General features: G+C 66.2%; 229 protein-coding genes and 1 riboswitch (2 of these 230 only partly in view). Of the genes, 119 read left to right on the forward strand and 110 right to left on the reverse strand.

The window, feature by feature from the left end:
- Together malQ and lysA are read right to left on the reverse strand one after the other, a co-directional pair.
- A protein-coding gene (malQ, locus tag GGC64_RS11280; protein ID WP_192722610.1) for a 4-alpha-glucanotransferase crosses the window boundary here: on the reverse strand, positions 1 to 1407 show its 5' portion. It extends 741 nt beyond the left edge of the window; only the first 1407 of its 2148 coding nucleotides appear in the window; it begins with the start codon at positions 1405 to 1407; its stop codon lies beyond the left edge, outside the window.
- A gap of 16 nt (positions 1408 to 1423) precedes the next feature.
- Positions 1424 to 2716: a diaminopimelate decarboxylase gene (gene lysA, locus GGC64_RS11285; RefSeq protein WP_192722611.1), complete on the reverse strand. Its 1293-nt coding sequence runs from the start codon at positions 2714 to 2716 to the stop codon at positions 1424 to 1426.
- A gap of 72 nt (positions 2717 to 2788) precedes the next feature.
- On the opposite strand from lysA, the gene GGC64_RS11290 reads away from it, so the two are divergent.
- From GGC64_RS11290 to GGC64_RS11300, 3 genes are read left to right on the forward strand one after another with little or no spacing between them, the layout of a single operon-like run.
- A complete protein-coding gene (locus GGC64_RS11290) occupies positions 2789 to 3406 on the forward strand; it encodes a TetR/AcrR family transcriptional regulator (protein ID WP_192722612.1) in 618 nt (205 codons plus the stop codon).
- A complete protein-coding gene (locus GGC64_RS11295; protein ID WP_192722613.1) occupies positions 3403 to 4311 on the forward strand; it encodes an SDR family NAD(P)-dependent oxidoreductase in 909 nt (302 codons plus the stop codon). The genes GGC64_RS11290 and GGC64_RS11295 overlap by 4 nt, the downstream gene beginning before the upstream one ends.
- A 28-nt stretch (positions 4312 to 4339) precedes the next feature.
- Positions 4340 to 5512, forward strand: coding sequence for an MFS transporter (locus tag GGC64_RS11300; protein ID WP_192722614.1), 1173 nt, complete (start codon positions 4340 to 4342; stop codon positions 5510 to 5512).
- Here the strand turns inward: GGC64_RS11300 and GGC64_RS11305 are convergent.
- Together GGC64_RS11305 and GGC64_RS11310 are read right to left on the reverse strand one after the other, a co-directional pair.
- The gene (locus GGC64_RS11305) at positions 5481 to 5804 is read right to left on the reverse strand and encodes a multidrug efflux SMR transporter (RefSeq protein WP_192722615.1); all 324 of its coding nucleotides are present in this window, start codon (positions 5802 to 5804) and stop codon (positions 5481 to 5483) included. The genes GGC64_RS11300 and GGC64_RS11305 overlap by 32 nt on opposite strands.
- Positions 5804 to 6139 carry an SMR family transporter gene (locus tag GGC64_RS11310; protein ID WP_192722616.1) on the reverse strand — a complete coding sequence of 112 codons (336 nt, stop codon included), beginning with the start codon at positions 6137 to 6139 and terminating at the stop codon, positions 5804 to 5806. The genes GGC64_RS11305 and GGC64_RS11310 overlap by 1 nt, the downstream gene beginning before the upstream one ends.
- 87 nt (positions 6140 to 6226) lie before the next feature.
- On the opposite strand from GGC64_RS11310, the gene GGC64_RS11315 reads away from it, so the two are divergent.
- The 4 genes from GGC64_RS11315 (at position 6227) to GGC64_RS11330 (ending at position 10986) form a co-directional block, all read left to right on the forward strand.
- The gene (locus tag GGC64_RS11315) at positions 6227 to 7765 is read left to right on the forward strand and encodes a carboxylesterase/lipase family protein (RefSeq protein ID WP_192722617.1); all 1539 of its coding nucleotides are present in this window, start codon (positions 6227 to 6229) and stop codon (positions 7763 to 7765) included.
- A 36-nt stretch (positions 7766 to 7801) separates the two neighbouring features.
- The gene (locus tag GGC64_RS11320) at positions 7802 to 8725 is read left to right on the forward strand and encodes a sterol desaturase family protein (RefSeq protein ID WP_192722618.1); all 924 of its coding nucleotides are present in this window, start codon (positions 7802 to 7804) and stop codon (positions 8723 to 8725) included.
- A gap of 15 nt (positions 8726 to 8740) precedes the next feature.
- Entirely contained in the window at positions 8741 to 10144 is a 1404-nt protein-coding gene (locus GGC64_RS11325; protein WP_192722619.1) for an FAD-dependent oxidoreductase, read from the forward strand.
- 146 nt (positions 10145 to 10290) lie between these two features.
- Entirely contained in the window at positions 10291 to 10986 is a 696-nt protein-coding gene (locus tag GGC64_RS11330) for a hypothetical protein (protein WP_192722620.1), read from the forward strand.
- Here the strand turns inward: GGC64_RS11330 and GGC64_RS11335 are convergent.
- Positions 10983 to 11423 (reverse strand): nitroreductase/quinone reductase family protein, encoded by a 441-nt coding sequence (locus GGC64_RS11335; protein WP_192722621.1) that lies wholly within the window; start codon positions 11421 to 11423, stop codon positions 10983 to 10985. The two genes, GGC64_RS11330 and GGC64_RS11335, sit on opposite strands and share 4 nt — an antisense overlap.
- 104 nt (positions 11424 to 11527) lie before the next feature.
- Between GGC64_RS11335 and GGC64_RS11340 the strand changes: the two genes are divergently transcribed.
- Genes GGC64_RS11340 through GGC64_RS11370 form a run of 7 tightly spaced genes read left to right on the forward strand, consistent with a single transcriptional unit; the run spans position 11528 to position 16591 of the window.
- A complete protein-coding gene (locus tag GGC64_RS11340) occupies positions 11528 to 12214 on the forward strand; it encodes a TetR/AcrR family transcriptional regulator (protein ID WP_192722622.1) in 687 nt (228 codons plus the stop codon).
- A gap of 12 nt (positions 12215 to 12226) precedes the next feature.
- On the forward strand, positions 12227 to 12526 hold the full coding sequence (locus GGC64_RS11345; protein WP_192722623.1) for a hypothetical protein: 300 nt from the start codon (positions 12227 to 12229) through the stop codon (positions 12524 to 12526).
- Between the two features lie 8 nt (positions 12527 to 12534).
- On the forward strand, positions 12535 to 13596 hold the full coding sequence (locus GGC64_RS11350; RefSeq protein WP_192722624.1) for a hypothetical protein: 1062 nt from the start codon (positions 12535 to 12537) through the stop codon (positions 13594 to 13596).
- Between the two features lie 41 nt (positions 13597 to 13637).
- A complete protein-coding gene (locus GGC64_RS11355) occupies positions 13638 to 13976 on the forward strand; it encodes a metalloregulator ArsR/SmtB family transcription factor (RefSeq protein ID WP_192722625.1) in 339 nt (112 codons plus the stop codon).
- Complete coding sequence (locus GGC64_RS11360) at positions 13973 to 14620, forward strand: SRPBCC family protein (protein ID WP_192722626.1); 648 nt, start codon at positions 13973 to 13975, stop codon at positions 14618 to 14620. The genes GGC64_RS11355 and GGC64_RS11360 overlap by 4 nt, the downstream gene beginning before the upstream one ends.
- Positions 14621 to 14666: 46 nt before the next feature.
- Positions 14667 to 15146 carry a VOC family protein gene (locus tag GGC64_RS11365; protein WP_192722627.1) on the forward strand — a complete coding sequence of 160 codons (480 nt, stop codon included), beginning with the start codon at positions 14667 to 14669 and terminating at the stop codon, positions 15144 to 15146.
- On the forward strand, positions 15143 to 16591 hold the full coding sequence (locus tag GGC64_RS11370; protein ID WP_192722628.1) for an FAD-binding protein: 1449 nt from the start codon (positions 15143 to 15145) through the stop codon (positions 16589 to 16591). Before GGC64_RS11365 ends, GGC64_RS11370 begins: the two co-directional genes overlap by 4 nt.
- Here GGC64_RS11370 and GGC64_RS11375 read toward each other — a convergent pair.
- From GGC64_RS11375 to GGC64_RS11385, 3 genes are read right to left on the reverse strand one after another with little or no spacing between them, the layout of a single operon-like run.
- A complete protein-coding gene (locus tag GGC64_RS11375) occupies positions 16588 to 18462 on the reverse strand; it encodes an ABC transporter ATP-binding protein/permease (RefSeq protein WP_192722629.1) in 1875 nt (624 codons plus the stop codon). The genes GGC64_RS11370 and GGC64_RS11375 overlap by 4 nt on opposite strands.
- Before the next feature lie 24 nt (positions 18463 to 18486).
- The gene (locus GGC64_RS11380) at positions 18487 to 20415 is read right to left on the reverse strand and encodes an ABC transporter ATP-binding protein/permease (RefSeq protein ID WP_192722630.1); all 1929 of its coding nucleotides are present in this window, start codon (positions 20413 to 20415) and stop codon (positions 18487 to 18489) included.
- A 45-nt stretch (positions 20416 to 20460) separates the two neighbouring features.
- Positions 20461 to 22350, reverse strand: coding sequence for an ABC transporter ATP-binding protein/permease (locus tag GGC64_RS11385; RefSeq protein ID WP_192722631.1), 1890 nt, complete (start codon positions 22348 to 22350; stop codon positions 20461 to 20463).
- A 21-nt stretch (positions 22351 to 22371) separates the two neighbouring features.
- Here GGC64_RS11385 and GGC64_RS11390 point away from each other — a divergent pair, with 21 nt between their 5' ends.
- The 14 genes from GGC64_RS11390 (at position 22372) to GGC64_RS11455 (ending at position 37358) form a co-directional block, all read left to right on the forward strand.
- Positions 22372 to 24009, forward strand: a complete 1638-nt coding sequence (locus GGC64_RS11390; protein ID WP_192722632.1) for an acetolactate synthase — start codon at positions 22372 to 22374, stop codon at positions 24007 to 24009.
- Positions 24010 to 24129: 120 nt separating this feature from the next.
- Positions 24130 to 24969 carry a GNAT family N-acetyltransferase gene (locus GGC64_RS11395; protein WP_192722633.1) on the forward strand — a complete coding sequence of 280 codons (840 nt, stop codon included), beginning with the start codon at positions 24130 to 24132 and terminating at the stop codon, positions 24967 to 24969.
- A 113-nt stretch (positions 24970 to 25082) separates the two neighbouring features.
- Positions 25083 to 27416 carry an accessory Sec system translocase SecA2 gene (gene secA2, locus GGC64_RS11400; RefSeq protein WP_192722634.1) on the forward strand — a complete coding sequence of 778 codons (2334 nt, stop codon included), beginning with the start codon at positions 25083 to 25085 and terminating at the stop codon, positions 27414 to 27416.
- A gap of 9 nt (positions 27417 to 27425) precedes the next feature.
- The gene (locus tag GGC64_RS11405; RefSeq protein ID WP_192722635.1) at positions 27426 to 28022 is read left to right on the forward strand and encodes a CDP-alcohol phosphatidyltransferase family protein; all 597 of its coding nucleotides are present in this window, start codon (positions 27426 to 27428) and stop codon (positions 28020 to 28022) included.
- A gap of 28 nt (positions 28023 to 28050) precedes the next feature.
- A complete protein-coding gene (locus GGC64_RS11410; RefSeq protein ID WP_192722636.1) occupies positions 28051 to 28950 on the forward strand; it encodes a DUF881 domain-containing protein in 900 nt (299 codons plus the stop codon).
- 13 nt (positions 28951 to 28963) lie between these two features.
- On the forward strand, positions 28964 to 29296 hold the full coding sequence (locus tag GGC64_RS11415; protein ID WP_067800834.1) for a small basic family protein: 333 nt from the start codon (positions 28964 to 28966) through the stop codon (positions 29294 to 29296).
- 4 nt (positions 29297 to 29300) lie between these two features.
- Positions 29301 to 30122 carry a DUF881 domain-containing protein gene (locus GGC64_RS11420; RefSeq protein WP_192722637.1) on the forward strand — a complete coding sequence of 274 codons (822 nt, stop codon included), beginning with the start codon at positions 29301 to 29303 and terminating at the stop codon, positions 30120 to 30122.
- Between the two features lie 34 nt (positions 30123 to 30156).
- The gene (gene gcvH / locus GGC64_RS11425) at positions 30157 to 30552 is read left to right on the forward strand and encodes a glycine cleavage system protein GcvH (protein ID WP_192722638.1); all 396 of its coding nucleotides are present in this window, start codon (positions 30157 to 30159) and stop codon (positions 30550 to 30552) included.
- Positions 30553 to 30710: 158 nt separating this feature from the next.
- Positions 30711 to 31187 (forward strand): glycogen accumulation regulator GarA, encoded by a 477-nt coding sequence (garA, locus tag GGC64_RS11430; protein ID WP_192722639.1) that lies wholly within the window; start codon positions 30711 to 30713, stop codon positions 31185 to 31187.
- Positions 31188 to 31189: 2 nt separating this feature from the next.
- A complete protein-coding gene (locus GGC64_RS11435; protein WP_192722640.1) occupies positions 31190 to 31921 on the forward strand; it encodes a MerR family transcriptional regulator in 732 nt (243 codons plus the stop codon).
- Between the two features lie 60 nt (positions 31922 to 31981).
- Positions 31982 to 32476: a bifunctional nuclease family protein gene (locus GGC64_RS11440; protein ID WP_015307149.1), complete on the forward strand. Its 495-nt coding sequence runs from the start codon at positions 31982 to 31984 to the stop codon at positions 32474 to 32476.
- A gap of 228 nt (positions 32477 to 32704) precedes the next feature.
- Positions 32705 to 33325: a MerR family transcriptional regulator gene (locus GGC64_RS11445; RefSeq protein ID WP_192722641.1), complete on the forward strand. Its 621-nt coding sequence runs from the start codon at positions 32705 to 32707 to the stop codon at positions 33323 to 33325.
- A gap of 66 nt (positions 33326 to 33391) precedes the next feature.
- Positions 33392 to 33490, forward strand: a riboswitch (glycine riboswitch).
- Positions 33491 to 33563: 73 nt separating this feature from the next.
- Complete coding sequence (gene gcvP, locus GGC64_RS11450; protein ID WP_192722642.1) at positions 33564 to 36395, forward strand: aminomethyl-transferring glycine dehydrogenase; 2832 nt, start codon at positions 33564 to 33566, stop codon at positions 36393 to 36395.
- 87 nt (positions 36396 to 36482) lie between these two features.
- Positions 36483 to 37358 carry an alpha/beta fold hydrolase gene (locus GGC64_RS11455; protein ID WP_192722643.1) on the forward strand — a complete coding sequence of 292 codons (876 nt, stop codon included), beginning with the start codon at positions 36483 to 36485 and terminating at the stop codon, positions 37356 to 37358.
- Here GGC64_RS11455 and GGC64_RS11460 read toward each other — a convergent pair.
- The 9 genes from GGC64_RS11460 to GGC64_RS11500 all read right to left on the reverse strand — a co-directional run bounded on the left by GGC64_RS11460 (position 37355) and on the right by GGC64_RS11500 (position 49676).
- Complete coding sequence (locus tag GGC64_RS11460; RefSeq protein WP_192722644.1) at positions 37355 to 39487, reverse strand: hypothetical protein; 2133 nt, start codon at positions 39485 to 39487, stop codon at positions 37355 to 37357. The two genes, GGC64_RS11455 and GGC64_RS11460, sit on opposite strands and share 4 nt — an antisense overlap.
- A 14-nt stretch (positions 39488 to 39501) precedes the next feature.
- Positions 39502 to 41688 (reverse strand): malate synthase G, encoded by a 2187-nt coding sequence (locus GGC64_RS11465; RefSeq protein ID WP_192722645.1) that lies wholly within the window; start codon positions 41686 to 41688, stop codon positions 39502 to 39504.
- A 48-nt stretch (positions 41689 to 41736) separates the two neighbouring features.
- A complete protein-coding gene (locus GGC64_RS11470; RefSeq protein WP_370582072.1) occupies positions 41737 to 42636 on the reverse strand; it encodes a 3-methyladenine DNA glycosylase in 900 nt (299 codons plus the stop codon).
- The gene (locus tag GGC64_RS11475; RefSeq protein ID WP_192722646.1) at positions 42629 to 43681 is read right to left on the reverse strand and encodes a hemolysin family protein; all 1053 of its coding nucleotides are present in this window, start codon (positions 43679 to 43681) and stop codon (positions 42629 to 42631) included. The genes GGC64_RS11470 and GGC64_RS11475 overlap by 8 nt, the downstream gene beginning before the upstream one ends.
- Positions 43674 to 45041 carry a hemolysin family protein gene (locus GGC64_RS11480; RefSeq protein ID WP_192722647.1) on the reverse strand — a complete coding sequence of 456 codons (1368 nt, stop codon included), beginning with the start codon at positions 45039 to 45041 and terminating at the stop codon, positions 43674 to 43676. The genes GGC64_RS11475 and GGC64_RS11480 overlap by 8 nt, the downstream gene beginning before the upstream one ends.
- A gap of 204 nt (positions 45042 to 45245) precedes the next feature.
- Entirely contained in the window at positions 45246 to 46682 is a 1437-nt protein-coding gene (locus GGC64_RS11485) for a GuaB1 family IMP dehydrogenase-related protein (protein WP_192722648.1), read from the reverse strand.
- Positions 46683 to 46781: 99 nt separating this feature from the next.
- On the reverse strand, positions 46782 to 48245 hold the full coding sequence (gene gndA / locus GGC64_RS11490; RefSeq protein WP_192722649.1) for an NADP-dependent phosphogluconate dehydrogenase: 1464 nt from the start codon (positions 48243 to 48245) through the stop codon (positions 46782 to 46784).
- A 49-nt stretch (positions 48246 to 48294) separates the two neighbouring features.
- Positions 48295 to 49245: a M56 family metallopeptidase gene (locus GGC64_RS11495; protein ID WP_192722650.1), complete on the reverse strand. Its 951-nt coding sequence runs from the start codon at positions 49243 to 49245 to the stop codon at positions 48295 to 48297.
- 14 nt (positions 49246 to 49259) lie between these two features.
- The gene (locus tag GGC64_RS11500; protein ID WP_192722651.1) at positions 49260 to 49676 is read right to left on the reverse strand and encodes a BlaI/MecI/CopY family transcriptional regulator; all 417 of its coding nucleotides are present in this window, start codon (positions 49674 to 49676) and stop codon (positions 49260 to 49262) included.
- Positions 49677 to 49895: 219 nt separating this feature from the next.
- Between GGC64_RS11500 and GGC64_RS11505 the strand changes: the two genes are divergently transcribed.
- The gene (locus GGC64_RS11505) at positions 49896 to 50642 is read left to right on the forward strand and encodes an iron reductase (protein ID WP_192722652.1); all 747 of its coding nucleotides are present in this window, start codon (positions 49896 to 49898) and stop codon (positions 50640 to 50642) included.
- 145 nt (positions 50643 to 50787) lie between these two features.
- Here GGC64_RS11505 and GGC64_RS11510 read toward each other — a convergent pair whose 3' ends face one another.
- On the reverse strand, positions 50788 to 51165 hold the full coding sequence (locus GGC64_RS11510; protein ID WP_192722653.1) for a rhodanese-like domain-containing protein: 378 nt from the start codon (positions 51163 to 51165) through the stop codon (positions 50788 to 50790).
- A gap of 61 nt (positions 51166 to 51226) precedes the next feature.
- On the opposite strand from GGC64_RS11510, the gene GGC64_RS11515 reads away from it, so the two are divergent.
- Genes GGC64_RS11515 through GGC64_RS11545 form a run of 7 tightly spaced genes read left to right on the forward strand, consistent with a single transcriptional unit; the run spans position 51227 to position 55968 of the window.
- Positions 51227 to 51631: a PaaI family thioesterase gene (locus GGC64_RS11515; protein ID WP_192722654.1), complete on the forward strand. Its 405-nt coding sequence runs from the start codon at positions 51227 to 51229 to the stop codon at positions 51629 to 51631.
- 53 nt (positions 51632 to 51684) lie between these two features.
- The gene (locus GGC64_RS11520) at positions 51685 to 51987 is read left to right on the forward strand and encodes an urease subunit gamma (protein WP_192722655.1); all 303 of its coding nucleotides are present in this window, start codon (positions 51685 to 51687) and stop codon (positions 51985 to 51987) included.
- Entirely contained in the window at positions 51984 to 52298 is a 315-nt protein-coding gene (locus GGC64_RS11525; protein WP_192722656.1) for an urease subunit beta, read from the forward strand. Before GGC64_RS11520 ends, GGC64_RS11525 begins: the two co-directional genes overlap by 4 nt.
- Positions 52295 to 54028 (forward strand): urease subunit alpha, encoded by a 1734-nt coding sequence (locus tag GGC64_RS11530; protein WP_192722657.1) that lies wholly within the window; start codon positions 52295 to 52297, stop codon positions 54026 to 54028. Before GGC64_RS11525 ends, GGC64_RS11530 begins: the two co-directional genes overlap by 4 nt.
- A complete protein-coding gene (locus tag GGC64_RS11535) occupies positions 54028 to 54663 on the forward strand; it encodes an urease accessory protein UreF (RefSeq protein WP_192722658.1) in 636 nt (211 codons plus the stop codon). The genes GGC64_RS11530 and GGC64_RS11535 overlap by 1 nt, the downstream gene beginning before the upstream one ends.
- 19 nt (positions 54664 to 54682) lie before the next feature.
- A complete protein-coding gene (gene ureG / locus GGC64_RS11540; RefSeq protein WP_192722659.1) occupies positions 54683 to 55360 on the forward strand; it encodes an urease accessory protein UreG in 678 nt (225 codons plus the stop codon).
- The gene (locus GGC64_RS11545; RefSeq protein WP_192722660.1) at positions 55342 to 55968 is read left to right on the forward strand and encodes an urease accessory protein UreD; all 627 of its coding nucleotides are present in this window, start codon (positions 55342 to 55344) and stop codon (positions 55966 to 55968) included. Before ureG ends, GGC64_RS11545 begins: the two co-directional genes overlap by 19 nt.
- On the opposite strand, the gene GGC64_RS11550 is transcribed toward GGC64_RS11545, so the two are convergent.
- From GGC64_RS11550 to GGC64_RS11560, 3 genes are all read right to left on the reverse strand, one after another.
- Complete coding sequence (locus GGC64_RS11550) at positions 55965 to 57335, reverse strand: NAD(P)/FAD-dependent oxidoreductase (RefSeq protein ID WP_192722661.1); 1371 nt, start codon at positions 57333 to 57335, stop codon at positions 55965 to 55967. The genes GGC64_RS11545 and GGC64_RS11550 overlap by 4 nt on opposite strands.
- Before the next feature lie 98 nt (positions 57336 to 57433).
- Positions 57434 to 58360, reverse strand: coding sequence for an LLM class F420-dependent oxidoreductase (locus GGC64_RS11555; RefSeq protein ID WP_192722662.1), 927 nt, complete (start codon positions 58358 to 58360; stop codon positions 57434 to 57436).
- A gap of 66 nt (positions 58361 to 58426) precedes the next feature.
- On the reverse strand, positions 58427 to 59098 hold the full coding sequence (locus tag GGC64_RS11560; protein WP_192723841.1) for an SDR family oxidoreductase: 672 nt from the start codon (positions 59096 to 59098) through the stop codon (positions 58427 to 58429).
- Between the two features lie 161 nt (positions 59099 to 59259).
- On the opposite strand from GGC64_RS11560, the gene GGC64_RS11565 reads away from it, so the two are divergent.
- From GGC64_RS11565 to GGC64_RS11575, 3 genes are all read left to right on the forward strand, one after another.
- Positions 59260 to 60006 (forward strand): ABC transporter permease, encoded by a 747-nt coding sequence (locus tag GGC64_RS11565; RefSeq protein ID WP_192723842.1) that lies wholly within the window; start codon positions 59260 to 59262, stop codon positions 60004 to 60006.
- Between the two features lie 6 nt (positions 60007 to 60012).
- Positions 60013 to 61071, forward strand: a complete 1059-nt coding sequence (locus tag GGC64_RS11570; protein WP_192722663.1) for a sulfate/molybdate ABC transporter ATP-binding protein — start codon at positions 60013 to 60015, stop codon at positions 61069 to 61071.
- A gap of 223 nt (positions 61072 to 61294) precedes the next feature.
- Positions 61295 to 62275 (forward strand): alanine and proline-rich secreted protein Apa, encoded by a 981-nt coding sequence (locus GGC64_RS11575; RefSeq protein ID WP_192722664.1) that lies wholly within the window; start codon positions 61295 to 61297, stop codon positions 62273 to 62275.
- A gap of 20 nt (positions 62276 to 62295) precedes the next feature.
- On the opposite strand, the gene GGC64_RS11580 is transcribed toward GGC64_RS11575, so the two are convergent.
- Positions 62296 to 62550 carry a hypothetical protein gene (locus GGC64_RS11580; protein WP_192722665.1) on the reverse strand — a complete coding sequence of 85 codons (255 nt, stop codon included), beginning with the start codon at positions 62548 to 62550 and terminating at the stop codon, positions 62296 to 62298.
- A 181-nt stretch (positions 62551 to 62731) separates the two neighbouring features.
- Here GGC64_RS11580 and GGC64_RS11585 point away from each other — a divergent pair, with 181 nt between their 5' ends.
- Positions 62732 to 63010 carry a GlsB/YeaQ/YmgE family stress response membrane protein gene (locus GGC64_RS11585; RefSeq protein ID WP_192722666.1) on the forward strand — a complete coding sequence of 93 codons (279 nt, stop codon included), beginning with the start codon at positions 62732 to 62734 and terminating at the stop codon, positions 63008 to 63010.
- A gap of 32 nt (positions 63011 to 63042) precedes the next feature.
- Positions 63043 to 64059: a zinc-binding alcohol dehydrogenase family protein gene (locus GGC64_RS11590; protein WP_192722667.1), complete on the forward strand. Its 1017-nt coding sequence runs from the start codon at positions 63043 to 63045 to the stop codon at positions 64057 to 64059.
- Here the strand turns inward: GGC64_RS11590 and GGC64_RS11595 are convergent.
- The gene (locus tag GGC64_RS11595) at positions 64056 to 64535 is read right to left on the reverse strand and encodes a hypothetical protein (protein ID WP_192722668.1); all 480 of its coding nucleotides are present in this window, start codon (positions 64533 to 64535) and stop codon (positions 64056 to 64058) included. The genes GGC64_RS11590 and GGC64_RS11595 overlap by 4 nt on opposite strands.
- 118 nt (positions 64536 to 64653) lie before the next feature.
- Between GGC64_RS11595 and GGC64_RS11600 the strand changes: the two genes are divergently transcribed.
- Positions 64654 to 65238: a CGNR zinc finger domain-containing protein gene (locus GGC64_RS11600; RefSeq protein ID WP_192722669.1), complete on the forward strand. Its 585-nt coding sequence runs from the start codon at positions 64654 to 64656 to the stop codon at positions 65236 to 65238.
- Here the strand turns inward: GGC64_RS11600 and GGC64_RS11605 are convergent, their stop codons facing one another.
- Together GGC64_RS11605 and GGC64_RS11610 are read right to left on the reverse strand one after the other, a co-directional pair.
- Positions 65239 to 65988 (reverse strand): CPBP family intramembrane glutamic endopeptidase, encoded by a 750-nt coding sequence (locus tag GGC64_RS11605; RefSeq protein WP_192722670.1) that lies wholly within the window; start codon positions 65986 to 65988, stop codon positions 65239 to 65241. It lies immediately after the preceding gene.
- A 27-nt stretch (positions 65989 to 66015) separates the two neighbouring features.
- Positions 66016 to 68403, reverse strand: coding sequence for a phosphoketolase (locus GGC64_RS11610; protein WP_192722671.1), 2388 nt, complete (start codon positions 68401 to 68403; stop codon positions 66016 to 66018).
- 75 nt (positions 68404 to 68478) lie between these two features.
- Between GGC64_RS11610 and GGC64_RS11615 the strand changes: the two genes are divergently transcribed.
- Genes GGC64_RS11615 through GGC64_RS11625 form a run of 3 tightly spaced genes read left to right on the forward strand, consistent with a single transcriptional unit; the run spans position 68479 to position 73131 of the window.
- The gene (locus tag GGC64_RS11615; RefSeq protein ID WP_192722672.1) at positions 68479 to 69363 is read left to right on the forward strand and encodes a TIGR03619 family F420-dependent LLM class oxidoreductase; all 885 of its coding nucleotides are present in this window, start codon (positions 68479 to 68481) and stop codon (positions 69361 to 69363) included.
- On the forward strand, positions 69360 to 71651 hold the full coding sequence (locus GGC64_RS11620; RefSeq protein ID WP_192722673.1) for a CoA transferase: 2292 nt from the start codon (positions 69360 to 69362) through the stop codon (positions 71649 to 71651). The genes GGC64_RS11615 and GGC64_RS11620 overlap by 4 nt, the downstream gene beginning before the upstream one ends.
- Positions 71652 to 71655: 4 nt before the next feature.
- Positions 71656 to 73131 carry an acetyl-CoA acetyltransferase gene (locus GGC64_RS11625; RefSeq protein ID WP_192722674.1) on the forward strand — a complete coding sequence of 492 codons (1476 nt, stop codon included), beginning with the start codon at positions 71656 to 71658 and terminating at the stop codon, positions 73129 to 73131.
- Here GGC64_RS11625 and GGC64_RS11630 read toward each other — a convergent pair.
- From GGC64_RS11630 to GGC64_RS11665, 8 genes are read right to left on the reverse strand one after another with little or no spacing between them, the layout of a single operon-like run.
- Positions 73128 to 73922, reverse strand: coding sequence for an SDR family NAD(P)-dependent oxidoreductase (locus tag GGC64_RS11630; protein ID WP_192722675.1), 795 nt, complete (start codon positions 73920 to 73922; stop codon positions 73128 to 73130). The two genes, GGC64_RS11625 and GGC64_RS11630, sit on opposite strands and share 4 nt — an antisense overlap.
- Positions 73919 to 74467: a hypothetical protein gene (locus GGC64_RS11635; RefSeq protein WP_192722676.1), complete on the reverse strand. Its 549-nt coding sequence runs from the start codon at positions 74465 to 74467 to the stop codon at positions 73919 to 73921. The genes GGC64_RS11630 and GGC64_RS11635 overlap by 4 nt, the downstream gene beginning before the upstream one ends.
- Positions 74468 to 74478: 11 nt before the next feature.
- On the reverse strand, positions 74479 to 75669 hold the full coding sequence (locus GGC64_RS11640) for an NAD(P)/FAD-dependent oxidoreductase (protein WP_192722677.1): 1191 nt from the start codon (positions 75667 to 75669) through the stop codon (positions 74479 to 74481).
- A 27-nt stretch (positions 75670 to 75696) separates the two neighbouring features.
- The gene (locus tag GGC64_RS11645; protein WP_192722678.1) at positions 75697 to 76467 is read right to left on the reverse strand and encodes a DUF72 domain-containing protein; all 771 of its coding nucleotides are present in this window, start codon (positions 76465 to 76467) and stop codon (positions 75697 to 75699) included.
- A complete protein-coding gene (locus tag GGC64_RS11650; RefSeq protein ID WP_192722679.1) occupies positions 76433 to 76765 on the reverse strand; it encodes a TfoX/Sxy family protein in 333 nt (110 codons plus the stop codon). Before GGC64_RS11650 ends, GGC64_RS11645 begins: the two co-directional genes overlap by 35 nt.
- Positions 76766 to 76774: 9 nt before the next feature.
- Positions 76775 to 77800 carry an LLM class flavin-dependent oxidoreductase gene (locus GGC64_RS11655; protein ID WP_192722680.1) on the reverse strand — a complete coding sequence of 342 codons (1026 nt, stop codon included), beginning with the start codon at positions 77798 to 77800 and terminating at the stop codon, positions 76775 to 76777.
- Positions 77800 to 80139 (reverse strand): endopeptidase La, encoded by a 2340-nt coding sequence (gene lon, locus GGC64_RS11660; protein ID WP_192722681.1) that lies wholly within the window; start codon positions 80137 to 80139, stop codon positions 77800 to 77802. The genes GGC64_RS11655 and lon overlap by 1 nt, the downstream gene beginning before the upstream one ends.
- Before the next feature lie 28 nt (positions 80140 to 80167).
- A complete protein-coding gene (locus GGC64_RS11665) occupies positions 80168 to 80794 on the reverse strand; it encodes a VC0807 family protein (protein WP_225951705.1) in 627 nt (208 codons plus the stop codon).
- A 56-nt stretch (positions 80795 to 80850) separates the two neighbouring features.
- Here GGC64_RS11665 and GGC64_RS11670 point away from each other — a divergent pair, with 56 nt between their 5' ends.
- Positions 80851 to 81582, forward strand: coding sequence for an SDR family oxidoreductase (locus GGC64_RS11670; protein ID WP_192722682.1), 732 nt, complete (start codon positions 80851 to 80853; stop codon positions 81580 to 81582).
- A gap of 71 nt (positions 81583 to 81653) precedes the next feature.
- Here the strand turns inward: GGC64_RS11670 and GGC64_RS11675 are convergent, their stop codons facing one another.
- The 4 genes from GGC64_RS11675 to GGC64_RS11690 form a co-directional block, all read right to left on the reverse strand.
- A complete protein-coding gene (locus GGC64_RS11675; protein WP_192722683.1) occupies positions 81654 to 82649 on the reverse strand; it encodes an esterase family protein in 996 nt (331 codons plus the stop codon).
- A 190-nt stretch (positions 82650 to 82839) separates the two neighbouring features.
- Positions 82840 to 84096, reverse strand: a complete 1257-nt coding sequence (locus tag GGC64_RS11680; RefSeq protein ID WP_192722684.1) for an alpha-hydroxy acid oxidase — start codon at positions 84094 to 84096, stop codon at positions 82840 to 82842.
- Between the two features lie 10 nt (positions 84097 to 84106).
- Positions 84107 to 85501 (reverse strand): mechanosensitive ion channel family protein, encoded by a 1395-nt coding sequence (locus GGC64_RS11685; protein WP_192722685.1) that lies wholly within the window; start codon positions 85499 to 85501, stop codon positions 84107 to 84109.
- The gene (locus GGC64_RS11690) at positions 85498 to 87684 is read right to left on the reverse strand and encodes an adenylate/guanylate cyclase domain-containing protein (protein ID WP_192722686.1); all 2187 of its coding nucleotides are present in this window, start codon (positions 87682 to 87684) and stop codon (positions 85498 to 85500) included. Before GGC64_RS11690 ends, GGC64_RS11685 begins: the two co-directional genes overlap by 4 nt.
- 38 nt (positions 87685 to 87722) lie before the next feature.
- Here GGC64_RS11690 and GGC64_RS11695 point away from each other — a divergent pair, with 38 nt between their 5' ends.
- Positions 87723 to 88193 (forward strand): DUF1810 domain-containing protein, encoded by a 471-nt coding sequence (locus tag GGC64_RS11695; protein ID WP_370582073.1) that lies wholly within the window; start codon positions 87723 to 87725, stop codon positions 88191 to 88193.
- Here the strand turns inward: GGC64_RS11695 and GGC64_RS11700 are convergent.
- The 6 genes from GGC64_RS11700 to GGC64_RS11725 form a co-directional block, all read right to left on the reverse strand.
- Positions 88177 to 89454 (reverse strand): alpha-amylase family glycosyl hydrolase, encoded by a 1278-nt coding sequence (locus GGC64_RS11700; protein WP_192722687.1) that lies wholly within the window; start codon positions 89452 to 89454, stop codon positions 88177 to 88179. The two genes, GGC64_RS11695 and GGC64_RS11700, sit on opposite strands and share 17 nt — an antisense overlap.
- Complete coding sequence (locus GGC64_RS11705; protein WP_192722688.1) at positions 89451 to 89930, reverse strand: nucleoside deaminase; 480 nt, start codon at positions 89928 to 89930, stop codon at positions 89451 to 89453. Before GGC64_RS11705 ends, GGC64_RS11700 begins: the two co-directional genes overlap by 4 nt.
- A gap of 18 nt (positions 89931 to 89948) precedes the next feature.
- Positions 89949 to 91622, reverse strand: a complete 1674-nt coding sequence (locus tag GGC64_RS11710; RefSeq protein WP_192722689.1) for a tetratricopeptide repeat protein — start codon at positions 91620 to 91622, stop codon at positions 89949 to 89951.
- Complete coding sequence (locus tag GGC64_RS11715) at positions 91558 to 92619, reverse strand: hypothetical protein (RefSeq protein ID WP_192722690.1); 1062 nt, start codon at positions 92617 to 92619, stop codon at positions 91558 to 91560. The genes GGC64_RS11710 and GGC64_RS11715 overlap by 65 nt, the downstream gene beginning before the upstream one ends.
- Entirely contained in the window at positions 92612 to 93202 is a 591-nt protein-coding gene (locus GGC64_RS11720) for a TetR/AcrR family transcriptional regulator (protein WP_192722691.1), read from the reverse strand. Before GGC64_RS11720 ends, GGC64_RS11715 begins: the two co-directional genes overlap by 8 nt.
- Before the next feature lie 90 nt (positions 93203 to 93292).
- Positions 93293 to 93640 (reverse strand): DoxX family protein, encoded by a 348-nt coding sequence (locus tag GGC64_RS11725; protein ID WP_192722692.1) that lies wholly within the window; start codon positions 93638 to 93640, stop codon positions 93293 to 93295.
- 33 nt (positions 93641 to 93673) lie between these two features.
- On the opposite strand from GGC64_RS11725, the gene GGC64_RS11730 reads away from it, so the two are divergent.
- Positions 93674 to 94294 carry a TRIC cation channel family protein gene (locus GGC64_RS11730; protein WP_192722693.1) on the forward strand — a complete coding sequence of 207 codons (621 nt, stop codon included), beginning with the start codon at positions 93674 to 93676 and terminating at the stop codon, positions 94292 to 94294.
- On the opposite strand, the gene GGC64_RS11735 is transcribed toward GGC64_RS11730, so the two are convergent.
- Genes GGC64_RS11735 through GGC64_RS11745 form a run of 3 tightly spaced genes read right to left on the reverse strand, consistent with a single transcriptional unit; the run spans position 94295 to position 97982 of the window.
- Positions 94295 to 95890 carry a regulator gene (locus tag GGC64_RS11735; protein WP_192722694.1) on the reverse strand — a complete coding sequence of 532 codons (1596 nt, stop codon included), beginning with the start codon at positions 95888 to 95890 and terminating at the stop codon, positions 94295 to 94297.
- Positions 95891 to 95901: 11 nt separating this feature from the next.
- Positions 95902 to 96591 (reverse strand): cysteine hydrolase family protein, encoded by a 690-nt coding sequence (locus GGC64_RS11740; RefSeq protein WP_192722695.1) that lies wholly within the window; start codon positions 96589 to 96591, stop codon positions 95902 to 95904.
- The gene (locus tag GGC64_RS11745; protein ID WP_192722696.1) at positions 96588 to 97982 is read right to left on the reverse strand and encodes an allophanate hydrolase; all 1395 of its coding nucleotides are present in this window, start codon (positions 97980 to 97982) and stop codon (positions 96588 to 96590) included. Before GGC64_RS11745 ends, GGC64_RS11740 begins: the two co-directional genes overlap by 4 nt.
- 108 nt (positions 97983 to 98090) lie before the next feature.
- Between GGC64_RS11745 and GGC64_RS11750 the strand changes: the two genes are divergently transcribed.
- Complete coding sequence (locus GGC64_RS11750) at positions 98091 to 98615, forward strand: DUF5701 family protein (protein ID WP_370582074.1); 525 nt, start codon at positions 98091 to 98093, stop codon at positions 98613 to 98615.
- Here GGC64_RS11750 and GGC64_RS11755 read toward each other — a convergent pair.
- The gene (locus GGC64_RS11755) at positions 98602 to 99402 is read right to left on the reverse strand and encodes an alpha/beta fold hydrolase (RefSeq protein WP_192722697.1); all 801 of its coding nucleotides are present in this window, start codon (positions 99400 to 99402) and stop codon (positions 98602 to 98604) included. The two genes, GGC64_RS11750 and GGC64_RS11755, sit on opposite strands and share 14 nt — an antisense overlap.
- Before the next feature lie 48 nt (positions 99403 to 99450).
- Here GGC64_RS11755 and GGC64_RS11760 point away from each other — a divergent pair, with 48 nt between their 5' ends.
- Positions 99451 to 100005 (forward strand): TetR/AcrR family transcriptional regulator, encoded by a 555-nt coding sequence (locus GGC64_RS11760; RefSeq protein WP_192722698.1) that lies wholly within the window; start codon positions 99451 to 99453, stop codon positions 100003 to 100005.
- A 51-nt stretch (positions 100006 to 100056) separates the two neighbouring features.
- Entirely contained in the window at positions 100057 to 100680 is a 624-nt protein-coding gene (locus tag GGC64_RS11765) for a PaaI family thioesterase (protein WP_192722699.1), read from the forward strand.
- Between the two features lie 24 nt (positions 100681 to 100704).
- Here GGC64_RS11765 and GGC64_RS11770 read toward each other — a convergent pair whose 3' ends face one another.
- Positions 100705 to 102087 carry an HNH endonuclease signature motif containing protein gene (locus tag GGC64_RS11770; RefSeq protein WP_192722700.1) on the reverse strand — a complete coding sequence of 461 codons (1383 nt, stop codon included), beginning with the start codon at positions 102085 to 102087 and terminating at the stop codon, positions 100705 to 100707.
- Positions 102088 to 102202: 115 nt separating this feature from the next.
- Positions 102203 to 104194 (reverse strand): FUSC family protein, encoded by a 1992-nt coding sequence (locus GGC64_RS11775; protein WP_192722701.1) that lies wholly within the window; start codon positions 104192 to 104194, stop codon positions 102203 to 102205.
- Positions 104195 to 104504: 310 nt separating this feature from the next.
- On the opposite strand from GGC64_RS11775, the gene GGC64_RS11780 reads away from it, so the two are divergent.
- From GGC64_RS11780 to GGC64_RS11810, 7 genes are read left to right on the forward strand one after another with little or no spacing between them, the layout of a single operon-like run.
- Positions 104505 to 105341, forward strand: a complete 837-nt coding sequence (locus GGC64_RS11780) for an SH3-like domain-containing protein (RefSeq protein WP_192722702.1) — start codon at positions 104505 to 104507, stop codon at positions 105339 to 105341.
- 21 nt (positions 105342 to 105362) lie between these two features.
- Entirely contained in the window at positions 105363 to 106082 is a 720-nt protein-coding gene (scnC, locus tag GGC64_RS11785; RefSeq protein WP_192722703.1) for a thiocyanate hydrolase subunit gamma, read from the forward strand.
- On the forward strand, positions 106079 to 106420 hold the full coding sequence (locus tag GGC64_RS11790) for a thiocyanate hydrolase (protein ID WP_192722704.1): 342 nt from the start codon (positions 106079 to 106081) through the stop codon (positions 106418 to 106420). Before scnC ends, GGC64_RS11790 begins: the two co-directional genes overlap by 4 nt.
- 9 nt (positions 106421 to 106429) lie before the next feature.
- Positions 106430 to 107143 carry an EthD domain-containing protein gene (locus GGC64_RS11795; RefSeq protein ID WP_192722705.1) on the forward strand — a complete coding sequence of 238 codons (714 nt, stop codon included), beginning with the start codon at positions 106430 to 106432 and terminating at the stop codon, positions 107141 to 107143.
- Positions 107140 to 107583 carry a PPOX class F420-dependent oxidoreductase gene (locus GGC64_RS11800; RefSeq protein WP_192722706.1) on the forward strand — a complete coding sequence of 148 codons (444 nt, stop codon included), beginning with the start codon at positions 107140 to 107142 and terminating at the stop codon, positions 107581 to 107583. The genes GGC64_RS11795 and GGC64_RS11800 overlap by 4 nt, the downstream gene beginning before the upstream one ends.
- A 16-nt stretch (positions 107584 to 107599) precedes the next feature.
- On the forward strand, positions 107600 to 108358 hold the full coding sequence (locus tag GGC64_RS11805) for an enoyl-CoA hydratase-related protein (RefSeq protein ID WP_192722707.1): 759 nt from the start codon (positions 107600 to 107602) through the stop codon (positions 108356 to 108358).
- Between the two features lies 1 nt (position 108359).
- Positions 108360 to 109409 (forward strand): phosphotransferase family protein, encoded by a 1050-nt coding sequence (locus GGC64_RS11810; protein ID WP_192722708.1) that lies wholly within the window; start codon positions 108360 to 108362, stop codon positions 109407 to 109409.
- Here GGC64_RS11810 and GGC64_RS11815 read toward each other — a convergent pair.
- Positions 109406 to 109597, reverse strand: a complete 192-nt coding sequence (locus GGC64_RS11815; RefSeq protein WP_192722709.1) for a bacterioferritin-associated ferredoxin — start codon at positions 109595 to 109597, stop codon at positions 109406 to 109408. The two genes, GGC64_RS11810 and GGC64_RS11815, sit on opposite strands and share 4 nt — an antisense overlap.
- On the reverse strand, positions 109597 to 110229 hold the full coding sequence (locus tag GGC64_RS11820) for a fatty-acid--CoA ligase (RefSeq protein WP_192722710.1): 633 nt from the start codon (positions 110227 to 110229) through the stop codon (positions 109597 to 109599). The genes GGC64_RS11815 and GGC64_RS11820 overlap by 1 nt, the downstream gene beginning before the upstream one ends.
- A gap of 196 nt (positions 110230 to 110425) precedes the next feature.
- Here GGC64_RS11820 and bfr point away from each other — a divergent pair, with 196 nt between their 5' ends.
- From bfr to GGC64_RS11845, 5 genes are all read left to right on the forward strand, one after another.
- On the forward strand, positions 110426 to 110911 hold the full coding sequence (gene bfr, locus GGC64_RS11825; RefSeq protein ID WP_192722711.1) for a bacterioferritin: 486 nt from the start codon (positions 110426 to 110428) through the stop codon (positions 110909 to 110911).
- A 116-nt stretch (positions 110912 to 111027) separates the two neighbouring features.
- Positions 111028 to 113082, forward strand: a complete 2055-nt coding sequence (locus GGC64_RS11830; RefSeq protein ID WP_192722712.1) for an MDR family MFS transporter — start codon at positions 111028 to 111030, stop codon at positions 113080 to 113082.
- A 66-nt stretch (positions 113083 to 113148) separates the two neighbouring features.
- Positions 113149 to 113631 carry a carboxymuconolactone decarboxylase family protein gene (locus tag GGC64_RS11835; protein WP_192722713.1) on the forward strand — a complete coding sequence of 161 codons (483 nt, stop codon included), beginning with the start codon at positions 113149 to 113151 and terminating at the stop codon, positions 113629 to 113631.
- Positions 113632 to 113660: 29 nt separating this feature from the next.
- Complete coding sequence (locus GGC64_RS11840; RefSeq protein ID WP_192722714.1) at positions 113661 to 115022, forward strand: glutamine synthetase family protein; 1362 nt, start codon at positions 113661 to 113663, stop codon at positions 115020 to 115022.
- Positions 115019 to 116131, forward strand: coding sequence for an amidohydrolase family protein (locus tag GGC64_RS11845; protein ID WP_192722715.1), 1113 nt, complete (start codon positions 115019 to 115021; stop codon positions 116129 to 116131). The genes GGC64_RS11840 and GGC64_RS11845 overlap by 4 nt, the downstream gene beginning before the upstream one ends.
- Here the strand turns inward: GGC64_RS11845 and GGC64_RS11850 are convergent, their stop codons facing one another.
- From GGC64_RS11850 to GGC64_RS11865, 4 genes are all read right to left on the reverse strand, one after another.
- Positions 116132 to 117895 (reverse strand): amidohydrolase family protein, encoded by a 1764-nt coding sequence (locus GGC64_RS11850; protein ID WP_192722716.1) that lies wholly within the window; start codon positions 117893 to 117895, stop codon positions 116132 to 116134.
- Positions 117896 to 117904: 9 nt separating this feature from the next.
- Positions 117905 to 118348, reverse strand: a complete 444-nt coding sequence (locus GGC64_RS11855) for a nuclear transport factor 2 family protein (protein ID WP_369435120.1) — start codon at positions 118346 to 118348, stop codon at positions 117905 to 117907.
- On the reverse strand, positions 118338 to 120122 hold the full coding sequence (locus GGC64_RS11860) for an amidohydrolase family protein (protein ID WP_192722717.1): 1785 nt from the start codon (positions 120120 to 120122) through the stop codon (positions 118338 to 118340). Before GGC64_RS11860 ends, GGC64_RS11855 begins: the two co-directional genes overlap by 11 nt.
- A gap of 88 nt (positions 120123 to 120210) precedes the next feature.
- Positions 120211 to 121134 carry an SDR family oxidoreductase gene (locus GGC64_RS11865; protein ID WP_192722718.1) on the reverse strand — a complete coding sequence of 308 codons (924 nt, stop codon included), beginning with the start codon at positions 121132 to 121134 and terminating at the stop codon, positions 120211 to 120213.
- 18 nt (positions 121135 to 121152) lie between these two features.
- On the opposite strand from GGC64_RS11865, the gene GGC64_RS11870 reads away from it, so the two are divergent.
- The 4 genes from GGC64_RS11870 (at position 121153) to GGC64_RS11885 (ending at position 124424) form a co-directional block, all read left to right on the forward strand.
- Complete coding sequence (locus GGC64_RS11870; protein ID WP_192722719.1) at positions 121153 to 122064, forward strand: dienelactone hydrolase family protein; 912 nt, start codon at positions 121153 to 121155, stop codon at positions 122062 to 122064.
- A 153-nt stretch (positions 122065 to 122217) separates the two neighbouring features.
- Positions 122218 to 123324: a glycosyltransferase gene (locus GGC64_RS11875; protein ID WP_192722720.1), complete on the forward strand. Its 1107-nt coding sequence runs from the start codon at positions 122218 to 122220 to the stop codon at positions 123322 to 123324.
- 15 nt (positions 123325 to 123339) lie between these two features.
- Complete coding sequence (locus GGC64_RS11880) at positions 123340 to 124011, forward strand: YoaK family protein (protein ID WP_192722721.1); 672 nt, start codon at positions 123340 to 123342, stop codon at positions 124009 to 124011.
- A gap of 14 nt (positions 124012 to 124025) precedes the next feature.
- On the forward strand, positions 124026 to 124424 hold the full coding sequence (locus GGC64_RS11885; protein ID WP_192722722.1) for a hypothetical protein: 399 nt from the start codon (positions 124026 to 124028) through the stop codon (positions 124422 to 124424).
- Positions 124425 to 124428: 4 nt separating this feature from the next.
- Here the strand turns inward: GGC64_RS11885 and GGC64_RS11890 are convergent, their stop codons facing one another.
- A complete protein-coding gene (locus GGC64_RS11890; protein WP_369435119.1) occupies positions 124429 to 124956 on the reverse strand; it encodes a winged helix-turn-helix domain-containing protein in 528 nt (175 codons plus the stop codon).
- 60 nt (positions 124957 to 125016) lie between these two features.
- Complete coding sequence (locus tag GGC64_RS11895; protein ID WP_369435118.1) at positions 125017 to 125769, reverse strand: MetQ/NlpA family ABC transporter substrate-binding protein; 753 nt, start codon at positions 125767 to 125769, stop codon at positions 125017 to 125019.
- Between the two features lie 151 nt (positions 125770 to 125920).
- Here GGC64_RS11895 and GGC64_RS11900 point away from each other — a divergent pair, with 151 nt between their 5' ends.
- From GGC64_RS11900 to GGC64_RS11920, 5 genes are all read left to right on the forward strand, one after another.
- Positions 125921 to 127351, forward strand: a complete 1431-nt coding sequence (locus GGC64_RS11900) for an APC family permease (RefSeq protein ID WP_192722723.1) — start codon at positions 125921 to 125923, stop codon at positions 127349 to 127351.
- On the forward strand, positions 127348 to 128655 hold the full coding sequence (locus GGC64_RS11905) for a glutamine synthetase family protein (RefSeq protein ID WP_192722724.1): 1308 nt from the start codon (positions 127348 to 127350) through the stop codon (positions 128653 to 128655). The genes GGC64_RS11900 and GGC64_RS11905 overlap by 4 nt, the downstream gene beginning before the upstream one ends.
- A complete protein-coding gene (locus tag GGC64_RS11910; protein ID WP_192722725.1) occupies positions 128652 to 129668 on the forward strand; it encodes an LLM class flavin-dependent oxidoreductase in 1017 nt (338 codons plus the stop codon). The genes GGC64_RS11905 and GGC64_RS11910 overlap by 4 nt, the downstream gene beginning before the upstream one ends.
- Before the next feature lie 11 nt (positions 129669 to 129679).
- A complete protein-coding gene (locus tag GGC64_RS11915) occupies positions 129680 to 130909 on the forward strand; it encodes an acyl-CoA dehydrogenase family protein (protein WP_192722726.1) in 1230 nt (409 codons plus the stop codon).
- Positions 130910 to 130991: 82 nt separating this feature from the next.
- Positions 130992 to 131405 carry a cupredoxin domain-containing protein gene (locus tag GGC64_RS11920; protein ID WP_192722727.1) on the forward strand — a complete coding sequence of 138 codons (414 nt, stop codon included), beginning with the start codon at positions 130992 to 130994 and terminating at the stop codon, positions 131403 to 131405.
- On the opposite strand, the gene GGC64_RS35145 is transcribed toward GGC64_RS11920, so the two are convergent.
- Positions 131398 to 131760 (reverse strand): ClpX C4-type zinc finger protein, encoded by a 363-nt coding sequence (locus tag GGC64_RS35145; RefSeq protein ID WP_192722728.1) that lies wholly within the window; start codon positions 131758 to 131760, stop codon positions 131398 to 131400. The genes GGC64_RS11920 and GGC64_RS35145 overlap by 8 nt on opposite strands.
- A gap of 128 nt (positions 131761 to 131888) precedes the next feature.
- On the opposite strand from GGC64_RS35145, the gene GGC64_RS11930 reads away from it, so the two are divergent.
- Together GGC64_RS11930 and GGC64_RS11935 are read left to right on the forward strand one after the other, a co-directional pair.
- Positions 131889 to 132338 carry a hypothetical protein gene (locus tag GGC64_RS11930; RefSeq protein ID WP_192722729.1) on the forward strand — a complete coding sequence of 150 codons (450 nt, stop codon included), beginning with the start codon at positions 131889 to 131891 and terminating at the stop codon, positions 132336 to 132338.
- Positions 132335 to 133015 carry an HAD family hydrolase gene (locus GGC64_RS11935; protein ID WP_370582075.1) on the forward strand — a complete coding sequence of 227 codons (681 nt, stop codon included), beginning with the start codon at positions 132335 to 132337 and terminating at the stop codon, positions 133013 to 133015. Before GGC64_RS11930 ends, GGC64_RS11935 begins: the two co-directional genes overlap by 4 nt.
- 26 nt (positions 133016 to 133041) lie before the next feature.
- On the opposite strand, the gene GGC64_RS11940 is transcribed toward GGC64_RS11935, so the two are convergent.
- On the reverse strand, positions 133042 to 133686 hold the full coding sequence (locus GGC64_RS11940; RefSeq protein ID WP_192722730.1) for a TetR/AcrR family transcriptional regulator: 645 nt from the start codon (positions 133684 to 133686) through the stop codon (positions 133042 to 133044).
- A gap of 57 nt (positions 133687 to 133743) precedes the next feature.
- On the opposite strand from GGC64_RS11940, the gene GGC64_RS11945 reads away from it, so the two are divergent.
- Positions 133744 to 135069 carry an FAD-dependent oxidoreductase gene (locus tag GGC64_RS11945; RefSeq protein WP_192722731.1) on the forward strand — a complete coding sequence of 442 codons (1326 nt, stop codon included), beginning with the start codon at positions 133744 to 133746 and terminating at the stop codon, positions 135067 to 135069.
- Here GGC64_RS11945 and GGC64_RS11950 read toward each other — a convergent pair.
- On the reverse strand, positions 135032 to 136315 hold the full coding sequence (locus GGC64_RS11950; RefSeq protein WP_192722732.1) for a cytochrome P450: 1284 nt from the start codon (positions 136313 to 136315) through the stop codon (positions 135032 to 135034). The two genes, GGC64_RS11945 and GGC64_RS11950, sit on opposite strands and share 38 nt — an antisense overlap.
- Before the next feature lie 86 nt (positions 136316 to 136401).
- Between GGC64_RS11950 and GGC64_RS11955 the strand changes: the two genes are divergently transcribed.
- Both GGC64_RS11955 and GGC64_RS11960 read left to right on the forward strand, forming a co-directional pair.
- Complete coding sequence (locus GGC64_RS11955; protein ID WP_192722733.1) at positions 136402 to 138315, forward strand: NAD(P)/FAD-dependent oxidoreductase; 1914 nt, start codon at positions 136402 to 136404, stop codon at positions 138313 to 138315.
- Between the two features lie 55 nt (positions 138316 to 138370).
- Positions 138371 to 139435 carry a hypothetical protein gene (locus tag GGC64_RS11960; RefSeq protein ID WP_192722734.1) on the forward strand — a complete coding sequence of 355 codons (1065 nt, stop codon included), beginning with the start codon at positions 138371 to 138373 and terminating at the stop codon, positions 139433 to 139435.
- Positions 139436 to 139439: 4 nt separating this feature from the next.
- Here the strand turns inward: GGC64_RS11960 and GGC64_RS11965 are convergent, their stop codons facing one another.
- On the reverse strand, positions 139440 to 139943 hold the full coding sequence (locus GGC64_RS11965) for a nuclear transport factor 2 family protein (protein ID WP_192722735.1): 504 nt from the start codon (positions 139941 to 139943) through the stop codon (positions 139440 to 139442).
- 72 nt (positions 139944 to 140015) lie between these two features.
- A complete protein-coding gene (locus GGC64_RS11970; protein WP_370582076.1) occupies positions 140016 to 141473 on the reverse strand; it encodes an ArnT family glycosyltransferase in 1458 nt (485 codons plus the stop codon).
- A gap of 25 nt (positions 141474 to 141498) precedes the next feature.
- Between GGC64_RS11970 and GGC64_RS11975 the strand changes: the two genes are divergently transcribed.
- Positions 141499 to 142458, forward strand: coding sequence for an alpha/beta hydrolase (locus GGC64_RS11975; RefSeq protein ID WP_192722737.1), 960 nt, complete (start codon positions 141499 to 141501; stop codon positions 142456 to 142458).
- 168 nt (positions 142459 to 142626) lie between these two features.
- Positions 142627 to 143109, forward strand: a complete 483-nt coding sequence (locus tag GGC64_RS11980) for a hypothetical protein (RefSeq protein ID WP_192722738.1) — start codon at positions 142627 to 142629, stop codon at positions 143107 to 143109.
- 7 nt (positions 143110 to 143116) lie between these two features.
- Here the strand turns inward: GGC64_RS11980 and GGC64_RS11985 are convergent, their stop codons facing one another.
- From GGC64_RS11985 to GGC64_RS11995, 3 genes are read right to left on the reverse strand one after another with little or no spacing between them, the layout of a single operon-like run.
- Complete coding sequence (locus GGC64_RS11985; protein WP_192722739.1) at positions 143117 to 143581, reverse strand: SRPBCC family protein; 465 nt, start codon at positions 143579 to 143581, stop codon at positions 143117 to 143119.
- Between the two features lie 13 nt (positions 143582 to 143594).
- Positions 143595 to 144788 (reverse strand): serine hydrolase, encoded by a 1194-nt coding sequence (locus GGC64_RS11990; RefSeq protein WP_225951709.1) that lies wholly within the window; start codon positions 144786 to 144788, stop codon positions 143595 to 143597.
- Between the two features lie 26 nt (positions 144789 to 144814).
- A complete protein-coding gene (locus tag GGC64_RS11995; RefSeq protein WP_192722740.1) occupies positions 144815 to 145228 on the reverse strand; it encodes a DUF6188 family protein in 414 nt (137 codons plus the stop codon).
- A gap of 68 nt (positions 145229 to 145296) precedes the next feature.
- Between GGC64_RS11995 and GGC64_RS12000 the strand changes: the two genes are divergently transcribed.
- From GGC64_RS12000 to GGC64_RS12010, 3 genes are all read left to right on the forward strand, one after another.
- A complete protein-coding gene (locus GGC64_RS12000; protein ID WP_192722741.1) occupies positions 145297 to 146178 on the forward strand; it encodes a TIGR03854 family LLM class F420-dependent oxidoreductase in 882 nt (293 codons plus the stop codon).
- 61 nt (positions 146179 to 146239) lie between these two features.
- Positions 146240 to 146743: a protein disulfide oxidoreductase gene (locus tag GGC64_RS12005; RefSeq protein ID WP_192722742.1), complete on the forward strand. Its 504-nt coding sequence runs from the start codon at positions 146240 to 146242 to the stop codon at positions 146741 to 146743.
- A 13-nt stretch (positions 146744 to 146756) separates the two neighbouring features.
- A complete protein-coding gene (locus GGC64_RS12010; RefSeq protein WP_192722743.1) occupies positions 146757 to 147641 on the forward strand; it encodes a cytochrome c biogenesis CcdA family protein in 885 nt (294 codons plus the stop codon).
- Here GGC64_RS12010 and GGC64_RS12015 read toward each other — a convergent pair.
- Positions 147583 to 147903, reverse strand: coding sequence for a hypothetical protein (locus GGC64_RS12015; RefSeq protein ID WP_192722744.1), 321 nt, complete (start codon positions 147901 to 147903; stop codon positions 147583 to 147585). The genes GGC64_RS12010 and GGC64_RS12015 overlap by 59 nt on opposite strands.
- 88 nt (positions 147904 to 147991) lie before the next feature.
- Here GGC64_RS12015 and GGC64_RS12020 point away from each other — a divergent pair, with 88 nt between their 5' ends.
- Positions 147992 to 148279 (forward strand): antibiotic biosynthesis monooxygenase, encoded by a 288-nt coding sequence (locus GGC64_RS12020; protein WP_192722745.1) that lies wholly within the window; start codon positions 147992 to 147994, stop codon positions 148277 to 148279.
- 14 nt (positions 148280 to 148293) lie between these two features.
- Here GGC64_RS12020 and GGC64_RS12025 read toward each other — a convergent pair whose 3' ends face one another.
- On the reverse strand, positions 148294 to 148875 hold the full coding sequence (locus GGC64_RS12025; protein WP_192722746.1) for a chorismate mutase: 582 nt from the start codon (positions 148873 to 148875) through the stop codon (positions 148294 to 148296).
- Positions 148876 to 148955: 80 nt separating this feature from the next.
- Here GGC64_RS12025 and GGC64_RS12030 point away from each other — a divergent pair, with 80 nt between their 5' ends.
- A complete protein-coding gene (locus tag GGC64_RS12030) occupies positions 148956 to 149153 on the forward strand; it encodes a hypothetical protein (protein WP_192722747.1) in 198 nt (65 codons plus the stop codon).
- Between the two features lie 18 nt (positions 149154 to 149171).
- Here the strand turns inward: GGC64_RS12030 and GGC64_RS12035 are convergent, their stop codons facing one another.
- A complete protein-coding gene (locus GGC64_RS12035; RefSeq protein WP_192722748.1) occupies positions 149172 to 149396 on the reverse strand; it encodes a DUF1918 domain-containing protein in 225 nt (74 codons plus the stop codon).
- 122 nt (positions 149397 to 149518) lie between these two features.
- Between GGC64_RS12035 and GGC64_RS12040 the strand changes: the two genes are divergently transcribed.
- Positions 149519 to 150493, forward strand: a complete 975-nt coding sequence (locus GGC64_RS12040; RefSeq protein ID WP_192722749.1) for an esterase family protein — start codon at positions 149519 to 149521, stop codon at positions 150491 to 150493.
- On the opposite strand, the gene GGC64_RS12045 is transcribed toward GGC64_RS12040, so the two are convergent.
- Positions 150490 to 151413, reverse strand: coding sequence for a helix-turn-helix domain-containing GNAT family N-acetyltransferase (locus GGC64_RS12045; protein ID WP_192722750.1), 924 nt, complete (start codon positions 151411 to 151413; stop codon positions 150490 to 150492). The two genes, GGC64_RS12040 and GGC64_RS12045, sit on opposite strands and share 4 nt — an antisense overlap.
- Positions 151414 to 151576: 163 nt before the next feature.
- Here GGC64_RS12045 and GGC64_RS12050 point away from each other — a divergent pair, with 163 nt between their 5' ends.
- The gene (locus GGC64_RS12050; protein ID WP_192722751.1) at positions 151577 to 152461 is read left to right on the forward strand and encodes a cyclopropane mycolic acid synthase family methyltransferase; all 885 of its coding nucleotides are present in this window, start codon (positions 151577 to 151579) and stop codon (positions 152459 to 152461) included.
- On the opposite strand, the gene GGC64_RS12055 is transcribed toward GGC64_RS12050, so the two are convergent.
- On the reverse strand, positions 152458 to 153297 hold the full coding sequence (locus GGC64_RS12055) for an alpha/beta fold hydrolase (protein ID WP_192722752.1): 840 nt from the start codon (positions 153295 to 153297) through the stop codon (positions 152458 to 152460). The genes GGC64_RS12050 and GGC64_RS12055 overlap by 4 nt on opposite strands.
- A gap of 60 nt (positions 153298 to 153357) precedes the next feature.
- Here GGC64_RS12055 and GGC64_RS12060 point away from each other — a divergent pair, with 60 nt between their 5' ends.
- Positions 153358 to 153990, forward strand: a complete 633-nt coding sequence (locus GGC64_RS12060; protein WP_192722753.1) for a TetR/AcrR family transcriptional regulator — start codon at positions 153358 to 153360, stop codon at positions 153988 to 153990.
- Here GGC64_RS12060 and GGC64_RS12065 read toward each other — a convergent pair.
- Positions 153968 to 155020: an S-adenosylmethionine:tRNA ribosyltransferase-isomerase gene (locus tag GGC64_RS12065; RefSeq protein WP_225951710.1), complete on the reverse strand. Its 1053-nt coding sequence runs from the start codon at positions 155018 to 155020 to the stop codon at positions 153968 to 153970. The genes GGC64_RS12060 and GGC64_RS12065 overlap by 23 nt on opposite strands.
- A gap of 8 nt (positions 155021 to 155028) precedes the next feature.
- Entirely contained in the window at positions 155029 to 155748 is a 720-nt protein-coding gene (locus tag GGC64_RS12070) for an SDR family oxidoreductase (RefSeq protein WP_192722755.1), read from the reverse strand.
- A 54-nt stretch (positions 155749 to 155802) separates the two neighbouring features.
- Between GGC64_RS12070 and soxR the strand changes: the two genes are divergently transcribed.
- On the forward strand, positions 155803 to 156261 hold the full coding sequence (gene soxR, locus GGC64_RS12075; RefSeq protein ID WP_192722756.1) for a redox-sensitive transcriptional activator SoxR: 459 nt from the start codon (positions 155803 to 155805) through the stop codon (positions 156259 to 156261).
- A gap of 18 nt (positions 156262 to 156279) precedes the next feature.
- Entirely contained in the window at positions 156280 to 156825 is a 546-nt protein-coding gene (locus tag GGC64_RS12080; protein ID WP_192722757.1) for a hypothetical protein, read from the forward strand.
- Between the two features lie 6 nt (positions 156826 to 156831).
- Here the strand turns inward: GGC64_RS12080 and GGC64_RS12085 are convergent, their stop codons facing one another.
- The 6 genes from GGC64_RS12085 to GGC64_RS12110 form a co-directional block, all read right to left on the reverse strand.
- Positions 156832 to 157341 carry a GNAT family N-acetyltransferase gene (locus GGC64_RS12085; protein WP_192722758.1) on the reverse strand — a complete coding sequence of 170 codons (510 nt, stop codon included), beginning with the start codon at positions 157339 to 157341 and terminating at the stop codon, positions 156832 to 156834.
- Positions 157342 to 157357: 16 nt separating this feature from the next.
- On the reverse strand, positions 157358 to 157735 hold the full coding sequence (locus GGC64_RS12090; protein ID WP_192722759.1) for a thiol-disulfide oxidoreductase DCC family protein: 378 nt from the start codon (positions 157733 to 157735) through the stop codon (positions 157358 to 157360).
- Between the two features lie 11 nt (positions 157736 to 157746).
- Positions 157747 to 158730, reverse strand: coding sequence for a nitronate monooxygenase (locus tag GGC64_RS12095; RefSeq protein WP_192722760.1), 984 nt, complete (start codon positions 158728 to 158730; stop codon positions 157747 to 157749).
- A 30-nt stretch (positions 158731 to 158760) separates the two neighbouring features.
- Positions 158761 to 159033: a DUF3303 domain-containing protein gene (locus GGC64_RS12100; RefSeq protein WP_192722761.1), complete on the reverse strand. Its 273-nt coding sequence runs from the start codon at positions 159031 to 159033 to the stop codon at positions 158761 to 158763.
- 189 nt (positions 159034 to 159222) lie between these two features.
- Positions 159223 to 160254 carry an agmatinase gene (speB, locus tag GGC64_RS12105; protein WP_192722762.1) on the reverse strand — a complete coding sequence of 344 codons (1032 nt, stop codon included), beginning with the start codon at positions 160252 to 160254 and terminating at the stop codon, positions 159223 to 159225.
- Positions 160255 to 160441: 187 nt separating this feature from the next.
- Positions 160442 to 160858, reverse strand: a complete 417-nt coding sequence (locus GGC64_RS12110) for a thioesterase family protein (protein ID WP_192722763.1) — start codon at positions 160856 to 160858, stop codon at positions 160442 to 160444.
- 65 nt (positions 160859 to 160923) lie between these two features.
- Between GGC64_RS12110 and GGC64_RS12115 the strand changes: the two genes are divergently transcribed.
- A complete protein-coding gene (locus GGC64_RS12115) occupies positions 160924 to 161799 on the forward strand; it encodes a hypothetical protein (protein WP_192722764.1) in 876 nt (291 codons plus the stop codon).
- A gap of 28 nt (positions 161800 to 161827) precedes the next feature.
- On the forward strand, positions 161828 to 162775 hold the full coding sequence (locus tag GGC64_RS12120; RefSeq protein WP_192722765.1) for a threonine/serine dehydratase: 948 nt from the start codon (positions 161828 to 161830) through the stop codon (positions 162773 to 162775).
- Position 162776: 1 nt separating this feature from the next.
- Here the strand turns inward: GGC64_RS12120 and GGC64_RS12125 are convergent, their stop codons facing one another.
- Together GGC64_RS12125 and GGC64_RS12130 are read right to left on the reverse strand one after the other, a co-directional pair.
- Positions 162777 to 163019: a hypothetical protein gene (locus GGC64_RS12125; protein WP_192722766.1), complete on the reverse strand. Its 243-nt coding sequence runs from the start codon at positions 163017 to 163019 to the stop codon at positions 162777 to 162779.
- Positions 163020 to 163148: 129 nt separating this feature from the next.
- A complete protein-coding gene (locus GGC64_RS12130; protein WP_192722767.1) occupies positions 163149 to 164615 on the reverse strand; it encodes a peptide MFS transporter in 1467 nt (488 codons plus the stop codon).
- A 211-nt stretch (positions 164616 to 164826) separates the two neighbouring features.
- Between GGC64_RS12130 and GGC64_RS12135 the strand changes: the two genes are divergently transcribed.
- The gene (locus GGC64_RS12135) at positions 164827 to 166143 is read left to right on the forward strand and encodes a hypothetical protein (protein ID WP_192722768.1); all 1317 of its coding nucleotides are present in this window, start codon (positions 164827 to 164829) and stop codon (positions 166141 to 166143) included.
- Positions 166144 to 166274: 131 nt separating this feature from the next.
- Entirely contained in the window at positions 166275 to 167030 is a 756-nt protein-coding gene (locus GGC64_RS12140) for a L,D-transpeptidase (protein WP_304611091.1), read from the forward strand.
- Here GGC64_RS12140 and GGC64_RS12145 read toward each other — a convergent pair.
- From GGC64_RS12145 to GGC64_RS12155, 3 genes are read right to left on the reverse strand one after another with little or no spacing between them, the layout of a single operon-like run.
- A complete protein-coding gene (locus GGC64_RS12145) occupies positions 167014 to 167688 on the reverse strand; it encodes a sterol desaturase family protein (RefSeq protein WP_192722770.1) in 675 nt (224 codons plus the stop codon). The two genes, GGC64_RS12140 and GGC64_RS12145, sit on opposite strands and share 17 nt — an antisense overlap.
- On the reverse strand, positions 167685 to 168407 hold the full coding sequence (locus tag GGC64_RS12150) for a FadR/GntR family transcriptional regulator (protein WP_192722771.1): 723 nt from the start codon (positions 168405 to 168407) through the stop codon (positions 167685 to 167687). The genes GGC64_RS12145 and GGC64_RS12150 overlap by 4 nt, the downstream gene beginning before the upstream one ends.
- A gap of 54 nt (positions 168408 to 168461) precedes the next feature.
- Entirely contained in the window at positions 168462 to 168836 is a 375-nt protein-coding gene (locus tag GGC64_RS12155) for a nuclear transport factor 2 family protein (protein WP_192722772.1), read from the reverse strand.
- A 71-nt stretch (positions 168837 to 168907) separates the two neighbouring features.
- Here GGC64_RS12155 and GGC64_RS12160 point away from each other — a divergent pair, with 71 nt between their 5' ends.
- Positions 168908 to 169477: a PadR family transcriptional regulator gene (locus GGC64_RS12160; protein ID WP_192722773.1), complete on the forward strand. Its 570-nt coding sequence runs from the start codon at positions 168908 to 168910 to the stop codon at positions 169475 to 169477.
- Here GGC64_RS12160 and GGC64_RS12165 read toward each other — a convergent pair.
- From GGC64_RS12165 to GGC64_RS12175, 3 genes are all read right to left on the reverse strand, one after another.
- Positions 169443 to 169859 (reverse strand): lipoprotein LpqH, encoded by a 417-nt coding sequence (locus GGC64_RS12165; protein ID WP_192722774.1) that lies wholly within the window; start codon positions 169857 to 169859, stop codon positions 169443 to 169445. The two genes, GGC64_RS12160 and GGC64_RS12165, sit on opposite strands and share 35 nt — an antisense overlap.
- A 14-nt stretch (positions 169860 to 169873) precedes the next feature.
- Positions 169874 to 170611, reverse strand: a complete 738-nt coding sequence (locus GGC64_RS12170) for a helix-turn-helix domain-containing protein (RefSeq protein ID WP_192723850.1) — start codon at positions 170609 to 170611, stop codon at positions 169874 to 169876.
- Between the two features lie 110 nt (positions 170612 to 170721).
- The gene (locus GGC64_RS12175; RefSeq protein WP_192722775.1) at positions 170722 to 171117 is read right to left on the reverse strand and encodes a DUF732 domain-containing protein; all 396 of its coding nucleotides are present in this window, start codon (positions 171115 to 171117) and stop codon (positions 170722 to 170724) included.
- A gap of 103 nt (positions 171118 to 171220) precedes the next feature.
- Here GGC64_RS12175 and GGC64_RS12180 point away from each other — a divergent pair, with 103 nt between their 5' ends.
- The gene (locus GGC64_RS12180) at positions 171221 to 171547 is read left to right on the forward strand and encodes a hypothetical protein (protein WP_192722776.1); all 327 of its coding nucleotides are present in this window, start codon (positions 171221 to 171223) and stop codon (positions 171545 to 171547) included.
- On the opposite strand, the gene GGC64_RS12185 is transcribed toward GGC64_RS12180, so the two are convergent.
- On the reverse strand, positions 171498 to 172748 hold the full coding sequence (locus tag GGC64_RS12185; protein WP_192722777.1) for a cytochrome P450: 1251 nt from the start codon (positions 172746 to 172748) through the stop codon (positions 171498 to 171500). The genes GGC64_RS12180 and GGC64_RS12185 overlap by 50 nt on opposite strands.
- Before the next feature lie 217 nt (positions 172749 to 172965).
- On the opposite strand from GGC64_RS12185, the gene GGC64_RS12190 reads away from it, so the two are divergent.
- Complete coding sequence (locus GGC64_RS12190) at positions 172966 to 173526, forward strand: hypothetical protein (protein ID WP_192722778.1); 561 nt, start codon at positions 172966 to 172968, stop codon at positions 173524 to 173526.
- Here GGC64_RS12190 and GGC64_RS12195 read toward each other — a convergent pair.
- Both GGC64_RS12195 and GGC64_RS12200 read right to left on the reverse strand, forming a co-directional pair.
- Positions 173516 to 173986: a hypothetical protein gene (locus GGC64_RS12195; RefSeq protein ID WP_192722779.1), complete on the reverse strand. Its 471-nt coding sequence runs from the start codon at positions 173984 to 173986 to the stop codon at positions 173516 to 173518. The two genes, GGC64_RS12190 and GGC64_RS12195, sit on opposite strands and share 11 nt — an antisense overlap.
- Entirely contained in the window at positions 173983 to 174573 is a 591-nt protein-coding gene (locus GGC64_RS12200; protein ID WP_192722780.1) for a DUF2867 domain-containing protein, read from the reverse strand. The genes GGC64_RS12195 and GGC64_RS12200 overlap by 4 nt, the downstream gene beginning before the upstream one ends.
- A gap of 60 nt (positions 174574 to 174633) precedes the next feature.
- On the opposite strand from GGC64_RS12200, the gene GGC64_RS12205 reads away from it, so the two are divergent.
- Together GGC64_RS12205 and GGC64_RS12210 are read left to right on the forward strand one after the other, a co-directional pair.
- Positions 174634 to 175182, forward strand: a complete 549-nt coding sequence (locus GGC64_RS12205; RefSeq protein WP_192722781.1) for a TetR/AcrR family transcriptional regulator — start codon at positions 174634 to 174636, stop codon at positions 175180 to 175182.
- Positions 175183 to 175249: 67 nt separating this feature from the next.
- Positions 175250 to 175651: a VOC family protein gene (locus GGC64_RS12210; RefSeq protein WP_192722782.1), complete on the forward strand. Its 402-nt coding sequence runs from the start codon at positions 175250 to 175252 to the stop codon at positions 175649 to 175651.
- Here GGC64_RS12210 and GGC64_RS12215 read toward each other — a convergent pair whose 3' ends face one another.
- The 6 genes from GGC64_RS12215 to GGC64_RS12240 form a co-directional block, all read right to left on the reverse strand.
- Positions 175652 to 177898, reverse strand: a complete 2247-nt coding sequence (locus tag GGC64_RS12215; protein ID WP_192722783.1) for a molybdopterin-dependent oxidoreductase — start codon at positions 177896 to 177898, stop codon at positions 175652 to 175654.
- The gene (locus GGC64_RS12220) at positions 177888 to 178484 is read right to left on the reverse strand and encodes a TetR/AcrR family transcriptional regulator (protein WP_192722784.1); all 597 of its coding nucleotides are present in this window, start codon (positions 178482 to 178484) and stop codon (positions 177888 to 177890) included. Before GGC64_RS12220 ends, GGC64_RS12215 begins: the two co-directional genes overlap by 11 nt.
- A 100-nt stretch (positions 178485 to 178584) precedes the next feature.
- Positions 178585 to 178986 (reverse strand): hypothetical protein, encoded by a 402-nt coding sequence (locus GGC64_RS12225; RefSeq protein ID WP_192722785.1) that lies wholly within the window; start codon positions 178984 to 178986, stop codon positions 178585 to 178587.
- A 41-nt stretch (positions 178987 to 179027) separates the two neighbouring features.
- Positions 179028 to 180161 (reverse strand): nitronate monooxygenase, encoded by a 1134-nt coding sequence (locus GGC64_RS12230; RefSeq protein WP_192722786.1) that lies wholly within the window; start codon positions 180159 to 180161, stop codon positions 179028 to 179030.
- A 184-nt stretch (positions 180162 to 180345) separates the two neighbouring features.
- Entirely contained in the window at positions 180346 to 181107 is a 762-nt protein-coding gene (locus GGC64_RS12235; protein ID WP_192722787.1) for an HAD family phosphatase, read from the reverse strand.
- A 14-nt stretch (positions 181108 to 181121) separates the two neighbouring features.
- A complete protein-coding gene (locus GGC64_RS12240) occupies positions 181122 to 182195 on the reverse strand; it encodes a diacylglycerol kinase (protein ID WP_192722788.1) in 1074 nt (357 codons plus the stop codon).
- 70 nt (positions 182196 to 182265) lie between these two features.
- Here GGC64_RS12240 and GGC64_RS12245 point away from each other — a divergent pair, with 70 nt between their 5' ends.
- The 3 genes from GGC64_RS12245 to GGC64_RS12255 all read left to right on the forward strand — a co-directional run bounded on the left by GGC64_RS12245 (position 182266) and on the right by GGC64_RS12255 (position 187232).
- A complete protein-coding gene (locus tag GGC64_RS12245) occupies positions 182266 to 183012 on the forward strand; it encodes a glucose 1-dehydrogenase (RefSeq protein ID WP_192722789.1) in 747 nt (248 codons plus the stop codon).
- Positions 183013 to 183036: 24 nt separating this feature from the next.
- Positions 183037 to 184380 carry a pyridoxal-dependent decarboxylase gene (locus tag GGC64_RS12250; RefSeq protein ID WP_192722790.1) on the forward strand — a complete coding sequence of 448 codons (1344 nt, stop codon included), beginning with the start codon at positions 183037 to 183039 and terminating at the stop codon, positions 184378 to 184380.
- Positions 184381 to 184508: 128 nt separating this feature from the next.
- Positions 184509 to 187232 carry a sugar-binding domain-containing protein gene (locus GGC64_RS12255; RefSeq protein WP_192723851.1) on the forward strand — a complete coding sequence of 908 codons (2724 nt, stop codon included), beginning with the start codon at positions 184509 to 184511 and terminating at the stop codon, positions 187230 to 187232.
- A gap of 5 nt (positions 187233 to 187237) precedes the next feature.
- Here GGC64_RS12255 and GGC64_RS12260 read toward each other — a convergent pair whose 3' ends face one another.
- Positions 187238 to 187624, reverse strand: coding sequence for a PaaI family thioesterase (locus tag GGC64_RS12260; protein WP_192722791.1), 387 nt, complete (start codon positions 187622 to 187624; stop codon positions 187238 to 187240).
- Positions 187625 to 187663: 39 nt separating this feature from the next.
- On the opposite strand from GGC64_RS12260, the gene GGC64_RS12265 reads away from it, so the two are divergent.
- Positions 187664 to 188938 carry a competence/damage-inducible protein A gene (locus GGC64_RS12265; RefSeq protein WP_192722792.1) on the forward strand — a complete coding sequence of 425 codons (1275 nt, stop codon included), beginning with the start codon at positions 187664 to 187666 and terminating at the stop codon, positions 188936 to 188938.
- Here the strand turns inward: GGC64_RS12265 and GGC64_RS12270 are convergent.
- Positions 188916 to 189284, reverse strand: a complete 369-nt coding sequence (locus tag GGC64_RS12270) for a hypothetical protein (RefSeq protein ID WP_192722793.1) — start codon at positions 189282 to 189284, stop codon at positions 188916 to 188918. The two genes, GGC64_RS12265 and GGC64_RS12270, sit on opposite strands and share 23 nt — an antisense overlap.
- A gap of 106 nt (positions 189285 to 189390) precedes the next feature.
- Here GGC64_RS12270 and GGC64_RS12275 point away from each other — a divergent pair, with 106 nt between their 5' ends.
- Positions 189391 to 190101: a 2OG-Fe dioxygenase family protein gene (locus tag GGC64_RS12275; RefSeq protein WP_192722794.1), complete on the forward strand. Its 711-nt coding sequence runs from the start codon at positions 189391 to 189393 to the stop codon at positions 190099 to 190101.
- Here the strand turns inward: GGC64_RS12275 and GGC64_RS12280 are convergent.
- The gene (locus tag GGC64_RS12280; RefSeq protein ID WP_192722795.1) at positions 190079 to 191179 is read right to left on the reverse strand and encodes a glutamate--cysteine ligase; all 1101 of its coding nucleotides are present in this window, start codon (positions 191177 to 191179) and stop codon (positions 190079 to 190081) included. The genes GGC64_RS12275 and GGC64_RS12280 overlap by 23 nt on opposite strands.
- Positions 191176 to 191670, reverse strand: coding sequence for a macro domain-containing protein (locus tag GGC64_RS12285; protein WP_192722796.1), 495 nt, complete (start codon positions 191668 to 191670; stop codon positions 191176 to 191178). Before GGC64_RS12285 ends, GGC64_RS12280 begins: the two co-directional genes overlap by 4 nt.
- Before the next feature lie 18 nt (positions 191671 to 191688).
- Between GGC64_RS12285 and GGC64_RS12290 the strand changes: the two genes are divergently transcribed.
- Positions 191689 to 191913, forward strand: coding sequence for a hypothetical protein (locus tag GGC64_RS12290; RefSeq protein WP_192722797.1), 225 nt, complete (start codon positions 191689 to 191691; stop codon positions 191911 to 191913).
- Here GGC64_RS12290 and GGC64_RS12295 read toward each other — a convergent pair whose 3' ends face one another.
- Positions 191914 to 192288: an ACT domain-containing protein gene (locus tag GGC64_RS12295; RefSeq protein ID WP_192722798.1), complete on the reverse strand. Its 375-nt coding sequence runs from the start codon at positions 192286 to 192288 to the stop codon at positions 191914 to 191916. It abuts the gene before it with no gap.
- A gap of 91 nt (positions 192289 to 192379) precedes the next feature.
- Between GGC64_RS12295 and GGC64_RS12300 the strand changes: the two genes are divergently transcribed.
- From GGC64_RS12300 to GGC64_RS12335, 8 genes are all read left to right on the forward strand, one after another.
- The gene (locus tag GGC64_RS12300) at positions 192380 to 193591 is read left to right on the forward strand and encodes an enhanced intracellular survival protein Eis (RefSeq protein WP_370582077.1); all 1212 of its coding nucleotides are present in this window, start codon (positions 192380 to 192382) and stop codon (positions 193589 to 193591) included.
- An 85-nt stretch (positions 193592 to 193676) separates the two neighbouring features.
- Entirely contained in the window at positions 193677 to 194456 is a 780-nt protein-coding gene (locus GGC64_RS12305; RefSeq protein ID WP_192722800.1) for an alpha/beta fold hydrolase, read from the forward strand.
- A complete protein-coding gene (gene mdcA, locus GGC64_RS12310; RefSeq protein WP_192722801.1) occupies positions 194453 to 196096 on the forward strand; it encodes a malonate decarboxylase subunit alpha in 1644 nt (547 codons plus the stop codon). Before GGC64_RS12305 ends, mdcA begins: the two co-directional genes overlap by 4 nt.
- Positions 196097 to 196101: 5 nt before the next feature.
- The gene (gene mdcB / locus GGC64_RS12315; RefSeq protein ID WP_192722802.1) at positions 196102 to 196944 is read left to right on the forward strand and encodes a triphosphoribosyl-dephospho-CoA synthase MdcB; all 843 of its coding nucleotides are present in this window, start codon (positions 196102 to 196104) and stop codon (positions 196942 to 196944) included.
- The gene (mdcC, locus tag GGC64_RS12320) at positions 196932 to 197225 is read left to right on the forward strand and encodes a malonate decarboxylase acyl carrier protein (RefSeq protein ID WP_192722803.1); all 294 of its coding nucleotides are present in this window, start codon (positions 196932 to 196934) and stop codon (positions 197223 to 197225) included. Before mdcB ends, mdcC begins: the two co-directional genes overlap by 13 nt.
- A complete protein-coding gene (gene mdcD / locus GGC64_RS12325; RefSeq protein WP_192722804.1) occupies positions 197222 to 198931 on the forward strand; it encodes a biotin-independent malonate decarboxylase subunit beta in 1710 nt (569 codons plus the stop codon). The genes mdcC and mdcD overlap by 4 nt, the downstream gene beginning before the upstream one ends.
- A complete protein-coding gene (locus GGC64_RS12330) occupies positions 198928 to 199536 on the forward strand; it encodes a malonate decarboxylase holo-ACP synthase (RefSeq protein WP_192722805.1) in 609 nt (202 codons plus the stop codon). The genes mdcD and GGC64_RS12330 overlap by 4 nt, the downstream gene beginning before the upstream one ends.
- Positions 199533 to 200504 (forward strand): acyltransferase domain-containing protein, encoded by a 972-nt coding sequence (locus GGC64_RS12335; protein WP_192722806.1) that lies wholly within the window; start codon positions 199533 to 199535, stop codon positions 200502 to 200504. The genes GGC64_RS12330 and GGC64_RS12335 overlap by 4 nt, the downstream gene beginning before the upstream one ends.
- Here GGC64_RS12335 and GGC64_RS12340 read toward each other — a convergent pair.
- From GGC64_RS12340 to GGC64_RS12360, 5 genes are all read right to left on the reverse strand, one after another.
- Positions 200439 to 201353, reverse strand: a complete 915-nt coding sequence (locus GGC64_RS12340) for an alpha/beta fold hydrolase (protein ID WP_192722807.1) — start codon at positions 201351 to 201353, stop codon at positions 200439 to 200441. The genes GGC64_RS12335 and GGC64_RS12340 overlap by 66 nt on opposite strands.
- Before the next feature lie 15 nt (positions 201354 to 201368).
- The gene (locus GGC64_RS12345; RefSeq protein ID WP_192722808.1) at positions 201369 to 202220 is read right to left on the reverse strand and encodes a hypothetical protein; all 852 of its coding nucleotides are present in this window, start codon (positions 202218 to 202220) and stop codon (positions 201369 to 201371) included.
- 9 nt (positions 202221 to 202229) lie between these two features.
- Positions 202230 to 203657, reverse strand: coding sequence for an amidase (locus tag GGC64_RS12350; RefSeq protein ID WP_192722809.1), 1428 nt, complete (start codon positions 203655 to 203657; stop codon positions 202230 to 202232).
- A gap of 149 nt (positions 203658 to 203806) precedes the next feature.
- The gene (locus GGC64_RS12355; RefSeq protein WP_192722810.1) at positions 203807 to 204049 is read right to left on the reverse strand and encodes a hypothetical protein; all 243 of its coding nucleotides are present in this window, start codon (positions 204047 to 204049) and stop codon (positions 203807 to 203809) included.
- A gap of 56 nt (positions 204050 to 204105) precedes the next feature.
- The gene (locus GGC64_RS12360; RefSeq protein WP_192722811.1) at positions 204106 to 204471 is read right to left on the reverse strand and encodes a hypothetical protein; all 366 of its coding nucleotides are present in this window, start codon (positions 204469 to 204471) and stop codon (positions 204106 to 204108) included.
- Between the two features lie 88 nt (positions 204472 to 204559).
- On the opposite strand from GGC64_RS12360, the gene GGC64_RS12365 reads away from it, so the two are divergent.
- Positions 204560 to 206191, forward strand: coding sequence for a fatty acid--CoA ligase (locus GGC64_RS12365; protein ID WP_192722812.1), 1632 nt, complete (start codon positions 204560 to 204562; stop codon positions 206189 to 206191).
- On the opposite strand, the gene GGC64_RS12370 is transcribed toward GGC64_RS12365, so the two are convergent.
- On the reverse strand, positions 206182 to 207057 hold the full coding sequence (locus GGC64_RS12370) for an oxygenase MpaB family protein (protein WP_192722813.1): 876 nt from the start codon (positions 207055 to 207057) through the stop codon (positions 206182 to 206184). The genes GGC64_RS12365 and GGC64_RS12370 overlap by 10 nt on opposite strands.
- A gap of 147 nt (positions 207058 to 207204) precedes the next feature.
- Here GGC64_RS12370 and GGC64_RS12375 point away from each other — a divergent pair, with 147 nt between their 5' ends.
- Entirely contained in the window at positions 207205 to 207678 is a 474-nt protein-coding gene (locus tag GGC64_RS12375) for a hypothetical protein (RefSeq protein WP_225951713.1), read from the forward strand.
- Here the strand turns inward: GGC64_RS12375 and GGC64_RS12380 are convergent.
- On the reverse strand, positions 207675 to 208295 hold the full coding sequence (locus GGC64_RS12380; protein WP_192722814.1) for a hypothetical protein: 621 nt from the start codon (positions 208293 to 208295) through the stop codon (positions 207675 to 207677). The genes GGC64_RS12375 and GGC64_RS12380 overlap by 4 nt on opposite strands.
- A gap of 158 nt (positions 208296 to 208453) precedes the next feature.
- On the opposite strand from GGC64_RS12380, the gene GGC64_RS12385 reads away from it, so the two are divergent.
- Entirely contained in the window at positions 208454 to 208747 is a 294-nt protein-coding gene (locus GGC64_RS12385) for a DUF1330 domain-containing protein (protein WP_192722815.1), read from the forward strand.
- Here the strand turns inward: GGC64_RS12385 and yaaA are convergent.
- From yaaA to GGC64_RS12400, 3 genes are all read right to left on the reverse strand, one after another.
- Positions 208734 to 209480 (reverse strand): peroxide stress protein YaaA, encoded by a 747-nt coding sequence (yaaA, locus tag GGC64_RS12390; protein WP_192722816.1) that lies wholly within the window; start codon positions 209478 to 209480, stop codon positions 208734 to 208736. The genes GGC64_RS12385 and yaaA overlap by 14 nt on opposite strands.
- Positions 209481 to 209531: 51 nt before the next feature.
- A complete protein-coding gene (locus GGC64_RS12395) occupies positions 209532 to 210131 on the reverse strand; it encodes a C40 family peptidase (RefSeq protein WP_192722817.1) in 600 nt (199 codons plus the stop codon).
- Between the two features lie 522 nt (positions 210132 to 210653).
- A complete protein-coding gene (locus GGC64_RS12400; protein ID WP_192723853.1) occupies positions 210654 to 211796 on the reverse strand; it encodes a nucleotide pyrophosphatase/phosphodiesterase family protein in 1143 nt (380 codons plus the stop codon).
- Positions 211797 to 211975: 179 nt separating this feature from the next.
- On the opposite strand from GGC64_RS12400, the gene GGC64_RS12405 reads away from it, so the two are divergent.
- The 4 genes from GGC64_RS12405 to GGC64_RS12420 form a co-directional block, all read left to right on the forward strand.
- The gene (locus tag GGC64_RS12405; RefSeq protein WP_192723854.1) at positions 211976 to 223528 is read left to right on the forward strand and encodes a BTAD domain-containing putative transcriptional regulator; all 11553 of its coding nucleotides are present in this window, start codon (positions 211976 to 211978) and stop codon (positions 223526 to 223528) included.
- Positions 223529 to 223603: 75 nt separating this feature from the next.
- Positions 223604 to 224380, forward strand: a complete 777-nt coding sequence (locus GGC64_RS12410) for a metalloregulator ArsR/SmtB family transcription factor (RefSeq protein ID WP_192722818.1) — start codon at positions 223604 to 223606, stop codon at positions 224378 to 224380.
- On the forward strand, positions 224377 to 225096 hold the full coding sequence (locus GGC64_RS12415) for a DUF899 family protein (protein ID WP_192722819.1): 720 nt from the start codon (positions 224377 to 224379) through the stop codon (positions 225094 to 225096). Before GGC64_RS12410 ends, GGC64_RS12415 begins: the two co-directional genes overlap by 4 nt.
- A gap of 22 nt (positions 225097 to 225118) precedes the next feature.
- Positions 225119 to 225427: the start of a DUF899 domain-containing protein gene (locus GGC64_RS12420; RefSeq protein ID WP_192722820.1), read on the forward strand. Its footprint extends 435 nt past the window's final position; the window shows 309 of its 744 coding nt (coding positions 1-309); it begins with the start codon at positions 225119 to 225121; its stop codon lies off the right edge, out of view.

The following is a 225427-nucleotide window of genomic DNA, read 5'->3' on the forward strand; positions in this document are numbered from 1 at the left end:
GATGCGAACGCCGCCCGCATGCCGCAGCACGGCGTTGACGAGCGCGCGGAACGGCCCGTACGCGTGGTTCACCAATTGGTCGGGACGCCATGGCGGCTGCGACCAGTCCTGGCCGAGCTGATTGAACTCATCGGGCGGCGCACCAGCCGTTACGCCGAGCGCGAGCACATCCTGAAGCGCCCATGCGTCGGCGCCATTGGGGTCCACGCCGACCGCGAGGTCGTGCATGATGCCGAGTTCCATCCCGGTCTGGACGGCGGTGGCCTGCGCGGCGGTCAGCTGGTCGTCGAGCTGCCACTGCAGCCAGCGGTGGAAGTCGACGCTCGTGGCGTACTTGGCGGCGAACTCGGCGACCGAGGGGCTCGAAGGATGCTGTAGCTCCTCTGGCCATTGGTGCCAGTCGTTGCCGTAGTGCTCTGCGAGCGCACACCAGGTGGCGAAGTCGTCGAGGCTGCGGCCCTCGCGCGTGCGATAGGCGGCGTACGCGAGTTCGCGCCCGGCCGAGCGTTCGACCTTGTACACGGTTTGCAGCGCCGCGCGTTTGGCCTTCCATGCGGCGTCGCGATCGATCAGCTTGGCCTTCTTGGCCAGCGACTGCACCTCGATGCGGGCCTTGCGGATGCTGCCGCGCTGCCGGACATAGGCGAACTCGTCGATGGCCTCGACACGCAGATACAGCGGGTTGATGAACCGGCGCGACGTCGGTAGGTACGGCGAGGGCTCCATCGGCGGGGTAGGAGCAGCCGCGTGCAGCGGATTGACGAGAACAAAGCCCGCGCCGTGCTGCGACGCCGACCACACGGCAAGGTCGGTTAGATCGGTCAAATCGCCTATGCCCCAAGATCTTTGCGAGCGCACGCTGTAGAGCTGAGTGGCCAGTCCCCACGCGCGGCTCTGGCCGAGCTTTGCGGGCAGTTCCAGCGTCGCGGGGGAGACGATGACCAGGGTGCTGATATCGGCCCCACCGACCTGCAAGTGCAGCTGGTGATAGCCGAGCGGCAGATCGGCAGGCAGTTCGAAGGTGGCCTCGCCGACCATTCGGTCGCCGAGATCGTAAGGCGCCCTGTTGTTTTCGAGCTGTCGAAGACCGGTCCGCACACTGCCGTCCTCGAGTCGCAGCCACAGGCCGACGGAGTCGCCGTGCGTGACGTGCACCCAGAACGACGACGCCGTCCCCGAGCGGGCGATGATGGTCGGCGGCAGCGCGCGCTGCCAGTATTCGCGGTCGTGGGCAGCCAGTGCGGCGGTGCGCTCGTCCTCGGTGGCCGCGGGCACGCCGAGGGCGTCGAGCACCGCGATCAGCGTGGAATCGGCGACCACCGTGTGCCTGCCGGTCCAGTTCTCGTATTCGGTCGCCACGCCGTAGCGGCGCGCCAATTCGACGAGCGAGGCAGGCAGCTCAGTCATGCCGCCATCCTGCCCGCTACTCATCGACATCGCGCATCAACAGGTCGTCCCACGTGTCACGTCGCACCACGAGCCGGGCATACCCATTGCGGGCGAAGACAACCGGGACCCGGCGCGCGCCGTTGTACTGATTGGACATCGTGTAGCAGTAGGCACCCGTGACAGGCACCGCCAGCAGGTCGCCGATCGCGGGCCGCTGCAGCGGGACGCCGTCGACGAGCTGATCGCCGGATTCGCAGTGCCTGCCGACCACGCTGACCATCTCGCCACCGCCGACCCGGTTCACGATCGCGGCCTCGAATCGCTGCCCCGTAAGCGACACTTCCAGGTTGTCGCCCATACCCCCGTCCACCGCCACATGGGTCACCACACCGCGCTTGATCGTGGTGATCCGGTAGACCGTGCATGCGCTGTTGGCGACCATGCTGCGGCCCGGCTCGACGATGATGCGTGCGCCCGCCGGTAGCAGCGCCTTGGCCTGCGTCACCATCGCGTCGGCGTAGTCGTCGAGGCCGGGCGGATGTTCGTCGTAGGTGTAGCGCACCCCGAGGCCGCCGCCGAGGTCGTAAACGTCGAACGTGCCGAGCTTCGCGATCGGTTCGACCGCCTGCGCAAGCTGTTCGACGTTGAGCAGTTGCGATCCGACGTGGGTGTGCACGCCGTCCAGTCGCAGCTTGGCGCTGCGCTCGATGCGGCCGATCGCGTCGCGGGCGTCGTCGGGCAGCAGGCCGAACTTCGAGCCGGCGTGCCCGGTCGCCTGCGAAGCGTGGGTGGCGGCCTCGACGCCGGGAATGACACGGACGAGGCACGGCTGTTGATGCCCGGTTGGCACGATGCGCTCGAGCCTGTCGATGTCATCGAAGTTGTCGACCACAACAAGGCCCACACCGTGTTTGACTGCGAGCTCGAGTTCTTCGTCGCTCTTGGCGTTACCGTGCAGCACCAACCTGCCCGGATCGGCGCCCGCCTTGAGCGCCGTCAGTATCTCGCCTCCGCCTGCGACGTCGAGATGTAATCCCTCTTCCACCATCACCCGCTGAACAGCGGTGCACGGGAACGACTTTGACGCAAACGCCACGTCACAGCGCGGCCAACGGTCGCGGAACGCGGCCAGATAATTGCGCGCCCGCTGCCGCAGCGCATCTTCTGAGACGACGATGGCCGGCGTGCCGAACTGTTCGGCCAGCTCGTCGAGACGACATCCCCCGACCATCAGCGTGCCGTCACTGTCCAGCGCGCTGCCCGGCGGGAACAGGCCGAGCAGTTCGTCGGTGGTCGCGTCGCCATGGACGGTCGGCTTTAGAGACACAGCTCAGCGTGCCACCGCTTGGACGAGCGCGCACTGGCTTCACGCGGGACGGCCTGCTACCGTCTGTCTGTAATGATCCCTACAGATGAACGACGCACCAAAAAGCAGCAGCAGGGCGCGCAGTCCCGCGAGCTGATCCTCGATGCCACCGAACGGTTGATGGCCACCCGTGGATACGCCGCAACCTCGATCAGCGACATCCGCAAGGCGTGCGGGCTGCCGCCCAGCTCGATCTACTGGCATTTCGGGTCGAAGGAGGGCGTGCTCGCGGCGGTGATGGAACGCGGCGCCGACCGGTATTTCGCCGCGATCCCCACCGAGGCCGAAATCGAACGGCAGCTGGCCGCGGTGATAGCGCTGCAGGAGCAGCATCCCGAGTTCCTGCGACTGTTCCTTCTGTTATCCCTCGAGCGCAGCCACGAGCCGGCGGTCGCCGAGGTGCTGCGCCGCGTCCGTGATCAGGCGATCACCCGGTTCCGCGACGCCATCGCGCAGCTGCTGCCCGACGACGTGGCACCCGCGAAGCGCCGGCGCGTGCTCACAGAACTGGCCGCAATCGCAACCGCCCTCTCCGACGGCATCTTCCTGGCCGAGCATCTCGAACCCGATGTGACTGACGTCGGCCGCATGTACCTGCGCCTGCACCAAACGGTGACGGCCTTGATTCCGATTCTGTTGGAGGAAAAATGAATACCAGAACGGCCGTCATCACCGGTGCCAGCGCCGGCCTGGGCCTCGAGTGTGCCCGCGCTCTGCTCGCCGCCGACCCGTCGTGGCACATCGTGCTGGCGGTGCGTGACGTGGGGCGGGGATCCGACGCCGTGGCACAGCTCGGACTGCCGGATTGCTGCACCGTGTTGGAGGTCGATCTGGCCTCGTTGAGCTCGGTGCGCTCTTTCGTCGACACAGTGCGCACCGCCCCGCTTCCACCGCTGCAGGCCATCGTCTGCAACGCCGGTGTGCAGGTGGTTTCCGGCACCGAGAAGACGGCCGAGGGTGTGGAGATGACGTTCGGGGTGAACCACCTCGGCCACTTCGCTCTGGTGCGGGGACTTCTCGAAAGCCTGGCCCGGCCTGCCCGCGTCGTGGTCGTCAGCAGTGGCACACACGACCCGGCGAAGTTCACCGGTATGCCCTCGCCTGACTACACCAACGCCACCGATCTCGCGGATCCGGCCGACATCACCGATGCAGCCGATGGCCGCCGCCGCTACACCACCTCCAAGCTGTGCAACCTGCTGTTCACCTACGAACTGGACCGCAGACTCGGCCACGGCGCCCAGGGCGTCACCGTCACCGCGTTCGACCCCGGCTTGATGCCCGGCTCGGGCCTCGCTCGCGATTACTCCGCGGCCGGCCGCTGGGCATGGCGCTACCTGTTTCCGGCACTGCGAGTTCTTCCCGGCGTCAACAGCACGCGGACGTCTGGCCGCCACTTGGCCGCGCTTGTGCACGATGAGCGATTCGATACCGTCACAGGCGCCTACTTCGCAGGCGGCAGGCAGGTTCCGTCGTCCAAGGATTCCCACGACCGCGCCAAGGCGCTCGACCTCTGGGAGACCAGCGAACGGCTGCTGGCACTCGCAACGAAGTAGCAGAAGGCATTTCGGTAGTGTCGGCTCAGTGACGCAGGAGCGGCGGGCGCGGGTCGCAGTCGCTGCACTGTTCCTGACCAACGGGGCGCTGTTCGCCAACTTGCTGCCACGCTATCCCGAGATCAAGACCGACCTGCACCTGTCCAACGCGGTTTACGGGGCGGCGATCGCCGCGTTCTCGGGCGGCGCGTTGGTCGCAGGCCTGGCCGCTGCAACGCTGATCCGCCGGTTCCACTCGTCGCGGGTCGCGGTGGTCGGAACCGTCGGCATCGCAACGTTCGTCGTGGTCGCCGGGCTGGCCACCTCGCCGCTCGTGCTCGCCGCCGCGTTGTTCGTCGCAGGCGCCTCGGACGCGATCACCGATGTCGCCCAGAACGCGCACGGCCTTCGCGTGCAACGCATCTACGGCCGTTCGATCATCAACTCGTTTCACGCCGTGTGGGCGGTGGGCGCGATCCTCGGCGGTCTGATGGGAGCAGGCGCGATCGCGATACACCTGCCGAGGACCACGCATCTGCTGATCGCCGGTGTCGTGTTCAGCGCGGTGGTCGTGATCGCGTACCCGTATCTACTCCGCGGCGCCGACCACGACGACCATCCCGCGGCGCACACGTCCGGCGGAGATCGGGTGGGCTTCGCGGTGTATGCGACTCTCGTCGCCCTCGTGGTGATCGCGATCGCGGGAGCAACCGTCGAGGATGCCGGAAGTTCTTGGGCGACATTGTATTTGCGCGACACTTTGGGCGCGCCGGGAGCGATCGCGGTGTTCGGCTATATCGCTTTGGTCGGGCTCATGTTCGTCGGAAGGACGATCGGCGACCGATTGGTGGACCGCTTCGGTGAACGCGCGGTGGTGCGGGCAGGCGGCTTCGTTTCTGCCGCGGGGATGGGTGCCGCACTGGCGTTTCCGAGCGTGCCGGGCACGATTGCGGGCTTCGCGGCCGCAGGGCTTGGTGTCGCCACGCTGATACCGGCCGCCATGCACGGCGCAGATCAGTTGCCCGGCATGCGCCCTGGCACGGGGTTGACGGTGGTGACGTGGCTGATGCGGGTCGGCTTCTTCGGTGCGCCGTTGCTGGTCGGTGTCGTCGCCGACGCGACGAGCCTGCGCGTCGGTCTGCTCAGCGTTCCGATCGCCGGTGTCACGGTGATGGCGCTGTCCGGTGCGCTCAGCGGACGGCGCCTGCCATCTCGATCGTGAGGACCCCGGCGATGATGAACCCGATCCCGAGCAGCATCATCGGAGTCAGAGGTTCCTTGAACAGGTAGCGGGCGATGACGGCAACCAGCGCGACGCCGCATGCGGTCCATACGCCGTAGGCGATGCCGACTGGCATGCCAAGCGCGAGCGAAAGCCACAGCAGATAGAAGCAGGCGAGGTAACCCGCGATGACGGGCGCCATCCATGCCTTCTTGCGGAACCCGTCGGAGGCGCGCAGCGACAGCGTCGCGAAGACCTCGACGATGATCGCGGCGGCCAGCGCCAGCCACATCACAACTTGTCCGCGGCTCGCTGCGACCCGAGCTCGACGAGCAGCACGCCAGCGATGATCAGCCCGATGCCAAGCACGACAGGCCAGGTGAACGGATCTCCGTAGATCGCGGCGGCCAGCACCGCCGTCGCCGCCGTGCCGCAGGCCCCCCAGATCCCGTAGGCCACCCCCACTGGCATGCCGATCCGCAGCACCATCGTCAGCAGGATGAACGAACCGACATAGCCGACGGCCACGACGAGGAGCCACGCGGACTGATCTTGTGACGCTCTCAACGACAGCGTTGCTGCCACCTCGACCGCGATCGCCGCGATGAGCAGCACCCATTTCCGCACGTAACGAACGTAACCGAGGCCGGTGACTCGGCGACACGTGAGGAGAATCTCCCGGTTAACCGCAATACCCCTGGGTAGCCTCGAAAGATGAGCACTGTTGTGAAAACCGCCTACGGACCCGTCCGTGGCGTCGACGACGGTGCCGTGACGTCGTGGAAAGGGGTTCGCTATGCGGCCCCGCCGACGGGCGAACTCCGGTGGCGGGCACCGCAGCCACCCGAACCGTGGACCGACGTCGCCGACGGCAGCGCACTGGGACCGGTGTGCCCGCAGCCCGTCGATCCGCGGATTCCGATCGACCTCGGCGCTCCGCAGGGCGATGACTGCCTGACACTCAACATCTGGGCGTCGTCCGATGTCACAGACGGCGCCCGAAGGCCGGTGATGGTGTGGATTCACGGCGGTGCCTATGTGCTCGGGTCGGCCAACCAGCCGCTGTACGACGGGCGGGTGCTCGCCAAGAACGGTGACGTGATCGTGGTCACCGTGAACTACCGCCTCGGCGCGTTCGGTTTCCTGGATCTGTCGTCGTTCAGCACACCGGGCCGCCGCTTCGACAGCAATCTTGGGCTGCGCGACGTGCTGCACGCCCTGCACTGGGTGCGCGACAACATCGCCGCCTTCGGTGGCGATCCGGACCGTGTCACGGTGTTCGGCGAGTCTGCTGGGGCAGGCATCATCACCACTCTGCTGACGAGCCCGGCCGCAGAGGGGTTGTTCGCGGGCGCGATCGCCCAGAGCTCGCCTGCCACCTCGCTGTACGACGTGAGCCGCGGTCGCCGGGTAGCCAAGCAGTTCCTCGCCGCACTTGGCTTGGGGGACAACGACATTGACCGCTTGACCGAGACGCCCGACGCAGCGCTCATCGAGGCGTCACGCACGGTGTTCAACGAAGTCCCTCTGCAGACGCCCGGCACGTTGGCCTTTGCCCCGATCGTCGACGGCGATCTGGTGCCCGACCATCCGGTGAAACTGGCGCGCGAGGGGCGGTCGCACCCCGTCCCGCTGATCATCGGTACGAACAAGCATGAGGCGGCGCTGTTCCGCTGGATGAAGTCGCCGCTGATGCCGATCACCCCCGAGGCGATCAACGCGATGTTCAGTCAGATCGCCGCCGAGCAACCGCATCTGAGGTTGCCGACCGACGACCAGATCAACACCGCCTACCCGGGGCTGAAGGGTAAGGCCCGCGGGATGGGCGTGGCCCGCGACGTCGGATTCCGGATGCCGTCGGTATGGCTGGCCGAGGGGCATAGCGCCGTCGCGCCGGTGTATCTGTACCGATTCGACTGGGCGACACCGATGTTGCGTCTGCTGCGGCTGCACGGTGCGCACGCCACCGAACTTCCGTTCGTGTGGGGCAACCTGGTCGCCGGCCCCAAGGACCCCACGTTCCGGCTCGGCGGCATGAAGACCGGCAAGGTGGTTTCGGCGCGGATCCAGGAGCGCTGGCGCAATTTCGCTACGCACGGCAAGCCCCTCGGCTGTGACGGTGAGCCCGAATGGCTGCCGTATCAGGAAGCCGATCGGGCCTGCCTGGTGATCGACCGCGAAGATTCGCTGGTCAACGACGTCGACCTGCACATCCGGTCGACCTGGGGCAGTGAGGTGCTCAGCTTCCGGTAGCGAGGGGTTGGCTAGACTCGTCGCGGAGGTGTCGTCGTGGACCTGGCAAAGGCATTTTCGGATGTGCTGCCGCCGCTCATGCACGACCCCGTCATGTACGCGGTCCCGTTCTTCATCCTGTTTCTGCTCATCGAGTGGACAGCGGCGCGCAAGCTCGCACACATCGAGGCCGAGCGGCCGCCGGCGGGCGCATATCAGCGCGCCGACGCATGGGCCAGCATCTCGATGGGGCTGGTGTCGGTGGGGACCAGCGGGGTGCTGAACTTCGTCGCGCTACTGGGGTATGCGGCGCTCTATGCCTACGTCGCGCCGTGGCATCTGCCGGCGAACCAGTGGTACACGTGGGTGATCGCGATCGTCGGCGTCGACTTCCTCTATTACTGGTATCACCGGATGGCCCATCGGGTGCGCATCTTCTGGGCCACCCATCAGGCACACCACTCGAGCCAATACTTCAACCTGGCCACGGCATTGCGGCAGAAATGGAATATCAGCGGCGACGTGTTTCTGCGAGCGCTGTTGCCGCTCTTCGGCGTTCCCCCGTGGCTGGTGTTCCTGTCCTTCTCGATCAACTTGGTCTACCAGTTCTGGATTCACACCGAGCGCATCGACAAGCTTTGGCGGCCAATCGAATTCATCTTCAACACGCCGTCACACCACCGCGTCCACCATGGCATGGATCAGCAGTACCTGGACCGCAACTACGGCGGCATCTTCATTCTGTTCGACCGGGCATTCGGCTCGTTTCAGGCGGAGACCACGCGGCCGCACTACGGCCTCACCAAACAGGTGGACACGTTCAACATCTGGAAGCTCGAGACCTTCGAATACGTGGCGATCGCCCGCGACGTGCGCCACGCGAGGCGGTGGCGCGACCGGATGGGCTACATCTTCGGGCCACCGGGCTGGGAGCCCGCCGCGCGCAGGGATGCGACCGCATCGGCGGGGGTGCGCACCTAGCGTAGTGTCGCCGATGTGCAGACGGTGTTTGATGCCCACGTCGATCCCGCGCTGATCGAACGTTCCCTTGCGGCAAGCACCTTCGGTTCGATGTGGCTCGACATCCCGCGTCCCGAATACCCCAAGGCCAGCGGTTCGGTCATCTGTGATCTGCTGGTGGTCGGCGGCGGCTATACCGGCCTGTGGACCGCGTTGCACGCCGCCCAGCGAAATCCGCAGCAGCGCATCGTCCTGATCGAGGCAAACCGTATCGGCTGGGCCGCATCGGGTCGCAACGGCGGATTCGTCGACGCCAGCCTGACCCACGGTTTCGAGAACGGAAAGACGCGCTGGCCCAAAGAGATTCACGCCCTCGAGGCGATGGGTAAAGAAAACCTCGACGGGATGCAGGCCGATATCGAATCGCTCGGACTCGATGCGGAATGGCAGCGCACGGGCATGCTGACGGTGGCAACCGAACCGCATCAGGTCGACTGGCTGGCCGAGTCCGCCGCAGGAGAAGGGCAATTGCTCGGGCTGCGTGAGATCCGCGACGAGGTGCATTCGCCGACCTACCTCGCGGGCCTTTACCACCCCGACACCTGTGCGATCGTGCATCCGGCCAAGCTCGCGTTCGAACTGGCGCGTGCCTGCCAGGAGGCCGGCGTGCAGATCTACGAGCACACCAATGCGCAACACCTCGACTCCGCGGGCATCGCGCTGCACGTGCAGGCCGGCGATGCCGCCATCACCTGCCGCACCGCCGTGCTCGCGACGAACGTGTTTCCCAGCCTGCTGCGTCGCAACCGGCTCTACACCGTGCCCGTTTACGACTACGTACTGGCCACCGAACCGCTCAGCGATGCCCAGCTCGACCGAATCGGCTGGCGGCGCAGGCAGGGAATCGGGGACTGCGCCAACCAATTTCACTATTACCGGCTGACCATGGACAACCGGATCGTGTGGGGCGGCTACGACGCGGTCTACCACTTCGGCCGCAAGGTAGACCACCGCTACGAAGATCGGGCCGCCACCTACCAGCGGCTGGCCGCACACTTCTTTCTCACTTTCCCTGCGCTCGACGATGTCCGGTTCACCCACCGGTGGGCCGGCGCGATCGACACCAACACCAGGTTCTGCGCGCACTGGGGACTGGCCCGTGACGACAGGGTGGCCTACGTCAACGGGTTCACCGGCCTCGGCGTGGCGGCGACGCGGTTCGCCGCCGACGTCTGCCTCGATCTGCTCGACGGCAAGCCAACGGCGCGCACCGAATTGGAGATGGTGCGCAAGCGGCCCCTGCCGTTTCCGCCGGAGCCGCTGGCCAGCATGGGTATCCAGGCGACGCGGTGGTCGCTGGACCGGGCCGACCACGCCGCCGGAAGGCGCAACGTCCTGCTCCGCACACTTGATGCACTCGGCCTCGGCTTCGATTCTTGAGTCGTATTGCCCACGGGGACAGCCGAGATCACAGATCTCGGTTGTGTAACGTCGCAGCGCCGAAGCGCGATGACCAATTGCGTGTGCCGTTATCGCAGCTCAGCGGTACGCTTGACAGCCTTGGCACTTCAAGATCGGAGACGACAGTGCGCCGACCAGGCTTGCGAAGGCTCGCGGCGCTGGCGCCGATCTTCGCGCTCACGTTGGCCATCGCACCGGCACAGGCAACGCCAGGCGTGCTCGTCTTCCCCGGAATGGAAATTCGCCAAGGCACGAACGTGTGCACGCTGGGATACGTCGACCCGCAGATGCGGATCGCGTTCACCGCGGGGCACTGCCGGGGCGGCGGGCAGGTGACGGACAGAGACGGCAACGTGATTGGCAGTCTCTCGTTGTTCCGCGACAACACGCCCAACGGCGCCACGGTCGACACCAACCACCAGATCGCCGACTGGGAGGCGATCAGCCTCGCACCCGATGTCGCAATCAACAACATCCTGCCGGGCGGACGCGCCCTGATCGCCGATCCCGGCATTGCGCCCGTCGCCGGCCTGCCGGTGTGCCATTTCGGTGTCGTCACGGGGGAGAGCTGCGGAACCATCCAGGCCGTGAACAACGGCTGGTTCACCATGGCCAACGGCGTCGTGAGCCAGAAGGGTGACTCCGGCGGGCCGGTCTACAACCTCACCCCCGACGGCAGAGCCGCGATCGTCGGCATGTTCAACAGCACCTGGGGCCAGTACCCGGCGGCGGTGTCCTGGCAGGCCGCCAGCCAGCAGGCCCGCGAAGACGTGATCTCCGCCGCCGCCGGTAGCGTCGACGCCCCGCCGCCCGCCCCCTAACGGAGCAGCTCGAACACCGGGATAGCCGGTGCGGCGGCACGCATTTCGTCGACCGTCGACTGCGGGGTCAACCCACCCACGTGACCCTTCACCTCCCAGTACCACCGATCGAGGTAGCGCTTCAACAGCTGGGGCTTGTCGTCGTCGGCCACCTCGGCGATGCGCACGTCCCGGCTGCGCCAGCGCGGGCCCATCTCGACGACGCCGGCCGCGCGGGCATTGCGCGCCCATTGCGTGTTGCCTCGCGGCGACACGACATAGTCACGTCCATCGACGGTGAGCAGGTTGATCACCACCCCGCGGCGCTTGCCCGTCTTGCGGCCGCGCACCCGCAGTGCACGCGTCCCGGCGATGCTGAGGCCCGCCTCTGCCAGCCATCGGATCAGCTCGTTGCCTGTGCGGGCGGCGAGGTTGGGTTCGTCATAGCGGACGGTCATCGCGATTCCTTCCAACAAGTCGAGAGCGGTGCTCTCTAATCAGGGTGGCACGCGTGCGTCGGGAAATCAAGAGCACTGATCTCGCTTTGTGTCACACTGGCCGCATGGGCAAGCGGCAGGAGTCGCGGGAGAAGATCGAGGCGCAGATCATCGAGCTCGGCAGGCGGCATCTGGTCACCGAGGGGGCGGCCGGGCTGTCGCTGCGGGCGATCGCGCGCGATCTGGGCATGGTGTCGTCCGCGGTGTACCGGTATGTGGCCAGCCGTGACGACCTGCTGACTCTGCTGTTGGTCGACGCGTACTCCGAACTTGCCGACGCGGTCGATGATGCGGCGACCGCCGTCGACGGGACATGGCGCGATCGACTACTGGCGATGACGCACGCCGCCCGCGCATGGGCTGTCGATCAGCCCGCCCGCTGGGCGTTGTTGTACGGCAGCCCGGTGCCCGGTTACCACGCGCCGAGCGCACGCACTGTCGGCCCTGGCACTCGTGTCGTCGGTGCACTGTTCGGCGCGGTCGCTGAAGGCATCGCGGCCGGCGAGATTTCACCGTCGAATGTTGCTGTGGCTCAACCGTTGTCGTCGGACTTCGACAGGATTCGGGACGAGTTCGAGTTTTCCGGCGACGATTCCGCGGTCGCGAAGTGTTTTCTGCTGTGGGCCGCCCTGGTGGGCGCGATCAGCCTGGAGGTGTTCGGCCAGTACGGCGCCGACACACTGACCGAACCCGGCGCAGTGTTCGACACCCAGGCCCGGCTACTGATCGAGGCGCTGACTATCCTGAACTGACGAGGCCAGGAGATGAACCGCGAAGAGCTCTTCGCTTCGATCGTGGCCGCACGCCCCGATCGTGGGGACACCGTGTACCTGGAGCGCCGTGGCGATTCGTATACCTGGCGCGTACTTCCGCTTGACACCGCGGTGACCTCGGCGCCGTCGGACAACCCGGACGTCTGGATGTGCTTCTCTGCGCACTGGCCCGACGATCCGTCGCGGACGCGACCGTTTTTCGACGATCTGTTGACCGAACTCGAGTCGATGGCCGACCGCACCGACCGGTGTCGATGGCCGCTCGACGATCCCTGGCCGCACTCACACTGAGAGCACCCGTGGTTATCCGCATCGATCCGGGGCAGCGTGCAACCTTCAAACGCTGCCGCAGGCAATGGGATTTCGCATCGCGGCGCGGGCTCGAACCACTCGACAGCGCGAAACCCGTATTGGCCGCCGCGCTCAAGGACGCCCTTGCCGTCTATTACTACCCGGGCACCTGGGACTGGCAGCACGATCTGAAGCAGTCGCTGGTCCACAAGGCCGTCTCGCGGTCGCTCACCGAGGCGGCGGCGGATGAGCTCACCGCGTCTGCGGTGGCGGTGCTGGACTGCTATGACGCGTGGGCGCGCACAATAGACGACTTCGCCCCGGTCAAGATCGATCACGATGTCACCGGCATGATCGCCGATCCGGCAGAGCCCGCGCGAGGGTTGTTGGCGCCCAACGGATCCGGCGTGGTCTACACCTGCAGGGTGGACCTGCTCGCGGTGAATCACGCCGACGAGTACTGGGTGGTGCGACACCAGATCGTCGACGACTGGCAGGACCGGGACGCGCTGACTCGCGACGAGGAGGCGCTCGCGGCGTGCTGGGCGTGGCAGCAGGACTACGTCGGCATGTCGATCGCAGGCACCATCCACAACGAGGTGCGCATCGGCGATCCGCTCGAGTTGCCCGCACCGGCGGCCGCCCGCCGCGAGCCCGTCGCACAGCACGAGGGCAGCGGAGGCGGCCGGTCGATCCCGCAGCACCAGCGCGAGTCGACGCGGGCATCACGTGACCAGGTCACGACCCGGGTCGAACAACACACGGCAGGGCCGGTACGCCGGACCCTGATCCGCCGCAGCCAGGAGGAGATCGCGTCGGTCGGCACGCAGCTCGCCGCTGAAGCGCTGGACATGATCCGCGATCCCGCCGTCTACCCGAACCCCGGAACACATTGTGCGGTATGCGAATTCGCAGCCCCATGCGTTGCGATGTTCGAAGGCGCCGACCCCGAGCCGGTCTTGACCGCGGGGTTTCGTCGACGGTCGGCTGTTGAGCCAAGGCCGCGGCTCGGCCAAGCCACGTGGGGCTTCGGGCGGGGCGCAGCACCGCCGGGGTGGGACAAGAAGTAATAGACTTGACTTATATAAGTACATACTTCTATTTTGGAGACGTGCACGCGTTCGATGTCCTCGGCGATCCGGTGCGCCGTCGCATCCTCGAACTCCTTGCCGGCGGCGAGATGTCCGCGGGCGCAATCGGAGCGACCGTTCAGAGCGAGTTCGCGATCACTCAGCCCGCGGTTTCTCAGCATCTGAAGGTGCTGCGCGACAACGGCTTCGCCTCGGTGCGGCCCGATGGCCAGCGACGCCTGTACGCAGTGGACGGCACCGCGCTGCGCGACGTGGACGAGTGGCTCGACGGGTTCCGCCGGTTCTGGAGCCCGCATCTTGACGCATTGGCCACCGAGATCGCCAGGGGCAAACGGCAACGACGAAGGAAGGCAACATGACCGAGATCGACGTCGAGCATCAGATCAACACGGTTGCGCGCAACCTCGGCACCCGCAAGATCGACATCGGGGACGCGCACGTCGTCACCGTCAGTCAGGCCTACGACACCGACCCGGCCGACCTCTGGGATGCGGTCACCAACATGGAGCGGATTCCGCGGTGGTTCCTGCCGATCTCCGGTGAGCTGCGACTCGGCGGTTCCTATCAGCTGGAAGGCCAAGCGGGTGGGACCATCCTGACGTGCGATCCGCCCAAGAACTTCAGCGCGACGTGGGAGTTCGGTGGCAACGTCAGCTGGATCGACGTGAGCATCGAGAGCGACGGCCCCGACAGAGCGCGACTGGTGCTCGAGCACATCATGCCCGTGGCCGACGACGAGATCTGGCGGCAATTCGGCCCTGGCGCCGTGGGGATGGGCTGGGATTCCATGCTGCTGGGACTGGCTCTGCATCTGTCGACCGGCGAAGCCGTCGACCCGTCGTTCGGGCAGCAGTGGGTGGGTACCGCGGACGGTCGTCGCTTCATGACGCTTTCCGGCGAGGCGTGGCACGCGGTGAACGTCGCCTTCGGAACGGATCCGACAGCCGCGCGGACGATGACGGACCGCTGCGTGGCCGCCTACCTCGGCGAAGAACAAAACTAGAACACGTTCTAGCCACGGCCGCGACTCGGGGATATTCTCGGTGACGATGCCTGACCAGACACCTGTCCAGATTGCCTGGGTCACCCGTGACCTCGACGCCACCGAAAAGGCGCTGACCACGCTGTTGGGCGCCACAAAGTGGATCCGCATGCCCGGCGTCCACTTCGGGCCCGACGCGTGCACCTACCGCGGCGGCCCCGCGGACTTCGTCGCCGACATCTCGCTGTCCTATGCAGGCGACACCCAACTCGAACTGATCGCGCCGGTGTCCGGCGAGAGCATCTACACCGAGTTCCTGGACAGCGCAGGGCCGGGACTGCATCACGTCTGTATCGAGGCCGACGACGTCGAGCGCGCGGTGGCCGAGCGCGGCGCCGAGGTGGTGCAGCGCGGTGTGATGCCGGGCGGCATGGAGTTCGCATATGTCACGGCCCAGGACGCCGGCGTGCCCTACATCGAGATTGCGTACATCCCGTCCGAGATCCGGGCGTTCTTCGACTACATCAAGCAGGAGCAGCAGAAGTGAGCACCCAAATCCCGGAGACCGTCAACGCCGCCGACGTGTCCGCGTGGTCCGACGAGGTCGACGTGGTGGTGGTCGGCTTCGGCATCGCGGGCGGTTGCGCAGCGGTCAGTGCTGCGGCAGCGGGCGCGAGAGTGCTCGTGTTGGAACGCGCTGCGGCCGCGGGCGGTACGACGTCGATGGCCGGCGGCCATTTCTATCTCGGCGGAGGCACCGCCGTGCAGCAGGCCACCGGCCACGCCGACAGCGCCGACGAGATGTACAAGTACCTCGTCGCGGTGTCGCGCGAACCCGAACACGACAAGATCCGGGCCTACTGCGACGGCAGCGTCGAGCACTTCAACTGGTTGGAGGACTTGGGCTTTCAGTTCGAGCGCAGCTATTTTCCCGGCAAGGCCGTCATCCAGCCGAACACCGAGGGGCTGATGTTCACCGGAAACGAGAAGGTCTGGCCGTTCAAGGATCAGGCGGTGCCCGCGCCGCGCGGGCACAAGGTGCCGGTGCCCGGTGACACCGGCGGGGCCAGCATGGTGATCGACCTACTGCTGAAGCGGGCAGAGCAACTCGGTGTGCAGATCCGCTATGAAACAGGGGCGACGGCGCTCGTCCAGGATGACGGCGCGGTCGTCGGCGTCACCTGGAAGCATTTCAACGACAGCGGCGCGATCCACGCGAAGGCGGTCGTGATCGCTGCAGGCGGATTCGTGATGAATCCGGAGATGGTCGCCGAGTACACCCCGAAGCTGGCCGAAAAGCCGTTCGTGTTGGGCAACACCTACGACGACGGCCTTGGTATCCGGCTGGGTGAATCAGCGGGCGGAGCAACCAAACACATGGATCAGGCCTTCATCACCGCGCCCGCGTACCCACCGTCGATTCTGCTGACCGGAATCATCGTCAATAAGGACGGACGGCGCTTCGTCGCCGAGGACTCCTACCACTCGCGCACGTCGGGATTCGTGATGGATCAGCCCGACAGCGCGGCATTCCTGATCGTCGACGAGCAGCACCTGGAACGACCCGAGGTGCCCCTGGTGCCGTTGATCGACGGCTGGGAAACCGTCGAGGAAATGGAAGCCGCCCTCGGCATTCCGAAGGGGAACCTGGCCGCCACCCTGAATCGCTACAACGAGCATGCCGCCCGCGGTGAGGACCCCGACTTCCACAAGCAGCCGGAATTCCTTGCGCCACAAGACAAAGGGCCGTGGGGCGCATTCGACCTGTCGCTTGGCAAGGCGATGTACGCGGGCTTCACGGTCGGCGGGCTCGCGACGTCCGTCGACGGCCAGGTGTTGCGGGAGGACGGCAGCGTGATCCCCGGCCTCTATGCGGCGGGCGCGTGTGCGTCGAACATCGCCCAGGACGGCAAGGGCTATGCCAGCGGCACCCAGCTAGGTGAGGGCTCGTTCTTCGGCCGCCGCGCCGGAGCGCACGCCGCCGCGAGCTAGACCGGCGCGAGGCGCCACTGGCCGCCGCCAAGCAGTTCCAGTCGCCGGTCGTGATGCTGCTCGACAGTGCTGCGGTGGCTGACGCTGACCACGATGCAGTCGGGCAAGGCCGCGCGCAACGACCGGTACAGCGCGAATTCCTGGCCCTCGTCCAGCGCGGAGGTCGACTCGTCGAGGAACACCACTCTGGGCTTTGCGAGCAGCACCCGCGCGAACGCGATGCGTTGCTGTTCACCCGGCGACAGCACCTTGGCCCAGTCGGCTGTCTCGTCGAGGCGGCTGGCGAGATGACCGAGCGCAACCGTATCGAGCGCGGATTGGATTGCCGCGTCGTCGAATTCGCCTGCGACGGCGGGATACGAGATCGCCGATCGGAGGTCGCCGAGCGGCATGTACGGCAGCTGCGACAGGAACATGGTGCCTTCGGCGGGACACCGCACCGTGCCCGACGTGAACGGCCACAGCTGTGCGAGGCTGCGCAGCAGCGTCGTCTTGCCGGTTCCCGAGCCGCCGGTGATCACCAACGATTCCCCGGAGTCGAGCCGCACGTCGAGCGGATCGAGAAGGCGTACGCCTTGCGGGGTGCGGACTTCCACGCCGTCGAGTTCCAGCGAGCCGTCGGCAGTGGGCACAGTCGTCAAAACGGGCAGCTCCCTTGCCTGTTCGTTGGCCGTTACCAGGCCGTCGAGCCGGATGATCACGGCGCGGTAGTTGGCGAACGAGTCGTAGACAGCTCGGAAGAATGCCAATGAATCGTGCACCGAGATGAAGGCGCTCGACGACTGTGTCACGTCACCGAGCTGGATTTCGCCTGCGAACAGCCGCGGGGCCTGCACCACTGTCGGCAGCGGGCTGACGATCTGGTTCATCGACCGGTTCCAACCCAGGAACACCAGGGTTCGGCGGACGAAGGCCCGGTAGTTCGCGATGACGGCGGCGAATCTCGTTGTTAGCTGACCTCTTTCGGCGCCCTCGCCGCGGTACAAGCCGATGGCCTCTGCGGCGTCACGCAGTCGCACCAGCGCATAGCGGAACGCGGCGTTGGTGAGCTCGTTGCGGAAGGACAGCCTGATCAGCGGCCTGCCGATCCAGAATGCGACGACCGTCGTGAGGAACACGTACACCAACGCCATCCAGAACAGTGCCTTTGGCACCGTCACACCGAGGATCGTCAGCGGTCCGGCCAGGCCCCACAGGATCGGCGTGAACGAGACGACGTTGACGATGGCGAAGACCGTGCCGAACACCAGGGTTTGGGACGTGCCGACCGTCGGCGTGTTGGTTCCCTCGCCGGTGCCGGTGGTGAACGCGTCGATGTCCTGCTGGATGCGCTGGTCGGGGTTGTCGATCGGCTGCTCGACGAAACGCCCCCGGTAGTACGCGTCATCGTCGAGCCAGTCACGGGTGAGCCGATGTGTCAGCCACACGCGCCACCGGATGATGAACCGCTGCATCAGGTACACGTCGAGCAGGTTGCGGGCGATATCGGAAACGGCTAGGCCGACATAGAGCAGCATCGCCGCCCAAAAACCCTGGATTGCAATGTCTTTCGCGCTGCCTTGGTCGCTGAAGGCGGCTTGCAGCGCGGAGAATTGGTCGTTGGACTGATAACTGAACAACACCCCGAGCCGCACGTCGACCATCACCGACGCCAGCAGCACGCCGAGCAACGACCATACCGGAATGCTTTGGCGGCCCTTGAAATAATCGCCGGTGATCCGCCAGAACTGCCTGCCCCAGGTGGTGAACCGGGCAAGCAGCGCCAGCAGCAGCAGGGTGCACACCGCCGCGATCGCCCATGCCCGCGCCACCCACACCAGGGACGTGATCAGCTCGTCGCCCCAATTCAGGGACGGCGTGAACGTTTCCATGCCGGGAAGCTACCCGGCGCAGCGTTAAACCGGGACGGGCTCGTCGCCTTGCACCCGGCCGAGTCGCCATTCGCCGTCGCCGAGCAGTTCGAGCTCGTGGGTGTGGTGTTGCTCGACCGTGCTGCGGTGGCTGACGCTGACCAGGATGGTTTCGGGCAGCTCGGTGCGCACCAGGTTGTAGCAGATGAACTCAAGCCCTTCGTCCAGCGCCGAGCTCGCCTCGTCGAGGAAGACGGCCTTCGGCTTGGTCAGCAGGACGCGGGCGAACGCGATGCGCTGCTGCTCACCGGGGGAGAGCACCTTGGCCCAATCCAGCACTTCGTCGAGGCGGTCGACAAGGTGAGGAAGCGCCACTTTCTGCAGTGTGTGTTTGAGCGTGGCGTCGTCGATCGAGCCTTCTTCAGCCGGATAGCTGACCACAGCGCGCAGGTTGCCCAGCGGCACATACGGCATTTGCGAAAGGAACATCGTCTCGTTGGGGCCGCATGGCCTGGTCAGTGTGCCCGAGCAGAACGGCCACAACTCGGCGAGGCTACGCAGCAGCGTGGTCTTTCCGCTGCCGGACGGCCCGGTGACCACCAGCGTGTCACCGATCTCCAGGCGCATGTCGAGGGGCTTGATGAGCTGCTTGCCGTCGGGGGTGCGCACTTCGACGTCATCGAGGACGACTGAGCCGTCCCGGCACGGAGTGGTCGTGACTTCTGGCAGCGCCCTGCCTTCTTCGTTGGCGATGACGAGGCCGTGCAGACGAATGATCGCGGCGCGGTATCCGGCGAATGAGTCGTACGCATTACGGAAGAACGACAGCCCGTCCTGAATGCTGCCGAACGCCGACGCCGACTGCGACATGGCGCCGAGCTTGATCTCGCCGGAGAGGAATCGCGGGAACTGCAGGATGTACGGCACGACCACGATGATCTGGCTCATCGACAGGTTCCAGCCGTAGAAGCCGATCATCCGGTTGACGTAATGCTTGTAGTTGGAGACGACAGGGGCGAACAGCCGTCGCAGGCCGGTGCGCTCGGCGATCTCGCCGCGGTAGAAGGCCACCGCCTCGGAGGCGTCGCGCAGGCGCACCAGCGCGTAGCGGAACGCCGCGTTGAACTTCTCGTTGTTGAACGCCAGCCAGATGATCGGCTTGCCGATCCAGAAGGCGATGACCGTGGCAAAGATGACGTAGGTGATGAGTATCAAGAACATCGCCTTGGGCACCTGCCATCCGATGAGGGGCAGTGTGAGCGTGCCGGACAGGTTCAACAGGATCAGCGTGAAAGCTGACATCGACGTGACCGAGGAGACAGCGCCGAAGAGCAGAGTGGCCGCGGACGTGTTGTTGGGTGTGTTCGGCAGCGGTCCGACTCCGGCGGTGAAGATGTCGATGTCGGTCTGGATGCGCTGATCGGGGTTGTCAATGGTGTCGTCGATGAAGCGGGCCCGGTAGTAGGCCTTTCCGTCGAGCCAGTCGCCGGTGAGCCGGTCGGTCAGCCAGGCGCGCCACCTCAGCATGAACCGCTGCATCAGGAACAGGTCCAGCATCACGCGTGCGACGTGGATGGTGGCCAGGATGCTGAACACCAGAATGGAGAACCAGAAGCCGTCCTTGCCCGAATTCTTCACCGCTTCGTCGCCGGTGCTAAGGCCCGCCGCGACCGCCTGGAAGCTGCTCATCATGTCGTTGCCCTGGTAGGACAGCAGGACATCGATGCGGACGCCGGCAATTACTGATAGCAGCAGTCCTGCCAGCCATATCCAGACGATGACGCTGTCGCGCCCCTTGAAGTAGTCGCCTGTGATCCGCCAGTACTGCTTGCCCCACTTGGTGAACTGGACGATCAGGATCAGGATCAGCATGGTGATGACGGCGGCGATGGCCCACGCCCTGCCGACCCACACCACCGTCTTCCATAGCTCGTTGCCCCAGTCGAGCGTCGGGACGAACATGTCCGGGTTCATTCCGGCAAGGTACCTCCACAAGCTGCCGCGAGCGTTTTGGAGGGTCTAACTCCTGGTAGGAAGCGCGTCGAGGCGCCATTCGCCGTCACCGACCAACTCCAGGTGACGGGCGTGGAACTGCTCAACGGTGCCGCGATGGCTCACGCTGACCAAAACCGCGTCGGGAAGCTCGGTTCGGATCAGTTCATAGAGCATCAGCTCCAAGCCCTCGTCCATCGCCGACGTCGACTCGTCGAGGAAGATGGCGCTGGGCCTGGCGAGCAGAATGCGGGCGAACGCGATGCGCTGCTGCTCGCCGACCGAAAGCACCCTGGCCCAGTCGCGGGCTTCGTTGAGCCGAATGACCAGGTGCGACAGCGCGACCTGGGTCATGGCCTGCTGGATCTGCCGGTCACTGACCTCGCCTTCGCGGTGCGGATACGACGCCACCGCCCGTAGGTCCCCGAGCGGGATGTAGGGCAGTTGGGGGACGAACATCGCCTCGCCGCGGCTCGACGGTAGGCGGATACGGCCGGATGCGAACGGCCACAGCCCGGCGAGGCTCTGCAACAGGACCGTCTTGCCGATGCCCGACGCCCCGCTGATCAGCAGCGTCTCACCACGGCCGACGGTGAAGTCGAGTCCGCGCACCAGCGATTCGCCTTCGGGGGTGCGGACTTCGACGGCGTCGACCTCGAGGGCTCCTTCGTCGGAGACGGCCGTCGTGATGCTGGAGAACGCCCGCGCCCGCGAGTTCTCGTCGACCAGCCCGTCGAGGCGGATGATCGCCGCACGGTAGCTGGCGAACTGGTCATAGGCGTTGCGGAAGAACGACAACGAATCGTGGATCGCGCCGAACGCCGTCGAGGACTGCCAGACGCCACCGAAGGAAATTTGGTCGGCGAAAAGCCGTTGCGCCTGAACCAGCCACGGTAGGGGATTGATGGCCTGACCCACCGACAGGTTCCAGCCGGTGAACAACACGACACGGTTCAGCCAATGCCGGTAGTTGTCCATCACCGACAACAGACGGCCGGTGAGGACGCTTCGTTCGACGTTCTCACCGCGATAAAGACCGATCGCTGCGCCGGCATCCCTGACCCGAACGAGCGCATACCGGAAGCTGGCATTGCGAAGTTCGTTGACGAAGCTCAGCCGGATCAGCGGCCTGCCGATCACGAACGCGATGACGGTCACCACGAACACGTAGGCGATGACGATCCAGAACAGCGCCTTGGGAATCGTGATGCCCGCCAACGTCAACGGGCCGGAGAGCCGCCACAGAATCACACCGAACGAAAACACCGACAGCACAGACTCAATCGCACCGAACAGCAACGTGTTACCCGAGTGGTTCGCGGGGTTGTTCGGCTGTCCACCCACACCTGCGGTGAAGATGTCGATATCCTGTTGGATGCGTTGGTCGGGATTGTCGATGGGTTGACGGGAAAACTGACTGCGGAAATAGGCATGATCACCGAGCCAGTCGCCGATGAAGCGGCGGCTCAACCAGATTCGCCACCGCATCAGAAACCGCTGTGTCACGTACAGGTCGGCGAGCAGTCGCACCACATAGCAGGTGGCCAGGATCGCGAACACACCCATGGTCGACCAAAACCCTTGTATGCCAGTAGTTCTGGCCGCATCGCCTTGGAAAGCGACCTGAAGCGCGGTGAACAGGTCGTTGACCTGATAGCTCAGCAGCACGCTGATCCGAACCGAAAGGATCGCCGACACCAGCAGCACTGCCAGCAGCGCCCACACCGGAAGGCTCTGCCTACCCTTGAAGTAGTCGCCGCTGACCCGCCAGAACTGGCGTCCCCATTCGGTGAACCGCCCGACGAGGATCAGCACCACGAGCACCCCTACGGTGCTGAGGACGAACATCTCCACCACCCACACGGCGGTGTGGAAGGCCTCGTCGCTCCAATCGATCGACGGCCTGAACGTGGTCATGGCCGCGATTATGCTGCGGCCATGAGCATCGACGCTCCAGTTACGGTCAATGCCGGACATCTGATCGCGCGAAGGCTGCGCGCGAGCGGCATCGACACGATCTTCACGCTGTCCGGCGGACATCTGTTCTCGATTTACGACGGATGCCGCGCCGAGAACATCCGGCTGATCGACACCCGCCACGAGCAGACCGCGGCGTTTGCCGCAGAGGGCTGGTCGAAAGTGACCAGGGTGCCCGGTGTCGCCGCGCTGACGGCGGGGCCCGGGGTGACCAACGGGATGAGCGCGATGGCGGCCGCACAGCAGAACCAGTCGCCGCTGGTGGTGCTGGGCGGGCGGGCGCCGGCGCTGCGCTGGGGGCAAGGGTCGCTGCAGGAGATCGACCATGTGCCGTTCGTAGCGCCGCTGACCCGGTTCGCCGCGACCGCGCAGTCGGCCGACGCGGTGAGCGCGTTGATCGACGACGCGCTGCGCGCCGCGGTTGGCGCGCCGTCGGGCGTTTCGTTCATCGATTTCCCGATGGACCACGTGTTCAGCGAGGCGCACGACGCAGGCGGTACGGGTGCGCTGTCGACCCTTCCGGATGCGGCCGATGCGGACGGCAATGCGGTGGACGCGGCCGTGCGCCTGTTGGGCGACGCGCAGCGCCCGGTGATCATGGCGGGCACCAACGTGTGGTGGGGACATGCCGAGCAGGCGCTGCTGGAGTTGGCCGAGGCGCTGAGGATCCCGGTGCTGATGAACGGGATGGCGCGCGGCACAGTGCCGGCGGACCACGAGTTGGCGTTTTCCCGGGCGCGGTCAAAAGCGTTGGGGGAGGCCGATGTTGCGCTTGTCGTCGGAGTGCCGATGGATTTCCGGCTCGGCTTCGGCGGGGTGTTCGGCGCGCAGACCAAACTGATCGTCGCCGATCGCGTCGAACCCGACCGCGCGCATCCGCGCGAGGTCGCCGCGGAGCTCTATGGCGATTTGAGCAGCGCATTGAAGGCACTGGCCGCTGCGAGGACAGCCGAGCACGACGGCTGGATCGACGAACTGCGTGCCGTGGAGGACGCCGCGCGGGCCGCCGAGCAGGCGGAGTTGGACGACGACCGCACGCCGCTGCACCCGATGCGGCTGTACGCCGAACTGAAGCCGCTGCTGGACCGCGACGCGATCGTCGTCATCGACGCCGGTGATTTCGGTTCGTATGCGGGGCGGGTCATCGACAGCTACGTGCCGGGCGCGTGGTTGGACAGCGGCCCGTTCGGCTGCCTTGGCTCTGGACCCGGCTATGCGCTGGCCGCCAAGCTGGCCCGGCCGGATCGGCAAGTGGTGCTGCTGCAGGGCGACGGCGCGTTCGGATTCTCGGGCATGGAGTGGGATACGTTGGTGCGCCACGGTATTCACGTGGTTTCGGTGATCGGCAACAACGGCATCTGGGCGCTGGAAAAGCATCCGATGGAGATGTTGTACGGCTATTCGGTGGTCGCCGAACTGCGGCCGGGCACCCGCTACGACGAAGTGGTGAGCGCGCTTGGCGGGCACGGCGAATTGGTTTCGACGCCCGCGGAAATCCGGCCCGCGCTGGAACGGGCGTTCTCGTCGGGTATGCCTGCTGTGGTGAATGCGCTGACCGATCCCGCCGTCGCGTACCCCCGCCGCTCGAACCTGGCCTAGTTTTTACTACCGCGAGCGTGCGTGTTTGCACACGACACGCCGCGAAATTCTGTACAAACGTGCACGCTCGCGGGCCGTAAATCGGTGGACGCCTTAGCGATTGGTGGCCATTCTGGATGCATGGAGGTCAGGCTGCATCATTCGGTGGACGAGTTTCGCGACATCGCGGAACCGTTGTACCGACGCGACCCCGTCGTGCACACCATCGAGCTCACCCTGTTGCGGGCAGGAGCGTTTCCCGACGATTCGACGATGCTGACGCTCTGGAACAACGGTCGCGTCGTGGGCGCGGCCCTGCAGACACCTCCATATCCGTTGGCGTGCAGCGGAATTCCTACAGATACGGCGTCCGCGGTCGCATCGGCACTTGCCCGGTTGGACCCGTCGCTGCATGGCGTCCGTGGGGTCGAACACACCGCCGTCGCGTTCGCCGATGCGTGGCGTGACGTCACCGGACAGCGCGGCACGGTGACATCTGGCGACAAGCTGTATCGGTTGGGTGCCTTGCTCGTTCCACAAGGCGTTGCAGGGTCGCCGCGGGTCGCGACCGACAGCGATCGCGCCCTGCTTGTGGACTGGGTGGAGCGCTTTTTCGCGGACGCCTTCGGGGATCCGCGCGATGACGACCCCGGTGAACGGTTCGTCGACAACGCCTGCCGCGTTGGTGATCGCTTCGTGTTGTGGGACGTCGACGGCTCACCCCGCAGCATGGCGATGCTGCGGGCTCCCGCCGCGGACGTGTCGCGGATCGGACCGGTGTTCACACCGCGCGACGAGCGCAGCCACGGCTACGGCTCGGCCGTCACCGCCGCCGCCGTACAACTGGCGCACCGCAGCGGCACGGCCGACGTCGTGCTGTTCGCCGATATCGCCAACCCGACGTCGAACGCCATCTACCGACGGATTGGCTTCGAGCCGGTCAACGACTGGGTGCGGATCAGCTTCGTCGCGCCCGACTGACCCGAGCGTGCGCAGACTGCACGCATATCGCGGCGTGTCGCGGTGCAGACACGCACGTCCCCTACTCACGTGTGGGCCCACGCGGTAGTGGAAGGCGCAGGTACGGTAAACGTGTGGCGAAGACGAAAAACCGCACCTCAGGTCGTGTCAGCAACAGGTTCTGGAAACTGCTAGGCGCCAGCACTGACCGCGACGAGGTGAAGTCGATGTCGCTCGTCGACAAGTCCTCGGACTTCGGCGAGAAGGCGGCCGACCTCGACGACGAGCAGCTGCGCAAGGCCGCCCGGCTGCTCAATCTCGACGACCTGGCCGAGTCATCCGACATTCCGCAGTTCCTGGCGATCGCCCGCGAGGCGTCCAAACGGGCCACCAACCTGGAGCCGTTCGACGTCCAGCTGCAGGGCGCGCTGCGGATGCTGGCCGGCGACGTGGTCGAGATGGCCACCGGTGAAGGCAAGACGCTGTCAGGTGCGATCGCGGCCGCCGGCTACGCGCTCGGCGGACGCCACGTTCACGTCATCACCATCAACGACTACCTGGCCCGCCGCGACGCCGAATGGATGGGGCCGCTGATCGAGGCGCTCGGGTTGACGGTCGGCTGGATCACCGCCGAGTCCACTCCCGAGCAGCGCCGCGAAGCCTACAAGTGCAACATCACCTACGCGTCGGTCAACGAGGTCGGCTTCGACGTGCTGCGCGATCAGCTCGTCACCGACGTCGAAGACCTGGTCTCGCCGAACCCCGACGTCGCGCTGATCGACGAGGCCGACTCGGTCCTCGTCGACGAGGCGTTGGTGCCCCTGGTCCTCGCGGGCACCACCCACCGCGAGACGCCGAAGGTCGAGATCATCCGGCTCGTCGGCGAACTGATCGCAGGCAAGGACTACGACACCGACGCCGACAACCGCAACGTCCACCTCACCGAGTCCGGCGCGCAGAAGCTGGAAGCCAAGCTCGGCGGCATCGACCTGTATTCCGAGGAACATGTCGGCACCACCTTGACCGAGGTCAACGTCGCACTGCACGCGCACGTGCTGCTGCAGCGCGACGTGCACTACATCGTCCGCGACGACGCCGTGCACCTGATCAACTCCTCCCGCGGCCGCATCGCGCAGCTGCAGCGCTGGCCCGACGGGCTGCAGGCCGCCGTCGAGGCAAAGGAGGGCATCGAGACCACCGAGACCGGTGAGGTGCTCGACACCATCACCGTCCAGGCGTTGATCAACCGGTACCCGCGGGTGTGCGGCATGACGGGCACCGCGCTCGCGGCCGGCGAACAGCTGCGCCAGTTCTACAAGCTCGGTGTGTCGCCAATTGCGCCTAATACTCCCAACATTCGCGAAGACGAGACCGACCGCGTGTACATCACCGCGGCCGCCAAGATCGACGCGATCGTCGACCACATCAAGGAAGTGCACGAAACCCAGCAGCCCGTGCTGGTCGGCACCCACGATGTCGCCGAATCCGAGGAGCTGCATGAGCGGCTGGTCAAGGCAGGCGTGCCTGCGGTCGTGCTGAACGCCAAGAACGACGAAGAAGAGGCCCGCGTCATCGCCGAGGCGGGCACGCTTGGCAGCGTCACGGTCTCCACGCAGATGGCAGGCCGCGGCACGGACATTCGGCTGGGGGGCTCCGACGAAGCCAGCCATGATGAGGTGGCCGAACTCGGTGGGCTGCACGTCATCGGCACCGGGCGCCACCACACCGAACGGCTGGACAACCAGCTGCGCGGCCGCGCAGGCCGCCAGGGTGATCCCGGTTCATCGGTGTTCTTCGCCAGCTGGGAAGACGACGTCGTCGTCGCGCACCTCGAGCCCAACAAGCTGCCCATGGAGACCGACCCGGAGAAGGGCGACGGCCGCATCGTCAGTAACAAGGCCGCGACGCTGCTCGACCACGCGCAGCGTGTCGCCGAAGGCCGGATGCTCGACATCCACGCCAACAACTGGCGCTACAACCAGCTGATCGCCCAGCAGCGCGCGATCATCGTCGAACGCCGAGACACGTTGCTGCGCACCGCAACTGCCCGCGAGGAGCTCGCCGAGCGCGCACCCAAACGCTACGAGGAGATCGTCGAGACACTCGGTGAGGAGAAGCTGGAGAAGATCTGCCGGCTGATCATGCTGTATCACCTCGACCGCGGATGGGCCGACCACCTGGCCTACCTGGCCGACATCCGCGAGAGCATTCACCTGCGCGCACTGGGCAACCAGACCCCGATCGACGAGTTCCACCGGATGGCCGTCGACGCGTTCGCCTCACTGGCTGCCGACGCGATCGAGGCGGCGCAGCAGACGTTCGAGACTGCGCCGTCCATCGAGGACGAGCCGGGCATCGACCTGTCGAAACTCGCCCGCCCGACGTCGACGTGGACGTACATGGTGCACGACAATCCGCTGGCAGACCAGACCATGTCGGCGCTGAGCCTGCCAGGAGTCTTCCGATAGGTTTAGCCCATGGCGGGCCCTGCTGGCGACGTGCGCAACCGGGTGCTGACGGTGCCCAATGCGCTGTCGGCGCTGCGCCTGGTATTGGTGCCGGTGTTCCTGTACCTGCTGCTGGTGGCTCACGCCACCGGGTGGGCTACCGGCCTGTTGATGTTCAGCGGCTTCTCCGATTGGGCCGACGGCAAGATCGCCCGGCTCGTCGACAACCAATCGTCACGGCTGGGGGAATTGCTCGATCCGGCCGTCGACCGCATCTACATGGTGACCGTGCCTGTGGCGCTGGCGATTTACGGCGCGGTGCCGTGGTGGATCGTGCTGACGCTGCTCGGTCGTGACGTGATCCTCGCCGCGACGCTGCCGGTATTGCGCGGCCGCGGATTGACCGCGCTGCCGGTCACCTACATCGGCAAGGCCGCCACTTTCGCGCTGATGTCGGGCTTCCCGCTGATCCTGCTCGGCCAGTTCGATGCGCTCTGGAGCAGGGTCGTGCTCGCATGCGGCTGGGCCTTTCTGATCTGGGGCCTGGCCATGTACCTGTGGTCGGGGGTGCTCTATCTGATCCAGGTGTCCATGGTGGTGCGCCAACTGCCGAAGGTTGTGCGATGAGCGCCTGCGCGAAGAGCCGAGGACACGCGTGACGACATTGGGCGGCTACGACCCCCAAGCGGGCCGCAACGCTCACGAGGCCAACACGCCGACGCTGATCCCCGTGCCGTCACTGCTGAGATCGCTGCTGTCCGATCATCTCGATCCCGGCTACGCGGCAGCGGCCAAGGCGAAGGAGGCGGGAAGGCGCCGCAAGTGGTGGCAGGCGTGGGCCTGGCAGATCTGCGGTGCTTTTTTGATCGCCGTGGTGTTCGCCGCCGCCGTCGCGCAGGCACGTTCGACGGCGCCGGGCGTGCGCGAGTCGCAGCATGTGCTGGCGGGAAGCGTCAAGTCCGCTGAGGCCGCCGCCAACGACGCCAGCGCCAAGCGCAACGCGCTGGCCGCCCGGGTGGATGCCGAGCGGCGCAGCAGGCTCGCGGGCGACGAACGCGGTCAGCAGTTGCTGGGCAGTCTGGATGCGGCCAACTTCGCCGCCGCCACCACGGCGGTGATCGGGCCCGGCCTGACCATCACCGTCACGGATCCCGGGATGTCGAAAGACCTCAGCGACGTCTCAAAGGAGCGGCTGCCCGGCAGCCAGCAGGTGATCCTCGACCGCGATCTGCAGTTGGTGGTCAACTCGCTGTGGGTCAGCGGAGCCGAGGCCGTCTCGGTGGGCGGTGTGCGGATCGGCCCGAACGTGACCATCCGGCAGGCGGGCGGCGGCATCCTGGTCGACAATCAACCGATCAGCAGCCCATACGTCATTCTCGCGATCGGACCGCCGCACGCCATGGCCGACGTGTTCGACCGCAGCCCCGGCCTGCAGCGACTTCGCCTGCTGGAGACCAGCTATGGCGTCGGAGTCAATGTCAGCGCCGGCGATGGTCTCACCGTGCCCGCCGGTTCGTTTCGGGATGTCAACTTCGCCAAGCAGATTGGGCCCTAATGACGGGACACAAATGATCGGTATCGCCGCACTGGTCGTCGGGATCGTGCTGGGTCTGGTGTTTCACCCCAGCGTCCCCGAGGTCATCCAGCCCTACCTGCCGATCGCGGTGGTAGCCGCGCTCGACGCGGTGTTCGGCGGATTGCGGGCCTATCTGGAACGCATATTCGACTCGAAGGTGTTCGTGATCTCGTTCGTGTTCAACGTTCTGGTCGCCGCGTTGATCGTGTACGTCGGCGACCAACTCGGTGTCGGCACGCAGTTGTCCACCGCGATCATCGTGGTGCTCGGCATCCGGATCTTCGGCAACGCTGCCGCCTTGCGGCGCAGATTGTTCGGCGCATAAACCCATGTCCGATCAGCCCCCGCAGCATTCGGCCGAACCGGACCATCACGGCCGCCACGAGTTGCCGCCAGACGAGCCCGCGCCCGCGATCGGCGATCTGAACGCAGGCGGGGTGAAGGGCGTGGCGCGGCGGGGCCGATCGCAACTCGCCTTCGGCGCGTTGGCCGTCCTGCTGCTTGTGGTGCTCGGGATCGCGATCGTGACGCAGGCGCGACAGACCGAATCGGGCGACGCACTGGAGACAGCGCGGCCCGCCGATCTGCTGGTGCTGCTGGACTCGCTGCAGCAGCGTGAAGCCGCGCTCAATACCGAAGTGGCCGACCTACAGCGCAACTTGGCGCAATTGCAGGCCTCCGGCAGCAGCGATGCGGCCGCGATCGAAAACGCGCAGGCGCGTCTGGCCGCGCTGTCGATCCAGATCGGCACCGTCGCTGCGACGGGTCCCGGCGTGACACTGACGATCGAGGACACCACGCCAGGGGTGCCCGCTGAGACCATGCTCGACGTCATCAACGAGTTGCGGGCCGCAGGTGCCGAGGCGATGGAGATTCGGGGCGGGTCGACGTCCGTTCGGGTCGGCGTCGACACGTGGGTGGTCGGCAACCCCGGTGCGCTCGTCGTCGACAATGCGACGCTTGGCCCGCCGTATTCTGTTCTGGCCATTGGTGATCCGGCTACGCTGGCCGCCGCGATGAACATCCCAGGCGGTGCGATGGACAGTGTCGAGCGCGTCGGCGGCAAGATGGTGGTACAACAGTCCGACCGCGTCGACATAACCGCCTTGCGGCAACCGAAACCCCGCCAATACGCTCAGCCAGTCAAATGAAGCCACATGTTTGCCGCCGACAAATAGGAGCGCCGTGAGCCAAATCCCAGCCGACCTGTCCTACACCGAGGAACACGAGTGGGTGCAGCGCACCGGCGACGACACCGTCCGGGTCGGCATCACCGACTACGCCCAGTCGGCGCTCGGCGACGTGGTGTTCGTGCAGTTGCCCGACGTCGGCGCCGAGGTGACGGCGGGGGAGTCGTTCGGCGAAGTCGAATCGACGAAGTCGGTCTCCGATCTTTACGCGCCCGTCAGCGCGAAAGTCGTTGCGGTCAACGGAGATCTGGAAGCAAACCCGCAACTGGTCAACTCGGATCCCTATGGCGAAGGTTGGCTGGTCGATCTGAAGATCGAGGGCGGTTCGCTGGACGACGCGCTGTCGGGGTTGCTGGATCCGGACGGCTACCGCGCCACCGTGACCGAATGACGAGTTGTTAGGGTTTTCGCGACCAAAGTCCAACACAGGCCGATCCGGCGGTGGTGGACCCAATGATGTCTACTGCGCGGTACGGTCAACACCAGACGTGTAATGACGGCTGGGGGGCCCGGCCTGATATCGCCACAGCAGCCAGTGAGGAGCAGCGGGTGACGGAAAACCACAACTCTGGGGCTGACCAGTCCGAGGATGTCACTGTGGAGACGACATCGGTCTTTCGCGCCGACTTCCTCAATGAACTGGACGCTCCGCCCGCGGCAGGCGCCGAGGGTGCGGTCTCGGGTGTGGAGGGCCTGCCCGCCGGGTCGGCCCTGCTGGTCGTCAAGCGCGGCCCCAACGCGGGATCGCGATTCCTGCTCGACCAGCCCACCACGTCGGCGGGTCGACATCCCGACAGCGACATCTTCCTCGACGACGTCACGGTGAGCCGTCGGCACGCGGAGTTCCGGCTGGAAAGCGGCGAGTTCCAGGTGGTCGACGTCGGCAGCCTCAACGGCACCTACGTCAACCGGGAACCCGTCGATTCCGCAGTGCTGGCCAACGGCGACGAGGTCCAGATCGGCAAGTTCCGCCTGGTGTTCTTGACCGGGCCCAAAGGCGACGACGACAGCGGCCCGGGAAGCTGAGCGTGACCGCCCCCGACAGACCCGCGTTGGCCGGGATGTCGATCGGAGCGGTGCTCGATCTGCTGCGACCGGACTTCCCGGACGTAACCATCTCCAAGATTCGTTTTCTGGAGGCCGAGGGGCTCGTCACGCCTGAGCGCACCCCGTCGGGGTATCGGCGGTTCACCGCCTACGACTGTGCGCGGCTGCGGTTCATCCTGACCGCGCAACGCGATCAGTATCTGCCGTTGAAGGTCATCAAGGCCCAGTTGGACGCCCAGCCCGACGGCGAGCTGCCCAGCAGCGGATCTGCTTACGGCGTACCGCGTTTGGTTCCGGTTGATGCGAACCCGGAGGATGACGGCGTTGCGGTGGCGCAGTCGCAGGTTCGGCTGCGCCGCGAGGATCTGCTCGCGCGGTCGGGCATCGATGACGCGATGCTCAACGAGCTGGTCAAGGGCGGCATCGTCAAAACCGGCGCCGCGGGCTTCTTCGACGACCATTCGGTGGTGATCGCGCAGTGCGCCAAGGCGCTGGCCGAGTACGGCGTCGAGCCGCGGCATCTGCGGGCATTTCGCTCAGCAGCCGACCGCCAGTCCGATCTGATCGCCCAGATCGCGGGTCCGGTGGTCAAGGCGGGCAAGGCCGGGGCCCGCGACCGGGCCGACGATCTGGCCCGCGAGGTGGCTGCCCTGGCGATCACGTTGCACACGTCGCTCATCAAGTCCGCCGTACGCGACGTTCTGGATCGCTGAGGATTAGACTCGTTTTCAAGGCTTCTTAGCGGGCTTCTTTCGTGCGGAGGGCAGACACAAATGGGTGAGGTTCGTGTGGTCGGCATTCGCGTTGAGCAGCCGCAGAACCAGCCGGTGCTACTGCTGCGGGAAGCCAATGGTGACCGCTATCTACCGATCTGGATCGGACAGCCGGAGGCTGCTGCGATCGCACTCGAGCAGCAGGGACACGAGCCCGCGCGTCCGCTGACCCACGATCTGATCCGAGATCTCATTACGGCACTTGGTCATTCGCTCAAAGAGGTGCGCATCGTCGACCTCCAGGAGGGCACCTTCTACGCGGACCTGATCTTCGACCGCGACATCAAGGTGTCGGCTCGGCCGTCGGATTCGGTGGCCATCGCGCTGCGCGTCGGCGTGCCGATCTACGTCGAGGAGGCCGTGCTCGCCGAGGCCGGACTGCTGATTCCCGACGAGAACGACGAGGAGGCCGCCGGCGCGGTCCGCGAGGACGAGGTCGAGAAGTTCAAGGAGTTCCTCGACAGCGTGTCGCCCGACGATTTCAAGGCGACGTAGTTCCCGTAGGAGTACGGGCCCGGTCGCCTGGGGTTTTGTCACGGAAACGTCTCGTCGCGCTCGACACGCGGTGCGGGTTTCTTCGAAGTATGAATTGGGCAGCCATACTTGGTTGCGACGAGCAGTAATGGCTCGACGGGAAGCGTATGCTCGACACATTCGATCTTCGGCAAACGTGCGCCCATGCAGGTCACAGACGCGAGTTCGATCGGCGAGAGGATTGGCAGAGTGGGAGACACGCCACGTCAAGAGCAGCTGGATCTGTCCACCAGCGGGCCCGCCGAATCGCCGGCAACCGCCCCCAGCGAACCCGTGCAGGCCGGTCTGTTCCCCGATAACTCGGTGCCCGACGAACTCGTCGGCTACCGCGGTCCCAGCGCCTGCCAGATCGCCGGAATCACTTACCGGCAGCTGGATTACTGGGCCAGGACCTCGCTCGTGGTTCCGTCCATTCGCAGCGCGGCCGGGTCGGGTAGCCAACGCCTTTACTCGTTCAAGGACATCCTCGTCCTCAAGATCGTGAAGCGGTTGCTGGACACCGGTATCTCGCTGCACAACATCCGCGTCGCGGTCGATCACCTGCGCCAGCGCGGCGTCCGCGATCTGGCCAACATCACGCTGTTCTCCGACGGCACCACGGTTTATGAGTGCACGTCGGCCGAGGAGGTCGTCGACCTGCTGCAGGGCGGCCAGGGTGTGTTCGGCATCGCGGTGTCCGGCGCCATGCGGGAGCTGACCGGGGCCATCGCCGAATTCCCCGGCGAGCGGGCCGACGGTGGCGAGTCGATCGCAACCCCCGAGGACGAGCTGGCCTCGCGTCGTAAGCACCGCGACCGCAAAATAGGCTGACACGCCGCCCGTTCTGCCTGCCGAAATCGCCGCTGAGCGGTGGTGACGGTAAACTCGTCAGCGCATCGCCCTTGTGTGGGAGAGTTCCGTGACCGCCAGTCACGGACGCCGAAGGAGCAACACCTCTCCGTCAACCTCTCAGGCACCCAGGACCGCGCAAGGCCCCGATGCCTCTGGAGACGCCCAGCCGGGTTGACGACTGAGGGGGAGGAACGTTCCTCTCCGGGAGTGCACCTCAGTGTTCGATCACTACCAGCCCAACTTCGCCGATCGCCACATCGGACCGGACGCCGATGCCGTCACGACGATGCTCAAGACCATCGGAGTGGGATCTCTGGACGAACTGGCCGACAAGGCGCTGCCAGCGGGCATTCTCGACGCGCTGTCCGCCGACGGCGTCGCCCCAGGTCTTGACCAACTGCTGCCCGCCGCCAGCGAGCACGAAGCGCTTGCCGAACTGCGCGAGATGGCCGACTCGAACACCGTCGCCGTTTCGATGATCGGGCAGGGCTATTTCGACACACTGACGCCACCGGTGTTGCGCCGCAACATACTTGAGAACCCGGCGTGGTACACCGCCTACACCCCGTACCAGCCGGAGATCAGTCAGGGCCGGCTCGAGGCGCTGCTGAATTTCCAGACGATGGTCGCCGACCTGACCGGGCTCGAGGTCGCCAACGCCTCGATGCTCGACGAGGGCACCGCCGCCGCCGAGGCGATGACGCTGATGCACCGCGCCGTGCGGGGGCCGTCGAACCGACTCGTGATCGACGCCGATGTGTATAGCCAGACCGCCGCAATCGTGGCCACCCGCGCGGAGCCGCTGGGCATCGAGATCGTCACCGCAGACCTGCGGGCGGGCCTGCCCGACGGCGACTTCTTCGGGGTGATCGCCCAGCTTCCCGGCAGCAGCGGCGAGGTCGTCGACTGGGCCGAGTTGGTGGCCGCGGCGCACGAGCGTGGTGCGCTGGTGGCGATCGGAGCCGACCTGCTGGCGCTGACGTTGATCGTATCGCCTGGCGACATCGGCGCCGACGTCGCATTCGGCACCACCCAACGTTTCGGCGTGCCAATGGGATTCGGCGGTCCGCACGCGGGCTACCTCGCGGTGCACGCCAAGCATGCGCGCCAGCTGCCGGGCCGACTGGTCGGCGTGTCCGTCGATGCGGACGGGTCGCCCGCCTTCAGATTGGCGCTGCAGACGCGCGAACAGCACATCCGCCGCGACAAGGCCACCAGCAATATCTGTACCGCGCAGGTGCTGCTTGCGGTGATCGCTTCGATGTACGCCAGCTACCACGGCGCGGACGGCTTGACCGGCATTGCGCGCCGCGTGCACGCCCGCGCCGAGGCGATCGCAGGCGCGCTGGGTGAGGCGTTGGTGCACGGGAAGTTCTTCGACACCGTGCTCGCGAAGGTTCCCGGTCGTGCCGACGAGGTGGTCGCCGCGGCCAAGGTCAACGGCATCAACCTGTGGCGCGTCGACGCCGACCACGTGTCGGTCTCGTGCGACGAGGCGACAACCGATGAGCACGTCGCCCGGGTGATCGAGGCGTTCGGGTTGGCGCCCGCCCAGCCGCTGCGCGCCGACATCGCAACGCGCACTTCGGAGTTCCTCACCCATCCGGCGTTCACGCAGTATCGCACCGAGACTGAGATGATGCGGTACCTGCGTTCGTTGGCCGACAAGGATATTGCGTTGGACCGCAGCATGATTCCGCTCGGGTCGTGCACGATGAAGCTGAACGCCGCGGCTGAGATGGAGCCGATCACTTGGCCGGAGTTCTCCCGCCAGCACCCGTTCGCACCCGCGTCGGACACACCGGGACTGCGCAAGCTGATCTCCGATTTGGAGAGCTGGCTGACCGCGATCACCGGCTATGACGCGGTGTCGTTGCAGCCCAACGCCGGGTCGCAGGGGGAGTACGCCGGGCTGCTCGCGATCCAGGCGTATCACGCCGAGCGGGGCCAGCCCGATCGCGACGTGTGCCTGATCCCGTCGAGTGCGCACGGCACCAACGCGGCGTCGGCGGCGCTGGTCGGCATGCGGGTCGTGGTGGTGGCGTGCCGGGCCAACGGCGATGTCGACCTCGACGACCTACGTGCGAAGGTGACCGAGCACGCGGATCGGTTGTCGGCGTTGATGATCACTTACCCGTCGACGCACGGCGTGTACGAGCACGACATCGCCGAGATCTGCGCGGCCGTGCACGACGTCGGCGGCCAGGTGTACGTCGACGGCGCGAATCTCAATGCGCTCGTCGGGCTGGCCAGGCCCGGCCGGTTCGGCGGCGACGTCAGCCATCTCAATCTGCACAAGACGTTCTGCATCCCGCACGGTGGCGGCGGTCCCGGCGTCGGGCCCGTCGCGGTGCGCGAACACCTGGCCAAATACCTGCCCGGCCATCCGCTGGCCGAGGAGTTGCCCGAGAAGTACACCGTGTCATCGGCGCCGTACGGGTCGGCGTCGATCCTGCCGATCACGTGGGCGTACATCCGGATGATGGGCGCAGGAGGGCTGCGTGCGGCGTCGTTGACCGCGATCGCGTCGGCCAACTACATCGCGCGGCGCCTCGACGACTACTACCCGGTGCTGTACACCGGCGAAAACGGCATGGTCGCCCACGAGTGCATCCTCGACCTGCGGGGCATCACCAAGGACACCGGCGTCACCGTGGACGACGTGGCAAAGCGCTTGGCGGACTACGGTTTTCACGCGCCGACGATGAGCTTCCCCGTCGCGGGCACGCTGATGGTCGAGCCGACGGAGAGCGAGAGCCTCGCCGAGGTCGACGCGTTCTGTGACGCGATGATCGCGATACGCGGCGAAATCGACAAGGTTGGTGCGGGCACTTGGACAGTCGACGACAATCCGCTGCGCGGTGCGCCGCACACCGCGGAATGCCTGCTGGTGGCCGACTGGGATCATCCGTACACCCGCGAGCAGGCGGCGTACCCGCTCGGCAAGGGCTTCCGGCCGAAGGTGTGGCCACCGGTGCGCCGCATCGACGGGGCCTACGGCGATCGCAATCTGGTCTGCTCGTGCCCGCCGGTCGAGGCGTTCGCCTGACCCAGGTCCGCCGAGTGTGGGCTCAACGCACGTTCCGCGGGCCCGAAGCGTGCGGGTAACCCACGTTCGGCGGCTAGGGTCCGTGGTGTGCTACCCCCAAGCGTGGCGAAGTGGCGTGACGGCGGCAGTTGGCTGACGACGGCTGCGGGCAGGGTGTTCGTTCGCTCGGCACCCGGCGATGGTCCGACGGTGCTGCTGCTGCACGGCTACCCATCGAGTTCGTATGACTATCGCGGCGTCGTGCCGCACCTGGCAGGGCGGGCGTGGCTGACACTCGACTTCCTCGGCTTCGGCCTGTCGGACAAGCCGCGACCGCACCGCTACAGTCTGCTCGAGCAGGCCGACATCGTGGCTGACGTAGTCGCCGCAGAAGCACCGGGACCGGTGGTGCTCATCGCACACGACATGGGCACGTCGGTGACGACAGAATTATTGGCCCGAGATATCAACGGCGCCTTGCCTTTTGACCTGCAACGCGTCGTGCTCAGTAACGGCAGCGTGATCCTGAGCCGCGCCAGCCTACGACCCGTCCAGAAGCTGCTACGCGGTCCGCTCGGCCCGCTGGCCGCGCGGTTGTCCACCGGCGGCAGGTTCGTCAAGGAGTTCGGGCGTTTGTTCAGCGCGAACCATCCGCTGACCGCAGAGGAGGCCGACGCGCAGTGGGCGCTGATCGCCAACAAGGACGGGCACCGCATCGCGCACCTGCTGATCTCGTACCTCGACGAGCGCGAACGCTACGCCGACCGCTGGCACGGCGCAGTGCGGGACTGGCCCAAACCGCTCAGCTTCCTGTGGGCCCTCGACGATCCGGTGGCCACCACAAACGTGCTCGACGGCCTGCGCGAATTACGGCCTGCCGCAGACGTTGTCGAGCTTCCCGGTGTCGGGCACTACCCGCAAGTGGAGGTGCCCGAGGTATTCACCCGCGCCGCGTTGAGCCTACTGACGACGGCGTCGCACTAACCGATGAACTGCGTGATCGCGGCGGTCAGGTCGGGCGAGGCCGAGCTGCCGAGGTTCTGATAGCTGCCGCCGCTGGCCTGTGCGACGGCCTCCCATGTGGGGCGGTCGGGGTCGTTGCCGAAGTCGATCACGTTCACCGCGATCGGGCGTCCCTGATCGAAGGCCCCGCGAATGTACTGCTGCAGGCCGGGACCGTCCAGCGACTGGTCGGTATGCGGGCCCGCCGTGATGAGCAGCACCGAATTGCTCTGTCCCTGACGGTAACTCGCCTTCGCCTGGTCGTAGAGCATCCGCAGCGTGGTGAACGAAACCGCACCACCACCGGACGCGGTCTGCGCGTTGAGCGCACCGGTCAGCGCCGCCGAACGCGGCTGCCCGTTGACCTGATCCGACAGCGGACCGGTGCTCACTTCGGACCTGCCTTCGACGCCGTCGAACGTCCACAACCCGACCGCAGCGTTGCCCGGCAGTGCCTGCACCCGCGCGTTGAGCGCGGCGACCACATTGGCCAGCCGCGACTTGCCGCCCTCGTCCGTCGGCATCGACTGGTCGAGCATGATCGTGACGGCGGGGCTCTCCGCCGGCGCGGTCAACGCGTTGGCCAGCGTCGCCCGCATCGAGGCGTCACCCACCGACAGCGGCGCCGACACCGGCGCAAAGCTCGTCACGTCGCTCTTCGGCGGCGCGCCGCCCTCGGTGCGGAAACCGGCCTTGGACAGCTGCGCGAGCTGCTCGGACTTGCGCATGAACCGCGCGAATTCGCTTGCCGCGCTGACCTGTTCCTGCGACAGCCAATTGCCGCTGAGCAGCACGGTCGGATAGTCGGCCACAGCCGTCGGACCTGGCGGCAGCCACGCGGCGAGCTTGGTCTTGGCGTCCGGTATCGACGCGGCCTTCTGGAACAACTGCTGCTCGGTGGTGACGACGGAGTGCACCGGTGCGGTCGCCGGATCAGACGAATTCAGTAGTGCGTCCATCGCGGTGGCCCACTTGTTGTCGGCGAGCTTGGGCTGCGCACCGACCAGTGTGTTGACCGCTCCCGCTCCTGCGCTGGCCGGTTGGCCCGCCGGGGCCGACGCCGCCGCCACGGCCTCGGCCGCCAGATAGGAGGCGTCGCTGTCGCCGCTCAGCGGCAACGACAACCGCAACGACCCAAAGCCGGGCAGATTCAGCGCGTCCAACGCCGACTGATTGGTCTGCAGCCCCGGCAGCGTTCCCCAATTCTGCTGGGCCAACGCATCTTTGAGCTGTGGCCGGGTAGCGAGCAGAACCGGCGAGGTGACAAGGGAGCGGCTGTCGCTGACGGTCTGAGCGCCGGCCGCGGCCTCGAGCCGGGCTTCCGACACCGAGCTGGCAGGGATCCACAGCGCGGGCCGCTCACCGAGTTCGGCCGGCCATTTGCCGATGAAACCGTTGACGACCTGGTCGGAATCGGCGGGCCGGACACCGATCTTCACGCATTTGTCGGCGACGGGCGCCGCGCTCTTGTTGTAGGCATCGGCCAGCTTGTGCACCTCGTCGGCGATCGACGGGTCCGCGACGACGGAGACGGCAAGGTCGCCGTCGACACACCGCGCGGCAAGCGCGTCGCTGCGATGCGAAAGGGCGTCGCCGAAGAACCGCCACAGAATGAATGCACCGACGATCACGACGACGGCTACCAGAGCGGCGATCACCCCGACGCTGACACCGCGCCTGCCTGCTGTGATCGCGCGGTGGCTACCCGTCCACTCGCCGCCTTCCCATTCGCCGCTGTGCTTCTGTCCCGACCGAGGTGGCGGGGCGGCACCCCGTGCGGACTCCGGCCGCTCATAGTCCTCTGCGGGCTCATCGAAGTCGGCTTGGCCGTAGTCGTGCCCGTAGTCGGTCTCGTCATAGCTCGGCTCGTCATAGTGCGAGTCGTCGTAACCCGGCTCTTCGAAGTCCCCGTCGGGATACGGGGTGGACGGGTAGGCGGGCTCGTCGTAGTCGGGTCGGTCATACCCGGCGGCGCGATAGCCATAGCCCGTACCTCCGGCGAAGTCGTCGGGTTCCGGCGGCGGCTGACGACTGAAGCGCTGAGTCGGCGGCTCCTCGGGCACGCCTTCGTCGGCCGAGTCTTCGGGATCGGGAGCGCTATGCCTTCCCACTTAACCCCTTGTGCTCACTGCGCTGCGGCCTTGTACTCGCGTCGACGTCGGTGCAGGATCGGCTCGGTGTAGCCATTGGGCTGTGCGCCACCGGCCAGGATCAACTCCTGCGCGGCCTGAAACGCGATGCTGCCATCGGGATCCGGTGCCATCGGGCGGAATTCGGGATCCTTTGCGTTCTGCTCGTCGACGACCGCGGCCATCCGGCGCAGGCTGGCCTTGACGTCCTCTTCGGTGATCACGCCGTGGCGCAACCAGTTTGCCAGCAGCTGGCTCGAAATCCGCAGCGTCGCACGGTCTTCCATCAACGCCACATTGTGGATGTCAGGCACCTTCGAGCAGCCGACGCCCGCGTCGATCCAGCGCACGACATAGCCGAGGATCGACTGGCAGTTGTTGTCTACCTCTTCGCGGATCTCCTCTGGCGCCCATGCCAGCTCCTTGGCCAGGGGGACCGTCAGCAGCTGGTCGACGGTCGTGCGTCGCTTGCCTTCCAGCTCCTTGTGCACCGCGTACACGTCGACCTCGTGGTAGTGCATGGCGTGCAGGGTGGCCGCGGTCGGTGACGGCACCCACGCGGTGGTCGCACCCGCCTTCGGCTGACCGATCTTCTGCTCGACCATGTCAGCCATCAGGTCGGTCATGGCCCACATGCCCTTGCCGATCTGCGCGCGCCCGGAGAAGCCGGTGGCCAGGCCGACGTCGACGTTCTGGTCCTCGTAGGCGGCGATCCACTGGGTGCTCTTCATCGCACCCTTGCGGATCATCGGCCCCGCCTCCATCGAGGTGTGGATCTCGTCGCCGGTGCGGTCCAGGAAACCGGTGTTGATGAACACGACGCGGTCCGCGGCCGCCTTCACGCAGGCCTTGAGGTTGAGCGTGGTGCGGCGTTCCTCGTCCATGATGCCGACCTTGAGCGTGTTCTGCGGCAGGCCGAGCACGTCCTCGACGCGGCTGAACAGCTCGCAGGTGTAGGCCACCTCGTCGGGTCCGTGCATCTTGGGCTTCACGATGTAGACCGACCCGCTGCGGCTGTTCACCAGCGGCCCGTTGGCCTCTCCCTGCTTCAGCCCGTGAATCGCGATCAGGCTGGTGAACAGGGCGTCCTGAATGCCCTCGAACACCTCGTGACCCTCGGCGTCGGTGATCGCGTCGTTGGTCATCAGGTGACCGACGTTGCGCACGAACATCAGGCTGCGTCCCGGCAGCGTCAGCTCACCCTCGCCATCGGGTGTGGTGTAGGTGCGGTCCTGGTTGAGGACGCGGGTGAATGTCTTGTTGCCCTTGGCCACCTCTTCGGTGAGGTCGCCCTTGTTCAGGCCAAGCCAGTTGCGGTAGCCGAGCACCTTGTCGTCGGCGTCGACCGCGGCCACCGAGTCCTCGAAGTCCATGATCGTGGTGATCGCGGACTCCAGCACCACGTCCTTGATGCCGGCTGCGTCGGTCGAGCCGACGGGGGAGTCGGGGTCGACCAGGATCTCGACGTGCAGTCCGTGGTTGCGCAGCAGCACCGACCACTGCGGCGAGCCCAGCTCGCCGGTGTAGCCGACGAACTGCTCCGGCGACGCCAACCCGGTCGACTCGTCGCGCAACTCGATGACCAGCTGACCGTCGTCGATCTTCAGCCCGGTGGCGTCGCTCCACGCCCCGGACGAAAGCGGCACCGCGGTGTCGAGGAACTTGCGCGCATAGGCGATGACCTTGTCGCCGCGCACTTTGTTATAGCTCGTGCCTTTCTCGGCGCCGTCCTCTTCCGAGATGACATCGGTGCCGTACAGCGCGTCGTACAGCGAGCCCCAGCGGGCGTTGGCGGCGTTCAGCGCGAACCGCGCGTTGAGGATCGGCACCACCAACTGCGGACCCGCGGTCGTGGTGATCTCGTCGTCCACGCCTGCGGTGGTGATGGTGAAGTCGTCGGGCTCGGGCTGCAGATAGCCGATCTCGGTGAGGAACTGCTTGTAGCCGTCCGGGTCGAGCGGCTCGATGACGTGCTGGCGGTGATATTTGTCGATCTGCGCCTGCAGGTCGTCGCGGCGCGCCAGCAGGTCCTGGTTCTGCGGGGACAGGTCGGTGACGACCTTGTCGACTCCCGCCCAGAAGCTGTCGGGGTCGATGTCGGTGCCCGGCAGCGCCTCGTTGTTCACGAAGTCGTAGAGCACCTGGGCGACGCGCAGGTTTCCCACCGTCACGCGGTCCGTCATATTTCCTCCCTAAAGCCGTCGATCCAGCTTACCCAGCGGTAACTGGGGCTATTCGCCAGCAGCCATGGTCAGCAGCAGGTCACACCGGTCGGCCAGGGTGGCCCGCAGTGGTGTGGCCCGCTCAGCAATGCTCTGCTGGGCACGGACATACTCGGCGCGACCGGCCGGCGTTTCGACGGCGATCGGCTCGAATCCGTAGTCGCGGAGATCATAGGGGCTCGCGCGCATATCCAGCGAACGGGCATCGGCGGCGAGTCGCAGACAGTCCATCACCAGGTCCGAGCAGACCAGCGGCCCGAGCTTGAACGCCCACTTGTAGAGATCCATCGCGGCGTGCACACAGCCGGGCTGCTCACTGGCCACCTGGCTGTCGCGGGTGAGCCGTTCGGTGTTGCGGCGGGCGGCCGGCTCGGTGAAGAACCGGAACGCGTCAAAGTGGCTGCAGCGCAACGGCATTGACTCGACGACGGCATCGGTCCCTGCCGCGCCCAACCGCAGCGGCACCTGGCCGTGGCGCACCTCGGGCGCTTGGTAGACCATCGCCCACTCGTGCATGCCGAAGCAGTTCATCCGCGCCGGGCGTGCGGCCGTCGCGCGCAGCAACCTGGCGATGAACCTCACCGTGTTGGCTCGCGACGCCGCGTACGCGTCGGTCACGGTTACGCCGCAGCGCCCACGCCCGTAGCCGCTGCGCTGGAGATAACGCTCGGCCGCAGCACCGCCGAGGGCGGCGCCGAACCCGGGGTGCCAGATCCGCAACTGCCGCGGCCGCAGGCTGTAATAGGTGAACAGGAAATCCCAGACCGGGTGCGTTTGTCCGGTTCGGGCTCGCCTGCGATGAGGTTCACAAAAGTCGTCGACGCGTTCCTGGTGCAAGCGCTCGCGGGTGGTCCAGTCGGCTTCGTCGAGCACGACGACATCAGCCACCGTCGTGCAGACATCAGACACGGTGCGTCCTGTCGCGAACGGCGCCGACCACGTCCTCGACCAGGTCCTCGAGCGTGACCATCGCCGACACCCTGCCGTCGGCGGCGGTGACGACCGCCAGGTGGCTGTTGTTGCGCCGAAGCAGCGACAACGCGTCGGGCAGCGAGGTCGCGTCGGGCACCTCTGGCAGTGGTCGCACCGCCGTCGGGTCCACCACGGCATCGGGATCGCCGACGAGCGCCAGCACGTCCTTGATGTGCACGTAGCCGATGAACCTGCCTGCGGAATCGGCGACCGGGAAGCGCGAGTAACCGGTCTCGGCCAGCGCGCGCTGGATCGCCGCCACCGTGGGGCCCGACGCGTCGTCGGCCGCCCGCACCGCGTGCACCGCGCTGAGCGGTACCGCCACGTCGCGGACCACTCGGTTGCGGATCTGCAGTGCCCGCGACAGGCGGTTGTGCTCCTCGGGGTCCAGGAGGCCCTCCGACACCGACTCGGCGATCATCTCGGACAGCTCGACGGTCGACACCGTGTTCTCCAGTTCGGTTTTCGCCTCCACCCCGAACATCCGCAGGATCACGTGGGCGCACCAGTCGTACACCGCGATAACGGGCCTGGCCGCGCGCACCCACAGCAGGTACGGCGGCACCAGCAGCATGGCCGCGGACTCGGGGCCGGCGATGGCGATGTTCTTCGGCACCATCTCGCCGAGGAGGACGTGTAGCACCACGACGATCGTGATCGCGATGACGAACGACACCGTGTGCAGCACGGTGTCTGGAATGCCGAACAAGTGGAACGGCCGCTCGAGCAGATGCGCCACCGCCGGTTCGCCAACCCGGCCCAGCAGGATCGAACAGATCGTGATGCCGAGCTGCGCGCCGGCCAGCATCAGCGGCAGGTTCTCGCCTGCGCGGATCACCGCGACTGCGCTGTGCTTGCCCTGCTCGGCCAGCGTCTCGAGCCGGTCGCGACGGGCCGAGATCAACGCGAACTCCGCGCCGACGAAGAACGCGTTGGCCGCCAGCAGCACGAAAGTCAGGATGACGCCGAGGAAGTCACCCATCGGTACCCTCCGGCTCGTCTTCGCGCCTGCCCAGTTGTGTCAGCTCGAGCTGGTCGATGCGCCGCCCGTCCATCCGCACCACGGTGGCCAGCCAGCGCACCGGATCGTCCAGCGGGGCGTCGGGGTCGAACGCGGTCAGCTCGACGGACTCGCCTTCTTCCGGGATGTGGCCCAGTTCCTGAAGGACCAGACCGCCGATGGTCTCGTACTCGCCCTCAGAGGCCCGGAATCCGGTGGCCGTCGCGACTTCGTCGATGCGCAACAGACCGGACACCTGCCAGCCCTGACCGGCCTGCACGACGTCGGCCGTCGGTTCGTCGTGCTCGTCGCGGATGTCGCCGACGATCTCCTCGATGACGTCCTCGACGGTCACCATGCCCGCGGTGCCGCCGTATTCGTCGACTACCAGCGCGGTCTGCAGGCCGTTGGCCCGCAGCTGCGCCATCACGTCGTCGCCGTCCAGCGTCGACGGCACTCGGGCGACGGGCTGGGCAAGGGTGGCCAACTTGGTCGTTTTGTGCCGTTCCGGCGGGATCTCGAAGACCTGCTTGACGTGGACGATGCCGGTGGTCTCGTCGAGATCGCCGTCGACGATCGGGAACCGCGAATACCCGCTGCCGATAGCCGCTTCCACCAGATCGGCGACGGTGTCGTCGACCTCGAGGGTGACGATCTCCGTACGGGGCGTCATCAGTTCCTCGGCGGTCCGCGAGCCGAACTGCAGCGAGCGGTCGACCAGCGTCGCGGTGACGGGGTCCAACGATCCGCGCCGCGCCGAGTTGCGCACCAGCGAAACCAGCTCCTGCGGTGAGCGCGCCGAGCGCAACTCCTCCGCGGGCTCGATGCCGAGCCGACGAAGAATCCAGTTCGCGGTTCCGTTGGTCAGGTGGATCAGCGGCGTGAACAGCGCCGAGAACAGCAACTGGGGGCCCGCCACCACGCGCGCCACCGGCAGCGGCTTGGCCACCGCCAGGTACTGGGCAACCAGCTCGCCGAACACCATCGACACCGACGTCGCAATCAGCAGCGCCAACGCCAGCGCCAGGCCGCCCGACACTTCGGGCGACAACGACGTCGCCGCGAACACCGGCTCCAGCAGATGCGCGACGAGCGGCTCGGCCAGATAGCCGGTGATCAGTGTGGTGATCGAGATGCCCACCTGGGCGCCGGAGAGCTGAAACGACAACGTCCGATGGGCCCGCTGCACCAGCTGGTCGCGGCGTCCGCCGCTGCGCGCGTTCGCGTCGACCGTGCTGCGCTCCAGCGCGGTCAGCGAGAACTCGGCGGAGACGAACACCGCGGTGCCCGCGGTCAGAATCGCGAAGGCCAGCAGGGCAAGCAGGGTGTACACGACGCTCATCGCGCTCTCACCCTCGGGTCGCCGGGCCGCACGCCCGGCCGACTAGGGGACGGCTCGGCGTCGGGGGCGCCGCTCGCGGCGGAACCCTCGTCGCTCCGCTCAGCCCGGAAGCCGACGGCCTCGACGGGTGCCTGCGGCACGGGGTCCCTTTCGCTTGGCTGGCAATGAATTCCCTATGTTAGCCGTCTAGGCCGCCGCAGGGCCTCACCATCCGGTCGGCAGCGGGTGGCCTTCGGCAAACCCCGCAGCGGACTGCACCCCGAGCACGACCTTGTCGTGGAGCTCGGCGATGCTCGCCGCGCCGACGTAGGTGCACGTGCTGCGCACTCCGGAGGTGATGTGGTCGAGTAGGTCCTCGACCCCACCGCGCGACGGGTCCAGCCCCATCCGCGAGGTCGAGATGCCCTCCTCGAAAAGCGCCTTGCGCGCACGGTCGAACGAGCTGTCGGCGGCGGTGCGGGCAGCGACGGCACGCTTGGACGCCATGCCGTAGCTCTCCTTGTAGGGCTGGTTATCGCGGTCGCGCATCAGGTCGCCGGGCGACTCGTAGGTGCCCGCGAACCATGAACCGATCATCACGTTGGCTGCCCCCGCTGCCAGCGCCAGTGCCACGTCACGCGGATGCCGCACACCACCATCGGCCCACACGTGGCCACCGAGTTGCCTTGCCGCAGAGGCACATTCAACCACCGCGGAGAACTGCGGCCTGCCAACGCCGGTCATCATGCGCGTCGTGCACATCGCGCCGGGCCCGACGCCGACCTTGACGATCGACGCGCCCGCGGAGATCAGATCGCGGGTGCCCTCCGCGGAGACGACGTTGCCCGCGGCAATAGGCAGCCCCAAGTCGAGCGACGACACCGACTTGATCGCTTCGAGCATCTTGAGCTGATGACCGTGGGCGGTGTCGATCACCAGCAGGTCGACACCAGCTTCGGCGAGCGAGCGGGCCTTGGCGCCGACGTCACCGTTGATGCCGACGGCCGCCGCGATGCGCAGCCTGCCCTTTGCGTCGACCGCGGGGGTGTAGATGCCGGCGCGGACCGCCCCGGTACGGGTCAGCACACCGGCGAGCGTGCCGTCCGGTTCGGTCAGCACCGCCACGTCGACGGGCGCGTGGTCGAGCAGGTCGAACACCTTGCGCGGGTCGGTGCCCGAGGGTGCGGTGACGAGTTCGGTTATCGCGATGTCGCGCACGCGGGTGAACCGGTCGACGCCCGCGCAGTTGGCCTCGGTGATCAGACCGATGGGACGGCCCTCGAACACCACGACCGCGGCGCCGTGTGCCCGCTTGTTGATCAGCGCCATCGCGTCCGACACCGAGTCGTCGGGGGACAGCACCACCGGCGTGTCGACTACCAGGTCGCGGCTCTTGACGAAGTCGACCGTCTCCTTGACCGCCGAAATCGGCAGATCCTGCGGCAGCACGACGATGCCGCCGCGGCGGGCGATCGTCTCGGCCATCCGGCGACCCGCCACCGCGGTCATGTTGGCCACCACCACCGGGATGGTGGTGCCGGACCCGTCGTGCGTCGAAAGGTCGACGTCGAAGCGGGACTGCACGTCCGAACGTCCGGGGACGATGAAGACGTCGTTGTAGGTCAGGTCGTAGGCCGGCGGATGGCCCTCGAGAAATCTCATGTCAGGTCGAGTCTAGTGGCTCACCGTCGTCCGGCGAGCAGACGCGAAAGTGCCCGAATTCGGCCGAAAAAGGGCACTTTTGCGTCTGTTCGGCGAAACCTAGGCGGGCACCTCGCTGCGGTCGCCGCTCCACAGGGTGTGGAACCGCGCGTCGCGGTCGGCGTCGATGCGGCCGTAGGTGTGGGCTCCGAAGAAGTCGCGAAGACCCTGGGTGAGTGCCGCGGGAAGCCGTTCGGTGCGCAGCCCGTCGTAGTACGACAGCGCCGACGAGAAGCCGGGGATCGGGATGCCCAGTTCGGTGGCGGTCACCACGACGCGGCGCCAGCTGTCGATCGCGGCCTCGATCGCCTCCCGGAAGTACGGGGCGGCGATCAGCGTCGGCAGGTCCGGGTTCTCGTCGAAGGCCTCCGTGATCCTGTTGAGGAACTTCGCCCGGATGATGCAGCCGCCACGCCAGATCCTCGCCATGTCACCGGGCGCGATGTTCCAGTCGTACTCGGCGCTGCCTGCCTGAATCTGGTTGAAGCCCTGGGCATAGGCGATGATCTTGGACGCGTACAGCGCCTTACTGACATCGTCGATGAATCGTGCTGCGTCGCTGGGCTTCTCGCCGAGATCGCCCGATGCCAGACCGGTCGTGGCCTTGCGCTGGGCCACCGAGCCTGACAGCGCGCGGGCGAACACCGCCTCGGCGATGCCGGTCACCGGCACCCCGAGGTCCAGCGCCGACTTCACCGTCCAGCGGCCGGTGCCCTTCTGCTCCGCCTCGTCGAGGATGAGGTCGACGAGCGGCTTTCCTGTCTTGGCGTCGGTCTGCCGCAACACCTCAGCGGTGATCTCGATGAGGAAGCTGTCCAGATCGCCGGAGTTCCACTCCGCGAAGATGTCCGCGATCTCGGGGGCGGTCTTGCCCAGACCGTCGCGCAGCAGCTGGTAGGCCTCGCCGATCAACTGCATGTCCGAGTACTCGATCCCGTTGTGCACCATCTTCACGAAATGCCCGGCGCCGTCGGGGCCGATGTGGGTGCAGCAGGGCACGCCGTCGACGTGGGCGGAGATCTCCTCGAGCAACGGGCCCAGCGACTCGTAGGACTCGGCAGGGCCGCCGGGCATGATCGACGGCCCGTTCAGCGCGCCCTCTTCGCCGCCGGAGATGCCCGCGCCGACGAAGTGCAGGCCACGCTCGCGCATCGCCTTCTCACGGCGGATGGTGTCGGTGTAGAGCGCATTGCCGCCGTCGATGATGATGTCGCCCTCTTCCATCGCGTCGGCGAGCTCGTTGATGACGGCGTCTGTCGGGTCGCCCGCCTTGACCATGATCAGTACCCGGCGCGGCTTCTCAAGGGCGGCAAGGAATTCCGGAATCGTCTCGCTGCGAACGAACTTGCCCTCGGAGCCGTGGTCGGCGAGCAACGCATCGGTCTTGGCGACCGACCGGTTGTGCAGTGCCACGGTGTAGCCGTGCCTGGCGAAGTTGCGTGCAATGTTGGAGCCCATCACGGCAAGACCGGTTACGCCGATCTGAGCGGTTCCGGTCGTGTCAGAGTTAACAGAGTCGCTCATTCAGGCGGCCTTCCGTTCTTTTGTTGTGGTGAGTTACGGCTACTTATCACTACGCGGTGAACAGCCGGTGTAATTCCGTCAGCCAGGGCACGGCCAGCGCCAGAGTAGGTATCACCAGCACGGCGGCCGCGGCGAGGTAGGCGCTCGCGGCGAGGGCGCGACTGTTCGGCGCTCCGCCGAGTCGGCGGACCCGCAGCAGGGTCGTCGGACCGCCCGCGGCCAACGCACCCGACGGGGTGCGCCCTGCGGCGCAGGCGACCAGCGCTCGGGCGAGGGGAGTAGGTCCGGCCGCGCGCACGGCGGCGTCGTCGGCGAGCATTTCGACGAGCAGGCGCACGGCGTCCAGCGCATTGCCGCTGCGGACGAACCGCGGGAACGCGGCGTGCACCGCGGTGAACATTTCCAGAACCAGGTCGTGACGGGCCCGCAGGTGCGCGCGTTCGTGGGTGAGAATCGCGTCAATCTCGCTGTCGGACAAGGATTTCAGTGTTCCCTCGCTGACCACCACACGGCTGCGCACGCCAGGCAGGCAATAGGCCAGCGGCTGCTTGACATCGAGGATGCGAAGACCGCTGGCCTTGGTACAGACCTGAGGCGGGTTCGACTCGTGTGACATGTCGAGGAGGTCGACCATCATCCGGTGATGGGCGCGCCTGCGCCGGGTGGCGATGGCAACCTGCACGACGGCGAACGTCAGCCGGGCCCCGATGACAAGGGTCAGCGCGAAGACGGCGACGAGGGCGCCCCACAGCGGCCAGCCCAGCGCCTCGATCTCACTGGTGACGGTTGCGGTCGGGCGACCGTCGGGCCCCGGCACGAACAGCCTGCTGGCGATTGCGATTCCGGCGGAGAATGCCGACAACACCGCGGCAAGTGCGATGGACTGCCACAGCACGATCGCGGCCCGCGGAGCGCGCTGCGGCCACGACGCCCGCGCCAGCATTGCCGGGACTGGTCCCGACAGGACCAGCGCGACGATGGTGAAGGCCAGCGCGGACACGCTGTCAGTATTTCTCAGCCGGTGCCCGGATTACCAGCGGGCGGGGATTGACTGTGTTTGCTTTCCAACTCGGCCAGCGCTCTGCGCAGTGCCGCGGCCTCGTCGGCGCCGACGCGTTCGACGAAGTGCACGAGCGCGGCTTCGCGGCTGCCGGAGTCCGACACCTGGTCGAGAGCGTCGACCATCAGCCCCGCGACCAGCTCGTCGCGGCCGTGCATCGGCGCGTATCGATGGGCGCGGTCGTCGCGATGCTGGACGACGAGGTTTTTCTTCGCCAGCCGCTGCAGCACGGTCATGATCGTTGTGTAGGCCAGATCGCGTCGAGCCGACAATGCCTCGTGGACCTGGCGCACGGTTTGGGGCTCGCCGGAGGACCACAGATGGTCCATCACAGCGCGTTCCAGTTCCCCAAGACGCGTCAGTTTTGCCATGTTCCGTTCATCTCCTACGGGCAGTAGATCCAGGGTACTACGGCGTTACTACGTTGCGTCGTATCGAACGCGTCAGCACAACGGCGCGGCCTGCCCGCCTTGTTCCGCCAGTGGTCATCAGCATCGCCACCTCGTCTTGTGAGTCGAGTCACAGGCGCTGGCCTCGCATCACCGCATGACTATAGTAAGGCTAACCTAACTGAACTTTGGGAGGTTCCCATGTCGGTGCTGATCGACGACCCGCTCATCTCGAGCATGACGATCAGGCAGACGCTGCCGCTACACGAATCCAGCGGCAGACTGCGCGCGCTCTACCCCGAATGCCCGCGGGTCTACGGCGTCGCCGTGATGGGCGACCTGTCGCGACGACGATGGTGGCCGCTGGCCGAGGCGGTGACGGCAGATCGACTGCAGGCGATGTACGACATCGCCGCGGCCGAGACCGACAGCCGGGCGGCCGTGGCCCAGCAGCTGGCCGCCACGCTCGCGCATGTCGTCGTGGGACGCGTCGTGCCGCTTCTGGTGCTCGAGGGTCGCGCATGGGACACCGGCCTGGAGAACCTCTGGGTGCACGTGGATTCCGAGGGCGCCATCGATTGGGTCGGCGTGGCCGATCCGCTGCTGCGGGCGATGCCAGACGATCCGGATCTGGCCGGTCCCGGCATCGTCGCGTTGCCAAGCGAGGCGGCGCTGACAACGTGGGTCGCACACCGCTGCCACCGCGCACTCGATCCGCTGTTCGCGAGCCTGTACGAGGTGTGCGCCGGCGCCATGTCCGTCGCGTCGATGTGGCACATCGTCGGCGGCGCGGTCGTCAGCGCGGCCACCCAGGTTCCGCTGCTGGCCGGTTCGAGCGAGTTGACGAGCATGCGGCGCGCGCAGGCCGTGCTCGACGCGCTGGTCGGCTTCGGCCTGCCGGTGCGCGGCATCAGCAGATCAAGTGCGCGGAAGGCCTTGCTAAATTAGGCAAGCCTTGCCTACTCTTAGCGAGGCTGCCCACCAAAGACCGCACCACCGGACCGCGCCGGAGTCCTGAGGGCTGCAGAGACTCCCGGTCCATTCGAAGGACGGGCCCCGCGCCATCGGCGTGGGGCCCGTCCGCTTTCATCGATCACTTGTCGACGGGACCGCCTGCCTCCGCCCAGTCCTTGAACGCACCGAGGTTGTAGACCTCGCCATAGCCGAGTTCCTTGAGCGCCTTGCCGCTCAGCGCTGCACGTCCTCCGGACGCGCAGTAGACAATCACCGTCTTGTCCTTCGCGAAACTCGGGTCGTGGTAAGGCGATTCGGGATCGGCACGGAACTCCAGCATGCCGCGCGTGACGTGCACAGCGCCCGCCACCTTGCCGCTCTGCTCGACTTCCGGCGCGTCTCGAACGTCGACGACCAGGGCATTGCCCTTCGCGATCAGGTCCTGGGCCTGCTGTGGCGAGATCTTGGGGACGACTTCGTTGGCAGCTGCGACGAGGTCTTTCGCGGTTTTGGCCATGCCCGACGATAGCCCCGGCCCGCTCGCATCGAAGTCGTCTGCGCCGTGTAGACAAAACCACGTGACGACCGACGTAGCCGGCCAGCTGGGCCAGGGATTTGACAATGAGCTCGGGCTGGAATACCTCGAGCTCACGCCCGATGGGGGCCGGGCGCGACTGGAGATCAAGGACAAGCTGTTGCAGATGGCCGGAATCGTGCACGGCGGCGTGTACTGCGCCGTGATCGAGAGCGTGGCCAGCGTGTCCGGCGCCGTCTGGCTGGCCGAACACGGCGGCGGCACAGTCGTCGGCGTCAACAACAACACCGACTTCCTGCGCGCGATCTCGTCGGGGACCGTGACAGCGCAGTCGACCCCGATCCATCGGGGCCGCCGCCAGCAGCTGTGGCTGGTCACGATCAGCGACGACGATGACCGCGTCATCGCCCGCGGCCAGGTGCGGCTCCAGAACCTCCCCGCGGAGTAACCCGATCTCGCGTGCGCTGCTGACTGCCGCGCTCCGTGGCAATATCGCGCACTATGCGTTTGACCCCGCATGAGCAGGACCGGCTGCTCATCTCCTATGCCGCGGAGCTAGCCCGCCGCAGGCAGGCCCGCGGCCTGCAGCTGAACCACCCCGAGGCGGTCGCCGTGATCACCGACCACCTGCTCGAGGGCGCCCGCGACGGGCGCACCGTGGCGGAGTTGATGGTCAGCGGCCGCGAGGTGCTCTCCCGCGACCAGGTGATGGAGGGCGTGCCCGAGATGCTCTACGACGTCCAGGTGGAAGCCACGTTTCCTGACGGCACCAAGCTCGTCACCGTGCACCGGCCGATCCCGTGAAGCCGGGCGAAATCCTGCACGGCGACGGCCATATCGAGATCAACGCCGGAGCGGTGCGGTTGACCCTCGATGTGGTGAACTCCGGCGACCGCCCCGTTCAGGTCGGCAGCCACGTGCACCTGCCGCAGGCCAACGCCGCGCTGCAGTTCGACCGCGACGCTGCGTACGGTCATCGGCTTGACATCCCAGCCGGTACCGCTGTTCGATTCGAACCCGGTGTGGCGCAACAGGTTTCGACCGTTCCATTGCGCGGCTCGCGCGAGGTGTACGGGCTGACGCTGAATCCTCCCGGTCGATTGGACGCCTCATGACGGAATTGTCGCGGGCCCGCTACGCGGCGCTGTTCGGGCCGACGACCGGCGACCGGATCAGGCTAGCCGACACCGACCTGTTGATCGAGATCACCGAGGACCGCAGCGGCGGCCCCGGCCTGGCAGGCGACGAGGCGGTGTTCGGCGGCGGCAAGGTTCTTCGCGAATCGATGGGCCAAGGCCGCGTCACCCGCGCCGACGGCGCCCCCGACACCGTCATCACCGGCGCGGTGATCCTCGACTACTGGGGAATCATCAAGGCCGACATCGGCATTCGCGACGGACGCATCGTCGCGATCGGCAAGGCCGGCAATCCGGACATCATGGACGGCGTTCACCGCGATCTGGTCGTCGGGCCGTCCACCGAGATCATCGCGGGCAACGGCCGCATCGTCACCGCGGGCGCCATCGACTGCCACGTGCACCTCATCTGTCCCCAGATCATGGAGGAGGCGCTCGGCGGCGGGATCACCACGATCATCGCCGGCGGCACCGGCCCTGCCGAAGGCACCAAGGCGACCACCGTCACGCCAGGTTCCTGGCACCTGGCCCGGATGCTCGAAGCGCTCGACTCGTGGCCACTGAACATCGCGCTCCTCGGCAAGGGAAATACCGTCAGTGCGGAATCGATGTGGGAGCAATTGCGCGGCGGCGCAGCGGGATTCAAGCTGCATGAGGATTGGGGGACGACGCCTGCTGCGATCGACGCATGCCTGACGGTTTCCGAATCGGCAGGCGTGCAGGTCAACATCCACACCGATACGCTGAACGAGGCGGGCTTCGTCGAAGACACGCTGGCCGCCATCAAGGGACGCTCGATACACGCCTACCACACCGAGGGCGCCGGCGGCGGCCACGCGCCCGACATCATCACAGTGGTCTCACATCACAACGTGCTGCCGAGTTCGACGAACCCGACCCGGCCGCACACCGTCAACACGCTCGACGAACACCTCGACATGCTGATGGTGTGCCACCACCTGAACCCCAGCGTCCCCGAGGATCTCGCGTTCGCCGAGAGCCGCATCCGGCCGTCGACCATCGCCGCCGAGGACCTGCTGCACGACATCGGCGCGATCTCGATGATCGGCAGCGACGCACAGGCGATGGGCCGCATCGGCGAGGTGGTGTTGCGCACGTGGCAGACCGCTCACGTGATGAAGCGCAGACGCGGCGCGCTCGAAGGGGATGCCTCCGGCGCAAAGGGAGCCGACAACAACCGGGCCCAGCGCTACGTCGCGAAGTACACGATCTGCCCGGCCATTGCCCACGGCCTCAACGATCACATCGGCTCGGTCGAGGTCGGCAAGCTCGCCGACCTGGTGCTGTGGGAGCCGGCGTTCTTCGGCGTGCGCCCGCACGCAGTGCTCAAGGGCGGCATGATCGCGTGGGCCGCAATGGGAGACGCCAACGCCTCGATCCCGACACCGCAGCCCGTGCTGCCGCGGCCGATGTTCGGTGCCGCACCTGCAGCGGCCGCCGCCACGTCGGTGCATTTCGTCGCACCACAGGCGCTCGAGGACGGATTGGCCGACCGGCTCGCCGTCAACCGGAAGCTGGTCGCGGTCTCTGATGTCCGCAAGATCGGTAAAGCCCAGATGCCGCGCAACGACGCGCTGCCGCGCATCGAGGTCGATCCCGACACGTTCACCGTGCGCATCGACGGCGATGTCTGGCAGGAGCAGCCGGCAGCCGAATTGCCCATGGCGCAAAGATATTTCCTGTTCTGATGACCAACCTCTCGACGCTGCTGACGTTGACCGACTCGCGACTGCCGACCGGCGGGCACGTGCACTCCGGTGGTGTCGAAGAGGCGGTCAGCTCCGGGATCGTGGTCGACCTCGCGACACTGCGGGCCTACTTGAGCCGTCGCATCCGCACCGCCGGCCTGGTGACGGCGTCGCTGGCCGCCGCCGTGCATGCGGGCACCCTGACGATGTCCGATGCCGACCGCGAAACCGATGCCCGTACACCGGCTCCGGCGGCGCGGCAGGCGTCGCGCGCACAGGGCCGCGGTCTCGCACGGCTGGCGCGGCGGGTGTGGCCAGACCATGACTGGCGCCCGCTGGGGACGACGCCGCACCTCGCCGTCGCCGCAGGCACGGTCGGCCACGCGGGCGGGCTGAACCCCGACCAGACCGCGCTTTCGGTCGTCTACACCACGATGACCGGCTCAGCGACGGCCGCACAGCGACTGCTCGCACTCGATCCCGCCGACGTCGCCGCGCTGACGTTCGAGCTGTCGCCGCTGTGCGAGGCAACCGCCGCCGAGGCCTGCAAGGAGCTTGCCGACCTGTCCGACCCGCTGCTCGACGTGCTGGCCCAGCGGCACAGCCAACGCGAGCGCCCACTATTTGTTTCGTGAAAGGCACTGGATCTTCGATATGCCACCGCATTACCTCGACGGCGAACCCCACGCACACACCGCGCGTCCGCGCCGCCAGCGGCAGCCGGGCGAACCGCTGCGCATCGGCGTCGGCGGTCCCGTCGGCTCCGGCAAGACCGCGCTCGTGGCGGCGCTGTGCAGGCAGCTGCGCGACGAGCTGTCGCTCGCGGTGTTGACCAACGACATCTACACCACCGAGGACGCCGACTTCCTGCGCCGCCACGCCGTGCTGGCCGACGAGCGGATCGCCGCGGTGCAGACGGGCGGCTGCCCGCACACCGCTATCCGCGACGACATCACCGCCAACCTCGACGCGATCGACGACTTGATCGCGCGCAATGACCGCCTCGACCTGATCCTGGTGGAATCCGGCGGCGACAACCTGACGGCCACGTTCTCCTCGGGTCTGGTCGACGTGCAGATCTTCGTCATCGACGTCGCGGGCGGCGACAAGGTGCCGCGCAAGGGCGGGCCAGGGGTCACCTTCTCGGATCTGTTGGTAGTCAACAAGACCGACCTGGCGCCGCTGGTCGGCGCCGACCTCGACGTCATGCGCCGTGACGCGGCCAAGGTCCGCGGCGAGCGGCCGACGGCTTTGATCTCGTTGACGGAAGACCCCGCCGCGAGCGCGGTGCTGGCGTGGGTGCGCGAACAGCTATGCGTTCCGACGTCCTGATCGTCGCGCAGCGCGACCGCGCGCCGCGCATCGAATGCGGGGGAGGACTCGCGGCCCGCCGCACCGAACCCGATACCGTGCACCTGGTTTCGGCGGCGGCCACCCCGCTTGGCGGCGACGCGATCCACGTCCGGGTCGTGGTGGAAGAGGGCGCGCGACTGCGGGTGCGCACGGCAGCGGCGACGATCACGCTGCCGGGATCGGCGACGCCGGAGTCGCATGCGTTCTGGACCCTCGAAGTGGCGGGCGATCTCGACCTCGACCCGCAGCCGACCGTCGTCGCAGCCACGTCGCGTCATTTCACCTCGACCCGACTCGAGCTGGCCGCATCGGGCCGGATCCGCCTGCGCGAGCGCATCCAGATCGGCAGATCCGATGAGCGGCAAGGCTTTTGGTCCAGCTCGTTACACGCCGATGTGGACGGCTGTCCGTTGTTACGGCATCGCATCGAGCTTGGTCACGGCGCAGTGGCCGACGACGCACTGGGCACGCCGATGGCATGCATCAGCGAATTCCACTATCCGGACAGCGACGTGCAGACCGAAGGGGTTGCGCTGGCGCTGGCTGGCGGGGGCTGCCTGTCGACCTGGCAGGGCGAGCGGCTCTAACTGGCCGCCTTCTCCTTGTCCTGCACGGACGCCGCTATCTCCTGCAGCTCTTCGATCCTGGTGCGCGCGTAGGCCTGCTGCTCGGTGATGGTCAGGTTGCCGCGCGCCGTCGACAGGAACGTCACGGTCCACGACAGCAGCGTGGTGATCTTGGTCTTGAATCCGACGAGGTAGACCAGGTGCAGCACCAGCCACGCGAGCCACGCGATGAAACCACCGAATTCCAGCGGACCGACCTTGGCAACCGCGGAGAACCGCGACACCGTCGCCATCGAGCCCTTGTCGAAGTATTGGAACGGTTCGCGCTGCGTCCGGTCGGCGCCCTTCAGCTCGGCCTTGATGGCCTTCGCCGCGTACTTGGCGCCCTGAATCGCGCCCTGCGCCATGCCGGGCACCCCTTCGACAGCCGCCATATCACCGACGACGAAGACATTCGGGTAGCCCGGGATAGTCAAGTCCGGCAGCACCTTGACGCGCCCGGCGCGGTCCAACTCCACCTCGGACTGCTCGGCGAGGTCGCGACCGAGCGGGCTGGCAGACACACCGGCTGACCAGACCTTCGTCGAGGACTCGATGCGGCGAATGCCGTTGGCATCCTTGACCGTGATGCCGTTGCGGTCCACATCGGTGACCATCGCGCCGAGCTGAATCTCGACACCCATCTTCTCCAGCCGGGCCTTGGCCTTGTTGCCCAGCTTCTCGCCCATCGGCGGCAGCACCGCGGGTGCGGCATCGAGCAGGATCACCCGTGCCTGCGTCGAATCGATATGGCGGAAAGCCCCTTTGAGCGTGTGGTCGGCGAGTTCGGCGATCTGCCCGGCCATCTCGACACCGGTGGGACCGGCGCCGACAACGGTGAATGTCAGCAGCTTCTCGCGCCGGGCGGGATCGCTGGAACGCTCCGCCTGTTCGAACGCGCCAAGGATGCGGCCGCGCAGTTCGAGCGCATCGTCGACGGTCTTCATCCCGGGCGCCCACTCCGCGAAGTGGTCGTTACCGAAGTAGGACTGGCCCGCCCCGGCCGCGATGATCAGCGTGTCGTAGGGCGTGACGTAGTCGTGGCCGAGCAGCTCGGACTTGACCGTCTTGTTGGCCAGGTCGATGTGCGTGACGTTGCCCAGCAGCACCTGGACGTTCTTCTGCTTGCGCAGGATGATCCGGGTGGGCGGGGCGATCTCGCCCGACGAGATGATGCCGGTGGCCACCTGGTACAGCAGCGGCTGGAACAGGTGATGCGTGGTCCTGGCGATCATCTTGATGTCGACGTCGGCGCGCTTGAGTGCCTTGGCGGCGTTCAGCCCTCCGAACCCCGAACCGATGATCACGACCTTGTGTCGATCAGTTGCAGTGGCTCCGGGATGGCTCATTTTGGGCTCCTCGACGGACTACACGTGCAGTTATACAGACACTACGGTAGCCGCCCCGCATCCCCACAAAACGGTGAGATTTGCCACCCCGCCCGGGATTACCCGAGCAGCGGCTTCAACTTCTCGGCCACCGCCGTGATGCCGCCGGGCTGGTAGCCGTTCAGGCTCGTCACCGGGCTGAGGACGACCCCGTCGACACCCGCGTCGATGACCTTGGACTGAATCTGGTCGGCCACCGACTCTGCGCTGCCCACCGCTGCACGGTCCTTGAAGTCGTCCGGTACCAGATCGGGACCGACCTTCTCATCGATGACCGCCATCACCAGCATGCTGGTTTCCAGGGTCGACGGGTCGCGGCCGATCTCCTCGCAGCGCTCCTTGACCACGGCGACTTTGCGCGGCAGCTCGCTGAACCCGGCGATGATGTTCAGGTGGTCGAAGTACTTGGCCGCCAATGGAATTGTCTTCTTCTCGCCGCTGCCGCCGATCATCAGTGGGATGTGGTCACGGAACCGCGGCTCGGCCATCGCCTCCTTGGTGCGGTAGTAGCGGCCCTCGAAGGTCGGCCGCTCGCCTTTGAGCATCGGCAGGATGATCTGCAGTGCCTCATCGAGCTTGTTGAAGCGGTCGGTGAAGGTGCCGAACTCGTATCCGAGCGAGTCGTGCTCGAGTTCGAACCACCCGGTGCCGATGCCGAGAATGGCGCGGCCCTGGCTCGCCACGTCCAGCGTGGTGATCGCCTTGGCCAGCAGCGTCGGGTTGCGGTAGGTGTTGCCGGTGACGAGCGTGCCGAGTTGGACGTTCTTGGTGACGGTAGCCAGCCCGCCGAGGGTGGTGTACGCCTCGAGCATCGGCTGATCAGGCGTGCCGAGACCGGGCAGCTGATAGAAGTGGTCCATCACGAAGACGGAGTCGAAGCCGGCCGCGTCGGCTTCTTGCGCCTGGGCGATGACGGTCGGGAAGAGCTGTTCGACGCCGGTGCCGTAGGAGAAGTTGGGGATCTGAAGTCCGAGTTTGATGGTCACGCCTTCACGCAACCACAATTAAGCGGGGCGGTCACCCCGTTTAGCTTCGGGCGAACGAGGGAATATTCAGCCGAACTGTGCCAGCGCGCCGTGACTGACGTGCAGTGTCTGGCCGGTGATGTGCCGCGCAGCAGGGGTGGTCAGGAACAACGCCAGCCGGGCGATCTCCTCGGCGACCGGAGCCGGGGTGCGGGAGAGGCCGTCGTAGCCGGGCTCGGCGTTGCGTCCGGAGGCCACCGCGTTGACGGTGATCCCGCGGGTGCCGAAGTGCGTGGCCTGGCCCGCGGTCCAATCGGAAATCGCGGCCTTCACCGCGGCCTCGGCGCTGCCCTCGCGGGGCTGCTCGGGGATGACGTTGACGATCGACCCGCCGGAACGCAGGTGATCGCCGAGGATCTGCACAGTCAGCACCGCAGACAACGCGGTCGCGTCGAGGGTGTTCCGCCACGCCGCGGCCAGGTCGGCCAGCGTGTAGGTGCGCGGATCGCCTGCGTCGAAGCGCGGCGCAGGCACGTTCACGATGGTGTCGAGGTGGTGGGGGAACTGGCTGCGCGCCTCTTCGAGGCTGGCCGGGTCGGTGTTGTCGAACACGATCGCGTCGACGTCGAGCTCCTTGGCGGCGACCTCGAGATCGTCGCGGCGGGCGCCTGCAATCACGACTCGGTGGCCCGCGTCGCGGAAGCCCTCCGCGACCGTGCGCCCAAGATCGGTATCGCCGCCGGTGACGAGCACCTCCATCACAAGGACCTCCCTGCCTTCGTTCAACGCTGAACCCCAGCGATCCTGGCTCATGTTACTGGACAGTAGCTAGGGCGTGAAATTCGACACGACAACAGTTCGGTGTACGTGTCATAGGGTCGGGATTTGTGCTGCCCCGCTGGATATACGTCCCCGCGGCGATGGGCGCGCTGTTCGTGGTCGTGCCATTGATCGCGGTCGCCGCCAAGGTCGATTGGCCGCGCTTCTGGTCGCTGATCTCCAGCGAGTCGTCGACCACGGCGCTGCTGCTCAGCCTGAAGACCGCGGCGGCCAGCACGCTGCTGTGCCTGCTGCTCGGCGTGCCGATGGCGCTGGTGCTGGCGCGCAGCAATGCCCGCGTGGTTCGGATCGCCAGGCCGCTGATCCTGTTGCCGCTAGTGCTGCCGCCGGTGGTCGGGGGGATCGCGCTGCTGTATGCGTTCGGCAGGCTCGGGCTGCTCGGCGAGTATCTCGACGCCGCGGGCATTCAGATTGCGTTCACCACGACGGCGGTGGTGCTCGCGCAGACGTTTGTCTCGCTGCCGTTCCTGGTCATCGCGTTGGAAGGTGCCGCCCGCACGGCGGGAGCCGACTACGAGCTGGTCGCCGCGACGCTCGGGGCCAAGCCGACGACGGTGTGGTGGCGGGTATCGCTGCCGCTGTTGGCGCCAGGGCTCATCTCCGGTGCAGTGCTGGCGTTTGCGCGGTCGCTGGGGGAGTTCGGTGCGACGCTGACCTTCGCCGGTTCCCGTGAGGGTGTCACTCGCACACTGCCTTTGGAGATCTATCTGCAGCGCGAGAGCGACGCCGACGCCGCGGTTGCGTTGTCCCTGCTTCTGGTCGCAGTCGCCGCGGTCGTCGTCGTCGGACTGGGCAGTCGCCGCCTGCGGGGCGCCGATGCCTGGTAGCCGACGATGACCGGGGTTGCGTTGCGGGCAGTCGTCGAAAGCCGCGGTGTGGACCTCGAATTCGACGTCGCCGCCGGCGAAGTGCTGGCCGTGCTCGGGCCGAACGGGTCGGGCAAGTCGACGGCGCTGCATGTGATCGCCGGCCTGGTGCGGCCCGACCGCGGGGAAGTGCGCGTCGGCCAGCGCGTGCTGACCGACACCGCGACCGGTGTACACGTGCCGACCCACGACCGCCGCGTCGGTCTGCTGCTGCAGGACGCGTTGTTGTTTCCCCATCTGACCGTCACCGGCAACGTCGCGTTCGCCCCCCGCAGTTCCCGTGCCGCCGCGGCACATTGGCTCGCCGAGGTCGACGCGGCCGAACTCGCCGACCGGATGCCGAGGCAGTTGTCGGGCGGACAGGCTCAGCGGGTGGCATTGGCGCGGGCGCTGGCCGCAGAACCCGACGTGTTGCTGCTCGATGAACCGCTGGCGGGCCTCGACGTCGCGGCGGCCACCGCGATGCGCAAAGTGCTGCGCCGCATGCTGGCCCGTGACGGCCGATCTGCCGTTCTGATCACCCACGACCTGCTCGACGTGCTCACCCTCGCGGATCGGGTACTCGTGCTCGGGGCCGGCCGGATTGTCGAGAGTGGTTCGGCTGCAACGATTTTGGCTACCCCGCGGAGCCGGTTCGGCGCGCGCTTCGCTGGCGTCAACCTCGTCGGCGGCACCGCGAACGCCGACGGCGTACTGACGACGCAGTGGGGGACCTCCTGGCATGGCAGCCCGGGGCCGGACCTGGGGGCCGGTGAATCGGCGGTGGCGTTGTTCAACCCTGCCGCCGTCGCCGTATACCGCGACAAGCCGCATGGCAGTCCGCGCAACACCGTCGAGGTGACGGTCGCCGAACTCGACAGTCGTGGTGCGGTGATTCGCGTACGCGCCGACGAGCAACCTGACGGCGCTCCGGGCCTGGCCGCCGACATCACCGCCGAATCGGCGGCCGAGTTACGTCTGGTGCCGGGCGATCGCGTTTACTTCTCGGTGAAGGCTCAGGAGGTCACCGTGCATCCGGGCCCGTAACGGACCGGCTGGCGGGCGCGATCAAAACGTTGCGAATCGGCCACAAAACCGGGGGCATCAGTGAGAACACACGCCCCGCGCGACGCGCGGGGGCCTCGCCATGCCAGCAATCATCTGAAATAGGTTCTCTCAGTAACTATTTGATATACAGCAATCTTTCAGCTGAGCACTTTTTGAGCAACTCGCACTTGCGTCACGGCCGTAACACGGTAGTTTCTTCCACATGCTTGAGCCGGAACACCGCAAGGGCCTCTCGAAGACACTGGCGATCGCTGCGCTGACCGGTGCCTCCGTGGTGGTGCTGTCACTGCCGTCGGTGGCCAATGCCGATCCGACGACGCCGCCTCCGCCGCCACCGCCCTCGGGCAATACGTTCCTCAACGGTCCGCCTCCGGAGGCGCCTGCGCCGCCGCCGCCCGCCGATCCCAACGCACCTCCGCCACCGCCCGCTGATCCCAATGCGCCGCCGCCGGATCCGAACGCGCCGGCGCCGGCGCCCGCTCCGCCGCCGGAGCCGGGTCGGGTCAACAACTCAGCAGGCGGCTTCAGCTATGTGGTGCCTGCGGGCTGGAAGGTGGCCGACGCCACCCAGCTGTCCTACGGGCAGGCACTGTTGAACAAGATCCCGCCGCCGGAGGCAGCCCCCGGTCCGAACGGGCAGCCGGCACAACCGCCCAGCGACACCAGCGTGCTGCTCGGCCGGCTTGACCTGAAGCTGTTCGCGGGCGCGGAGACGGACAACACGAAGGCAGCCCAGCGGCTCGCATCCGACATGGGTGAGTTCTTCATGCCGTTCCCCGGCACGCGCGTCAACCAGCAGACCGTTCCGCTCAACGCGGGCGGCATGGACGGCGTTGCGTCGTACTACGAGGTGAAGTTCACCGACGCGAACAAGCCGGTCGGCCAGATCTGGGCGGGCGTCGTCGGAGCACCGACCGCGCCCGGCACACCGCGCGGACAGCGTGCCCCTGAGCGCTGGTTCGTGGTCTGGCTCGGCACCGCCAACAATCCGGTGCCGAAGGACCAGGCCGTGACGCTGGCTCAGTCGATCCGGCCCTACACCGCGCCGCCACCGCCGCCGCCGGACCCGAACGCGCCTCCGCCACCCGCGGGCGGTACCAACACGCCTGGGCAGAATCCGAACGTCGGCGTGCCGGTCCCGGTCGACCCGAACAGTGCGCCCGGGATGATGCCTGCGGGCTAAGCGCTAGCGGCGGTCGGCTGTTACGGGCCTACCCACGGCGGTTGGCCGTTCAGATTGTTGGCGTCGACGACGAAGCAGGGCATGCTCCCGCCGAAACCCAAGACGCCGACGGTCTGGCAGCGCTGGAAGGTGCCGTCGGGTGCGATGGGTCCGTCGCATATCTCCCCGCCGCCCCACGGCGTCCATCCGCTCTGGCATCCAGCGTTGGCCGGAGCGGCCAACGCGACGCCGCTCGCTACCAACCCGCTGACCGCTAGTGCGACAAGTGCTTTCATTGTTCACCCCTTATTTCGCTGTCCCCGGCCCGTTATATCCAGGTTATGCCGTCGTGACCGATTGCGAATCGGGATTTTTCCTACGGATTCCGCGGCGTTCGACGACCTGCGGAAACAATTGACGTTCTGGCCCATTTCGGGGGTCAGCAACCTTACCCGCGGCCGGTATACCGTCTACATCATGATTTGGCACGTCATCTGGATGCTCATTCTCGGATTGATTGTCGGCGCGATCGCTCGATTCATCGTGCCCGGCAAGCACGACATGGGCTTGATCCTGACAGCGCTACTCGGGATCGTGGGCGGCTATGTCGGCGGCACGTTAGGCAGCGTTGTCTTTCCGCCGCACGAATTCACGGTCACCCCACCGATCAATCATTCCTTCCTCGGCGCCCTCGTTGGGGCAGTGATCCTGTTGCTGGTCTTCGGCTTCGTGAAGGGACGAACGTCTAAGACTTAGCCCGAGTCGCGACGGGCGCGCACCATAGGTGGATGGCCGCCCCAACCATGACCGCGTGGCGGGTTCGTCGACCGGGCCCGCTCACCACTCGCCCGCTGGATCGCGTCACTGTCGGGGTGCCTCGGCCGGGGTCGGGCGAACTCCTGGTCGCCGTGCACGCCTGCGGCGTGTGCCGCACCGATCTCCACGTGACCGAAGGCGACCTGTCGGTGCACCGCGCTGGTGTGGTCCCCGGCCACGAGGTGGTCGGTGAGGTCGCCGAAGTCGGCCCCGATGCCGGCGACGAGTTCACCGTCGGCGACCGAGTCGGCATCGCGTGGCTGCGTCACACCTGCGGGCAGTGCAAGTTCTGCATCCGCGGGCAGGAGAATCTCTGCCCAGAGTCCCGCTACACGGGCTGGGACGCCGATGGTGGATACGCCGAATTCACCACTGTCCCTGCAGCTTTCGCGCATCATCTGCCCTCGGGGTATTCCAACACCGAATTGGCTCCATTGCTGTGCGCGGGCATCATCGGCTACCGCTCACTGCAGCGAGCCGAGCTGCCTGCGGGCGGCCGGCTCGGCATCTACGGGTTCGGCGGCAGCGCCCATCTCACTGCCCAGGTGGCCATCGCGCAGGGCGCAGAGGTACATGTCATGACCCGCGGCGAGCATGCCCGCGAGTTGGCGCTGTCACTGGGTGCGGCCTCGGCGCAGGGATCCACCGACCGGCCGCCGGTGCCACTGGACTCCGCGATTCTGTTCGCGCCCGTCGGCGATCTGGTGCTGCCCGCGCTCGAGGCCCTCGACCGAGGCGGCACGCTGGCGATCGCGGGCATCTATCTCAGCGACATCCCGGCGCTGAACTACGAGCGCCACCTGTTCCAAGAGCGTCAGGTGCGATCGGTGACGTCCAACACCCGCAACGACGCCCGCGAGTTCCTCGCGTTCGCCGGTCAGCACCACATCGACGTGACCAGCCCGGAATATCCGCTCGCGCAAGCGGATACGGCACTGTCGGACCTGAGCGAGGGCCGCATCGCAGGCGCAGCGGTGCTGTTGGTCTAGAGCGCTGCCAGTGCCGCGCCGAGCCGGCCACGCAGGTCACCCTCGCCGTACCAGTAGAGCGGACCGCTGCCGTCGGAAAGCACACGGCGCAGCCGCGCCATCCCGCGTGCGCACACCGGCTGAGGAGAGTGCAGCCGCAACGTGATCGTGTCGATCAGCTCTTCGGCCGCCGCAATGTTGCGGGCGTGCAACGGAATCCGCGATGAGAAGACGGCTCCGGTGTGGGAGTCATTCACGGCCGTCCGTAGCGACCGCGCAATGGCTTCGCGTTCGGCGGTCGACGTCAACCGCGCCTGATGCGCAGCGAGCGCGCTGCCTGCCGGAGCCGGAACACCGACGGCAAGCTGATGGTCGAACGTGTCGGCACGTAACCGCGCGATCAGCCGAGCGACCAGTGACGGCCGCGACGCAGCGCTCCGCCACTCGGCGTCGCTCACGACGGAAAACAGATCGGGCGAAATCCTGTTGTTCGACATCTCCACTACCTCTTGCCTAGAAAACCGCGCTCAAACCTCGTGACTATCTAACACGCTATACCGGTCATGCATGACCAGTCAAGTTGATTTAACGGTCATGCGCGTTTAGACTGGCCGCATGACGAGAGCGCCTGGGCGCTGGACTGGCGACAACGAGGAGAGACCTGCGCCGGCCCCGCTCGATCGGATCCAGTCGCTGGTGAACACCATCGACATCGAGATCGGGCAGGACCGCCTGGCGGACCCCGACGATGCCCTGCCGTGGCTTGTCGACAACAACCTGCTGGCGCCGCGGGCCAACCTGTCGCAGGAGGACCTTGACCTCGTCCGTGCTGTGCGCGAGGCGCTACGAACAATGTTGGTACACAACGCGGGCGGGCCGCCACCGAATAAAACAGCGCTGGGCGTGTTGAGGGCCGTCGCGGACACCGGCAGCGCCCGCGCGGATCTCGGCGACGACGGTGAAATCCGCTTAGCGGCGGCCGGTGATTCGTTGCGCGAGCGACTGGTCGGCCTGCTGCTGATCATTCGCGACGCTCAGCGCGACGGCAGTTGGGCGCGGTTGAAGGCCTGCGCAAACGACGAATGCCGGTGGGCGTTCTACGACCGGGCGCGCAACCACGGCGGCACCTGGTGCGACATGGCGGCGTGTGGAAACAAGTTGAAAAACCGAGCGTTTCGCGCCAGGAGCAAGGCGCGCTAGTCAGGTCGACAGGTGCCACACCAGGGCGGCGGCCAATGCGCCCAGCCCGTTGAGCGACCAGTGCAATGCAATCGGGGCGATCAGGCTGCCGCTGCGCCTGCGCAGCCAGGTGAACACGAAACCAGCGAACGCAGTCGCCGCGACCGCAAGCACCACACCCGCGACCGTGCCGAACACGCCACCGCCGAAGATCCGGGTGAAGCCGACGTTGCTGCTGGTCAGGCCCAGCGATGTGGCGATGTGCCACAGGCCGAACAGCAACGAGCCCGCCGCCGCCACGCCGCGGAAGCCCCAGGCGCGGTTGAGTGCGCCGTGCAGAACGCCGCGAAACGCGAGTTCCTCCGGGATGACGGTCTGCAGCGGGATGATCACCATCGAGGCGATCAGCGCGCCCGACACCGTCGCGTAGTTGTTGTTCATGAACATCGGCCGGGTCCAGGGCAGCAGCATGCCGACCGCGATCACGGTCAACACCACCGCTACAGCGGCAACCGCGTAACCGGCGCCTGCCTTCCAGTGTTCGCGGCTCAGGCCGAGTTCAGCCCAGCCGAGACCACGCGAACGCACCAGGATCAGCAGGCCGACCGCGGCCGCGGGCACGGTGGCGATGCCGGCCCATGGCGTCGTGAAGTGCGCGATCACATTGGTCAGCGCCAACACCACCACGACCACGCCGATGTCGACATAGGTGCGCATGTGGTGCAACGCAGCCAACTGGCCCACGACGGGGGCCACCACCTGCTCGGACATTGCACCCGAGTATACGGGTGGCCGCTGTCACCGCTCGAAGGCAGAATCCCAGGTCCAACCCGATATCTTCGGGTCGTCCTCGCCGTGCTCGCGGGTGTAGCGCCGGGCGGCCAACCGGGCATCGAGCATCCGCTGACGGAGCACTGCGGCGCGGTTGGCGAGCCCGGGCACCCGGTCGATGACGTCGAGCACCAGATGGAACCGGTCGAGGTCGTTGAGCATCACCATGTCGAAGGGTGTCGTCGTGGTGCCGCGCTCCTTGAACCCACGCACGTGCATCTGCGCGTGGTTGGCCCGGCGATACGTCAGCCGGTGAATCAGCCACGGGTAGCCGTGGTAGGCGAAGATCACCGGCGTGTCGGTGGTGAACAACGAGTTGAACTCGTGGTCCGAAAGCCCGTGCGGGTGTTCGGAATCCGGTTGCAGCCGCATGATGTCGACGACGTTGATCACACGGACCGCCAACTCGGGCAGTTCGCGCCGCAGGATGTCGGCGGCGGCCAGCGTCTCCAGCGTCGGGATGTCGCCCGCGCATGCCAGCACCACATCCGGCTCACCGGTGGCGCTGCTGGCCCACTCCCAGATCCCGAGCCCCCGCGTGCAGTGGGCGATCGCGGCGTCCATGTCCAGGTACGTCAGCGCCGGTTGCTTGCCCGCCACGATCACGTTGACGTAGTCGCGGCTGCGCAGGCAGTGATCGGCGACCGAGAGCAACGTGTTGGCGTCCGGCGGCAGGTACACCCGTACCACTTCGGCCCGTTTGTTCGCGACGTGATCGATGAACCCGGGATCCTGGTGCGAAGCCCCGTTGTGGTCCTGACGCCAAACATGGGATGTCAGAAGATAATTCAGTGACGCGATCGGCTGCCGCCATGGCAGTTCCCGGTTGCGGGTCAGCCACTTGGCGTGCTGGTTGAGCATCGAGTCGACGATGTGCACGAACGCCTCGTAGCAGTTGAACAGTCCGTGCCTGCCGGTCAGCAGGTAGCCCTCGAGCCAGCCCTGGCACAGATGCTCAGAGAGCACCTCCATGACGCGGCCTTCGGGCCCGAGGTTCTCGTCGTCGGGCCCGGTTTCCGCCAGCCACGCCTTGTCGGTCGCCTCGAAGACCGCCGCGAGCCGGTTCGACGCGGTTTCGTCGGGCCCCATCAACCGGAACCGGTCGGGGTTGCGGGCGATCACGTCACGAAGGAACGTGCCGAGCACACGGGTGGCCTCGGCGGTTGACGCCGCGGGGTTGTCCACCGCGACGGCGTAGTCGGCGAAATCGGGCAGATCGAGATCGCGCAGCAGCAGCCCGCCGTTGGCGTGTGGATTCGCACTCATTCGGCGCTGCCCCGTCGGTGCCAGCGCCCGCAGCTCGGGCCGCAGCACGCCCTGCTCGTCGAACAGTTCTTCGGGCGCATAACTGCGCAGCCACGTCTCGAGCTGCGCCATGTGCTCGGGGTTGGTGTGCGTCTCGGACAACGGCACCTGATGCGACCGCCAGGTGTCCTCGACCTTCTTGCCGTCCACCTCCTTCGGGCCCGTCCAGCCCTTGGGGGTGCGCATGATGATCATCGGCCACAGGGGCCTGCCCGCCTCACCGTCCAGCCGCGCCGCCTGCTGGATCGCGCCGATCTGATCGAACGCCTCGTCCAACGCGGTGGCCAGCTGCTGATGCACGTTTGTCGGATCGTCCCCGGCGACCGTGATCGGCCGGTAGCCGTATCCGTAGAACAGTGATTCCAACTCCTCCTGCGGGATGCGCGCCAGCACCGTCGGGTTGGCGATCTTGTAGCCGTTGAGGTGCAGGATCGGCAGCACCGCGCCGTCGGTGACGGGATTAAGGAACTTGTTCGAATGCCAGCTCGTCGCCAGGGGACCCGTCTCGGCCTCGCCGTCGCCGATCACGCACGCCACGATCAGATCCGGGTTGTCGAAGGCGGCGCCGTAGGCGTGCACCAGCGCGTAGCCGAGCTCACCGCCCTCGTGGATCGAGCCTGGCGTCTCCGCGGCGACATGGCTGGGGATGCCACCGGGAAATGAGAACTGGCGGAACAACTTTCGCAGTCCGTCGACATCTTCCTCGATGCCCGAGTACACCTCGCTGTAGGTGCCCTCCAGATATGCGTTCGCAACCAGGCCTGGACCGCCGTGGCCTGGACCGGTGACGTAGATGACGTTGAGGTCGCGGTGCCGGATGACACGGTTCAGGTGCGCGTACACCAGGTTCAGCCCTGGCGTGGTGCCCCAGTGGCCGAGCAGCCGCGGTTTGATGTGCTCGGCGACCAATGGGTCACGCAGCAGCGGGTTGTCGAGCAGATAGATCTGGCCAACCGACAGGTAATTGGCAGCGCGCCAGTAGGCGTTGATCAGTTCGAGTTCGCGATCGGACAGCGTCGGGGAAAGGGCTTGGGCGGTCACTTGGTTCATCATCGTCTCGGCGGGTGAACAGCAGTAGGGGCCTAGTACCCGAATCGCTGAACCTCAAGCATTAGCCTGACGGTCGTGCTCGGATTCGCGGTGCCGCAGTTCGGGGAGTCAGCCGCCTTGGCCGTCGGCGAGCTCGCCCGTTACGCGTCGACAGCCGAACAACTCGGCGCCGACAGCCTCTGGGTGGGGGACAGGCTGCTGGCAGCGGTCAATCCGACCGTCGGCTACGTCGGCTCAGACACCGTGCCCGAGGAGTTTCGCACCAACCTGGATCCGTTCATCGCGCTGACGGTGGCTGCTACCGCCACCACCACGGCCCGGCTGGGCAGCAGCGTGTTCGTGGCGCCGTGGTACCCGCCGGTGCAGTTGGCCCGGCAGTTGACGAGCATCGACGTGATCAGCGGCGGCCGCCTGCTGCCCGGGTTCGGCATCGGCTGGTCACCCGAGGAGTACCAGGCCGCAGGCGCACCGTTTCGTCGCCGCGGCGCACAACTCGACGAACTCCTGGACACCCTCCATGCGCTGTGGACCGCCAATCCGGTTCGACATGACGGCGACCGGTGGGCCATCCCCGAATCATGGGTGAACCTCAAGCCGATTCAGCGTCCGCACCCGCCGATCTATCTGGGCGCGTTCACGCCCGCCGGTCTGGCCCGCATCGGCAGGCGCGCCGACGGCTGGATGGCCGGGGTGAACGTGCCGGCAAACGTGAGCCTCGACATGCTGCGCTGGCAGCGGCACACGATCGACGAGGCGGCCCGCGCCGCCGGCCGTGACCCTTCGACGATCCACACCTACGTGCGGGTCAACGTCGCCGAGGGCACACCGGTCGACACGGTCGCCGATGCCGTTGCGCTGCTGGCCGACAACGGCTATCCCGACGCGTTCGTCGACCTGCAGTACGTGGCGACCGACACCGACGCCCACTTGGCCTGGGTGGAACGGCTGCTGGCCCGGTGAGAAAAGGACTTCTCGAGGGCGTTCGGGTGCTCGACAGCGGCGGCGCGGACTCCGATGCAGTCAGCCGGCTGTTCGCCGACCTCGGCGCCGACGTGCTGAAAATCGAGCCCCCGCAAGGCAGTCCGGCGCGACAGGCGCTGCCCAGCATGGGCGGCGTGAGCATTCCGTTCGCGTTACAGAACGCCAACAAGCGCGGCGCGGTACTCGATCCAGGCGATGCCACCGATCGCGAACGGCTGATCGAGCTGGCAGGCTCGGCCGACATCGTGGTGGACGACGGGACGTTGGCCGCCTATGGCACCTCGTGTGCGGCGCTGGCCGAGCAGTTCGAGCAGCTGGTGGCAGTGTCGGTCACGGATTTCGGGGCAACAGGCCCGCACGCGTCGTGGCAGGCGACCGACGCGGTGCTGTACGCCATGTCGACCGCGCTGTCGCGCAGCGGTCCGACCTCGGGCACGCCGGTGCTGCCGCCGCTCGGAATTGCGTCGGCCACCGCAGCGGTGCAGGCCGCATGGGCCGCCCTCGCCGCCTTCTATCACCGATTGCGTTGTGGCACAGGTGAATACATCGATTTCTCCCGATACGAGGCGGTGGTGCAGTCACTCGACCCGCCGTTCGGCTCGGAGGGGCAGGCGGCTGTGGGGCTGAAGAAGTCCAACGAGCTGTGGCGTGGCAGGCCGCGCAATCAGCAGCTGTACCCGATCTTTGCGTGCCGGGACGGATATGTGCGCATCTGTCTGCTGTCACCACGGCAGTGGCGGGGCATGCGGGCGTGGCTGGGTCAGCCCGAGCAGTTCGCCGACCCGAAGTTCGACACCATCGCGGCGCGATACGCGGCATCGCGCGAGTTGAACGAGGCTCTCGCGGAATTGTGCGACGGGCAGACGATGGCCGACCTGGTTACCGAGGGGCAGCGCCGCGGGGTGCCGATCGCAGCGGTGCTCACGCCGGCGCAGGCGCTGTCGTCCGAGCATTTCCAGGCCGTCGGGGCGCTGGTCGATGTCGAACCGGGCCTTTCGGTCCCGGTTGGGCCGTTCGTCGTCGACGGCGCGCACGCCGGATACACCGACCCTGCGCCGTCGCTCGGCGCCGACCAAACAGTCTGGGCGACAGAGCGTCCCGAGCGGACCGCGGCCGGTGCCACCACTCGGCCGTTCGAGGGAATGCGGATCCTCGACCTCGGTGTGATCGTGGCGGGCGGGGAGCTTGGCCGGTTGTTCGCCGACCTCGGTGCCGAGGTCATCAAGATCGAGAGCGCCGCGTATCCCGACGGCTTGCGTCAGACCCCGCCTGGCATGGTGATGAGCAGGTCGTGGGCGTTGACCCATCGCAATGAATACAGCCTCGGCCTGGATCTGCGGCATCCCTCGGGTGGCGCATTGTTCGAGAGGTTGGTCGCAGGCGCCGACGCGGTGTTCGCCAACTTCAAGCCGGGAACGCTTGCGTCGCTTGGTTTTTCCTACCAGCGGCTGCGTGAGCTCAACCCGCGCATCGTGCTAGCGGAGAGCAGCGCGTTCGGGGCCACCGGCCCGTGGAGCGAGCGGATGGGCTACGGCCCGCTTGTGCGGGCCACCACCGGCGTGACCTGGCTGTGGACCTCGAAGGACGCACCGCTCGGCAGCTTCTACGATGCGACCACGATCTTCCCCGATCACGTGTCGGCCAGGCTCACCGCGGTCGCGGCATTGGCCGCGCTGATCGGCCGCGACCACACCGGATCCGGCGCGCACGTACATATTTCACAGGCCGAGGCCGCGGTGAACCAACTGGCCACCTCCTATGTCGCCGACGAGGCCCGCGCCGCGGGCCAACCGATCGTCGACGATCCCGCGGTGCATGTGGTTTGCCCGTGCGAAGGCGACGACGAGTGGTGCGTGATCTCGCTGCGTGACGATTCCGACCGCGCAGCGCTGTCGGCGGTCACCGGCGGGCTGGAACCCGCTGACTGGACGCGGACCCGCGACAAGACGGACGTCGCGCATTCACTGCAACGCGCGGGGGTGCCGGCCGCCCCGATGTACCGGGCCGTCGATGTGCTGGCCGACCCACAGCTGACGCATCGAAACATGTTCAGCGACATGGCTCATCCGCTGTTCGACGCGCCGATGCCGACCGAGACCGGACCCGCGCCCTATATCCACATCCCACCCGCCGAACTGCGCCCCGCCCCGATGCCGGGCGAGCACACGATCGAAATCTGCCAGAAGCTGCTGTCCCTCGACGCGGACGAGACCGATCGACTGCTCGCCGACGGAGTTTTGTTCACTCACCAGGAGAGACCAAACTAGACCCATGCCCATCGACCCAAGGACGCCGGTACTCATCGGCTATGGCCAGGTCAACCAGCATGACGACCACCCAGGCGTCGAGCCCGTCGACCTGATGGTGGCGGCCGCTCGCGCCGCGGCCGACCCCCGGGTGCTCGAGGCAGTCGACTCGATCCGTGTCGTCAACGTGCTGTCCTGGCGCTACCGCGATCCTGGGCTGCTGTTGGCCCAGCGGCTGCGCGCCAAGGACGCCGCGACCCGCTACACCGGGGTCGGCGGCAACGTCCCGCAGACGCTGGTCAACCAGGCGTGCCTGGACATCCAGGCGGGCCGCGCCGATGCGGTGCTGATCGCGGGCGCCGAAACCTGGCGCACCCGAACGAGACTGCGCGCCAGCGGCGCCAAGCCGGAATGGACCAGCCAGGACGAGTCCGTTCCGATGGCCGAGCGTCTCGACGAAGACATGCAGATGGCCGGGCCCGCCGAGCTTCGGATCAAGCTGGACCGACCGGCCTACGTCTATCCGATGTTCGAGCAGGCCCTGCGGATCGCGGCGGGGGAGTCAGCCGATGAGCATCTGCGGCGCATCGGCGCGCTGTGGTCACAGTTCAGCGGGGTCGCGGCCAAGAATCCGCACGCGTGGAGCCGGGAGCCGCTGGCACCACACCAGATCTGGCAGCCAAGCCCGCGCAATCGGATGATCAGCTGGCCCTACACCAAGCTGATGAACTCCAACAACATGGTCGACCAGGGCGCGGTGCTCGTGCTCACCTCAGCCGAGAAGGCGACCTACCTGCAAATTCCTTCCGAGCGTTGGGTTTTCCCGTACGCGGGCACCGATTCGCACGACACGTATGCCATCAGCGAACGGGCCGAGTTCCACCGCTCACCCGCAATCAGGATCGCCGGGCAACGGGCCATGCAGCTGGCAGGCGTCGGCGTAGACGACCTCGACCTGATCGACGTGTACTCGTGTTTCCCCTCTGCGGTGCAGGTGGCCGCCGACGAGCTCGGGCTACCGCTCGGCGACCCCGGCAGGCCGTTGACCGTCACCGGCGGCCTGACGTTCGCGGGCGGCCCGTGGAACAACTACGTCACCCACTCGATCGCCACCATGGCCGAGCGCTTGGTCGCCAACCCCGGCCAGCGCGGACTCGTCACCGCCAACGGCGGATATCTGACCAAGCACAGCTTCGGCATATACGGCACGCAGCCGCCGCGCCACGAATTCCGTTGGGAAGACGTGCAATCCGAGGTCGACCGCGAACCGACGCGCGATGGACTGGTCGAATGGGCAGGCGTCGGCACGGTCGAGGCGTGGACCACCCCGTTCAGCCGCACCGGCACCGCAGAGAAGGCCTTCCTTGCCGTGCGCACACCCGAGGATGCCCGGGTGCTCGCGGTGATCGCAGAGCCTTCGGAGGCCGAAGCGACCATCCGCGACGACATCGCGAGTGCCAAGGTGCAGGTCAATGCCGACGGCACCGCGAGCCTGATCTAGACCAGATCGGCCAGCAAGCCTTCCACGCGCTGTTTCACCACCACGTCGGTGTGTGGGCCGACGATCGCGTGCACGCGGTCGGCCTCGACGGCCTCGATCGCGGCCTGGGCCACGATCGCGGGGCTGATCGCTCCTGCGGGCATTCCGCTGCCGTCGCCCGGTGTCGCGGCGGCGTCCGGAGGCACCAGTCGGGCCGAGTTGGCGCCCAGCGGTGTGTCGACGAGGCCGGGGCACAGCACGGTTGCGCCCAAAAGGCTTGACACCGAGCGTAGTTCGGCGTTCAGCGTCTCGGTCAGTCCGACCACCGCGTGCATGGTCGCGGCGTAAGGCGCGAGCATCGGCAGCGCCATCAACCCGCCCGCCGAGGCGGTGTTGAGGAAATGCCCTGACCCCTGTGCGATGAACAGTGGTGCGAACGTACGGATCCCGTTGACGACGCCCATCAGCTTGACGTCGACGAGCCAGCGCCACGTCCCCGGTCGCTGTTCCCATGTCGGTGCCTGTTCGCAGACCACCCCGGCGTTGTTGCAGACGAGGTCGACGCGGCCGAACCGTTCGACCGTCGCATCGGCGAGGGCGTCCAGGTCGGCGTCTACGCTGACGTCTGCCCGCACCCCGGCGGCATGACCTGGCGAACCGGCCAGCGCGTCGACCGCGACGGGAATTGCGTCCTCACGGATGTCGGCGATCATCACGTTCACACCGCGAGCCACCAGCGCTTGCGCAATCGCAAACCCGATGCCGCTGGTTCCGCCGGTCACCACCGCGGTCTGTCCCGCCTCGATTTTCACGGCGCTCCTTCTGGCACGTCGGTGTATTGCGGTGTGAATCCGTCGGCGGAGAAGGTGAATCCCTTGCCGCTCAATTCACTCAGGCAGGACACGCCGGATTCCTGCACATTGCAGCGGAATCCGGCGGCGGCAAGAATTCTGTTGAACGGCAACGCCTTTGCCGGTCCGGACTCCAACGTGAATTCCGGTTGATCCAGTGTGACGAACTGCGGTTCGCCTTGTTCGTCGACGACGATCGCGTTCGTCGAGTCCGGCTCGCCCTCGACCCCAAGGCCGGATTGCCAGCTGCTCGACGCCTGGCAACCTGCCTTGATGCGAGTCAGGATCGCGCAGCGCCACTTACCGCTTGGCGTGGTGAAGTAGTAGCCGGTGATGTCGCCTGCCTGCCCGACGTAGTCGAACGCGTTGACGAGGTGTGCGTTGCTCGGCGCCGGCGACGACGCGACGGGCGCGGCGGCAGTCGGCTCACCCGACGTCTCGGAGGTGTTGACCACGGTCGCACCGGAACAACCGGCGAGCATACCGACCGCGGACAACGCGGCCATGATGTGGCGGATCAAGCGTCTCCCAACGGTTCACGGGACCGGATCAGCGACTTGATGTCGTCAAGCCCTTCCCAGATGTTCACATTCATTCCTGCCACCACCCGGTCGTCGCCGTCGAGCCAGAACGCGGTGAACTCGCGCTTGGACAGGTCGCCACGGAAGACGACCCTTTCATAGCGCGGCGCGTGGCCGACGTACTCCATGCCGAGGTCGTACTGATCGGTGAAGAAGTAGGGGAGTTCGTCGTAGGACACCTGCTTGCCGAGCATGCCCGCGACGGCGATCGCGGGCTGCTTGAGCGCGTTGGCCCAATGCTCGGTGCGGATGCGGGTGCCGAACAGCGGATGCTCGGCGGCGGCGATGTCGCCGACCGCGAAGATGTCGGGATCGCTGGTGCGCAGCGACGGATCGACGAGTACGCCGCCGTCGGCGACGGCCAGGCCGGCTTGCTCGGCAAGCCCCGTGTTGGGCGCCGCGCCGACCGCGACCAGCACAGTGTCGGCGTCGACGGTGGAGCCGTCGCCGAGCGCGAGCCCGGTCGCCTTGCCACCGGTGGTGGTGATCTCCGAAACCGAGGCGCCGAGGCGGAGGTCGACGCCGTGTTCGCGGTGCAGGTCGGCGAAGACCTCGCCGACTTCGCGGCCGAGGGCGGCCATCAGCGGCAACTCGGCCATCTCGACGACGGTGACGTTGACGCCGCGGTCGCGGGCGCCCGCGGCGACCTCGAGGCCGATCCAGCCGCCGCCGACGACGGCAAGCGAAGAACCTTCGACCAGTGCGGAATTCAGCGCGTCGGCGTCGTCAAGCGTGCGCAGGTAGTGGACACCGTCGGCGTCGGCGCCGGGGATCGGCGGCCTGCGGGGTTGCGAACCGGTGGCGAGCAGGAGCTTGTCGTAGCGCACGGTAGCGCCGTCGGGAAGGGAGACGGTATGGCCGGCCGGGTCGATCGCGGTGACTTCGGTGCCCAGCTGCAGTTCGATGTGGTGATCGCGATACCAGGCCGAGGAAGCCGGCGTGAAGTCTGAGACTTGTTTCTTGCCTGCCAGGTATTCCTTGGACAGCGGCGGACGCTCATAGGGCAGGTGCTCTTCGGCGGCGAACAACACCACGTGACCGTCGAAGTCGTTGTCGCGCAATGCTTCTGCTGCCTTGGCGCCGGCGAGGCCACCGCCGACGATGGCGAATGTGGACGACGTTGTCATGTCATCCGACCCTACTCGCAGGCCGGTTCAGCCGACACGTGCCGCGAGCAGTTCCTTGAGGGTGCGTGAGTTGCGGATCGCGTGGCCGCCGAGGTCGTTGTTGAAGTAGACGAGCACCCGCCGACCCTCCGAATGCCATTCGGATAGCCGGTCGGCCCACTGCCGCAGCTCGTCGTCGGGGTACGAACCGGAATACATCGAATCCTGCGGCGGTCCGTGCATCCGGACGTACACCAGCGAGCTTGTCGCGCGGGGGACACACCGCAGCCCCGCGCCGCTCATCACCACATATGCGGCGTCGTGACGTTCCAGCAGCGCATAGACGGCCGGATCGTCCCAAGATGGATGCCGCAACTCCATTGCGACGGGAATCCAGTCAGGCATCGCGCTCAAGAAATGATCGAGTCGCTCGTCGTTGCGTTCCATCCCGGGATGCAGTTGAACCAGCAGCGCTTCGCGCCGATCACCGAGCGCGGTCCAGCACCGCTCGAATCGCTCGACCCACGGTTCGGGTGTGCCCAGCCGCCGGTAGTGCGTCAGCCCGCGATGGGCCTTGACCGACATCGTGAAGCCGGCGGGCAGTCGCTCCCGCCAACCGGAAAAGGTGGCGTCTTTCGGCCACCGGTAGAAGCTGGCGTTGAGTTCGACGGTGTCGTACTCCTCGACATAGCGGGCCAGCCTCTTGGCCACCGGCAGGCCTGGCCGATACAGCACATCTGCCCAGTGGTCATAGGACCAGCCGGAGGTGCCGATGCGGATCTCGTTACTTCGGCGGGAGGCTTTTCGCGTAGTCGACACCGCGGCTCACCCAGCCCGCAAGCTGGCGTTTCGTCTTGACACCGTCGATGGATACCCGAATCCAGCCCCGAGTCTCACGCCCCGCCATGATCATCGGTTCGACGTGGTCGCGGGCCACCAGCTTTTCCGTCTCGTCCGGAGGAACGCGCACCATCAGCCCGCCGCGGCCGCTGGCGGCCACCGACATGTTGCCGTTGATCAGGAACGCCAGTCCACCGAACATCCGCTTTTCCTCGACGCCGCGTTCGGCGGCGATGAGCTCACGGATCCGGTAGGCCAGGTCTTCGTCATAGGCCATGAAAGGACGTTAGCGCTCGGCCCCGACATTCGGCGTCCAGCCCAACTTCGGCCCCAGCTTCTCCGCCATATCCGTCACGATCTGGACATAGTCGTCCTCGTCGAACGTGAACGGCAGCGCGAACGCCACCTCGTTGGCACGTTGGAAGCCGGCGTGGTTGTACAGCGTCTCGGCAAGTTCGTCGGACGTGCCGACGTAATCGGGGGAGAACATCATGCCGCGCGGGCCCTGCGGTGACTTTGTGCGTTCGAAGCGGGACGCAGCGTACGCGCGGTACTTCTCGATCTGCGCCGGCGAAGCCGAGTCGGTCGGAATCACGACAAGGCCGTGTGACACGCGTCCCTCTGGATGATGCGCCAGGAACGCATCGATGTGCTCACCCTGAATGGTCGCGAAATCGCGGGACTCGGCGCCTTCGATGCTGACCACCGAACTGGTCATGTAGTTGATGCGCTGCTGGCCGGCCCAGATCGCGGACGACAGCCCGCCGCCGTACCAGACCCGCGAAGCCAGGCCGGATGAATGTGGCTGCACGTTGCGGGTGAAATCTTCGATGCCGACCTTGCCCTCGAAGTCGCTCACGGGGTCGCCGCGAAGACACGCCAGCAGCCGCAGCACCCGATCCTTCGAAAAGTTCTCCAGCGCATGGGTTTCCGGGTAGAGACTGGTCTTGTAGTGGTCGTAGAGCATGGGCGTGCCAACCGAGACGCCGGGATTGATCCGGCCACCCGACAGGACGTCGACCGTCGCGAGGTCCTCGGCCAGCCGCAGCGGATTCTCCAGACCGAGCGGGATCACCGCCGTGCCCAATTCGATCCGGCTGGTGCGTTGAGTCGCTGCCGCCATGATCGCGACCGGCGACGAGATGCCCGGTTGCAGGTGCCGACACCGCAGCCAGACGCTGTCGAAACCGAGCGCTTCAGCGCGCTCGATCATCGACAGCGTCAGCTCGTGCCCGGGTCCTGGATCGGCCGCATCGAAACGGCCGATCGTCAGGAATCCGAGCTTGCGCAACGGCTTTCCGGGTGCTGGCATCAGGCGGCCACGGTAGCCGGACTGTCCGCAGGCTCAAGCGCCTGCGCGACGATGTCGGCGACGTCGGTCATCGGCTTGACGTCCAGCGACTCGAGGACATCGGCCGGGACCCCTCCATGTTCGGGGTCGAGGTCGGCCTCGTTGCGTTGTGGGATGAAAACCGTTGACAGCCCTGCCCGTTGCGCGGCAAGCAGCTTCTGCTTCACACCACCGATCGGCAGCACGCGGCCGTTCAACGTCACCTCGCCGGTCATGCCGACATCCGAACGCACCTGACGCCCGGTGGCCATCGACACCAGCGCGGTCACCATCGTCACGCCTGCCGACGGCCCGTCCTTGGGCACCGCACCCGCAGGCACGTGCACGTGGATCCGGCGGTCCAGCGCCTTGGGGTCGACGCCCAACTGTGCGGCGTGACTGCGGACGTAGGACAGCGCGATCTGCGCCGACTCCTTCATCACGTCGCCCAGTTGACCGGTCAACTGCAGCCCCGGTTCTCCATCGGTGGCGCCGGCCTCGATGTAGAGCACATCGCCGCCGAGGCCCGTCACCGCCAGACCCGTCGCCACACCCGGCACCGCCGTGCGTTCCTCCGATTCCGGCATGAAGCGCGGACGGCCAAGGTAGCCAACGAGATCCGGCTCATCGATGACGAGGTTGGTCGATCCCTCTGATGCCAGTTTTGTGGTTGCCTTGCGCAGCGCCTTGGCCAGCAACCGCTCGAACTGTCGAACCCCTGGCTCGCGGGTGTAGTCGGCCGCGATCTTGCGCAGCGCATCCTCGGTCACGGTGACCTCGTCGTCAGTCAGCGCGGCCCGCTCCCGCTGCCGGGGCAGCAGGAAGTCGCGCGCGATCGCGACCTTGTCGTCGGCGGTGTAGCCGTCGATCTGGATCAGCTCCATCCGGTCCAGCAGGGCCGACGGGATGTTCTCGATCACGTTGGCCGTCGCGAGGAACACGACATCGGACAGGTCCAGGTCCAGCTCCAGGTAGTGGTCGCGGAACGTGTGGTTCTGCGCAGGGTCCAGCACCTCGAGCAGCGCCGCCGACGGGTCGCCCCGGTAGTCGGAGCCGACCTTGTCGATCTCGTCAAGCAGCACAACAGGATTCATCGACCCCGCCTCGCCGATCGCACGCACGATGCGACCGGGCAGCGCGCCGACGTAGGTCCGCCGGTGGCCACGGATCTCGGCCTCGTCGCGAACACCACCAAGGGCCACGCGAACGAACTTGCGGCCCAACGCTCTTGCGACGCTCTCACCAAGCGACGTCTTGCCGACGCCCGGCGGACCGGCCAGCACCATCACGGCGCCGGAGCCGCGGCCGCCGACGACCGCCATGCCGCGCTGTGCGCGACGGGCCCGCACGGCCAGGTATTCGACGATGCGATCCTTGACGTCCTCCAGCCCGTGGTGGTCGGCGTCGAGAATCTCGCGCGCCGACTTCAAGTCGGTCGAGTCCTCGGTGCGCGTGTTCCAGGGCAGGTCCAGCACGGTGTCCAGCCAGGTGCGGATCCAACCGCCCTCCGGACTCTGCTCGCTGGATCGCTCCAGCTTGCCCACCTCGCGCAGCGCGGCTTCGCGAACCTTCTCGGGCAGATCGGCTGCCTCGACGCGGCTCCGGTAGTCATCAGAAGATCCGGCCCCGTCTTCCGATTCCCCGAGTTCCTTGCGGATGGCCGCCAACTGCTGACGCAGCAGGAACTCCTTCTGCGTCTTCTCCATGCCTTCGCGGACGTCTTCGGCGATCTTGTCGTTGACCTCGACCTCGGCCAGGTGGTCGCTGTTCCACTCGATCAGCGCCCGCAACCGCTCGGCCACGTCGGGTGTCTCGAGCAGTTGGCGCTTCTGCACCTGCGTCAGGTACGACGCGTAGCCGGCCGTGTCCGCCAGCGCCGACGGGTCGGTCAGCTGGTTGACGAAGTCGACGATCTGCCACGCCTCCCGCCGCTGCAGGTAGGCCAGCAGCAGCTTCTTGTATTCGGCGGCCAGTGCACGGGTCTCGTCGGTCGCGGCGGGCTCGGTGACTTCGGTCACCTCGACCCACAGGGCAGGCCCCGGACCGTTGGCGCCAGCTCCGATCTGGGCGCGGCTGTTGCCGCGCACCACCGCTGCGATGCCCCCGGCGACCCGGCCGACCTGCACGATCGATGCCAGCACGCCATAGGACGGGTATCGGTCCTCGAGACGCGGGGCGATCAGCAGCTCGCCGGACTCGCTGGCCCGGGCGGCATCGACAGCGGCACGTGCCGCGTCATCGAGCTCGATCGGCACGACCATGCCGGGCAGCACGATCGAGTCGCTCAAGAACAAGACAGGCACGGATTTGGCTTCAGCCATAGCTCCTCCAAAGTTCAGTCAGATCGACTCAACCCTGGACGGCGCTCCTTTGTTCCCATCGCGCGTGCGCGCGGCCCCCGATCGCGAATGTGGCCGCCATCAGCACGCCGATCGTCGCCCAGGAGACGATCGAGGTCACACCGTTCGCGACGTCGACGGACACCCGGGCGATGATCACCAGCCGCGCCGCGACCTCGATGAGCAGCCCGACGCCCCACATCGCGGACAGCAGAATGTGGACGCGACGGCGATAGGCCTGCGCGCCCGGTTCGTCCGTGCCTTCGTCGTCAGCCGGCCGGAACCGTTCGGCCACCACCTGCGTCAGGGGAGTCCCGATCACGCAGCTGCCGAGAAAGATCAGCCCGCTGATCCCGTTGACCGCCGTGTTGCCAGAGAGGATGAGCTTCGGATCGGTGGTGGCCAGCGCCACGGCCAGGCTCAGCCCGAAGGTGAGCACCAGATAGCCGGCGAACGGATCCAGGCGCCGCGCCTTGACCGCGTCGTAGGTGACCTTCAGCCCGGACAGGATCGTGGCCGTCAGCAGTGCGACGTACTCGGATGCCCCTGCAGCACGCAGGCCGTAGTAGCCGATCAGCGGCGGGGCGATATCGAGCGCAATGCCGAGAAACATCGCGCGCCGCCGGGATTCAGTCATCGAGGCCACATTACTGAGATCGGAATAGCGAAGGGATGAGTGAGGTCGTAGCTCACATGACCAAGACCGTCATCGCCATCACCGGGGCCAGCAGCGGCATCGGGGAAGCCACCGCCCGCGTGCTCGCCGCTCGCGGCGCGGCCGTGGTGCTTGGCGCGCGCCGAACCGACCGGCTCGACCGCATCGCCGCCGAACTACGCGGCGGCGGCGCCGAGGTGGCGACCGCCACGATCGACGTCACCAGACCCGAGGATCTGCAGCGCCTGGTCTCGACCGCGGTGTCGGAGTTCGGCCGCCTCGACGTGTTGGTGGCCAATGCAGGCATCAGTGTCATCGGGCCGATGGCCGACGCGGACCTGGCCGGCTGGTCGTCGATGATCGATGTGAACCTGCGCGGTGTGCTGAACGGGATCGCCGCGGCCATGCCGGTGTTCGTCTCGCAGGGCCGGGGCCATTTCGTGACGATCGTGTCGACCGCGGGCCTGAAGATCACGCCCGACATGGGCGTCTATGCGGGCACCAAGAACGCCGTGCGCACGGTGATGGAGGCGCTGCGGCAGGAGTCGACCGACGGCACGATCCGGACCACGTCCATCTCACCGGGCTTCGTGCGCACCGAGTTGGACAGCTCGATCACCGACCCCGCGCTGCGGGCCCAGATACGTTCCAGCATGGACACTTTCGGGCTTGCGCCCGACGCCGTGGCCCGAGCGGTCGCGTTCGCCATCGAACAGCCCCACGACGTGGAGATCGGCGACATCACCATCCGCCCGACGGTCCAAAGCTGACGGCGACCCCCGAACGAGCAGGGAGCCTGCCGTTCGGGGGTGACGGCAGGCTCCCTGGTTGTGGGTGGTCGTTACGCGGACGCTTGCGCCCCCAGCACCCGCTGGATGTCCGGCAGCATCTGCTGCACCTGCTGGCCCCAGTAGGCCCAGGTGTGCGTGCCCTGCGACGGGAAGTTGAACACCCCGTTGCTGCCACCGGCCGCGACGTAGTTGTCCCGGAACGTCACGTTGGTCCGCAACGTGAATCCTTCCAGGAACTGCGCGGCCATCAGGTTCTCCGATGAGCTACCCGAGTCGAGATCCGACGGGGTGCCGGTGCCGCAGTAGATCCAGATCCTGGTGTTGTTGGCGACCAGCTGGGCCATGTTGACCATCGGGTCGTTGCGCTTCCACGCCGGGTCGGACGACGGACCCCACATGCTCTCGGCGTTGTAGCCACCGGCGTCGTTCATCGCCAGCCCGATCAGCATCGGCCACCACCCCTCGGAGGGGTTCAGGAAGCCCGACAGCGATGCGGCGTAGATGAACTTCTGCGGGTAGTAGATCGAGTACGTCAGCGCCGTGCTGCCAGCCATCGAGATGCCGACCACCGCGTTGCCGTTCTGCGAAACACCCTTGTTGGCCTCCAGCCACGCCGGGAGCTCCTGGGTCAGGAACGTCTCCCACTTGTAGGTGTAGTCCTGACCGTTGCCCCGCGACGGCTGATACCAGTCCGTGTAGAAGCTGGACTGGCCGCCCACCGGCATCACGAGCGACAGACCGGAACCGTTGTACCACTCGAACGCCGGGGTGTTGATGTCCCAGCCGTTGTAGTCGTCCTGGGCGCGCAGACCGTCGAGCAGATACACCGCATGCGTTCCGCCACCTTGGAATTGGACGCGGATGTTGCGGTTCATCGCAGCCGAGAACACATCCAGATATTCGACGGGCAGACCCGGTCGTGAGAACGCATTGGCAGTCGCCGAACCCCCGACGAAGCCGATCAGTCCGGGCAGGATCGCCGCCGCAACGGCACCCACCGCCAGTCGGCGCGACCACTTGGTCCGAAACCTCTCAATTAACTTCATAACGGCAACCAACCCACCTTTCATTACGTGTCACAAAAGCAATTGCCGTCGCTTTCCTGCGTAATGAAACAGGCCGAGGCCGCGTGAGTGGTGGTGCGACACCGTGTTGTGAAGTCGCGGTTGGCTAACGATTCCGACTCGGCGCGGACTCGAGAACAGCCGATTTGGTGTGTGACCTGTGAGAACAGAGTTACAGCTGTGACTCGCTGTCGACGCTTGGCGCGGCGCGCCCCATCCGGTACAGCTGTGTCACGTGGTGCGGCGTCAGCTCGTCGAGCGAGGTCACACCGAGCAGCCGCATCGTGCGGATGACCTGCGCGGAGAGGATTTCGACGGCCCGGTCGACGCCCGCCTCACCACCTGCCATCAAGCCGTACAGATAGGCCCGCCCGACGAGGGTGAACCGCGCGCCGAGCGCGATCGCCGCGACGATGTCCGCGCCCGCCATGATCCCGGTGTCCAGCAAAATCTCCGTGTCGCGTCCGAGCTCCCGGGCGACGGCAGGCAGCAGGTGGAACGGGACCGGCGCGCGGTCGAGTTGGCGACCGCCGTGATTGGACAGCAACACGCCGTCGACACCGAGGTCGACGACAGCGCGGGCGTCGGCCAGGGTCTGAATTCCCTTGACCACCAGCTTGTTCGGCCATTGCGCCTTGATCCACGCCAGATCCTCGAACGTCACCGTCGGGTCGAACATGGTGTCCAGGTACTGCGCGACGGTTCCGGGCCAGCGGTCCAGCGACGCGAACGACAGCGGTTCGGTGGTCAGCAGGTCGAACCACCAGCGTGGCCGCGGCACCGCGTCAAGGATTGTCCGCATCGTCAGAGTCGGAGGAATGGACATGCCGTTTCGGGTGTCCCGCAGCCGCGCGCCCGCTACCGGAACGTCGACCGTCACCAGCAGCGTGTCGAAGCCAGCCGCGGCCGCGCGCTCGACCAAAGCCATCGACCGATCGCGGTCCTTCCACATGTAGAGCTGAAACCAGTTGCGCCCGTGCGGGTTTGCCGCCTTGACGTCTTCGATGGAGCAGGTGCCCAGCGTCGAGAGAGAAAACGGAATCCCGGCGCGGGCCGCGGCGTGGGCGCCTGCGATCTCGCCCTCGGTCTGCATCAGCCGGGTGAAGCCCGTCGGCGCTATCCCGAACGGCAACGCGACGTGATCACCGAGCACCGTGCGGCCGGTGTCGACCTTCTCGACGTTTCGCAGAATCGACGGGTGAAACTCGATGTCGCGGAACGCCTGCCGGGCGCGCGCCAGTGACAGCTCGTCCTCGGCGGCGCCGTCGGTGTAGTCGAACGCGGCCTTCGGTGTGCGACGCTTGGCGATTCGGCGCAGGTCCTCGATGGTCAGTGCAGATTGCAGGCGGCGCTTCGTCACATCGAGCTGGGGTCGCTTGAAGCCGATCAGCGGTGCAAGCTCACCCGGTCTTGGCACGCGTCGCTTCATGACGCGCTCACTAGTCGTCCGTGGCGGCCAACGCCCGTTGGATGCTGGCACGCCGTTGTTCGATGGTGCGGCCGATGTCCTGGAGTAACAGCGGCTTTCGGCCAACCAGTTCTTCGACGTATTCGCGGTCGATCTGCAAAACGGTCACCTCGTCGAGTGCGTAGGCGGTGGTGGCGGCGGGCTCTCTGGTGAGTGTCGTGCTGCCGAGGAAGTCACCCTCTTCGAGGGTACGCACGGGTATGACGGCGCCCTCGTCATCGGTGATGGCGAGCTGGACGTGGCCGTTGACGATGAACGTCATCCGCTTTGGCACCTGACCGGCGACCTGAACGTACTCGTCCGTCGCGTACCTGGTGAGGCGGGCACGGGGGAGCAATTCCTCTTGCTCTGCCTGCGTCAGTCGCAGGGTCGGCGAGATGATTTTTATCGACGCCTCGAGCCGGTCGCGGGTTTCGAACTCATCTTCCGCCTCGTCGAGATGCAGACCTGCGCGACGCGATGCGTACCAGACCCAGCGCAGGAACGTCGCCCGCGTGACGATGTCGTCGGCCGGTGACCGCAGCGGGATCACCGTGCGGTATTCCATTCCTCCTGCCGGCCGGCTGACCGGCGTCGAGTCAGGTCGCAGCTGCGGCAACGCCGACGCCACGCGGGTCAGCATCGCGCAGATGTCGTCGGGCGCGTCGTCGAAGCCGAACTGCGTGGTGACGACCAGCGAGTGGGTGCCGGGCGGTCGGCTGAAGTTGGTGAACGATGCCGCCGCGAGTACCGAGTTCGGCATGATCAGCAGTCCGCTGCCGGTGTCGATATGCGTTGCCCGCCAGTTGACTTCGACCACCCGGCCGCGTGCAGTCGGGGTTTCGATCCAGTCGCCCAATTGAAACGGTTGCTCGAACAGCACCAGCAGACCCGAGATGATCTGCCCGACGGAGTTCTGCAACGTGAGGCCGAGCACGATCGACGACACACCGAGCGCGGTGAACAAGCCACCGATGTGGGCGCCCCAGATGTAGGCCAGCATCAGCCCGACACCGATGGCGATCAGCGCGAACCGCGCCACGTCGAGGAAGATCGACGGAATCCGCTTGCGCCACGAGCCTTCCGGTGCACCCTGAAACAGGGTCGCGTTGGTGCCCGAGAGGAGCAGCACGAGGACCACGAAGCCGAATACCGTCGCCACCACACGGACCGGCGTCGTCTCGCCGGAAATCTCCATCGCCCCGACAAGCAGGACCAGCAGCGCGCCGAGGGGGAGCAGGTAATTGCGCACCAAATGCACGGGCCGCGCGAGAAAACTGCCGCGACGTCGCAGCGCGTTCTGGAGTTCTGTGAGCAGCACCAGGCAGACGGGGAAGGCGATCGCGACGCCGATCGCCCAGTAGAACCATGGTGCCGCCAGTGTCACGGCTGACGCTCCGCCAATCGCCAGATCGGCTCCGCCTCGCCGTCGACGGTGATCTCGCCCGCCGAGGTGAACGTGCGGGTGTCGCGCATCGCGTCGTAGACCCTCGAGGTGACGTAGACGCCACCCTGCGGCGATCCGCTCTGCACCTGATACGCCAGGTTGACCGCAGACCCCCACATGTCGTACGCGAGCGTAGAGCGGCCGACGAGACCACTCGTCACGGTGCCGGTGTCGATGCCTGCCCGCAACTTCAGCTCGTTTCCGGTCTCGGCGTTGAAACGGTCGATGGTGCGGTGCATCTCGATCGCGAAGTCGACTGTGCGCCGTACATTGTCAAGGCGCGGCGTACTCAAACCGCAGCTGGCGAGGTAGCCATTGTGCAGCGTCCTGACCTGTTCGACGCCCAGATTCTCTGCCGCAGCGTCGAATTGGCGAGTCAGCCGATTCACGATCGTCAGCAGCTCTTCGGAGCTCAGCTCGGCGGCCAGCTCGTCCAAACCGACGATATCGGCGAAGATCACCGTCACGTTCTGGTGATCTTGTGCAATCGTCTCTTCGCCCTCGCGGTAGCGCTGCACAACCTGCTCGGGCATCAGCGAGCGCAACAGCCGGTCGTTCTCACGCCGCTGCTCGGCGAGCAACTCTTCCTTGATCGCCAGGTTGCGGCTCATGTCGTTGAACGCGACGGTCAGGTCGCCGAACTCGTCGCGTGATTTGACCGGCAGCGTGACGTTGTAGTCGCCTGCGCTGATCTGCTGAGCACCGGCTTCGAGCCGCCGGATCGGCCTGACGAACAGCCGCGCCAGCAACATCGCGGCCAGACAGACCACGAAAATGATTACCGCCGTTGAGATTACGAGAGTGCGGGTAAACGTGAACACCGGCTCAAAGGCCTCGGTCGAGTCGATCTTCGCGATCATCGACCAGTGCAGCCCGCGCAGGTCGACCGGCGCGTAGGCCTGCAGTGTCCGGTGCCCGAGATAGTCGTCCTCGATCAGGGTGCCGCGCTGCCCACGCTGCGCCAGCCGGGTTGCCTCGTTCTTCACCGGCTGCACGAGGGTGGTGCCATGCTGACGGATCGACTCCTGTGCCACGTCGGGCGGGGTGCCCGCGTTGATCACATCACGTTTGAACTGATCGGGGTTCTCCAGGAACAGCCGCGAGTCGGACCGCATCAGATCATCCGGTCCCACCAGGTAGGTCTCGCCGGTCTTGCCCATTCCGGCGGCTTCCCACTTACCGTTCACCGTCATCAATGCGTTGATCTTCGATATCGGGAACTGCAGCGCCAGAACGCCTTCCGCCCGGCCCGGCGGGCCGACCGGCGACACCATCCATGCGGTGGGCTCATCGGCGGGCTGGTAGTCGCCGAAATCGGTGATCCCGACGTAGTCCACGGCGTGGGAGGCCAGCGCCTTCGAGTAGGCGTCACTCAGCTCGTTCTCGCGGTACGGGCCGTTGAGGATGTTCGTGCCGAGATCGACACCCTTGTAGGCGCTGTAGACCACGTTTCCGCGGGTGTCCAGCAGCAGCGCGTCCTCGAACTCGAAGCGCAGCACGATCTCTCGGAAGAAGTCGTTGAACCGCGCATTGGCGGCCGACCACGCGCTGCCGTCGCCCGCGTCTTCGAGACGTATCGACTGGTTCCAGTCCGTGAAACGCGTCGTGTAATTGGCCTGTAGATATTTCTCCGCATTCGAGGTCGGCAACAATCCGTTGATGTCGACTTGATTACCGGTCTGCGCCTCTTCGGTCTTCGCGAATTGGTTGCGGTAGTAGTCGACGACCGATTGCCATTGGGGCGGGGTAACGGTCGCACTGTTCAATTGGTCGAAGGCCGCGGTGAACCCCTCGATGGCCTCGGTCGTCGTCGCGCCCCTGGTGTAGATGACAAGAGAGTCCTCGAGGTCGTTGAACTTGGCCTCGAGTTGGCGCGCCTGCGATTCCCTGATCTCGGTCAGCCGGTCGAACGCCGATGCCCGCAATGAGGTCCGCCCGGAGTGAAACCCGATGGCGCCGACCACGGCAGCGCACACGACACTGGTCAGCAACAGCATCACCAGCAGCTTGGACTGGATGCTGATCCGGGACAGGGCGCGGCGACGCCAGCTTCGCGGCTTGGCCGCAGGCGCGGGCTCCGGCTCCGGTTCGACCGAGGATTCCGTGTCGGTGGTAGTCGTCATTGAATCCCGAACATTAGCTTGCAAAACTTGACGATGAAGTGACTGTAGGCAAATCGTTGTCCGCGACTGGTGCAGATCCGTTCGATCTGCATCGCTTTGTCGGCGCGCAGCAGCGAATCTATGACACGGTGCTCGCCGAATTGCGCGCCGGCGCCAAGCGCAGTCATTGGATCTGGTTCGTGTTTCCGCAGCTGCGAGGCCTTGGTCGCAGCCCCACCGCGCAGCACTACGGCATTTCCACGCTCGACGAGGCGCGGGCGTATCTGGCACACCCTGTGCTGGGAGCCCGACTGCGCGAGTGCACGGAGTTGGTCGCGGCGATCGACGGCCGCTCCGTCGACGAAATATTCGGCTGGCCCGACAACCTGAAGGTGCGGTCGTCGATGACGCTGTTCGCGCGTGCATCCGACGAGCCCGAAACCGAGGCCGGTTTTCGGGCGGTGCTCGACAAGTTCTACGGCGGCGAAGAGGATCCGGCCACCGTGGAACTGCTCAACACGGCGCGATGATCAGCCAGCCGTGCGGCTCGATCACATGCTCGGTGACGACCTCCTGCGGCGGCGCGCCCGACCCCGCCACAAGCCGACCCTGCGCAAAGCCGAGCTCGCCAAGTGACACCCGCATCGGCGCGTCGTCGATGTTGAGAGCCACCACCAGCACGTCGGCGCCGTTACGGGTCGCGTAGGCGAATTGCCGATTGGTCAGCTGCAGCTTCGTCGTTCGTGCGGTGTGCAGCCACGGATGGCGGCGACGCAACCCGATCAGGTACTGGTGCAACCGATAGATGGCGTGGCCGTGTTCGTCGACACCCGCTAGGGGAGCGGTGAATTCGGGCCGCACGGCGTCGTCGCCGCCGAACCGTTCCTCCTTGACCCCGCGGTACGCAGCCTCGTCCCCGGCGTACACGCTCGGCGTACCCCCTGTCGTCAACAGGAGCACCAGCGCGTGTTCGAGGTGGCGGGTGTCGTCCAGCCGGCTGGCGATCCGGGTGACGTCGTGGTTGCCCACGAATGTCAACGGCACGAAATCGTCGAGAAACTCGTTGTGGCGCAACAGTGCCCAGTCGAGTTCGTGGAAGTTGCCGTCGTTGAGGCTGCTCCAGATCGCCTTCCACAGCTCGTATTGGGTCACGGAGTCGAAGCCGGAGTCCCGCACCCGCGCGACGTAATCCCCGTGGATGACCTCTCCGACGAACCACGCGTCGGGAAATTCCGCGCGAACCCGGGGCAGGACGGCGGCCCAGAACCGGTCAGATACCGCGTAGGCGGCATCCAGGCGCCACCCGTCGGCGCCGCGGCGCAGCCAGTGCGTCATGACGTCGACGGTGTAGTCGATGACGTCTGGGTTGTCGTGGTCGAGCGCGATCAGCTCGCCGTGGCCCTCGAAGGTGTCAAAGCTGTTGCCGCGCTTGCGAAACCACTCCGTACGCGCGAAATCTGTGGCGACGTGGTTGAACACCCCGTCGAGCAGCACCCGCAGCCCGCGGCTGCGGGCCTCGGCGATCAGGTGGTCGAAATCGGAGTCGTCGCCAAGGCGTGCGTCGATGCGGTAGTGGTCGGTGGTGTCGTAGCCGTGCGTGCGAGACGCGAAAACGGGACCGAGAGCGACGCCCGACGCGCCGAGCGCGATGGCGTGGTCGAACCAGTCGGCGATGCGGCGCATCCGGTGTTCGTCTGCGGCAGGCGGCGGATCGGCCGGATAGGCGCCGACGAAGCCCAGCGGGTAGACCTGCCACCAGATCGCGTGCTCGACCCAAGCCGGTTCTGTCATGCCCGGAACTTCGCCTCGTAGAGGGCTTTCATGGTCTCGGCGAGTTCGGGTGCGGGCCCGTCGACTGGCACCCTGGGCGCGACGGCGTTGATCGGCAGCGGCGCGACGGGCGACGGTGGTGCACCCCATTCGGTGCGCCATTGGGTCAGCTGCTCCGACGAGGTGGCGTAGACGATGCGGCCCAACCCGACCCACGCGTGGCCGGCCGCGCACATCGGACAGTGTTCACCGGAGGTGTAGACAGTGGCGACGGCGCGTTCGTCAGGCGTCAGGTTGTCGACGGCCCACTGCGCGATCGCGAATTCGGGGTGGCGGGTCTGGTCGCCGTCCTTGACGCGGTTGCGGTCCTCGAAACGAACGGCACCGTCACCGTCGACCAGGATCGAGCCGAACGGCTCGTCACCGTCGTCCAGCGCCACCTGCGCGAGTTCCACGCAGTGGCGCAGCCGTTCGAGGTCGTCGTCGCTGATCGCCACAGGCCGCAGTTTACGCAGTCAGTGACAGACCTCGAGTCGGCACGCGCATGACGCCGCGATCGGGACGTCGGCGCGCGCCTTCAGCAGGTCGAGTTGTTGACCGATGATCGCCGCCTCATCGGTACGGCCCAGCCGTTGCAGGCATTCGTGATAGCCGTGCAGGCTCCACACGTTGCCAGGGTGTTGACATGGCCGCGCCAGCGTGGGGTCGAGTCCCAGATCTGCGGCGTACACCTGTGCGGCCTGCTCGACGTGGCCCTGCTCCAGCAGCAGGGCGCCGTATGCGTGGCGCGTCGGTTGCATCCAGCCCCAAGGTTCGTCGTAAGGCAACGAATCGTCGAGTTCGATTGCCCGCCTTAGATGTTGAAATGCTTCATCAAACCGTTGCTCGCGGTAGGCGATCTCGCCGTCGAGCATCTCGGCAGCGATCGCCAGGATGTCTCGCGCGGTGTTGTTGAACAGGTAGCGGCTGTCGGGGATGCGGGTATACGCCTCTCCGAAGGCCTGTCGCTCGGCATGTGCCTGCGGCAGTTGGCCTTTGGCGGCGTGTGCGACGCCACGGCCGTAGTGGATGGTCGCGGCGGTGGTGCAGTACAACTGGACATCGTCGGGAAGAGGTTGCGCGATCAACTCGTCCCACCGACCGAAGCGCACCAGCACGTGAATCCGCAACGGCACGAACGCCTCCAGCCAGTCGGCCATCGGCGGCGACTCGATGGCCAGCAGGTCAGGCGTGAGCTGTGCTGCGAGTTCGTCGGCTGCCTCGAACGCCGCCCGCGAGTTGCCTTCGAACATCGCCGAATAGACGATGAAGTGCAGGTTGTGCGCACGGTACAGCGAGTAGAAGTTCAGCGGTCCTTCGCGCTCGACGAACTGCCGATCGGCTTGCACCGCAGACAGATTCGCCACGACCGAGTCGCGGTAATTGCCGCACAGCACGTCGATATGGCTGGGCATGTGCTCCAGGTGACCCGCGTCCGGGACCAGGCCGCGCAGCAGATCGGCCGCGGGCAGTGCCTCTTGAGGGGTGCCCGACATCTCCATCGTGTGCAGATACAGGTGCAGCACCCCGGGGTGCTCGCGGCCCGCCGCTGTTGCCAGCGCGTCATCGAGTATCCGCTTGGCCTCTGCCACCCGTGAGCCCGGTGCGGGCTCGCCGGTTCTGGTGTCCCACAACGCCCATGCGGTGATGTTGACCAGCGCGTCGGCCGTCAGCGCCTGCACGTCGATGTCGTCGGGGTAGGCCGCACCGAGCGCGACCATCGCGTCGGCGTACGCGGCGTGCCCGGCCTGTAGCGCTTCTGTGTCGTCGGGATCGTCGGTAGGAAAGCGGGCCAGCAGCGCCTCGATCAGAGCATGTTCGACGGCGGATGCGCGTCCTTTGCCGGCAAGGCCGAGTTCCATCCGCGCCCGCGCCAGCGACACGGACAGATCGACGGGATCGAACGCCTCCCACGCCTTGTTGTAATTCGGCCCGATCGAGTAGGCGATGCCCCAGCGAGCGATCGCCAGATCGGGATCGAGTTCAAGAGCGCGGTCGAAGCAGCGGATCGCCTCTTCGTGGTTGAACGCGTAGGCCCAGACCATGCCGCGGTCGAACCAGATCTGGGCCTGCGGCGAGGGCGTATCAGTCGGCCGGTGATAGGACCCCAGGTCGTAATACGGCTCGGTCGCGGACAGCGAGATGGTCATGGGTCGCACGATAATTCACCCGCGAGGCGGTCGCGGCGATAGCGAGCACGCAGCCCGCCGCACCCCAGATCGCCAGCGTCACAAGCGGCGCCTGCGCGCCGTTGCCGCCGAAGTAGGAGACGCTGCGCAGCAGCGAAACCCCGGAGCCCTGCGGCACGATCGTGGTGAACGTCGAATAGAAGCCCGACAGCAGCGGGCGGCCCACCGGACCAGCGGCCGCGGCGTTGCCGATCACGACCAGGAAGGCCGTCAGCGCCATCGACGCGACCGACCCGAACGCGGCCGCCACACCCGTGATTGCCCCGCCGACTGCCATCGCGTACAACCACAACGCACCGAACACCTGCCAGGTGTGCCCGGTCAGCGCACCAAGAATCACGTCGACGTAAACGGTCACCGCGCCCGCCAGCAGCGCCGAGAACCCGGCCAGCGTCGCGGTCCGCAGCGCCAGCGTCAGCGGTGTGCGCACGGTGCCCATCAGGCGACCCAACACCGTGGCCCCGACGGACGCGCCGATCGAGATGAAGATGATCGCGTAGAACTCGACCGTTCCGGACGGGTCACCGGCCGATGCCGGCGCGACGTCCTCAACCGACGGGTTCAGACCTGCCTTGGCGGCGATGCTCCGGCCGACGGTCTCTGCTGCGGTGGCAACGCTCTTGCCGCCGCCGCCCGCGACGTAGATCTTCAACTCACCGGGCGCGGCGACCGCGTACGCGGCGTCGGTCTTGCGCTCGTAGACCTGCTGGCGCGCGGCCGCTACGTCGCCGACTTGGGTGACCGACAGCGTGTCCTGGCCGCGGATGCCGTCCACGAGTTGCTGTGGGCCCGCGACAGCGACGGACATGTGGTGCAACGTCGGTTTGGCGAACGCGCCGGAATAGCTCGCAATCATGGCGAGCACGAAGAGCGTGAGCCCGACCATCGCGAGTGCCACGGTGCGCACAGCGGCGCGATCGCGCACCGGGTGCCGCTCGGGGGCCTGATGCTTAGCCATTCTGGGGACCTTTCGAAGAAGTGGTGAGGCCGAGTAGGGCGTTGACGGTGTCGAGCGCCGCACTGGCGCGGCCGCTCAGGTCGGTCGAGTCGGGGTCTTCCATCCACGCCCGCAGCACCTCCATGAACCCGCCGACCAGAAATCGGCTGACCGATTCCGGGGTGAGGCTGGCGATCGGTGAGACCACCGGCATGCCGTTTGTCGCGATCTGGACGCACGCGGGCTGCAGTTCGGCGCGGAACGCCGTCACCACCCGTTGCGTCACCGCGCTGGGCACGATGTTGCGGTACATGGACCGGTGCTCGGAGGCGAAGTCGAACAGCCGCAGAATGCGGGCGCGGGCGTCACCGTGAATGTCTGCGGTCGCCGCGGCGAACGCGACAGTGAATGCGGTCGAGATCGCGTCGTCGCGATCGGTGAAGTGTTGGTAGAAGACCTGCCTGCTGACCTGAGCGCGGGCGACGATGTCGCCGACGGTCAGCTCGTCGACCGGCCGCTCGTGCGCCAACGCAAACGCTGCCTCACGCAGGCGGGTGCGGACCCGTTCTGCGCGGGGATCGATGCTGTGCGCTCGTGCGGCCATACGAGCAGCGTAAGCGACTTCGTAGACAGCTGACTACGAAAGTTTAGGTAATCTAAGACACCTGTCTGATCAGGTGTGACGGCCGCTACTTCAGAGCGTGTGCAGTACGGCGGTGGCGACCGCGAGTGCGAGCCCGATCACGGCGGCCGATGTGTCCTTGGCGCCATCGGAGGCCCGCAGATGAAACGCGATGGCCCCGATCGACAACAGCGCAAGGCCGATCGCTGCGGCGATCCCGATCGGGGCCCAGAGCAGACCGACGAGCGCGCCGGCCACGCCTGCCAGTTCGCACACGCCGATCAGCCGCCATTGCAGCGGTTTGACGCCGAGGTGGTCGCGGATGGCCAGCGACTGGGGGACACCGAGCAGTTTGATGCTCGCGGCGAATGTGAAGAGCACGGCGAGCAGGATCGTCACGACAACGGTGGCGGTGTCCATCTTCGAGCAGAGTAACTGACTAGCGTTCTTCGCGTGCTCCAGATAATCCTCAACTACGTAGGCATTGCGGTGTTCGCGGCGTCAGGTGCCACTGTGGGTGTTCGTAAGGGCTTCGACCTGTTCGGCATCGCAACGCTGGGGGTGCTCACCGGCGTAGGCGGGGGCGTGCTGCGCGATCTGCTGCTCGACAGACCGCCGTATTCAATTCAGCACTGGCCCAACATCACCGTCGCACTGCTCGCCGTCGCGGTCGCAACGCCGTTCTCCCATCTCGTGTTGCGGATGAACACGGCGGTGTTGGTCCTTGATGCGATCGGGATGGGCTTCTTCGCCACCTCGGGTGCGGCCATCGCGGTCGACGCCGGCGCCAGTTGGTTCGCGGCGGCCATCATTGGCATGCTCACGGCCATCGCGGGCGGCATGCTGCGCGATGTGATCGCTCGCGAGGTTCCCTATGTCATGGGTCCTGACGATCTGTACGCGCTGCCCGCGTTGCTCGGCGCCGTAACCTACGTGACGATCGACTATTTCGGGCCGCAGTGGGTGGGTGTTGCAGTCGGCAGCGCGCTTGCGACGCTACTGCGCCTCGCTGCATTGGCGTTCCACTGGCGGCTCCCGACCGGCCCACGCGAGTTGATCATGCCGGATGCCTAGTCAGTGGCCGGCGATGACGTCCGCTTCGTCGACTACCACCGGGTCCTTGGCGCCGGGCAGGAATGAGTAAGCGACACAGACGATTCCGAAGAACACGTAGCCCAGCGCGACTTGCGGGTTGGCCGCCCACGCCACCTCGGGCGCGTGAATGAGACCGACGAACGACAACACCGCGCCGACGAACGACGCGATCGCGGCATAGACGAACTTCTTTTCCAGAATGAAGGCGACCATGGTGCCGAGGACAAGGCCGACGAGGATGGCGCCCTCTCCGAGTGTCTGCAGCCCCTCATACACGACACCGGCCTTGTTGAGCGCGTCGACGCCGACCTTGGGCGCAGAGGTGCCCGCCGCATTCAACGCGTTGTCGATGAGTCCGCTGGCCCACTGGGCGAGGTTGGGCAGCAGCGCCGCGACGACAGCCACGGCGTGCAGTCGCGGCACGGCCTGAAAGGCCTGGGCGCCGATCAACAGCCCGATGTAGAGCAGGATCGGCACGATTGCAGGCACCGGCAGCAGGCTGTCGAGCACCCCGAAAAGCCCGAGGAAACAGAGGATTCCGATCACCACGCCGCTGGCAAGTGAATAGTTGGCGCGCCCGCCTGCGTCCTTCCAGCCCGGGTGGCCGATGTAGACGGCTGGCGGAAACGGCGATCCGAACGCCGAGCCGATCACCGCGCCCGCCCCATCGGCGAGCAGCACACTGCGCAGGTTGAAGTTGTCGCCCGCGGCGGCGGCGCTCTCCACGTTGCTCATCGCCTCGGTGAAGTTATAGACGCCCAACGGAATCGCGGTGCCCAGCAGGGGCGCCAAATTCGAAAGGCCGTGGAACAGCAGATCCAGCCGCAGATCCGGAATGCCGATCGCGATGTCGGAGATCGCCTTTCCCACATCGGGTGCCGACATGTAACCGCCGATCCATCCGATCGCGGTGCCGACGAGCAGAGCGGCAAGCCCGACCGGAATGCCGAACGGCAGCTTCACATCGGTGAAGAAGCCGATCAAGATGATGGCCATCACGGGCAGGCCGATCCACGCCGCCTCCCACATCTGCGCTGCGGGACGCATCGAGATGAATGTGATCGAAATACCGGCCAGCGTCCCGAGCATCGCCGCGCGCGGGGTGATCGCTCGGATGTAGGGGCCGACGAACGCGCCGATCATCACGATCACACCGATCATGAACGCCCACGCCAGCCCGGCCGACCACGCCTGAATCGGGTCCTTCGTGTTGAGGTACACCGGCAGCATCACAACGAACACCACGATGAACATATGCGGCACGCTTGGGCCGTACGGCAGTGCGGTCACGTCGTCGCGGTTCTCCCGACGGGCCAGCCGGCGCGCCAGAAACGTGTAATACAAGTTGCCGAGGATCAACGCCACCCCGAGAGCGGGCAACACGGTGCCGAGGACGTCGCCTGCGGGCACCGACACGACGCCGATCATCAGGCCGGTCAGTGTCAGGACGTTGACCAGAATGTTGAACCCGAGCCCGAAGAACGCGTTGGTGTCGCCGCGGGTCCACGCGGGCAACGACGTTCGTGGCGGATCGACCGGCGGGTCGGCGGCTGGCTTCGTGACGTCGGTCGTCATTGAGAGTCCTTTCAGGCGGCGGCGGTGGTCAGCGCGTGCAGCGCAGGTATCACGGCGGCGGTGTCGGCGACCCATCCGAAGATGCCGCCCTGCGCCTTGATCATGTCGAGCCCGACGCGCTGGAACTCGGGGAAATACGAACCGACGCAATCGGATACGACGAGGCACTCGTAGCCTCGATCGTTGGCCTCACGGGTGGTGGTGTGCACGCACACCTCGGTGGTCACGCCGGTGACGAGCAGCTGGGTGATGCCGGCTTCGGTGAGAATGTCCTGTAGTTCGGTGGCGTAGAACGCGCCCTTGCCGGGTTTGTCGATGACGACCTCGCCGTCGATCGGCGCCAGCTCGTCGACGATGTCGTGTCCGTACTCGCCGCGGATCAGGATGCGGCCGTATCTGCCGTCGTCGCCGATGCGTTTCGACGGGGCGCCGCGATTGAGCTTGGCGGGCGGGCAGTCCGAAAGGTCGGGCTCATGGCCCTCCCGGGTGTGGATCACCATGACTCCCGCGTCACGGGCCGCGGCAATGAGGTCGGCCAGCGGAGGGACGACCTTGAGCAGCTGGGCGACGTCGTTGCCGAGGCTTTCGCCAAACCCGCCCGGCAGCAAGAAGTCTCGTTGCATGTCGATCACGATCAACGCGGTCTGGCCGGCAATCAGTCGAAACGATGAGGGTTCGGCCGGCACTTCGATGGGGCTCATACCCGCTCCTCGCTCATGGTCGTTGCGGCCGACGATGTTCGCGGCTCGTCGAGAATTTGCGCGGCGAGATGCAGAACGGTGTCGTCTGTGCCTGCCGCGCCGAGAAGCATTGCGCTGTAAGGCCGCCCATCGCTGGTGAGGCCGAGGGGCAGCACCGCCCCCAGGAGGTCGAGCAGGTTGCCGAAGTGTGTGTAGTGGCCGAGCATGGTGTTGCAGTCGATCGGCGCGGCAAGCACCTGCTCGACGGTGAATGTGGTGCCGATGGTCGGCACCACCAGAACATCCATCCGCTGCCATAGTCGCGCCGCCGCCGCCTTGAGTTCGGCCAGCCGCTGCAGCGCAGCGAACGCGTCGACCGCGGTGTACTTCAGGCCGCCTCGCAAGATCTCTCTGACTACGGGGTGTATCGAATCCGGTTGGGCGGCAAGGAAATCACCGAACTCGACGAGCCGCTCGGCCACCCACGGACCCTGGTAGAGCAGCTCACCTGCCGCCAGGAAAGGCTCCAACGAGACGTCGACGATGGTGGCGGTGCGGGCCAGGTGTTCGCGGAATCCCAGGTGGGCGCGGCGCATCGGCTCGTCGCCGAAGAACTCGAGCTCGTCTGCGGGCGGTAAGCCGACCCGGATCGGTGAGCCGCCGTAGCGCGGCCCGCGATCGCGTGACCAGGCATCGTTGTCGTCGCGGGCCGCCACCACGTCGAAGACGCGGTCGACATCGTCGATCGAGCCCGCCATCAGGCTGATGCAGTCCAACGACTTGCATGCCGGGACGAGTCCCACCGTGCTGATCACGCCGCGCGACGGTTTGAACCCGACGACGCCGTTGAGAGCGGCGGGAACCCGGCCGGAACCCGCGGTGTCGGTGGCGACGGCGAACGGCACCTGGCCGAGCGCGACCGCCAGCGCGGAGCCCGAACTCGAGCCGCCGGAGATCATCTCGCCGCCGTAAACGCTGCGCGGGATCGGATAGGGCGTGCGGGTGCCGTTGAGTCCGGTCGCGAACTGATCCAGATTCGTCTTGCCGACGTACAAGGCGCCCGCGTCGAGCAGCCGGCGCACCACCGGCGCCGTCGTCGACGCCACGTATGCGTAGTCGGGGCACGACAGGGTGGTCGGCACACCCTCGACATCGATGCTGTCCTTGACGCCGAACGGAACGCCGTAGAGCGGCAGAGTGCGTGCGCCTTCGCGCTTTTCGATCTCTTCGGCGGCGGCCAACAACTCATCCCTTGGCACCGTCGAGAGCCAGGTGCCGTCGTCACCACGGGCGGCGATCGCATCGGCCACCCGGGCCGCCGTCTTGGTGGGCGAACCGGTGCCGCCGGCATGTGATGCCAGTATCTCGGCGACGGATGGCCCGACGGACGGTCCATGCGCGTTAGCTGCCATCCGGTAAATATTCGTGAGCTTGATGGCGATCGCGGGTCGAGCGTGTGTCGTTTGTGTTAGCTGTGCTGTTCGGGAACTCTCGGAACGCGACGGGCCGTTGTGTTCACCGTGGCCACTGCGGAGTCGTTGCTTGTCGTGCATCAGGATCTTGCCACCGCGTCGGCGCTGGCACCGCTGCTCCGCCTCAACGGCAAACCGGGCTTCGTGGTGGCAGACATGACCGACGTCGACGACTTCGCACCGATCCCGTCGGTGGTGTTGCCGGATGCGCCGCGCTATCTGCTGCGCGACCTCGACCGCGGTGATGCGATGGCCAACTGGAGTCCAGAGGAGGCGCTGCGCGCCATCGAGGACGCCGGGCGGACGCCGCTCACGCTGACCGAAGGATTGCAGTGGCTGCTGCAGCAGCCCGATGTGCTCGAGCGCAACCACTGCTTCATGACCATCGGATCACGCCGTCGCAAGCCCGACGGCTCCCTTGACCCCAGGACACCCGCGGTGTGGATCAGCAACGGCACCGGGCGCGACGGGCCTGCGAACCGCAACGCGCCGAAGGTCGGCTGGTGCTGGGCGGGCAATCGGCACACTTGGCTCGGATTCGCCTCTGCCGGCGGCAGATTCAGCGTCGACTGATCAGCGCCGTGTCGACGAAGGGTGTGACCGTGTCGAGCCAAGCCTGCGGCTCCGACGAGAACACCACGTGACCCGTCGGCAGTGTCGCCAACCGGGACCCCGGGATGGCCGCCTGCACCGCCTTGCCCCATCGCAGCGGCGCGGTGATGTCCTTGGCGCCCCAGGTGATCAGCACCGGCACGCTGATCTGGGCGGCCCGCCCGCGCAGGTCGTGACCGGGGTCGGTGAAGCTTCTCCACAACGCCGCCGCGGTGCGCGCACCGCCGTCCGTCTTGGCGCGCGCGACGACGCGGTCGACGACGGCCCTGTCGGTCGGGTTCTTCGCGCGCATGTACGCGCGGACGATCAGCGGGAACACGACCTTGATCACGGCGGGGTGGCCCATCACGCCGCAGAAGAACCGGGTGAAGACGCTGTGCGGGGTGAAGCCGCCGTTGTTGATCAGCACCACACCGGCTACGCGCTCGGGCCGCTCCAGCGCCAGTCGGCATGCCGCGTAACCGCCGACCGAGTTTCCGACGAGGACAGCGTTGGTGAGGTCCAGTCGATCCGCGAATTCGATGAGCAGATCGCCGAATTCGACTGCGCGCAGCGGGGTAGCGGGCAGGGGAGACTCGCCGTGGCCGGGCCAGTCGAGCGCGATGACACGCCGGCCCTTGCCCAGGCATTCGGTCACGGGGGCGAAATCGGTGCTGTCGTGCAGCGCCGCGTGGAGCAACACGACAGGCGGGCCGGAGCCCTCATCGGTGTAGGAAACGGTGCCGAGTGCGGTGTGCATGGTTGCCATCGCCGAACCTTTCATTGACCGGTCGGTCGGTCAGTTACACTATCGCATGTGGAAGTGGCGAACAAGAGAGTTGCCGCCGCGCAGCAGACCCGCGCGAAACTGATCGAGACGGGGCTGGTGCTCGCAGAGGAGCTGGGACTGGAAGGCTTGTCGGTGAACGCCGTCGTCGCGAGTGCTGGGGTGTCGAAAGGCACGTTCTTCCATCACTTTCCGGATCGGGTGTCGTATCTGGTCGCGCTGCATCGGCGCTTTCACGATGTGCTGTTCGACGAGGTGATGTCGGCCATCGCCGAGATGGCGCCTGGCAAAGACCGGCTCACCGCGGTGGCCGCCACCTATTTGGACGCGTGTCTGCGCGACCGCGGCGTTAAAGCGCTACTGCTGGAGGCGCGAGGCCATCTGCCGATCGCCGATGAGGTCATGCGCCGCAATCGAATGAACGTCGATGTGGTGGCTGCCGACTTCGAGGCACTCGGTGCGCGCCATCCCCGGGCATCGGCGCGGTTGTGGATCGCTGCGACGGCCGAGTGCGCGTTGATGGAGCTAGAACTCGGCCGTCGCGATTCGGCGGCCCGGGCAGCGCTCGGCGCGCTGGTGCGATGAGCCGCGGTCAGCAACTCGACAAGCTGCACTAGAACGTGTTCTAGTGCAGGTGTGCTGGAGTGGACCCTGGAGAACCTCAGTGCCGATGAGGTCGCACGGATGCGCTCGATATATGAGCCGCTCACCGAGTCCGTGCGCGCGCTGATCGACGCGACCATCCGCACCGAGGTCGGCGCCGAAGCGGTTGCCGCCGCCAAGGCCGAGATCGATGCGGCCACAGCGCAGCTGCGCAGTCAGCAGGTCGACGGGTCATATGGCATCCGGTTCACCGCAGACGGCGACCAAATGCCGTGGGGCAACGTCGTGATCGGTGTGCGCAATCCCGTGGCCCCACCCTTGGAGATCCTGCACAGCGACGACGGCGGCGCGTTCACCGACTTCCATCTGGGCGCTGCCTATGAAGGGCCGCCAGGACACGTGCACGGGGGAGTCGCGGCTCTGGTGCTCGACCATGTGCTCGGCGCCGCGGCCAGCAGCCAGGAGAAGCCACGCCTCACCGGCACCATCACGTTGCGCTACCGACGACTCACCCGGCTCGGCGATCTGCACGCCGAAGCCAGGATTGCACGCACGGACGGTGTAAAGACCTATGCCGTCGGCCATCTCGCGGACGACGAGGGCATCACCGTCGAAGCCGAAGGCGTCTTCATCCGGCCACGTTGGGCTCGCGACTGACCCGAAACCTGTTGATTCCCAGCGTCATTCCTCGTAGTGGGGTGGGTCGGGGTTGCCGTGTAGGAGTTCTTCGGGGTGGTGGGCGTGGTTGATCTCGGGTGCTGTGGTGCCGTCGGTCCAGGCCAGTCGGCCGTTGTGGGTGATGCTGGTCTGGTAGTGGCCGTTTGTGATGAGTTTGTGGTCGGGTCCGCAGGCAAAGAACAGGCAATCGGCGTCGGTGCGACCCTCGGGTGTCCAGTCCGGGCAGTGGTGGACCTCGCTGTGATAGCCGGGTTGCGTGCAGCCCGGCCGGGTGCAGCCGCCGTCGCGCGCATAGCAGATGATCCGTTGATCGGCCGTGGCGATGCGAGTCTGGCGCCCCAGGTAAATGGGCCGTTCGGTGTGGTCGTCGAACACCGCCAGATAGTGGATGGAATCGGCGGCCAGCCGGATCACATCACGCATCGGCAGGACACCGTCTCCGCCGGTACGCGCCGGCGAGGGCATCGGGATATCGGGGTTGGTGACCGCGTGGGCGGCCTGGTTGAGTTCGGCCAGCGTGGTGCGCGCGATCACCGTCACCGGATGACCGCGATGGCTGCCCAGCCCACCGGCGGCGATACCGGCCTTGAGCCCGAGTTTGACCCCGTCGTGGCAGCGCTGGGGGCCACTGCGGTCATCGGGGCCTTCGGCCATGTGTCCGTCGGGTAGGTGGCGGCCGGGGCGCACCGCGGCGGTCACCGCCTCCACATAGGCGCGGGTTTCGGGGTCGATGTAGCCCGACAACCGTGACATCCCATCGCGGCCCTGCGTCCCCAGGAGCAGTCCGCGCCGCCGCTGCCGGTCGGCTTCATCGAAGTCACCGTCGGGGTTGAAGATCTCATCGATACGCCGCGCCAGGGCCCGCACGATCTCGGCGTCGTTCTTGGTGGCCTCGCGCACCAGGCTGGCCTCGACGTCCTCGCGATCTGTGCCCGACACCGCCGAGGGCAGCGTGTCGATGGCCCGCGCGATGACCCGCAGATGATCCTCACCGATCACCCCGGCGGCCAGCGCGTCGGCCACCTGGGGTAGTTCCGGTGCCAACGGCGGACCCGACAGAGAGCGCCGCGGCAACAACTGCGCCGCTGTCTTCATCCGGCGTTTGACCTCAGCCGGCGCGATCCGCAGTCGCGCGGCCAGACTGTTGACCAGTGCAGGCACCATCGCGGTCTCATCGGGCGGATCAGCGATCTCACCGAAGAACCGATACATCAACCCCCGATTGGTGCGCTCCTGGGCCTCCAACCGCTCGGCGAGGGCCACCCGAAACTCGTTGCCCACCTCAGCCGACGACAACCCACGCATCTCGGCGTAGGCGGCGTCCACCGCATCAGCCAGCGCGTCAAACCGCTCCCGCGCCGCTTGTGCAGTGACGAATTCGCCCATGGCACAACACTATCGAACACCTGTGCCAAATCCCCGGCACTCAACTGCCACCTGTGGATGAATTCGCACCTGGGGACAACCCACCACCCACAGCCAAAAATGTCAGACCCACATGCTAGGCCGTGAGCTGGCGCTGAGCCGCAATGCCCGCCAGGCTTCTGGTGATCGTCGCGACTTCAGCCACCAGCACTCGCGCACCAGCGTTGTCCGCGGCAAGCCGTGCCCCCTGCTCGCGCACCTGTTGATTCGCCGCGGTCAGCTCGTCGAGGTCAACCGTCCACGGCCTGGCCGGACTAGGCGGTGCTCCGCGCAGGGCGTCGACGTAATCATCAACGGCGGCAACGAATTCCGGTGTCAGCGCGGTCGCAGGCTCGCTGGTCAGACTGCTCTCCAGCGTCGTGCACGCGCTGGTCACTGCGTTCAACGCAGCGCGATACGACCGCAGCCAGCGCCGCAGTTCGCGGGAATCCGCCCGCGTCGCACCGGAGGCCGCCTCGAACGCCGCGCGGGCACGGAACGCTCGCTGCCAGGCCGCCGACAACGCCTCGGCGGGATGGTCCAGCTCATGCACGTATGCCTTCACAACCGCTGCGGCGTAATCGATTTCAGATTTCAGCAGTTCGCCCGCACGCTGGTGCAGCCGGATCAACGCGTGATCGGGCAGCATCACATGGGCGAGGACGGCCAGCCCGCAGCCGATCACCACCGCGAACAACGAGTCTTTCAGGTCTCCGCCTGCTGACGCGGGGTTGATGTCGAGCAAGAACACCACCACCGCCGCCACTGCGGCGCTCACCGCGAGGTATCCAAACCGGATGACCAAGTAGGCCAACGCAAGGAACACGACCGCCACCACCGCCGCAGGCGAACCCGTCGGCTGCCACACCAGAGTCACCACCGACGCGACCACTATTCCCAGCGCGATGCCGGCCGCCCTGCCGACACAGCGCGTGTAGGTGTGTGCGGTTTCGGGCCGCAGCACCATCAGCACGGTCAGTGCGATCCAGTGGCCGTGCGACACCGCACCGAAGCGATCCGCGGCCACCCCCAACGCGGCAGCCGACGACAACCGCACCGCGTGGCGCAGCACCGGTGAGGTCCACGTCAGGTGGTCGCGCGCGACGCCGACCGCGGCGAGCAGCGAGCCGACGAGGTCGGGGCGACGGAACTCGCCGAACCGGGAGGCGAAGGCCTCATGCATCTGTGGTGAAAACCGTTGCGCGGCGGCCGCATGCGGACCCGTGACGGCCGCAGCCGCAGCATCGACACGCGCCAGCGCGAATTCGGCGTCCCGTCGCGCGGTGTGGTGGTGGTTCGCGATCGCGTCCAAGAAATCGGCGGCGGGCGTCAGCAGCAACGCCACCGCCTCGTCGCCACTGCGCAGTGCGCTCAGTGTCGCGGCGATCCGCTCGGGCAGCCGGTAGCCGCCGTGGTAGGCCAGTGGGCGTCGAGTCGCATCGCTGTCGACGAACGCCTCGCGCAGCCAGGTGAGAGGGGCAGTGGTGGCCACGACGGCGTCCCGGTCGGCGGCGACACGGCGGGCATCGGCAGCGAGCCCGCGGTAGGCACGCGTCAGCGCATCGCGCTGCACCCGCCAGCGCTGCGGTGGCCACACCGCGATCAACGCCGCCTGAATGCAGCCGGCCGCCACGGTCAGCAACGTCGCAAACACGACGGCCGAAGCCGTCGGCGCCACCGGAGGCGAGATCACCAACAGCGCTGCTCCCGCGGCGGCCACCAGAGCCGGTTTGCTGCCGAGCGCCCACTGCATGCCCGCGCCGAAGCACCAGATCGCGACCGCGGCGATGAACACCGGCGCGTAAGACGCGGTCACAGCTCCGAGGAAGACGACGGCACCGAGTTCCAGCGAAACGACGATGACCAGCGAAACTCGCCCGGCGGGGCTGTCCTGCATCGCGATCGCCCCTGCGATCGCCGCGGCCCCCGAGGCCCACACGGCTGCGGCAGGCGACGCCGACGCCAGTGCGACCGCCGCTATCGCGAGGACCCCGAGCAGGCTGCGCGACACCGCGCCGATGTCCGGTGTCGTCTGTCGCAACGCACGGGTCCACGCCCCGCCCGGGCTGATCACCCCGCCGGTGGTCATCTGACCATTTTGACCCCACCAGTGTCACCAAACGGTCAGCACACGCGGCAATTTCGGAATTGAAATTTCGTCGCCGTCAAAAGCTTTGCGGCACAGCGCGTATCCGATTTGACCCCACGAAATGCGTTTGTGGCGGTACCGTCAGCTAACCGGATCAGTTCAGCGACGCTGGAGGTGCCGATGGCCGACGACGCGGTCGTCGATGACAGCGTTGCTGGTTTTTCTCGAATACTCCGGATCCCATCGAATTCGCGCCAGTGTGCGCCATCCGTGTTTTGCACAGTCAGTCCGAAAAGCGAAGGGGGCTCCCATGAGTACGGCCGCTGAGCGTGCAGCCCAACTGGAACTGGTCGCCAGGCTCAAGTCCGCCTATCCCGAGCTTCCCGATGCGCCGACGCCGGACATGTTGGACCACGACCGCATCACCGCCTACTTGAAGCCCGTCCACGACGTCGGCGGTGAACCGGACGCTCCGATGAAGTACGAGAACAAGCAGTACGAACTCTGGGAGCACATGACCTATGTGATCTGCGAGGTCCTCGGCTGGCGCGGCATCTGGCTCTCGGAGGAGCGGCGCCGAATCGGCAACGTCGACGTCGGGCGCGCTGAGTACCTGGGGCTGCCGTACTACGGCCGCTGGTTGATCGCCGTCGCCCGCGTCCTGATCGAGAAGCACCACATCGGGCTCAGCGAATTGAGCGAGCGGATGGCCGAGGTCCAGGCGCGTTACGCGGGCGGACTGGAGGGTAAGACGCTGGACGCCAAGCCGAAGTCGGAAGGCGACGGGTCGAAAGTCAAACGCAACAAGCACGCCGAAGAAGCGCAAGGCAAGGGCGATCCGCAGTGCTACGCGGGTCAGGCAGGCGAGGCGAAGTTCAAGGTCGGCGATCCGGTGGTCGTGCGCGAGCTTCCGGTGATCTTTTACACCCGCACACCGGAGTACGTGCGGGGCGCCAAGGGCGAGATCGAGGCGGTCGCGTACGAAAGCCCGGCCGCCGAGGACGAGACCTGGGACCGTCCCGTGAAACCGGAATGGTTTTACGTCGTGAAGTTCAACATGGCCGAATTGTTCTACGGCTACACCGGAACGGCTCACGACGTGATCTCGACCGAAATTCCCGAACGTTGGCTGCAATCCGCGAAATAGGCTGCGCAGAAAGGGTTTTCCATGCCTGACCACGACCACGATCACGATCACGATCACGAGCGCACCGTCGCACCGATGGTCGACGAAATCACCGACTTCGAAGTGCTGGAGATCGCGCTGCGCGAGTTGTGCATCGAGAAAGGAATCTTCACCGCGGAAGAACACCGCCTGATGACCGAGTTCGCCGAGCAGATCGGTCCGACGCCCGCCGCGCATCTGGTGGCCAAGGCGTGGCTGGATCCCGAGTTCAAGAAACTCGCCCTCGCCGAACCGATGACGGCCAGTAAGGAAGTGGGTGTCGACTGGCTGCACCCGACGGGGTGGGGGACACCAAGTGACTTCACCGCGTTCCAAATCCTCGCAGACACCCCGACAGTTCACAATGTGATCGTCTGTGCGCTGTGTTCCTGCTATCCACGCCCGATCCTCGGCAACTCGCCGGAGTGGTACCGCACGCCCAATTACCGCAGGCGCCTGGTCAGGTGGCCCCGCCAGGTCCTCGCCGAGTTCGGGTTGTATCTCCCCGACGAAATCACGGTCCACGTCCAGGATTCCAACCAGAAGCACCGATTCATGGTCATGCCTCTGCAACCCGAGGGAACCGAAGACTGGTCCGAGGAACAGCTTGTGGAGATCATCACCCGCGACTGCCTCATCGGTGTGGCGCTGCCGAAAGCGGGTGTCACCACCAACGTCATCACCGACACCCGGCCTGCGATTCATCCGGGGAATGCGGGATGACCGAGCGAATCAAGACACTCGACGAGATCGTCGAGCGCAATCAGGTCTGGCCCGTGATGGCCGCCAAGTGGGGTGTGGAAAATCCCGTGCCGCCGTGGAAAACCAGCCTCGACGGTCTCTGCGATGCGCTCGACCGCGCGGCATGTGACGAGAACGTCCCCGACTTCAAAGCACGCCGCGACGAGGAAGATGCGCTGTCGGCATCCGTTTACGCGAACCTGCCGTACCCGGAGAACCAACTCGTCGCGCTGGCGCATTCGTTGGTGGCCCGCGGCGTCATCGACGAGGCAGAACTCAAACAACGGCTCGCCGTCATCCGCGAAAGGCTCGAGGCCTAGATTCGACTCGTGGAGAAAGTCATCCTCACCCTGCGGGGCGCCGAGGCCGACGACGCGTGGTGTCGCCGACTGCGTGACGATGTCGCCGCCGAACTGCTCGACTCGGGTGTGCCCGGGCTTGCGGTCAATGTGCGCGACGGCGAGGTGCGCGACTCGCTGATGACGTTGACGACGCTACAGCCGCCGGTGGTCGGGTTCGTGACCGTATGGACGCAACAGTCGTACGGCGATCAGATGCGCTCGGCGATCACCCGGCTGGAGAAGGAGTGCGACGATGTCGCGGGCTATCTGGTGACCGAATCGGTGCCGTTGCCGCCGCCGGAGACCGCCCCCGGCGAGCGCACCCCGGGACTGGCGAACATCGCGCTGCTGCGCAGGCCGGCCGACCTCGACGTGGCCACCTGGCGACAGCGCTGGCACATCGACCACACGCCGGTGGCCATCGCGACACAGTCGACATTCGGGTACACGCAGAACACCGTGGTGCGTCCGATAACCCCCGAGGCGCCCGTCATCGACGCGATCGTCGAAGAACTGTTTCCGATCGAGGCGACGTCCGACCTGCACGCTTTCTTCGGGGCCGCCGACGACGATGAGCTGCGCGACCGGATGGAGCGCATGGTGGCCAGCACGGCAGCCTTCGGCGCGAATCGAGACGTCGACACGGTGCCGACGAGTCGGTATGTCTTCCGTACTCCGTTCGCGGGGAAGGGAATCCGATGACCACGCTGAACGACGCGGTCGCGCTGGCCTCCGACGAAAGCGGGCTCGCGGTGATCTCCACGCTGCGTGCCGACAACACCATCCAGGCCTCGCTCGTCAACGTGGGGAAGTTGCCGCATCCGGCCACCGGCGCAGACGTCCTCGGGTTCGTCACCTACGGCAAGGTGAAACTGGCGAACCTGCGGGCGCGTCCCCAGCTCGCCGTCACCTTCCGCAAGGGCTGGATGTGGGCGACGGTCGAGGGTCAGGCTGAGATTGCCGGGCCCGATGATCCGCAGCCGTGGCTTGCCGACGGCGAGCAGCTCCGGCTGCTGCTGCGCGAGGTGTTCACGGCTGCGGGCGGAACCCACGACGACTGGGATGAGTACGACCGCGTGATGGCCGAGCAGCGCCGCACCCTGGTGTTCGTCGCACCCACCCGGGTGTACAGCAACGGCTAACGCATACGCTTCTCGCGTGATCCTGCAGATCTCCGACGAGAACCGGGTGCGCACGCTCACCCTGAACCGGCCCGACGTCCTCAACGCGTTCAACGAGGAGCTGTATCACGCGACGGCGGTCGCGTTGGGTGACGCGGCGGCCGATCCCGATGTGGCGGTCGTGCTGCTGACCGGGGCGGGCCGGGCATTCTCGGCGGGCAACGACCTCAACGAGATGCAGAGGCGCATCACCGATCCGACGTTCAACAACCAGGGCAGCCACTTCTCCACGATGATCGAAGCGCTCGCCGACCTTCCCAAGCCACTCATCTGCGCCGTCAACGGTGTCGGAGTCGGTATCGGCGCAACGATTCTCGGTTACGCGGATCTGGTGTTCATGTCCTCGACGGCGCGGCTGAAGACACCGTTCACCAGTCTCGGCGTCGCGCCCGAGGCGGCGTCGTCATATCTATTGCCGCAGTTGATGGGTCGGCAAAATGCTGCCTGGCTGCTGATGTCGTCGGAGTGGGTCGATGCCGACGAGGCACAGCGCATGGGGCTGGCGTGGAAGGTGTGCGAACCCGACGATCTGCTGCCCGAAGCTCGTCGCCACGCCGAAGTCCTTGCCTCCCGGCCGATTTCGAGTCTGATAGCCGTCAAGCAGACCATCGTCGAACCAACCCGCGGGGAGATCGCGGCCGCCACCGCCAGAGAGATCGCGCACTTTGCCGAACTGCTCGGCGCGGCCGCCAACGCCGACGCGCTTGCCGAGTTCACCCAAAAGCGCACGAGCTGACATGGTCTCCCGTCCCGCAGCGGACGAGATTGCCGCGCTGCTAGAGCCGATCGCCTGCCAAAGGATCGCAGGCGCCGCGGACGCGCACATCACCAACTGGTGCGCCGCCGAGCGCGGCCTGTCCACCGAGACGTTCCTGTTCGACCTGGAGCGAGACGGCGACGAGGGCCCGACGACGGTGAAACAGTTGGTGTTTCGGCGACCGCCCGATGTCAGTATCTTTCCCGACTACGACCTGACCCGTCAGGTGATGGTGATGAACCGGCTGCGCGACACCCCGATCAGCGTGCCGGCGGTTTACTGGCTGGACCGCGAAAGCGCCGACCTCGGCACGCCGTACTACGTGATGGAGCAGTTACCGACAATCGGCACCGCGAGCGACTTCCCGTCGTATCACTCGCACGGCCTGTACTTCGAAGCCACGCCCGAACAACGATCCACCATGTGGTGGGGCTGCGTGCAGGCGATCGCCGACGTGCACGCGCTGGATTGGCGCACGCTGCGGCTGGAGAAGCTACTGATGCCGCAGCGCGGTGACCAGCCGCTCGAACAGGTCGTGGAGTACTGCGCCGAGTTGCTGAGGTGCTGGTCGGAGAGCAGACGCCAGGAACTGGTCGACGCCGTGGAGTGGTTGCGCGACAACATCTATGAGCCCGAGTACCTCGCGCTGTGCTGGGGTGACAGCCGGCTGTCCAACGTGCTCTATGGGCCGGACTACGAGGTCACCGCGGTGCTCGACTGGGAGCTCGCCTACATCGGCGATCACGAAGCCGACCTGGCGTGGCTGCTGTTCGTCGACTGGGCCTGCACGGAGTACCAGGGCATACCCCGCTTGGACGGCACCCCGTCCCGCGAGGAAACCGTCGACCGATACGAGCAGCTGTCGGGACGCGCGGTGCGCAATCTGCACTACAACGAAGTGCTCGCCGCGGTCGAGCTCGGCATCCCGGTATCCAGGCTGCAGTCCCGGCTGCGAAACCAGGGACTGCTGATCGACGACATGGATCTGGCCGGGTTCTGTGTCGAGCGAATTCGCCAGCTGCTCGACTAGCGGCCGACGGATTCCACTGCGCGCCCGGCGTAGTGGGCTTCGATCATCGCCCGCAATGTGCGCCTGCAACGCCCGCAATCGCCGCCGGCTCCACAGGCCTCGGCGATCTGCTTGGAGGTCTTCGCGCCGTTCGCAACGACCTCGTTGACCACGTGGCTGGTTGTCCCTGTGCACAGGCAGACGAACATCAGACCGCCTCGCCAATGCTCATGAGGTGTGCGAACCTGCCGACGAACTGGGTGGGGTAGGCGCCGAAGCCTGCGCCCGACATCCACTCTGCGGCCGCGTCTGGGTGGTCGATCCACTGCCTGGCGCTGACCTCGTCGGCGATCTCCTGCAGGATCAGCACCTCGCGTCCGTCATCGAGTGCCTGATAGACCCAGATCTTTCGAACACCGCCGCCTTTGAACCGCTCGAGGCCGTCGTGCACCTTGTCCATCAACGACGGCACGTCGTCAACAGACGCCATCACGCCGACCACCACCCGGCCGACGTGGCCTTCGGGCGTCGGGCCGTCGAGGTCGATCTTCTCGACGACTTCACCGCCGAATATCGGCGGAATATCGTCGGCGCCGGAGATGTCGAACAATTCGAATATCGCCGGGGAACGCAGTACTTCGCGCACGGATCCGGCCTGCCGAATGCCGATTGTCACCAATACCCGGTCAGGCTCCCAGATGGAGGTGTAGAGCACCACATGATGGGCGCCGATCGCGGCCAGCGGCTCGCGATGTTTGTTCAGCCACTTCCACATCCGGTCGACGTCGTCGACCCGGAAATCACAGGCCAGGATGAATGAGTGCAAGTCGTACTCACCCATCGGTGTCCCTGTCTGGTCGAAGCGGCTGGAAGTGTTAGCGCAGTCTAACCTTACTTAGCCCGGGCGGTCCAGGCTGCCCGAAACACGCCTCTCTCAACGGCGAAGATGCGCTCGGTCGAGCGCGAGGCACTAGATTGGTGAGGCGCTACAGACAGCCCCAGCTTGATCCAGCCCCTCACGTTGCTTAGGAGCGACCATGCAAGGCGATCCGGATGTTTTGAAGTTGCTCAACGAGCAATTGACAAGCGAACTCACGGCGATCAACCAATATTTTCTGCATTCCAAAATGCAGGCGAATTGGGGATTCACCGAGATCGCAGAACACACCCGGAAAGAATCGTTCGAGGAAATGCAGCATGCGGAGGCAATCACCGACCGCATTCTGCTGCTGGACGGCCTGCCGAATTATCAGCGGCTTTTCTCGCTGCGCGTCGGTCAGACCTTGCGTGAACAGTTCGAAGCCGACCTCGCCATCGAATACGAGGTGATGGCGCGCCTCAAGCCGGGCATCGTGATGTGCCGCGAGAAGGAAGACGCCACCACAGCGAACCTGTTCGAGAAGATCCTCGCCGACGAAGAGGAACACATCGACTACCTCGAGACCCAGCTGCAGCTGATGGACAAGCTCGGCGAGCAGCTCTACCTCGCACAGTGCGTGTCGCGGCCGCCGTCCTCGCTGTAGGCCCTGTTTCGCATCTGCCCGCGCGGTAACCCTGACTCCCGGACCGCGACTGTAACTTTCCTAGCTTAACTAACGATATGGCTGGAGAAGTTCAAGTCGTCCCAGGAGAGGCAGGTATGACAACAACGGCACCGACAGCCGCCGCCGCGGATCCCCAGTCCGGCGGCGCCCTGATCAGCCCTCAGCGCCGCAACGTGATCTTTGTTGCGGTGCTGCTCGGCATGCTGTTGGCCGCGTTGGACCAGACGATCGTCGCCACCGCGCTGCCGACGGTGGTGGCCGACCTCGGCGGCGCAGGCCACCAGTCCTGGGTGGTGACCAGCTATCTGCTGGCCTCGACGATCGTCACCGCCGTCGTCGGCAAGCTGGGCGACCTGTTCGGCCGCAAGGTCGTGTTCGCGGCGGCCATTCTCTTCTTCCTCGGCGGATCGGTGCTGTGCGGGCTGGCCGGGTCGATGACCATGCTGGTGGCGTCGCGGGCACTGCAGGGCATCGGCGGCGGCGCCATCATGGTGACCGCAACGGCGCTGATCGGTGAGGTCATCCCGCTGCGGGACCGGGGCCGGTATCAGGGTGCACTCGGAGCGGTGTTCGGCGTGACGACCGTGGTCGGCCCGCTGCTCGGCGGCTTCTTCACCGACCACCTCAGCTGGCGCTGGGCGTTCTGGATCAACGTGCCGGTGGCCGTCGTGGTGTTCTTCGTGGCGATCGCCGCGATACCTTCGCTCGGCCGGGCCGGCCGCCCGTTGATCGACTACGCCGGCATCGTGTTCGTCGGCGTCGGCGCATCGGGTCTCACGCTGGCCACCAGTTGGGGTGGCACCGAGTACGCGTGGGGTTCGCCGGTCATCATCGGACTCTTCGTCGCGTCGATTGCGGCGCTGGCGGTGTTCGTGTGGGTGGAAAGCCGTGCGGCAGAACCCATCCTGCCGATCCGGTTGTTCCGCAGCCCGGTGTTCACCGTGTGTTGCGTGCTGTCGTTCATCGTCGGGTTCGCGATGTTGGGCGCGCTCACCTTCCTGCCGACCTTCATGCAGTTCGTCGATGGGGTGTCGGCGACGACGTCGGGTCTGCGGACGCTGCCGATGGTCGCAGGCCTGTTGCTGACGTCGATGGGCAGTGGCGTGCTGGTGAGCCGCACCGGCCGCTACAAGATCTTCCCCGTCGTGGGGACCGCGGTGATGGTCCTCGGATTCCTGCTGTTGTCGCGGATGGACGCCGCCACCCCGATGGTGTTGCAGTCGCTGTATCTGTTCATCCTCGGCACCGGCATCGGAATGTGCATGCAGGTGCTCATCCTGATCGTGCAGAACACGTCGAACTTCGCCGATCTGGGGGTGGCCACCTCAGGTGTCACATTCTTCCGGACCATCGGAAGCTCTTTCGGCGCAGCCATTTTCGGATCGTTGTTCACCAACTTCCTCAACGCCCGCATCGATCCCGCGTTGGCCGCAAGCGGGGCACCACCCGCGGCGGCCCAGTCGCCGCAGGTGTTGCACAAGTTGAGCCACGACGTCGCAGCGCCGATTGTCAACGCGTACGCGGATTCTCTTGGCACGGTGTTTCTGTGCGCTGCACCGGTGGCGTTCGTCGGGTTCATCGTGGCACTGCTTCTCAAAGAGGTTCCGCTGCGCGAGATGGACGCCGTGAACGCCGTCGATCTCGGCGAGGGCTTCGGCATGCCGAGCACCGACTCGCCGGACAAGGTGCTGGAGACCGCCATCGGCCGGATGATGCGAAACTCACCGGAGATCCGGCTGCGCAGCATCTGCGAACGGCAGGGCTGCGAGCTCGATGTCGCGCGTTTGTGGGCGCTGATCACGATCTATCGGCACAACCAGGTCTTCGGCTCGGCGCGGCTGACCGAGATCGCCGACAGGTTGCGGGTGCCGTGCGAGGTGCTCGCGCCGACGTTCGATCGACTGGTCGACACCGGTTACGCGCTGCGCACAGGCGATCTGCTGTGGCTGACTCAGCCCGGCGCCAAGCAAGTCGACGCGGTGTCGTCGGCGCTGATCAACCGGATCATCGAAAAACTCGCCTCGTCGCCGACCTTCGAGGGGCGCCCGGACCGCATCCAGGTCGAGGCCGCGCTGGAACGCATCGCACACCGCGTGCTGGTGCAGCGGGACTGGGACGACGAACCCAAAGAGCTCGCCACAGCGGGCTGATCAGCGGCTTACGCGTGATTTCTAGAACGCGTTCCACTTTTGCCGCCGCCCGCGTACGATTCGGCCATGAGCCGAATTGGACCCTTCGCTGACGACGACGCGGCTGCCTGGGTGGCGAAATCCCCCGACATCGGGGTCGCCATGGCCGGCTTCACCAATGCGGTCTACCACAAGAACCGGCTGCCGATGCGGGTCCGCGAGCTGGCCCGGATGGTCATCGCCCTGGACAACGAATGCGTGGTGTGTCAGAACACGCGCGACTCCGATGGCATCGCGGCGGGCGTCGACGAGGACCTCTACGACCACGCCGCCGAATGGCGGACCTGGCCCGGCTACAGCGCGCAGGAGCGCATCGCCGCAGAGTTCGCCGAGCGCTTCGCCAGTGACCACACCGGCCTGCGCGACGACGAGGACTTCTGGGCCCGCTGTAGCGAACACTTCAGCGAAGAACTGTTGACCGACCTGGCGCTGTCCTGCGCGATGTGGTTGGGCATGGGCCGGATGCTGCGCACCCTGGACATCGGTCAAAGCTGCAAGATCACCCTGTAGTTCGCGACCGACCACTGCAGAATGGCTGGGTGAGTTCTAGGGCAGCCAAACCCCTCGCCGCTGCGGCCATCGCCCAACTGGAGGCCGACGGCGTCACCACGCTGATCGGCACCGTCGTCAACCCGGCTGGGCTGATGCACGCCAAGACCGTGCCGCTGCGCCGAATGGGGACGTTCGCCGATCCGGGCCTCGGCGCCAGCCCGGTGTGGCACGTGTTCGCCATCGACCAGGTCGGAACCGTCTTCGGTGAGAAGACCGGCGTGGTGGGGGATCAACGGGTCCGTATCGACCTGAGTGGTCTGCGCATCCTGGGCGACGGGTTTGCTTGGGCCCCAGGCGCTTTCTTCAATCAGGACGGCTCACCCGACCCGTACTGCAGCAGGGGAGCGCTGAGCCGGGTCCAGCAGCGATTGGTCGATGCGGGCATCGAAACCGTCGTGGGACATGAAATGGAGTTCGTGCTCGTCGCGCCCGACGGCAGCCGGCTGCCTGCGCACATGTGGGCGCAGTACGGGCTGGCCGGCGTGCTGGAATTCGAGGGTTTCGTGCGCGACGTGACCAACGCTGCAACAGCTTCCGGCGTCGCGATCGAGCAACTCCATCCCGAGTACGGCCGCAATCAGTTCGAGATTTCGCTGTCTCCGCTTTCCCCCGTCGCGGCCGCCGACCAACTGGTGTTGATGCGCATCATCATCGGGCGGGTGGCGCGGCGATACGGGGTGCGCGTCAGCCTTTCCCCGGCGCCTTTCGCCGGTAGCGTGGGATCGGGTGCACACCAACACTTTTCGATGAAGCGTGGCGAGGCGCCGTTGTTCTCCGACGGCGACGGCGTCGCAGGGATGACAACCGACGGCGAGGCCGCGGTGGCGGGTCTGCTCGCGGGTCTGCCTGAAGCCCAGGGCATTCTCTCCGGATCTGTGGTGTCCGGCCTGCGGATGCATCCGGGACTCTGGTCGGGTGCATACGTGTGCTGGGGCACCGAGAACCGCGAAGCCGCGGTGCGCTACCTGATCGGCGGTCCGAGCAATCCGCAAGGCGCGAACGTCGAAGTGAAGGTCATCGACCCGTCGGCCAACCCGTACTACGCCACCGCAACGATTCTCGGCCTCGCGCTCGACGGCATCGAACGCAAGCTGCCGTTGCCACCCGAGACCACCGTCGACCCCGCCAAGCTCACCGACGATCAACGCAAGCAGGCAGGCATCAAGCTGCTGGCCTCGAGCCAGGCCGAGGCGCTTGCTGCCCTCGACCAATCGGCCTTGATCCGCGGCATTCTCGGCGACGAATCCGTCGACGCGGTGCTCGCGGTGCGGCGCTATGAACAGCAGAACTACGGCCACCTCGGCCAGGACGAACTCGCCGACAAGTTCCGGCTGGCCTGGAGCGTATGAGGTTGTCCACGCTGGCCGAGCACATCGAAAACGTGCCGCTGGTGGACCATCACGTGCACGGCTGCTGGCTGGGGACCCCTGGCCGCGCCCGGTTCGAAAACGGTCTGAACGAGGCCAACACCGAGCCGCTCGCGGAATTCGATTCGGCATTCGACACCCAACTCGGGTTCGCGGTGCGGGCACACTGCGCGCCGTTGCTCGGACTACCACGCCACGCCGACGCCGACGCGTACTGGCACCGCCGCAGCCAGCACACCGAGGAGATGCTGGCGAGACTGTTTCTCTCCCATACCCGGGTATCGGACTGGCTGGTCGACACCGGATTCGCCACTGGGGTAGCAGATCTCGATACGTTCGCCGTTCTCTGCGACGGGTATGTGCATGAGATCGTCCGCCTGGAGTCGGTCGCCGAAGAGGCGATCAAGCAATCCGACGACTATGCGACGGCGTTCGCGCGCCTTCTGGATGAACGGATGAAGACGGCCATCGCCACCAAGTCGATCCTCGCGTACCGTGGCGGGTTCGACGGCGATCTGTCCGAACCGACTTCCGCGGAGGTCGCAGATGCCGCGCAGCGTTGGCGCGACAGCGGAAGCGCCCGGCTGACCGACCGCGTGCTACTGCGTTTCGGTCTGTACCAGGCACTGCGCGTAGGCAAGCCACTGCAGTTCCATGTCGGCTTCGGCGACCGGGATTGCGACCTGGCCAGAGCGAATCCGCTTCAGCTGCTTGACTTTCTGCGAATTAGCGGCGACACCCCGATCATGCTGCTGCACTGCTATCCCTACGAACGCGAGGCCGGATACCTGGCGCAGGCGTTCAACAATGTGTACCTCGACGGCGGGCTGGCCATCAACTACCTCGGCGCACGGTCAGCATCGTTCATCGGCCGACTGTTGGAGATGGCGCCGTTCCGCAAGATCCTGTACTCATCCGACGCATTCGGCCCCGCCGAACTGCACTACCTCGGCGCGCGGCTGTGGCGCGACGGAATGCGGGATGCGCTGCAACGCTTCGTCGACGCGCGAGAGTGGAGCGAGGCCGACGCGATCCGCGTCGTCAACCTGATCGCACACGGCAACGCGCACCGCGTCTACGGTCTGGTATGACTAGCGCACACCCCGGATCAGCCGCCCAGGCCGGGCGCCGGTGTCTACCCCGTGGCGGCGGGTGACCGCTCCGCTGACCACGGTGGCGTCGTAGCCCCGCGAGCCCTGGATCAGCCGACGACCACCGGCGGGCAGGTCGTAGGTCATCTTCGGCAACTCGAGGTTGAGCGCAGCCATATCGATGACGTTGATATCGGCCTTCTTGCCGACCTGGATCACGCCGCGATCGGACAATCCGAAAAGCGTTGCCGTGTCCAGGGTTTGCTTGCGCACAACGTACTCGAGCGAAAGCTTCGGACCGCGATGCCGATCGCGCGCCCAGTGGGACAGCAGGAACGTCGGATAGGACGCATCGCAGATCAGCCCGCAGTGCGCACCGCCGTCGGACAGACCCGACACCGCGGCCGGATGCGTCAACATCTCGTGGATCGCGTCGTGGTTGCCTTCGGCGTAGTTATAGAACGGCAACATCAGCATCGCACCCGCGTCGGACTCCAGCATCAGGTCGTACATGGTTGCCATCGGGTCCTGGCCGCGGCGCTCGGCAATGGCGGCGACCGTCTGGTCGGGTGTCGGTTCGTAGTCCAGCGGGAAGCCGAGCGGATAGATCTTGTCGGCACTGTGTTGGATCAAGCCGTACATGGCGTCGAACAGCACCGCCGGGTCCGGCGGCAGATCCGGCTCGGCCAGAATCGCCGCCCGGACAACGGGATCCGCCAGTCGGCGCGCCAACTCTTCGCGATCCAGTTCGGCCTTCAGCCTGCGGAAGGTGGGCCGATGCGTGAACGCGTGGTACCCCGGGAAGCCGAACAGCATCCCGAACGGCCTGGCCGCGATCTGCGCGTAGACCTCGATACCGTTCTCGACCGCCTTGCCCGCGCGATCCAGCATCTCCTTCCACAGATCCGGCGCGCCCGGCGTCTGGATCATCGCGAACGACACCGGCCGCTCGATCTCAGCAGCCAGCTTGGTCATCCATTCGAGTTCGCGAATCGACGCCTCGGCCGGACTCTCACCTGCCACGCCCTGCGGTGCGACCTCGAACACCGCACGGCCACCGGCAGCCATCGCCCGACCAAGACCGAACAGTTCCTGTTCGGCGGCGTAGGTTCCGGGCACGGCTTCGCCGTCGATGGCGCGGTGCCCCTCGGTGCGTGACGTCGAGAAGCCAAGCGCCCCGGCCTCGATGGCCTCCTGGACGATTCGGGCCATCGCCGCGATGTCGTCGTCGGTTGCCACCTCGTTGCGGGCGCCCCGGTCGCCCATCGCATAGCCGCGCACCGCGCCGTGCGCGATCTGGGTGCCGAAATCGATTGCCAGCGGCCGTTTCTCGATCGCGTCGAGGTACTCGGGGAAGCTTTCCCACTGCCAGGTGATGCCCTCGGCCAGTGCGCTGCCTGGAATGTCCTCGACGCCCTCCATCAACTCGATCAGCCACTGTTCGCGACCGGGCCGCACGGGTGCGAAGCCGACGCCGCAGTTGCCGCCGACCACCGTCGTGACGCCGTGCAGGCTCGACGGCTCCAGCAACGGGTCCCAGCTGACCTGCCCGTCGTAGTGGGTGTGGATGTCGACAAAACCTGGCGCGACGATGCGACCCGTCGCGTCGAGGGTCTCCGCGGCGTCACCCTCGAGGCCGGTGTCGTCACCGTTTCGCCGCCGCACCTCGACGATGCGCCCGTCCTTGATGCCGATATCGGCGGGGAACCGCTCGGCACCCGTTCCGTCGACGACCGTTCCGCCGGTGATCTTCAGGTCGAACATCGCTTCTCCTCAGACCAGGCCGGTCGCGTCGAACATCCACGACATGTCGGCGTTCATCAGATCCTCTTGCCACGTCGGCGGCGCGGAATTGGCCAGCGTCGCCATGTCCCAGTAGTCCTTCCACAGGGTGATCTTGCCGTTCTCGACCCGGTGCACGGTGACGAACCTGTTGATCGCGGATTCGCCTGTGGGCCAGTGCCATTCCTCATGGTGCTCGTACATGACGTCGGCCCCGTTGGTCAGCAGCAGACCGTCGAAGTTCTCGTAGTCCGACAGGTGATCGAACGCGATCCTGATGCGTTTGACAATGTCTTCGGGGCCGCGCGCGGCCGCGGCGGGCCCAACCGCTACGTCGTAATATATGCAGTCGTCGGACAGGAACGGCTTCATCCCGTTCCAGTCCCGAGCCGACAGCGCCTTCCACATTCCACGAACGGTTTCTTCAACTGACACTTGCCAACTCGCTTTCCGCAATTGCAGGGGTCTGGTGTGCGGCGCGCAGGAAGCGGCCGGTGCGCTGCTTGCCGACGATGTCGGTGGCGTTGCCGTCGAGGAACACCGCGCGACCGCCGACCAGGACCGCGGTGACGGTGTCGTCGTTGCGGTTCACCATTCGCGACAGCCCGCCGTACTGCTCGACGCTGCTCTCCGCGTAGTCGTCCAGCGCCGCGTCGAGGCGTTCGGGGTCGATCACGACGACGTCGGCGCGGTCGCCGATGCGCAGATGGCCGGCGTCGATGCGATACCAGTCGGCCAACTCGCCGGTCAGCCGGTGCACGGCCTGCTCGACGGTCATGAATGGGCTGCCTGCCTTCTGCGCGTCGTTGACATGGCGCAGCAGTCGAAGGCCCATGTTGTAGAACGCCATGTTGCGAAGGTGCGCGCCTGCGTCGGAGAAGCCCATCTGGATACCGGGCTCGCGTGCGAGTTTCTTCAGAACCTCGGGACGGTGGTTGGAAATCGTGGTGCGCCAGCGCAACGCGGTGCCGTGCTCCAGCACGAGATCGAGGAAGGCGTCGACGGGGTGCAGGCCGCCGCGGTCCTGGCCGACCTCGCCGAAGGACTTGCCGATCACCGATGCGTCTGGGCAGTCGACGATTTCGGCATCGAAGAAGTCGCGCTGCCACACCCGCACGCCGAATTTGCTCTCGTACTGCTTGCGGAATTCGCGGCGGTAGGACTCATCGCGCAGCAGTTCGTTGCGCTCCACCTCGTCGCGCAGATGCAGCGCCGCCGCGCCCGCGCCGAACTCCTCGAACACCACCAGATCGATGCCGTCGGCGTACACCTCGAACGGCACGGGCAGATGCTGCCAGCGGAAGTTGCCGCCGAGGCGGTTGATCAGCCTGGCCGCAGGCCCCATACCCCAGATGGCGTAGGGGTTCGACTTGACGTCGGCCGCCGACAGCAGGCTGGTCTTCAGAGGGTTGCGGAAGAAGCCGAGCGACTGTGCGAGTTGCGAGCCGAGGTTGACCGGGTTCGCAATATCGGGCCCCGACTGCAGGATCCGGCCTGCGCGCCGCAACAGCGACTTCAACCGGCGCAACTCGCGCGGCTTGGCATACGTCGACGGCAACGTGCGTGACCGGCAGATCTCACCGTCGAGCTTGTCGAAAAGCAGCTGTTGCGAAGACATTCCGACGAAGCCGGCCCGCAGCGCCTCTGCGAGCATCTCCTCCATCCGGGCCTGCTCGGTTCTGGTCGGTCGCACGCTCTTCTGCGTCGCCCGATCCAGGCCCATGGTGGCTGCCCGCATATCGGAGTGGCCGATGAACGCGGCCACGTTCGGGCCGAGCGGTCGCGCTTCCAGCGCCCGTATGTACTCCTCGGCGTTCGTCCACGTCTTGTGCTCGTCGACCGCGGCGATGACGTGTTCGCGCGGGATGGCCTCGACCCTGCCGAAGATGTCGCCGGCGTCCTCGCCGTCCACGTAGATCGTCGACAACGAACAGGATCCCAGCATCACGGTCGTCACACCGTGGCGGAGGGACTCCGACAGCGACGGACCGTTGAGCACCTCGACGTCGTAGTGGGTGTGGATGTCGAGCATGCCGGGCAGCACCCACTTGCCGGTCGCATCGATGACGCGTTGGCAGTCCTTGTCGTCAAGATCATCCGGTGAGATCGCCACGACGTGGCCGTCGCGGATGCCGATGCTGCGCACCGCCGAAGGGGCGCCGCTGCCGTCGAACCAGCGGCCGTTTCGGATGATCGTGTCGAAGCTCACCAAGTCATAGAACAGCCCACGTCGATGGGTGTCAACGAAATCGGTGAACAGATTTCAGAAAATGTCTACTTTGGTTGCTGAGCTGGCCTTATACCTCGGCCCACCCGTCCGGCTGCTGGCCGTCGATGTCGGTGAAGCCGTACTCGCGGGCCAGCTCCGCGGAGGTGATAGAGCACTGATTCCAGCGCGCGCGGCCCTCGTCGGCGGCCATGGCGGCCACGCCGCGTCCGACGAACCGCGGCGACTCCGAGACCGCGAATCCCGGGGGAGCGATTGGCCCGTCGGAACGGTTCGGGTCGAGTGCGGTCTGCCAGTTCTCTTCGGTGACACCCCAGTTGTCGAGCATCATCTCCGAGCGCAGCCAGCCCGGCGTCACGGCGACGGCGGTGGCACCGAATTGTGCGAGATCGTGGCCGAGGCTGTACCCCAGCCTGTTCACCGCGACCTTCGACAGGTCGTAGAAGACCGAGATCCGGTACTCGTGATCGTTGTATTCCTTTGTGCCGTCAGTGACTTCGACGTGCAGGCCGCCTGGGCGCGCGATGAGCAGCGGCAGCAGACAGTGCGCGGTGATCAGATGGGTACCGACGCCCAGCGACAGTATTCGTAGGCCGTCGTTGAGGTCGTGCTCCCAGATGGGCCGGTTCCACGTCGGCGGGTGACCCTTGAGCACCTCGGCACCCCAGATGTCGTTGACCAGGATGTCGATGGCGCCGTGGTCGTTGCCGATCCGCTCGGCGAGCGCCTGCACTTGCGCGATGTCGAGATGGTCGACCTGGATCGGGATGCCGACGCCGCCGAGGGAGGTCACCAGTTCGGCTGTCTCTTCGATGGTTTCCGGGCGGTCGTAGTCGGACTGCGCGTTGCCCGCGACGCTGCTACGTCCGGTGCAGATCACGGTCGCGCCTGCTTCGCCGAGTGCCGCGGCGATACCGCGCCCGGCCCCGCGCGTTGCACCAGCGACCACCGCTACGCGCCCGCGCAGCGCATCCGCATCCGGCGTCCAGTTCATACAGGCATACTCGCCAATGTGACCCCGCTACAGCGCTATATCGCCGAAGAAATCGCCACGGATCATGTCGACGGTTTGTTGTCCAGACGCGAAGCCCTGCGCCGGCTGGCACTGCTCGGGGTGAGCACGGCTGCGGCCACCGCATTGATCGCCGCGTGCGGGGACAACAAGAAGACGACGTCGAACGCGCCGGTGACGTCGAGCGGGGCCGCGACGTCTCCTTCCGTGCCGCCGGGGTCGGCGAAGGCGCTGCCCACCAAGCCGATCACGTGGGCCGGCCCGCAGGGTCAGCTGCAGGCCGCGTGGGCGGAAGCGCCGAATGCCAAGGGCGGCATCCTGGTCATCCACGAGAACAAGGGCCTCACCGACTGGGTCCGGTCGGTGGCGGGTCGGTTCGCAGGCATCGGCTACTCGGGGCTGGCGATCGATCTGCTCTCCGGGCAGGGCGGAACCGCGAAGTTCACGGACCCGGCGGCGGCCACTGCGGCGCTGGGCAACATCCCGCCGCAGGAGTTCATCGCCAACCTGCAGTCGGGCATCGGCGAACTGGCGCGTCGCGTTCCCGGCAAAAAGCTGGCGGTCGTCGGGTTCTGCATGGGCGGCGGCTTGGTCTGGCAGCTGCTCGCGTCCGGTGCATCACAACTGGCTGCCGCATTCCCGTTCTATGGGCCAGCACCTGACAAACCTGACTTCCGCGGCTCGAAAGACGTTGCCGTGCTTGCATTCTATGGCGAGCAGGACCAACGGGTGAACGCCACCGAGCCGGTCGTCAGGGCTGCACTCGAGCAGGCCGGGATGGTGCACCAGCTCGTCACCGAACCCAACGCCAACCACGCGTTCTTCAACGACACGGGTGATCGCTACAGCGCCCCCGCGGCCGACGACGCGTGGCGCAAGGTACAGGAGTGGCTGACCCAATACGTGGGCTGAGTTTCCGCGCGAGCTGGGCCCACACCGCGAGCAGACCGAAAGTGCCCCTTTTTCCCGGCGTGTCGGGGCCTTTTGCGTCTGTTCGCCGTTAATTCGCCTGCCGGTTGATGTCGCGTTGTTGACCGAACACGCGTGCCGGTTCTGATTCATCACATGCGGGTCGTGCAGGTTGCCAATTTCTACGGCCCGCGCTCGGGGGGCCTGCGCACGGCCGTCGACCGACTGGGCGCCGAGTACTGCGCCGCGGGCCACGAGGTCTTCCTCGTCGTCCCGGGACGGTACTCGGAGTGGCGTGAGCTGCCGACCGGCGTCGTCCGTATTTCCTTGCCCGCCAGGCTGATCCCGTTCACCGGCGGCTATCGCGCGGTGCTGCCCGGTCCGGTCACCTCACTGCTCGGACGGCTGGCACCGGACGCGCTGGAGGTGTCGGACCGGCTGACCCTGCGGTCGCTCGGCGGCTGGGGCAGGCGACACGACGTTGGCACCGTGATGATCTCCCACGAACGTCTGGATCGCCTTGTCGGACAGATACTTCCGGCACGCATCGCGCGGTCGATCGCGAACGTCGCCAACCGCCGCACCGCCGCCAGCTACGACGCGATCGTCTGCACGACGGCGTTCGCCCGCGAAGAGTTCGACCGCATCCACGCGACCAACGTCATGACCGTGCCACTCGGCGTCGACCTCGACCAGTTCCACCCACGCAGACATTCAGCGGATCTCCGGCAGCGCTGGGCCCAACCCGGCCAGACACTGCTGGTGCACTGTGGTCGGCTCTCCGTGGAAAAGCATGCCCATCGCAGCATTGATACCGTTGCCGCACTGCGTGATTCGGGTGTCGACGCCAGGCTTGTGGTGGTCGGTGAGGGTCCGATGCGCGCCAGGCTCGAACGTCAGGCCGCCGGCCTGCCCGTTGACTTCACCGGCTTCATCGGCTGCCGCGACACCGTCGCGACCATCCTGGCCACCGCCGACGTCGCGCTCGCACCGGGACCGCACGAAACATTCGGGCTGGCGGCGCTGGAAGCGCTCGCTTCCGGCACACCGGCCGTGGTGTCCCGCACGTCGGCGCTCGCCGAAATCCTGACCACCGACAGCGGCGCCACCGCGGAAAACGATCCCGACGCAATCGCCAGCGCCGTCACCTCGATCATCAGCAGGCCCGAAGCGCTGCGCCGCGACAGCGCACGCCGGCGCGCCGAACAGTTCACCTGGCCCCGGTCTGCGGCGGGCATGCTCAGCGCACTGGGCGCAAGCTAACGCTACTTTGGCCGGATGGCCGCGGACACCGAGCGCACGAGAAGCCTGTGGTTCGCGCTGCTGCTGACCCTGGCCAACGGGTTCCTCGACGCACACACCTACCTTGCGCGCGGCGGCGTGTTCGCCAACGTGCAGACCGCCAACGTGATCTTCGGCGCCATCGACACCTCGAAGCGGGAGTGGACCTTGGCGCTCGCCCATCTCTGGCCGCTGTTGGCGTTCATCGCCGGCGTCGGGTTGGCCTCGCATATCAAGTCCGGCCGCGCGCATCACTTCGTGGCGCGCCCGCTGGTGTGGACGATGGCTGTCCAGGTCGTCGCCCTCGCGGCGATCGGCTTCGTGCCGGCGTCGGTCCCGCACAGCTACGTCACCGTGCCGATCTCGTTTCTGGCCGCCATGCAGATCGGCCTGTTCCGCAACGTCGGTGAACTCGTCTATCTACCCGTGGCCACCACCGGCAACCTGATGCGGTTCGTCGAGGCCGGATACGACGGCTTCGTCGAGAAGCACGCGGAGTCGCGCCGGGCGTTCGGGGTGTACGGCACGCTGATCGTCGCGTTCGCGGCAGGGGCGCTGATCGGCGCGTTCGCCAGTCGGGCCTGGGGTGTGCACGCGATCTGGCTGCCCGCCGGTTTCCTTGCGGTCACACTATGTCTGTTCATCGTCGATGAACGGCACCTGCGGTGAACTACCATCCAGACATGTTCCGGTCGTCGATGGTCCTGTTCGCCGCGGTGACGGTGGGCCTCGCAACCGTCGCGCCCACCGCAACCGCCGAACCGGCCCAGCCGCCGTGCCAATACACGCTGTCCCCGCCGCACGTCTCGCCGCTCGGCAGCGGCACGGCCGTGACCGCGACACTCTCGCTCGCGGCGTGTGACCAGTCGGTCGGGTACATGACCGTGGCGTGCGTGCAGTTGCAGGGCGGCGACGGCCCCGGCCAGTGCGCACAGCAGAACGGGATTCTGACCGCGCAAGTGTTCTACCAGCCGTACCGGCCAGGCGCGACGTACATCGCGACGGGACGGGGCTGCGCGAACACCGGCAACCCGCCGCAACCGGTCTGCCGTTCGATGGGCCCGCTGACCGCGACCCTGTAAATCGTCAGGCGGCGAGGTATCGCACGCCGGGGGCCGGTTCGAACCGATAGCCCCGACCGCGGATGGTCGTCAACACCCGCGCGTACTGGCCCAGCTTGGCCCGCAGTCGCCGGACATGGGTATCGATCGTGCGAACCGAAACCTCGCCACCCGGCGCCCTGTCTTGCCACACCTCGCGCATCAGCTCGGCACGTGCAACTGGGCGCCCAGGAAACTCCGCCAGATAGCACAGCAGCTCGAACTCGCGATAGGTCAGGCGCAGCCGCTCGCCGTCGAGACGCACCTCACGGTTGACCCTGTCGATCGTCAGGCCGGCCGACGGAAGGGTGGCCGTCCGTGTCGGGCCAGCCGTCACCACCGCCCGGTGGGCGCGCACGCCCGGCAGCGACTGCACGATCACGCGGCCGAACTCATCGGCCAGTTGCGCTGTGCGCCTAGACAACCCGGCAGAAGAGGCGGGCACGTCGAGCACCAGCACCACTCTGACGGTCTCGACAGACGGCCGTGCTGGCTGCGATGCCGCTTGGTACACCCGATCACTCTCGCGGGCCAGCAGCCCAGGTGACAGGGTTAACGTCGCGCTGAGCGCAATTCAGAACGCCGCCAGCACCTGCCCGGCATAGGTGTTGGTGATGAACTCGCGGGTGGACTCGCAGTTCAGCGCCTCCGCCAGCGCGCGGACAGCCGGGCTATGGCAATTGTCCGGCCGCGCCACCAGATATTCCGCGTACGCCGGGTTTCCCCGGTCGCAATACAGCGCGGTGCCGGTGTCGACACCCCATTCCATCGCCTGGTTGCCGAACAGGAACACCACATCGAAGTCCCGTCGCACGTCGCCGAGCAGCCAACTGGTCAGCTCCTTGAACACCAGTCGCCGTGGATTGGACCGCACGTCACCGACGTTCGCCAGGCCCCGGTCGGCAGGCCGGCATTCGATCAGCCCCAACTCGTCCAACATCACCAGCGACCGGTCCACGTTGACCGGATCCGACGGCAACGCAACCTCGGCGTACTCGGGAATCGCAGCCAGCTCGGGAATCGTCGTCGAATACAACCCGAACGGTTCGATGTGAACCGGCGCCACCGGCACCAGCCCGTTGCCGGTGCGACGGTTGAAATCGTCGAGAAACGGCAGGTACTGAAAGAAGTTGGCGTGCAACCGGCCAGCGACCAGGAGATCGTTCGGCTCATCGAAACTCTCGAAGATCTCGATCTGCAGATCGATGTCTAACGCGGCGAGTGGCTCGCGAACGAAGTCCAGGATTTCGGCGTGAGGCACCGGCGTGGCACCAACCCGCAGCGGTCGCTTGCCCAAGCTGCCGACGGCACGCACCGAGCTGCTCACCGCCCGAACACTACCGACACACGCGCAGCCCGCAAGCCCGGCGAATGTGTCCAATTGTGACGACATATGACTCACGGTGACTCCAGATGTGGTGTCGCCCATGGTGTTGTCCCTATCGTCGGCTCAACTACCACCGACAGGACGGTCACCTATGTCCGAAACCACCACCACCCCAGAGGCTTTGGCGGAGCGTTCACCAACGCCGGTGCGCCAGCTGAAGGGCAACCTCGGCGTTGCGGCGATCGTGTTCATGGTCGTCGCCGCCGCCGCACCACTGGGCGTGATCGGCGGCGTGGTGCCGCTCGGTCTCGCTTCGGGAAACGGTGCAGGCTTCCCGGCGACCTTCATCGCCTCCACGGTGATCCTGCTGTTCTTCGCCGTCGGATTCACCGCGCTGACGCCGTATGTCGAAGATGCCGGCGCTTTCTTCTCCTACGTGCGTAAGGCATTGGGATTTCCCGCAGGCATCGGCATCGCGTTCGTCGCCCTGGTGAGCTACGTGGCGATCGAGGCAGGGGTCTACGGCCTACTCGGCCCTGCGGGCGCCGCCGTCGTCGAGCTGTTCGGCGGGCCTGCACTGCCGTGGTGGCTGTTCGCCGCAATCGCATTCGCGGTGACCACGTTCCTCGGCTACCGCAACATCCAGCTCTCCAGCCGGGTACTTGCCGTGCTGCTGACCGCTGAAATCGCGATCGTGTTGGTACTCGACGCCGTCATCGTCGGGCAGGGCGGGGACCACGGCCTGTCGACCGGCATCGTCAAGCCCGGCGCGATTTTCGGCGGCTCGGTCGGTATCGGTCTGCTCTTCGCGCTGATCAGCTTCGTCGGTTTCGAGGCAACCGCGATCTTCCGCGACGAGGCACGCACGCCTGAGCGCACCATTCCGCGGGCCACCTACGCCGCGCTGATCCTGATCGGCGTCTTTTATGCCGTGACGAGCTGGGCGCTCGTTTCCGGGTGGGGCGACGAGGCGGCGGTCAGCCGGGCCACCGATGCGGGCAGCACCTTCCTCTCCGACACCGCGCAGCGCTACATCGGCGTCGCAGGCAATGACATCATCACGGTGCTGTACTTCACCAGCCTCTACGCCTGCATCCTGTCGTTCCACAACGTCGCGTCGCGCTATGTCTTCGCGCTGTCACAACAAGATGTGCTGCCTGCATCGCTGAGCTACCCGCACACCAAACACGGTTCACCGCACCAGGCTTCGCTGTGGATCTCCGGTGTCGTCGCGGTCAGCGTCGTTCTTGCGGTGGTATTCAAACTCGACCCGGCAGCGCAGTTCTACACCTGGTTCGCCGGCGCGACGACGGTCGGATTCGTGGTGCTGCTGATCGCGACCAGCGTCGCCGTGCTGGTGTTCTTCGGCCGCGACAGGCGGGGGCATTCGCAGTGGCGCGTGCGCATCGCGCCGGTGCTGGGACTCGTCGGACTGGTCGGGTCGCTGGGCCTGATCCTGGCCAATCTCAAGGACTTGGTCGGCGGCTCGAGCATTCTCGCGTGGGTGATCATCGGCCTGCTGGTCGGATCGTTTGCCGCCGGGGCAGCTGTGGGTGCCAGGGCCACCCGGGTGACGGCATGACGCAAACCGACCTGCTGCAAGTCCTCGCCGACGGCTCGCTGACCGAGATCGAGGTGGCGTGGAGCGATCCGTTCGGCCACGCGCAGGGCAAGCGGATACCCGCGGGGCAGTTCCTCGACCGCGCGAAGGGGCATGGTTTCGCGTTCTGCGAAGCCTCGCTGGGGTGGAACGCCGACGGCACCGTCATCGACGGGTTGGGGCTGACCAACTGGGACGGCGGCTATCCCGACGTGTTCGCGGTGCCCGACTTCGCCACGTTTCGGCCCCTGCCGTGGCGGTCGGGTGTCGGCCACGTCATCGCGGATATCGTTGCGCACGACCGCAATCCGTCGCTGCTCGATCCGCGGGCCGTGCTCAAGCGGGTGCTGGCCCGGCTGGCCGGGCTCGGCTACACCGCCAAGGTGGGCGTCGAGCTGGAGTTCTATCTGCTGAACGCCGACGGCAGTCCGTTCCAGAATGACATCCACGCGTACTCGCTGGAAAACGCCAACGCGCTCGATCCGCTGCTCACCGATCTCAACGAAACCCTCGGCGCCTTCACGCGATTGGAGGGGATCCAAACCGAGTACGGCCCGGGCCAAGTGGAGACCAACCTGGTCTACACCGATGCGCTCGAAGCCGCTGACGATGCCGCGCGGTTGAAGTACGCCGCGAAAGAGGTGGCTCGCAGACACGGCAAGATCGCCAGCTTCATGGCCAAGCCGTTCTCCGAGCACTCCGGCAGCTCCCAGCATCTGCATCTCTCGTTGTGGCGCGACGGCGCAGCTGCTTTCGCTTCCGAGGATGGCAACGAGAACGCGGTGGCGTTGCATGCGATCGCGGGGCTGCTCGAGCACCTGCCGTCGATCACGGTGTTCGGCGCGCATTCGGTCAACGCGTATCGGCGGTTTGTGCCCGACTCGTTCGCGCCGGCCACTGTGACATGGAGTCGCGACAACCGCAGCGCCGCAGTGCGATCGCTGGTCGAGGCTGATCCGTCCGCGACTCGTATCGAACTGCGCAGCGGCGCATCGGATGCCAACCCGTATTGGTTGGTGGCCTCGGCGCTGGCGGCCGTCATCGCCGGGCTCGAAGCGCGGCGTCAACCGCCGCGCTCCGAAGGCGGCAACCTCTATTTCACCGGCACAGCGCTGCCCGAATCGCTCGGTGTTGCACTGGCGCTGGCCACCCAGGACGACACCATCCTCGACATTCTCGGCGCCGAGTCCGTTCGTGACTTCGCGGCCATCGCCCGCAGTGAATGGCAGCAGTATTCCAACCACGTCAGCGACTGGGAACGCCGGCGCTACCTGACGAGTTCATGACGTCACCACGGTTCGGTGTGTGGGCGCCGGTCTACGGGAACCACGGCGCTCGCAACCACCCGGCCGACGCACCGGATGCCGGCTACCGGCGCAACCGTGACCTTCTGGTCCGTGCCGAACGCGCAGGTTTCGACTCAACCCTGTTGGCGCAGCATGTCATTCACCCCAGCAATGTCGAGGACGACGTGCTGGAGACGTGGTCGACGCTGGCTGCGCTGGCCGAAGCAACCAGCCGCATCGAGCTTATCGGCGCGATCAAGCCGCTGTTATTCAACCCGTTGGTGTTCGCCAAGTTGACGGCCAATATCGCCGACATCTCGGGTGGCCGGCTCGCGATCAATGTCGTCAGCGGCTGGTTTCTGCCCGAACTCGAAGCACTCGGCCTCGATGCGACCGACCACGACGACCGCTACGTCTACACGCGGGAGTGGCTCGAGAAGGTGCTGGACCTGTGGACTGGCAAGCAGGTCGACGTCTCCGGCCGCGGCGGCCAGCCAGCACTGATCCGACCCACACCGGATCCAGCACCGCCCGTGTACTTCGGCGGCGAGTCCGAACCGGCCCGCGTGCTGGCGGCCCGACATGCCGATGTGTTCTTCATCAACGGCCGACCGCTGCCGGAGACGATGGACCTCATCGGCGATTTACGGGCGCGGCCTCGCGACCGCGCGCCGTTGCGGTTCGGCTTGTCCGCCTTCGTGATCGCACGTGACACCGAGGCGGAAGCGCTCGCCGAGCTGGAATATCTGCAGGCACTTGTCGACGCCGAGCGGCGGCCCGAGATCTCGTCGGGGACCGACCCCAACACCCAGATGTACAAGGTGCTGGCCGGCGCCAGTCGCGTCGGCTCCAACGGCGGGACACTCGCGGGTCTGGTCGGCAGTTACCGCCAGGTCATCGAACGCATCGAGGCGTTCAACGGCGCAGGCATCGAGCTGTTCATGTTGCAGTTCCAGCCGCTGGAGGCGGAGCTGGAACGGTTCGCGGACAACATAATCCGGCATTTTCGCTAAAGGAGACGACATTGACGCTTGAAGCGATCGGGGCCCGCCCCGCATTTTCTGCTCAGCCGCTCGGCGGCTCGATCGCTGAGCGGTTGGCGCGGTTGCCTGACATCGTCGACGAGTTGCGCCGCGCGGACGCCGACGCCGAGCGCGAACGCGTGCTGCAGTACGGCGCCGTCGAACGACTGCGCCACGCCGGGCTGCTGAGCCTGCGGGTTCCGGCCCGCTACGGTGGGCCCGGCGGGGCCGCGCGCGATGTGTTCACTGCTGTCATCCAGATTGCTCGCGGCAGTTCCAATGTGGCGCAATCACTTCGGGCTCACTACGGATTCTCCGAACGGTTGCTGAGCAACAGGGCTACCGAGGCCGAACGTGAGCGCTGGTTCCCGAAGGTCAACTCCGGGTTGGTGTTCGGCAACGCGGTCACCGACGCCAACGGCAAGGCCCCCGGTAGTTCCGACACCACGCTGCTCGCCGACTCGGGCGGGGTGCTGCGGCTCAACGGCTACAAGTTCTACTCCACCGGCACCCTGTTCGCCGACGTGATCGCGGTCTCGGCCGTGGATGCCGATGGCAGGGATCTTCAAGCGATCGTGCCTGCCGACCGACTCGGCGTCGAACTCTACGACGACTGGGACGGTTTCGGCCAGCGGCTGACCGCCAGCGGGGGCACCCGGTTCACCGATGTTGCCGTCGAGCCTTTCGAGGTGACCACGGTGTCCGACGGCAAACATCTGGGCCACTCGACGGCTTTCCTTCAGCTCTACCTGGCCGCGGTGGCAGCAGGCATTGCGCACGGTGTGTACGACGATGCGGTCGCATACGTGCGGGACCGGGCCCGGCCCGCCTCGCATTCGCTGGCCGACTCCGCGTCGGGCGATCCGTTCATCCTCGCCGCGGTCGGCGATATCGCCGCCAACGCCGCCGCCGCAGAAGCCTTGGTGCTCACCGCCGCCGCGGCGATCGACGCAGTGGTCGACACCGGACGCCAGGCCGACCCCGAAACCCTGGCCGAACTGTCGATCACTATCGCCAAGGCGCAGCTGGTCGCCGAAAGACTCACGCTCGCGGCGGCCGAGCGGCTGTTCGAAACCGGGGGAGCGTCAGCAACCGCGCGCAAACTGAACCTGGACCGACACTGGCGCAACGCCAGGACAGTGGCGAGCCATAATCCGTTGGCCTACAAGGCTTATTCGGCGGGCAACTACGCGGTCAACGGGGTATGGCCGCCAGCCAACGGCTACTTCTGAACCACTCGACGCCCAGGCGAATGTGAACTAAACCCACCGGGTACTCGTGTCTCTCCCGAAGGTCCGATCGAGAGGGGTCACGATGAAAAGATTCGGTTTGTTCTGCGCAGGCATGTGTCTGGTTGCAGCACTGGCCACGGCATGCGGCGGGTCGAGCGGTGGTTCCCAGGATTCGCAGACCGGTACGGCAACCGCCACCTCGAGTCCGTCGGGGGAGGCAACCAAGTCCAGCGCGCCCGCGGCGTCAACCGCAGCGACGATCACCATTGCGGACATGAACTTCGGCGCTCCGATCACCGTCACCGGCGGGGCGCAGGTCAACGTCAAGAACAACGACACCGTCGAGCATTCGGTGACCTCAGACGCCGCGGGCAAGTTCGACATGGATGTCGACGGCAAGGAGCAGGGCTCGTTCACGGCGCCGACCGAACCGGGCGAATACGCTTTCCACTGCAATTATCACCCGTCGATGCACGGCACCCTGATCGTCAAGTAGCCCTTGGGGAGAACCGCTCCCACGCCGACTGGCGGGTCATGCCCAGCGCTGTGCCGATACGCGCCCACGAAACGCCGCGCTCGCGCAGTTCCCCAACACGATCGCGAAGGCCCGCCTCGATGTTGGCGGCTGACGCAGCGATGAACGGAATACGTTGCAGCAGTTCGTCATCCGATAGCGTGGCCCACTCGGGCAGCGATGGCGGCTCTGTGTGCGTCGCCTCGGCCATGACGTCGACGCAGAGATTGACGCACTCATCGCAGATATAGACACCGGGCCCCGCGACGAGCTTGCCGACCTCTGTGTGCTGCTTGCCGCAGAAGGAACAGCGCAATTCGGACATCGTCGCCACCATGCGTGTCAGGCTACCCCTGACATGCCCGGTGATACGGGATTTCGGTTTAGGCGTGGGCCCGGTAGGGCATCCGGCGAATTAGCGGGTTCGTCAATCACGAAGCGGCCCGACCGACAGAAGGAGCCGACGTGGATAGCAACTCTGTTATCTGGATCGTTGTCGCCGTGGTGGCGGCGATCATAGTAATTGCACTGGTGGTTTTCCTGGCCCGCAGCGCCCGCAACAAGCGCAGGCATGCGCAGGCAGAACAGTTGCGTGAGGAGATCGGCCAGAAGAGCGAGCATGTCCAAAAGCGCGAAGCCGTCGCCGCCGAGACCGAGGCGAGGGCGCGCGCGGCGCAGGCCGAGGCCGAAGTCAAAGCCGCCGAAGCAGCGCGCCTGCAGGACACCGCGCGCACCCATCGCGATGCCGCGAGCGCCTCACGCGAAGAGCTGGAGGCACACCGGGAGCGGGCCGACGCCCTCGACCCCAAGCGCAGCGACGATCAGGGCCCCAAGGGTGAATTCGACGGCCCAGAAGGTGCCGAGACGCAGCAGGTTCGGACGCAGACGCCGACCACCAAGCGGCATCGGTTGTGACCTCGGGAGGCAACCGGCCAGCCGTGCTGTTCGACATCGACGGCACCCTGGTGGATTCCAATTATCTGCACGTGCAGGCGTGGTATCGCGCCTTTGATGAGGCCGGAGTCGACGTGCAGGCCTGGCGGATTCACCGGTCGATCGGGATGGACGGCTCGACGCTGGTGAAGACGCTGGCCGACGAAGCCGACGAGGACACCCGCTCGCGCCTGAAGGACCTGCATTCGCGGTACTACAAGGAGATGGTGCCGCTGTTGCAGCCACTGCCAGGGGCACGTGAGCTGCTGCGGGCGGTCGACGGGCTCGGCCTGCAGGTCGTGTTGGCGACGTCGGCACCCGAGGACGAGCTCAAGATCCTGCGTGAGGTGCTGGCCAGTGACGGTTTGGTGTCGGCGGTGACGTCGTCAAACGACGTCGACACGGCCAAGCCCAAGCCCGACATTGTGGACGTCGCGATGGAACGCGCCGGCGTGGACGCAGACCACGCCGTGTTCGTCGGCGACACCGTATGGGACGTCGAAGCATGCAATCGCGCCAAAGTGCCCACCATCGCCGTCCTCAGCGGCGGCGTGTCACGCGGCGAGCTCGAAACGGCCGGTGCCCAAGCGGTTTTCGAGGACGCTCAGGAGCTGTGCGAGCACATCGGCGACACGCTGATCGCCAAACTGGCGAAGTAGTTCACCGCAGGGGGGTGGGGTTCTGGTTATCCGCCGAGCAGGCGTCGACACAGGTCTTCTGCCAACCATTCCTCGAATCTTTCAGCGGCCCAGCCGCGCATCCGAACCAGCCGGTCGAACAACGCCGGGTCCATCGCCAACCACACCAGGTCGACTGCCTCCTCGTAGGTGAGGTCGCCGGTCAACGCGTCGAGATCCCGCAACCGCTCGGCAACCCTGCGGGCATCGCGGAGGCGGCGGCGGTGCGACTGTTCGAGCACGGCACGCGCGCCGTGGTCGGTACCTGCGGCCGCCTCCAACGCGCCGTACAGCGGCGCGACACGGATGCTGATCGCGGTGAACGAGTGCGCCAATCCGGTCAACAGGATGCCGGGATCGCGCTGCTGCAGAAGTTGTCGCATCGTCGTTCGATCGGCGAGCGGCACGGGCTCGTCGTCGCCGGCCACCGCCCAGTCCACCGCGGTGGTGAGCAGATCGAGTTTGCTTCCGACGGCGGTGAACACGGTCTTACGGCTGACGCCTGCGGCCTCGGCGACCGCATCGACCGTGGTGGTCCCGTATCCCTGCTCGACGAACAGCCGAGCCGCGCTGGCTACGATCCGCCGTCGCGTCTCGACCGCCTGGGCTGCCCGCAGGTGCGAGCGGTACCCCCGCTTGACAGGCGCCGTCATCTAGGTGACCCTGAGTGTATTCATTACACTCAATGATACCTCAATATGGAGGCGGATGTGCGGACAGTGGTCGTCGGGGCGGGGCCGACCGGCCTGTTCACCTCGATCGGGCTGGCTCGGCGGGGGCATGAGGTCGTCGTTGTCGACCGCGACCCGGGTCCGCCGTCGGGAGCGGAGGCCGTCTGGCAACGCCGGGGCGTGATGCAGTTCGACCACGCCCACACATTCCGGCGCCAGGTCATCGATGCGCTGAGTGCCGAAATGCCCGACGTGCTCGACGGCCTCGTAGCTACCGGGGCGCGGATCGCGACTGTCGCCGAGAACCGGCCCGTCGCCCTGTTGTGCCGCCGGGCCGTTTTCGAGCGCGTGTTGCGGAACCACGCAACGACCGAACCGGGTGTGACGCTGCATTGTGGCCATGTCGACCGGATCGAACAGGATCGTGGCAGAGCCGTCGGCGTCACCGTGGATGGGCGGACGGTGTCGGCGGATTTGGTGATCGATGCGTCGGGCCGGTCGAGCCGGTTCACCGACGGTATCCGGCCGAAGCCCGAAGGCGGCGACTGCGGCGCGGTATACGTCACGCGGCAGTATCGGCTGCACGACGTTGATGACGCGGGGCCGATGAACTCGCCGATCGGCTTGTCGCTGAGCTTCTCCGGTTATCTGGTGATCGCGTTTGTTCACGACAACGGCACGTTCTCGATCACGTTCATCCATGACGGGATCGACAAGCGGCTACGGATGTTGCGGCATGACGAGGCGTTCGACAATGCGGTGCGCGCCATTCCGCAGCTCTGTCAGTGGATCGATTCGGCACGCGCACAAGCTGTTTCGCGTGCGCTACCGGGTGGTCGGCTCTACAACACCTACCGCGGACAGTTCAATGGTTCGGGCCGGCCGGCCCTACCCGGTCTGCTCTCGGTCGGCGACGCGGTGTGCACGACTACACCTCTGGCCGGCCGCGGCATCTCGTTGGCGCTGATGCAGGCCCGCGAGCTCGTTGCCATCCTCGATCGTCACCGCGCCGACATCGACACGGCCACAGCACAATTCGACGACTGGTGCGTTGGACACATTCGGCCGTGGTTCGATGACCACCAGCACGCTGACTCCGATCGGCTCCGCCGGTGGGCTGGCGGAGATGTCGATGTCAGCCGCCGACTGCCCTCCGACTTGATCGTGGCAGCCGGCGCGGTCGATGCCACCCTGAACGACGTCGTCGCCGGCTATGCCACGATGGACGCGCTGCCTGCCAGCCTTGCACCGGCCCACGCCCGCGCGCGCGAGATCTACGCGTCGGGCTGGCGCCCGCCCGTTGCGGACGGGCCGACGCGAGCAGAACTCAGCGAGGTGGTGTCCAGGACACCGGTAGCCGCTTGATGCCGTGAATGAACGCCGAGTGCAGCCGGTCCGGTTCTTCGGTGGCGGTGATGTCGGGAATCTGCCGGTGTAGTTCCTCGAACGCCAGCGTGATCTCGCGACGTGCCAGGTTGGCGCCGAGGCAGAAATGCGCGCCGCCGCCACCGAAACCGACATGGGGGTTGGGGTGGCGGCGCACGTCGAATGTCCACGGGTCGGTGAACTTCGATTCATCGCGGTTGGCGGAGCCGTACCACAGCGTGATCTTTGCGCCTGCATCCAGTTTCACGCCGCCCAGCTCGGTGTCACAGGTGGTGGTGCGACGCATGTAGGCCACCGGCGAGGCCCACCGCACGATCTCCTCGACGGCCGTCGGCGCGACCTCGTCGTAGCTGGACCACCAGTCGTCGCGTTGCTCGGGATAGCGGCTCAGCGCAAGGACCCCGTGGCTGATCGCATTGCGGGTGGTCTCGTTACCCGCGACGACGAGCAGGATGAAGAAGGAAGCGACTTCCGCAGACGTCAGTCGCTCGCCGTCGACTTCGGCCTGCACCAGGCTTGTCGTCAGGTCGTCGCCGGGGTGGGCACGACGCTCGTCGGCAAGCGCCGATGCGAACGCCCCGATTTCGACCGCCACGTCGAAGAATTCGTTGGGGTCGGTCGCGATGTCGGGATCACCGAAGCCGAGGATCACATTCGTCCAGTGGAAGACCCTGTCATGGTCCTCCTCCGCGATGCCCATCATGTCGCAGATGATCTGCAGGGGCAGCGGACCCGCCAGCTCGGCGACCACATCACCCGTGCCGTCCGGATGATCGCGGACCATCGCCTCGACCAGTCGGCGCGCACGGTCGCGCACAGAGTCTTCGATCAGTGCAAGCACCCGCGGCGTGAACGCGCTGCGGACGATGTTTCGTAGGCGGGTATGCCGAGGGTCGTCCATGGCGATCATCGAGCCGAAGTACTCGGCGAGCTCTGGATTCTGGTCGCCGATCACGATGCCCCTGGCAGAGCTGAAGATCTCGGGATGGCGACTGGCGTAGAAGACGTCGTCGTAGCGGGTGACCGCCCAGTGACCGGCGACGTGAACCGTCGGGTCTACGACGAACGCCGGATGGAAGGTGATCGGCGCCTCGCGGCGCAGCGTGGCGAAAGCGCCTTCCCGGATGTCGTCGTCGTGTGCCCAGAAGTCCCATGAGCCCAGGTTCACGTCGGAAAGCGGCACGTCCGGGGGAGCCGTCCCGTTCACCCGAGCCGCGATACCCACGTACCGAGCGTAGGTGGCGGCTCAGCCGTCGTCACGGATTTCTGAAACATGTTCCAATCGCCCATCCGGCGTGGTAGCACCGTCTGGTGCGTAACCCACATGCAGGGCAACCCTTTACGTCATCGGACGAGGAGATCGCGCAGGCACTGCTCGACGTCAGCATCCCGACGTTGATGTTGTCCCTGGTCCACATGTCCGGCGACCCCAGCCTGATACGCGGCGACCTGAAACCCGCTGGGCTGTTCCTCAACGAGGTGCAAGGCTACATGTCCGAGGAGGACAAGGCCGCCGCGCGCAAGATCGCGCTAGAGGTCATCGCGTCGTATCGCGATCGCGGCTGCCCCGAGCCCGAGCCGATCGGCCCCGAGCTGCTGCAGGAGATGATGCAGTGGCTGGTCTGTGAGCCGGTGCCGCCCGAATACGTGCCGATGCTGCTGGAGGAGATGGAGCTCGACGGCAAAGATGCGCGCGCGGTTCGCGGCACCCCTGCGGACCTGCCGGTCGTCGTGATCGGATGCGGGGAGTCGGGTCTGCTGGCAGGCATCCGGCTGAAAGAGGCGGGCATCCCCTTCACGATCGTCGAGAAGAACGCCGGCGTCGGCGGAACCTGGTGGCAGAACACCTATCCCGGTGCACGTGTGGATGTCGGCAACCACTTCTACTGCTACAGCTTCGAGCCGACCGACCAGTGGACGCACTTCTTCGCCGAGCAACCCGAGCTGCAGGCGTACTTCCAGACCGTGATGGACAAACACGACATCGGCAGGCACGTGCTGTGGGAAACCGAGGTGACCGAGGCCCGCTGGGACGACGACTCCGCCACGTGGACCGTGCACGCGCGTGACCGCCACGGGGTGGCGACGACGTTGTCGGCGCGAGCGGTGATCAGCGCCGTCGGGCAGCTCGACCGGCCGCACCTTCCCAAGATCGAGGGGCAACAGGATTTCGCCGGACCGGCATTTCACTCCTCCGAGTGGGACCATTCCGTCGACCTGCGCGGCAAGCGGGTCGCGATGATCGGCGCGGGTGCCAGCGGATTCCAGATCGCACCGGCCATCGCGGACACCGTGGGTCACCTGACCGTGTTTCAGCGCACTGCGCAGTGGATGTTCCCGAACCCGAACTACCACGAAGCGGTCGGGCCGGGCGTGCAGTGGGCACTGCGGCACCTGCCGTTCTACGGCCGCTGGTACCGGTTCCTGCTGTTCTGGCCGGGGTGCGACAAGGGGCTCGCCGCCGCGTACGTCGACCCGGATTACCCGGATCAGCAAAAGGCGGTCAGCGAGATCAACGAGATCACCCGAATCATGTTCACCGAATGGATCACCAGTCAGGTTGGCGACGATGCGGAGCTGCTGGCCAAGGTGGTGCCCGACTACCCGGCGACGGGCAAGCGCACGCTGCAGGACAACGGCAGCTGGTTGCGCACGCTGACCCGTGACAACGTCGACTTGGTCCGGACCGGGATCGACCGCATCGAATCCGACGCCGTCATCACCGCGGACGGGGAACGCTATCCGGCCGATGTCATCGTGTACGCCACCGGATTTCAGGCGACGAAACTGCTCTGGCCGATGACGATCGTCGGACGTGGCGGCGAAATCCTGGCCGAGCGGTGGGGGGAACGGCCGTCGGCGTACCTCGGCATCACGGTGCCCGGCTTCCCGAACTTCTTCTGTATGTACGGGCCCGGTACGAATCTCGCAAGTGGCGGCAGCCTGATCTTTCACTCCGAGTGTCAAATGCGTTACATCACACAGTGTTTGGAGCTGCTGATCGACGGTGGGCACAAATCGATGGAACCGCGCGAGGACAAGACGGCCGACTGGCATGAGAGAAGCCAAGCCGAGATGCGCAGGCTGGTGTGGTCACAGCCGTCGATCAAGCACTCGTTCTACAAGAACAGCTTCGGCGAGGTGCACGGACTGAGCCCGTGGCGACTCGTCGACTACTGGACCTGGACCCGCGAACCCGACTCGGGCGACTTCCTCATCCGTTAATATTTGAATTCGCAAAAGACTCCCTGTGAGGTCGCTGCGGTATACGTTGGCGATCGTGAACTGGGGGAGCAGGCGCGCAGCATTCTTGGTGGCCATTGCGATGGCGCTGGTGGTCTGCGCGGGGTGCGAGTCAAGCCAAACGGCCCCGAACAACACATCGAGCGCCCAGGCATCGCCATCGTCGAGCACAGCGACCAGCACGCCGGCGCCAGCCGCACCGGCAGCGTGCCACGCCGGCACACGCGGCGCGCCCGACGTCGAGGACGTGTACTCGGGTCAATTGCCGAGCTATTTCGGGATCAGGGAAATCTGCGCCGCCGACGTTGGTCCCGGTCTTGCCGGCGCGGATGGCGTTGCTGGGCTGTCTGATCTGACCGCAGCCGAAATCACGGACACGTATCAGTCACCCGATGAGGTCGTCCTGAAAGCCCTTGTGGGTAAGGCCGAATCCGGTAATGGCGGCGCCTTCGCCGACGCGTTCCTGTCGCGGGTGGGTGAAACCCGCAATGACACTGTCACGCTCGACGGGCACACCGTGCGGTACTTCAACACTCCCGGCGCAGAGGGCTACGCCTACGCCGAGGGGCCCACCGTCGTCATCGGCTTCATCACCCCCACCCCACCCGGGTTCGATCGGGCGGGGAATCAAGAGATTGGGAAAGAACTCTTTACCAGAGTGACGGCCGCGGCGACGGGCCGGCCGATCCCCGCGAACTCGAACGATCGAGCGCGCAGCGGCATCGAAGGTTATTCACCCGGCCGCGGCCGCTACACCACACCGGACGACCCGGGCTGGATCTTCTTCAAGACCGAGAGCATCAAGGGAGGGCCGTCGCACTTCTGTGGAATGGGCCCGGGCGGCACCGTGGCCGGTTGCGACCTCGTACCCGAAAAGGATGTGCCAGCCGGCATGAACCAGACCGTCGTCGAAACCGGCGCACCGGCCCGTTACGTTCACTCCGACACACCGACATTCACCCGTGACGTCGACGCCCTGCTCGAAGGGCACCGCCTCGACAACGGGCAGGCGAGTTGCGGCCGGGGCTACCAGGGCACGATCCAATGTGTGATCGGTGCGCACAGCTTTGTCGTGTCGAGCGACTACGGAGTTCTCGAGTAATCCGTTACGCCAGTTCCCAATTCATGTTCTTGGCGAAGGTTTTCGCATCGTCGGAAATTGTGCCCAGTTCGTGGCAGCGCTTGATGTAGCCCTGGATCATCAGCATGAAGTTCATCGGGTTGTACGCGTCTTCCTCGTAGCTCCACTTGCCATCGCCCGCGTACTCGAGCACGGTGATGACTGCCGCGCCATGCACACTGCCGTCGCCGGGATCCTTCATGGTGTTGATGTTCTTGAAGATGACCCAGCCCTTGTCGGCGTCGATCGAGTACCACTCAACGGGGTACGACGGCATCTCGCTGCCGGGAAACATGTTCATGGTCGACACGATCCACTCGCGGATGTTTTCGCGGCCTTCCATGTTTCCCAGGGCGTGTTCGACGTACTTCGCATCCTCGGTGAAATGATCGGCGTAGCTTGACCAGTCCCAGGTCTTGCCGACGTCGATCACATCTTGCTGGTAAGCCTGGAATGCCTCTTCGAGTTCCTCGCGTGACCACTTACCCATCAGAGTCTCCTTCGGCTCACCGTGCAGAACTAGAACTTGTTCTACCAGCCTGGCGGCGGCAGCGGAGCGGATTCAGGACACCGTCAAAGTGCGCAACCGCGGCCAGATCACCTCCCACGACTGGCGTTGTCCCGTCAGCAGATACGCGCGCATATCGTCGCCGACATCGGTGACGGCGCGCACCTCGGAGAAGTAGGGCGATAGTGCGCTCGGGTCCCGCCCGACGTAGAGAACTGTGTCCTTGTCGTTCGGCGGCGGCGGGAAATAGCCGTAACTGCGGTTGCTGCTGTAGGCGATTGGCAAGTGGTATCGATCCGCGTACCGGTCGATATAGGCGGCGATGATGTAGGACTCACCCATGAGCACGGTGTGGTCTCGCTGATCGGGCGGCAGCGTCCGGTAGGCGTCGGCGGTGCGCTGTGCCATCTGTTCGACGACGCCCGAGTTGACGGCCGCCACCGACACAATCAACGCGCCGATCGCGAGCGCGACACTCAGTGCGTACGCGGGCCATGCGAGCCATTTTCGCCGCACGCGGCCCGCTTCCCTGCGTCGCTGCAGCCCGAGCGCACCCATGGCAGCCAGCGGAGCGTAGGTCCCGATCAGGTAATACGGGCGGCCCGCGGCGATCACGAAAAGCAAATACATCGCGATGAAAGTGGCTGCGATGAAGCGGTATTCGCGCAGCTCGTCATCGCGGAACGACCGCCACAGCCCGTACAGCACGAGCGCCACCCCGGCGACGCCGGCGTAGCCGATCAGCATCACGGCAATCCCCGGACGACCACCGGATAGTGCATCGGCCTCGCCCGCCACCACCGGCGTCATCTTGAGTTGGGGCCAGCCATTGGCGAACTGCCAGATCAGCGTCGGGGCCGCGAGCAATACCGCGATGACCGCGCCCACCCACAACAGCGGACGCCGCAACAACGCTCGTGGGCCGAAGACCGTCACCGCCGCGAGCAGCATGACGCACAGCAGCAGCACCTGAAACTTCGTCTGCGCTGCGACGCCGATGACCACCCCTGCTGCGATCAGCAACCGATCGTCGCGCAGGCGGATCCAGCGCACCAGCAACCAGAACAGCACCAGCCACTGGACCGGTTCCAGCGTGTACGGCGTCAGCCAATGACCGGCAAACGTGGTCCACGGGCAGGTGGCCTGCACTGCGGCGGTCAAAACCTGTGCGCGACGGTCACATCCGAGTTCTCGGGCGATGAGTCCTGCCACAAGCACCGCGCATCCGGTCGCAAGGGCAGCCGGTAGCGCAAGCAGCACCTGAGAACCCGGCGCCAGCCAGTCCATCAACGCGGCCAGCGCGGGCGCCAGCGGCGGCTGATCGGCGGACCCCCAGTCGAGGTGGTTACGGCCGATCGCCAACATGTAGACCTCGTCAAACCAATGGTCTTTGCCCAATGTGCTTGCGACGCAATGCAAAAGTGTGACGACGGCTGCGATCGGAATAACGGCGGTGGCCGCGAACGGAGTGACGCGCCGATCGGTAAGCGTATCGATTGCGGTGTCTGCCACGTGCTCCCACGTTACTGTCGCAGGCATGGCACTCGGTATCGACGCGCAGGTGCAGGCGGGGCTCGCCCCCTTGATGGAAGCCGTAGGGCAGGCCGAAGCGCCGCCGATCGGCGACGTCGAAAGCCGCCGGACCAACGGCCACCGGATGTTCGACTACGTCGCAACGACGTGGCAACCGGTCGCCGGAGTCGAGGTCGACAAACACACCCTGACCACAGATGATGGCGCGACGTTAGACCTCACCTGGTACCACGTTGCGGAACGTCAGCCCGGCAGTGCGGTGTTGTACCTGCACGGCGGCGGCATGATCTTCAGCCTCGAACACCTCGGCCGCGTCTACGACCTCGCGGTGCGCGAATACGTTGCGACCTCGGGCGTACCGATGCTGATGGTGGACTATCGGGTCGCCCCCGAGCATCCGCATCCCACCCCCGTGGAGGACTGCTACGCCGCGCTTCGCTGGCTCGCCGACAACGCGTCGAGCCTCGGCGTGGATCCCGCCCGCATTGCACTGATGGGAGACAGCGCAGGTGGCGGCCTGGCGGCAGGGGTGGCCCTGCTGGCCCGCGATCGCGGCGGCCCGGTCGTCGCCGCGCAGATCTTGATCTACCCGATGCTCGATGACCGGGCGCAGACCCCAGATCCCGACCTGCTGCCGTTTCTGACGTGGACCTACGACGACAACATCACCGGCTGGGCGGCGCTGCTGGGCGAGGGCGCGGGCAGTGACGCCGTATCGGCCTATGCCGCCCCTGCGCGCGCGACGGATTTGACCGGGCTCCCGGCAACCTACATCGACATCGGCGACCTCGACATCTTCCGCGATGAGGACGTCACCTACGCACGCCGGCTGTCCGATGCCGGGGTGCCAACGGAGCTGCACCTGCATCCCGGTTGCCCCCATGCGTTCGAAGCATTGGCCCGCGAAGCCGACGTTTCACAGCGAGCAATCGCCGATCGCATCCGTCGCCTGCGCGCCCTCTGATTTCCGCAAAATCCTGATCCACCAACAACATCCGATTGGTAACGGCGTCGCCGCAACAGCCGATATCGGTGTAGGAGCAGACGTTTGCGTTTCTCCAGGTTGGGAATGAATAGTGACGTTCCGGCGTCGCATGCGACGACGGAACTTCAAGGTAGGAGTTAATTGACGATGGGGCTGTCGAAATTCGTGTCAGCAGCCATGATCGTCGGCGCGCTCGGCTTCGGGGTCATCGGACCCGGTGGGGCCGTGGCGTCCGCCGACCCGGTTGCGCCGGCACCACTGAAGCCGCACGACGATTTCTGCCCACCATGGTGCGGTGACGGCAATGGTCGCGGCAATGGCCATGGGAACGGCAATGGCAACGGCAACGGCAACTACTGCCCGCCGTGGTGCGGCAACAACGGCGCCGATTGGAATGGCGACAAGGGGCCGTGGTGGGCCAATAACCGCCACGACTGGTGGGACGACCGCAATGGCCCGCCGCCGTGGGGCTGGGGCCCGCCGCCGGCGTTCCAATGGGACGGCGGCCCGCCGCATCCGTTCAACTACTGGGGCTACAACGTCAACCCGGTCTGGGATAACGGGTTCGGGCAGTGGGGCATCTGGCTGTTCGGCCTCTGGATTCCGATCTTCGGCATCGGCGTCCAATAACGGTTAGCTAGCCACCCTCGGGCGCTTCGACCACAGCTTTGATGCGCTCGAGGGTGGTGCGCATGTCGCGCACGTTGCGCCGTCGGCGCAGTTGGCCGCCGAGTACGGAAAACAGCTTCGCGAAGAGGCTGTCCGGCATCCGGAACGACTCGGTGACGTCGGTGCCGCCCTCGGTCGGCGTCAGCTGGTAGTGCCACGTGTTGGCTACCGTGTCGCCGACCAGCACGTCGAAGCCGAATTCGCGGCCGGGCTCACACGCCGTGACCCTGCAGGTGGTCCAATACACCGGGCCAATCTCATTGCGCTTGACGTGTCCGCGGAACCGCGCACCCAACGCGGGCCCGGTCGCCCCGTCGAGCCATTCGGCCTCCATCACCTCCGGTGAAAACTTGCCGGTGCTGCGAACATCGGCGATCAGGTTCCAGATCTTGTCGGCGGGCGCCGACATGGACACGGACGCAGAACCTTGCATTTGTGTTCCTCTTTCAACGTGGCATCTGCGGACCAAGCGAGTAAACGTGGTCCGGCGTCAGCACTTTGGTGATCGCGGTTGCCAGCGTGGTGCTCGGTTCGCCGCCCTGATATTCGATATCCGTGTTGGTCAGGATGACCAAGGAGGTCTGTTTCTGCGGCAGGTAGACCACGACGGCCTGAAAGCCGGGAAGGCTGCCGTTGTGCCCGATCCAGCCGCCGAGGTTGAAGATGCCGAGCCCATACCCGTCCTGCGGCGGCATGCCGGGCGAACCGACCGTCTGCAGCCGCTGCTCCTGCATCTGCGGAGTCAGCAGCTTGCCAGTTGCCAAGGCGGGCGCCCAGATTCGCATGTCGTCGAGGGTCGAGATCATTGCTCCGGCCGCCCATGCCCACGACGGGTCCCAGTCGGTGGCGACGGCTTCCTTGCCGTCAGCCGTCTGCTTGGTGTAGCCCTGCGCGTGCGGTTCGGGAAAGGCGTTGGTGGTCGGGAAACTGGTGTGGCTCATGATGCCCAATGGGGCCAGGATGTGGTCATGGATGTAGGCGGCCAACGGTTGTCCGCTGACCTTCTGCACCACCATGCCGAGCAGCACCGTGTTGGTGTTGCAATATTCGAATCCTTGGCCCGGCGGGAACGTATTCGGCTGCGTGAACGCGAAATCGATCAACTCGTGGGGGGTGAACGGCCGGCGCGGATCGGTAAACATCGCCTTCTGGAACTCCGGAGTCGCGGTGTAGTTGACCAGCCCGGTCTGCATCCTGGCCAACTGGCGCAACGTGATCCTGTTACCAAGGGGAACCCCGTCGATGAATTCGGCGATCGCGTCATCGAGGCCAAGTTTGCCCTGATCTGCGAGTTGCAGGATAGCGGTGACCGTGAATGTCTTTGTCACACTGCCGATTCGGCTGTAGAAGTCGGTTTTCATGGGTGCCCTGGCGGCTTTGTCGGCGACCCCGAAGGCACGCACGTAGTCGCCGTCGGGCCCCCAGATACCCACGATGGCACCCGGCACGCCGGCCGCTGTCATGGCCTGGTCGACGGCCGCGTCGAGTCGCTTCGCGAGGGTGTCGTCGATCGGTTTGGTGATCGCGGGAGTGGACGGGGGAGCGGGCGTCGGCGATTGCGATACCGACTTCTCACCGCACGCGGACATCGTCAGCAGCAGTGCCGCCGCAGCGGCGTAGACGATCATCCGTGATTTCATCGCCCGCCAGGTTATGTCCTTCAGGCCTATCGCTCCGCGGATTCGTCCTCCGGAAGGTCGTGCCGCACAACCCGCACCTGACCGTGGGCCAGACACGCCGCGTAGCCATGTCGCTTGCCGTAGAGCTCCCACGCAGTGCGGCGCTCGTCGCTGTGCGCGTGGATCTCGTGGCCATCGGAGAACCCCAAATGCAGGCTGCCGTCCTCGTCCCAGCTCGCGTTGGTGCATATCGATCCGGCGAAGTCGAACAGCGCACGATGCTCGGGCCGCGCGATCATCGGATCGATGAGCACCGCCTCTTCCTCGTCGCGTGCGGTCTTGGGCAACGTGAAGTAGAAGGGCACCGAGATGACGAGTTCGTTGTCGTCGAGGCTGAGCTCCAAACCGCCGCGCAACATGATCCGCTGGACCACACAGCCCCGGATCCACGGTTCGCTCATATTTTCACTCTGGCCCGTGATGCAACGGCGCACAAGGGTTAGCGGACCGTTTCACCTAGCATCGGGTCGTGAAGATTCGCTTCGGCATCGGGCTGGGCGCGGACACAGGCCCTGAGCAATTGGCCGGCATCGTCGACCACCTGGAGGCGACGGGGGTCGATTCGCTCTGGTTCTCCGAATTGGTGTATTCGAAAGCCGTCGAGCCGTTCGTCGGGATGGCCTTCGCACTGGCCCGCACCACACACCTCAAGGTCGGCACCTCGGTGGTGGTGCTACCCGGCCGCCATCCCGTTCTGGTGGCCAAGCAGCTGGCGTCACTGGCCGCACTCGCACCGAAACGTGTGCTGCCGGTATTCGGTCTGCGGTCGGCGATTCCGGCGGAACGCGAGATCTTCGTGGTGCCCGATGGGAAGCGCGCCGGCGTGTTCGACGAATCGCTGCGGCTGCTGAGATCTGTTCTGGAACAGCAGGATGTCGCATTCACGGGCGACTATTTCACGGTCAGCTCCGCGGGGGTGCAGCCTCGGCCCGCCAAACCGCTCGACATCTGGCTCGGCGGATCCGCACCGGCGGCCTTTCGCCGCATCGGCGCGTTGGCCGACGGCTGGCTCGGCAGCTTTCTCACCCCGGAGGAAGCGCGCAGGGGCCGCGAGCAGATCCAGCAAGCCGCCGCCGAGGCGGGCCGCGAAATCGAACCCGATCATTTCGGGATCAACCTCGCGGTCAGCGACGGTTCAGTACCGGACGCGCTGGTCGCCGCCGTGAAACGGCGCAGGCCCGACGTCGATCCCGCCGACCTCATCGCAGCAGGCTGGCCGCAACTGCACCGTCAACTCGACGCATATCTGGCCGCAGGTCTGACGAAATTCGTGATCCGGCCCGCCCTGCCCTCCGACGTGAGTCAATTCATCGATCGGTTCGTCGCGGAGTTGGTGCCGCGCCAGAACTGACATCGTGAACCGCGGTCGCGATGCCATCGTGTCTATGAGTGTGCAGCGAAGGAGACGACGGATGAGCACTCGATTCTCGCGACAGATCAGATCCCTCGTGGTTGGCGCGGCCGCCGTCGCGCTGGCGTTCGGGCTTGTCACTGCGCCAACGGCCGTCGCGGACGACCGACTGAACTTCACCGCCACCACGCTGTCCGGTGCGCCGTTCAACGGGGCGAGCCTCGTCGGCAAGCCTGCGGTGCTGTGGTTCTGGACCCCGTGGTGCCCGTTCTGCAATGCAGAGGCGCCGAGCGTCAGCCAGGTCGCTGCGGCGAATCCCAAGGTCACCTTCGTCGGTGTCGCCGCGCGCTCCGATGTCGCGGACATGCAGGGCTTCGTGTCGAAGTACAACCTCAATTTCACGAACCTCAACGACGCCGACGGGTCGATCTGGGCCCGGTACAACGTGCCGTGGCAGCCTGCGTATGTCTTCTACCGTGCCGACGGCTCATCTACCTTCGTGAACAACCCGACCTCGGCGATGCCCCAGCAGGAGCTGTCCGACCGGGTGGCGGCACTGTCGTAGGCCGCAGCGCACTGTGGACCAAGACCTGGTGGGCTTGGCCTTCGGCGCTGGACTGGTAGCGGCGCTGAACCCCTGCGGATTCGCCATGCTGCCCGGGTATCTGGCGCTGGTCGTGCGGGGTGACGACGTCGGGCGCCGCGCGGCCGTCGGGCGCGCGGTGACGGCCACGGCCGCGATGGCCGTAGGCTTCATGATCGTCTTCGGCGGGTTCGGTGTGCTCACCGTTTCTGCAGCCTCGACGGTGCAGCGCTACCTGCCGTACGTCACGGTCGTGATCGGGATTGTGCTTGTCGCCCTTGGTATTCGGCTGCTCGCCGGTCGCGAGATCGCGCCGCTGCGCGGTGTGGCGCGCGGGGCGCGGTGGGCACCGACGGCGCGGCTGGGTTCGATGTTCGGCTATGGGGTCAGCTACGCGATTGCATCGTTATCGTGCACGGTGGGGCCGTTTCTCGCGGTGACCGCGGCCGGACTTCGAGGCGGCTCGGTCGTGGGCGCCGCGACCGTATACGCGGCCTACATCGCGGGTTTCACGCTCGTCGTAGGCGTGCTTGCGGTGGCGGCTGCGCTGGCGAATTCGGCGGTCGTCGAACGAATGCGCCGAATTGTGCCGTATGTCAACAAGATCAGCGGGGCACTGCTGTTGCTAGTAGGCAGCTACGTCGGCTACTACGGGCTCTACGAGATCCGGTTGTTCGCCGGCAACGGCAATCCGCGAGACCCCGTGATCGCGGCCGCGGGCCGGTTGCAGGGCGCGATCGCGGGCTGGGTTCATCAGCACGGCGCTTGGCCGTGGTTGGCTGCGCTTGCCGTGTTGATCGTCGCGGCGGTCGCGTGGTGGGCTACTGCGCGCGCGAGATATCGCCGTGCAGGTCGGGCCACGGCGGGCGACGAACCATAGCGATGCCCGCGAACGCCGCCGATACCAGCCCGACCAGGATGCCCATCATCGCGATCCGTCCCCCGTCGACCGCCGGCACCCATGACGCCTCGCCGTCCTTGACCACGAACACGCCTGCGGGCTGGTGGGATCCGCCGCGCACCTTGGTGACCGGGATGACCGTCGTCCCGTCGGCGATCTCGTAGACCTCGCCGAACACGCGTGCTGCGGCGGGATCGGTCTCGAGCGCGCCGACGACTTGGCGCGCCTCACGAAGATTCATGGCTTCCTCGGTGTTGTGCGGTGACTTTGGACCCGAACTGCAGTCATACCAGGTGACGGTCCCAACCTATAGACGAAGGAGATCCCCGGTGGTGATAGTCGCTGGACACCTCGTGATCGACCCTCAGGATCGCGACGCCTACCTGGCGGGATGCGTCGAGGTCGTGCGCCAGGCCCGCCGCACGGCAGGCTGCCTCGACTTCGCGCTGTCGGCCGACGTCGTAGACCCGGGCCGGGTCAACATCTTCGAGCGATGGGAGTCACAGGCGGCGGTCGAGGCGTTTCGCGGCAGCGGCCCCGGCGACGAGCAGGCCGCGTCCATCCGGGCCGCCTCGGTCACCGAATACGACGTCGAGGGCACCCGCACGCTGATGTGATCATCAGCGAAATCTCAACTCCCACAATAGGAATGGGTGGAGAAGTCGAGTGCCTGCTGGTAAAGCGGATCCAGCGAGCGGGCGGCGGTGACCGCAGTCTTCGCGTCGGCGAGCAAGCGGCCGCAGTCGGGGGAGTGCAGCACGGCCCACTGCATCGCTATCTGGTCGACCATCTCCGAGTTCAGTCGATCGATGGTCTCGCGCGACGAGGTCAGGTCAGGCGCGACGCCTGGCGCGGCCGCCGGATCGAGCTTCCACTGCGCGAATCGGGAGTACTCGAGCGCTTCGGTGGCATGCACCTGGTCGGTGAAGACCCCTCGGACGTAGTCGGGTTCAACGCCTTTGCGAGTGGCGTCGGCGGCAACGGCGTTCAGTACTTGCTCGACACGCGGCGGATCCTCGATCGAACCACCGGTGAGCCACTTGGTCGCCGCCACCGGTTCTGCCGTCTGAAGCCGTTGGGTAGCGGCGTCGATGAGGGCGAAAAGCGGGTTGGCATCGTCGCCATCCGCCTGCGCGGTCACCGGCAGCACCGCGAGGGCGACCGCGGCGCCTAATCCGGTCGCGCAGCGTCGAATCCGATCGAGAGGGGCCATTGGTCCATCATTGAGCAAACCGCTCCGCAACGCCGCCGTCCGCAATAAAATCTGCGTATCGGGTGTCAAGGGGGACAGCCATGACGGTCACGACGGAACCGACCAGCCTGTCGGCGCTGCTGAGGGAACTGGGGCTCAAGCAGGTATCGGTCGACAAGCAATTGCCAGTGCTTCGCGGCTGGCTCGCCAGCCACGTGCCCAGCCAGCCATTGCGAATCAGCTTGTGTACCAACGGCTATGGGTTACTTCTGCGCGAGGAGTCGGTCGCGCACAACTGAGTTCGCGAGCGCCTGCGCCTAGGGCGCGCGGTGCCGCGCGTCAGCCGCTTCCTGTTCGGCCGGCGTGACGACGAGCGCATCCGGACCGGGGTACACGGTCGCGATGTGATCGCTGCTCAGCCACCGCACCACATACGGCGGCGACCCGTCGTCCGAGCGGACCTCGGTGATCACTCCGCGCTGATCATGCTGCTCGACCGTGGTTCCTTTGACCACCAAGTAATCGCCCACTTTGGCCTTCATCGCCCGCCCCTTTCATTCGCCGGTCGCGGGTTACACGCGATTTCGATTGTCCTCTCGTTGCGGTGTAACTGAGTCCCGATGGCGCGCGATTAATCCGTTGTCGGGACGACCGAAGTAGGACAATGAACATTTCTCACCAGGCAACAAGTAAATGGGTCCGCCGACTGACGGCGGCTTTCTTCGCGGCGGCGCTGCTGCCGGCACTGATCGGCATCACGGGCGGGACCCCGACCGCCAAGGCGGCGGTCGAAGTTCTCAGCGTTCCTTCGCCATCGATGGGTCGGGACATCACCGTGCAGTTCCAGGGCGGTGGCCCGAAGGCCGTCTACCTTCTGGACGGGCTGCGCGCCCGTGACGACCGCAACGGCTGGGATATCGAGACCGGCGCGTTCAGTTGGTTCGACGGCTCAGGCGTGTCAGTGGTGGCCCCCGTCGGCGGTATGTCCAGCTTCTACACGGACTGGTATCGGCCCGCCGTTGGCAACGGCACCACGCAGACCTACAAATGGGAAACCTTCCTGACCTCTGAGCTGCCTGCGTGGCTCGCGGCGAACAAGGGCGTCAGTCCGAGCGGCAATGCCGTCGTCGGCCTGTCGATGTCGGGCAGCGCGGCGCTGGTCCTCGCTGCCTATCACCCGGGCCAATTCGTGTACGCGGGGTCGCTGTCCGGATTCCTCAACCTGTCCCGCGGGCTGTGGCCCGTGCTGGTGGGCATCTCGATGGGCGACGCGGGCGGCTTCAACGCGCTCGATATGTGGGGGCCCTATGGCGGGCCCGCCTGGCAACGCAACGACCCGATGCTGCAGATCGGCAGGCTGGTGTCCAACGGCACCCGCATCTGGGTGTACAGCGGCAACGGCAACCCGACCGATCTGGACGCCGGGCTGGGTAATGCGCAAATTCCCGCGCAGTTCCTGGAAGGCCTGACGATCCGCACGAACAAGGACTTCCAGGCGGCCTACACGCGAGCAGGCGGCAGCAACGGGGTGTTCAACTTCCCGCCCAACGGCACGCACAGTTGGGGTTACTGGGGCGGACAACTGCAGGCCATGAAGCCGGACATCCAGCGGGTGCTCGGCGCCGGGCCCACCGCCTAGAGATCTCGCGACCAGTACTCGCCGACGAGGTCGCGGCCGAAACTGTGGTGGGGCTCGCGGCGGTCGCACTGAAAGCCGGCACGGTCGTATATGCGCCGAGCGGCTAGTAGAACGTCGTTGGTCCACAAGGTGATTCGCCGGTAACCGGCGCTTCGGGCAAACCGCAGACATTCGTCGACCAGCCTGGTGCCGACGCCGGCCCCGCGTGCTGACGGTTCGACGAGGAGCAGTCGCAGCTGCGCGGTGTCTGCAGCGGCGGGATCGCTGGCGGCGGTGCAGAACACGCAGCCGACGCGCTCGCCGTCCAACTCGGCGATCCACGCCGCCTCGCGTTTGATGTCACCGCGGTCAGCAAAGTCGGCGACGATCCGCGCAACCAGGGCCTCGAACGTCGTGTCCCAGCCGTACTCGGTCGCATATCGATAACCGTGTCGCTCCACCACCCATCCGAGGTCACCCGGGGCCGGCGGGCGAAGCACGAGACCACGGACCCGGGTTTCGTCGCCAAGGGCGCGGCGAATCCGTCCCATCGAGGCGACGAGCTCGGCGCGCTGGCCGTCGTCGAGTGGCGCCAGCATCGTCGAGATCGCACCGGCCTGCAATCGATCCAGCTCGTCGAAGGCGCGCCTGCCATCCTCGGTCAGGCGCACCACCTGGCGACGGGCGTCGGCTTGCGACTTCTCTCTGGCCACGAGTCCGGACTCGGTGAAACCCGACAGGATGCGGCTCAGATAGCCGGCGTCGAGGTCGAGGTCGCGGCGGAGGTCGGAGACCGCAACCTCATCGCGGTGCGCCAGTTCGAACAGCACCCTGGCCTCGGTCAGCCCGAACGCCGATCCGGCGAGATCTGGCCTGAGCAGGCCTAACACCCGGGTGTAGAAGCGGTTGAATCCGCGGACATCGTCGACCACACCAATCATGGTTGACAGCGTCAAACAATCCTTTGATTCTGTCAACTATCGGGCGCTGAACAGGTCCTGAGAACCGTTCACATCGGCGTTGCGTACACTGCCCTCACGACGGGGGTGGCTCTCGAAACGCGCGGAGCCCGGTCCAACTCAATTACAAAGCCAAAGGCTCACCTTGCCAGATACCACGAGCGACACCCAGAACTTGAAGCCTCACTTCGAAGACGTGCAGGCGCACTACGACCTGTCTGACGAGTTCTTCCGGCTCTTTCTGGATCCGACGCAGACGTACAGCTGCGCCTACTTCGAGCGTGACGACATGACACTCGAAGAGGCGCAGATCGCGAAGATCGACCTGTCCCTCGGCAAGCTGGGCCTGCAACCCGGCATGACTTTGCTGGACATCGGCTGCGGGTGGGGCGCGACGGTGAAACGAGCGCTGGAGCGCTACGACGTCAACGTCATCGGCCTCACCCTGAGCCAGAACCAGAAGGCCCATGTCGAGAAGGTCCTCGCCGCATCGGACAGCCCGAGAAGCAAGCGCGTGCTGCTTCAGGGCTGGGAGCAGTTCGACGAGCCCGTCGACCGCATCGTGTCGATCGGCGCTTTCGAACACTTCGGCCGCGACCGCTACGACGACTTCTTCAAGAAGGCCTACCAGCTGCTGCCCGAGAACGGCGTGATGCTGCTCCACACCATCATCAAGCCGACCGATGAAGAATTCGCCGAGTCCGGGTTGCCGCTGACCATGAAGCTGCTGAAGTTCAGCAAGTTCATCATGGATGAGATCTTCCCCGGCGGGGACCTGCCGAAGCCGACGACCGTGCAGGAACACGCCGAGAAGGTGGGCTTCGAACTCACGCGTGCACAACGGCTTCGGCTGCACTATGCGCGGACGCTGGAGATCTGGGCGGCTGCACTCGAGGCGCGCAAGGACGAGGCGATCAAGATCCAGTCCCAAGAGGTGTACGACCGGTACATGAAGTACCTGACCGGTTGCGCCGAGCTGTTCCGCGACGGTTACACCGACATCTGCCAGTTCACGCTCGAGAAGAACTAGGCGCCGGCACCGATCTTCTCGATCGCGTCGATGACGGCCTCGGGCGCGTCCAGCGACACGAATGTGCGCGCCTTGGGCACCTCGATCAATGCGCAATTCGGGAACTGCGCGGCGAGCCGCCTGCCCAGCGCCGGAGTGAACGCGCGGTCGCCCTGGCCCCAGACGATCGTCACGGGCTTGGTGAAACGTCCGAGCCGGGTCGAGACGTCGACCAGGTCGGTCTTCGCCACGTTGCGCAGGAGGGCGGCGAGATTGCGGCGGATCCGGGCATCGGTGCGCCCAGGCTCCAGCCAGGAAGCGGTCAGTTGGGGATCCGGACGCACGAGCAGCCCGAAGCCCAGCGGAGAGTGCCGCAGCGCCTTGACCCGCATCTGCTCGAACAGCAGCTTGATCGACACCGGACCGCGCAGCAGCGCGAACACAAGTGTGAACGGGAACGGGGGGAACTTGTCGAACGCGTCGCAGTTGGTCAGTACCAACCGACCGATTTTATCCGGGTAGGCGTCGATGACGAGTTGGCACAGGCCCCCGCCGGTGTCGTTGCCGACGAGCGTGACGTCCGACAGGCCGAGTTGGTCGACGAAATCGCGGATCATCGTGGCCACACCCTGGGGCGAGAGTGCGCGCTCATCGCCGACCGGAATGGTGTGCGAGCCCAGCGGCCAGTTGGGTAGATAACAACGAAATCCGCGCTGCGCCAAGCCTTCTGCCACCCGGTCCCATAGCCGGCTGTCGACGAGGATGCCGTGCACGAACAACACCGGCGGATGCGGAGAGTCCTCGGGACCCAACACGCGGTAGTCGATCGTTGCCTGGTCCAGCGCGATCTGCGGCATCTTCGCTATCCTTCCGATCAGACTTACAAACACTTAGTATGAAAGTTACGTGCAGCCAGTATGAAAGTCAACGACGAGTCGGTGGTCGAAACCCCGGCCAGGCGCACCCAGGCCGAGCGCACCGCAGCAACCCGGGCGGTGCTGATCGATGCTGCACGAAAGTTGTTCGCCGACAAGGGATTTGCCGAGGTCTCCACGCAGGCGATCGTCGCGGCGGCCGGGGTGACGCGGGGTGCGCTCTATCACCAGTTCGACGACAAGGCTGCGCTGTTCGCGGCGGTCTACGAGGACGTCGAACGTGATCTGGTAGCCGACATCGCCCAGCAGATCATGGCAGAACAACCGCCGGACCCGTTAACGGCCATGCGCCTTGGCGCGCGATTGTTCCTCGATCGGTGTTCGGCCCCCGACGTGCAGCGCATCGTCCTGATCGATGCGCCCGCCGTCTTGGGCTGGGATCAATGGCGTGCCGTCGGGGTGAAATACGGCCTCGGCGTGATCGAGGGAATGTTGGCGCATGCGATCGCGGAGGGCGCCATCCCCGAACAGCCGCTGCGCCCGACCGCGCACGTCCTACTCGGGGCCCTCGACGAAGCCGCGCTGTTCGTCTCGCGCGCCGCGGACCCCGATCAAGCCCGCGAGCAGATGGACGCGGTGTGCGACCGGTTGATCAGCGGGATCGCGGGGCGGTAGGCAGCAGCAGAGCGCTGTCGCCGAATTCGTGCCACAGATATCCGGTCGCGATCGCCGCCTGGTACGCGGCGCCAACCAGCTCGGGACCCGCGATAGCTTCCAGCAACAGCAGGTGCGAGGCGCCCGCGTCGTGCCAGCCGGTGATCAGCCCGTCGACGACTCGGGCAGGACGCTGCGGCCCGAGCACCAGATCCGTCCAACCCGATGCGGCGTGCACCATGCCATCGGCGTCGGTCGCCGATTCGATCGCGCGCGTCGCCGTGGTGCCCACGGCGATCACCCGCGCTCCTGACGCGCGCGCCAGGTTGATCAGTCGCGCCGTCGAAGGCGGCACCTCGAACGCTTCTGCCACCGGTGGTTCACCCGGCTCTGCCGACGACACGCCGGCGTGAAGCGTGATCGGCGTGATCACAATGCCCGCCGCCACGAGCGATGCGACCAGTCGCGCACTGAAAGGCCTTGCTGCGCTGGCCATTTCGGCACTTCCCTGCCGACGCGCGAACACCGTCTGATAGCTGCTCAGCGGCCAGGCGCGGGGCACATAGCCATACTTGATGGGCCGGCCGTATCTGGCGAGATATGACATGACATCGCCTTCGATCGCCAAACGTGCGGTCCACAGCCGACTGCCTGCGATGCCCCGCCGCGGATAGGACGCGAGCACCACGAGCGCGGCGCCGTCGGGCAGCACGATCCGCTCGCCGGGCTCGACATCCGGAAGATGGCCGGTCGCGCCGGCGGCAGGTCGCAGTTCGACGACCCACACGTGATCGGCCAGCGCCGTCGAGAAGTGCACGGCGACCGGCGTGTTGTTGCGCATGCCGTCGACCGCAGCGGGCAGCGTCGCGGAGTTGTTCACGATCAGCACGTCGCCAGGGACCAGGTGGTCTCCGAGATCGGTGAACAGCCGATGGTGGACAGCGCCGGGCGTCGCGATCATCAGTTTGACGCCGTCGCGGGCAACGCCGCGGGCCTCGGGAGGCTCGGCGGCGTCTGATCCTGGTGGCCGCTCGAAGCGCGTGTGTGGCATCGGGATCCTCATGCGTCGGCTCCGATGGAAACCAACTCCTGCGCACGGTAGCGGCCCGACGCGGGCCGGGTATCGAGGAGGCGCAGCAGCGCGGGCACGACGGACTCCGGTTCGGGACGATCGGAGATGTCCTCGCCAGGGAACGCCGCCTGGTGCATCTCCGTCCGCATGTCGCCTGGATCGAACGCGTACACCCCAAGGGCCGGGTGTTCGGCCGCCAGGATGGCACTGAGATGGTCGAGAGCCGCCTTTGACGAGCCGTAGCCGCCCCACCCCTCGTATGGTTCGACGGCCGCGTCGGAGCTGATGTTGACGATCGCCCCGCGACCGGCTGTCAGCGCGGGCAGTGCGGGCTGGATCAACTGAAGGGGAGCGAAGACGTTCGCGTCGTAGACGGCACGCAGATCGGCCGCCGAATAGTCGGCGAGCCGCGGTTGCGGGCTCGGCCCGAGCCGACTGGCGTTGTTGACGAGCAGTCGAAGCGGTCCGGCAGCCATGGCGGCGGCGACCAGTGCAGCCCTGTGCGCGGGATCTGTGATGTCGCCTGCAACAGTGATCAGGCGCTCGGAGTTCAGTTCCGCCGCGGTCGCCGCGAGGTCGTCGGTGCGCCTTGCGTCGGTGACGACGGTCCAGCCGCGGCCGAGCAGGGCCGTGGCCAGCGCCCGGCCGAAACCGCGGGAGCCGCCGGTGATGATCGCGACAGTAGAGATGTGTTGGGAAACAGTCATACTGGCATACTGATAGTTGAAGTGAACTTCAAGTCAAGAGCTGAGGTGCGCGCGATGGAAAGCCGAGATCTGCTGACTGTCAGTGAGGTGGCCGAGCGCAGCGGTTTCGCGCCGTCCGCGATCAGGTTCTACGACAAGCAGGGCCTGATCAACGCCACCAGGACCAGTGGCGGCCAGCGACGCTTCGAGCGAAACATGTTGCGGCGGTTGGCGTTCATTCGCGCGGCCCGCAACGTCGGATTGACGCTCGACGAGATCGCGGCCGCGCTCGAGATGCTGCCGGACAGTCGTACGCCAACGCGCGCGGACTGGACCCGGCTGTCGAAGGATTGGCGGCAGCGACTGGACGAGCAGATCGCCGGACTGATGGCCCTGCGGGACAAGCTGGATTCCTGCATCGGCTGCGGTTGCCTTTCGTTGAAGCGGTGCGTGATCTCGAACCCCGCCGACAGCGCGTCGGTTGCCGGTCCCGGCGCGGTGTACCTCCCGAAATCGTTGCGCCATCCGGCGTAGATTCGGTGCGGGGCCGAAATGAAAACCTTGCGCCGTTCGCAGCGATACGTGGTGCTGACACTGGCAGCACTGATAGTGATGTGCGCGGTCGCGGGTGTCCTGCTGTGGTTCACCGATCGACACGGAGGCGAGGTGCATGTCCAGGGCGAACCGATGACCGATGCCCAGGCGGCAGGACAAGTCGTGGCGTCCGCCAAGCAGATCGTCAGTGTCGCGCAATTACGGGATACCTCGGGCGGCTACGCGTTCGTGTCCTGCCAGAATTCGAACGAACCGCCCTACCAGGCCGCGGTGTATCTGAACTTCCGGTTGCCGCAGGACAATTCGGTGAAGTATCTGCGCGACGTCGCCGCTTCGCTGACCGCGCACGGCTGGGCACCCGCAGCGTCGGCCAGCGAACACTTCGGCCAGAAGCTGACCAAGGACGGCGTGACGGCGATCATCTATCGCAGCGTCGACCAGACCGACTTCGCCACCATGCGCCTCTACGGCGAATGCCGCAACAACTCCGACCACCGCAGCGACAACCCTGTCTGGCGTGAAGTCACCGACCAACTCGGCTGACGCGCGTCAGCACAGGGATCGCTGAAGGAGCACGGTGTCCAGCCACCGGCCATGCTTGAAACCGACGGCGGTCAGCCGTCCGGCATCGATGAATCCGCGATTGCGGTGCAGCGCGAGGGAAGCCGCGCCGTCGGCGTCGGCGATCACAGCGATGACCTCGCGGATACCCGCGCTGGTGCAGTCGGTCAGCAGCGCGTCGAGCAACCTGCCGCCGATCCCGCGGCCGACCGCGTCGGCAGCGAGGTAGATCGAGTCCTCGACGGTGTGGCGGTAGGCGGGGCGGGTCTTCCACGGTGCGCAGTAGGCGTAGCCGGCGATCCGGCCGTTTAGCGTCGCGGTCAGAAACGGCAGTCCGCGATCGGTGACCGACTGCAGCCGGTCTCGCCATTCGGATTGATCGGGTGCGTCGATCTCGAAGGTCGCCACGCCCGTTTTCACGTGGTGGGCGTAGATCGCACCGATGTCATCGAGGTCGTCGAAAGTGGTGGGCCGGATCGTGATATCGGTCTGGGGCACACCATATTCCGCGTCTTCAGCAGGCAACGGGATGCGACTCGCAATACGGCGTGGTGCCGGGGAAGCGGTAGCGATGGTCGGCGATCCACCGGTACACGGCGTTCTGGATGGACCGGATGCCGGGAACGCGGTAGATCCGCAGCGGCAGCCGTGTGCCGAGCGCGACCGAGAGCGCCGCGTTGATCGCCTCCGCGCCGCCGTATACCTCGCCGGATTCGTCCAGCCACCAGGACATGTCGAATAGGTGCGACGGGTCCACACCGAGGCGTTCTGCAACACCTGGTGCCTGGAACGGCTCCGTATGCAGATTTCCCGTCCGGTCGAGCTTGATGAGGAAATAGACCGACCGCGTACACATCCCGCAGGCTCCGTCGAAGTACAGCACACCGTTCATGCCTTCATTGTTCACCGCGGCGTCAGGTCAGTCACTGCCTGCTGCGCAGATATGACCGACGTCATCCTCAGCACTGTCTCACCTGCATACAGCGCCATCCGGTCCACCATCGAATCGGGCATTCCCATCGTCGGCGCCATCGGCGAGAACATCGGTAGACCGGGCCGCTGCAAGCCGAGCAGCGGCGCGATCGCCCGATCAGGAATTCTGGCGAACTTTCCGCTGCCCGCATTGATCAGTCTCGGAACGACCTTGGCGCGCCCGTCGTCGCCGCACCACCGCCGCGTGGCAGCGTTGGGCACCACCCGGTGCGGCAGCGGCCAACCGAGCCCGAACAGCGTCGTGCGAAACGTCTTGTCCGCCTTGAGAATACGGCTGACATACTCCGGATGGGCGCGTGCCTCGTCGGTCAGCAGGAAGCGGGTGCCCGCCACCACACCCGCGGCACCGGCAGTCATGGCCGTCTGGGTGTCGTCGGCGGCGGCGATACCACCCGCCAGCAGCACCGGTCGGCCACGCGCGATCTCGAGCACGCGGGGCAGTAACTCGAGCGCCGGCGTCTTGCCTGCGATGTGTCCGCCCGCCTCGCAGCCCTGGGCGATCAGCCCGTTTGCGCCGCACACGCACGCCCGGCGCGCCTGCTCCTCGGTGCCGACCATGACGAAGACGAAGACGCCCTGCTCGGACAGTCGACGCAACATATCCCGGTCCATGCCGAACGCGATGACCGCTACGTCGATGCGCGCCTGCACGCACACGTCGACGTGGCTGCGGCGGACAAACGGCATCAACAGGTTGACCGCCACCGAACGGTGGGGGACCGCGTCGCGCACCTGACGGATCGCCTCCCGCAAGTCCGGCGGCGGAAGCAACCCGAGCGTGCCAAGGGCCCCTGCGGCGGCGACGGCAGCGGCCAGCTCGGGGCCTGCAAGGCCACCGCCCATTCCAGCCTGTGCCACCGGAACGTCGAGGCGGAGCCGATCTAGCAGGTCCACGAGCGCACGCTAACAGGCCCGCGGCGTGCGCTAGCCGTAAAGCTTGGCGAGAATTTCGCCGGCTTCGTCGTCCTCGAGCACCGGCGTGGCTGAGATCTGCATGTACTCCTGCCACTCGGAAACCAACGAGAAGACGCCCTTCGGGTCGGTCGCCTCGACAACCGAACAGCCCGAGCCGTTCAAGCCGAACCACCGGCCCAGCTGCGTGACGCCCTCCGGCGGTTTGCCACCGGTCTCCAGGAACCGTTTTGCTGCGGCCCGAGTCCCATCGGGTTCCAGCGTCCATTGAACGAGATATTTCATGTTTCGTTACCCCCTATGGTGGCTCCCTTGCGCGAGCCCCTACAGCAGTATGCGACCAGGTTCGGGTGAAGTTCGGCGATTGGGCAAGCTGCGAAGAGGGTGATTCCCGTTGCAACGGTCAACGCCGTCAACGCGGCTCGCTCAGCAGCCAATTCCCTTGGAGCGCACGGGGATACGGTGGGTTGCGTCCTAGCGGGCGGGCGGACCGGGCTTCGCCTGTGCGGCGTCGCGGCGCCGGGCGGCCATCCCCGCAAGCGCTTCGAACACCACGCGGTGCGCGGCGTTCACGGTCAACTCGGCGTGGTCGTAGGCCGGTGCGACCTCGACCACGTCGACGCCTGCCACGTCGTGTTCGTAGCAGAGTTGGCGCACCATCCGCAGCAGGTCCGCGCTGGTGATGCCGCCAGGTTCGGGCGTGCCGGTGCCGGGCGCGTGCGCAGGGTCCAGTACGTCGATGTCGACCGAGACGTAAAGCTTGTCTGCCTTGGCCAGCGCCTCGCTGACCGCATCACGCATCACCGCCTTGAACCCGCGGTCCCAGATCTCCTGCATGGTGTGCCATGTCATGCCCTGTTCGAGCATCCACTCAAAGGTGTCTTGCGGAGGCCAGTAGCCCCGCAGGCCGACCTGAACGAAATGGGTGCCGGGCACCGCGCCCGACTCGATGAGTCTGCGCATCGGCGTGCCGTGGCTGGCCAGGTTGCCTTCGATCTCGTCGGCGGTGTCGGCGTGCGCGTCGAAGTGCACGATGCCGACGTTGCCGTAACCATGCACGTCGGCCACCGCCGTCGCGGCGGGCCAGGTGATCGAATGGTCCCCGCCGAGGATGACGGGAACGATGCCACGCGACGCCACAGCGTGCACGCGTTCGCGAATGTTGTTGTGCGACACCTCGGTCTGGCCGTGCGGGCAGTAGGCGTCACCGAAGTCGACAACTTCCAGCCAGTCGAAGATCTCCAAACCGAGATCCAGATGATAGGTGCCGGGTTCGTAGGCCGTCGACCGGATCGCCCTTGGCCCGAACCGGGCACCGGGCCGGTTGGTGGTCGAGATGTCGAACGGCGCGCCGACGATCGCGGCGTCGGGGCGCCACGACTCCAGCTGCTCGACTTCTGTCAGAAACGGGCGGTGCCCGAACGACACCATGCCGGCATAGGCCAGTTCGAGTTGCTCGGCCATGCCGGGCGGGAGGTCGCGCTGGTGATCATGGTCGTGGCCCATCCGACGACCGTACCGTCCGGCGGGCCCACGTGTCGCAGCGTCGGCCGGCGAACACGGCGGCGGCGATCGGCTCACGATCCAGCCGCGCCCCGGCACGAAAACCGTTGCCGACCAACTCCATCCTCACGACTCCGGGATCGAGTAGGTAGCCCTTGCTGCCCCCGCTCCGACCTGATCGCCGGCCATGTCAGGTGTCGGCGGCGAGGGCGTTGCGCAGCACCTCGGGGATCGGTCGCTTGGCCCAATCATCCGTGGAGACAACGACGTAAACGTTGTGGCCACGCACCGCGGCTTCCTCAGCGGAGTCGCCGTTGCGTCGATGCACCGTGAATGCGAGCGTGAAGCTCGTCGACCCGATCCGGTCGCATTGCACCGCGACCCGCACCGAATCGCGCCACCGAACCGGTGTCAGGTAATCGATGTCGCTGTGCACGACCTGCACGTCGTGGCCGGTCGCGATCAAGCCCGGATACGTGACCCCGAGGTGGTCGAGGAATCCGGTGCACGCCTCGTCGAACCAGGTGAGGTAATGGCCGTTGAACACCACGCCTTGTTGGTCGACTTCCGCGTAGCGCGGCACCACAGGCAACGAATACGCGCTCACCCCATCACCCTAGCGAGTTTGCTGTAGCCGCCATCCGGGGCGGTGAGCGACGCTACGATCTTCGCGTGGCAGGCGAGCAATGGCAGGCGCCGGCCCCGGCCAGCGACGGGCGCCAGGCACGGCAAAAACCGGAAGACACCGTCGAGCGGCGGATCACGTGGTGGCAGAGGGCCTTGCGATGGATCGCGTGGCTGACGTTCCTCGGACTCGCGGTCTCCAATTCCGGGAGCGTGTCCTTCTCGGCGCGCGAATGGCTGGCGTTGATCGCCGCTATCGGGATCACCATCTGGTGCATGGCGAAGCCGCTGGGCGGACCGAAGTACGAGCTGCTGGAGCCGACGCACCTGCTCGGCGCGTTCGTCTCGCGGACCAGTTGGGGTCTCGTGCTGTTCGGCGCGATCCTCACCGTTGGTGGGGCAGCGGGCTCGATGGCGGCGATCTACGACGTCTCCACCGGGCGGGCCAGCGTCGGCGAGGTGTTCAAGGACATCGCGATCTTCATCGAGGGCTGGATCGCTGAACTGATCGCGCCCACCTATGACGCCGAGCTCGAAAAGACACACGCCTACGCATTGTTCGTGCTGCTGATTCCGGGGTTGCTGCTGCTGTTCTTCAACCTCGTCCCGTTCTTCAAGCGCGGCACGGAGTTTCAGGTCCACCCCGACGGGTCGGTGACGGTGCGCAGTGGGGACAGCTGGGAACCGCTGATGGAGTACCAGTACTCGACAGTCACGGCCGACGGCACGACCATCGAATTCACCGCGCCGCCCGACGGTCCGCCTGCGATCGTGCTGCCGCAGGACCGGGTGTTCTCGCGCGAGTACGGTGCACGGCTGCCCGCGAAGGTCAGCGCCGAGTTCTTCCGGCGGCTGCTGGCGGGCAGGGGATTCGGGGTGGAGTCGGCGCCGTCGAGCAGTAGCTTCACCGCACAACGGAAGTGACGAGCGTCCGGTCGGGCAGACTGGTCGCGTGCAGCTGGTAAGCATCGATGACATCCGCGCGGCCGCGGAGCTGATCCGGCCCTATGTCCTGCGCACGCCGCTGGTTCCGGCAGGTTGGGCCGACGACGAGCGGCCGCTGTGGATCAAGCCGGAGAACCTGCAGTCGATCGGGGCCTTCAAGGTTCGGGGCGCCTTCAATGCGATCGGACATCTCGACGAATCCGTGCGCACCCGCGGCGTCGTCGCCTATTCGAGCGGCAACCACGCGCAGGCTGTTGCGTACGCCGCGGCGGTGTACGCCGTGCCCGCCCATATCGTCATGCCTCGCGAGACACCAGGCATCAAGGTCGAGGCGACCCGAAGCCACGGCGCCGAGGTGGTGTTGTGCGGTACGGGCCAACGCGAAAAGGTTGCCGCCGAGGTGGTCGAGCGCACGGGCGGCGTACTTGTCCCGCCCTTCGACCACCCCGACATCATCGCCGGGCAGGGCACCATCGGCCTCGAGATCGCCGAGGATTTACCCGCGGTCGACAACGTGCTGGTGCCCGTCAGCGGCGGCGGCCTCGCGTCGGGCATCGGCACCGCGATCAAGGCGCTCTGCCCCGACGCGCGCGTCTTCGGCGTCGAACCGGAATTGGCGGCCGATACGGCAGACAGCCTTCGGCTGGGCCGTCGGGTGGACTGGTCGATCGAGGACAGGAACCGCACGATCGCCGATGGCCTGCGGTCGCAGCCGTCCGAGTTGACGTTCGCGCACCTGCAGCATGTGCTGGATGGCCTGATCACGGTGTCGGAGAACGAGATCCGCGCCGCCGTGCGTGAACTCGCGCATCGAGCGCACCTGGTGGCCGAACCGAGCGGCGCGGTCGCGCTGGCAGCCTACCGGCAGGGCACGACGCCACCCGGTCGCACGGTGATGGTCCTGTCCGGCGGCAACATCGAACCGCCGATGCTGCGAGAGATTCTGGCGGGCTGAGTCAGGCGGAGACCGGGATCACCAAGGGGACGGCGATCTCACATTTCTGGTGCATCGAGTGCACCCACGCGTCCTGCTCGGCCGCGGCCTTCAGACAGCGGCGGCGGCCCGTCCAGCCGCAAGAGCACGTGGCAGTCGAATGCCCGAACCCGAAATTGTGCACGGCCACCACGCCTTGCGACAGGACGTCGGGGCGCGGGAAGTGCCCGACGTCGATTACATCACTCGGTGCAGCTACCGACATCAGTGCGCCTCCTACGTCGACCCGACCTCGTTGTCCTGTCAGACGCGCGAACTCGCGATCCGGTTCCCATGCTGAACCGGGTTGTGGGCGAATTCGGTTTCGGCCGGATAACGACTTGGCCACGCCGGGTTAGTGGACGCCCTCCATCAGCCTGCTGATCCACGGCCCGAGCGCGAACACCACGACGCCTGCGAGAATTGCGACGCCCCCGATGATCCCGAAGTAGCCGAACTCGCGGGCCGGATCATAGTAGCGGGCCAGCACTCCCGACATGGAGGTGCCAAGGCCGACCGAGAAGAAGTACAGCGCCATCATCTGAGCCCGAAACGCCTCTGGCGCAAGCTTTGTCGTGACCGACAGTCCGATCGGCGACAGCAGCAGTTCCGAGATCGCGAACACCGCCATGATTCCGACGACCAGCAGGGCCGGCACCGTCTTGCCGGTCGAAGAAGACATCGGCAGAAACAGCAGGAACGCCAAGCCCATTCCGATCACGCCGTAAGCGAATTTTCGCGGTGTGGTCGGCGCGCGGTTGCCCAGTCGCGTCCACATCATCGCGAAAAGCGGTGAGAGGACGATGATCCAGACCGGCTCGATCGAACCGATCCAGTTCGACGGAGCGGTCCACCCGAAGATCGACCAGTTCATCCGCTCGTCGGAGTACACCGCCAACACCGTGAAAATCTGCTGAAACAGCGACCAGAACACGGCGTTTGCGATGAACAGCGGAATGAACGCGCGCACCCGGGTCCGCTCGACTGCTGCCACCTTCGAACTCGTCAGCATCACCGCGAAATACGTGATCGATGCGGCGATGATCACGCCCGTCGTCACCTGAGAAAGGTTGGCCAGCTTCACCAACCCGGTGGCGAAGGCCGCCGCGACGACAGCCACGCCCACGACTGCGATCCCGGCGACCCAACCAATAGCGCTGCGGGGCAACGGATTCGGTACGGTGCGGCCGTGCGTACCCAGATTGCGCCGAAATAGCACGTACTGGGCGAGGCCGAGGGCCATGCCAACCGCGGCTGCGCCGAAGCCATAGTGAAATCCAGCGCGGGTCTGCAGCAGACCGGTGATCAACGGCCCGATGAACGCACCAAGGTTGATCCCGAGATAAAACAGGGTGAAGCCGCCGTCGCAGCGCGCGTCACCCTTCTCGTAGAGTGTGCCGAGCAACGACGAGGCATTCGCCTTCAACGCGCCGGAGCCGAGCGCGACAAGGACCAGGCCGACCGCGACGCCGGTCAATCCCGGCAGGATCGCGAGGGCGATGTGGCCGCACACGACGACTACACCGCCGTAGAACACCGTGCGCTCCATGCCGAGGAGCCGGTCGGCGATCCAGCCGCCGAGCACCGTCGACAGGTAGACGAGCCCGCCATAGGCGCCGACGATGCCGGTCGCGGTGGCCTTGGGCAGCGCCAGGCCGCCCTCGGTCACCGAGTAATAGAGGTAATAGCCGAGGATGGTGAGCATCCCGTAGAACGAGAAGCGCTCCCATAACTCGACTCCGAAGAGGTTGACCAAGCCAACCGGGTGGCCGAACAGTGTGCGTTCGGCGGAGCCGCCTTCCGTCTGTTCAACTGCTGTCATGTGGGGGAGGATGCCACGCCGCCGATCGCTTCGTGGCCGATAACGTCCACCTATTCGTGGGCAAAGGGGGTACTAGGTGATGGGCAGGAGTTTCATGCGGCACAGCACATTTCGGCATCCGGATAGTCGGTCCGGGCGCCACGCCCGACGAGCCCCGACCAACGGGTGCAGGTAGTGTCACCCCGATAGGTGGACGTCCGAAGGGATGTGAGTGGACGCCGTACTCGGCTTATCGGTAACGCCGTCTGCCGTCGGCCTCGTTCTCGTCGAGGGGCAGGACGCCGACGGCGCCACCGTGGACCGCGATGCATTCGAGGTCGGGGTTCGCGGTCGGTGCAGTGCCCTGCAGACCTCAGAACAAGCGGCCGCAGCAGTATTACGCAGTGAGGCGATCGCCGCGACGCATGGTCACCGGCTGCATTCCATCGGTGTGACGTGGAGTGACGACGCCAACGCCGAGGCCTCGCTGCTGCTGAAGTCGCTGAGCGATTCCGGTTTCGACAATGTCGTCGCGGTGCGCCTCCCCGAGGCGACAGAGGCGTTGGCGCGCGGGATCGCCGAGGTCATCGGCTATGGCACCACCGCGGTGTGCGTGCTCGAGCCTGAGACGGTGATCGCGTTGATCGTGCATCTGCGCGACGGCTCGGTGCAGACCTCGGTCAACCGCAGGATCGTCACCGAGGAAGACCTGGTCCGGTGGCTGAGCACCCTGTTCACCCGCGCCGACTGGCAGCCAGAGGCCCTCGTGATGGTTGGGTCCGGCGGCGATGACGAGCTGATGCCGATCCTGGAACGGGCACTTTCGGTGCCGGTCTTCGCGCCGGCAGAAGCCCAGCTGGCCCTCGCGCGTGGCGCGGCGATGGCATCTGCGCAGAATGTCGAGTCCAGCTTCGTCGACGAGGCCCATCAGTTCGAGGCCCATCACTTCGAGCAGCAAAAACCCGAGGAGCGCCGGCGTCGGCCGCGGGGACAGACCGGCCCGCTGGCTCTACTGGTCGCGGGGGTGCTGACGTTCACCGTTTCGGCGTCGGTCGCGGTCAGCCTGCAGCTGGTGCCCAAGAAGGAGACGGCCTCCTCCGAACCGCAACCCGCGGCCAAGGTCTCTCCCGAGCCACCCGCCGTCGTCACTCAGATGCAGGCGCCGCTCCCGGTCACTCCACCAGTCGTCGAGCCCCCATCGGAGGTCGTCCCTGCCGAGGCACCGCCGACACCGGCCTCCAGCGAGACTCCGGTCGGCCTTCCCGACGTCACCGGCGCGGCCGCAGGCGAGCCGCCCGTCGAAGCTGTTCCTGCCGACCCTGCAGCGGCCCCGCCTCCTGAGAGCGCTCCGCTGGCGCCCGAGCAGCTGCCCCCGCCGGTGGCACCCGTGACGACCGAACGCCCCGGCATCATCAGCCGGATCAGGGACCGGCTGCATCGGGACGACGAGGGAGCCCCGGCTGCCGACGCCCCACTCCCGGCCGCGCCGGCAGAGCCGTTACCCGCGCCACCGCCTGGGGACGCCCCTCCGGTGCTGCCGCCCGGCTGATCGGCATACCGACGCGCGCTGTAGCTACGATGCGCCGGCGCGACATGCGGATGCGCGCTGACTTGCGGTTACCCGATGTCGCAGCACAAGCCATCTAGGATGAAAGCTTGCTGACCGCCCATCACGGAGGAATGTCAAAATTGCGTAGAGCCGTTCGAAATCTGCTTGCCGTGGTGGGCATTACAGCGATCGCGACCGCCGGGTCCGTCGCCACGAGTGCGGCCAGCGTCCCCACGCCTACCGAAGTGGTCAGCATTTCGCCGAAACCCGGCCAGAAGGTAGGGGTGGCGATGCCGGTGACGGTGACGTTCGCGCAGTCCATCGCCGACCGCGTGGCCGCCGAGCGCACCATCTCGTTCACCTCGCCCGCCACCCCCGCAGGCTCGTTCACATGGCTGAATGACCGTGTCGTGCAATGGAATCCGAAGGGATTCTGGCCCGCTCATTCGAATATCATCGTGACAGCAGGCGGCGCCAAGACGTCGTTTGAATCCGGGGCGGCCACCGTGGGCGTCGCCGACATCGATGCGCACACCTTCACCGTCAGCATGGACGGCCAAGTCGTTCGCACCATGCCCGCCTCGATGGGCAAGCCAAGACACCCAACCCCGATCGGATCGTTTTCTGCGCTGGAGAAGCAGGCCAGCGTGGTGATGGACTCGCGCACCATCGGCATTCCGCTGTCCGATCCGGAGGGCTACAGGCTGACCGTCAGCGACGCCGTGCGGGTCACCTGGGGCGGGGTCTACGTGCACTCCGCGCCGTGGTCGGTGGCCTCACAGGGCAATTCGAACGTCAGCCACGGCTGCATCAATCTCAGCCCCGAAAACGCCGACTGGTACTACAACACCGTCAACATCGGTGACCCGATCATCGTTCAGCAATAGCGTGCAGGTTCTTCGCGGTCGGTGAGGTCGCGACGGTCGCGATATCGGGGTAGGTGCCGAGCACGCGATCGGCGGTGCCCGAACTGGTGACAGTGAACCAGTAGTGCTCGTTTTTGTAGTGGTGATTGCGGTGGTTGCGCCAGATAGCGCGGTACACAGTGGTTTTCGGCTTGTAGTCGCTGTGGATGAGATAGTGGGTCCACTCGTAGACCATACCCATCGCGGCGATGATGACCAGATAGGTCAGCCCCATCCCGAGTCGTGGAAATGCCAGCAGCGCAACGGTAACCGTAAGCGGAAGCACCCACGACACCAACGACTTCCAAGGGATGAAGATCAACGGAACGCTACGCGGGTCGACGTGATGCGCCCGGTGTTCACGGGAGAGCAGCGGATCGATGGTCAGCGGACCGAGACGCTTTGGGCGCCAATGCAAGACGAACACGTGAATGATCCACTCGAAGAACGGAAACACCGCGATCATCACCAGCGGCACCAACGCGTCGGTGATCTGCCAATCTCCGACCGCGACCCGCGCGGTCAGGGCCGCGACCAATACGGCGCCAATCATCCACGGGGACGGGTGTTTCCAGAATTCGCGGCCTGCGTCGGCGAGCGTGAAACCTCTGCGCGTGGACCGCTCGGACGTGGTGGTCAACGTTGCTCCTCCAGGTTGTCGATAACGGTAAGCAGCCCGACGGTCGCGGGCTCGAGTAGGTCCTGCGCGGCTTTGCGTGCCCGCGCGGGATCACCCGCCGTGATGGCGTCGGCGAGTTCGCGATAGGCAGCAGGCCGACCGACCTCGTCGGCCATCACGGTGGCCAGCGCGGCGAGGGCGGGCTCGTAGGTGGCGCGAAGCGTGTTGTACATCAACCGAAACGCGATCGAGTCCGCGCCGTCGACCACGTGGTCCCAGAACACCAGCGCGAGCCGCTGTTGCTCGACGGGGTCCTTCTCGTCGGCCAGCTTCTGCAGCACGTCGTCGAACAGCGCAGCCAGTTGCGGGTCTCGCCGCGCTGCCGCGAGCTCGGCGACCTTGGGCCCGTTGTGAAGTCGCGTCTCGAGGATGCTGCGCACAACGGACAGGTCGAGCTCGCCGCCGCGGATCAGCAGGCGGGGGAGCAGGTCGAGACCGGCGTGGCGGCGGAAGTCGCGCACGTGCGTGGCGTCGCCCTGACGCACCTCCACCAGGCCGGCTGCAGTCAGCCGCTTGAGCGCCTCGCGCACCGCAGGCCGGGACACCCCGAGCACCTCGGCGAGCCTGCGCTCGCTGGGCAAGGTCTCGCCCGGCTGCATCTCACCGCTGAGCACCTCGGCGACGATCTGGTCGAAGACGTCCTCGGGCACGGATCGCCGGTTGACAGGTTGCAGCGCCATACGGCCACCATGCCAGGCAGATGGCCAGGGGTCAAGTGGTCTTACCAGTTGCTGCTAGGCCCTGGCGAGCTGTGCCTTCATCGCCTCGGCCAGCGCGAGCATGCCGGACATCGGGCGCACCATGACCATGAGTTCGCTGATCGCGCCGTGCTCGTCGAGCTGAATGAAGTCGCATCCCTCGACGTGCCTGTCACCGACGCGGGTCTCGAACACCAGCGCGTGATCACGCGCATCCGCTGCGCCGATTTCGCGCGTATAGCGGAAGTCCTCGAACACCGCCATGACCGCTTCCAACAGCCGGCGCACTGCGTCGCGGCCCTGATACGGCTTGAAGACGGCCGGACTGCGAAACACCACGTCTTCGCGCATCAAGGCGACTGCGGCATCCAGATCACGGGCTTCGATTGCGCGACGGAAGGGATGCACCACTTGACCACCTCATTAGTCAACAAGTTGAATAGGTGCAAACGATACTAAGCGTTGCCCGGGAGGCCGTCTAGATGGCGTTGCGTCACGCACTGCTCGCCGCGTTGCTGGAGGGCGAGGCCTCGGGGTACCAGCTCGCCAAGCGCTTCGACGTATCAGTCGCGAACTTCTGGTCGGCCACCCCGCAGCAGCTCTATCGCGAACTCGACCGCGTCGAAGCCGAGGGCCTGGTCCACGCACGCCTGGTTCGCCAGCAGCGGCGGCCCGACAAGAGGGTGTTCACGCTGACCGACGCCGGACGGGCTGAGCTGCACCGGTACACCGCCGCCCCGGCCAAGCCGGTGGCGATGCGCGACGAGCTGCTGGTCAAACTGCAAGCCGTCGACGTCGGCGACGCGCCCGCTGTCACCAAGGAACTGATGGCCCGGCTAGAGCGTGCCCGCGCGAAGTTGGCCACCTACGACCGTCTGCTCGCCGACATGCTCGACGGCCGCGACGAACACGCCTTCACGCGCGACTCCGACCGGATCGGGCCCTATCTGACGCTGATGGGCGGGCGGATGTACGAGCAAACGAACATCAAGTGGTGCACCGCGGCACTCGAGGTGCTCAGCACTGAGCGTCGATCCGGAACGTCGCGGTGACGTCCTTGCTCGGGTTGTCGGCGAAGTTGCCGTCGGCGGACCCGGTGATGGTGTACTTGCCGCCGGTGCCGCTCACCTCGGCCTTCCCGATGTCGCCCCATGAGGTACCGGAGAAGCCGCTGAAGTCACGGAAGTCGACCGACTTGACGCTGACCTTGTCGCCGGTGTCGATGACCGCGGTGAAACCCTTCGCTTTGTCGGGGGTTTCGATGGTCCACGCCCACCCCGTCTGAGAGCAGGTCACCGCGTGCGGGTTGCCGGTGTCCTTACCGTCGATCGTCACCTTCGCCGTCGTTCCGCCAAGCGCGGGCGGCTGCCCGCCGCAGCCGGCCAGTCCGAGAGCGAGCACCGCCGCGGTCACCGCAATGTGTCGGGTCTGCATGTGGCCAGACTCTATTACCCGCGCAGTGCTGCGGCGGTCGTTTCGTCCGCGGGAAGAAACGCCTCGATGCTCAGCTCCGCTGCGGTCAGGTCCAACGCGGTGCCGAAGGTCGTGACGGTACTCAGGAACGTGAGCACCTGCCCGTCGGCGCCGTAGAGCTCAAGAGGCACCGCGACGCCGCCGAGTTCGCGGGTCTCCTCGAAACCGCCCGGGTAGGACTCGATCTCGTCGAGCAGCCCAGACAGCTCGCTCGACCCGCTGACCGAAACCTCGCGACGCAGCCGCTCGATGAGGTGGTGGCGCCACTGGCCGAGATTGCGAATGCGCGGCGCCATCCCTTCGGGGTGCACCGCGATGCGCAACGCGTTCGGTCGCTCGAGCAGATGCGGGGCGACGCCATCGAGCAACACAGCGGCGCCTGCGTTGGCTTGCACGATCTGCCAGCCGCGGTCGACGACCACGCAAGGAAATGGGTTGTACGCGTTGAGGACTCGCTCGACGCCCGCGCGCACGGCGCCCATGTCGGGGTCGTCCAGCGGGCGTTCGCGGTAGACCGGTGCCAGCCCGGCGGCCATCAGCAGTTGGTTCTGCTCGCGCAGCGGCACGTCGAGCACGCCGGCCAGCCGCAGCACCATGTCGCGGCTGGGCGCCGACCTGCCCGTCTCGATGAAACTGACGTGGCGAGCCGATACGTCGGCCTCGATCGCAAGGTCGAGTTGCGAGAGCCTGCGGCGCTGCCGCCACTGACGCATCAGCGAACCGAACGGCGGGCTGGAGACTTGCGCGACGGTGGTCACGCGCCAAGTGTTGCGTACCGCGGGGGAGCGCAGCCACTACCTGAGAGGTAATTGCGGCGCCTACCTCAGCCCAGCACCGCCCGAGCCGCTGATCCGCAGGGAAAGCCGGCGGCGCTGTCCGCCCAGTGCCCCACCACCGGGACCAGGGACGGCCGGTAGGCAAGAACTGCTGCGGCGATTATCACGCCCATGTCGTGCTGAGAGACACGCTGCTCACCGGTACTGACTATCGAAGCCACACTGGCGTCGTCCTGCGGGGCGGCGCTCAGTTGTTCCACGAGCTCATGAGCCCAAGCGACCATCGCGCCGGGATCGGGGGAGGCCACGCCGTTCTGGTCGAGCAAGTGCAGATAGGACGCGTCGGCCGGGGTGTCGGGGGCGGCCGACGCCAGCACCGGAGCGCCGACCATCAGGCCGAGCACCGCCGCCAAGAGTGCTACCGCCGCTTTCAGAACAGCCATGGTGTTCTCCCTGATACCACCGTGCCAACATCGCGGGCGAAGTGCCACAGTCACTACGTCTCAGGTAATTGCGCCGCTTACCTCAGGGCAGGACAGTCGAGACATGACCGATCAGGAGATTCCCCGGTGGTTGCGCTTCGTGCTGATCTCGGACCGCGCGGGATCGGCGTGGTACATCGGCGCCGGCTTCTTCTTCGCCCCGGCACTGGCCGTGCTGTCGCCGTGGCCGACGCTCACCGCGGCGTGCTGGGTGATCATCGGCCTGGCCGGGTTGTGGCTCGGACTGCTCGGCATCGCGATGGCCACCGGTCTGGCGATCGTGCTGCGAACCGGCGCCGAAATACCAGAGGACTACTGGCGGTCGATCATCGACTATCCGGCTAGTGCGCCATCGCGTGGTTCCCGGTGTAGTCCACCTGCCAGTGCTTGATTCCGTTGAGCCAGCCAGATCGGAGCCGTTCGGGCGGTGAGATCGGCGTGAGGTTCGGCATCTCGTCGGCGATCGCGTTGAAGATCAAGTCGATTGTCATCCGCGCCAGGTTCGCGCCGACGCAGTAGTGTGCGCCGGTGCCGCCGAATCCCACGTGCGGGTTGGGATCTCGCAGGATGTTGAACGTGTACGGATCGTCGAAGACGTCCTCGTCGAAATTGGCCGAACGGTAGAAGATCACCACACGTTGGCCCTTCTTGATCTGCACGCCCGAGAGCTCGGTGTCCTCCAGCGCGGTGCGCTGGAACGACGTCACCGGCGTGGCCCAGCGGACGATCTCGTCGGCCGCGGTCGCGGGGCGCTCCTTCTTGAAAAGCTCCCACTGGTCCGGGAATTCGGTGAACGCCATCATGCCCTGGGTGATCGAGTTGCGCGTCGTCTCGTTGCCTGCGACCGCAAGCAGAATGACGAAGAAGCCGAACTCGTCGTCGGTGAGCTTGTGTCCCTCGACATCGGCCTGGACGAGTTTGGTGACGAGGTCGTCGCCGGGATTCGCGCTTCGCTGCGCGGCCATCTGCATGCCGTACATGATCAGTTCGATCGACGCCGCCATCGGGTCGTTGCCGCCGAACTCCGGATCCTGGTCCCCGACCATCTGATTCGACCAGTCGAAGAGCTTCTTGCGGTCCTCCTGCGGGACGCCCATCAGGCCTGCGATCGCCTGCAGCGGAAGCTCAGCCGACACCTGCTCGACGAAATCACCGGAGCCCTCGGCTGCGGCTTCCTTGACGATGTTGTGTGCCCGCTCGCGAAGCTCGTCGCGCAGCGACTCGACGGCACGCGGGGTGAATGCGCGCGAGATGATCTTGCGCAGGTGCGTGTGGTGCGGCGCGTCCTGATTGAGCAGCACGACTTTTCCCCGCTCTAACGACTCGGGGTCGGCATCCTCGCGGTATCGCGGTAGTGCGGTCTGCTTGTTACTGGAGAACACGTCGCTGCGCAGCGACACCTCCTTGACGTCCTTGTGTTTGGTCACCACCCAATACCCGGTGTCGCCGAAGGCGCGATACTCCTCGCCTCGTTCGTGCCACCAGATCGGCGCCACCTTGCGCATGTGCGCCAATTCCTCGATGGGCAGGCGTTCGGCGTAGACGTCTGGATCGGTGAAATCGAAACCGGGTGGGAGGTCCGGAGACGGCATAGATTCACTCCTGGTGGTGAGATTGTCTAGTGCTCTAACGCATTGCTACACCACAGATAGGGAGCGGTGCGGCGGGTTAGGCGAATCTCCAAGTGAAACGTGTTCCCGAAACGGGAAAATCTAATTAACCGCTTCGTCACAGCAACCCCAGATGTAACAATTTTGTCAGCCAGACGGAAGCACCTAGTAGCAACGCGCTATCCGGAAGGGGGCACGGGTGAGGACGAAGAGCGGAGCAACAACCACGCTCGCTGTGGCGTCGGGCGCACTAGGAGTCATCGCAGCGATGACCTTCGGCGCGCCGACTGCGCTGGCCGACCCCGTCCCGCTCATTCCCGGACCCCCTCCGGCGCCGGCCGAACCGGCGGCCCCCGCGCCAGGACCGGCGCCTGGGCCGGCGCCTGATGCCACCGTGCAATCCGCCGCCGGCACGCTGCCGACCCCGCCCGACGGCATACAGCACCTGTCGAGCCCGGACAACCTGCCGCCCGGCACGACTGACGTCCCCGACCCGCAGCAGGGCGGTTCGTATCTTCGCGACCTCTGGCACGCGTACCAAACCCAGGAAATCACCGGGCGCGATGCGCTGCTGCTTCTCGCACAGCGACCGATGGCGTCGAATACGGCACCGCCCGCGGGCATGCCCGCGAATCCGGCCCCACCGCTGGCACCCGGCGCCGCGCCGCCGCCTGCACCGGAACCTGAACCGGCGCCTGCGCCGCCGCCACCGCTGTTCCCGTGGCTGGCCCCGGCGCCCGAGCCCGCGCCTACGTCCTGAGTCGCCGGCCGGCCTGAGCCAGGATGTCGCGCACGACGCGAACGTGCACCGGTTCGGTGACCGCCCATACCGCTCGCGCGATCAGATTGCGCTGCGCCACGAACGTCGCGAAAAGCAGTGCGTCGTCTTGTTTCCTGAGCAGCAACTCGCCGGGCATTCCAATGCGCGAGTCGGCGCCCAGAAGAACATGATCGGGCACTGAGCGGCGAACATCCCACCCGAGCACCGCACCTTCCGACCCGCTGCTCACCTTCAGCCCGATCGTCGACCACCCGGACAGCAGCTGAGTTCGGACGGCCAGCGAAGAACCCTCGAGAACTTCGCGGATCAAATCCTCGGCGTCCTCGTCGCGACGCGAACCGACATCGAATAGAAACGCGTCGCAATAGTCGATGCGGGGCAGCGTGCTCAACGCCCGTACCGAGGACGGCACATCGATTTGCCGGACTTCAGCGGTCATCGGTGTGCTCCTGCAACCGACCAGGCGCGCCCGATGTCGCGCAACATCAGCGGATAGACGAGTAGGTGACGAAACGGGGCGATCGCCGTCAGATAAGCAGCCCCGAGAGCCCCGTTCGGTTTGACCAGGACGGCCATCTGGCCGCGGTAGCCACCTGTTTCGTCGGCCACCCAGCCGATGTGCATGAGCCCGTGCACGGTCTGGTTGGCCATCTCGAGCGCAAGCTCGTTGTGTGTGAGGTACAGCGGTGTGAACAGGTGGGCGTCCAAATCACTTGGGGGATCGGCTAAATCGGATGGCAGCCGATCGCGGAGGCTTCCGACCCGCACGCCCAGACCCGTTTCCTGGTCGTCGAGGCCGAACATGCGACCCAGTGTCCAGCGGATCGCGAACAGCGCTCGCACCACGACGGATGTCTCGGCCGGATCAAAGTCAGTCATCAGCCGGACCAACCGCGGAAAGTCGTCCGGACCGCCCGGCGTGGGCAACGCCCATACGTCAAGGACGCGAAAGTCCTTGGCGATCTCATGAATTCGCCACGGCCGTCTGGTGTGCTCAGCGGTGGCCAGGTGCGTTGAACCAAACATACAGTACTGTATGCTTGACGACGAACAGCAGTCAAGCCCCCAATCGAAATGGGAGAGGTGATGGTCGCCCAGATCCGCACACCCCACAGCACGTGGATCGACGCCGGGCTGCAGGCGCTGGCCGCGGGCGGCCCCGATGCGGTGCGGGTAGACCTGCTCGCAAAGGCCCTCGGCGTCACCCGCGGCGGCTTCTACCACCACTTCGCCGGCCGCCAGGTGTTCCTCGACGCGCTGCTCGACGCATGGGAACAGCGCTGCACCGACGACGTGCTGGCGCGTGTCGAGGAGGAGGGCGGCGACGCCAGAGCCAAGGTCCGCAGGGCAGGCATGCTGACCTTCTCGCGCGAACTGCTGCCGATCGACCTGGCGGTGCGCGACTGGGCCCGCCGCGACAAGTCGGTAGCCCGGCGGTTGCGGCGCGTCGACAACCGCCGCATGGATTATCTGCGCGCGCTGATCGGCACATTCAGCGACGATCCCGACGAAATCGAGGCACAGGGGATGCTTGCCTTCTCGCTGGCTATCGGCAGCCACTTCATCGCGGCCGATCACGAGGGGCGCAGCCGGCAGGAGGTGCTGGAACGGGCGACCCGGCGGCTGTTGGCCTAGTTACGATCGGCCCGATTTCGCGATCCGTGCGCAGTTTCGAGCGTCGGGACTAGAGGAAGGACTCACCATGCTCAAGGACGGTCGTGTCGCCACCCGACTGCCCGCCCAGGATCTCGAGCGGGCGCGGGCGTTCTACTCCGAGAAGCTAGGGCTCGAGCCGAGCGAGGAACGACCGGGCGGCCTGCTCTACAAATGCCAAGGCGGAGTGTTCGCGCTGTTCAAGTCGGCGGGCGCGTCGTCGGGAACCTTTACACAGATGGGCTGGGAGGTCGACGATCTGGCGGCAACGGTCGCCGAATTACGCAGCCGCGGAGTCGTTTTCGAACACGTCGACGTGCCGGGCCTGAAAACTGTCGATGACATCGTCACCGTCGATGGCAACTACCCGAGCAAGGGCTCGGGCGAAAAGGCCGCGTGGTTTCGCGACAGCGAGGGCAACATGCTCGGCATCGGGCAACCGATTCCGTGATTACGCCGTGCTGAGGACCGCCACCGCCTCGATGCGCGCCGGCACATGCTTGTGCCACGGAGTGCCCGCATAGGCGTCACGCCAGTCGCTTGACGTGAGCGCATTAGGCGCCACGCCAGGCACTGTCGCACGGCCATCGCCGTCGATGTAATCCAGGCCGAAGCCGTTCGGCAGTGATGCGTGACCCGGCAGCATCGTCTCGCTGATCTCGACGCTGGCCTCCGCGCTGCCTGCGGCGGTGGTGATCCGCGCACGCCCGCCATCGGTCAGGCCCAGCGCCTCGGCGTCCTCGACGCTGACACGCAGCGCGCCGTCGGCGTCGCGCTTGCGCCAGGCCGGATCGCGGAAGATGTCGTTGGCGGTGTAGGCCCTTCGCTCACCGGCCGACAACACGATCGGGAACTCGGGCGTCGTCAACTCGGTCGGCGCGTCGGCCAGTGCGCGCATCTCGTCGAGCATTTCCGGCATCTCCAGGGCGATCTTGTGGTCGTCGTGTGTCACCAGCTGCCAGTCGTCCTCGTACTCATGCGCGGTGAACGTGACGCCGGACCGCCCGGCAAGGATCGCCTCGAACAGCGCATTGCCGTCGGCGTGGCCCGCCCGGCGCACAGCGTCGGGATAAGTCATGGCCGCCTTCTGCGCCAGACCCCACAGGGCCGCAGCGCCCGCGAGACCGTCGGGCAATGTCGGGCCGAGGGTCTCGTACAGCACGAACGGCAGCACCTTGTTCAGCATCGGATTGGCGCCGACCGCAGTCAGAAATGCTTGCGCATACGCATCCAGGCCTTGGCGTGCAGCATCACGCAGCGGCTGCAGCTCGGCGTCGTCGATCACGCCGAGTGCGCGCGTCAGCCGCGCCCAGATCTCGGGTTCGGTCAACGTGCCCTCGAGCGGCTCGAGCAGCGGGTGCCGAAGGTGGAAGGTGTTGTGCGGGAACTCCAGATTGAAGAACGTCGCCTCGGCCTTCTCGTACTGGCTCGCCGCGGGCAACACATAGGTTGCCAGCCGGGCCGTCTCCGTCATCGCGACATCGATGACCACCATCAGCTCGAGCGACGCGAAAGCCTCGCGGCAGGCCGCCGAATCAGCAAGGGAGTGAGCGGGATTGCTGCTCTCCACGATCATCGCGCGGAAGCGGTCGGGGTGATCTGTCAGCATCTCCTGGGGAACTGCGTTGCTCGGGATCAGTCCACCGACGATCGGCGCCCCGGTCACCGGGGTGCGACCGACTCCGCGCGTGTGACGGAACAGCGGCCCGAACGACGAATGCAGGTGCTGCCCACCGCGTTTGGCGAAGTTGCCGGTCAGGATCCACAGCAGCTTGTTCAGGTAGGAGCACAGTGTGCTGTTCGGCGCCTGCTGGATACCGAGGTCCTCGAACACGGCCACACTCTCGGCTGCGCCGATACGTCGTGCCGCGGTCCGGATGAGTTCCTCATCGACGCCGCACCGCAGTGCGTATTCGTCGACGGGCACATCGCGCAGCGCGGCGCGTACCGGTTCGACGCCGTTGACGTGCTCGGCCAGAAACGCCTCATCGCAAAGGTTTTCCTGCACCAGCACGGCGGCCAGTGCAGCGAGGCACCAAGCATCGGTTCCCGGCCGCACGCGCAGATGAATGTCGGCCATCTTCGCGGTGTCGGTGATCACGGGATCGATGACGATCATCGAGCGAGCCGGATCCTTGGCGATCTCGTTGAGGACGGTGCGGGCACGGGGGAAACTCTGCGACATCCACGGGTTCTTCCCGATGAACACCGACACCTCGGCGTGCTCGAATTCCCCGCGGGTATGGCCGCCGTAGAGGTGGGCATCGACCCACGCCTCGCCTGTCTTCTCCTGCGCCAGCGCGTTTGAGCGGTAGTGCGAGCCCAGCACCTTGAGGAACGCTCCGCTGTAGGCGCCGCCGAGGTGATTGCCTTGCCCGCCACCACCGTAGTAGAAGATCTTGTCCCCGCCGTAGGCATCTGCGATGCGCTTGAACCCTGCCGCGATCTCGGAAATCGCGGTGTCCCAATCGATTTCTTCATAGCTGCCGTCGGGACGCCGACGCATGGGGGAGGTAAGGCGGTTGCCGTTGTTCTGGTAGTGGTTCAGCCGCAACGCCTTGTTGCAGGTATAGCCCTGCGAAGCGGGGTGGTCTTTGTCGCCACGGATCTTCGCAAGATTGCGGCCGTCGAGTTGCACGACGATGCCACAGTTGCACTCGCACAGGATGCATGCCGTTGACTGCCATTCACCGACCATCGCTGGACTTCCTTTCCGACACTTCGGCCTGCAGCAGATCGCGCAGTTGGCCATGGACACTCTCGAGTGGTTCCAGCTCGCGCGATGCGCGGGCGACGATCAGCGCGCCCTCGATCGCCGTGGTGCACAGCATCGCCAGGTCGCGGGCGCGTTTCGTGGACACGCCGTCGGCCACCAGTCGCTGCGCGATCAGGTCGGTCCAGCGGGTGAATGCCGCCGCGGCGCGGTCGATCACCGGCTTCGATTGGTCCTGCTTGGCGGGATCGCCCGCCTCTACGGTCACAGCGACGACGGGGCACCCGGCGCGGTAGTCGGAGCTCAGCAATTCCTTGCGGTAATACGCGACAAGCCCGTCGAGGGCGGCCAACCCGTTGTCGGCCCTTTCGATTTTGGCTGCGACATACTCGCCTGCGTAATCGATTGCCTCACAGAGCAATTGCGTGCGGCCACCAGGGAAGTAGTGGTACGCCGAGCCACGCGGCGCGCCGCTGTGCTGCAGTACATCGGCGATCGCGGTCGGCTGCGCACCGCGTTCGCGGATCAGCAGAGCGGCAGAGATCACCATCCGCTCGCGGGGGCTTGGCATGAGGCTGGATCCCTTCGTCCGAGCCGGCTATGTATGTCACCTTACATAATCCCGAGGCGCACGCCTAGCCCCGCCGCAACAGGGAATGTTCGGCGACTCGTTACGCCGCGGTCATCCACAACGCGAGAAACGCCGACATCAGGACCAGGCAGACGATGTGGTCGCGGCAGATCGCCCTGGCCAATCGCGACTGCTCGGCCGGTGTGCCCGCGCGGTTACCCAGCGCGACGGCGTTGGGCACCGTTCGCGTCATCGCAAGCACGATCGGAACACCGGTCAGCAGGGCCGAAGCCGCCAGCAGCCACCACGGGTCAGAGGCACTAATAGCCCGAAAAGCAATGCTGCCCACCAGGATCGCCATCACCAGCGCGATCAGGTAGCTCATCGGACGCGAGGTCGTCGTCGCGCGGTGGTAATAGCGCGAGATCGAGTCGAGCACCGGCTCCGGCAACTCGCCGCCGCCGCGATGGGGAAGGACCTGACTGTCGAAGATCAGGTCCATCCACAGCACGGCGAGCAGAAAGCCGGCGCAGGCGGCAGGTATCAGACGCTGGCGGCTTCGTTGAGCTCGTTGAGGGTGTTGGTCGCCTCGAGGTACTCCTGCACCCAGCGCTCGATCACCGCCGAAGACTTCTCCACCTTGGTGAACTGACCCACGACCTGACCGATCGGGTTGAACGCGACGTCCACGCTCTCATTGGGGTACTTGTGCGTGGCGGCGACCGCCATACCCGACACCATGTACTGCAGCGGCATGCCGAGCGGCTTCGGGTTGTCCGGGTTCTCCCACGCGTCGGTCCAGTCGTTGCGCAGCATCCGCGCCGGCTTGCCGGTGAACGAGCGGCTGCGGACGGTGTCCTTGCTGGTGGCCTTCGCATACGCCGCGTGCTGCACGTCGGTGTGCTCGGATTCCTCGACCATCACCCACTGCGAGCCCGTCCACGCTCCCTGCGCGCCGAGCGCGAGCGCCGCGGCGATCTGCTGGCCGCTGCCGATACCGCCTGCGGCCAGCACCGGAACCGGCGCGACCTCCTTGACGACCTGCGGCCACAACACGATCGAACCGATGTCGCCGCAGTGTCCGCCCGCCTCACCGCCCTGGGCGATGATGATGTCCACGCCTGCGTCGGCATGCTTGCGGGCCTGCGACGGGGAGCCGCACAGCGCCGCGACCTTACGGCCGGTGTCATGGATGTGCTTGATCATGTCGGCAGGCGGCGTACCGAGGGCGTTGGCGATCAACGTGCACTTGGGGTGCTGCAGCGCCACCTCGACCTGCGGGGTCGCGGTGGCCTCGGTCCAGCCCAACAGCTGCAGCGCGTCGTCGTCGCTGTGATCGACGGGCACGCCGTGGTCGGCGAGGATCTTCTTGGCGAACTCGATGTGCTCCTCGGGCACCAAGGCGTTGAGCTGTTTCTTCAGCACCTCCGGCGACAGGTCGGTCGCGTCCATGCCCTCGTACTTGTTCGGGATCACGATGTCGACGCCGTACGGGTGGTCACCGATGTTCTCGTCGATCCAGTTGAGCTCGATCTCGAGCTGCTCCGGCGTGAAGCCGACCGCACCGAGCACGCCGAAGCCGCCCGCCTTGCTCACGGCCACAACCACGTCACGGCAGTGAGTGAACGCAAAGATCGGGAACTCGATGTTGAGCTCGTCGCAGATGGGGGTGTGCATGCCTGCTCCTCCGGTGGGGCCATAGCCAAACTGAAACGTGTTCTAGTTTAGCTTAGACGCCAGGCCGTGATCCAGGAAGGACCCCCGGTGCTGCGACTTCGGCCATTCGCGTCCCGAGCGTAGGGAATATGACGAAATTCGGCCGAAATCGGTCACATATCCGACGCTCGGCGCGCTCAGCGACCTAGTCGTAGCCGACCAGCCTGCGCAACGACCGTCGCCTGCGGCCGCCCGATCCGATCACCCTGAGCACCGGCCATCCGTTGGCGGCGGCCAGCGCGGCGAGGCCGGGTCGCGGGTTCACCGGACGGGGACAGCCGACCAGCTTCATCAGCGCTGCGTCCTCGTCGCCGTCGGCGTAGAAGTAACTACGTTGCAAATCAACGCCGTTGGCTTCGCTGAACTGCTGCACCGCGGACGCCTTGTTGCGGCCCCACACGACGGGCTTCGCGATCCGGCCGGTCAGACGGCCGGACTCGTCGAGCTCGAAGTGATTGCACAACACGTGGTCGATCTCGAGGAAGCGCGCCACCGGCTCCGCATGGATCGTCATCGCCGACGAACTGAGCACCACGGTATGGCCGCGCGCCTGATGGGCCTGCACGATCTCGTGCATCGCGGGGAACACCCGCGAGGAAACACGTTCGACGAACAGTCGCTCGCCCAGCTCGTCGAGTTCGGCGAGCGATTCACCCTGTAGATAGCCCGCCGCCCTGGTCAGCAGATGCTCGAAACGCATTCTGCCGAGCCGGTAGCGCGCCGACGCCTCGATGACGCCAAGCACCTCACCGATGCGCGCTTGCCTGCGCCTGATTCGATCGCTGGCGTGTGCCGTCGCGGTGAATCCGTCGACCAGTGTGCCGTCGAGATCGAAGAACGCACCGACTTGCGGCCCGGGTGGGCTCGCGGCGATCTCCGCAATCGGGTCTGCTGCAGGCGCGCTCATCGCATCTAGCGTACTTAGCTGCGGTACAAGCCCTTACCGGTCACCAGCGGCATATCGAGCGTGGTCCTGATGCCCGGCGCCGCGGCCACCACATCGGGGATCGCGTTCACGATCCGGCCGGCCGCGGCGAGGATGGCCGCGTAGTTGTGGTCACCGTTGCGGCTCGTCGGGCAGATGTCCATCACGTACGACGGTTCGCCGGTGATCTCGACGCGATACGAGCCGCCCGGCTGAGCGGGTTGCGCCCAGTCCGGTCTCAGGTCGGGGCGCAGCCGGGTGACGTGTTCGACGACGATCACCGGCTTGCCCTTGACCATGCCTTCGATCTGGAAGCGCACGGCCGCCACCGTGCCCTTCTTGATGGTGCCGACAGCGACGTCGAAATCCTCGGGTGCCGGTTCCTGTTCGACTGCGTCCTTGATCTCGTCGACCTCGATGCCGAGGCCCGCCGCGAGCTGCCGGATCGCGGTGCCCCAGGCGATACTCAGGATGCCCGGCTGGTAGAGCATCGGCAGATCGCCGATCTCGTTGCCGAAGCCCATCACGTCGAACATCACCGTCGCCCCGTCGTAGGTGGCGTAGTCGGCGATCTCCATGGTGCGCACCTGCTCGATGCGCTGGCACGTCCCCGCCAGCGCGAAGGGCAGTAGATCCGTCGCGAATCCCGGATCGACGCCCGTCATGAAGACGGTCGAATTCCCTTCTCGCGCAGCATCTTCGATGCGCTCGATGTATTTATCGGGGATCACCTGCCAGGGATATTGCAATACGCCGAGCCCTGACCCGACCACGTCGATGCCTGCAGCCAGGATCTTGCGGACGTCGGCCATCGCGTCGGGCAATCGGGTGTCGCCCATCGCGCAGTACACGACGCAGTCGGGCCTGGCCGCGATGATCGCGTCGAGGTCATTGGTCGCGGCCACACCAGTCGTCGTGTCGAGCCCCGCGAGCTCGCCCGCATCGCGGCCCACCTTGGCGTCGGTCGACACCCACACGCCCGCCAGATCGAAGCGCGCATCCTCGACGAGTTGCTTGAGGGCAAGGCTGCCGCAGTTGCCGGTGCCGATGAGCGCAACCCGAATCGCCATCCTGTTTCCCCTCGCCGACAACTGGAACAGGTTCTACTTGTAGCACGCGCGCACGGTAGCCTGACCCCTCATGGGACGCGTGGACGGAAAAGTTGCACTTATCAGCGGCGGGGCCCAGGGCATGGGAGCCGCAGATGCCTGGGCACTCGTCGCCGAGGGCGCCAAGGTCGTGATCGGCGACATCCTCGACGACAAGGGCAAGGCGCTTGCCGACGAAATAAACGCGTCCACACCCGACTCTGTCCGCTACGTCCACCTCGACGTCACGCAGGCCGATGAATGGGACGCTGCCGTCGCCACCGCCATCGACGAGTTCGGCAAGCTCAACGTCCTTGTCAACAACGCAGGGACGGTGGCGCTCGGCCAGATCGGTCAGTTCGATATGACCAAGTGGCAGAAGGTGATTGACGTCAACCTCACCGGAACGTTCCTGGGCATGCAGGCATCGGTGGAGGCGATGAAGGCCGACGGCGGCGGTTCCATCATCAACATCTCGTCGATCGAGGGGCTGCGCGGCGCCGTCATGGTGCACCCTTACGTGGCGTCCAAGTGGGCGGTGCGGGGGCTGACGAAGTCGGCGGCGCTCGAACTCGGCGCCCACAACATCCGGGTGAACTCGGTGCACCCCGGCTTCATCCGCACCCCGATGACCAAGCATTTCCCCGACAACATGCTGCGGATTCCGCTGGGCCGGCCCGGTCAGCCCGAAGAGGTGGCGACGTTCGTGGTGTTCCTTGCCAGCGACGAGTCGCGCTACTCGACCGGAGCGGAATATGTCATGGACGGCGGCCTGACGAACGACGTGCCGCACAAGTAGCCCTTTGGGTGAAAGACTTCGGCCATGCACGAGGTCGACCAAACCACCGAGCAGATGGTGCGCAGTGTGCTCGCGTACGCCGAGAACCGGCTGCGGATGAACCCTGTGCCGCTCGACAAGGGCGTGCTGCCCGCCGAAGAGTTGTACGACCGCCTCGACGGCGTGATCCGCGATCAGCCACGGCCGCCGGACGAGGTGCTCGGTGTCTACACCTCGGTGATCGCGCCGAGCGTGATCTCGGCCGACAGTCCGCGGTTTCTCGGCTTCATTCCTGCCGCCCCGACCAAGGCGGCGCTGCTGTTCGACATGTTGGTGTCGTGCGCGTCGATACAAGGCATCTCATGGCTCGAGGCATCGGGCGCGATCGCGGCGGAGAACAGCGTGCTGCGGGTGATCGCGCACGAGGCAGGACTGCCGACCACCTCGGGCGGATGCTTCGTGTCGGGCGGATCGGCGGGCAACCTGTCCGCGCTGGCCGTCGCACGCGAGACCGCCAAGAGACGCGGCGCGACGGGCAGGCTCCGCGTCGTCGTCGGCTCGGATGCGCACTCGTCGATCGTCAACACGCTGCGGCTGCTGGAGATGGACGCTCTGGTCGTCGACACCCCCGACCATCGGCTCACCGCCGATACCGTCCGTGACGCGGTACCTGCCGACGCCGCCAACATCGCCGCGGTGGTCTGCACGTCGGGCACCACGAACGCGGGCATCGTCGACGACCTGGCAGGCGTCGGCGCGCTGGCACGCGACCGCGGCTGGTGGTTCCACGTCGACGGCGCCTACGGCGGATCCGGAATCTTCGCGCCCTCGCTGAAACCGAAGTACAAGGGCCTCGAGCAGGCGGACTCGTTCATCCTCGACCCGCACAAGTGGTTGTTCACCCCGTTCGACTGCTGCGCACTGCTCTATCGCGAGCCCGACCTGGCCCGCGCCACCCACACCCAGGACGCGTCGTACCTCGACGTGATCCATACGTCGGACGGCGAGTGGAACCCGTCGGACTACGCCTATCACCTGACCCGGCGGGCCCGCGGGCTGCCGCTGTGGTTCTCGCTGGCGGTGTACGGGCTGGATGCCTACCGGCAGGCCATCGAGGTCGCCGCGACGCTGGCGAAGCAGACCGCCGAGCTGATCAAGGCCGCCCCCCAACTGGAGTTGATCCGCGAGCCCGACCTCGGAGTGGTGCTGTTCCGTCGGCTGGGGTGGAAACCCGAGGATTACGACGCCTGGGCGCAGCGACTCCACCACGATCAGGTCGCGTTCATCCCGCCGACCAAATGGGAGGGCGAAACGGTGGGCCGATTCGCATTCCTGCATCCAGACACCACGCTGGAGCTGGTGCGGGAGGTGTTGGCGCGAACAGAGTGACCGACACCAATTCCGTTGCGCTGCTTGACTGAGCCTGCAACCGGGGCTGCAGGTACGGTGATCCGGTGGACGGGGAGCAGATGTCGGTTGAACGACGTCGGCACATCGTCTTGAGAATCTTGCTGTCGATGGCGCTGTTGCTGCTGCTCTGCGCCGCGGACTTCCCCGATTTCGCGAAGCCGGGGCCGCCGCCGGGCCAGATCGAGCTGGCACAGGGCTGGAGCCTGGTCTCCGCTCGCAATGTGGCTGCCGACGGGGCCGCGCTGTCCAAACCGGACTACAAGGCCGCCGGCTGGCACGCCATCCCGCGGATGCCCGCGACCGTGCTGCAGACCCTCCAAGAGGACGGCACGTACCCCGACCTGTACTACGGCACCAATCTGGGCGCTGTCCCGCAGGACCTTTACCAGCAGGACTGGTGGTATCGCACCACATTCACTGCGCCTGCCGGCCACACCACCTACCAGTTGGAGTTTCCCGGCATCAACTACCGCGCCGAGATCTGGTTGAACGGCCACCTGATCGCGGGCAACACGCAGATCGTCGGCATGCACACCGCCCACGAACTCGACGTGTCGCGGTGGGTGAATCAGGGCGAGGCCAACGCACTGGCCGTGAAGATCACCCCGGAGCGGGCTCTGCAGGACGTCAACGGCGTCGAGTTGGCCGACAGCTGGTATGACTGGATCAACTGGAACTACCTCGGCTACCAAGGACCGGGAAAGAACCCCGGCAACGGGAATTCCTTTGTCCCCGACCGCAATGCGGGCATCTGGAAACCCGTCTACCTCAAGACGTCCGGCGCTGTCGCCCTCGGCTCGGCCACCGTCAATTCCGAGTTGCCGCTACCGCGAACGAATTCCGCGAAGCTGACGATCTACAGCAGCCTGCGCAACGCCTCCGCACAACAGGTCCGCGGAGTGCTGCGGGCGACGATCACCCGCCCCGGCAAGCCCGATGTGCAGCTCGAGCAGCCGGTCACTCTCGCGGCCGGTGAGCAGCGCGAAATCAGCTTCACTCCGGATGAGTTCTCGCAGTTGACCGTCGACAATCCAGACCTGTGGTGGCCGTACACCATGGGCAGACCCGACCTGTATGACCTGAACCTGGAATTCCGGCAATTCAATCGGTCGGTCGACACCGAACATCTGCGGTTCGGCATCCGCTCCGTTCAGCAGTTCCGCGACCAGGACGAGCAGTTCCCTGAACTGGGTAAGGGCGGTAACTTCTACCTGAAGGTCAACGGGAAAGACTTCCTGGTCCGCGGCGCTGCGTACACCCCCGACCTGTTGTACGCCAACGACCCGAGCCGTGACGCTGCGATCCTGGGCTATGTAAAAGACCTCGGGCTCAACATGATTCGCCTCGAAGGCAAATTCCCCGGTGATCACATCGCCGAGATGGCCGACGAGATGGGCATCCCGTTGATGTACGGCTGGATGTGCTGCAACCAGTGGGAGAAATGGAGTCAGTGGGGCGACGAGGACAGCCGCGTCGCACAGGACAGCCTTCGGTCGCAGATCGAGGGGCTTCGCAGTCATCCCTCGGTTTTCGTGTGGGCCAACGGCAGTGACGGCAGGGCCCCCGAGAACGTCCTGTCCGAATACCACTCGATCCTGTCAGGATTGCACTGGCAGAACGCGACCGTCGACACCGTTTCCTCCCTGGCCGTCAAGGATTTGGGGGAGCGCGGCTGGGACGGCATCCAGATGGCCGGCCCGTACAGCTGGCGACCACCGAGCTACTGGTTCTCCGGCCGCTACCCGGCCACCCGCGGGTCGACGGCCGAACAGGGCGACAACGAGAGCATCCCGCCGTTCGCCAGCCTGAAGAAGTTCATCCCGCCCGACAAGCTCTGGCCGATCAACGACGCATGGTTCTTCCATGCCGGTTCCGATCCGAGAAACGCAGAGCTGACCAGTATTCGGCGCGCCGTCGACCGCAGGTACGGGGCGTCCGACGACGCGGAGGAGTTCACGCGCAAGGCGCAATTGGCCCACTACGAGTCGACGCGCGCCCAGTTCGAGGCGTTCGCCGCCGGCGGCTGGGACAACCACAAGATGACGATCTACTGGATGCTGAACAACCACTGGCCGTCATTCTTCGGGCACATCTTCGACTACTACCTTCGGCCCGGCGGCGCGTATTACGGCGCAAAGAAGGGACTGCGGCCGCTGTCCGTGGTCTTCGATTCGTACGCGACGGGCAACCACGACCACGCCAACCTCACTGTCGTGAACCAAACCCCAAGGCAGCAAACAGGTTTGACGGTACGGGTGCGGACCTACGACCTGCAGGGCCGGGTGCGCGACGATCGCAGCGCGGCCAATATCAACGTGATGCCCGGGGGAGGGGAACTGGCGCTGACGCTACCGCGAGTCGCCCGCGATTCCAGTGTGTACTTCGTGCGCGCGCAGTTGCTCGACTGGGCCGGAAAAGTCGTGTCCGACAACACCTATTGGCAATCCCAACAGCTCGACGACGTCGGCGATCCGCGCAACGATTCGGCGTTCGAGCTCAACCAGACCAGCTGGGCGAACATGACGGGGCTGAACTCCATGGCTCAGGTTCCGCTCGATGTCACCGCGTCGAGGTCGACTGACCCCGGCGACAATCGCGTGACGATCCGGCTGCACAACCCCTCGCAACGGGTCGCGTTCTTCGAGCGCGCCGAACTCACCCCCACACCCGAGGGCGACGAGATCCTGCCTGTCGAGTACAGCGACAACTACGTCACGGTGTTCCCCGGTGAGACGGTCGAACTGTCGGGACAGGCGTGGACCGGGGTGAGGCCGAACTGGGTGCGAGTGACGGGCTACAACACGCCGGCGCAACTGGTCGCGATCAAGTAGGGCTGCTAGTCCACCGCGGCGAAGTTGACCGTCGCCGTCGCACCGATCTCGTCGTCGTTGGCCCGGTAGATGTCCACCTGTACCACCACCGACCGCTTGCCGGTGCGCAGGATCCGCGCGACCGCGCGCGCCGGCCCGACCTTGATGGGCCGCAGATAGCGGATGAACAGGTCGGTGGTGGCGATGCGCATCCCGAATGGTGTGGCTCGCGCGGCCAGTTGGCCGGCCGTCACGTCGGCCATGGTCGCGACCAGCCCGCCCTGGAGGCCTCCTGCCGTGTTGACTGTTCGTTCGTCGACCGGCATCTCCATGGTCACGGTGCCGTCGTCCGACGGAACCTCCTGCAGGCCGAGCTGATCGAACAGCTCGCGGAGGGACTTCGGCGCCGTCATGGAGAACGACGTTACCGGGCTGCCGTAATGTCGGTGGACGTGAGTGCACGCGCCGGCATCGTTGTGACGGGCACCGAGGTGCTGACGGGACGAGTCCAGGACCGCAACGGCCCCTGGATCGCCGACCGGTTACTGGAACTCGGCGTCGAATTGGCCCACATCACGATCTGTGGCGACCGCGAGCGCGACATCGAGGCCCAGCTGCGCTTCCTCGCCGACGAAGGGGTCGACCTCATCGTCACCAGCGGTGGCCTCGGTCCGACGGCCGACGACATGACGGTGGCGACCGTCGCGAAATTCGCAGGCCTCGAGTTGGTGCTCGACCAGGCCCTCGAGGACCGCATCACCGACATCCTCAAGCGATTGATGGCGCGCTTCGACAACGTCGACATCGACGCAGTCCGGGTCGCCAACCGCAAGCAGGCGATGATCCCCGTCGGCGCCCATGTCATCAATCCGGTCGGGACCGCGCCCGGTGTCGTCGTGCCGGGCAAGCCCACGATCGTGGTGCTGCCGGGGCCGCCGCGCGAGCTGCAGCCGATGTGGCCGCTCGCCGTCGAAAGCGATGCGGTGCAACAGGCGATCGCCGGTCGCACCATGTACCGCCAAGAGATGCTGCGGATGTTCGGGTTGCCCGAATCCGGGCTGGCCGAGACGCTGCGCGAGGCTGAGCAGAGCGTCGACGGCTTTGACCGGCTCGAGATCACCACCTGCCTGCGGCGCGGCGAGCTCGAGATCGTCACTCGCTACGAGCCCGACGCCGCGGCCGTCTATACGAAGCTGATGGAGCTGCTCCGCGAGCGGCACGGGCGGGAGATCTTCTCCGAAGATGGCTCACTCGTCGACGATCAGATCGCACAACTGCTGGCGGGCAGGCGGATCGCGACGGCTGAATCATGCACCGGCGGAATGCTTTCCGCCCGCCTGACCGACCTGCCGGGTTCGTCGGCCTACGTTGCCGGGGCCGTCGTCGCATACGCGAACGAGGCGAAGGCCGAGCTGCTCGGCGTCGCACCCGAGCTGATCGCCGAACACGGCGCGGTGTCCGAACCGGTCGCCGAGGCGATGGCCGATGGGGCGTTGAGCCGGTTCGGTGCCGACACCGCGGTCGCGATCACCGGAATCGCCGGACCGTCGGGCGGCACGGAGGACAAGCCAGTCGGCACGGTGTGCTTCACCGTGAAACTGGCCGACGGCGACTCGTCCACCCGCACCCTGCTGCTGCCCGGTAATCGGTCCGACATCCGCGAGCGCTCGACGACGGTCGCGATGCACATGCTGCGCCGCGCGCTCAGTACACGACTTCCTGGGTGACGCTGTCCACGCCGTTTTCGCAGTCGATGGCCAGCTTCCACTTCGTCCCGGTCTGTACGCCGGGAAACCAGAGATCGTGAGTTCCGTTGGCCTGCAGGTAAAACGGGACTTTGTACACCGGTGCGGGCGGGATGACACCTGGGGGCACCTTGAACGGCACGGCGGTGTACGTGCACAGGCCGCTGCTCGCGGGTTGACCAAACGAATGGACGTGTACGGTCACGCCCAACGCATCGGTATTCGTGACTACGTAAGCCAGAGCGTGTGCGGATCCGGCGGCTCCGAACAACAACGCCGCCGTGGTCACGGCTGCAGCGCCCAGCGCGGCGGTCAACTTCTTCTTCATGATGAGCTCCTTCTCTGCGGTCGCGGCCCCGGTTGGGCCGCCTTCATGGGTAGGAGCCGGCAGCGGAGGTAGGTCTTACACATTTTTTGGGTATGCATTCGGCGCTATGACGTCAGAACGCCTTGCGCAGCAGCTCACCGCGGTCGGCGCCGGTGTGGTGCGGCCCGCCGAACTCAACGCGTGCCTCGGCGTCGACGACTCGGCATGGGCAGAGTTCGCGGCGCACTGGGACGACCTTGCACCAGATCGCTATGCCGCGGACCTGGGCACCCAACGGCTGCGCCGCTACGGACACTTCATCTTCAGTCCGGCAGACGGGAACTTCGAACTGACGACGCACGACGCGTTCATTCAGCCAGAAGATTCGAACCCGCTGTACATCGGAACCGGCCGCCACTTCGAGCCGCTGACCGACGCATTCGCCAAAGACCAACTGCTGCACCGGATTCTGACGGTGCTGGGCGGGCTGGCCACAGCGTTGGCCGAGGCCGCTGAATGGGATGTGAAGGTGACCCCGTTTCGGGTGCTGGCCACGGCCGACGGCGCGGGCCAGCCGACGCCAGAGGGCATGCATCGCGACGGGGTCACGCTGGTCACCTCGCTGTTGGTCGGCAGGCGCAACGCCGCCGGCGGCGAAAGCACGGTCACGGATATGGCAGGGCGGCAGCTGCTGAAGACCACGCTGCAGGAGCCCGGCACGCTGCTCTTCGGCGATGACCGCAGGACCTTGCACGGCGTTTCGGCGATCCGGCCCCGCGATCCCTCGCAGTCTGCGCAACGCGACGTGCTGGTGGTTACGTTCGCGCCGTCAAGCTGACGAGATCGTCGACGACCCCTGCAAGTGATCCGCGCCGAGCCAGACTGGCGTGTTGCATCTCTGCACCGGTGCCGCGCTCGGCAAGCCGCCCCACGAGTCCGTCCACGATCGCGCGGTCACCGTGCCGCCGCAGTGCGGGCTCGAGGTGATCGACAAGGCCGGCCATTTGCACCGATGCAGGCATTACCTCGCCGGATACCGCGTCCACGCCGTGGCCGGTCCATCCGTCTCTGGCCGCCCGCCAATACGCGGCGCGGAGCACCTCACTGTTGGGTTGGGGACCGGGATCGCCGGCCAGCGCCTCGTCGGTTGAGACCGAGACCAGCGCGCGGATCAGCATCGCCAGAGCGACGGCGTCATCGATGTCGGCGACGACATCCATGCAGCGAATTTCCAGCGTCGGAAGTTTCGGGTTCGGCCGGATGTCCCAGAACGGTGTCGCGGCGTTCAGCATCGCACCCGAGTCCGCAATCATGGCCGCGAGTTCCTCGTGGTGGCGCAGGGATTCGGCGTATGGCGGCGGTCCGAGGCAGGGAAACCGGCTGCGGATCACTGCGCGCCAGTCCGCGTAACCGGTGTCATTGCCTTGGTGGAAGGGCGAATTCGCGCTCGCCGCGATCAGAAGCGGCAACCGGGGCCGCAGATGGTTGCTCACCCGCACGGCAAGCTCACGGTCCGGCAGGTATACGTGGACGTGCATCGAACAGACCATGAAGTCGTCGAGCATCGCACGGTACTGCGCCACACCGGCGCGATACCGCGGGTGGTCGGCGACGGGGGCGGGTTCTGGTGCGACGACGGGGGTCCCGGACGCGCACAGCCGCAAGCCTTCCGCGACGGCCGCTCTCGCGACCGCCGTCCGGAGCCGGGCGAGCTCGTCTCTCAGCTGACCGGCTTCGGTGCACGGTGCCGTCCTGACCTCGATCTGGCTTCTGGTGAACTCACCGCACACCTGGTCGCCCAGATCCGCTTCGGCTCCCGCGACGACGGCGGCCGCGGCCGGCTGCGGACGACCACTGTCGGGGTCGACGAGCAGGAACTCCTCCTCGACGCCAACGGTCGCGATATCGCCGGTCACCGTTCCAAAGCCGTGCAGAACGCCTGCTCGGCCTGGCCGCCGTGCACGGCGAACACCACCCTTTCGAGCGACCGGGGCTCATGGTCGCGTACCGCGTCGACCATCAGCCGTGCTGCCTCTGCAAGGGGGAAGCCGCCGACGCCGGTGCCGAACGCGACGAGAGCCAGCGACCGGCATCCGAGGTCATCAGCCTTCGCCAAACTCGAACGGGTCGCCTTGGCGATGATGTCTGCCGACGTCGGCCCACCCAGTTCCATCGTCGCGGCGTGGATGACGTAGCGCGCCGGCATGTCACCGGCCGTGGTTTCGACCGCCCCGCCGAGTTCGATCGGGGCCTTCTCGGTGGATTCGCGCTGTACGGCAGGACCGCCGGCGCGAGAGATCGCGGCAGCCACCCCGCCGCCGTGCCTGAGCTGTGTGTTGGCCGCATTGGTGATCGCGTCGACGTCGAGCCGGGTCACATCGGCCTGCTGAACCTCGATAGCGATCACCGCTGTATCGTCTCATCGATGACTGCAACCGACGAGCGGCAGACGCTGGCTGACCTCGCCGACTTGGGCGGGTGGGAACGTCGGGATGTCGAGCGCACCGACTATTACGCCAAGGGCATCGTCCGGGTGCAGGTGCTGTGGCACGGCAACGAAGCGATCAGCGGCGGCTCGCTCTACCACGATGACATCCTCACCGCGTACTCGCGGGATCTCAAAACCGTCAGAAGCTGGATCAAACGCTGATCAGCTGAGCGCGGCCTTGGCCTCCGCCAAGTTGTCGGCCGCCAGCACCAGACGGGTATTGGTCGCCAAGTAGGCGGTGGTCAAGTTGACCTTGGCGTCGCCGAGTTTGCGCGCCACCTCACCGAGGGCACCTGGCCGATCCTCCATGTCGAGCACGATCACCTCCTGCTCGGAGGCGATCTTGATGCCGGCGTTCTGTAACGCCTCGAACGCCGACGTGGCGTCCTGGACGAGGATGTGCACCTCGGCCTGCCCGCCGCCCGTGGTGAGCGCACACAACCCGCCGATGTTGGTACCGGCCTTGCCGAGGACGTCGCCGACTCGGGCCAACTCGCCGGGTTGGTCATCGAGGTAGAGCGTCAAATCGGTCGCCATGGCGAGCGCTCCTTCCGTGCAATCCAACGGTATCGGCTTGGCGAGAAATTGGGATGCGCTCGGGCAACGGGTTGTGGCACCGTCGAATTCTGTGCTCGCTTCCGCCACTTCGGCCTCAATAGAGATTCGTTCCGCCGCCGACGCCGACTGGCCGGCGATCGCGCTGTTGGACGCCACCAGCTTCGGCCGGTTCGGGCATCCCGAGTCGTTGGGCGCGTGGCGGTCGATGATGCCGCCCGAGGGCACGGTCCTCGCCTGCGATGACGGCGACATCGTCGGAATGGCGCATTACCTCGATATGCGACTGACCGTTCCAGGCGGTGCGGCGCTGCCGATGGCAGGCGTCACGATTGTCGGCGTCGCGCCCACGCACCGCCGCCGCGGCATTCTGCGAGCGATGTACCTCGAACTGCACAACCGGATCGCCCAGGCGCAGTATCCGTTCGCAGGCCTGACCGCCAGCGAGGGCGGGATCTACGGGCGCTTCGGATACGGGCCCGCGACTATCGAGCAGGAATTCACGGTCGACCGGCGCTTTGCCCGGTTTCGCGACGATGCTCCCGACCCCGGCGGTGTTCGGTTGATCAAGCCTGCCGACCATCGCGACGCGCTCGAGCAGATCTACGACCGCTGGCGGCAGCGCACACCGGGCGGTCTGATTCGCCCGAGCTCATTGTGGGATGAACTACTCGCTGATCGTGAGTCGGACCGCCGCGGGGGAACGGAGCTGTATGCGTTCCTGCATCCCGACGGTTACGTGTTGTACCGCGTGTTCGGCGACCACCCGATGTATGTGCGCGTCCGCGAGTTCGTCGCGGCGACCACCGAGGCCCGAATTGCCTTGTGCCGCGCGCTTTTCGGACTCGACCTCATGGAGACGGTGCACGTCAGCACGAATCCCGCCGACCCGCTGCCATACCTGCTGACGGATCATCGAGTCGCCCGGCTGACCCAACAGGAGGACGACCTGTGGTTGCGGATCATGGACATCCCGGCCGTCCTCGAAGCGCGCAGCTATGCGGCGGACCTCTCCGCGGTGATCGAGGTGTCGGACGGGTTCCGCAGTGACGGCGGCCGATTCGCACTCGATGTGCGCAACGGCCGTGCCCGCTGCACACCGACAAGCGCAGAGCCCGACATTCGGCTTGGCCTCGACATCCTTGGCAGCCTGTACCTGGGGACGCACAAGGCTTCGTCGTTTTCCGGCGCCAACCGGTTACACGCGAGTGAACACAGCCTTATCGAGCGTCTGGACGTCTCGTTTAGCACTGATACGCCCGCGGTCCTCGGATACGGTTTCTAGCCACGACGCCTCAGCGGTATGGAAGCATTCGGCGGTTGCATACATTATGAGATGCGAGGCCTAGTGGCTTGGGAACGGAGCTCGGATGGATCGACGGACGTTCGGCGCGGCGCTCACGCTCGGCAGCGCCGCCGTGCTTATCGGGGCGCAACGCGCGTCGGCAGCGCCACCGCCCAGCCCAATGCCGCAGGCCCGCAACGTGGTGCTGGTGCACGGCGCGTACGCCGACGGCTCGTGCTGGGCCGACGTCATCCCGTACCTGCAGGCGCGGGGGCTGAACGTGGCGTCTGTGCAGAACCCGCTGCGCACCCTGGACGAAGACTGTGAGTTCGCCCGTCGCACACTGGCTTTGATGGATGGCCCGACAGTGCTTGTCTGCCACTCCTATTCGGGCATGATCGCCACGGAGGTCGGGGTCGACCCCAAGGTGACGGCTTTGGTGTACATCGCCGCCCGCGCGCCCGACGTCGGCGAGGACTACACCGCACTGGCGGCGCAGTACCCGACGCCGCCGGCAAGCGCGGGTCTGGTCAAGGCGCCCGACGGATACGCACAACTCTCGGAGGAGGCGTTCCTCAACGACTTTGCGCAGGACGTCCCGGCAGCCAGGGCCAAGGTGCTGTACGCCGTGCAGGGCAGAATCTCCGATGAGTTGTTCAACGGCCGCACCACCAACGCGGCCTGGCGCGACAAGCCGACGTTCTATGCGGTGTCGAAGAACGACCGCACGATCAATCCGGACCTCGAGCGGTTCATGGCGCAACGGATGAACGCCAAGACGATCGAACTCGATGCCAGCCATCTGTCGATCGTGTCGAAGGCCCGCGACGTGGCCGATCTGATCATCGAGGCCGCTGGCGGGTGACCGCGCAGACCTGGACCCGCCGCAGAGCCGACAAGCACGATCGGCTCTCGGCGGTCGCCGGTTACGTCGACGGCAAGGTGATCGAACCGAAGCGGTTGCGCGACACGTTGGAGGCGCTGCTGCGGCCGGGTGATCGGGTCGCGCTCGAGGGTGACAACCAGAAGCAGGCCGACTATTTGTCGCGCACACTCGCCCAGTGCGACCCCAGCGCGGTCAACGGCCTCCACATGCTGATCTCCTCGGTGTCACGTCCTGAGCATCTCGACCTTTTCGAGCAGAAGATCGCCGCCACACTGGATTTCGCCTACGCCGGTCCGCAGAGTGTCCGCATCGCGCAGATGGTCGAGGACGGCCAGGTGCGTATCGGCGCAATCCACACCTACGTGGAGCTCTATGCGCGGATGTTCACCGACCTGACGCCCAATGTCGCGCTGTTGTGCGCGACGAAGGCCGACCGCGACGGCAACCTGTTCACCGGGCCGAACACCGAGGACACACCGACGATCGCCGAAGCCACCGCATTTCGCGACGGCGTGGTGGTTGTGCAGGCCGACGAGATCGTCGGCACCGGCGAGTTGCCGCGCGTCGACATCCCGGGGGACTGGATCGACCTCGTCGTCGAGGCCGACCGGCCTTTCGCGCTGGAGCCGCTGTTCACCCGCGACCCGCGACTGATCGGGCCGGTCGAGATTCTCAAGGCGATGATCGCCATCCGTGGCGTGTACCAGCGCCACGAGGTGACGTCGCTCAATCACGGGATCGGATTCGACACGGCGGCAATCGAATTGCTGCTCCCGACGTACGGCGACCAGTTGGGGCTCAAAGGCAGGATCGCGAAACACTGGACGCTGAACCCGCATCCCACGTTGATCCCGGCGATCGAATCGGGCTGGGTGGAATCGATCCACTGCTTCGGCGGCGAGGCCGGGATGGAGCGCTACACCGCGGCCAGGCCCGACATCTTCTTCACCGGCCCCGACGGCTCGCTGCGCTCCAACCGGGTGCTGTGCCAGCTGGCCGGCCAGTATGCGGTCGACATGTTCATCGGCTCGTCCTTACAGATCGATCGCGACGCCAATTCGTCGACCGTCACCGACGGCAGGCTGCCAGGGTTCGGCGGCGCACCGAACATGGGCCACGATCCGCACGGCCGCAGGCATTCGTCTGACGCATGGCTGAGTCTCGCGCACGGGGATGCCAACGCGATGCGCGGCCGAAAGCTGGTGGTACAGATCGCGCAGACGTTCCAGAAGGGTGGCATTCCGACGTTCGTCGAATCGCTCGACGCAGTCGAGGTGGGCAGGCACGCAGGGATGCCGATCCCGCCGGTGATGATTTACGGCGACGACGTCAGCCATGTCGTCACCGAGGAAGGCGTGGCGTATCTGTACAAGGCGCCGTCGCTGGACGACCGCAGGGCGGCGTTGTCGGCGATCGCCGGGGTGACACCGGTGGGTCTCGGCGCCGATGCCGCACGCACCGATCAGCTGCGCCGCGACGGACTGGTCGCGTTCCCAGAAGATTTGGGTATCGCTGTGCGGCAAGCGGATCGGTCGTTGCTTGCCGCACGCAGCATCGAGGATCTGGTCGCATGGTCCGGCGGGCTCTACGAGCCGCCCGCACAGTTCCGGGATTGGTGAAGCTGATGACGACCGCTGTCCGTCTGCCCAGCGAACAGATCGCCGACACCGCCGTCGACGCCCTGCGCACCGAGGCGCTGCTGACACCGAAACCAGGGCTTGTCGACGCGGCCGGCCGCCACAGCCATCCCGACATGAGCCTGGCCCTGCTGGCCTGCTCTGCCGAGACACTGCGAGAACCGTTGCGGCAGTGCGCGGACGCCGCACGCGATATGCCGCTCGGGCCCGGCCTACGGGCGCGCATCGGCGCCATCGGACGCGCGGGTGAGCGCCGCATGCTCGCCACCACCGGCGGCGTCAACACTCACCGCGGCGCGCTGTGGGCGCTCGGCTTGCTCTGCGCGGGCGTCGCGGTTTCAGAAACCACCACCGCCGCCGTTGCTTTCGCCGCTCACCTGGCGCGGTTGCCGGATCCCGCGCGCGGACATTCGCTGTCCCATGGCGAGCGCGCGCGGTTGCGCTACGGTGCAACAGGAGCGGCCGGCGAAGCGCAGCAAGGTTTTCCACACGTGGTCGCCCGTGGCTTGCCGATGCTGCGGTGCGGTCGACACAGCGGTATCTCCGATGATGCGGCGGCCCTCAATGCGCTGATGGCGATCATGGCGCGCCTGGATGACACCTGCGTGCTGCATCGCGGGGGTCGGCGCGGCCTGACCTTCGTGCAGCGTTCGGCGGCAGGCGTGCTCCGCAGTGGCGGCTGCGCAACGCCTGCGGGCCGACGGCGCCTCGAGCGGTTCTGCCGCGCGGCGGACCGGCGCGGTCTGTCGATGGGCGGCAGCGCCGATCTGCTCGCCGCGACGTTGTTCCTTGACTCGGTGGCGCCGGAAGGACCGATATGCAAACGCTGAGGTATCAATTCCCGGCCAGCCGAACCACGCGCACGCGTACCCACATCGGCGTCGTGGCGTCCGGTGACCTGGAAGTGTTGCTGGAAGAAGCGTCCGACGCCGACATCGCAGAGGTCCGGGTTCGCACCAGCGTCGACGGCTTCGACACCGTGTGGCACGCAACGCTTGAACGCTTCTTCACTCACACCCCACTCGCCGGGCGTTGGGAGCTCAACGACTTCGGAGCCACTCCGGCCGTCGTCACGTTGCGACTGCGGCAGGCCGCCGAGGCGGCGCAATGACATCGGTCGCGTCGCGGGACTGGCAGCAGATCCTCGCGCGGCGCAGTTTCCTCGAGGGCGACGCGCTGCAGCGGGCAAGCGCGCTGCTCGACCCGGATAGCGTTGCGGTGCTGTGTGGTCCGTTCGACCGCATCGAATCACCGTGGCTGGAGCCACAGGGCATCGTGCCTCAGGCTGACGACGGCGTCGTGATCGCCCGCGGCACCCTCGACGGCCGATCCGCCGTGGTCGCGTCGATCGAACAGGGTTTTCAGGGCGGAGGCACCGGTGAGGTGTCGGGCGCCAAGATCAGCCAGGCCCTGCGACTGGCGGCCGAGTCCAGCCGCGCGGGGACGCCGACGGCGGCGGTGTTGTTGTTCGAGACCGGTGGGGTCCGGCTGCAGGAAGCCAACCTCGGTCTGAACGCTGTCGCCGAAATCTGCTCGGCCGTACTGGATCTGCGGCCACTGGCTCCGGTGATCGGCCTGGTGGCCGGCGAGGTCGGCTCGTTCGGCGGCATGAGCATCGCCGCCGGGCTGTGCACGCGGCTGATCATCACTCCGCAAGGCAGGATCGGGCTCAACGGACCCGCCGTCATCGAACAGGAGGCGGGCATCACCGAATTCAACGCCGCCGACCGTGCGTTGATCTGGAGCATCGACGGCGGCGTACAGCGGTCCGCAATCGGCTTGGCGGACAAGCTCGTTGACGACGATCGCGACCTGATCCGTGCTGCGATCATCGAGGCGGTCGCCGCCGGGGTGCCACCCGCGGGAACCCATCGTAGCGAACGCGTCGACGTTCTCGGCTCGCGGTTGGCCAGCATCGATCCGCGCAATGCCCCTGCACCGCAGGACCTTCGGCAGCTGTGGGGCCCGGCGTTCGAGCCGGTCGACGGCGCCGGGCCCGCGGCTGCCGCAACACCGTCGGCAACGGCCAGCCGGGGTCGGCTGTGGTTGACCGCTCTTGCCGGTGTCGAACCCGTCCCGGTCATTCCTTCTGTGCTCCGGGCCGACACCACCGATGCCACCTACCTGGCCGTCGTGCCGGATCCGGGCAACCCATTCCATCGTGCCCGCAACGGCGAGGTCGGCCTCACCGAATCCTGGGCCCTGGCCGCCGCGATCGACGATGTCATCGCGTCGAACACGAATCGCGCCATCGTTGCCGTAGTAGATCTGCCAAGCCAGGCATACGGTCGCATCGAGGAGATGGCCGGTCTGCACCAAGCCATCGCCACCGCCGTCGACGCCTATCACCGGGCTCGCAACGCCGGCCATCCGACGGTGGCGATCGTGGTCGGGCACGCGCTGTCCGGCGGCTTTCTCGCCCATGGCCTGCAGGCTCAGCAGATACTGGCCCTCGACGATCCCGGTGTGGAGATCCATGCGATGCACAAGGCTGCTGCGGCCCGGATCACGCTGCGCACCGTGGACGAACTCGACGAGCTCGCCAAAACGGTTGTGCCGCTGAGCTACAACGTTCGGGACTGGGCGCAGCTGGGACTCTGCGACGGACTGTTGAAAGTATCCGACGCTGAGCGGCCCACCGCAGAGGACGTCGACAGTGTGCGCAGTGCGGTCGACGTCGCGATCGCCGCCGCCCGCAGCGGCCCGCGGGATTTATCGAACCGCCTTGATTCGCCGGGTGCGCTGACAAACCGTAAGGCGTCACGTGCGGTCCGCGACGTGATGTCCGCGCAGTGGCACAGCACCGAACGGCCATGACCGGACCGCGCCCGCATGACCTGGTGCGCATCAATTCGGTCGCCCGACTGTGCCGGATGGGCCCGGCGTGGGTGACGCCCGCGCTACGGGATGCGCCGTGGGTCGTCGTCCGGCGCGCCAGGTGCGCGCCCGGCTATCTGCCCGTGGGTGTTCGCGGTCCGACCCGATCACAGCGACATGCGACGTTGATCGAAAGCACCGCGGTGACCGAAGTCCAGTCTCCCGCGGATCTTGTCGACCGAGTCGATCGGCTGCCCGACCAACCTGTCACCGAAGCGCTCCGCGGGGCCGCAGCGGTGCTGGCACCGACCGGGTTGCGGTGGGGTCCCGGCGGAAGTGTCGGATTCAGCCTGGCGACAGGGGTTTTCGCGGCCACAGCGGCCAGCGACCTCGACCTGGTGATCACAGTCGACGACGTGCCACCGCTGACGCTGCTCGCGGGTCTTCGGGATGCGTTCCGCGAACTGCCTGCACGCGTCGACTGTCAGCTCGACCTGCCCTTCGGCGGTATTGCGCTCGACGACCTTCTCGGCCACGGCGGCGAGGTGCTGGTACGCACCAACGACGGGCCGTCATTGATGAGGCTCGACCGGCTGGTGTCATGATCGCATTCCTGTATCCGGGCCAGGGTGCACAACACGCAGGCATGCTCGCAAGCCTGCCGGACACCGCAGCAACGCGAAGAACGCTGGCAGAAGCGGCAGAGCTGCTCGGCCCGATCGACGAGCTGGATACCGCAGCATCGCTGGCGTCGACCACGAATGCTCAACTGGCGCTGCTGATCTCGGGTGTCGCGACGGCCCGGACGCTCGATGACGACATATCTCCCGACATTGTGGCAGGCCACTCGGTGGGCGCCTTCGCTGCCGCAGTCGGGGCCGGGGTGCTCACGTTCGCGGAAGCCGTTGCGGCGGTGCGACTCCGCGGAGACGCCATGGCGCAGGCGTGCTCGTCCGGTCAGTGGGGGATGGCGGCGCTCACCGGATTGCGGCTACGTGTGGTCCGCGACCTTATCTGTGGCAAGGCCGCCGAAGATCAGCTGTGGATTGCCAACGTCAACGCCGCCGACCAGGCGGTGCTCGGCGGGACGGTCGACGCGCTAGAGCTCGCACGACGGGCGGCAGAGCGGGCCGGCGCGCGCCGTTTCGAAATGCTCGACGTCGCCGTCGCATCACACGGGCCACTGCAAGGCGGCACCGCACGTGTTGTCGGCCAATATCTTTCGACCATTCCCCGGCGCGAGCAGCAAGTGGCCTACATGACCAACGTCGGCGCCCGAAGGATTCGCAACGACTCCGCTGCGGTGCTCGACGACCTCGCCGCGGCTGTCGCCCATCCGGTGCGGTGGTTCGACATCGTGCGGCTGCTGCCGGAGCTCGGAGTCGTCGCGACCGTCGAGATGCCGCCAGGGCACGTGCTGAGCCGGCTCGTCACGGCTACGACACCGGCGGTCAGCGCATTCAGTATGAGCGACACCGGACCCCCGTCGGTTATCGCGCGGCTGCGGTCACTTCTGGTCTATGTGGTCCCACAACCCGAGCATGGAGTCGAGGATCTCCTCGGCCCGACCTAAGCCGGCCAGGTGGCTTTCCCCTGGCAGATGGGTCAGCTGCGCATCGGGCAGCCGGGACACCACGTGCTGCCCGTGCTCGAACGGGACGATGTGGTCGCGGTCGCCGTGCCACCAGCGCACCGGCACCTTCACCTCGTCGAGCCGGAAACCCCAATCGCGGGCGAACACCACCACGTCGGCGAACGGCGCGGCGAGTTGCTTGCGGCTGCCGTTGAGCAGGTCGTCCAGGAACATCGCCCGGAACTCGGGACGGACCAACAGTTGACGGTCGGCCGCAGGCGAGATGGCGGCATATGCATAAAGCGCCGGCTCGGCGACGGGCCGGATCAGCCGGATCAAGGTGCTCGCGGCCAGCCGCAGCGGCGCGCCCGCGATCTGGACCACCGGCGCCGCGGCCGAGATCAGTGTCGAGATGCCGCCGCTGATGGCGTCGACACCGCGCACCGGCGCCACCCCTCCGAGTACCCCGGCGGCCACCACTCGGTCGGGCATCGCCGCTGCACACGCCAGCGTGTAGGGACCGCCGCCGGAGAGGCCGATGACCTCGAACCTGTCGATGCCCAGCGTGTCGGCGATGGTGCGCAGGTCCTCGGCGAACGCGAAGATCGTGTCGTACTGATAAGGCGTGGACGAGCCGATGCCGGGCCGGTCGACCCCGATCAGCCGGATCTGCCGCTGCTCGGCGTAGACACGCGCCTCCACCGGGATCTGCCTGCGCGCGCCCGGCGTGCCGTGCAGCCAGAACACCGCGCGGCCCTGCGGGTCGCCGAACTCGGCAAACCCGATCTGACGGTCATCACCGACGGCGATGGTGCCTTCCAGCTTCGGACGGGCAATTGCGACAGCCATGCCGAAAGTGTCTCATTACGCCGATCGCAGCAGATACGACCCCACGGTCGTGACGCGGTCGCCGTTGCCCTCGTCGTACATGACGGTGCGGACTGCGACCGTGCCGTCGGCGCCGCGCATCGGTTCGGCCTCTACGCGAAACGGACCCGTCTTGGCGCGTGCCATGAACATCACGTGCGACGAAACCCCCTGGATGCGGTCGCTGCCTTTAGTCGCCGCGGCTGCAGCTTCCATTGCGGCGGTTTCGAGGATGACGAACTGCGGGCCGATGTGCAGTGCGGCGTCGGGCGAGGCCACCTCGACGGCGAGTTCGGGCAAAGCCCAACGGCCGTCGGGGCGGCGATGACCGCCGAACACCTGCCACAGTGGCGGCAGGTCGGGGGAGTCGACGACCTCGAGCGGATTGGCCGCCATCTTTTCCAGGCCGTCGGGCGGTGTGCCGATGCTGATGCCCTGGCCCTGGGTCAGCGCCAGCACGCGGTCGGGTCGGTCGGCGTCGACGATCTTCGTCCTGCTGTAACCCATCTGGCGGCCGCGCTTGAGGTCCTCCGACACCATTTCGATTCGCCGCACGTCGCGGCCCGGGTCGAGGATCTGGCAGGAATGGATGACGGGGTTCGGCACCGCCTCGAGATCGGACATGTGGCCGCCTTCGGGCGAGGCGATGCCCAGCACGGCCAGCAGCAGGCCGCCCGCGCCGTTGCGCATGTCGCGGCGGATCGTGACGGTGTTGTCCTCCGGCCCGAGGTCCATCTGTGCGTAACTACGGCCGATATAGCGGTAGCTCAGCAGCCCGCCCCAGCGCCGGCGCAGCTCGTCGGCATAGGCCTCTGGCGAATCGGTCAGCTCACGAATGTCGCGCACCATGCAGCGACATTACATTCTTGGCCGCCGTTGTAACCATGGCGTCGCGGTTTCCAGCTGCGCGGCGAGCTGAAGCAGGATCGTCTCGTCGGGAGCCATCAACTGCACCCCGATCGGCAGGCCATCTCCCGTGACGCCCAGCGGCAACGAGATCGCGGCCCAGCCCGTGACATTCGCCAGCGATGTCCAGCCGGTGGTCGCGAACTCGACATCGAAGAACGCGCGCGTGGTACCGCGCGGTTGGTCCAGCAGTCGGTAGGGCGGCGGCGGCGTCAACAGCGTGGGCACGAGCAGCACGTCGTGTCCGGTCATTCCCGCAGCGAACCGGCGCGTCTGTGCGTGCACCGCGCCGATCGCCTCGGCGTATGCGAGACCGGTCGTGGTGAAGCCCTCGCGGACCATCACCCAGGTGCTCGGTTCGAACTCGTCTTCATGCGGTTCGCGTCCGAGATGGGCCGTCGCCAACGCGTGCAGTTGGGCATTGCTGACGTTGTGCAGTACGGCGATCGCGTCGGCGACGGCCTCGGCGTCGACAGTTGGCGCGCCCGACTCGACGATGTGTCCGAGGCCTTCGAGAGCCTTGCCCGTCTGTTCGACGGCCGCCACGACCGCGGGGTCGGTGACCGGACCGGGGAACGGCGATGCGGTCGCGATGAGGATGCGCGCGGGTGCAGGTTCCTGCGTAATGGCTTGCAGGAACGGTGTTTTGGGCGCAGGTGCGGTGTACGGGTCACCAGGCGCCGACCCCGCGACGGTGTCCAACAGCGCGGCGCTGTCTCGTACGGTGCGGGTCAGCGCGTGCTCATTGACCAACCCCTCCAGTCCGTGGCCGGCGCTGGGCGCGAAGGAGGTACGGCCGCGTCGCGGCTTGAGGCCTACGAGGCCACAACACGATGCGGGCACGCGGATAGAACCGGTGCCGTCACCGCCCGAGGCCGCGGGGACGACCCCGGCCGCCACCGCGGCGGCCGATCCGCCACTGGACCCACCGGGTGTGATCGACGGCGACCACGGGTTCACCGTCGGCCCGAACAATGAGGGCTCGGTCGTGCAGTGATTGCCCCATTCGGGTGTGTTGGTCTTGCCGAACACGACGAGTCCGGCCGCGAGATAGCGATCGACGATCCACGCCGAGTCGGCCGCCACGTGGGTGCGCAGTGCCCGTGAGCCCATCGCCTCTGGCGCACCGGCAAGCGAGGCACCAAGATCCTTGAGTAGGAAGGGAACTCCGGCGAGCGGGCCGGAAGCAGTCAATGTCGCGGCCTGCTGCCGACCGCGATCGAACAGGTCGGCGATGACGGCGTTCAGGTGCCGCGTGGCTTCGAGGCGCAGAATCGCTGCCTCGAGTAGTTCCGTCGCGGTCAGTTCGCCCGAGGCGACCAATTGCCCCTGGCCGATGGCGTCGACATCGGCGAGTGCGAAGGCATCGGTGGTGTTCATTGGGACGGATCATTCAACGGGCTTCAGGTCGCGGCAACTCGAAGCCAGTTCCAGGGCTGACAGCGACGACTGTGCGATTTCATACTCAACACACCGAAAGCGGCGTATGAATACGCACAAGCAATCGACGGATGCCTCCGCCTGAGCGGTCACAGGATCGGGCGGCGGGGTGACCTTCCCATTTCATAGCCGGCGGGAAACGACATCTCGATGACCCGAAGCTGGTCGTTGGCCTTTGATTCCAGTTCCAGGACGACGCAACCGCCGCCGAGGACCTTGGACTCCAGAACGATGTAATGCGCACCGCCACCGTTGACGTCGGTGACGTGTTCCCCCGAGCGCAGCGCCTCAACGGGCACCAGCTCAGGGGCCTTTAAATGGTCTGGTTCCACCTTGGCAACCGTAGGTGAAAAGGCCGTGCCTGCGGGCCGGTTTGGCCCGACACGCGCTATCCGACGGCCATGGTGTATCCGACGACCCCCAGGCCGACGGCCACCACGCACAACACCAGGGTGCCGACGGCGAACGGCCATGCCGCTTTGCGTCGATACAGCTGAGTCACCGAGACCACCAGGCCGACGATTCCGATTCCGAGCGCGGCGAGCAGTGCGGTCCCGACCGCGGTGGCCGCGCCCTCCGCACTACAGCTTTCCGGCGGGCAGTAATCCAGGAATGCGAGCGAGAACAGCCCCATGAACGCGGCGACCAACCCGAACGCCACGGTGAAAATCAGTGCCCCGATCGAGACCCATAGATCAGTGGTCGCGATCGGGGGTTTCGGCGGCGGGGGCGGCGGATAGCTGGGGTACGCCATGACACGCGATGCTAGTGGTTATCGCCTGTTTAGCGGTTTCTTGCCGATTGGCTGGCCGATCGACAATCATTGCCACGGGGGTGTGCACATGCAGAGCACAATGCAAGACTTTCCGCTTACCGTGACAGGGATTCTGCGGCACGGCACAGGGTGGTACTCGAATCGACGGGTCACGACGGTCACTGCCGACGGATATCGAGACATCAGCTACGGCGAGTTCGGCACGCGGGTGGCCCAGCTTGCTCACGGACTGCGTCAGCTCGGCGTGACCCAAGGCGATCGCGTCGCGACGTTCATGTGGAACGACCAGGAGCACTTGGAGGCGTACTTCGCCGCCCCGTGCATGGGGGCAGTGCTGCATACGCTGAACGTCCGGCTGACCGCCGAACACGTCGCGTTCATCGCCAATCAGGCCGAGGACCGCGTTGTGCTGGTCGACATGTCGCTGGCGGCAGCGCTGGGTCCGATATTGCCGCTGCTGAGCACGGTGCGCACAGTGGTCGCTGTCGGGGACGGGGATGTGGCGCCTCTGTCCGCCGCCGGGATCACGGTCGTTCGTTACGACGACCTGCTGGACGGACAGCCACTCGAATACAGCTGGCCCGATCTAGACGAAAGAAGCGCCGCCGCAATGTGTTACACCAGCGGCACAACCGGAAACCCGAAAGGCGTGGTCTACAGCCACCGGTCGAACTACCTGCATTCCATGTCGGTGTGCTCGGCCAACGGTTTCGGCTTGCGTGACGGCGACCGCGTGCTGCCGATCGCGAACATGTTCCACGCCAATGCGTGGGGCCAGCCGTACGCGGCGGTGATGGCGGGGGCCGACCTGTTGTTGCCGAACCGTTTCCTGCAGGCGGACGCGCTGGTCAACATGATCGAACAACGCCGTCCCACCGTGGCCACGGCGGTTCCGACGATCTGGAACGACGTGCTGCAATACCTGAATGCCAATCCAGGCCACGACATCTCGTCGCTGCGGTTGGTGGCGTGCGGAGGCTCAGCCGTGCCGCTGGGGATGATGAAGACCTACGAGCAGACATACGGCGTGCACATCCGCCAGGCCTGGGGGATGACGGAGACGTCCCCGCTGGCGGCGTTGGCGGCCCCGCCGCCGGAGGTCACCGGGGAGGACCACTGGACGTTGCGCGCCACCGCGGGCCGGGTGGTCTCGGGGGTCGAGGTTCGCCTCGTCGACGATGCGGGCTGCGTGCTGCCCAACGACGGTAAGGCCGTGGGGGAGATCGAGATTCGGGGGCCGTGGATCACGGCTTCCTATTATCAGAACGCCGATCCGTCGAAGTTCGACGATGGCTGGCTTCGCACGGGGGATGTCGGCCGGATCGATCCGCAGGGTTTCATCACGTTGACGGATCGCGCCAAGGACGTCATCAAGTCCGGTGGCGAGTGGATTTCATCAGTCGAGTTGGAGCTGTTGCTGATGGACCATCCGGCGGTGCTGGAGGCCGCCGTGGTTGCGGTGCCAGATGATCGGTGGCAGGAGCGGCCGTTGGCCGCGGTTGTCGTCAAGAAGGATGCGACGGTAACAGTTCAGGAACTACGAAAGCATCTGTGCGACAAGGTCGCCCGGTTCTGGCTGCCCGAGCGCTGGACGTTCATCGATGAAGTGCCGAAGACGAGCGTTGGCAAGTTTGACAAGAAAGTCGTCCGGTCGCAATATGCCGATGGCGCCTTCGATGTCCTCGAGTGTCACGACTGAGCCGAGTCAGCGCCCGCGGTCATCGCCCATCGGATACCGCCGACAACCACCCGTCCCGCGATCCGGATGACTGTGGCCTCGACTGGCGGAAAATAGGGCAGCAGCAACGGCATTCGCGCCCACGACGGCAACATCGACACCGACGCCGCGGCCAACAGCCCGTACGGCGCCCGTGCCGCGATCGGCAGCGGGGGAGTCAACAACAGGAACCGCGCGGCGTCGCGCGCCGCCGCGGTGCCGGCCAACTCGGGCCGGAACGCCTGAATCCGTTCGTGCAGTTCCCGTTCCGTCACCGGTGGGTCGACCACCCCGAGCGCCGCTGCGACGCGGGCGGTGTCGGCCACGTACCCGTCGCGGCCGCCTTGGTCGAGCGGATGGGCGCCGTAGAGTCGGTGCGCCAGAAGGAAGCTGTCGACCTCGGCGACGTGCACCCATTCGAGCAGGTGCGGATCCGTAGCGCGGTAAGGCCTGCCGTCAGGCGCGATGCCATGGACGCGCTGGTGGATTCCGCGCACCTTGTCGACCGCACGCTGTGCGTCGGCAGCGGGGCCGAATGTCGTCACCGCGAGGAACGTGCTGGTGCGCTGGAGCCGACCCCACGGATCACCGCGGTAATCGGAATGTTCTGCGACGCCAGCCATCGCCAGCGGATGCAGTGACTGCAGGAGCAGCGCTCGCAGGCCGCCGACGAACATCGAGGCGTCGGCGTGCACGTGGCGAATCGGACGGTCTTCGCCGAACCAGCGCGGGCCCGGGCTCTGGTGGATGCGCGCGCGGTTGGCCGGCCCGTCCGGCCCGGCAACCATGCCGAACAAGCTGCGGCCCAGGGTCTCGCGGACAACACCGAGGTCCGGCAACACCGTCATGCCTTCGACGGTACGCGAGCGGATCGGCGGTTTTGCCAGTCGAACTCCGCGTTAATTATTAATGTCGGTGGCACCTGGACACAGACCATGGGGGGCGCAATGAGGCGTCAGCGAGTTCGCCGCGTTTTGGCCGCAATGGTTGTGGCGATGCCGGCGGTTTTAACGATTGGAACCGGGACCGCGGCCGCCGACGGCCCGACCGGCGCCGGGGGGACAGCCGGGGGCGGAACCTTCGTCGCATTCACCCAGATTTTCAGGCGGTGCGACTTCAGTACCAAGACGCACATCGGGCCCACCGGATATGCGGGATCGAGCGCCGTGGTGCGCACCACGGGCTCCGAGGTGATCGCCGACGTGCAGGTCATCAGGGCGATCCCCGGCACGGTTTATGTCGTGGGGTTGGTCGAGATGCCGCACTCGTCGGCTGTGGGCTGCAATCCCGGCGATCCGGGCGTGATCTCTGGTGTGCTCACCGCCGATGACTTGGGCAACGGCAGCGTGACTCTTCGCGGACCGATTGCCTCTGGCGCCACGGGCGCGTGGATGTACGTCAGTAGACCTGGCTATCTGTCGCAGACACCCGACGAGTTCTACACGTCCGACTTCATCGTGCCGATCTAGCCTCGCGGCCCGCGGTAGTCGACCATCGGCTCCTGCCTGAGTACCGCGCCGCCGGCGGTGATGCGCAACTCGGCCGGTGAAATCGAGTAGGTGACGCTCGCGTTCTGCGCAATGAACTCGTGGGTCGGAGTGGTATGAGCAGCGGTCTTGAGTACCGCATCATCGCTGAGCCGCATGCCCCGGTAGCCGTAGCGACCCTCGCTGTCGCCACAGATCACCACAAGCGAACCCGGCGTTCGGCCGATCGCGATCGCGGTTTGGTTTCCATCGCATCGCGCACCGGTGTTGACGAAGCCTCTGTCGTCGACAGCGAACCGGACTCGCGTTGCGGGCGGTTGGATCGGCGGGCTGGGCGGTTCGGCCGCCGGTGGCGGCGGGTCGGCGGGCACGGTCGTCGAAGGCAAGGCGCTCGGCGGGGTGACCGTCCCGGGAGCTGCCCACTTCACGACGGCGCCGACCGAGACGATCAGCGTCGCGAGCAGGACCGCCGATCCGCCGAGCGCCAGTCGCTTACGCAGTAGATGTCGACCGGGAGGAGGCTGCTTTCGGTGTCGGCCGCGGGTTCGGGAAGTGCGTGTCAGATACCCCGAGCTGGTGACCAAGGTCGCTCCCGTCATGCAACTTCGTGCACTGGTTGTGCGGAACATTCTGCACGACAAGGCTTATAGGGAATGCCAAGGCCACCCGGTATTCGGCAGGCGCGAATCTTGTTGATTCACTGCGTAATTTGCTAGCTACGCTTTGACGGGGTCGCAAGTGTGGTTACGGTATCGGGGTGACCGTCTATGCCATGGCTGCGCTGAAGTTCACTGATCGCGATGCCTACGACCGCTACCAGGCGGCGTTCATGGAGGTCTTCCTGCGCTACTCGGGAACACTACTTGCGGCCGACGAGGCGCCACAGGTCATCGAAGGCGATTGGGACCGGGAAAAGGTCGTGTTGATGAGCTTCCCGCACGAGGAGGCGTTTCGCGAGTGGGCAGAATCGCCTGACTACCAACGTATTTCGGCAGACCGTCGCGCTGGCGCTGACACGGTGGTGGTGCTGGTGCAGGCTATCCGGGGATGACTACGGTGAGCTCGTTGCCCTGACGCTCAACCCGCATTCCGGCTCGCCGAGCGACGGCGGCCACCTGCGCTGCGTCGTCGGGCTCGGACTTGGTCGTCGCCAATGCGCGGGCCAGTCGGCCCTTGTGCGCCTTGTTGAAATGGCTCACCACGCTGCGCGAGCCGTCGGCACGCTCGGCCAGCACGTCGACCTTGACAGCACCGGGCAAGCGGCCGAGCGCGGCATACGAACCGGACCGCAGATCGACGACGAGCTCAGCAGACGCAAGGCGCGCGAGCACCGGCTCGAGCACGGGTCGCCATCGCGCGGCCAGCGTCGGCTGCCCTGGCAGCTTCGATGTCGCCGAAAGCCGATAGGCGGGCACTGGATCATCCGCGCGCAGTAGCCCGAATAACGCAGAACCGACCGCGAGTCGAGTTCGGGCACGGGCCGCAGCGGCACCACGCAGTGATCCGATATCCAGTGCGTCGTAGAGCACGCCGGTGTAGCGACTGATCGCGGGCATCGTCGGCGCAGTGCGCAGCACGGCGTTGCGCTCGATCTCGGCGTGCTGCGACGCGGAGATGCCGAGCGCCCGACGGCAGGCGTCATGGTCGGCTGCCAGCACGACGAGTTCGTCGATCAGCGCTTCACGCAATGGCCCGAGTTCGGGCGCACTGAGCGTCTCCAGCCGCAGGGGCGGGCCGTCACCTCCGACGTGCTTGGTCTCGGAGGGGGGCAGCAGCACGATCACGGTCGAGACGGTAGCCGAGGGCGGAAACCGTCACGAACGCCGAGTACTGCGTCAGGCCGGCGGCAGATCGGCGGGCGGCGGCGCGGAGGGATCGGCGGGCGGCGGCGGCGCGAACGGGTCGGCCGGGGGAGGCGGTGCCATCTCAGGAGCCGGGGCTTCCTGGGCCATCAACACGACCGGAGCCTCTGGGGCGGGCGGCGGCACCATCTCGGGCGAGGGCGGCATGAAAGGCATGCCATCGGGGGCGGCCATCGCGTCCGGCGCGGGCGGGGCGTCTTCGGGAGCGACCGGCAGATACATGTGGTGGCTGAACTGTCCCTGGAACGCGCCACCGCCGCCGATCCGCACGCCGCCGCCCTCACCGGAGGAGACAGGGGTGCCGTCGGGCAGCGTGGCGGCGGTGTGCCCGCCGTTCCAGCCGACGTTGAGGGCGCCGGGCTGCGTGCCGTACTTGAAGCCGCGCGCGAGCAGAGCCCTCTCGATGTTGCCGGTGTTGAACCGGTCGCCGTAGATCGGCCGACCAGTTGCCGCATTAGCGACCCACGAAACCAAGCCCGAGCAGTCCGTGCCCCTGGGCGAGTCTCCGCCGGAGATGTACGGTGTGCCCGAAACCGAGCTCACAAGCGTCAACAGCGTTACGGTAGCAAACATGCGGCCGGACGCTACTAGAGGTTTTTGTAACGCACCAAAATCTGTGATGCCCTTCACAACTCGCAGTTGGAGCGGGCCAGTTCACGAAATGTCACGGACTGCTAAGTGAACCAATCCGACAGCGCCGCTTCAGATTTCATACGAACATGCTGGTAGTCGCAGGTAGTTACACGCGCAATCACCTTTGTGCGACAGACATATAGATGTGCAAGCGTTGCGAATTCGTAGTCGATGCGCATCGGAAGAGGTACGTCGAACACGGCTGATGAGTGGCCGGTATCACATTTCAAGATCGTAAAATGTGGCCTGGGCCACAGCCGAAAGTCGTTTGAAATCGCGATCTAGCGGTACACCAGCGATACCGCAGGTATCACAGTGCGCCTGACAGCTTCCCGGACAAAGACTGGGAATGGGCCAATACCAGACATTTACATTGTCAATTCGATGTATTCGTATTCAAACATGCTGTTGCACAGCCAAATACATCCCGTTGCAAGTGAAACCTACTGCGCTGCAGCAGATTTACTGATCGTTATACGCAAGTAGCAGAGGCACGCGCTGCTCGGCCGTCGTCAGCGAACCATGCTGACCAATCAGTGCCGACAACAGTGGCTCCGCGGTCCGCCGCATGATGCCCGCGGTGCCGCGCGCTGCGGCGACAACGTCGCCGATGCGGAACCGCGCGGCGGCGCCGACTCGGTCGCCGAACCATCCCGCGGCGATCGCTTCGTCGCGGGACGCCACCCATGCCCGCTGTCCCAACGTCTCTCGCCACGCGGAGAGCACCGCGTCCACCGCCCCGTCGGCAACGTAAACGTGTCGAGCGCGCGGCTCGCCGGCGATGGCGTCGACGCCGTCCAGCATCGGCTCGCAGGCGTCGACATCGACAACCTCCGAAGCGTCGATCGACACCATTCCGTGGTCGGCGACGACTGCGAGCAAACCGCCGCGCGGCAGTCCCTCCACGATCGACTCCACCAGCCGGTCCACCTGGCGCAGCTGCATCCGCCATGCCGACGAGCCGGGGCCGTAGACGTGTCCGAGCAGGTCGAGCTCCGAGTGATAGCCGTAGCAGAAGCCGCCATCGGCGACCGCGGAGCGCACGCAGGCGGCCAAATCGCCCAGTGCGTGCACGCCGACATAACGGCCGCCGCGCAGCACGGCCCGGGTCAGCCCGGAGCCGCTGAATTCCGAGCCGGAGATGACGCTGACCGCGATCCCGGTCGCGGCGGCCCGCTCGAATGTCGTCGGCATCGGTTGGACCTGCTCAGGCGGGAATTTCTCGCGCAGATCACGCCCGGTCGGATGCGGTCGCCAGCCGAGGGCGTTGATCACGTCGGTACCTGGCAGCCGAAACGAGAGCCCGACCATCCCGTGCTCGCCCGAGCGAGCGCCGGTGCCAACTGCCGCCAGCCCGGCCGCGGTCGTGGACGGGAATCCGACCTGAAGTGTCCGCCCGCGCAGAGCAGCCAGCACAGGTGCGTCTGCGGCGTAGGTGTCCAGCAGTTCGGCTCCGAGTCCGTCGACGAGCAGCACGCACGCGCCTGCCACCTCACCGGGCAGTGGGATCGAGCCGTCGAATCCCGCGACGCCCATCGCGGCCAGCACCGACGGCACAACGTCTGCCAGGTGGGGAAGGTCGGGATCCGGTGTGGGCAGGTCCACAGCGCGAGCCTCCCACACCTCGGCGCCCTCCATCCTCGTGTCGCCCACGCGACGCAGTGCTCCGACATCGGCCGGATGTTTGACAACTCAACAAAACTCCTCCGGCCGGGCCTTTACTGCTTCTTGACCACGCGTTGAATCGCCCTTCTGACGATGGTCACGTGACTACGCTTCAAACGGTGGAGCTGGGGGTTCTGGGGACTCTGCAAGTCCGGCAGTATGGCCTGCCGGTCGCCATTCCCGGCGCCAAGCCCCGCGCCATTTTGACGATGCTCGGACTGCACGGCGGTGGCGTCGTCTCAGCAGACACACTCGTGGAACTCCTGTGGGGCGACGATCCGCCACGCACCGCCGCCAAGGCACTGCAGACCCACATCTCCTCGCTGCGGCGCACCCTTGGTGACGGCTTCGTGCTGACCGAGGGTGCCGGCTGGGTGCTCAACACCACCGAGACTGATGCCACGCGTTACAAGCTGGCCGCCAGGCTGGGCCGCGACGCGGTGGCCGCTGGAGACCCGACTCAAGCGATCGCCCGCTTCGACGAGGCGCTGGCACTCTGGCGCGGTGTCCCCGAACTGCCCGATGGCCCGCGGGGTGTATCGGAGAAAACACGATGGATCGAGGGCCACGCGGCCCTCGTGGAAGACCGCGCCGATGCACTGCTTGCGACGGGCCGTGCAGCAGAGATCATCGGTGAACTCGAAGCTGCCGTGGCAGACGCACCGCTTCGTGAAAGGCGTTGGGGCCAGCTGATGCTCGCCCTCTACCGCGCAGGCAGGCAAGGGGAGGCGCTTGGCGCTTACCAACGCGCACGATCCCTGCTGGCCGACGAGTTGGGCGTCGACCCCGGACCGGAGTTGCGTCGGCTAGAGGCCGCCATCATCACGCAGGATTCCGCATTGGAAGTCCCTGTGTCACAGCAACTCTCGGCGGTTACCCGGACGGTGACCTTCTTACTCACCGATATCGAGGGGTCGACCGCCGCGTGGGAGGCGGACGCCGAAGCGATGGCGGCGGCACTCGCGAGACACGACGAGATCGTCGAACAGGTTGTCACGGCGCGGGGCGGGCGTCTCATCAAGACGCGCGGTGAGGGCGACGCAACGTTCTCGGTCTTCGACCGGCCCTCGGCGGCCGCGACTGCCGCGATCGACTTGCAGGAAGCGATCTCTCACGAACCGTGGGAGTTGGCAGAGCCCATGCGCATCCGCATAGCGCTGCACACCGGCGAGGTCGAGCTGCGCAACGGCGACTACTTCGGCCGGGCGGTCAACCGGGCGGCCCGACTGCGGTCGCTGGCGGCCGGGGGCCAAATTCTATGTTCAGGCGCGACCGCCGAACTCGTCGTCGACTCGCTTCGAGACGACGTCGTGCTGGCCGACCTCGGGACGCGTCAGCTCAAGAACCTTGCCCGCCCCGAACACGTCTTCGAACTTCGGCTGGATGCCGCTGACGAATCCCGCGCTTCCGCAACGGATACACCTATCGAACGGCCGGCCCTGCCAGCCGTTTTGGCCGGCTCCGGGCCGTTCGTCGGGCGGGCCAGCGAACTCGAGCAGCTGCTGTCGATTTGGCAGGCCACACTTGCCGCCGGCACGCGCGCGGTGATGATCGCCGGAGAGCCCGGCGTAGGTAAGACACGTTTGGCCGGTGAATGGTCCCGCCACGCTTACGACGGAGGTGCCGTCGTCCTCTACGGCCGTTGCGATGAGGACCTCGGCGCGCCGTACCAGCCGTTCGCGGAAGCCCTGCGTGCGGTCGTACCTAGTCTCGGCGCCAACCGAATTCGCGGGTTGCGCGGTGTCGAAGCACTGCTTCCACTGGTGCCGGCACTGAGCGAGTTGTTACCCGATCTGGCGGCGCCGCCGCATGCTGACGCAGACACCGAACGCTACGCGCTCTTCGATGCAGTCGTCGCACTGTTGGGCGTTGCCTCAGACGCCGCGCCAGTGGTGCTGGTCCTCGATGACCTCCATTGGGCGGCCAAGCCCACGCTTCTACTGTTACGGCATCTCCTTCGCTTCGGCGAGCACGCCCGCGTTCAGATCGTCGGCACGTACCGAAGTACCGATCTCGACCGTTCCCATCCGCTGGCGGCCATGCTTGCCGACCTGCACCGCGACGGGTCCGATAATCGCCTTCAGTTGCGCGGGCTGGACGAGGACGATGTGAGCGCCTATGTTGCCGAAGCCGGGTACGACGATGAGGAGCTGGCCCGGGCGTTGGCGACCGTCACCGGCGGCAATCCTTTCTTCCTCATCGAGGCGCTGCGTCATGTTCACGAAAGTGGCGGGCGTTGGGACCCAAGCACTTTGCCGCAAGGCGTTCGAGAAGCTGTAAGCCGCAGACTTTCTCGGTTGCCGGAGGGAACGAACAAGGCCCTGGCGGCTGCCGCGGTGGTGGGCAGCCGGTTTGCCCTGGATCTGGTAGAGCGCGTGGTCGGGGATGATCTCGTCGACGCTTTCGACGAAGCGTCCAAAGCAGGCATCGTCATCGAAGAATCGGGCGGCCATTACCGTTTCAATCACGCCCTCGTCCGGCAGTCGCTGATCGCCGAATTGGCATCGGTGCGCCGTATGCGATTGCACCAGCGCATCGCGGCGACGCTGGAAGCCGAGTCCGGCCCCGACGACGAACGACTGGCCGAATTGGCGTACCACTACTTCGAATGTGCGTGGGCGGGAAACGCCGCGAAGGCCGTCGAGTATTGCAGGCGTGCAGCGGAGCAGGCGATGGCCCGCCTCGCTTACGAAGGCGCGGCTGACCTGTACGACCGGGCGCTGCACGCGCTCGAGGAGCTTGATGACGAGCTGCCCGACCGGGATGACCAGCAGGCCGAACTGTTGGTGGCGCGATGTGAGGCGCTGTTGGCAGCGGGCGATGTTGCGTCGGCGGCAGGCGCGGTATCGCAACTGCAAGAAGCCGCAGGCGATTCGGCCAGGCTCACGGCGTGGGGCACCTGTTTCGATGGCCAACTATCGATGCTCACCCATCCCGAGCGCCTGGACGACATCGAATCCGCGCTTGCCGTCGCCGCCGAGGAACTGGCCAGACTGGACGACGCGGCGGGGGAGGCCAAGGCCCACACCGTTCGCGCCGGATGCTTGGCACGCCTCGGTCGCATTGGGGACAGCGAAATGGCGCTGGATCACGCGCTGACCGCCGCGCGCCGCGCCCGTGACCACCGACGCGTGAACGCGGTACTGGCCGGGGCGCCACTAGCTGCGTTATGGGGTCCAAACCCGGTGCCGCGCGCGGGTGGACGGTGTCTCGATGTGGTGCGGCTGCTTCGCATCACGACGGGATCGGCCGTCGTCGAGGCAACGTCGACGCGATGCCAGGGCGTGCTTGACGCATTTCGAGGTCGCCCCGAGGCCGGCCGTCGCCTGATCGACTCGGCCCGGCGCGCGTTGAACGACCTTGGCATGCGCCACGCGTTACTCGAGGTCGAACAGTTCGCAGGCATAGTCGAACTGGTAGCCGACGAGCCCGCGTCTGCCGAGACGCACCTACGGCAGGCCTACGACGGATTCCGGCGCATGCGCCTCGATGCGGATACAGCCGAGACCGCCGCTTTGTTGGCGCGCGCTTGTCTGCTTCTCGATAGAGACGGCGACGCCGACGAATTATGCACGGAGAGTGAACGTCTCGCCGGGCATGCGCTGAAAGCATCGATGACCTGGCGTACGGTTCGGGCTCAGCTGTTGGCGCGAAACGGTGCTCACGACGCGGCCCGGCAGGTGGCCCAGGAGGCGGTCGCTATCGCTGCGGGCACCGACGCTCTGGTCGACCACGGCGATGCCTGCCTGGCGCTGGCCACAGTGTTGGATATCGTCGGCGACCTCGCCGGTGCACAAGCGGCCGCCACGCAGGCTGCCGAGTTGTATGAGCGCAAAGGCGCAGCGGCACTTGCCGACAAGGCCCGCCGCCTTCTCAGCGGACGTGACGTTCTGGCGCTCGCGCCCACCCTCGAAGCTCCGGCCGTGAAGCTCGACAACCTTTGCGTCCGGGTGATGCATGAGGTGGAAGCTGCCTTCGAGCGCGAGGACTGGGACGAATGCGAGAAAACGTTTGCGCCCGACGTCTTCGTCGAGAGTCGCCGCAAGGTGGTCGGCTTCACCCAGAACGATCTTCGGCCGGGTGACTGGCCACGAGTTGCCAGACATCTTCGCGAAGGATGGGCGTGGCAGCGATGGGCAGTCATCGCCGTCCGAGGCGAGCGCCTGGCCCTCACTCGACTCGACCTCGGCACCGACGATGCGAGCCCGGGAGCGCCGCACGAGGAGATGCTCTTGTTGTGCGGTCTCGACGAAGACGGTCAGATCGCGCTGCAGGTGATGTTCGATGTCGATGACATCGACGCTGCGATGGCCGAACTCGAATCCGCGCATGCGCGGTTTGAGGCCGCACGTCCACGGGCGTTGCTCGAAAATGCAGCGAGCCAAGTGGACGAACGCTTCTGGAGATACTTCCCGGCCCGCGATTGGGACACCATGGCGGAGATTCTGAGCGATGACTTTTCGCTTGATGATCGTCGTCGCACAGTGAGCGCCGGCGTCCGGCAGGGTCGCGATACCGAAATCGAGAACCTCAAGGCCATGGCCGATCTCGCCGACAGTGGGAACGTAACGTGCAATATCATTGCCACCCGCGGTGACCGCCTCGCCCTCCGTGTTCTTCGTTTCTCGGAGCAGGACCGACAGCGCGAGAGCTTCTGCAACGAGATGGTCGGCGTAGTCGAAATCGACGCCGACAACCGGCTTGCGTCGCACGTCGTGTTTGACCTCGACGACTTCGACGCTGCCTTCAACGAGCTCGATGCTCGCTATCTCGCCGGTGAGGCGGCACCGTACGCAGACGCCTGGCAGAGCGTGATGGATACGCTTGGTGAGGTGAATCGTCACGAGCTGGGGCCCATCATGGGCGGGCTCAGGTACGTCGATCATCGCCGGATTTCGTTCGGCTCTAATGACTTCGGGCGGGCGGTTGAGGAGCTGTGGGCACTCGTGCCCGATGCCCGGTATCGAGTGACGGCAATACATGCGCTTGACGCGCACGGCACCGTCGCCAGCCTCGTCATCGAAGGCACCGACACTCGTGGGAATGAACTGCAGTGGCCTCGAATCGTTGCGCTTGTTCCCGAGGAACAGCGGATGGACGTATACGAAGAGAACGACCTCGACGCGGCGCTCGCCACGTTTGAACGGTTCAGCCATCCGACGACGCGCCTGCAGAATGCAGCAAGCCGAGCGTACGAGCGCGCGAAGAACGGCCTTGCGACCCGCGACTGGGCTGCGATTGCCGAAATCCTCGCCGCCGGTGTCGCTACCGAGGACCGTCGTCGAGTGGTGAATGCCGGCCGCCGGCAGGGAAAGGATGCAGCCCTCGCCGAATTCCGCGCCACCGCCGAAGTCATACAGAACTGGACGTCACAGGTCATTGCGACCAGGGGCGAGCGACTCGTGCTCAATCGTGCACAAGTCTCCGGTTTAGGTGTGGGTCCGGAGACATTCCGCGTCGACGTCCTCGACGTAATTGAGACCGACGACGACGGGCTTGCTGTCGGCCGAATCGTCTTCGATCCGGACGATTTCGAAGATGCGCTTGCAGAACTCGACGCACGCTACCTCACCGGCGAAGCTGCGGCTCACGCCCGCGTCTGGTCGCTCATAACGCAACGCCATGCCGCGGCACTGCATCGACACGAAATACACCCGACCCCGGCCGACTTCATCAACATCGACCACCGTCGCGGAATCGCATTCGCGCCAGGGGACCTTGTGGCGTACATCCGCGCCGCCTGGGATCAGATTCCGGATCTCGGCTTCTTCATCGAGGCTGTGCATCGGCTAAGCGACCTCGGGACCGTCTACACCCTGGTGTTGAGCGGAACCTCACGCGAGGGCTTGCACGCCGAGTGGCGGATCGTCGAAATGGTCACAGTCCAAGGTGATTTGATCGATCGCACCGAAATTTTCGACGAGACCGACCTCGACATTGCGTTCGCGACGTTCGATCAGCTCAAGCCTCCGCCACCACGCGACCACAACGCGGCGGGCTCGGTGGCTGGGTCGTTGGCGACATGTTTCGCCGCGCGGGACTGGGACGCCGCGGCGGAGCTTCTCGCCGACGACTTTTCCATAGACGATCGTCGACGCGTCGTGAACGCTGGGGTTCGACACGGTCGTGAGGCGGAGCTCGACGATTTGCGCGCGGCAGATGATGTAGGTATCGCGGACGTGACACCGACCGTCATCGCCACACGGGGCAGACGCCTCGTGCTGGCTCACGCCCGCTTCTCCGTCGCCGACCAACGACCCGACGCGTTCCAGAACGAGGGCCTCACTCTTGTCGAAATCGACTCCCAGGAGCGGGTCACCGATGTTGTCATGTTCGACCCCGACGACATCGACGCCGCCTTCGGGAACCTCGAAAGCCGTTATCTTGCAGGCGAAGCGGCGGCATACGAGCACATTTGGTCGCGGATTGTGGAGGCACATGCCGGGCTCAACCGAATGGAGCTACCCGCGACGACTCCCGACTGGGTGAGCATCGACCACCGCAGAGGGACGGCGTTCGGCTCTGGTGACCTGTTCGCATACATCCGTTCCGCGTGGGAACTGATGCCCGACATTCACGGCCACATCGAGACGGTGCACCGATTGAACAGCCTCGGGGCGGTAGTCACTCACGTGATCACTGGCACATCGCAAGACGGCTTCGCCGCGTCGTGGCGGCAAATAAACGTCCTCACCGTCGAGGGTGATCTGTTCAATCGCATCGAGATTTTCGACGAGGCAGATCTCGACGACGCGATCGCAGCTTTCGATGAACTCAGTCAGCCGTCGCCCCAGCTGGAAAACGAGGCGAGCCGAGTCGTAAAGCGGTACGCGGCACTTTTCGCAACTCGCGACTGGGACACCATGGCCGGCTTGGTGGCCGACAGCTTCACGACCGACGATCGTCGCCCGGTGGTAAGCGCGGGGATTCAACATGGTCGGGATGTCGAGATGGCGAATATGCGCGCCATCGCCGAGGTGGGGTTTGAAAGCATCACGACTACGGTCATCGCCATCCGAGGGGAACGCCTTGTGCTTTTCGGGAGCTCGTTCTCCGTTCCCGATTGGCCCGGCGAAGAATTCGCGGTGCTAGACCTGGCCGAGATCACTGCTGAGGGTCAGATTTCTAGACATGTAATATTCGAACCGGACGACCTCGATGCCGCATTCGAAGAACTCGAAGCACGGTACATCGCGAGCGAAGGGGCGGCCCGCGCGCACACGTGGTCCGTGATCGCGGCAGCCTACGTGGATCTCAACCGTCACGAAATCTACCCAGCGACACCGGACTTGGTGAGTATCGATCATCGTCGCGGCGCCATGGCATTTGCACCGGGCGAACTCATCACATACCTCAACGCTTCCTGGAATCAACTTCCGGACTTGAGCTTTCGCGTGGAAGCTGTGTGTCGGCTCGGTGATCGGGGGGCGGTCTATACGCAGGTGTTGAAGGGCACCTCGCAGGAAGGCTTCGCCGCCGAGTGGCGGATTGCCCAGATCATGATGGTCGAGGGCGAGCTGGTCAGTCGCGCCGAGATCTTCGATGAGACGGACCTCGATGCAGCGATCGCACGTTTCGACGAGCTCACCGCAGCGACATCGACACTGGAGAACGCCGGGAGCCGACTGAACAAACGGTTCAACTCGTATTTTGCATTGCGCGACTGGGACGCCATGGCGAAGATGCTCGCCGATGACACGTCCGTGGAGGATCGGCGTCGGGTAGTGAACGCCGAGACACTCCGTGGCCGTGACGTCGAAATCGCAAACCTGCGGGCCATCGCCCAGCTCGGAAGCCAAAGCGTGACAGCGCTCGTCATTGCGACTCGTGGCGAGCGCCTCGCTCTCACTCGTACCCGCTTTGCGGGCGGCGACCAGCGTCCGGACGCATTCTGCACTGATGCGCTCGTCATTGTGGGGATCGACGCCAACGAGCTGATCACGGCTCGCGTGGCGTTCGACCTCGACGACATCGACGCCGCATTCGAAGAACTCGACGCGCGTTATATCGCTGGTGAAGCGGCCGCACATGCGCACACTTGGTCGATCATCCAGGGCGCCTACGCGGCGATCAACCAGGGTGAAATCCCCGTGATTTCGCCGAATTGGGTCAACGTCGACCACCAGCTGCGCGCGACGATCGAGGCAGGTGACTTGACCGCGTACCTGGGCGCCGGTTGGAATCTCACGCCAGGTTTCAAGATTCGCGTCGCGGCTGTGCATCGGTTGACCGATTTTGGAGCGGTGGTCACTCACACAGCATGTGGCATCTCGCAAGAGGGCTTCGAGGCAGAGTGGCAGATGATCGCCGTCCTGACCGTCGACGGCGACCAAATCGGCCGCTGTGAACTGTTCAGCGACGCACACCTCGACGCCGCATTAGCCAGGTTCGACGAACTTTGCAGGACGGCACCACGATTGGAAAACGCAGCGAGCCGCGCATACGACCACTTCAACGTGCGCCTCGCGGCTCGCGACTGGGATGCCATGGCGCAGATGGTGACCGACGATGTCTGCGACGACGATCGTCGTCGCGTGGTGAGCGGTGGCGTCCGACGCGGCCGGGATGCCCAGATGGCGAACTTGCGCGCAGTGGTCGGAGTCGGTGTCAGAAATTACGAATCAACCGTTATCGCAACCCGCGGGGACAGGCTCGCGCTCACCCGTTCGCGCGTATCGGGCAGCGGCCAGGCTGCCGAGGCATACGCCCTCGAGATGCTCACGCTCATCGAAATTGACACCGACAACCGGATCTCGGCCGGCGTTGCGTTCGATCTCGACGACATCGATGCCGCATTCAGCGAGCTCGAAACCCGTTATATCGCAGGCGAAGCCGCCGACCACGCCCGCATCTGGTCACTTGTCACGCGCGCCTTCGCAGCCGTCAACCGGCATGAGCTGGCAGCGCGGACGACAGATTGCGAATTCGTCGACCGGCGGCGGCTTGCGATGGTCGACACGAGAACGATGGGCGCGTCGTTCAATGTGGGGTGGGATCTCGCGCCGCAAGGCAGCATCTACATCGACACTGTTCATCGGCTGAGCGACCTCGGAGCTGTTGTCACTCACTCAATGCGCGCAACCTCGCAGGATGGATTCGACGTCGAGTGGCGATCAATCGATCTGTTGACGTTCGAGGGCGACAAATTGAAGCGCTCTGAAACCTTCGACGAGGCGGATCTCGATGCCGCACTCGAGCGGTTTGACGAATTACAGCCGACAGTAGCGCGATCGCTGAACGCGGCAACTCGAGTCTACGAGCGTTTTTGGGCCTCCTACGATGCTCGCGACTGGGACGCTATCGAGAAGGCGTTGACCGAGGATATCTACACCGATGATCGACGTCGTGTCGTGAACGCCGGGATCCAGCGGGGACGCGATGGCGAACTCGCAAACATGCGAAGCCTCGCCGATATCGGGGCGAACGTGACGTGGACCGCCGTTGCGACGCGCGGGCAGCGCCTCGTCCTCAGTCGTTTCTCCTCGGCGAACCAGGATCTCCAGCACGGTGAGTTCGCTGTCGAGATGTTAAACGTGATTGAAGTCGACAGCGACGACCGGATCGTGGCGGCTGTTCTGTTCGATGTCGACGACATCATCGACGCAAGCGAGGAACTCGACGCCCGTTACTTCGCAGGCGAGGCAGCAGCACACTCCCGTACGTGGTCGCTCATCATGCGCACCTTCGATGCACTCAACAACCAGGAAGTCCCACCGACCGCGCCACATTGGGTACACCTCGATCATCGACAGCTCGCCATGTACCAGGCGAGCGATTTGCCCGCATACCTCGGGGCCACATGGGATCTCACACCAGAGTCCAGCACCTACGTCGAAGCCGTGCATCGGCTGACTGACCTCGGCGCGGTGCTTACCATCGCCTCGCAGGGGACCTCTTCAGACGGCTTCGAAGTCGAATGGCGAGAGGTCAGCCTGGTCACGTTCGACGAGGACAAGATCAGCCGCGGCGAAGTTTACGACGAGGCCGACCTAGCAGCCGCACTCGCCCGGTTCGACGAGCTCCATCGGTCGTTGCCCCATCCAGAAAACGCGGCGAGCCAAGTAACTGAGCGCTTTTGGGCGTTGTTCTCCGCCCGCAACTGGGCAGCAATGACGGAAATGCTCGCTGAGGGAACATTGTCGGACGATCGTCGCCGACTGGTGGGCGCGGGTTTGGTAGAAGGCAGAACGGCATGTATCGCGGACTTGCGAGCCATTGCCAGCGTCGGGGCGAAAAGCTATGGATCAACGGTCATTGCGACTCGCGGGCAGCGGCTTGTGCTAGCGCACTTCCGCGTCAAGGGCCCAGAACAACAGCCCGAGGCCTTCGAGGTGGAAATGCTTGGCCTCATCGAGATCAACTCCGACGACCAAATCGTGGCACGAGTCGCATTCGACGTCGACGACATCGGCGCCGCCTTCACAGAACTCGACGCCCGGTATGCCGCCGGCGAAGCCGGAGCCCACGCACACACGTGGTCAGTCGTCGCCCGGGGGTACGCCGCGCTCACGCGACACGAGGTACCTACGACGACACGGGACTTCGTGAGTATCGACCACCGACGGGGGATAGCCTTCGCCCCCGGCGATCTAATCCCGTACATACGTGCCGCCTTTGACATCTCGCCGGACCTCAACGTCCATATCGAGACGGTGCCCCGACTGAGCGACCTCGGCGCGGTCGTGTCACACGCCGCATACGGGACCTCGCAGGTGGGATTCACTGCCGAGTGGCGAGAGATCGTCCTGTTCACGGTCGACGGTGACGCGGTCAACCGCTGCGAGATGTTTGGTGAAGCCGACCTAGAAGCCGCGCTCGCACGGTTCGACGAGCTCAATCGCCAAGTGCCGCAATTAGAGAACGCGGCAACTCAGACCTGGACACAACTAGCCGATGCATTCAACCGCCGCGAGGTGGACGAATTTCAGTCGCTGATTACCGCGGACTGCCACGCGGAGGATCGGCGTAAAGGCTTGCGCGCCTCTTTCGAGAGGCTGAGACCGCGCGACGCCACGCAGGCGATGTTCGACGCCACCCCCAGCTGGCGATCGGAGGCGGACGTCGTCGCGATCAGGGGTGCGCGTTTTGCGTTGATGCGCAACCGTTTCCGTGACACCGCCGAGCCTGACGCGCCGATTGCCGCGGAGTACTTGACGGTTGTGGAAGTCAGCGACGACGGCCTTCTGCGTCGCTCCGCGAGGTTTGATCCCGATGACATCAACGAAGCGTTCACGGAGCTGACAGCTCGCTGGATCGCATCCGGAGAAGTCGAGCATCCGCAAGCCATTGAGTCGCACCTGAAGATTCTGCAGGTACTGAATCGCCATGACTGGGATACCTACCGGGCTAGCTTGGCGCACGCCACAGGCGTCAACCACCGCCAACTGGCGACAGGCACGACGGTCGCTGATTTCATCAAGTCCGTCGACACGGTGGCGTCGCTGATCCCGAATTTCTGGGTGGAGCCGACGAATATTCTTCGCTACTCGGCATCGGGCGCATTAGGTGACCTGCTGGCGAAAGGCACGTCGTCGGACGGAGTCGAGGTCGAGATCCCGATGCTGTTGCTGGGCGTATTCGACGGCGATCTCCTTACCCACTTCGAGTTGTTTGACCCTGACCAACGGGACCTCGCGCTGGTCAGATTCGACGAGTTGACCCGACCAGCCTGAAGCGATTGACATGCAGCCGGACGGCTGCATATAGTCAGACATGCAGCCGATCAGCTGCATGTTAGGAAGAAAGAGATGGACGAGGTATTCAAGGCACTGGCCGATCCGAGCCGACGCCTCCTGCTCGACAGCCTCAACGAGCGCAACGGGCAGAACCTGCAGGAGTTGTGCGCGCGACTATCGATGGCGCGGCAGTCGGTCAGCAAGCATCTTGCCGTCCTCGAAGCAGCCAACCTGGTCACCACCGTGTGGCGGGGGAGGGAAAAGCTCCACTACCTCAACGCAGAGCCGATCAATGCGATCGCCGATCGCTGGATCACTCAATACGACCGTGCGCGGGTACAGGCACTCGCGGACTTGAAAACAGCATTGGAGACCGAATCAATGAGCAGCAGTAAAGAATTCGTCTACACCACCTACATCCGCACCACGCCGGAGAAGCTGTGGCAAGCAATTACCGACCCCGCGTTCTCGCACCGCTACATGGGCCACGCGATGGTGTCCGACTTCCAGAAGGGATCGACGTACGCCTGGGAGGACCACGGGCTGAAGATCGAACACCCCGAACAGGTGATCCTCGAATCCGACCCGTATCGCCGGCTCGCCTTCACCTTCCACACGTTCGTCCCCGAACTCGCCACTGCCGTCGAACAACTCGACGAAGAGACCGTCGCCACGTGCGCGGCCGAACGGCGCTCGAAGGTATCCTTCGACCTCGAACCCGACGGCGACATGGTCAAGCTGACCGTGATCCACGACGACTTCGGCCCGGACAGCACGGTGCTCGGACTGATCTCCGGTGGCTGGCCGTGGAAGCTCTCCAACCTCAAAACCGCTCTCGAACAGTCATGACCGCGCAGCCCCGACTGGTCGATCGGGCCACGTTCCAGACCGAACTCGATGGGCTGCGAGTCCGCGAGAAAGCGCACACGCGTGAGGGAGACGCGATCGCCGCAGCGCGCCGACGACTGCCGATGGTCGAAGTGGACGCGACGACGCCGCTCGTCGGGCCCGCGGGAACCGTCACACTGCTCGACGTGTTCGACGGCCGCTCGCAGCTGATCGCGTACTACTTCATGTGGCACACCGGCCATCCCGCAGCCGAGCAATGCGAAGGGTGTACCTGGTGCACCACCCATGTCGCCGAGTTGTCCTATCTGCATTCCCGCGACATCACCTATGCCGTGCTGTGCCAGGGTCCGTTCGACGAGAGCAACCGCTACCGCGACTTCATGGGCTGGGAAATGCCGTGGTACTCGGCCCAGGATTCCCTCGAGACCCTGCTCGTCGGACGCCAGAAGGGCCTGATGCATCTGGTGTGCTACTTGCGCGACGGCGACCGCGTCTTCGAGACGTACTGGACGAACTACCGCGGTGTCGAGGCCATGGACTACAGCTTCGCTCTGATGGACCTCACCGTGTACGGACGCCAGGAAGCGTGGGAGGACTCGCCCCCCGACTGGCCGATACGCCCCGTTGCCAACAACAGCGAGCGAGTGCGCATGAATGGGCGCCCGATCGCACAGTGGTCGCGCCTGGAAGCCGGGCGTTCCGACGCGCTGCGATGAGTGAAGAAGGGAGACAAGGCAAATGCAAACACCACCAATTGTGTCGTCGCAAGAATGGGACGCGGCGCTCAAGCAGATGCTCGTAAAGGAAAAAGAAGTGCAACGGGCGCGTGATGCGCTGGCCGCGCAGCGCCGCCGAATGCCATGGACGCCAATAGAAAAGCAGTACACATTCGACGGACCCGACGGGAAGGCGAGCCTACTCGACCTGTTCGAAGGTAGACGCCAATTGATCGTCTACCGCGCGTTCATCGAACCTGGCACGGGCGACTGGCCCGAACATGGCTGCACGGGCTGCTCTTTGATGGCCGATCATGTACCCAACCTCGCC

It is taken from the genome of Mycobacterium sp. OAS707 (assembly GCF_014873705.1).
GTDB lineage: Bacteria > Actinomycetota > Actinomycetes > Mycobacteriales > Mycobacteriaceae > Mycobacterium.

Bases quoted from the DNA above. Each gene is read 5' to 3' on its own strand.
- GGC64_RS11290 (WP_192722612.1), top strand. From the start codon at position 2,789: ATGATCCCTACAGATGAACGACGCACCAAAAAGCAGCAGCAGGGCGCG.
- GGC64_RS11295 (WP_192722613.1), top strand. From the start codon at position 3,403: ATGAATACCAGAACGGCCGTCATCACCGGTGCCAGCGCCGGCCTGGGC.
- GGC64_RS11305 (WP_192722615.1), bottom strand. From the start codon at position 5,804: ATGTGGCTGGCGCTGGCCGCCGCGATCATCGTCGAGGTCTTCGCGACG.
- GGC64_RS11315 (WP_192722617.1), top strand. From the start codon at position 6,227: ATGAGCACTGTTGTGAAAACCGCCTACGGACCCGTCCGTGGCGTCGAC.
- GGC64_RS11335 (WP_192722621.1), bottom strand. From the start codon at position 11,423: ATGACCGTCCGCTATGACGAACCCAACCTCGCCGCCCGCACAGGCAAC.
- GGC64_RS11340 (WP_192722622.1), top strand. From the start codon at position 11,528: ATGGGCAAGCGGCAGGAGTCGCGGGAGAAGATCGAGGCGCAGATCATC.
- GGC64_RS11345 (WP_192722623.1), top strand. From the start codon at position 12,227: ATGAACCGCGAAGAGCTCTTCGCTTCGATCGTGGCCGCACGCCCCGAT.
- GGC64_RS11360 (WP_192722626.1), top strand. From the start codon at position 13,973: ATGACCGAGATCGACGTCGAGCATCAGATCAACACGGTTGCGCGCAAC.
- GGC64_RS11365 (WP_192722627.1), top strand. From the start codon at position 14,667: ATGCCTGACCAGACACCTGTCCAGATTGCCTGGGTCACCCGTGACCTC.
- GGC64_RS11375 (WP_192722629.1), bottom strand. From the start codon at position 18,462: ATGGAAACGTTCACGCCGTCCCTGAATTGGGGCGACGAGCTGATCACG.
- GGC64_RS11380 (WP_192722630.1), bottom strand. From the start codon at position 20,415: ATGAACCCGGACATGTTCGTCCCGACGCTCGACTGGGGCAACGAGCTA.
- GGC64_RS11385 (WP_192722631.1), bottom strand. From the start codon at position 22,350: ATGACCACGTTCAGGCCGTCGATCGATTGGAGCGACGAGGCCTTCCAC.
- GGC64_RS11390 (WP_192722632.1), top strand. From the start codon at position 22,372: ATGAGCATCGACGCTCCAGTTACGGTCAATGCCGGACATCTGATCGCG.
- GGC64_RS11395 (WP_192722633.1), top strand. From the start codon at position 24,130: ATGGAGGTCAGGCTGCATCATTCGGTGGACGAGTTTCGCGACATCGCG.
- GGC64_RS11405 (WP_192722635.1), top strand. From the start codon at position 27,426: ATGGCGGGCCCTGCTGGCGACGTGCGCAACCGGGTGCTGACGGTGCCC.
- GGC64_RS11415 (WP_067800834.1), top strand. From the start codon at position 28,964: ATGATCGGTATCGCCGCACTGGTCGTCGGGATCGTGCTGGGTCTGGTG.
- GGC64_RS11420 (WP_192722637.1), top strand. From the start codon at position 29,301: ATGTCCGATCAGCCCCCGCAGCATTCGGCCGAACCGGACCATCACGGC.
- GGC64_RS11440 (WP_015307149.1), top strand. From the start codon at position 31,982: ATGGGTGAGGTTCGTGTGGTCGGCATTCGCGTTGAGCAGCCGCAGAAC.
- GGC64_RS11465 (WP_192722645.1), bottom strand. From the start codon at position 41,688: ATGACGGACCGCGTGACGGTGGGAAACCTGCGCGTCGCCCAGGTGCTC.
- GGC64_RS11475 (WP_192722646.1), bottom strand. From the start codon at position 43,681: ATGGGTGACTTCCTCGGCGTCATCCTGACTTTCGTGCTGCTGGCGGCC.
- GGC64_RS11480 (WP_192722647.1), bottom strand. From the start codon at position 45,041: ATGAGCGTCGTGTACACCCTGCTTGCCCTGCTGGCCTTCGCGATTCTG.
- GGC64_RS11485 (WP_192722648.1), bottom strand. From the start codon at position 46,682: ATGAGATTTCTCGAGGGCCATCCGCCGGCCTACGACCTGACCTACAAC.
- gndA (WP_192722649.1), bottom strand. From the start codon at position 48,245: ATGAGCGACTCTGTTAACTCTGACACGACCGGAACCGCTCAGATCGGC.
- GGC64_RS11500 (WP_192722651.1), bottom strand. From the start codon at position 49,676: ATGGCAAAACTGACGCGTCTTGGGGAACTGGAACGCGCTGTGATGGAC.
- GGC64_RS11505 (WP_192722652.1), top strand. From the start codon at position 49,896: ATGTCGGTGCTGATCGACGACCCGCTCATCTCGAGCATGACGATCAGG.
- GGC64_RS11510 (WP_192722653.1), bottom strand. From the start codon at position 51,165: ATGGCCAAAACCGCGAAAGACCTCGTCGCAGCTGCCAACGAAGTCGTC.
- GGC64_RS11520 (WP_192722655.1), top strand. From the start codon at position 51,685: ATGCGTTTGACCCCGCATGAGCAGGACCGGCTGCTCATCTCCTATGCC.
- GGC64_RS11530 (WP_192722657.1), top strand. From the start codon at position 52,295: ATGACGGAATTGTCGCGGGCCCGCTACGCGGCGCTGTTCGGGCCGACG.
- GGC64_RS11535 (WP_192722658.1), top strand. From the start codon at position 54,028: ATGACCAACCTCTCGACGCTGCTGACGTTGACCGACTCGCGACTGCCG.
- ureG (WP_192722659.1), top strand. From the start codon at position 54,683: ATGCCACCGCATTACCTCGACGGCGAACCCCACGCACACACCGCGCGT.
- GGC64_RS11545 (WP_192722660.1), top strand. From the start codon at position 55,342: ATGCGTTCCGACGTCCTGATCGTCGCGCAGCGCGACCGCGCGCCGCGC.
- GGC64_RS11550 (WP_192722661.1), bottom strand. From the start codon at position 57,335: ATGAGCCATCCCGGAGCCACTGCAACTGATCGACACAAGGTCGTGATC.
- GGC64_RS11560 (WP_192723841.1), bottom strand. From the start codon at position 59,098: ATGGAGGTGCTCGTCACCGGCGGCGATACCGATCTTGGGCGCACGGTC.
- GGC64_RS11565 (WP_192723842.1), top strand. From the start codon at position 59,260: ATGGGCGCGCTGTTCGTGGTCGTGCCATTGATCGCGGTCGCCGCCAAG.
- GGC64_RS11570 (WP_192722663.1), top strand. From the start codon at position 60,013: ATGACCGGGGTTGCGTTGCGGGCAGTCGTCGAAAGCCGCGGTGTGGAC.
- GGC64_RS11575 (WP_192722664.1), top strand. From the start codon at position 61,295: ATGCTTGAGCCGGAACACCGCAAGGGCCTCTCGAAGACACTGGCGATC.
- GGC64_RS11580 (WP_192722665.1), bottom strand. From the start codon at position 62,550: ATGAAAGCACTTGTCGCACTAGCGGTCAGCGGGTTGGTAGCGAGCGGC.
- GGC64_RS11585 (WP_192722666.1), top strand. From the start codon at position 62,732: ATGATTTGGCACGTCATCTGGATGCTCATTCTCGGATTGATTGTCGGC.
- GGC64_RS11590 (WP_192722667.1), top strand. From the start codon at position 63,043: ATGGCCGCCCCAACCATGACCGCGTGGCGGGTTCGTCGACCGGGCCCG.
- GGC64_RS11595 (WP_192722668.1), bottom strand. From the start codon at position 64,535: ATGTCGAACAACAGGATTTCGCCCGATCTGTTTTCCGTCGTGAGCGAC.
- GGC64_RS11600 (WP_192722669.1), top strand. From the start codon at position 64,654: ATGACGAGAGCGCCTGGGCGCTGGACTGGCGACAACGAGGAGAGACCT.
- GGC64_RS11605 (WP_192722670.1), bottom strand. From the start codon at position 65,988: ATGTCCGAGCAGGTGGTGGCCCCCGTCGTGGGCCAGTTGGCTGCGTTG.
- GGC64_RS11610 (WP_192722671.1), bottom strand. From the start codon at position 68,403: ATGAACCAAGTGACCGCCCAAGCCCTTTCCCCGACGCTGTCCGATCGC.
- GGC64_RS11625 (WP_192722674.1), top strand. From the start codon at position 71,656: ATGCCCATCGACCCAAGGACGCCGGTACTCATCGGCTATGGCCAGGTC.
- GGC64_RS11635 (WP_192722676.1), bottom strand. From the start codon at position 74,467: ATGGCCGCGTTGTCCGCGGTCGGTATGCTCGCCGGTTGTTCCGGTGCG.
- GGC64_RS11640 (WP_192722677.1), bottom strand. From the start codon at position 75,669: ATGACAACGTCGTCCACATTCGCCATCGTCGGCGGTGGCCTCGCCGGC.
- GGC64_RS11650 (WP_192722679.1), bottom strand. From the start codon at position 76,765: ATGGCCTATGACGAAGACCTGGCCTACCGGATCCGTGAGCTCATCGCC.
- GGC64_RS11655 (WP_192722680.1), bottom strand. From the start codon at position 77,800: ATGCCAGCACCCGGAAAGCCGTTGCGCAAGCTCGGATTCCTGACGATC.
- lon (WP_192722681.1), bottom strand. From the start codon at position 80,139: ATGGCTGAAGCCAAATCCGTGCCTGTCTTGTTCTTGAGCGACTCGATC.
- GGC64_RS11665 (WP_225951705.1), bottom strand. From the start codon at position 80,794: ATGACTGAATCCCGGCGGCGCGCGATGTTTCTCGGCATTGCGCTCGAT.
- GGC64_RS11670 (WP_192722682.1), top strand. From the start codon at position 80,851: ATGACCAAGACCGTCATCGCCATCACCGGGGCCAGCAGCGGCATCGGG.
- GGC64_RS11675 (WP_192722683.1), bottom strand. From the start codon at position 82,649: ATGAAGTTAATTGAGAGGTTTCGGACCAAGTGGTCGCGCCGACTGGCG.
- GGC64_RS11680 (WP_192722684.1), bottom strand. From the start codon at position 84,096: ATGAAGCGACGCGTGCCAAGACCGGGTGAGCTTGCACCGCTGATCGGC.
- GGC64_RS11690 (WP_192722686.1), bottom strand. From the start codon at position 87,684: ATGACGACTACCACCGACACGGAATCCTCGGTCGAACCGGAGCCGGAG.
- GGC64_RS11700 (WP_192722687.1), bottom strand. From the start codon at position 89,454: ATGACAGAACCGGCTTGGGTCGAGCACGCGATCTGGTGGCAGGTCTAC.
- GGC64_RS11710 (WP_192722689.1), bottom strand. From the start codon at position 91,622: ATGACCATCTCGCTGTCCGCGACCGAGCCGTATTACGACCTGGGGTCC.
- GGC64_RS11715 (WP_192722690.1), bottom strand. From the start codon at position 92,619: ATGGCTAAGCATCAGGCCCCCGAGCGGCACCCGGTGCGCGATCGCGCC.
- GGC64_RS11720 (WP_192722691.1), bottom strand. From the start codon at position 93,202: ATGGCCGCACGAGCGCACAGCATCGATCCCCGCGCAGAACGGGTCCGC.
- GGC64_RS11725 (WP_192722692.1), bottom strand. From the start codon at position 93,640: ATGGACACCGCCACCGTTGTCGTGACGATCCTGCTCGCCGTGCTCTTC.
- GGC64_RS11735 (WP_192722694.1), bottom strand. From the start codon at position 95,890: ATGACGACCGACGTCACGAAGCCAGCCGCCGACCCGCCGGTCGATCCG.
- GGC64_RS11740 (WP_192722695.1), bottom strand. From the start codon at position 96,591: ATGAGCCCCATCGAAGTGCCGGCCGAACCCTCATCGTTTCGACTGATT.
- GGC64_RS11745 (WP_192722696.1), bottom strand. From the start codon at position 97,982: ATGGCAGCTAACGCGCATGGACCGTCCGTCGGGCCATCCGTCGCCGAG.
- GGC64_RS11755 (WP_192722697.1), bottom strand. From the start codon at position 99,402: ATGGCAACCATGCACACCGCACTCGGCACCGTTTCCTACACCGATGAG.
- GGC64_RS11770 (WP_192722700.1), bottom strand. From the start codon at position 102,087: ATGGGCGAATTCGTCACTGCACAAGCGGCGCGGGAGCGGTTTGACGCG.
- GGC64_RS11775 (WP_192722701.1), bottom strand. From the start codon at position 104,194: ATGACCACCGGCGGGGTGATCAGCCCGGGCGGGGCGTGGACCCGTGCG.
- GGC64_RS11780 (WP_192722702.1), top strand. From the start codon at position 104,505: ATGAGTACGGCCGCTGAGCGTGCAGCCCAACTGGAACTGGTCGCCAGG.
- scnC (WP_192722703.1), top strand. From the start codon at position 105,363: ATGCCTGACCACGACCACGATCACGATCACGATCACGAGCGCACCGTC.
- GGC64_RS11790 (WP_192722704.1), top strand. From the start codon at position 106,079: ATGACCGAGCGAATCAAGACACTCGACGAGATCGTCGAGCGCAATCAG.
- GGC64_RS11800 (WP_192722706.1), top strand. From the start codon at position 107,140: ATGACCACGCTGAACGACGCGGTCGCGCTGGCCTCCGACGAAAGCGGG.
- GGC64_RS11810 (WP_192722708.1), top strand. From the start codon at position 108,360: ATGGTCTCCCGTCCCGCAGCGGACGAGATTGCCGCGCTGCTAGAGCCG.
- GGC64_RS11815 (WP_192722709.1), bottom strand. From the start codon at position 109,597: ATGTTCGTCTGCCTGTGCACAGGGACAACCAGCCACGTGGTCAACGAG.
- GGC64_RS11820 (WP_192722710.1), bottom strand. From the start codon at position 110,229: ATGGGTGAGTACGACTTGCACTCATTCATCCTGGCCTGTGATTTCCGG.
- bfr (WP_192722711.1), top strand. From the start codon at position 110,426: ATGCAAGGCGATCCGGATGTTTTGAAGTTGCTCAACGAGCAATTGACA.
- GGC64_RS11830 (WP_192722712.1), top strand. From the start codon at position 111,028: ATGACAACAACGGCACCGACAGCCGCCGCCGCGGATCCCCAGTCCGGC.
- GGC64_RS11835 (WP_192722713.1), top strand. From the start codon at position 113,149: ATGAGCCGAATTGGACCCTTCGCTGACGACGACGCGGCTGCCTGGGTG.
- GGC64_RS11845 (WP_192722715.1), top strand. From the start codon at position 115,019: ATGAGGTTGTCCACGCTGGCCGAGCACATCGAAAACGTGCCGCTGGTG.
- GGC64_RS11850 (WP_192722716.1), bottom strand. From the start codon at position 117,895: ATGTTCGACCTGAAGATCACCGGCGGAACGGTCGTCGACGGAACGGGT.
- GGC64_RS11865 (WP_192722718.1), bottom strand. From the start codon at position 121,134: ATGAACTGGACGCCGGATGCGGATGCGCTGCGCGGGCGCGTAGCGGTG.
- GGC64_RS11875 (WP_192722720.1), top strand. From the start codon at position 122,218: ATGCGGGTCGTGCAGGTTGCCAATTTCTACGGCCCGCGCTCGGGGGGC.
- GGC64_RS11880 (WP_192722721.1), top strand. From the start codon at position 123,340: ATGGCCGCGGACACCGAGCGCACGAGAAGCCTGTGGTTCGCGCTGCTG.
- GGC64_RS11885 (WP_192722722.1), top strand. From the start codon at position 124,026: ATGTTCCGGTCGTCGATGGTCCTGTTCGCCGCGGTGACGGTGGGCCTC.
- GGC64_RS11900 (WP_192722723.1), top strand. From the start codon at position 125,921: ATGTCCGAAACCACCACCACCCCAGAGGCTTTGGCGGAGCGTTCACCA.
- GGC64_RS11905 (WP_192722724.1), top strand. From the start codon at position 127,348: ATGACGCAAACCGACCTGCTGCAAGTCCTCGCCGACGGCTCGCTGACC.
- GGC64_RS11910 (WP_192722725.1), top strand. From the start codon at position 128,652: ATGACGTCACCACGGTTCGGTGTGTGGGCGCCGGTCTACGGGAACCAC.
- GGC64_RS11920 (WP_192722727.1), top strand. From the start codon at position 130,992: ATGAAAAGATTCGGTTTGTTCTGCGCAGGCATGTGTCTGGTTGCAGCA.
- GGC64_RS35145 (WP_192722728.1), bottom strand. From the start codon at position 131,760: ATGGTGGCGACGATGTCCGAATTGCGCTGTTCCTTCTGCGGCAAGCAG.
- GGC64_RS11940 (WP_192722730.1), bottom strand. From the start codon at position 133,686: ATGACGGCGCCTGTCAAGCGGGGGTACCGCTCGCACCTGCGGGCAGCC.
- GGC64_RS11965 (WP_192722735.1), bottom strand. From the start codon at position 139,943: ATGGGTAAGTGGTCACGCGAGGAACTCGAAGAGGCATTCCAGGCTTAC.
- GGC64_RS11975 (WP_192722737.1), top strand. From the start codon at position 141,499: ATGGCACTCGGTATCGACGCGCAGGTGCAGGCGGGGCTCGCCCCCTTG.
- GGC64_RS11980 (WP_192722738.1), top strand. From the start codon at position 142,627: ATGGGGCTGTCGAAATTCGTGTCAGCAGCCATGATCGTCGGCGCGCTC.
- GGC64_RS11985 (WP_192722739.1), bottom strand. From the start codon at position 143,581: ATGCAAGGTTCTGCGTCCGTGTCCATGTCGGCGCCCGCCGACAAGATC.
- GGC64_RS11990 (WP_225951709.1), bottom strand. From the start codon at position 144,788: ATGAAATCACGGATGATCGTCTACGCCGCTGCGGCGGCACTGCTGCTG.
- GGC64_RS11995 (WP_192722740.1), bottom strand. From the start codon at position 145,228: ATGAGCGAACCGTGGATCCGGGGCTGTGTGGTCCAGCGGATCATGTTG.
- GGC64_RS12005 (WP_192722742.1), top strand. From the start codon at position 146,240: ATGAGCACTCGATTCTCGCGACAGATCAGATCCCTCGTGGTTGGCGCG.
- GGC64_RS12015 (WP_192722744.1), bottom strand. From the start codon at position 147,903: ATGAATCTTCGTGAGGCGCGCCAAGTCGTCGGCGCGCTCGAGACCGAT.
- GGC64_RS12025 (WP_192722746.1), bottom strand. From the start codon at position 148,875: ATGGCCCCTCTCGATCGGATTCGACGCTGCGCGACCGGATTAGGCGCC.
- GGC64_RS12030 (WP_192722747.1), top strand. From the start codon at position 148,956: ATGACGGTCACGACGGAACCGACCAGCCTGTCGGCGCTGCTGAGGGAA.
- GGC64_RS12035 (WP_192722748.1), bottom strand. From the start codon at position 149,396: ATGAAGGCCAAAGTGGGCGATTACTTGGTGGTCAAAGGAACCACGGTC.
- GGC64_RS12040 (WP_192722749.1), top strand. From the start codon at position 149,519: ATGAACATTTCTCACCAGGCAACAAGTAAATGGGTCCGCCGACTGACG.
- GGC64_RS12045 (WP_192722750.1), bottom strand. From the start codon at position 151,413: ATGATTGGTGTGGTCGACGATGTCCGCGGATTCAACCGCTTCTACACC.
- GGC64_RS12055 (WP_192722752.1), bottom strand. From the start codon at position 153,297: ATGCCGCAGATCGCGCTGGACCAGGCAACGATCGACTACCGCGTGTTG.
- GGC64_RS12060 (WP_192722753.1), top strand. From the start codon at position 153,358: ATGAAAGTCAACGACGAGTCGGTGGTCGAAACCCCGGCCAGGCGCACC.
- GGC64_RS12065 (WP_225951710.1), bottom strand. From the start codon at position 155,020: ATGCCACACACGCGCTTCGAGCGGCCACCAGGATCAGACGCCGCCGAG.
- GGC64_RS12070 (WP_192722755.1), bottom strand. From the start codon at position 155,748: ATGACTGTTTCCCAACACATCTCTACTGTCGCGATCATCACCGGCGGC.
- soxR (WP_192722756.1), top strand. From the start codon at position 155,803: ATGGAAAGCCGAGATCTGCTGACTGTCAGTGAGGTGGCCGAGCGCAGC.
- GGC64_RS12080 (WP_192722757.1), top strand. From the start codon at position 156,280: ATGAAAACCTTGCGCCGTTCGCAGCGATACGTGGTGCTGACACTGGCA.
- GGC64_RS12090 (WP_192722759.1), bottom strand. From the start codon at position 157,735: ATGAACGGTGTGCTGTACTTCGACGGAGCCTGCGGGATGTGTACGCGG.
- GGC64_RS12100 (WP_192722761.1), bottom strand. From the start codon at position 159,033: ATGAAATATCTCGTTCAATGGACGCTGGAACCCGATGGGACTCGGGCC.
- speB (WP_192722762.1), bottom strand. From the start codon at position 160,254: ATGGGCCACGACCATGATCACCAGCGCGACCTCCCGCCCGGCATGGCC.
- GGC64_RS12125 (WP_192722766.1), bottom strand. From the start codon at position 163,019: ATGTCGGTAGCTGCACCGAGTGATGTAATCGACGTCGGGCACTTCCCG.
- GGC64_RS12130 (WP_192722767.1), bottom strand. From the start codon at position 164,615: ATGACAGCAGTTGAACAGACGGAAGGCGGCTCCGCCGAACGCACACTG.
- GGC64_RS12140 (WP_304611091.1), top strand. From the start codon at position 166,275: ATGTCAAAATTGCGTAGAGCCGTTCGAAATCTGCTTGCCGTGGTGGGC.
- GGC64_RS12150 (WP_192722771.1), bottom strand. From the start codon at position 168,407: ATGGCGCTGCAACCTGTCAACCGGCGATCCGTGCCCGAGGACGTCTTC.
- GGC64_RS12160 (WP_192722773.1), top strand. From the start codon at position 168,908: ATGGCGTTGCGTCACGCACTGCTCGCCGCGTTGCTGGAGGGCGAGGCC.
- GGC64_RS12165 (WP_192722774.1), bottom strand. From the start codon at position 169,859: ATGCAGACCCGACACATTGCGGTGACCGCGGCGGTGCTCGCTCTCGGA.
- GGC64_RS12170 (WP_192723850.1), bottom strand. From the start codon at position 170,611: ATGCGTCAGTGGCGGCAGCGCCGCAGGCTCTCGCAACTCGACCTTGCG.
- GGC64_RS12175 (WP_192722775.1), bottom strand. From the start codon at position 171,117: ATGGCTGTTCTGAAAGCGGCGGTAGCACTCTTGGCGGCGGTGCTCGGC.
- GGC64_RS12180 (WP_192722776.1), top strand. From the start codon at position 171,221: ATGACCGATCAGGAGATTCCCCGGTGGTTGCGCTTCGTGCTGATCTCG.
- GGC64_RS12185 (WP_192722777.1), bottom strand. From the start codon at position 172,748: ATGCCGTCTCCGGACCTCCCACCCGGTTTCGATTTCACCGATCCAGAC.
- GGC64_RS12195 (WP_192722779.1), bottom strand. From the start codon at position 173,986: ATGACCGCTGAAGTCCGGCAAATCGATGTGCCGTCCTCGGTACGGGCG.
- GGC64_RS12200 (WP_192722780.1), bottom strand. From the start codon at position 174,573: ATGTTTGGTTCAACGCACCTGGCCACCGCTGAGCACACCAGACGGCCG.
- GGC64_RS12205 (WP_192722781.1), top strand. From the start codon at position 174,634: ATGGTCGCCCAGATCCGCACACCCCACAGCACGTGGATCGACGCCGGG.
- GGC64_RS12210 (WP_192722782.1), top strand. From the start codon at position 175,250: ATGCTCAAGGACGGTCGTGTCGCCACCCGACTGCCCGCCCAGGATCTC.
- GGC64_RS12215 (WP_192722783.1), bottom strand. From the start codon at position 177,898: ATGGTCGGTGAATGGCAGTCAACGGCATGCATCCTGTGCGAGTGCAAC.
- GGC64_RS12220 (WP_192722784.1), bottom strand. From the start codon at position 178,484: ATGCCAAGCCCCCGCGAGCGGATGGTGATCTCTGCCGCTCTGCTGATC.
- GGC64_RS12225 (WP_192722785.1), bottom strand. From the start codon at position 178,986: ATGGACCTGATCTTCGACAGTCAGGTCCTTCCCCATCGCGGCGGCGGC.
- GGC64_RS12230 (WP_192722786.1), bottom strand. From the start codon at position 180,161: ATGCACACCCCCATCTGCGACGAGCTCAACATCGAGTTCCCGATCTTT.
- GGC64_RS12235 (WP_192722787.1), bottom strand. From the start codon at position 181,107: ATGAGCGCGCCTGCAGCAGACCCGATTGCGGAGATCGCCGCGAGCCCA.
- GGC64_RS12240 (WP_192722788.1), bottom strand. From the start codon at position 182,195: ATGGCGATTCGGGTTGCGCTCATCGGCACCGGCAACTGCGGCAGCCTT.
- GGC64_RS12245 (WP_192722789.1), top strand. From the start codon at position 182,266: ATGGGACGCGTGGACGGAAAAGTTGCACTTATCAGCGGCGGGGCCCAG.
- GGC64_RS12250 (WP_192722790.1), top strand. From the start codon at position 183,037: ATGCACGAGGTCGACCAAACCACCGAGCAGATGGTGCGCAGTGTGCTC.
- GGC64_RS12255 (WP_192723851.1), top strand. From the start codon at position 184,509: ATGGCGCTGTTGCTGCTGCTCTGCGCCGCGGACTTCCCCGATTTCGCG.
- GGC64_RS12260 (WP_192722791.1), bottom strand. From the start codon at position 187,624: ATGACGGCGCCGAAGTCCCTCCGCGAGCTGTTCGATCAGCTCGGCCTG.
- GGC64_RS12270 (WP_192722793.1), bottom strand. From the start codon at position 189,284: ATGAAGAAGAAGTTGACCGCCGCGCTGGGCGCTGCAGCCGTGACCACG.
- GGC64_RS12275 (WP_192722794.1), top strand. From the start codon at position 189,391: ATGACGTCAGAACGCCTTGCGCAGCAGCTCACCGCGGTCGGCGCCGGT.
- GGC64_RS12290 (WP_192722797.1), top strand. From the start codon at position 191,689: ATGACTGCAACCGACGAGCGGCAGACGCTGGCTGACCTCGCCGACTTG.
- GGC64_RS12295 (WP_192722798.1), bottom strand. From the start codon at position 192,288: ATGGCGACCGATTTGACGCTCTACCTCGATGACCAACCCGGCGAGTTG.
- GGC64_RS12305 (WP_192722800.1), top strand. From the start codon at position 193,677: ATGGATCGACGGACGTTCGGCGCGGCGCTCACGCTCGGCAGCGCCGCC.
- mdcB (WP_192722802.1), top strand. From the start codon at position 196,102: ATGACGACCGCTGTCCGTCTGCCCAGCGAACAGATCGCCGACACCGCC.
- mdcC (WP_192722803.1), top strand. From the start codon at position 196,932: ATGCAAACGCTGAGGTATCAATTCCCGGCCAGCCGAACCACGCGCACG.
- mdcD (WP_192722804.1), top strand. From the start codon at position 197,222: ATGACATCGGTCGCGTCGCGGGACTGGCAGCAGATCCTCGCGCGGCGC.
- GGC64_RS12330 (WP_192722805.1), top strand. From the start codon at position 198,928: ATGACCGGACCGCGCCCGCATGACCTGGTGCGCATCAATTCGGTCGCC.
- GGC64_RS12335 (WP_192722806.1), top strand. From the start codon at position 199,533: ATGATCGCATTCCTGTATCCGGGCCAGGGTGCACAACACGCAGGCATG.
- GGC64_RS12340 (WP_192722807.1), bottom strand. From the start codon at position 201,353: ATGGCTGTCGCAATTGCCCGTCCGAAGCTGGAAGGCACCATCGCCGTC.
- GGC64_RS12345 (WP_192722808.1), bottom strand. From the start codon at position 202,220: ATGGTGCGCGACATTCGTGAGCTGACCGATTCGCCAGAGGCCTATGCC.
- GGC64_RS12350 (WP_192722809.1), bottom strand. From the start codon at position 203,657: ATGAACACCACCGATGCCTTCGCACTCGCCGATGTCGACGCCATCGGC.
- GGC64_RS12360 (WP_192722811.1), bottom strand. From the start codon at position 204,471: ATGGCGTACCCCAGCTATCCGCCGCCCCCGCCGCCGAAACCCCCGATC.
- GGC64_RS12365 (WP_192722812.1), top strand. From the start codon at position 204,560: ATGCAGAGCACAATGCAAGACTTTCCGCTTACCGTGACAGGGATTCTG.
- GGC64_RS12370 (WP_192722813.1), bottom strand. From the start codon at position 207,057: ATGACGGTGTTGCCGGACCTCGGTGTTGTCCGCGAGACCCTGGGCCGC.
- GGC64_RS12375 (WP_225951713.1), top strand. From the start codon at position 207,205: ATGCCGGCGGTTTTAACGATTGGAACCGGGACCGCGGCCGCCGACGGC.
- GGC64_RS12380 (WP_192722814.1), bottom strand. From the start codon at position 208,295: ATGACGGGAGCGACCTTGGTCACCAGCTCGGGGTATCTGACACGCACT.
- GGC64_RS12395 (WP_192722817.1), bottom strand. From the start codon at position 210,131: ATGTTTGCTACCGTAACGCTGTTGACGCTTGTGAGCTCGGTTTCGGGC.
- GGC64_RS12410 (WP_192722818.1), top strand. From the start codon at position 223,604: ATGGACGAGGTATTCAAGGCACTGGCCGATCCGAGCCGACGCCTCCTG.
- GGC64_RS12415 (WP_192722819.1), top strand. From the start codon at position 224,377: ATGACCGCGCAGCCCCGACTGGTCGATCGGGCCACGTTCCAGACCGAA.